This window comes from Paucibacter aquatile (assembly GCF_002885975.1).
Classification (GTDB): domain Bacteria; phylum Pseudomonadota; class Gammaproteobacteria; order Burkholderiales; family Burkholderiaceae_C; genus Paucibacter_A; species Paucibacter_A aquatilis.
The window spans coordinates 400949-631634 of record NZ_POSP01000003.1 but is presented as its reverse complement, the minus strand read 5'-3'; the positions used below and the strand labels follow the sequence as shown (position 1 = coordinate 631634).

Genomic DNA, 230686 nt, shown 5'->3' with positions numbered 1-230686 from the left:
GCCGCGCCACATGCCAGATTCGGCGCGCCATCAGAGCGGCCTCTGCAGCCTCGAAGCAGTCGCCGCTGGCCTCCAACACCAGGGCGGGTGCGGCGCCTCCATCGAACTCGCACAGGGTCAGCGCGAGGGGGAAGCGCGCGCGGCCACTGAAGAGTTGGCGGGAGTCCTCCAGCCGCGCTTCGCCAAAGGGCAGTCGGTAGTCTTGACGTTCGAAAGACAGCAGCAACTCCAGCATCTCGCCCTGGCCCGGCAGGTGCAATCCTGGCAAGGCATGGGCGAGTTCGCTCAGCGGGTAGCGCGCATGGCGCAATGCGGCTTGCATCTGGGCGCTCGCTTGCTGCATCAGGCCGCCGGCAGTGCCGGCGCGTTCGAGGTCCAGGCGCAGGCATTGCAGGCCGGTGAACATGCCGGGCGTGTGGCGGAAGCGCTGGCCGCTGCGGTTCAAGCTGGGTACACCGACCAGCACCTGGCTTTGGCCGCTGAGCCGGCCGAAGTACAGCGCCAGGGCCGCCAGCAAGACATTGAAGCTGCTCAAGCCCTCGGCGCGAGCGCGCTGCTCCAGCGCGGCATAGGGCGCCTGCTCCAGGCTCAGCTGGATCAGATGAGCAGCCGGCAACTGGGCGGGTCCTGGTGGCGCGTGAGCGATGCGCCGTCGTTCTACCAGGGGCTTGCGGCCGGGCGCAGCCAGCGGTGCCAGTTCGCGTTGCCAATAGCCAGCATCGCGCTCGAACAAGGCCGATTGCCGATAGCGCTGCGAGTCCTCGATGAAGGCGATGTAGCTGGCGCCGACGCTGCAATCGTCATTGCTGCCCGTGCAGGCGGTGCTCTCGTCATCCCTCGAGCCCAGGTCTTGGTAGATCGTGCTCCAGGCCAGCATGAGCTGGGTGGTGCCCCAGCCATCCATCACCAGGTGGTGGAATTGGATGCTCAGGCCGTGCAGGGTGGCATGGGCGCGCAGCAGGATGAAGCGCCAGGGCGGCTGTTCACCGAGCTCAAACGGCTCGGCCATGCGGGCATTCCAGTGCCGGGCCATGGCGGCTTCGGCTTCGGCTTCGGCGTCACTGGATTCCTGGAGCTCGATCACCTCCAGCCGGGCCGGGTGCGTGGCCAGCAGCAGCTGTTGGCCGTCGCTGCGAGGCACCAGGCGCAAGGCTTCGTGCCGGTCCACCAGCAGCTGCAGCGAGGCCTGCAGGCGGGCGATGTTCAGAGGGCCGCGCAGCACGGCGCCGCCGCCGATATTGAGATGGCTGCTGCCCGGCCAGGCCCGCTGATCGAGCCAGACTTCGCGCTGGCTCAGCGAGAGTGGCAGCAGGCGGCTCAGGCGCGGTGATTGGCTCAGGTCTGCGGGGGGCGGCAGGCGGCCGCTGGCGCGCGGTGCCGCATCGGGCGCCGCAGGGAGGGCCAGGTCGCCGGCGCTCAGTCCCTGGGCTTCAAATTGAGCAGCTGTGTGCGATCCCATTGTTCGATGTGTTCCATCGCGTGGCGGTAGCCCAGCTCGGCGATCTCGGAGCCCTGGCTGTAGGCCATGAGCGGGTACTTCGCCACCGGTGGCTCGAGGTAATGGTCGGCCTGGGCCCGGGCGCGCTGACGCTGGCCCAGGCTGCCGATGTGGCCGGCGCTGTAGAGGATGTCGGCAATTCCGGGGGCGGCTGGAGCCCCGGGGCGCAGCCAGCGCTTCAGCACCTGCCAGTTGTTCAGCCGCTGCAGGCCCTGGTCGGCACGCAGGTTCTCGCGCACATCGACATCGACGGCAATGATGCTGCCGTTGCCGCGGCGCCGCTCGAGCGGCGTGCCCAGGCGCATGCGCATGGCCTGCACCGGCACGTTGTCGAGGATGGCGCCGTCCACCAGCAGGGCGCCGCCCTGCAGCACCGGTGGGAACAGGCCGGCCGGCGAATTGCTGGCCAGCACGGCGCGCCAGATCGGGCCTTGGTCCAGGGTGCTGGTGTTGCCCTCGCTGAGGTTGCAGGCGGCAGCGAAGAAGGGCAGCCAGAGCTGTTCGATCAGGCGCTCGCCGAACAGGCGGCGCAGGTCGCGCTCGACCCGTCGGCCAGCCACCAGGGACACCAGGGGCAGGGTCAGGCGCTCACCGCCGGCGGCGAAGCGCCGCGTCTGCGCCAGGATCTGGTCCAGGCTGTGACCGCAAGCGTACTGCGCGGCGATCAGGGCGCCCATGCTGTTGCCGGCGATCAGGTCCACCGGCAGCGCATGCTCATGCAGGGCGCGCAGCACACCCAGATGGGCAAAGCCGCGCGCGCCGCCGCCGCCCAGCACCAGGCCCAGGGCACTGCCGGTGAGAAAGCGGGCCAGGCGCTGGGTATCGCCCAGTCGGGCGCGGCGCAGGGGATAGATGCGCTCCAGCTCGCGGCCTTGCAGCCAGGGTGTGGGCAGCACGGGCTGGGCCTCGTGGGCGTCGTGCAGCAGCACGAGATGCTGCCGTTTCAAGGCGGCGCTGCCGTCCTCGGCCAGCAACTGTCGCTCGGCAACGCTGGGCGTGGCTGGGGCATGGGCGCCGCTGAGCAGGATCAGCTGATCGGCCTGGCGCAGGGCAAAGCGGGTCCAGGGAAGGGCGCTGGCCGCGCCGGCATCCTGTGTGAGGTTGCCCGGGATGCAGGCCGCCTGGTAGACGATGAAGTCGTGCTCGTCTTCGAGATGCGCGAGGGCTTCGCGCGCCATCGGCTGGCCGTTGAGCAGCAGCTGGGCGGGCTCGCCGGGGTGTGCCGCCTGCTGGCGCACATGGGCGGCGCGGCCTTGCAGGCTCAGGCAGCGGCACAGGTCTTCGGCCAGGGCGGTGGCGCAGCCGTCCGATTCCAGCGCCGGCTGCAGGGGCAGCAGGGCAAAGGTCTGGGCCATGCGCTGGTGGCTGGGGGCGTCATGCTGCGGGCGCAGGCGTTCGTAGACGGCCTGCACAAAGACCTGACACAGCTCGCCGGGGTGGCGCAGCAACAAAGCCTCGTAGGCGCTGCGGCTGAGCACGGCCAGGCGCGAGTCGCGCACGGCGGTCACGTCCTGGGCGCGCGGCTGCTGCAGGATCAGGCCCAACTCGCCAATGCTCTGGCCAGGCTGGATCTGGTTGTAGAGCAGCAGCTGCCCGTTCGGGCCGCGCCGGGTCACGCGCAGGCCGCCGCTGATGACGAAGATGATGGAGTCGGAGTCCTCGCCTTCGCGCAGCAGGGTCTCGCCGCCGCGCACCAGGCATTCCTGCATGGCCTCGGCCAGCTCGTCGATGATGGCGGGGCTGAGCGCGCCGAACACTGGGCTGGCCCGCAACATGGCCACCACCTTGGCCAGGCTGGCCTCGCTGTGGATGTGTTCGGGCAGGAACTCCATCGGCCCAGTCTAGCGGCCGACCCGCCGACCGTGTGGGTAGAAAAGCCAAAGAAAAAGCCCGCGCGTCGGGAGACGCGCGGGCTGAGTTTGGCAGCGTTCAAGGCGCTGCGCCGGGGAGTGTCCGGGGAAGGATCAGTTGCTGGTGCCCATGGCGCCGGCCAGGGCTTGCACAGCCTCTTCCAGCTTGGCCTTGCCCAGGGCCTTGCACTGTTCAGGTGTGGCATTGGGAGCGGCGCCGAAGGTGGTGGCGCTCTTGGCCGGCTTGAACAGCAACTCCTTGCCCTTGCGCGGCACGACGACGGCACGGGCGGTGATCACGCAGGTTTTTTGCGCCATATCGATGCCGCCCTCCACCTGGCTCAGGAAGCCCCAGGCCTTGGCCGGGAACAGCTTGACCGTGGCCGGGGTGATGCTCTTCAACCAGATGGCTTCGGCCGAGGCTTGATCCATCAGATTGGCGGTCGATTGGTCGTCGATCACGTACTTGGCCGGGGCGGCAAATGCGGCGGCAGCGGCGCAAGGCAGGATCAGGGCGGCGATCAGCTGGTTCAGTTTCATGGGTTTCCTTCGAGACATGCTTGTTGTTGCTTTGGCAGCGCGCAGTGGCGACCTCACGCCATGCGTGCGCAGGCCCGGCAGTGTGGGGGCTGCATTGGGCTTTGAGCCTCAGGGTTTACACGGGATCATGGCCAGAGATTCGTGAACGGCGCCTTCGGCCTCAGGCAAGCAAGGCGCTGCTGATCTTGAAGGTCAGCCAGGCCGCCAGGTAAGCCAGGCCGAAGAGGTAGGCCAGCATCAGCGCAGGTGTCTTGTAGCCACCGGTCTCACGCCGGGCGGCGGCCAGGGTGGCGATGCACTGCGGCGCAAAGACAAACCAGGCCAGCAGGGCCAGCGCCGTGGGCAGGCTCCAGCTCTGTGCGATCAGCGGACTCAAGGCCTCGGCTGCATCGGCGCCGCCGCTGGACAGGGCGTAGACCGTGCCCAGGGCGCTGATCACCACCTCGCGCGCGGCCATGCCCGGCACCAGGGCCAGGCAGATCTGCCAGTTGAAGCCCAGAGGCTCGAACAGCGGCGCGAGGCCGCGGCCCAGCATGCCGGCCAGGCTGTAGACGATGGCCGGCTCGCTGGCGCCTTCGGGCGCGTCAGGAAAGCTGGCCAGCAGCCAGAGCAGCAGCGTCAGCACCATGATGATGCCGCCGACCCGGCGCACAAAGATCACCGCACGCTGCCACAGACCCAGGGCGATATTGCGCGGATGCGGCCAGTGGTAAGCCGGCAGCTCCATCATCAGCGGTCGCACCTGCCCGCCGCTTTGGGTGAAACGCTTGAGCAGCCAGGCCACGCACAGGGCGCCGAGGATGCCGGCCAGGTAGAGCCCGAACAGCACCAGGCCCTGCAGCTGCAAACCCCAGGCCAACTGCCGCGCCGGGATGAAGGCGCCGATCAAGAGGGCGTAGACCGGCAGCCGGGCCGAGCAGGTCATCAGCGGCGCGATCAGGATGGTGACCCAGCGGTCGCGCGGGTTGGCGATGCTGCGCGTGGCCATGATGCCGGGGATGGCGCAGGCAAAGCTGGACAGCAAGGGGATGAAGCTGCGGCCCGAGAGGCCGACGCTGCCCATCAAACGGTCCAGCAAAAACGCCGCGCGCGGCAGGTAGCCGCTTTCTTCCAGGATCAGGATGAAGAAGAACAGGATCAGGATCTGCGGCAGAAAGACCAGCACGCCGCCGACACCGGCGATCAGCCCGTCCACCAGCAGGCTGCGCAGCCAGCCTTCGGGCAGGGCGCCGCCGACCCACTCGCCCAATGCGGCCATGCCGTCCTTGATCAGATCCATGGGCCCGGTGGCCCAGGCAAACACGGCCTGGAAGAGCAGGAAGAGCACGACCGCCAGGATCAGCGGGCCGGCCACCGGATGCAGCAACACGCGGTCGAGGCGGTCGCTGGGCAGCTCGGGCAGCTCTTGATCCAGTTGCAGTCGCTGCAGGATCTGTTTGATGCGTTCGTGGTCGCCGTCTGCTGCGCCGTCCGCCGCGCTGTCGGGCAGGGCAGTTGGCACCCAGCCCGCTTTGTCGTCCAGCAGGGCTTTCAGCTCGGCCACGCCTTCGCCTGCCGTGGCCACGGTGCGCAACACGGGCACGCCCAGCTCGCGCGACAGCGCTTCCGTGTCGATGGCCAGGCCGCGCTTGGCGGCCAGATCGGCCATATTGAGCAGCACCACGCAGGGAAGGCCCAGACGCTGTACCCCCAGCACCAGGCGCAGGGTGCGGCGCAGATTGGTGGCGTCGAGCACACAGACCACCAGATCGGGGCGCTTCTCGCCGCGCGCACGGCCGGCCAGCACATCGCAGGTGACGCGCTCATCGGGCGAGCGCGGGTTCAGGCTGTAGGTGCCGGGCAGGTCGAGCAGGCGCAGGGCGCGGCCGGCGGCGCTGAGCAGGCGGCCCTCTTTGCGCTCGACGGTGACGCCGGCGTAGTTGGCCACTTTTTGCTGGCTGCCGGTCAGTCGGTTGAAAAGGGCGGTCTTGCCGCAGTTCGGGTTGCCCACCAGGGCCAGCAGGGGCCCGCCCCGGTGCACATGGATGACGGCCTCAGTCATGCGCCGCCTCCCGTCCTTGAGGGGCTTGCACCTGGATGCAGGCCGCCTCGGCACGGCGCAGGGCAAAGGTGGACTGGCCGATGCGCACCACCAGCGGGTCGCCGCCGGGCAGGCCGCGGCTGAGGATCTTGACCGCCTCGCCGGGCAGGAAACCGATTTCGGCCAACCAGTCGGCCCATTCCGGCGCGTGGGCAGGCGCTCGCACGGCGAGCACCTGCATCGCCTGACCCAGGTCGAGCTGCGCCAAGGTGGCTGTGTTGCCGGCCCTGGGCTTGGCGTCGTCGATAGCGGTGTTGTGAGTCACGGGCGCACTCGCCACGGCGGGCAGGGCGCTGGAGGCACTGAGATCGGTCATGCGAGGCGTGTTGCGTTGTCGGTCAAGGGTGGAGAAGCCTCGCTGCTTCGCCTGTTGCTGTTCTGGCGGGCTTTTGTGCCCTTCAGATCATGCTGTCGAGTGCAATCGAGAATTATTCTCATTGTAGGCTTCGATGGACAGCTCAGATGCCGCGTGGGTTTGCGCTGCCTCAGTCTGGGGTGAATTGGGGTTGCAGCCAGAGCCAGAGCCGGAGCCGGCAGAGTGGATCGCGGGGTGCATCGAGGCCCGAGCGCGCCGTGGGCCGTGCGGTGCCGCGGACTTGTGCACGGGCGCGCGAGGTGCCAGCGAGCCTGCAGCCATTTCCGTGCTGAAAAAGCGCCCACCCGAGTGGGTGTCCCTGCCTAGCGCTGCAGTTGCGCAAATGCATAAAATGGGGCGCGCAAACGTTTAGCGTTTTCCTTTATCAGCCGATACACTGAGTTTTCTTACAATCAGCGCCCGATGTCGACTACCGTCTGGCGTTCGTAAATAGACGGGGGCAAACTGCCCGAAGCCCCACCCCGCGCTGCCGGCCGCCCCAGATGGCCCCGGCGGCGTTCTTTCACCGATGTGCCTGCCCATTCCTGCTGCCATGATCGCAACACCTTCGTTTGTTCGTGCCGCCGTGACTCTTGCGCTGTCTGCCCTGTCCCTGCCGGCGCTGGCCCAGGCCGGGCAACCCGCCGTCATCTTTGACATGGGTGGCAAGTTCGACAAGAGCTTCAATGAATCGGCCTACCGCGGTGTCGAGCGCTGGAAGAAGGAAACCGGCAAGCCTTATCTCGAGTTCGAGATCAGCAACGACACCCAGCGCGTGCAGGCCATCCGCCGCATGGCCGAGCGTGGCGCCAGCCCCATCATCAGCATCGGCTTTGCCCAGGCATCGGCCCTGCAGCAGGTGGCCAAGGACTTCCCCAAGACTCAGTTCGCCATCATCGACTCGGTGGTCAACGCGCCCAATGTGCAGTCGGTGGTGTTCAAGGAACACGAGGGCAGCTACCTGGTCGGCGCCATGGCCGCGCTGACCAGCAAGACCGGCAAGGTCAGCTTTGTCGGCGGCATGGACATCCCCCTGATCCGCAAGTTCCAGTGCGGCTTCGAGCAAGGCGTGAAAGCGACCAACCCCAAGGCCGAGGTCTTCTCCAATATGACCGGCACCACCTCCAGCGCCTGGAACGACCCGACGCGCGGCGGTGAGCTGGCCAAGTCGCAATTTGCCAAGGGCTCGGACATCGTCTTCGCTGCGGCAGGCGGTACCGGCTCGGGCGTCTACCAGGCGGCCAAGGACGCCGGCAAGCTGGCCATCGGTGTGGACAGCAACCAGAACCATCTGCAGCCCGGCACCATGCTGACCTCCATGGTCAAGAACGTGGACGTGGCCGTGTACAACGTGCTCAAGGGCTGGAAGGCCGGCGTCTCGGTGCTGGGCCTGAAGGAAGGCGGCGTCGAGTACGCACTGGATCAACACAACAGCAAGCTGATCAGCCCCGCGCTCAAGACCAAGGTGGAAGCCATCAAGGCCGACATCGTGGCCGGCAAGATCAAGGTGGCCGATTACATGGCCGACAACGCCTGCAAGTACTGAGCGCCCGAGCTGCGCCATTCCCAGCGATATTCAGCGCCACTCCGCGACATCCATCCATGACGACCCAGAGCAAGGGCACCGTGCCCGCGGACGGTGCCCCGCCGGCCGTCGAGTTGCGAGACATCTCCAAGCGCTTCGGCGCCGTGCAGGCCAACCGTGAGGTCAGCCTGAGCGTGCGCGCCGGCACCGTGCACGGCCTGGTCGGCGAGAACGGCGCCGGCAAGAGCACGCTGATGGCCATCCTCTACGGCTACTACCAGGCCGACAGCGGCAGCATCGCCATCGCCGGCCGCCCGGTGCAGATCAAGGACTCGCAGCAGGCGATTGAGCTGGGCATCGGCATGGTCCACCAGCACTTCATGCTGGTCGACACCCTGAGCTGCCTCGACAACGTGATGCTGGGCGCCGAGCCGGCCTTCTTCCTCAATGCCGCCAAGCGCAAGGTCCGCAGCCAGTTGCAGGCCTTGATGGCCGAAACAGGCCTGCATGTGCATCTGGACGCTCTGGTCGGCGAGCTGCCGGTGGGCGAGCTGCAGCGCCTGGAGATCCTCAAGGCCCTGTACCGCGGCGCCAAGATCCTGATCCTGGATGAGCCCACCGCGGTGCTGACCCCGCAGGAAACCCTGCAGCTCTTCGAGACCCTGCGCCGCCTGCGCGAGCGCGGCACCACCATCCTCCTGATCACCCACAAGCTCAAGGAAGTGATGGCGCTGTGCGATGCCGTCACCGTGATGCGTGCGGGTCAGGTCGTGCAGACCAAGTCGATCACAGAAACCAGCCCCGAAGACCTGGCCCAGGCCATGGTGGGCCGCAAGGTTCATCTGGGCCGGCCCGAGCAGGCCGCCGCCCACGACGCCGCGGCACCGCTGCGCCTGCGGGTGCAGGGCCTGAGCCTGACTGCCGGCCAGGCCGTGCCCTTGCTGCAAGACATCGGCCTGCAGCTGCGCGCTGGCGAGATCGTCGGCGTGGCCGGCGTGTCGGGCAATGGCCAGACCGAGTTGCTGGAAGTGCTCAGCGGCATGCGTGCGCCGGAGGCTGGCCAGCTGGAACTCGGTGGGCGCCGCTTCGACGCTGCGTCGGGCCCGTGGCTGGAGCCGCGCAGCGCGCGCGAGTGCCGCCTGGCCCATGTGCCGGAAGACCGCCATGCCTGCGGCATGGTGATGAGCTTCCCGGCCTGGGAAACCGCGGTGCTGGGCTATCAAGACCTGCCTCTGTACCGCAGCGGCCCGCTGGGTGCGGCCATGAACCACGAGCGCATGAAGTCCGAGGCCGCGGCCATGGCCGAGCGCTTTGATGTGCGCCCGCGCGACATGAACATCGGCTCCAGCAAGTTCTCGGGCGGCAACCAGCAAAAGCTGGTGCTGGCGCGCGAAATCGGCCAGGCGCCCACGGTGCTGCTGGTCGGCCAGCCGACGCGCGGCGTCGACATCGGCGCCATCGAGTTCATCCACCAGCAGCTGCGCGCCTTGCGCGATGCCGGCTGTGCGGTGCTGGTCGTCAGCAGCGAGCTGGACGAGATCCTGGCCCTGTCCGACCGTGTCATCGTCATGAACGGCGGCCGCATCACCGGTGAGCTGGACATCGCCGAGTGCACCGAAACCCGCCTGGGCCTGCTGATGGCAGCCACCGCGAAAGAAGAAACGAACGCTGCGGCGTTGCAACAAGCATGAGTGCATCTTCATCTTCATCGAGCAGCGCCTTGCCGCGCTGGATCGACTTGGGCCTCTTGCCCTTGTGGAACCTGGCCGTGGCCCTGGGCGTGGCCGGCCTGGTGGTGCTGGCGATTGGCCAGAGCCCCATGCATGCGCTGAGCGTGCTGCTGCAGGGCTCGCTCGGCAGCCTGCGCGGCCTGGGCTACACCCTGTACTACACGACCACCTTCATCTTCACCGGCCTGGCCGTGGCCGTGGCCATCCACGGCGGCTTGTTCAATATCGGCGGGGAAGGGCAGGCCACGTTTGGCGGCCTGGGCGTGGGCCTGCTGGCCCTGGCCCTGGGCGCGCATCTGCCGGCCGCGGTGCTGCTGCCGCTGCTGGTGATCGCCGCGGCGGTGTTCGGCATGGTCTGGGCCTTGATCCCCGGCTGGCTGCAGGCCTGGCGCGGCAGCCACATCGTCATCACCACCATCATGTTCAACTTCCTGGCCGCCAGCCTGAACGTGTATCTGCTGGTCAACTGGCTGCGTCCGGCCGGCAGCATGGCGGTGGAGAGTGCGGACTTTGCCGAGTCGGCACGCATGCCGGCCCTGCATCAGCTGGCGGCGCTGTTCGGTGTCGAGATGCCATCCTCGCCGCTGAACCTGAGCCTGCTGCTGGCCTTGCTGGCTTGCGTCTTCGTCTGGTGGTTTTTGTGGAAGAGCGCGGCCGGCTATGCCTTGCGCGCCGTCGGCAGCGCGCCGCGCGCCGCGCATTACGCCGGCATCCGCCCCAAGTACCAGGTGCTGGTGGCCATGGGCCTGGCCGGCGCGCTGGCCGGTCTGGTGGCGGTCAATGAGATTTCCGGCGTGCAGGGCAAGCTGACCCTGGACTTCGTCGCCGGTGCCGGCTTCACCGGCATCGCCGTGTCACTGATGGGCCGCAACCATCCGGTCGGCATCGTCCTGGCTTCGCTGCTGTTCGGCGTGCTGTATCAGGGCGGCGTGGAAGTGTCTTTCGAGCTGCCGGGCTTCAGCCGCGAGATGGTGGTCACGGCCCAGGGCCTGATCGTGCTGTTCGCTGGCGCCATGGCGACCGTGAGCCTGCCGCTGTTCGTCAAGCTGCACGGCTGGCTGTCTGGAAAAAACAAGGGCGTTGCGAAGGAGCTGGCTCATGGATGAGATCCTGATCGGCTCGATGCTGGCCTCGACCCTGCGGGTCACCACGCCGCTGCTGCTCTGCGCCCTGGCGGGCTTGATCAGCGAGCGCTCGGGCGTGATCGACATCGGCCTGGAAGGCAAGATGTTGTTCGCGGCCTTTGCTGCTGCGGCGGCCGCCAGTGCCAGCCATTCCACCGGCATGGGCCTGGCGGCGGCCATCGCCGTGGCCTGCGCCATGTCGCTGATCCACGGCTTTGCCTGCGTCACCCACCGCGGTGATCAGGTGGTGTCGGGTGTGGCGCTCAATATGGTGGCGGCGGGCCTGACCGTGGTGCTGGGCATCGCCTGGTTCGCCCAGGGTGGCCAGACCCCGCCGATCACGGCCGATGTGCGCCTGACCGGCCTGATCCCCGGCTGGAGCGAGCCCGAGGCGGCCGTGGCGGCCCTAGGCCCCTGGCTGGGCGCCATCGTCGGCCACGGCCTGCTCAGCCACAACCTGCTGGTCTACCTTGCTTTCTTCCTGGTGGCCGGGGTCTGGTTCTTCCTCGAGCGCACCAAGCCGGGCCTGCGCCTGCGCGCGGTTGGCGAGAACCCGGCCATGGTGGACGCGGCCGGTGTGTCCGTGCCGCGGCTGCGTTATGCCGCGTTGATGCTCAACGGCCTGCTCTGCGGTTTGGCCGGCGCCTACCTGACCCTGGCGCAGAACGCCTCCTTCTCGCCGAACATGACGGCCGGCCGCGGCTACATCGCCTTGGCCGCCATGATCTTCGGCAAGTGGAAGCCCCTGCCCACGCTGGCCGCCTGCCTGCTGTTCGGCTTCCTCGACGCCCTGGCCATCCGCATGCAGGGCGCGGTGATCCCCGGTGTCGGCGAAGTGCCGGTGCAGCTGATCCAGGCCTTGCCTTATTTGCTGACCGTGATCCTGCTGGCCGGCTTCATCGGCCAGGCCCTGGCGCCCAAGGCGCTGGGCCGGCCCTACCTCAAAGAACGCTGAGCACACGCGTGAACGCTCTCAAGAACGCTCTCACACCGGATCTGGTGCAGCGCCTGCTGGCCGCCTCGCTGGGCGCGCGCCAGCATTCGCATTCGCCGTACTCCGGCTATGCCGTGGGTGCCGCCGTGCTCGATGAGCAGGGCCGCATCCATGCCGGCTGCAATATCGAAAACGCCGCCTACCCGCAAGGCTGGTGCGCCGAGGCCTCGGCCTTGACCGCCATGATCATGGCCGGCGGTCGCCGTGTCAGCGCGGTGCTGGTCACCGGCCCCGGTCCGGACATCATCACGCCCTGCGGTGGCTGCCGCCAGAAGCTGCGCGAGTTCGCCGACCCGGAGCTGATCATCATCGCAGCCGACCCGGGCGGCATCCGCCAGCAGTGGACGCTGGAACAGCTGCTGCCTTTCAGTTTCGGCCCCGAGCATCTGAAGCTCTGAGCCATCGCAACAATTCCCAGGAGGAACCTCATCATGATCGACCACAAGACCCTCAATCCCGCCATCGCCCAGACCGCCGAAAAGCTCAAGACCTTGTTCGGCGCAGCCCCGGCCGTGGCCGTGGTGCTGGGCTCGGGCTGGGCCGGCGCGGTCAGCCTGGTGCAGAACGCCAAGCACCTGGCCTACACCGAGCTGCCGGCTTTCCCGCAGCCCAAGGTGGAAGGTCATGTCAATGAGATCGTGGTCGGCACCATCGGCGAGCAGGCCGTGGTGATGCTTCGTGGCCGCGCCCACACCTACGAGAGCGGCGATTGCACCGGCATGGCCGGCGCCCTGCGCAGCCTCAAGGCCTGGGGTGTCAAGGTGCTGCTGCAGACCAATGCCTCGGGGTCCATCCGCAGCCACATGCCGGCCGGCAGCCTGATGTTGATCAGCGACCACATCAACGCACCGCAGCGCTCGCCCCTGGTCGGCGAGCCCGGCAGCGAGCGCTTTGTCGACATGAGCACCGCCTACGACCTGGAGCTGCGTCAGCACGCCAAGGGCGTGGCCAAGGCCCAGAACCTGATGCTGGGTGAGGGCGTCTATTGCTGGGCCCTGGGCCCGCAGTTCGAGACCCCGGCCGAGATCCGCATGTTCGCCGCCTGGGGCGCCGACGCCGTGGGCATGAGCACCGTGCCGGAAACCATCCTGGCCCGCCACGCCGGCCTGCGCGTCATGGGCCTGGCCCTGATGACCAATATGGCTGCCGGCTTGTCCGATGAAGCCCTGACCCATGCCCTGACCCTGCAGCAGGCCCAGCAGTCCGGCGAGCGCGCGGCGCAGTTCCTGGGCGCCGTGGTGGCCGGCATGGCCGATCTGGCCTCGCTGAAAGACTGAGCGCCCTCCCATGGCCTCTTTGGAACTGAAAGAAAACGCAGCGCGCCTGGCGCTGCAATGCCTGGACCTGACCAGCCTCAACGACGCCGACACGGCCGAGGACATCGCCGCCCTGTGCAGGCGCGCTCAGACGCCCTACGGCCCGGTGGCGGCCGTCTGCGTCTGGCCGCGTTTCGTGGCGCAAGCGCGCGCGGCCTTGCCGGCCGAGATCAAGGTGGCGGCCGTGGCCAACTTCCCGGACGGCGCCCTCGATCTGTCACGCGCCCTGGCCGATGTGCAGGCGATTGCCACGGCCGGCGGCGATGAAGTCGATGTGGTCCTGCCGTATCGCGCCCTGATGGCCGGTCAACGCAGCGAGTGCGCCGAGTTCCTGGCCGAGGTGCGCCATGCCAGCCGGCCGCTGACGCTCAAAGTCATCATCGAGAGCGGTGAGCTCAAGACCCCCGAGCTGATCGCGGATGCGGCCCGCCTGGCCTTGATGGCCGGCGCCGACTTCGTCAAGACCAGCACCGGCAAGACCGCGGTCTCGGCCACGCCGCTGGCCGCCCGCCACATCCTCAGCGAGATCGCCGGCAGCGGCCTGGTCTCGGCCGGTTTCAAGGCCTCGGGTGGCATTCGCACGGTGACTGACGCCCAGGTTTATCTGGAGTTGGCGGCCGACAAGCTCGGCGCCGCGGCGCTGAACCCGCGCCGTTTGCGCTTCGGCGCCAGCGGCCTGCTGGGCGATATCGAAGCCGTGCTGTCTGGCACTGCCGCGCCCGCCAGCACCGCCAGTTACTGAGCGCAGCGGCCGTGTGGGCCCAGGAGATCATTCGCGCCAAGCGCGATGGCGCGGCGCTGTCCGAAGCGCAGATCCAGAGCATGGTGCGCGGCCTGGTCGATGGCAGCTGGAGCGAGGGCCAGATCGCGGCCCTGGCCATGGCCGTCCTCTGGCGCGGCATGAGCCGGGCTGAGTGCGTGGCCCTGACTCGGGCCATGCGGGACTCGGGCCGCCAGATGCACTGGCGCGATCTGCCTGGCCCGGTGTTGGACAAGCATTCCAGTGGCGGCGTGGGCGACAAGATCAGCCTGATGCTGGCGCCTCTGGTGGCCGCCTGTGGCGGCTTTGTGCCCATGATCTCGGGCCGTGGCCTCGGCCACACGGGAGGCACGCTGGACAAGCTGGAGGCCATCCCCGGCTTTTGCGCCACGCCCGAGGCCGCGCTCTTCGAGCGCATCGTGCGCGAGGTCGGCTGCGCCATCATCGGCCAGACGGCCGACCTGGCCCCGGCCGATGGTCGCTTCTATGCCGTGCGCGACATCAGCGCCACGGTGGAGAGCGTGCCCCTGATCACCGCCAGCATCCTGTCCAAGAAGCTGGCCGCCGGTCTGCAAGGCCTGGTCATGGACGTGAAATGCGGCAACGGCGCCTTTGCCGACTCGCCCTGGATGGCCCAGGAGCTGGCCCACAGCATCGTCGGCGTGGCCGCCGGTGCCGGCCTGCCGACCCGGGCCCTGATCACCGACATGAACGAGGTGCTGGGCCAGACCGTGGGCAACAGCCTCGAGTTGCTGGAGGCCATGAAGTACCTGCGTGGCGAGGCGCGCGAACCGCGCCTGCATGCCCTGACCCTGGCCCTGGCCGGCGAGATGCTGCAGCTGGGTGGCTTGGCGGTCAACGCTGCGGATGCGGAAGCCAAGTTGCAAGCCGCCCTGGACAGCGGCGCCGCGGCCGAAAAGTTTGCACAGTTGGTGGCGGCCCAAGGTGGGCCGGCCGATCTGCTGGAGCGGCCCGATCGCTACCTGGCCGCCGCGCCGGTGCAGCGCCTGGTCTGTGCGCCGCGCGCGGGCCGTTTGAGCGCGATGCAGACGCGCGAGATCGGCCTTGCCGTGGTTGAACTGGGGGGAGGGCGGCGCCAGGCGGGCGACCGCATCGATGTGCGCGTGGGCCTCTCGGATGTCTTGCCCTTGGGCACCGTGTTCGAGGTCGGCCAGCCTTTCGCGATGGTCCATGCGGCTGACGATCCTGCAGCCGAGCGCGCCGCGGCTGCCGTGCTGGCGGCCTGCGATTTCAGCGAGCCTGAGGCGCCTTGGAGCCCCGCAGACCTGATTCAGGCCCGTGTCGGCTAGACTTCACGCCCCGTGGATCCGCCTGCATCCACCTGACCACTGCTGTACCTCTGCCATGCCTGATATCGACGACGCCACGCCCGCTCCCGCCACGCCCGACAGCCCGGATGGCGCCTCGCCCCGCCGCGGCATCAAGAGCTTTGTGGTGCGCGCTGGCCGCATGGGTTCGGGCCAGGTCAAGGCCCTGGCCGAGCTGGGCCCCAAGTTCGTGCTGCCCTTCCAGGCGGGCCAGCGCCTGGACACCGCGGCCGTGTTCGGGCGAGAAGCACCGGTGGTGTTCGAGATCGGTTTCGGCATGGGTGATGCCACCGCCAAGATCGCCGAGACCCTGGCCGACCATGACTTCATCGGCTGCGAGGTGCATGAGCCCGGCGTCGGCGCCCTGCTCAAGCACATCGAGGAAAAGCAGCTCGGCAATATCCGCATCTTCCAGCACGACGCCGTCGAAGTGCTGGAACAGATGATTGCCCCGGCCTCGCTGGCTGGCGTGCACATCTACTTCCCCGACCCCTGGCACAAGAAGCGCCACAACAAGCGCCGCCTGATCCAGCCTGAGTTCGTGGCCAAGCTGGTCCAGCACATCCGTCCCGGCGGATATCTGCACTGCGCCACCGACTGGGAACCCTATGCCCAGCAGATGCTGGAGGTGCTGGGCGCCGAGCCGCTCCTGGAAAACACGGCCGCCGGCTACGCGGAAAAGCCCAGTTATCGCCCGCTGACCAAGTTCGAGAACCGCGGCCTCAAGCTGGGCCACGGGGTGTGGGATCTGGTGTTCCGCCGCCGCCCGCTGGCCTGAGCAGGCTGGCCCCGGCCAGCAGCACCAGGCCCAGGGCCAAGGGCAGGGTGGCGATGAAGCCGGCATGCTTGAAGCCCAAGGCGCCGATCAAGCCACCGACAAAGAAGGCCAGCACCAGGCTCAGGTGGATGCGCAGGCGTTGCCGGTTGGCCATCACGCGTGCTTGAATGAGCCCGGCCGGCGCCCGGTTCCAGTAGAGCAAACGCCCAAGCTCCAGGCCCAGATCGGTCAGCAGGCCGGTGACATGGGTGGTGCGGATCTCGGCATGCGAGATCTTGGTGATCAGGGCGTTCTGCAAGCCCATCACAAAGCACAGCAGCACGGCAGTCAGCGAGACACGCAGGATCTGGTGCGGCAGCAGCTGGCTGCCGATCAGGCCGAACACCAGCAGCAGCGCCGCCTCCAGCAAGAGCGTCGGCACATAGGCCCAGCGCGGCCGGTGGCGCAGGCCGTAATTGACCAACAGCGCCGTACTGGCCGCGCCCATCACAAAAGCCGCCACCGCCAGCAGGGCGCTGAAGGCCAGACCGAACTGGCCCAGGGCGATGTGGTCGGTGCTGGCCGAGATCAGGCCGGTCATGTGCGAGGTGTACTGACCCACGGCCAGAAAGCCGCCGGCATTGAGCGCACCGGCCACAAAGGCCAGGCCGGCGCCCAGGTGCAGATTGCTGCGCGCGCTGCGTTCCGGCGCGGTCAGCTGAGCGAGGTAGTCCACGGGCATAGGCCCTGAGCATAAGGGCTGGCACGCCGAAGCCTGCGGCACAGCTGCTAGAGTGCCGCCCATGTCTGAATCCACATCTCTGGCCGGCCGCCACATCTTGCTGGCCCTGTCCGGCGGCATCGCCTGCTACAAGAGCGCCGAGCTGACCCGGCTCCTGACCAAGGCCGGTGCCACGGTCCAGGTGCTGATGAGCGAAGCGGCCGAGCACTTCATCACCGCCGTCACCATGCAGGCCCTGTCGGGCCGCACGGTGGCCACCAGCCAATGGGACGCGCGCGAGCCCAACAATATGGCCCACATCAATCTGAGCCGCGAGGCCGATCTGATGCTGATCGCCCCGGCCAGCGCCGACTGCATCGCCAAGCTGGTGCAAGGCCGGGCCGATGATTTGCTGAGCCTCACCGCCCTGGCGCGGCCCAGCGATCGCTGCCCGCTGCTGGTGGCGCCGGCCATGAACCGCGAGATGTGGGCCCACCCGGCCACGCAGCGCAATATCGCCCAGCTGCGCGCCGACGGCGGCATCGTGCTCGGCCCGGGCAACGGCGAGCAGGCCTGCGGTGAAACCGGCGATGGCCGCATGCTGGAAGCGGCCGAGTTGCTGGACGAGCTGATCGCGTTCTTCCAGCCCAAGCTCCTGGCGGGCCGCAAGCTCCTGATCACGGCCGGCCCGACCTTCGAAGCCCTGGACCCGGTGCGCGGCATCACCAACCTCTCCAGCGGCAAGATGGGTTTTGCGATCGCGCGCGCGGCTGCCGAGGCGGGCGCCGCGGTCACCCTGGTGGCCGGCCCGGTGCACCTGCCCACGCCGCGCCATGTGCGCCGCATCGATGTGCAAAGCGCGCAGCAGATGTTCGATGCCGTGCTGCCCTTGGCTGCACAGCATGAGCTCTTTGTCGCCACCGCGGCTGTGGCCGATTGGCGGCCGCTGGCGGCCAGCGCGCACAAGATCAAGAAAGACCCGAGCCAGGGCAATCGCCCGCCGGCTTTCGAGATGACTGAAAACCCCGACATCCTGGCGTCGGTCGCGGCCCTGCCGGCCGGCCAGCGCCCGCGCCTGTGTGTGGGCTTTGCTGCGGAGAGCCAGGATCTGGCCCGCCACGGCCGCGACAAGCTGCTGCGCAAAAAGGTGGAGCTCGTCGTCGGCAATATCGGCCCGGCCACCTTCGGCCGCGATGACAACGCCTTGCTCTTGATCGATGCCGAGGGCGAGCGGGAGCTGCCCCGTGCCGACAAGCTCAGCCTGGCCCGTCAGCTGGTGGCCGAGATTGCCCGCCGCGTCTGACCGCCTTCTTCGTTTTCTTTTCCGATTCCCATGACCACCACCACCGTCGATCTCAAAGTCCTGGACCCCCGCATGGCGGAGCAGGTGCCCAGCTATGCCACGCCCGGCAGTGCCGGCCTGGACCTGCGCGCCTGCCTCGATGCGCCCATCACGCTGGCGCCGGGCCAGACCACCCTCATCCCCACCGGCCTAGCCATCCACATCGGTGACCCGGGTCTTGCGGCCATCATCCTGCCGCGCTCGGGCCTGGGCCACAAACACGGCATCGTGCTCGGCAATCTGGTTGGCCTGATCGATTCCGACTACCAGGGCCAGCTCATGGTCAGCTGCTGGAACCGGGGTCAGAGTGAGTTTGTCATCCAGCCTTTCGAGCGCATCGCCCAGTTGGTCTTGGTGCCCGTGGTTCAGGCCGCCTTCCGCCGCGTCGAGGAGTTTGGCGACGCCAGCAGCCGGGGCGAGGGCGGTTTCGGCTCGACCGGCAAGCACTGAGCTCGCGGCCCGCCTGGAGGCGGAGCGCGCGGGCTGTCGGCGCTGCGCCACATCGGCTGCTGCCTGCGCCGGAGGGCGTTTTTCCTGCGCCGGTTTGGCCCTGCATCAAATGATGCGGCTTCTCTGCCCTGTTCGGCGCATTGCGGATGGCTGAAAAGCCTTACACCTGCGATAGTTGAAACATCGGTGGGACAGCCGACACAAAGGAGATGCAGATGGCAACACAGCCGCAAGCCGCAGCCGAGGGCGCCAGCGATGTGATCGCGGCCCGCATGCGCGCCCTGATGGTGCGTGCCCCCGTGGCCGCGGGCTTCGTCAAGAACGGTCAGTTCGAGGTGGTCAGTGAGCAGTTCAACCACCTCTTCGGACATGGCGACGAGACCGATCTCGCCGGTCAGGGCACGCGCAGCGTGCAAGTGTCCGATGCCTCTCATCAGTCGCTGCAGGAGCGCACGCATGCGGCTTTTGTCGGCGGCAAGCCCCTGGACGATGAGATCGAGTTCGTGCGTCGCGACGGCAGCCGTTTCTGGGGCCGCCTGCAGGCGACGCCGGTGCATTGGGACCAGCCGGGCGGCGAGTCGCTCTGGATCGTCGATGACGTCACCGTCGCGCGTCAGCAGCGCATGCAGCCGACCTGGACGGCCAAGCACGATGTGCTGACCGAGCTGGCCAATCGCCGCGAGTTTGAGCGCCGCCTGACCGAGCATGTGGGCAGCCGCCGCCATGAGCCGGTCTCGGTGCTGTGGATCGACATCGACAAGTTCGGCGAGGTCGTGGCCGGCATGGGCGCCGAGGTGGGCGACCATTTCCTCTACGGCCTGGGCCAGCTCCTGATCACCAAGGTGCGTGCGTCCGACCTGGTGGCTCGTCTGGAAGATGACCACTTTGCCGTGCTGCTGCCCAATTGTGATCAGCACTATGCCGAGATCGTGGCCGAGAAGATGCGCGCCGGCATCGCCGCCTACCGCCTGCGCTGGGGCCTGCACCGCACCCGCGTCAAGGCCTGCCTGGGCGTGGTGCAGCTGCAAGCCTCGCTCGAATCCGTGGACGCCGTCCTGGGCGCCGCTGCCCTGGCCTGCACCGAAGCCAAGGCCGCCGGCGGTGACAGCGTGCGGGTCTTCATCTCTGCAGGGGCGTTTGAGGAACTGGCCGGCTGAGCCCGACCTGGGACCCCGTTCCGACAGCCCGCCGGCCCGGCCGACGGGCTTTTTTGTGCCCATTCGCTGAGAGCCTCAGGGCTGGCGTGAGGAAATAGCCAGAAAAACGCATTCTTTTCTAAAGTTCAGCGCGCGGCTGCCGATCTCGTCGGGACAATCCTGGCCTGCACCAGTAGTTTCGGAGCGTTGCTGCCATGTCCATCGGTCTGTCCACCGCCCTGTCCGGCATCTCGGCCGCCAACGAGCGCTTGCGCGCGTCGGCCCAGAGCACGGTCAGCAATGCGTCGGCCGATTTCCGCCGACAGCAGCTGCAGGCACAGCAGGCGGATGCGCAACAGGCCCAGCAGGGCAATCAGGCGTTGCGCCAGGTGCCGGCGACCGGCCCTTCGGCCGAGGCCGACCTGATCACGCAGAAATCGGCGACCTACGCCTTTGTCGCCAATCTGCGCGTGCTGCAGACCCAGCTGCGTGCCAGCGGCACGATGCTGGACATCCATGCCTGATTCACACCAGGTTCAGGCCTGATTCCAGGCGCCCGTGCCACACGGCTGCACTCAGCGCAGCGGCAGCCTCAGGCGCACCCAGGTGCCGCGGCCGAGCTCGCTGTCGATGCGGATCTGGCCTTGCATCAACTCTTCGACCACGGTGCGCACCACGCTCAAGCCGAGCCCTGCGCCCTCGCTGCCCAGGCGGCCGCTGAAGAACGGGTCAAAGATGCGCGGCAAGGCTTCGGCCGGGATGCCGCAGCCGTTGTCTTCCAGGCTGAGGCTCAGCGCCTCCCCATCGGCGCTGTCGTCCCGACGCAGCCGCAGCTGAATCCGAGCGGGAGCCGCCGCAACACTGCGGTCCTTCAGCCCATGGTCGACGGCGTTGTCCAGCAGCTCCTGCACCACATTGTGCAAAGACTGCATGGGCCCGAACATGGGCATGGCCGCGGGCAGATCGGCCGCCAGATCAATGCCCGCCGCCTGGCAACGTGCCTGGTTCAGCTCGATCAGGCGATGCATCAGGGCGCTGGCGTCGAAGTCCTGTGCCATCTCCTGCTCGCTGTCCAGCGACAGGGCTTTCAGGCGCTGGATCAGCTGACTGGCGCTTTCCAGCGAGCGGTCCACCAGGGAGGAGCATTGCTGCAGCGAGCTGGCGGTCTCGCTGAGCGCCTGACGGCGCAGCTGGCCCGCCTGCAGCCATTGCTCCAGCTCCTGCGCACGGTCGCGGATCACCGAGGCGCCCATGCGCGCATTGCCCAGCGGCGTGTTCAGCTCATGCGCCATGCCCACCACCATGCGGCCCAGAGCCAGCTGTTTTTCCTGCTGCATGACGGTGCGCAAGGCCTCCTCCAGCGAGGCGGTGCGGGCCAGCACACGCGCCTCCAGCTCTTCATTGGCCTGCTGCAGGGCGGCTTCGGCCGCACGGCGAATGCTGGCCTCGGCTTGCAGCCGGCTGAGGGTCTGCTGCAGCTCGGCATTGCGAGCGGCCAGCGACTGTTCCAGCTGGCCGCCGTGGCGCGCCAGCTGCTCGTTTTCCAGGCGCACGCGCTGCAGCTGGAACACATCGTCGACCGCACGCGACAGGGTGCCGGCCACGGCTTGCAGACGCAGGCGCTGAAAGCTCAGCAGGCGCTGGCTGCAGCGCAGGGCGGAGCTGCTGTCACCGGCTGCTTCGCCGAAGCGAACGATGGTGCGCAGCAGGTATTCGTGAACAAAGCGCAGCCCATCGCCGGCCTCGGCCAGCTCGGCCTCGAGGTCCAGCAAGGCCTGCCAGCGGGGCGCATCTGGATGCTCGCGCCAGGCCAGCAGGGTCTGGCTCAGCTGCAGGGCCTGGCGCGCCCCGGCGATCTGGCGCCAGACGCTGCCGGCGCCTGTGCGCAGCAGGCGCTCGATATGGGGCCGCGCATCGGCGGTGTCGCCCGCCAGCAGCTCGATGTAGGCCAGATTGAGCGAGGACAGATGAACATCTTCCTGCAGGCCATGCTGCTGGGCCAGTTGCAGTGCATCCAGGTGATGGGCGCGGCAGCGCAGCCAGAGCGGGTGCCCTGGCGGCGCGAGCTGCTCATCGGCCAGCACAAAGCAGGCGGTGGCGCAGTAGTTGAGGATGCGATGCACCGTGCCCGGCCGCATCTGCGCGCGGCGGGCCAGCAGGGCGTCGCTGTTCTTGATCAGCTCCTCATACATGCCCGCCTGGGCCATGATGCGGCCTCGCACCGCCTGTAGCTGATCGCTGAGGTTCTGCGACTGTGCGCGTTGACTCAGCTGCAGGGCGCGTTCCAGGCTCGACAGTGCCGCATGGTGCAGGCGCAGCCGGGTTTGCAGTTCGGCCAGGGGAAAGAGGGTCAGCACCTCGACCAGTGGATCGTCCACGAGCGCGGCGGCCTGCTGGCACAGCTCGTAGGCCTCCTGCAGCAAGAGTGCGTCACCGCGGCTGGCTTCGGATTGCAGATGCAGGCTCAGATGCAGGGCGCGGGCCAGCAGCTGGTCGCCTGGCTCGCTGATCTGGGGCAACAAGGACTCCAGCAGCGGGGCGGCCCGGTCCAGATCCATCTCGCTCATCCAGGTCTGGGCTTGCAGCAGCTGCTCCCGGACCGGGCCTGGTAGCGAACCCTTCGGCGCCGCGGAGGATTCAGGGGCTTCAGGGTCAGGTCTTGACGGCGACGGCGACTTTGACTGCACGAGGGCGAACTCCGGCGGGGACCGGCCTCCCGACCGGGGTCAGCTGAATCCGCTGGTCTGTGCCAGGCTGGAGGCCTCTCGTCCGTCAGGCGGAGACAGGTTGGAGTGGATTGTGGGGCCGCCGGACCGGCTTTGTCAGCCCCGCATCTGGGTTGTGTGGGCTCAGGGTTGCAGGCGATACCAGGCCGAGCCATCGGGCAGACGCTCGATCAGCACGATGCCGGCCGTGTCCGCGCGCTTCAGATGCTCGGCCCCGGCGGCGCCGCTGCGGAACTTCAGTTGCACGCCGGGCACGGGCAGCAGGCGCCAGGCTGGCAGCGCTTGGGCGCCCGCCGTATCCGCTGGCAGCCGACCCAAGCCGCTGAGGTAGGCGGCCACGGCCTCGCGGTTCTCATCGGGGGCGTCGATGACGACCTTGCTGGCGTTCAGGCCCGGGAAGCCGCCGCCGCCGCTGGCGCGGTAGTGGTTGGTGATCACCAGGAAGTCCGCCTGGTCCTCGATCGGCCGGCCCTGGTAGCGCAGATCGCCGATGCGTCGCGCCTGGGGCTGGAGCAGCTTGCCCTCGGCGCTGTAGCGAGCCGGCTGGCGCACATTGATGGTGTAGCTCAGGCCGGGGCGGCCGTCTGCCAGAGGCGCAGCGTAGAGGCTGTCGAAGTTGTAGGCGCGGAAGTCGTCGTCCAGCAACTCCTGCTCGGCCGGGCCTGCCGCGTCGATCTGGCGGAACTGGCCGGCCGACATTTCCAGCCATTCGCGCAGCTCGGCGCCAGTGACCTTGAGCACCTTGATCTGGTTGGGATAGAGGTAGAGGTCGGCCACATGTTTGGCGGCGAGCGGGCCGGGCGGGATGTCGGTGTAGAAGTTCCAGCCCTGGCGGCCGCCGGCTTTGAAGGGCGCGGCCGCCGAGAGCAGGGGCAGGCCTTCCAGTGCCGTGCCCTGCACCGCACGCTCCAGATAGGCCAGCTGGGCGCGGGCCACCAGGTCCACGGCCAGGCTGGGCTGCACCTGCGAGAAGTAGCTGTGGATGGCGACCTCGCTGTGGGCCACCGGCGCGCGCAGGGCCTGCAGCGTGTCGGCGTGTTCGCGGGCGATCACATGGGCCACCATGGGATCGGCCTTCACCAGGGCGCGGCGGCTGGCGCGGTCGAGGATGGGCCGCAGCTCGGCCCGGCTGTGCTGCACCGTCCAGCGGCGGCCCTGGCGTTGCAGTTCCAGGTCCACCACGGCCAGGTGGTCGCCCCAGCGGCCGGGCATGGCGGCCGGCACGCCGTGGATGCGGCCTTGCACCAGGTCTACGCCGGGGTAGCCGGCGAATTGGGCGCTGGGGAACTCGGCATGGGCATGGCCGAAGAGCAGGGCGTCGATGCCGGGCACGCGGGCCAGCTCGGCCACGGTGTTCTCGGCCAGATGCCCTTGCTCGGTTTTCTCAAAGCCCGAGTGGGCCAGGGCCACCACCAGATCGGCGCCTTGCGCGCGCATGCGCGGCACCAGGGCGCGGGCGGTTTCGACGATGTCGCGCGCCTCGACCCGGCCCTGCAGATGTCGGCGATCCCATTGCATGATTTGCGGCGGCACAAAGCCGATCACGCCGATCTTCAGCGTCTGCGTCCGGCCGGCCTCATCCTTGAACTGGCGCTGCAGAAGCACATAGGGCGTGAAGGCATGTTGCAAACGGCCTTGCACGCCGCGCTCCATGACGTTGGCGCTGACGTAGGGGAAGCTGGCGCCGGCCAGGGCCTGGCGCAAGAAGGGCAGGCCGTAGTTGAACTCGTGGTTGCCGACATTGGCGGCATCCACGCCCAGCAGGTTCAGCACCTTGTAGGCCGGGTGGGTGTCGCCCTCGCGCAGGGGCTGGATGCGGGCCACCAGATCGCCGAGCGGGTTGCCCTGCAGCAGATCGCCGTTGTCAAACAGCAGGTGGTTGGGCGCTTCAGACCGGGCGCGCTGAATCAGGGTGATGGTCTTGGCCAGGCCGTAGTCATCGGTCTCGCGGTCCTGGTAGTAGTCGTAGTTCAGCAGATTCATGTGCAGATCGCTGGTCTGCAGCAGGCGCAGCTTGAGCGTGGCTGGCTTGGATGGCGTGGCTGGCGCGGCTTGCAGAGGGCCACTCCAGGCCAGGCCGAGGGCAACGAAGGAGGACAGGGCGAGGGAGGCGATGCGGCGCATGGGCAAGAGGGGGAGGCTGCGGGAGGGCTGGAGGGCAAGACGGCGAGAGGGCAGGGCGCATGCTAGCCCCTCCGGACCGCGATCCAGGGTTAGTTCTAGGGTTAACTGCCCGGGGCCGACCCGGCAATCCGCTACGCTGGAGCCCGGAGCTGCTGCCTGAACGGTGGGGCTCTTGAGAGGAGCTTGAGACCTGCCGCCACCCTTGGCAGGGCCAGAGCGCCTGACCCTGTCGACAACAAAGCCTTGGCGCGTGATCCGCGCAGGAGTGCCGTATGAGTCCTATCCCCCCGCCGGGCCAGCTGGATCCGCTGCCGCCCGCGTCTGACGCAGCAGCTGCTGCGCCAACCCCCGCCTACGAGGGCCTGCGCCTGCATGTGCCCGAGCCCACCGGTCGCCCCGGTTGCCACACCGATTTCTCCTACCTCCACCTCTCGCCGGCCGGCGCCGTGCGCAAGCCCGAGCTTGATGTGGCGGCGGTGGACACGGCAGACCTGGCCTACAGCCTGATCCGCGTGCTCGACGAAGACGGCGTGGCCCGTGGCCCCTGGGCGCCTGAGCTGAGCCCCGAGCAACTGCTGCGCGGCCTGCGCACCATGCTCAAGACCCGGGTCTTCGACAGCCGCATGCTGATCGCCCAGCGCCAGAAAAAGCTCAGTTTCTACATGCAGAGCCTGGGCGAAGAGGCCATCGGCAGCGCGCACGCCATGGCCTTGCGCGATGGGGATATGTGCTTCCCCACCTACCGCCAGCAAAGCTTGCTGCTGGGGCGCGACGATGTGCCCATGGTGGAGCTGATCTGCCAGCTCCTGTCCAACGAGCGCGACCCGCTCAAGGGCCGCCAGCTGCCGGTGATGTATTCGATCAAGAAGGCCGGCTTCTTCACCATCAGCGGCAATCTGGCCACGCAGTTCATCCAGGCCGTGGGCTGGGGCATGGCCTCGGCCATCAAGGGCGACACCAAGATCGCCTCGGGCTGGATCGGCGATGGCGCCACCGCCGAGTCTGATTTCCACACCGCGCTGACCTTCGCCCATGTCTACCGCGCGCCGGTGATCCTCAATGTGGTGAACAACCAGTGGGCGATTTCGACCTTCCAGGCGATTGCCGGCGGCGAGGGCACGACCTTTGCCGCGCGCGGCAGCGGTTGCGGCATCGCCTCGCTGCGGGTGGACGGCAATGACTTCCTGGCGGTCTACGCGGTTTCGCAGTGGGCAGCCGAGCGTGCCCGGCGCAATCTGGGCCCGACCCTGATCGAATGGGTCACCTACCGCGCCGGCCCGCACTCGACCTCGGACGACCCGAGCAAATACCGCCCGGCCGACGAATGGCAGCGCTTCCCCTTGGGCGACCCGATCGCGCGCCTGAAGCGCCATCTGATCGACCGCGGTCTCTGGAGCGAGGCCCAGCATGAAGCTTTGCAGAAAGAGCTGGAAGCCGAGGTCATTGCCGCGCAGAAAGAGGCCGAGCGTTACGGCACCCTGGCCGATGGCCACATCCCCAGCATCGAGTCCATGTTCACCGATGTCTACAAAGACATGCCCGCGCATTTGAAAGATCAACTGGCGCAGGCGCGCCACTACGGAGGTCGGCCATGAGCGGCAAACCGGAAGCACAGATGGAAGCGCAGCTGGCGCTGGCAGCCGAATCCGCCGAGGCCAGCCAGGCCCGCCTGCACATGACCATGATCCAGGCCCTGCGCTCGGCCATGGACGTGATGCTGGAGCGCGACCCCGATGTGGTCATCTTCGGCCAGGACGTGGGTTACTTTGGCGGCGTATTCCGCTGCACCGACGGCCTGCAGGCCAAGTACGGCAAGCAGCGCGTCTTTGATGCGCCGATCTCCGAAGGCGGCATCGTCGGCGTGGCCGTGGGCATGGGGGCTTATGGCCTGCGCCCCGTGGCCGAGATCCAGTTCGCCGACTACTTCTACCCGGCCTCGGATCAGATCGTCTCGGAAGCGGCACGCCTGCGCTACCGCTCGGCCGGTGACTTCACCGCGCCCTTGACCATCCGCATGCCCTGCGGCGGCGGCATTTATGGCGGCCAGACGCACAGCCAAAGCCCGGAGGCGCTGTTCACCCATGTCTGCGGCCTGCGCACCGTCATGCCGTCCAACCCGTATGACGCCAAGGGCTTGCTGATCGCCGCCATCGAGTGCGACGACCCCGTTATTTTTCTGGAGCCCAAGCGCCTCTACAACGGCCCCTTCGATGGCCACCACGACCGGCCGTCGACGCCCTGGTCAGCCCACCCGCTGGGCTTGGTGCCGCAAGGCCACTACAGCCTGCCGCTGGACCAGGCGGCGGTGTTCCGCCCCGGGGCCGACATCACGGTGCTGACCTACGGCACCATGGTCTGGGTGGCCGAAGCGGCAGCGCGCGAGACCGGCATCGATGCCGAGATCATCGACCTGCGCTGCATCTGGCCGCTGGATCTGGACACCATCATCGCCTCGGTCAAGAAGACCGGCCGCTGCGTGGTGCTGCATGAAGCCACACGCACCAGCGGCTTTGGCGCCGAGCTGGTGGCCCTGGTGCAAGAGCATTGCTTCTACCACCTCGAGGTGCCGGTGGAGCGCGTCAGCGGCTGGGACACGCCGTATCCGCATGCCCAGGAATGGGATTACTTTCCGGGCCCGGCCCGCGTCGCTGCGGCCCTGCAGCGCGCCATGGAGAAATGAAGATGAGCAGCGAACATGTGATCAAGATGCCCGATATCGGCGAAGGCATCGTCGAAGTGGAAGTGGTGGCCTGGCGCGTGCAGGCCGGCGACCAGGTCAGCGAAGACCAGATTCTGGCCGATGTGATGACCGACAAGGCCACGGTGGAGATTCCCTCGCCCGTGAAAGGCCGTGTGCTGGCGCTGGGTGGCGAGGTGGGCGAGTTGATGCGGGTGGGCTCGGCCCTGATCCGCATCGAGGTGGAGGGTGAGGCTGGTGTTTCCGCACCTGCGGCTCCTCTTGCTGCACCGGCACCCGTTTCTGTGGCGGTGGCGCCGGCTCCCGTGCCAGCCCCGGCACCTTCGCCAACTCCCGTCGCGCCACCTGCCGTGGCCGCTCATGCCCCGCAGGACCTGGGCCTGAGCCTGGCCGACAAGCCCATCGCCTCGCCCTCGCTGCGCCGCCGCGCCTGGGAGCTGGGTGTGGACCTGGCCCAGGTGCGCGGCACGGGTCTCGGTGGCCGCATCATGCAGGCCGACCTGGATGCGTTTGTCGCCAGCCATGGCAGCCAGCTGCGTCCGCCTGCGCCTGCTGCCGCGCCTGCTTCGGTTGCGGCTGCAACTGCAGCTACAGCTGCACCGGCCAGTGCTCCGCGCCTGCCCCGCTCGGGCTCGCGCGGCGATGGCGTCGAAGCCATCCGCATCGTCGGCCTGCGCCGCAAGATCGCCGAGAAGATGCAGGACGCGAAACGCCGCATCCCGCATTTCAGCTATGTCGAAGAGGTCGATGTCACCGAGCTGGAAGCGCTGCGCCTCAAGCTCAATACCCAGTACGGCGCCAGCCGCGGCAAGCTGACCTTGTTGCCCCTGCTGGCCCGGGCGATTGTGCGCACGCTGCCGGATTTCCCGCAGATCAATGCGCGCCTGGACGACGAGGCGGGCGTGATCAACCGCTTCGACGCGGTCCATCTGGGCGTGGCCGCGCAAACGCCGGCTGGGCTGATGGTGCCGGTGCTGCGCCATGCCGAGAGCCATGATTTGTGGAGCTGTGCCGCCGAGATTCGGCGTTTGGCCGAAGCCGCCCGCAGCGGCCGTGCCACCCGCGACGAGCTCAGCGGCTCCACCATCACCATCTCCAGCCTGGGCGCACTCGGCGGCATCGTCACCACCCCGGTGATCAACAGCCCCGAGGTCGCCATCGTCGGCGTCAACCGCATCGTCGAGCGGCCCATGATCCGCAACGGCCAGGTGGTGGCGCGGCAGATGATGAACCTGTCCTCCTCCTTCGACCACCGCGTGGTCGATGGTCAGGATGCGGCCGAGTTCATCCAGGCCCTGCGCGGCCTGATGGAATCGCCGGCCTTGCTCTTCATCGACTGAGGCAGCGCCAGAGCTGGACGGGGGCGGCGCAGCAAGCGACCGCCCCTTTTCATTTCAGGGCTGGCTTGCCTGCCCCCACCGCTGCACATAGGCGGGCGCCGGCTCCCGGTTGTCCGCCGCTGCCTGCGGCGCTGCTTGCACCCGGCGCAAGGGCAACACGCCGGTCCACACGGGCAAATGCAAGTCTTCCTCGTCGTCCTGCGGCGGGCCGCTGCGGACCTTGCAAGCGGCTTCATCCAGTGGGATGCGCAACACGGTGGTGGCGGCGAATTCCTTGTCACTGCCGCGCCGGGCCTCGTGCTCGCGGCCGGGGGCGATCTTGTGCATGAAGTGGTCCAGGCTCGCGCGCTTTTGGGCTTCGTCGCGGACCGCTTCGAACTGACCGTAGATCATGCAGGCGCGGTAGTTCATCGAATGGTTGAAGGCCGAGCGGGCCAGCACCAGGCCGTCCAGCAGGGTGAGGGTGACGCAGGCTTGCGTCTCGGGGCGCAGCAGGGTCTTGACCATGCGGCCGCCGTTGGAGCCGTGGATGTAGAGGTGTTCGCCCTCGCGCCAGCAGGCCATGGGGATGCAATGGCTGCCGCGTTCGTCGGCAAAGGCGATGTGACACAGATAGGCGGCGTCGACGATGGCGTGCACAGTCTCGCGCTCGTAGCGGGCGTTCTCGGCCACGCGGCGCACGCGCGTGCGCTCGCTGGGGGCGGTGGCGGGGCTGGCAGGGATGGGGTTCATGGAGGTTTCGAGAAATGCGGTTCTAAGGATGAGGGAAAGCCGGCGCGCGCAGAAATTTCAGTGCGCAATGTAGTGAGGCAGTGGTTCTAGGAGAAGATCCACAAGTTATCAATTCTTTGGAACCACAAAACTGCCATGGATCACGCGCTCCTGATCAACCGCTTTGCGGCCGAGCAAGGCCAGCCCGGCTGGTCGCGCCAGCGCCTGCTGCACGAGGCCTTGCGCCACACAATTCGCAGCGGCAGCCTGCCGCCCGGCAGCCGCTTGCTGGCCAGCCGCGCCCTGGCGGCCGAGCTGGGCTGGGCGCGCAACACGGTGATCTATGCCTACGAGCAACTGGCCAGCGAGGGTTGGATCAGCGCCGGCCGGCGCGGCACGGTGGTGAATGCGCGGCCGGCTTCGGTGCTGGCGGGGGTGAGCAGGGCCGCGGGGACTGGGGCGATGGCCGCGCGAGAAATTTCACCGTCGGTGCCTGAGCGCGCTGCTTTGTCCCGGCGCAGCGCGGGCCTGGCTTGCTTGCCTGTCGCTGCGGACCTGGCCGCGGCCTTTGCACCTGGTGTGCCCGCGCTGGATGCGTTTCCGCTTGATCTGTGGCGGCGCCTGATGATGCGGGCCTGGCGTTCGCTGGCCGGCAGCCAGCTCAACTACGGACCGCCGGCCGGCGAACTGGCCTTGCGCGAAGCGATTGCCGCGCATCTGCGTGCCTCGCGGGCGGTGCGTTGCAGCGCCGAACAGGTCTTCATCACCGATGGCACGCAGGCCAGCCTGGACCTGTGTGCGCGCGCCTTTGCCGATGCCGGCGACAAGGTATGGATCGAAAGTCCTGGCTATGGCGGCGCGCTCACCGCGTTCCGCGCCGCCCAGCTGCACGCCATCGGCATCGGGGTCGATGCCCAAGGGTTGGCGCCCCGACCTCAGGATTGGCGGCAGCATCGCCCCAAGCTCATTTATGTCACGCCCTCGCACCAATACCCTTGCGGTGCGGTGATGAGCCTGGAGCGGCGGCTGGCCTTGCTGGATCAAGCGCGTCGATGCGGTGCCCTCATCATCGAAGATGACTACGACAGTGAGTTCCGCTATGACGGCCCGCCGTTGGCGGCCCTGCAGGGATTGAGTCCTGAGGTCGGCGCCCCGGAGGTTTCACTCAGCGATGCGCCCGTGCTTTACCTCGGTACCTTCAGCAAGACTTTGTTTCCGGGCTTGCGCATCGGCTTCATGGTGGTGCCCTCGGCCCTGGTCAGGTCGCTGCATGAGCTCCTGGCCCGTTCGGCGCCGCGCGGTCGGGCTGCCGAGCAATTGGCCCTGGCCGAGTTTCTGCGCGAAGGCCACTTCGGCCTGCATCTGCGGCGCATGCGCCGCCTCTACCAGCAGCGGCGCGACGCTCTGATTGCCGTCTTGCAGCATCAGCTCTCAGACCTGGCGACCGTGCAGGGTGCTTCGGCCGGCATGCATCTGGCGCTGTGTTTCGATCCCGCTTTGGCCCTGGACGACCAGGCCATCAGCGCGGCGGCATTGCGCGCCGGCATCGTCGCGCCGGCTTTGAGTCAGCACCTGTGTGGCCGGCGCAGCAGTGCCTGGTCCGGCTTGATGCTCGGTTATGCCCAGGTGCCAGCGGAGCAGATGGCCGGCAAGGTGGCGCGTCTCGCCGCCGTGATTCGCACTGAACTGCGCTGAACTGCGCAGAGCGAGCTCAAGGCGGAAGCGGCGTGCTGGTGGCGAGCGGGCGTGGCGCTTGTTGATCGAGCGTTTGTATGGCGTCGACGAGGTCCAGGCCTTGCATCTGGCTCAGCCATTGCTCAAACCATGGCTTGTGCGAGGCGCCGACGATGCTTAGCACTCTGGCGCCGGGCCGCTCGCGAAAGGTCTCGCGGATGTTGGCGACCATGCGCAGATTGCGTACTTCCCAGCCCCCCACCCACATCTGTGGATAGCGTCGCGGTGAAGCGGCAGTCATGGGGCCGACGATATTCGCGCGCGCCAGTGCGCGCAGGTACTCGGGGCGGTTGATGAAACGGTAGAGCGGCAACAGGTCGCTGCCGCGTTTGAGTGGCGCCAGGCTGCGCTCCTCCTCGCGCTTCAAAAGGTCGCCCTCTGATTTCCAGGCGGCTTCCAGCTCGGTCACAAAGGCTTTCGTGTCGTCGAGCTTGAGCCTGTCGCCGGTGTGATCGTCGGTGGGGTGGACGCGCTGCAGGCCCAGGCGTGCCGCCAGCCGCGCGGCGATCTGTATCGACTCATTGGGCCGCTGGACGAGGCGTTGCAATTGCCCGACCAGGGCTTCGTTCAAGCCGTCTCCTGCATGCTGTTGCGCTTGTGTCAGCTGCAGCCATTGGGCCGCGGCCGAAGCGCTTTCTTTCGCGGCCAGGAACAAAGCGGCGAGGCGGCGTCGCTGCGCGGCGCTGGGCGTGGCGGGCCAGTTCTTGAGTGTGCGTTCGACTTCGGCCAGTGCGGCTGGAATGTCCAGGCCGGTGGCCGCCTGCGCTTCGGCCGGGCGCTTGCAGTAGTCCTCGCCGTACTTGGCCGGGTGGCGCAAAGCCAGATCGCACGCTTCGCCCGACTCGTCCTCGACGGTGATGATCTCGGGCTTGAACCCGGCCAGACGTTCCAGCAGGCTGTCGAGCGAGCCGGGTTTGAAGTCCTGGCCCATCTCCTGCAGATGGACGGTGCCCAGCACCAGAACCTGCGATCGCGGCCCTGTCATGCCTTGATCCAGATCCTTGAGCAAGGCAAGCGGGGTGCCAGCCTGCAGCGGCGGGCTGACGCTGAGCATGGTGCTTACGAAGATCGTCGAGAGTCCCGAGGTCCAGGCAGAAGGGGCGGAGGGTCGCATGGGCAGATTGCAGCAAGGCAGGCAGTGAACGTGGCGCCATTCTTTGGACTCGTTCTCTGGCGGGCCAGCACCATCCGACGGAGTGCGCGAGCGGTGGTCCCAACGGCACCGCAACATGAAAAAAGGCCCGCCGAAGCGGGCCTTTCATGGCGGGGCTGTGCCCTGGCTTAGGCGCAGCTGGTGCTGCTGACGGCCTTGGCTGCGTCTGCGTACTCCTCGATCTGGTCGAAGTTCATGTACTTGTAGATCGAGGCGCCGTCCTTGTTCACCACGCCCATGGCCTCGTGATATTCGGCTACGGTCGGGATCTTGCCCAGCTTGGAGGCAATCGCTGCCAGCTCGGCCGAGGCCAGGAACACATTGGTGTTCTTGCCCAGGCGGTTGGGGAAGTTGCGGGTCGAGGTGGAGACCACGGTCGCGCCTTCACGCACCTGCGCCTGGTTGCCCATGCACAGCGAGCAGCCCGGCATTTCGGTGCGCGCACCGGCGGTGCCGAAGGCCGCGTAATGGCCTTCCTTGATCAGCTCGCTCTGGTCCATCTTGGTCGGCGGGGCGACCCACAGCTTGACCGGGATGTCGCGCTGGCCGCCCAGCAGCTTGGCCGCAGCGCGGAAGTGGCCGATATTGGTCATGCAGGAGCCGATGAAGGCTTCATCAATCTTGGTGCCGGCCACGTCGGACAGGGTCTTGGCATCGTCCGGATCGTTGGGGCAGCAGAGGATGGGTTCCTTGATGTCGGCCAGATCGATCTCGATGACGGCCGCGTACTCGGCGTCCTTGTCGGCTTCCAGCAGATTGGGGTTGGCCAGCCAGGCTTCGACCTTCTCGATGCGGCGCTGCAGGGTGCGGGCGTCGGCATAGCCATCATTGATCATGTTCTTCATCAGCACGATATTGCTGGTGAGGTATTCCTTGATCGGCTCGGGGTTCAGCTTGACCGTGCAACCGGCGGCGCTGCGCTCGGCCGAGGCGTCGCTCAGCTCAAAGGCTTGTTCGACCTTCAGATCGGGCAGGCCTTCGATTTCCAGGATGCGGCCCGAGAACACGTTCTTCTTGCCGGCCTTGGCCACGGTCAGCAGACCGGCCTTGATGGCGTACAGCGGAATCGCATGCACCAGATCGCGCAGGGTGATGCCGGGCTGCATCTGGCCCTTGAAGCGCACCAGCACCGATTCGGGCATGTCCAGCGGCATCACGCCGGTGGCGGCGCCGAAGGCCACCAGGCCCGAGCCGGCCGGGAAGGAGATGCCGATCGGGAAGCGGGTGTGCGAGTCGCCGCCGGTGCCGACGGTGTCGGGCAGCAGCAGGCGGTTCAGCCAGCTGTGGATCACGCCGTCGCCGGGACGCAGGGCCACGCCGCCGCGGTTGGAGATGAAGGCGGGCAGCTCGCGGTGGGTCTTCACGTCCACCGGCTTCGGATAGGCCGCGGTGTGGCAGAACGATTGCATCACCAGATCGGCGCTGAAGCCCAGGCAGGCCAGGTCCTTCAGCTCGTCGCGAGTCATCGGGCCGGTGGTGTCTTGCGAGCCGACCGTGGTCATCTTGGGTTCGCAGTAGGTACCGGGGCGCACGCCCTGGCCTTCCGGCAGGCCGACAGCGCGGCCGACCATCTTCTGCGCCAGGGTGAAGCCGGCGTTCGTGGCAGCCGGTGCGGCCGGCAGGCGGAACAGGGTGGCGGCGGGCAGGCCCAGGAACTCACGCGCCTTGGCGGTCAGCGAGCGGCCGATGATCAGGTTGATGCGGCCGCCGGCGCGCACTTCGTCGAACAGCACATCGCTCTTGAGCTTGAACTCGGCGACGGTGGCGCCGTCCTTCACGATCTTGCCTTCGTACGGGAGGATGTCGATGACATCGCCCATCTCCAGCTTGGACACGTCCACTTCAATCGGCAGGGAGCCCGAGTCTTCCTGGGTGTTGAAGAAGATGGGGGCGATCTTGCCGCCCAGGGTCACGCCGCCGAAGCGCTTGTTCGGCACAAAGGGGATGTCCTGGCCGGTGGCCCAGATCACGCTGTTGGTGGCGGACTTGCGCGAAGAGCCGGTGCCGACCACATCGCCCACGTAGGCGACCAGATGGCCCTTCTTCTTCAGGTCCTCGATGAACTGCATCGGGCCGCGCTTGCCGTCTTCCTCGGGCTTGAAGGCCGCATCGGGGCGGGTGTTCTTCAGCATGGCCAGGTAGTGCAGCGGGATGTCCGGGCGGCTCCAGGCGTCGGGGGCGGGCGACAGGTCGTCGGTGTTGGTCTCGCCGGGCACCTTGAAGACGGTGACGGTGATCTTCTTCTCGACCTCGGGGCGGCTGGTGAACCACTCGCCCTCGGCCCAGCTCTGGATCACGTCCTTGGCCTGGGCATTGCCGGCCTTGGCTTTTTCGGCCACGTCGTGGAAGAAGTCGAACATCAGCAGCGTCTTCTTCAGCGCGGCGGCGGCGGTGGCGGCCACGCTGGCGTCATCCAGCAGGTCGATCAGGGGCTTGACGTTGTAGCCGCCGACCATGGTGCCCAGCAGCTCGGTGGCCTTGGTCTTGGAGATCAGGTCGACTGCCAGGTCACCGTGCGCCACGGCGGCCAGGAAGCTGGCTTTGGCCTTGGCGGCATCGTCCACGCCCGGGGGCACGCGGTGGGTCAGCAGGTCCAGCAGGAACTCGCCTTCGCCGGCGGGAGGGTTCTTGATCAGCTCGATCAGCTCGGCCGTCTGCTTGGCATCCAGGGGCAGGGGCGGGATGCCCAGCGCGGCGCGCTCGGCGGTGTGTTGGCGATAGGCTTGCAGCATGATGAGCTCTCCAGGTGTTGCGAGGGGTGTGAGGGTGCGACCGCGTCAGGTGGCCTTGGGCGTGATGACCTTGAGGCCCTTGAAGTAGTCACGGAAGAAGGTCTCGTCGTGGGTGATCAAGGCATTGCATTGCAGCAAGGCATGAGCGCCCACGATGAAATCGGGAACGGTGCGTTGGCGCAGGCCGCCGCGGCTGCGGTAGCGGCGCTGCATCTCGCCGGCGCGGATGGCGGCTTTTTGCTCGACGGCGTGAAAGCTGATGCCCATGTCTTCCAGGGCCTGCATGGCCTGGTCGCCGTCTTGCAGCGAAGAGCAGATTTCCGACACCACCACATCGCAGACCACCACCGGGCCCAGGGACAGGGCGTCGCGCAGCGCAGCCTCGGCCAGGTCGGCGCGCTCGCTGTCGCTGAGCAGGTCGACGAGGACGGAGGAGTCGATGGCGATCATGGGGTGCTGGCGCTTGGCTGGGCGGCGGGAAGATCGCGGGGCTTACTGATCGAGCGGGTCGCCGGGGGCGCGGCCGCGCACGGCGCGCATGGCTTCATCGACCGAAGCAAAACCGTCCAGCTTGAACTTGCCGCGGGCGCGTGAGATGGCGTCGTCGACGTTTTTGCGCAGGATGATGCGGCCGCCTTCGAGCTCGACCTTGAGGATGGTGCCCTTGGTCAGGCCCAGTGCATCACGCACGGCCTTGGGCAGGGTGATCTGCCCGCGCTCAGCGACGGTGGCTTCCATGGGCTGCTCCGCAGTATGCGTTTGAAAGTATGTATTGATTATACGTACTTGCTGAGCCGGCCGGCAAGCAAAGCGCCGGCCGCCGCGGCATGGAGTATGGCAAGAAATCAAGGCCATGCCCGCACATGATGCGGTCCGGCAGGGGCGAAAAAAAGGCAGCCGAAGCTGCCTTTTCTCTTGCGCGGTGAACCTTGAATCAGACCGGCTTGACCAGCTTGGAGCGGGCCCAGGCGTCGGCCGCGCGGCCCGGGGTCGTGCCCTCGGCCTTGACGCGTTCCAGCAGTTCGGCGACGCGCTCGCCGATGCGGCTGACTTCGGCCATCACGGCCGACTCTTCGCCTTCATTGCGGTACTCGCGCGCCACGCTGATGATGCCGCCGGCATTGACCAGGTAGTCGGGCAGGTAGCAGATGCCGCGCTGTTGCAGGGTGTCGCCGTCTTCCACGGTGGCCAGCTGGTTGTTGGCGGCGCCGGCGATCAGCTGGGCGCGGATGGTGGGGATGCTGCTGGCGTTCAGCGATGCGCCCAGGGCGCAAGGCGCCAGCACGTCGACATCGGCCGACAGGATCTCATGGATGCCCACGGCGGTGGCGCCCAGCTGTTCTTGCGCGCGGGCCACCTTGGCGGCGTCCACATCGGCCACCACCAGCTTGGCGCCGGCCTTGTGCAGGAACTCGGCCAGGTGCCAGCCCACGGCGCCCAGGCCTTGCAGGGCCACGCGCACGCCGTCCAGCGAGCTGCGCTTCAGGTGCAGGCGCACGCCGGCTTCGATCGAGACGAACACGCCCCAGGCGGTCTTGGGGCTCGGGTCGCCACCGAAGGCACCGGCGCGCGGGATGCCGCTGACGAATTGCGTGTGGGCCTGCATGCCCAGCATGTCGGCCGTGGTGGTGCCCACGTCTTCGGCGGTGATGTAGGCGCCTTGCAGCGATTGCACGGCGCGGCCGAAGGCAGCGAACAGGGCGGGGCGGTCGAAATCGCCGGCCGGCTTGATGATCACGGCCTTACCGCCGCCGAAGGGCAGGTCGGCCAGGGCGTTCTTCAGGCTCATGCCTTGCGAGAGGCGCAACGCGTCGTTCAGCGCGGCCAGCTCGTTGTCATAGGTCCAGAAACGGCAGCCACCGAAGGCCGGGCCGCGGGCGGTGCTGTGCACGGCCAGGATGGCCTTCAGGCCGGTTTCGGCGTCTGCGGCCAGCAGCACGCGCTCATGCGGCTTTTGATCGGGCAGGCCGAACAGCGAAGAGGGGATGGAGGCGGCCGGAGCAGCGGCAATCGCGCGGGCGAGATCGTTCATGGTGGTAGGCACTCGTGATGCAGACAAAGTTCGCAGGGCCCGCCGGACAAGCAGGCCCCAAAAAGAAGCGCTCGCTTGTGGCGAACGCAGCCGCACAGTGTACGTGCTGGCGCGATTCTGCCCCTGGCCGGCCCGGCGAGGCAGCGGTCAGACTTCGCGCTTTGTCGAGTGAGTGTTCCGGCTGGTCAGACTCAAGCCGAGGCCTGGAAACCGCCGCGGCGCAGGGTCAGCACCAAGGTGTCGCGGTGGCCATGCTCAGCCGTGGGCTGGATGGGCGTGGTTTCGTGGATCACGCGTTCGTCATCCAGTAGCAGCAGGGTCCAGGGCTCGTTCATGGTGAAGCGCTGGCCTTGTGGGCCATGGGCTTCAAACACGCGCGACTCGCCGCCCTTGATGCCCTGCCGGTCGATCAGAAACACGGCCACGAAATCGACGCCGTCGCGGTGAGCGCCCTCGGGCGTGGGGCGGCCGATGCCGTCGGTGGTGTCGATGCGGAACTGGTGCGCTTCGATGTACCAGGCCTGCTCGCCCTTGTGCCGCGAGGCGATGCCAGCCAGGCCCAGCAGCAGCTGGCGCCAGGCGGGCAGGGCCACGGCGGCCTCGGCCATGGGCTCGAACCAGCGTTCGATGCCGCCATGCAAGGCGTTGTAGTCCAGCGGCTGCCAATGCGCGCGGTGCGGCGCCTGGCTCAGCCGATTGCCCTCCGCGACGAAGCAGCCGTGGCGGCGGTAGCGGTAACGGCCGCCGTCGCGCAGGTAGGCGTCGGGCGGCAGGTCGTTCCAGAAGGGGCTGAGCGCGGCCAGGTCCTGGGCTGAGAGCTGCAGGCAGTCCGGCAGGCTGGCGGGGGCCAGCACGGCCGCCCCCTGGCTGCGCAGCTGCGCTTCAAATTCAGCGGCGGGAACGTAGGGGGGCGTGAACATCGCGGCGGGGTCTCAATCGATGCGGGAGTTGGACTTCAAGCTTGCTTGTCGGCTTCGGAGGTGAAGGAGTCGGCGTAGAACTCTTCCGCGGGCAGGCTTGCCTTGGCCGTGAAATCGGCGCGTGCCGAGTCCACCATGATGGGCGCTCCGCAAGCGTACACCTGGTGGCCGGACAGATCGGGCAGGTCGGCCAGCACCGCCTGGTGGACGAAGCCGCAGCGGCCGGTCCAGCCGTCTTCGGCCTTGGGCTCGGACAGCACGGGCACATAAGTCAGGTTGGGCATCTGGGCCGCGGCCTGCGCGGCCCAGTCGTGCAGGTAGAGATCGGCCTTGCTGCGGCAGCCCCAGTACAAGACGGCCGGGCGGGTGCTGCCCAGGTGCTGCATGCGCTCGATGATGGCCTTGATGGGCGCAAAACCGGTGCCGCTGGCCAGCAGCACGATGGGCTTGTCGCTGTCCTCGCGCAGGAAGAAGCTGCCGAAGGGGCCTTCCATACGCAGGATGTCTTTTTCCTTCATCTCGCTGAAGACATGGTCGGTGAACTTGCCACCGGGCATGTGGCGGATGTGCAGCTCCACCGCGGCCGGCGTGCCCAGGTTGTGAGGCGCGTTGGCCATGGAGTAGCTGCGGCGCGCGCCATCTCGCAAGATGAACTCCACATACTGGCCGGCGTGGAACTGGAAGTTCTGCGTGGCCGGCAGTTGCAGGCGGATCACGGCCACATCGCTGCTGGGCTTGCTCAGGCTCATCACGCGGCTGGGCAGCTTGAGCACGGGGAACTGGCCGGCGCCCGGCACGGCGCGCGCTTCCAGGGTGCAGTCGGTCTGCGGCGTGGCGCAGCAGGTCAGCACCATGCCGGCCGCTTCTTCCTCGGGGGTGAGGGTCTTGGGCTGGTGGGCGCCGTGGATCACCCGGCCTTCCAGCAGGCGGCTCTTGCAGGAGCCGCAAGCGCCGTCCTTGCAGCCATAGGGCAGGCCGACGCCGGCGCGGATGGCGGCGCTGAGCATGGTTTCATCGCGTTCCACGGAAAAGACGCGGCCGCTGGGCTGGACGGTGACCTGGAAGTTCATGTTGGATGCAAAAAGGCGAGGGCTGGAGGATCAATCGAGAATGGCCGGCGCGGCCAGAAAGCGAATTCGGCCCGGGGATGCCGGGCCGTACACTGTGCCGCCATTTTGCCTGAGCCGGATTCCATGCCCTTCAGCCCCGCTTCATGTCCCTCTGCTCAGTCTGCTTGCTCTGATCGCCCTGCGCGCCCCGCTCGCCGCCTGGGCCGGCCGCGGCTCTTGATCGTGGGCTGTGGCGATGTCGGCATGCGGGTGCTGGGCCTGCTGGCCGGGCGTTGGCAGGTGCGGGCCTTGAGTTCCAGCCCGGGCCGCTTCGCCGAGCTGCGTGCGGCCGGCGCCCAGCCGGTGCTGGGCAATCTGGACGACGCGGCTTCTCTGGCCGGCCTGGCCGGCTGGGCCGATGCCGTGCTGCATCTGGCGCCGCCTCCGGGCCAGGGTGAGCGGGATCTGCGCACGCTGAACCTTTTGCGCGCGCTGGCGCGTCGCTCCACGCCGGCGCATCTGGTCTATGCCAGCACGACCGGGGTGTACGGCGATTGCGGCGGGGCGCGTTTCGATGAGTCGCGCCCGGTGGCGCCGCGCAGCGATCGGGCCCGCCGGCGCGTCGATGCCGAGCGCCTGCTGCGCGGCTTCGGCCCGACTTTTGGCTGCCGGGTGACGATTCTGCGGGTGCCGGGCATCTATGCCGGCAACCGGGTCGGCGGCCATCCGCGCGAGCGGCTGCAGCGGGGCTCGCCGGTGCTGCGGCGCGAGGACGATGTCTACACCAACCACATCCATGCCGACGATCTGGCTCGCGCCTGCCTGCGCGCGCTCTGGCGCGGGGCGCCGCAGCGGGTGCTCCACGTTTGCGATGACAGTGAACACTTGATGGGCGACTACTTCGACCTGGCGGCTGATCTGTGCGGCCTGAGCCGGCCGCCGCGCATCAGCCGTGAAGAGGCGCAGCAGCAGATGTCTGCGATGCAGCTGAGCTTCATGAGCGAATCGCGGCGCTTGAGCAACTGCCGCCTGAAAACCGAGCTGGGTTTGAAGCTGCGCTACCCGCGGCCCGAGGACGGCCTGCTGGCCTGAACCCGATTCAATCGATCAGCGGCGGCGCGCCGTGCGCCAGTAGCGGATCAGGAGGTAGGCACCCAGCATGCCGCCCAGGTGGGCGAAGTGGGCCACGCCGCTGTTGTTGTTCAGGCCCAGGATCAGCTCCAGTGTGCCGAAGATGGCGACGAAGTATTTGGCCTTCATCGGAATCGGCGGGAACAAGGGCACGATGATGCGGTCCGGGAACAGCATGCCGAAGGACAGCAGCAGGCCGAACAGCGCGCCCGAGGCGCCCACGGTCGGCGCGAAGGAGCCGAGCAAGAAGGTGACGATCAGCTGCACCGCAGCGGCGCTGATGGTGCTGGCCACCAGGATCTGGGTGTAGCGCTTGGCGCCCCAGACGCGCTCCAGCTCGGAGCCGAACATCCACAGACCCAGCATATTGAAGAACAGGTGGAACTCGCCGCCGTGCAAAAAGGCGTAGGTCAGCGGTTGCCAGGGCAGGAAGTTGCCCGTCATCAGGGGCCAGAGCTCGAAAGGTTCCTTGAGGCCGGGAACCAGATAGAACAGGCAGTACAGGCCCACGCAGGCCAGCATGAAGGCTTTGGTCACCGGAGGAATCGGGGGCATGAGTTCGCGAAGTTGGTGGGTGGGCGCGCAGGGCTGTTCACCGCCCCTGCCTTTCGGCGCAGTGTAAGCGCTGCCGATGACTGCATCGGGCCACTGGAGTCGGGGATCTGGGCGTTACGTTCATCGGCCTGTGCAAGTGGGGTGGAAGTGCGCAGGAGTTCGCACCACGCTGTCTGGTCGTCACGTCGATGTGAAGAGCCATGATGAAGGGCCCAGACGCAAAAAAGCCACCTCGAGGGTGGCTTGATGCAGGCTGGCACGGGGTGCCTTTTGTTTTTCAGCGGCTGCACCTTGCGGGGCATGGAGGATCACCTTGAGTGGTGCCCAGGGCCGGACTCGAACCGGCACACCTTGCGGCGGGGGATTTTGAGTCCCCTGCGTCTACCGATTTCGCCACCTGGGCATGCATCGCACGGTAGTGTCGCTGCTGAAGCCCATCATTATGCCATGAAAATTTCGGCCTCCGAAACGTCCTTCAACTTTGGCTGCGAGAATGTTTGATATGAGCAGCCCCAACCGCAAACATTACGCCAGCCTTGAAGAGCTGATCGGCAACACGCCCCTGGTCCGTCTGCAGCGCCTGCTGGCGCCGGAGCTGGCCGCGCGCGGTAACGTCATCCTCGGCAAACTGGAGGGTAACAACCCGGCCGGCTCGGTCAAGGACCGGCCCGCCATCAGCATGATCCGGCGCGCCGAAGAGCGCGGCGAGGTCAAGCCCGGCGACACCCTGATCGAGGCCACCTCGGGCAACACCGGCATCGCCCTGGCCATGGCTGCGGCCATTCGCGGCTATCGCATGGTGCTGATCATGCCGGAGGACCTGTCCATCGAGCGGGCCCAGACCATGAAGGCCTTCGGCGCCGAGCTGATCCTGACGCCGCGTTCCGGCGGCATGGAATACGCCCGCGATCTGGCCGAGCAGATGCAGCGCGATGGCAAGGGCCGGGTGCTCGACCAGTTCGCCAACGGCGACAACCCGCGCGTGCACTACGAGACCACGGGCCCGGAGATCTGGCGCGACACCGAAGGCCAGATCACCCATTTCGTCAGCGCCATGGGCACGACCGGCACCATCACCGGCACCTCGCGCTACCTGAAAGAGCAGAACCCGGCAGTGCGCATCATCGGCGCCCAGCCCTCCGAAGGCTCGCGCATCCCCGGCATTCGCAAATGGCCCGAGGCCTACCTGCCCAAGATCTACCGCCCCGAGGCGGTGGACGAGCTGATGCTGGTCAGTCAGGCCGATGCCGAGGACATGGCGCGCCGCCTGGCCAGCCAGGAAGGCCTGTTCGCCGGCATCTCCGCGGCCGGTGCCTGCTGGGTGGCGCTGCAGCTGGCGCGCACGGTGGAGAACGCCACCATCGTCTTCATCGTCTGCGATCGCGGCGACCGCTATCTCTCCACGGGTGTGTTCCCGGCATGAGCCAGGATGCTGCGCAGACCTTTCGCTTCTGCCCGCTGTGTGCGTCCGGGCTGGAGATGCGCAGCGAGCCGGAAGACAGCGGCCCGACCACGCGCTTGCGCTGCAGCGCCTGCAGCTTCACGCACTGGAACAACCCGACGCCGGTGCTGGCCGCGGTGGTCGAATGTGTGGACCGCGAGGGTCAGGTCTTGCTGGCCCGCAACGCCGCCTGGACCGAGCGCTTTTTCGGCCTGATCACCGGCTTCATGGAAGCGGGTGAATCGCCCGAGGCCGGTGTCAGCCGCGAGGTGCTGGAGGAAACCGGTCTGCAAGTTGAAGGGCTGAGCCTGCTTGGCGTCTGGGACTTCCAGCGCAAGAACCAGCTGCTCGTGGCTTACCACGTGCGGGCTCGCGGCGAGATCCGCCTGTCGCCCGAGCTGGCCGAATACAAGTTGATCGCGCCCGAGCGCCTGCGCTGCTGGCGCGGCGGTACCGGTCAGGCCCTGGCGACCTGGCTGCGCAGCAAGGGCCTGGAGCCACAGTGGATGGATTGAACCTGCGGCAACAGGGGGCAAGCCCGGGTGCTGATCGGGCCCTGCGCGGGGCACTCGCCACCTAAAATGCAGCGCAAACGAGGATCTCCATGGACGCCCACAAAGAAATCGACACCCGCGGCCTGAACTGCCCCCTGCCCATCCTCAAGGCCAAGAAAGCCTTGGCCGAGATGGAGAGCGGGCAGTTGCTCAAGGTGGTGGCCACCGACCCCGGTTCCATGCGCGACTTCCAGGCCTTTGCTCGGCAGACCGGCAACGAACTGGTGCAGCAAAGCAGCCAGGGCGAGGAATACATCCACGTGCTCAAGCGCCGCTGATCAAGCGCCGTTGATTCAGCGCTCGACCTTGCCCTGCGGCGCGCTGCCTGCCGCGTTTTCGTACACCCAGTGCTGAAACAAAGGCGCCAGGTCGCGTCGGCTTTGAGCCTGCATGGCCTGCTGGAAATCGGCCGCTCGTACACTGCGACCCGCATGGACTTGTGTGTAGTGGCGCAGACCAGCCCAGAATTCCTGCTCGCCCATGTGTTCGAGCAGCGCGACCATGAAGAGCGCACCTTTGCTGTAGTGGATGGCGCGTTTGAGGCTCAGGCTGGGGTAGTCACCCGGCCAGCTCAGCGGTCTGTCGAAGCCGGCGTCGCGCGCGCGCTGCATGCCTCTGTGCATCAGGCCCAGTTCGCGCTGGTAGGCAGCCTCACCCCAGCGGTGTCGCTTCCAGGCGGCGGTCATGAAGGTGGTGATGCCTTCGTTGAGCCAGAAATCACGCCACTCCGCGCAACTGAGCAGATTGCCCCACCACTGGTGGGCCATCTCGTGCGCAATCACCCAGTCTTCTTGCGGTGTTTCCAGAATCGGGTCCAGCATGCGACGCCCAATCAAGGCATAGCTGCTGGCTTCCTGTGCCGCGCCGCCCGGTAGCAACAGCTGGCTGTACACCGGCTGGGGCAGAGCGATGCCCGCTTTCTCGCTGAAGAAGGCCAGCATGGCGGCGCTCGGTGCGAACTTGGCTCGCAAGGTCTCTGTGTCATCGCTGACACCCAGAAAGGCCAGCTCGGGTTGCCCTGTGACACCTGAGTCCATTTGCACGCGGCTGAACCGGCCAGCGGCAAAACCCAGGGTGTAGAGCGGGTAGGGCAGGTCTTGCTGCCAACGCTGCGCGTGCCCCAAGCTGGGCATGCGGCGGCCACTGGCCAGGCTGTCGTAGCCCTCGGGCAGCTCGAGGCTGATCTGGATACTCGCGCGGCTGAGGTCTGTCCCGGCACAAGGCAGCCACTGGCAGCTGTGGAAGGCGGTGTAGACATGCTCCGGGCCGAACATCAGCCCCTCGCCGGCTTGGGCGCGGTAGCGGATGCTCAAGCTCAGCTGCGACTGCTTGGCCGCATGGGCGGGCAGGTCGATCTGCCACCCGTCTTCCGGCCCATCCAGTCGCCTCAAGCGCAAGACCTGACCCGCGAGGCGTGCGGCCGTGATGTCCAGCCGGGGCGAGCGCAGCTGCACGCTGTTCTGCGCCTGGGCTGGGCTTTGCTGCGTCAGCTCGATTTGCGCCTCGCCCTCCAGGGTTTGACGCGCGAAATCAGGTCGCAAGCTCAGGGCGTAGTGCTGGCCCAGCCAGTCCGCACGCCCGGCGCTCGCAAGCAGGGCGAGCAGGCAAGCCATCCCGTACCGGCGCCATATGCGGCCCGGCTCAGTTGCGCGCATGCGTGACCCGGTATTCAGAGACGCCGGGAATCTCCATCACACGGTTGGCGAAGCGGGTCAGGGTTTCGCTGCGGAAATTGCGGCGTGCCGTGCAGACGAAGCGCCATTCCTCTCGCCCGCTGCTGGATTCGATGCTCAGCGAGCCCGGTGCGAAGCGAAAGCCCAGATGGTCGGCAAAGGCCGCCAGCTCGTCCTGGCGGAACAGCCGCCCCGGCTCACCACGCAACATCACGGCAATCGCCGGATGCGAGGGCAGGGTGTTTTCCAGCTTGGCGCCCCACATCATCAGGCTGGCGCAGAGCAGGGTCAGCATGATGGCAGCGAAATAGAAGCCCATGCCCACCAGGATGCCGATCGAGGAAGCCGCCCAAAGCGATGCGGCCGTGGTCAGGCCGCTGATGTTCATGCCTTCCTTCATGATCACGCCGGCGCACAGGAAGCCGATGCCGGTGACCACGCCCTGGATCACGCGCGTCGGGTCGGCCGAGGGCGGCAGCACGCCGCCGGCCTGCAAGCCGCCGAACCACTGCTGCGGATAGGCCAGCAGGATGATGACGGCGGCCGAGGCCATGCAGACCAGGGCATAGGTGCGCATGCCGGCTGCGCGGCCGTGATAGGCCCGCTCATAGCCCAACACCAGGCCCAGAATCATGGCGCCCAGCAGGTGCAGCAGCATCAGCACATTGGCCTGCCACTGGGTGGCGGTCCAATAGCGCAGCAGGTGGTCGAGGTCGAGCAAGCTCATCAGCAATCTCCGCGATTTGTCTCTGAAAAGGCCAGGCTCCCTGGCGCGATGCTAGCCCCGCGCGTGCGGGCCTCAGCCAAGAAAAAAGGTCCCGAAGGACCTTTTTCCATGCGCCGTGGTGCGGCTCAGACAGCCAGCAATTCCACCTGGAACAGCAGGGTGGCATTGGGCGGGATCACGCCGCCGGCGCCGCGGGCGCCATAGCCCAGCTCGGCCGGGATCACCAGCATGCGGGTGCCGCCGATCTTCATGCCTTGCACGCCTTCGTCCCAGCCGCGGATCACTTCGCCGCCGGCCAGGTGGAAGCGGAACGGGTCGCCGCGGTCCTTGCTGGAATCGAACTTCTTGCCCTTGTTGCCGTTCTTGTACAGCCAGCCGGTGTAGTGCACGGTGACGCGCTGGCCGGCCTTGGCTTCGGCGCCGTCGCCGACCACGGTGTCTTCGAATTGCAGACCGCTGGGCAGGGCGGTCAGGTTGAGCGAGATCGCCTCTTCACCGCCGGCCAGGGCCAGCAGCTCGACCTCGAACATCAGGGTGGCATTGGGCGGGATCACGCCGCCGGCGCCGCGCGCGCCGTAGCCCAGCTCGGGCGGGATCACCAGCACGCGGGTGCCGCCGATCTTCATGCCTTGCACGCCTTCGTCCCAGCCGCGGATCACCATGCCGCCGTCGAGCTCGAACTTGAAGGGGTCGCGGCGGTCCTTGCTGGAATCGAACTTGGCGCCCTTGACCCAGTTGCCGTCGGCGTCCTTGCTGTAGAGCCAGCCGGTGTAGTGGACGGTGACATCGTGGCCGGACTTGGCCACGGCGCCTTCGCCGACCACGGTGTCTTCAAACTGCAGGCCGCTGGGGGTGGTGTTCATGAATGGGTCCTTCAAAAAGCGGATTCGTCGCCCGGCTGCGCAAGCGGGAGTGCCGGTGCAAGAGGGGATGGCGACGAAGAGGCGGGCATCATGCCATCAAAAGCGCGCCAGCCCTGCACGGCGCTGGCCAGGAACTCGCTGACCGAAGCGCCGGCCAGCTCGGCCGGCAGGCCCAGCGCCGCGGCCGCCTCACGCAGGGCCCGCAGTGCATCGGCCGGCGTGTCCAGCGCCAGGGCGGCCGCGCCATTCTGTTTGGACAGCTTTTCGCCATGGGCGCCCAGCACCAGGGGCGTGTGCAGATAGCGCGGCGTGGGCAGGCCGAGCAGCTGTTGCAGTCGGATCTGGCGCGGTGTGTTGTCGGCCAGATCTTCGCCGCGCACCACATCGCTGATGCCTTGCTCGGCATCGTCCACCACCACGGCCAGTTGGTAAGCCCAGAGACCATCGGCACGGCGCAGCACGAAGTCGCCCACGGCCAGGGTCAGGTCTTGCGTCTGTGCGCCCAGGCGGCGGTCCTGCCAGTCGATCTGCAGCGAGGCCTCGTTCTGCAGGCCGGCCGTGCTGCGCAGGCGCCAGGCGCGTGGGGGGCGGCCCTGGGTGCCGGCGCGGCAGCTGCCGGGGTAGACCAGCTCGCCGTGGCGCTCAAGCGTGCCGCCGCGGGCCAGCAGGGCCGCGGCAATCTCCTTGCGTGAGCAGGCGCAGCCGTAAGCCCAGCCTTGAGCCTGCAGGCGCATGAGCGCCGCCTGGTAGAGCGCGCCGCGCTGCGATTGCCGCGCGGGCGGTTCGTCGGGGTGCAGGCCGCAACGGGCCAACTGATCGAGGATGAAGCGGTCGGCGCCAGGCGGGCAGCGCGGACCGTCCACATCTTCGATGCGCAGCAGCCAGCGGCCGCGCTGGGCCCGGGCATCGAGCCAGCTGGCCAGGGCCGCGACCAGGGAGCCGGCATGCAGCGGGCCGGTGGGTGAGGGGGCGAAGCGGCCGACATAGCCGCCGGATACCGTGGTGCTCGGCATCAGAGCAACAGCCCCTCGTGCTGCTCCAGCAGGGCGCGGCGGGTGGCGCTGCTTTGCAGCTGGCTCAGCCACCAGGCCAGGGCGCGGGCCGGCGGCTGGCCGTTGTCACGCCAGGCGTAGTGCATGGGCACGACGCGCGGCTCCTGATCGCTGGGTTTGTGCACCAGGCGGCCGGCCTCGATCTGACGGCGCACCATGGGCGTGGGCAGGGAGCCGCAGCCCAGGCCGCGCATCAGCGCCTCCAGCTTGGCCGCCATCGAGGGCATGGTCAGCACCTCCTGACCCGGCAGCACGCCCACGGTGCGCGGGGCCAGGCTGCGGGCCGTGTCGGCCACGGCGATGATGCGGTGCTGGGCGATCTGCGCGGCGCTCAGCGGCGTCGGCGCGCTGGCCAGCGCGTGGTGCGGGGCGACGCAGAGAATCATCTCCATATCGCCGAGCAGCTCGCATTTGAAGCCGGCGCTGGGCGGCTGGGTCGAGGTGCCGATGGCCAGATCGGCCTGGCCCGACATCAGCGCCTCCCAGGTGCCCACCATCACCTCCACGCGCAGCTTGAGCCGCGTTGGCGGGGCCTGGCCGGCTTCGTCGCGCAGCTGGTAGAAGGCCTCCATCAGGTCAAAGATGGCGCGGCGGGCGATGGCGTCGTCGATGGCAATCGTCAGCTCGCTTTCCCAGCCGGTGGCGATGCGGCGCACGCGGTTGGCCACGGCGTCCATCTCCTGCAGGAGGCGCCGGCCTTCGAACAGCAGCTCCTGGCCGGCGGCGGTCAGCTCGGCCTGGCGGCTGCGGCGGTCGAAGAGCAGCACATCGAGTGCTTCTTCGAGCTGGCGCACGCTGTAGGTCAGGGCCGAGGGCACACGCCCCATCTCCCGGGCTGCGGCGGCAAAGCTGCCGGTGCGGGCGATGGTGTCCATCATGGCCAGGGCTTCGGGGGTCAGGGCACGGCGTTTGTCGAGGGGGTTGGGCATGCCTTCATCTTATTTGAATGATGGCTTCAAGTGCCCAGCGCCCAGCTCAGGAGCAAGGCTTCTACAGTGTGTCCATGCCGCGCCGATGGCGCGCCCCAACAGGAGAAAGACATGCTTGAACTGATCAAATCGTCTGAACGCGGCTTTGCCGACCATGGCTGGCTGAAGTCGTTCCACAGCTTTTCTTTCGCCGATTACTACGACCCCAGCCGCATGGGTTTTGGCGATCTGCGCGTGATCAACGAAGACCGCATCGCCGCCGGCACCGGCTTCGGCACCCATGGTCACCGCGACATGGAAATCATCAGTTATGTGCTCTCGGGCGAGCTGGCCCACCAGGACAGCATGGGCAATGGCGCCCCTGGTGGCAGCGGCCACGACGGCGTGATCCGCCCCGGCGATGTGCAGCGCATGAGCGCCGGCAGCGGCGTGCGCCACAGCGAGTTCAACCATGCCGAGGGCCAGAGCACGCATTTTCTGCAGATCTGGATCGAACCCAACCAGCGCGGTGTGGCGCCCAGCTACGAGCAGCGGCATTTCGCGACCGAGGAGAAGCGCGGCCGCCTGCGCCTGGTGGCCTCGGGCGAGGCCGGTGCGGATGCGGTTTTCATCCACGCCAATGCCCAGCTCTATGCCGGCTTGTTTGATGGGCCTGAGCAGGCCGAGCTGCCGCTGCAGCCGGGGCGTATCGCCTATGTGCACCTGATCCGCGGCAGCTTGAACGTCAACGGCCAGAGCCTGCAGGGCGGCGACGCGCTGCAGCTGCGCGGTGAAGACGCCGTGCGCCTGGCGCAAGGGCAGGACGCCGAGGTGCTGGTCTTCGATCTGGCGCCCTGACCCTGCGTTGGCGGCGCGCGTGCCCATGCGTTTTTTCGGCGATGCGCGCCCGCCAATGCCTCTAAAGTCGAGGCCATGAAGACCTTGTTTTCCGCCCTGTCCCTGCTGCCGCTGATCGATTGGTTGGCGCTGTTCGTGTTCTTTGCCGGCTGGATCGGCTATGCCGTGTTTGCCAAGCGCCAGTCGCAGTTCCATGGCTCGCTGCTGGCCGCCACCAACCGCGAGCGCACGCGCTGGATGATGCAGGTCACCTACCGCGAGGTGCGGGTGATCGACGGGGTGGTGGTGCAGAACCTGTCCACCAGCCCGTCCTTCTTTGCCTCGACCACCATCCTGATCATCGGCGGCCTGCTGGCCGTGCTGGGCGCGGGCGACAAGGCCACCGAGCTGGTGCGCGAGTTGCCGTTTGCGGCCCGCACCTCGGACCTGGTGTTCGAGATGAAGCTGGTGCTGCTGACGGCCATCTTCGTCTACGCCTTTTTCCGCTTCACCTGGAGCATGCGCCAGTACACCTTTGGCGCCCTGCTGGTGGGCGCGGCGCCCGAGGCCGAGCAGTTCGAAAAAGGCGGGCTGTCGCGCGAGGCATTCGCCCAGCGCGCCGGACGGGTCATGGGCCTGGCGGCCGAGACCTTCAACGATGGCCTGCGCGCCTACTATCTGAGCTTCGCGGCCATCGCTTGGTTCTTCTCACCCCTGGCCCTGATGGGCGCGACGGTGGGCGTGATCTATGTGCTCTACCAGCGCGAGTTCCACTCGGACGTGCTGGAGGTGCTGCGCGATGAAGCCTCGGGCGCCTGAGCGCCCCGGGCTGTCTTACTTCAAACCGCCGCTGAGGAACTGCTGCAGGCGCTGGCTGTTGGGCTTGCTCAGCACCTCGCGCGGGTTGCCTTCTTCCTCGACCTTGCCCTGGTGCAGGAACAAGGTGTAGTTGGACACCTCGCGGGCAAAACCCATCTCGTGGGTCACCACAATCATGGTGCGCCCTTCGGCGGCCAGATCGCGCATGACCTTGAGCACCTCGCCGACCAGCTCTGGGTCGAGGGCCGAGGTCGGTTCGTCGAACAGCATCACCTCGGGCTCGACCGCCAGGGCGCGGGCGATGGCCACGCGTTGCTGCTCGCCGCCCGAGAGCTGGGCCGGGTAGACATCCTTGCGGTGCGAGACGCCCACGCGGGCCAGCAAGGCCTCGGCCTTGGCGATGGCCTCGGCCTTGGGCACGCCCAGCACATGGACCGGCGCTTCGATCACGTTCTCCAGCACCGTGCGATGGGCCCAGAGGTTGAAGTTCTGGAACACCATGGCCAGGCGCGCGCGCCAGAGCTGCAGCTGCTTGGCATCGGCCGCCTTGAGGCTGCCGTCGCGGTCGCGCACCAGCTTGAGCTCTTCGCCTCGCAGGGACAGGCGGCCCTCGTAGGGCTGCTCCAGCAGGTTCAGGCAGCGCAGAAAGGTGCTCTTGCCGGAACCGGAGGAACCGATCAGGGTGATCACATCGCCCTTTTTGGCGGACAGGGACACGCCCTTCAGCACCTCACGTTCGCCGTAGCGCTTGTGCAGGTTGTCGACGATGAGGCTGGCGGTCTGGGTATCGGGCACGGTGGACATCTCGGGGAGTTTCTTGGTTCTCAGGCGCCCAGCAGCTTGCCGGTGCGCAGGGCCTGCAGGCCGGCCACCTTGGCCACGCGCATGCCGGCCGGCGCGAAGCGCACGAAATCGCGTGCGAAGAACAGGCCGTCCACCGGGCTCTTGAGCTCGGTCACGGCATTGCTGATCGGGTCGATCACATGGGCCAGCACATCGCCGGCCGCCACGGTCTCGCCAGGCTCGCGCAAAAAGGTCAGGGCGCCCGCCACCGGGGCCTTGATCGGCATGCTGCCGGCCAGCGGGCGGGCGTCGCCCACGGCCTCGGGCAGGGCGGGCTTGTCGCCGCTGATCAGGCCGCGGTAGATCAGGAAATCGATGATGTTCTGCGCATCGGCCTCGGCCAGGGCATGTTCGACGTCGGCCGCGCCGCGCAGCTCGACGGTGACCGACAGGCAGGCCTGCTTGATCGGGAATTGGCCCTCGAAGCGCTTCGCCCATTTCCACCAAGTCTGCGAGCAGGCTTCGTCGAAGGGCGAATCGCCGCTCTCCTGGGCCAGCAGGGTCACGCGCGAGCGTATGAAACGGGCCAGCATCTCGCACTCGGGCCAGCAAGGCGTCTCGGTGTAGAGGTGCATCACGGCCTGGGCGTCGCAGTGCAGGTCGAGCACGATGTCGGCGTCGCAGCTCAGGCTCATCAGGGTGCGGCGCAGGGACTGCAGTTCCGTGTCCACCGGCGCGGCGGCCACGGCTTTTTTCAGCTCGCGGCGCAGCACACGGGTGTTGTGGTCGGCGTCCTGGCTCAGCTGGCTTTCCGCCGCCTGGGCCGTGGCCTCGATCTGGTCGGGGTAGTGGCGGTTGAAGTTCTCGCCCGTGGTGGTCTCGAAGCGACCCATGTGCATGTACAGCATCTGCTGCGACAGGCCGATGGGGTTGGCCATGGGCACCAGGATCACCTCGCCGGTGATGCGGCCGGCGGCCTGCAGCACATCGAGCTTCTTGCGCAGGTGGTGGGCGACCAGCATGCCGGGCAGCTCATCGGCATGGAGCGAGGCCTGGATGTAGGCCTTCTGGCCGATGCGCTCGCCAGCCGGCTGGCCGTAGTGGATGGAGATCAGCTCGCGCTGCGTGCCCGGGGCCGGGGAAATCAGGGGATGGGTCTGGATCTGCATGGGAAGGCGTCGTCGGGTTCGGGGGTCAGCGCGGCATCAGGGGTTTGAGCCAGCGCGCCTCGGCCTTGTGGAACAGGGCCACCAGGCTCAGGGTCATCAGGAAGTAGAAGACCGCGGCGGTGATGAAGGCCTCGAAGGGGATGTAGTAGGTCGAGTTGACCTGGCGCGCCGCGCCGGTCAGGTCCATGATGGTGACGATGCTGGCCAGCGAGGTGCCGTGAAGCATGAAGATCGCCTCATTGCTGTAGGCCGGCAGCGAGCGGCGCAGGGCCGAGGGCAGGACGATGCGGCGGAACATTACCCAGCGGCTCATGCCCAGCGACTTGGCCGCTTCGATTTCACCGGCGGGCAGGGCACGGATGCTGCCGGCGATGATCTCGGTGGTGTAGGCGCCGGTGTTGAGCACAAAGCTCAGGCAGGCGCAGAACCAGGCCGAGCTCAGCCAGGGCCAGGCAAAGCTCTCGCGCACCGCCTCGAACTGAGCCAGGCCGTAATAGATCAAAAACAGCTGCACCAGCATGGGTGTGCCGCGGAACACATAGGTGTAGAGCCAGATCACACGCGAGATCCAGCTGTTCTGCAAGCTGCGCAGCACACCCAGGGGCACGGCGATCAGCAGGCCCAGCAGCAGTGAAATCACCAGCAGTTCAAAGGTGGCCAGAGCGCCGCTGAAGTAGAGCGGCAGGTTTTCTTGAATCGCTTCCAGGTTCACAGCGTCCCCTTGCGCACACCGATGGAGAAGCGCTTTTCCAGCCAGCTGAAGATCAGCTCCGAGAGGCTGGTGAAACTCAGGTAGATCAGGGCCACGGCTAGGTAGAAGACAAAGGGCTCGCGGGTCGAGCCGGCCGCTTGCTGGCCTCGCGTCATCAGGTCGGACAGGCCGATCACCGAGACGATGGCGGTGCTCTTGATCAGCACCAGCCAGTTGTTGGACAGGCCCGGCAGGGCATGGCGGAACATCTGCGGCAGGGTGATGCGCCAGGCGATCTGCCAGCCGCTCAGGCCGTAGGCCAGGCCAGCCTCGCGCTGCCCCGGCGGCACGGCCAGGAAGGCGCCGCGGAAGGCCTCGGTCAGGTAGGCGCCGAAGATGAAACCGATGGTCAGCACCCCGGCGACATAGGGGTTGATGTCGATGTATTCCTCATGGCCCAGCCTGAGGGCGATCTCGTTCACGGCCACTTGGCCGCCGTAGAAGATCAGCAGCATCAGCACCAGATCGGGCACGCCGCGGATCAGCGTGGTGTAGAGGTAGGCCAGACCGCGTGCGAAGCGGAACTTGGAGAGCTTGGCGATGGCGCCCAGCAAACCCAGGGCCATGGCCATCGCCAAAGAGGCCAGGGCCACGCTCAGCGTGACCCCGGCTCCCTCCAGCAGGCTGTTCAGAAAGCCATGCAGGAACATCGAAAACGTCGCCTTTTACTTCGGGCTTACTTCTTGGGGGCGATGTCGTACGAGAAGTACTTGTCGTTGAGCTTCTTGAAGGTGCCGTTGGCGGCCACGGCGGCAATCGCGTCGTTGAACTTCTTGCCCAGGGTGGCGGCATCGGCCTTGCGCATGCCCACGCCCGAGCCCACGCCGAAGTACTTCACATCGTCATAGCTGGGGCCGACGAAGGCGAAACCCTTGCCTTCGGGCTTGGCCAGGAAACCTTGGTCGATGGCGACCAGGTCGGCCAGGGTCAGGTCGATGCGGCCCGACTTCAGGTCCAGGAAGGCCTGGTCTTGCGAGGCGTAGCGCACGATCTGGCTTTGCTTGAAGGTGGCGTCCACGAACTTTTCATGGATGGTGGCGCGCTGCACACCGATCTTCTTGCCCTTGAGGCCAGCGGGCGAGACGTCCAGCTTGGCGTCGGCCTTGGCGGCGAAGCGGGCCGGGGTGTTGTAGTAGGCGTTGGAGAAGGCGATGGTCTTCTTGCGCTCGTCGGTGATGGAGACCGAGGCGATGATGGCGTCGACCTTGCGCGCTTGCAGGGCGGGGATCAGGCCGTCGAAGTCTTGCTGCACCAGGGTGCACTCGGCCTTGATTTCGGCGCAGTAGGCCAGGGCCAGGTCGATCTCGAAGCCTTTGAGCTTGCCGTCGGCACCCACTTCAGAGAAGGGGGGGTAGGCGCCTTCCACACCGATGCGGATCTTTTTCCAGTCCGGGGCTTGGGCTTGGGCGGCGAACGAGCCACAAGCCAGGGCGATGAAGGTGCTCAGGGCAATCAGTTGGCGTTTTTGCATGGCCTCTCCTAGAGGGTTCAAAAAGGGAAGGGTTGATCTTGCATTGCTTCGCATCGCTTGCTACCTAGGGTTTGAGCGTATGCAAGAACTCGAGCACCGGCTTTAGCGAGGCGGCGGGGTCTTCTTCCTGGGGCACATGGCCCAGGCCCGGCAGCAGCACCAGGCGGCTGCCAGCGATGTCGCGTGCGAAGGCCTGGCCGTCGCTGGGGGGCAGCAGGCGGTCGCGTTCGCCCCACAGAATCAAGGTGGGCAGGCGCAGCTTCGGGATCAGGTCAGCCTGCTCGCCACCGCCCCACTGGGCCAGGCGCTGGCGCAGGGCGGTGCGATTGCCGGCCCGCAGCGTCAGCTCAAAGTAACGATCCACCAGCGGAGCGTTGACCCGCTCGGGCTGGCCGTAGACCTGGCGCAGGCTGAACTCGACCAGCTTGCGCGGCAGCAGGTGGTCACTCAGCGGCCCGATCAGGGGCAGGGCGCTGACCCGCCAGGCCAGCGGCACATCGCGCGGTGCCAAGGGGTAGCCGGCGGCATCCACCAGGATCAGGGCGCCCACCCGCTGCGGCTGTGCGGCCGCGAACTGCCAGGCGATCTGCCCGCCCAGGGAATTGCCGCCGAGGATGACGCGCTCGAGCTTCAGGTGGTCGAGCAGGGCCGCGAGGAACTTCTGATAGGCCGCGTCGCGGTAGTCGCCGCTGGGGCTGGGGCCGCTGAGGCCGAAGCCCGGCAGGTCCACGCTGATGACGCGGCGCTCGCGGCTGAGCGCCTTCACCCAGCCCTCCCAGGTGTGCAGGCTGCTGCTGGTGCCATGCAGCAGCACGATGGGTGTCGGGTCGGCGGCCGGGCCCTGGTCGCGGAGGTGGATGGGCTGGCCGCCCAGCTCGATGAAGTCCGAGGGCGGTGGCGCCCATTGCGGCACCAGGCTTTCCAGGCTGCGGTCGGGCGCCTTGCTGGCGCCAAAGAGCAGGGCGGCGATGAACAGCAGGGCGCCGAACACACGCAGGCCCCAGGCCGCCAGGCGCTGTGCAGTGCTTGGGGTCGGTGCCAGCTCGGCAGGGCCAGGTGTTCGAAGGCTCATGCCTTTTCAGCTGCTGGCCGGTGCGCGGTGGGCCTCGCTGGCCGGGCGCTGGATTTCGGTGGCCGGCTCCAGCGCGGCGCCCAGGGCCTCGCGCTGGTCGAAGACAAAGCAGCTGCCCTGGTAATGCGGGCCGCCGGTTTCCTCAAAGTACTTGAGGATGCCGCCTTCGAGCTGATAGACCGGGCCGTCCAGGTCTTGCTGCTGCAGATAGATGGCGGCCTTCTCGCAGCGGATGCCGCCGGTGCAAAAGCTGACCACGGTCTTGCCCATCAGCTCCTCGCGGTGCGCCTGCACGGCCTCGGGGAACTCGCTGAACTTGCTGATGCGCCAGTCGATCGCGCCCTCGAAGGTGCCGTAATCCACCTCGAAAGCATTGCGCGTGTCCAGGGTCACCACCGGCCGGCCTTCGTCGTCATGGCCCTGGTCCAGCCAGCGGGCCAGGGTGGCGGCGGGCAGGGCCGGCGCACGCGCCTGCTGATCCGGGCGGATGGTCGGGTGGTTCATGCGGATGATCTCCGGCTTCACCTTGACCAGCAGCTTCTTGAAGGGCACCGCCGCGCTCCAGCTTTCCTTGGGGGCCAGGTCGGCAAAGCGCGCGTCCTGGCGCAGGGCGTTCACCCAGGCGTGAACGGCTTCGCCCGGGCCGGCCAGAAAGAGATTGATGCCTTCTTCCGCCAGCAGCACCGTGCCCTTGAGATTCAGGGCCAGGGCCCGCTCTTGCAGCTGATCGCGCAGCGCGGCACAGTCCGGCAGCGGCACGAACTTGTAGGACGAGATGTTGAGGACGGGCAGGGCGTGGGCGTTCGGCATGGTCGTGAGATTGTAGGCAGGGGTCAAAGCGGCCTCAGGCCCGGGGCGTCGGTGTTCCAATCACGCCATGGACACCTCTTTGCAGAATTTCGAGAACCGCCTGGTCGATCTGGAGATCAAGGCTTCGTTCACCGAAGACCTGGTCGAGCAACTCAACCAGGTGATCGTGCGGCAGCAACAGCAGATCGACGCGCTGACCCGCGAAGTGCTGGCCTTGCGCGAGCGCCCGGCGGCCGATGCCGGCGGGCCGGCCTTTCGCAGCTTGCGCGACGAACTGCCGCCTCATTACTGAGGCGGCGCGCGGCCCGGTCGGGCTCAGTGCAGCGGTTCGCCGTCCGGCGCGCCGGCCATGCCGACGCTGAACACCGCCTCGCCCAGGCTGCCGGCCTCGATTTCCTCGGCCGTGGCCTCGCGCACATCGCGCACCTTGATGTACATGCGCAGGCCCACGCCGGCCAGCGGGTGGTTGCCGTCCAGCACCACGTGTTCGGGGTAGGTTTCGGTCACGGTGAAGATCAGGCCGTCGGGCATGTCTTCGGTGACGGCACCTTCGGGCAGGCCTTCGATCTGCATGCCCGCTTCCACGCCATCGGGGAAGAGGCTGCGGGATTCAAAGCAGACCAGGTTGGAGTCGTAATCGCCGAAGGCGTGCTCGGGCTCCAGGGCCACAGCCGCTTCAAAGCCGGTTTCCTGACCGGCCAGGGCTTCTTCGACCTTGGCGAAGAGATCGCTGCCGCCGTAGAAAAACTCCAGCGGCTCGGCCAGTTCGTCGATCAGCTGACCTTGGGCGTCTTCGAGTCTCCAGCTCAGGGAGACCACACAGGGGGCGGAAATTTGCATGGCCGAATTGTCCCACAAGGGTTTGCCCGGCCTCAGCCCTGGGGCCGGGCGAAGCGCAGCAGGGCCTGGCAGCCCGGTCCGTCGCTGCGCGGCAGCAGTTGCAAGCTGCCCTGGTGGCATTCGGCAATCTGGCGGGCGAGCACCAGGCCGATGCCGCTGCCCTGGGGTTTGGTCGTGTAGTAGGGCACAAAGAGATTGGCCGGGTTGGCCAGGCCGCAGCCGCGGTCCAGCAGGCTGATCTGCAGCGGCTCGGCCTGCAGGCGCAGCTTCAGGCGCAACAGCAGCGGCGCGCCGCCGGCCTCGATGCCGTTTTTCAGCAGATTGATGAAGAGCTGCTCCAGCAGCCCCGGGTCGCCGTAGAAGTCCAGCGCAGCGTCGGGCGAGATGCCGTCGAATTCCAGCGTCAGCTGGGCCTGGGGCAGCAAGGCCGGCAGGCGGCGCAGCAGGGCCAGCAGGTCAAAGCGCTGCATGCGCGGCTCCAGGGGCCGAGCCAGCTGGGCGTGACGGCGCACGAAATCGGCCAGATGGCGGGCGCGCTCCTCGATCAGGCCCAGGGCTTCGGCCTGCTCGGCGCGCCAGTCGTCCGGGGGCAGGTGCGCGCCCGGGCTCAGGGCGTCCAGGCGCCGCCGCAAGGTGTCGCTGAGGCTGGCAATCGGCGCCAGCGAGTTGTTGACCTCGTGGCTGAGCACACGCAGCAGGCGCTGCCAGGCCTGCAGCTCCTCGCTGCGCAAAACCTGTTTCAGATCGCTGACGAAGAGCAGGCGGCGCGTCTGCCCCTCGACCTCGTAGCGATGCTGGCGCAGCCGCCACAGGCCGGCGGCGCCGGGGAAAACCTGCTCGCGCAAGGCCTCGGGGTCGGCGCGCAAGAGCTCGTCCAGGCCCAGCTCGGCGGCGCTGCGGCCCAGGGCATGTTCGCGCGCGCGCCGCAGCAGGCCCAAGGCACTGGGGTTGGCCAGTTGCAGGCGCTCCTGGGCATCGAAGGCAAACACCGCCACATCCAGGGTCTGCAGCACGTTCTCGGCCAGGCGCTCGGCGGCCAGGGATTGCAGGCGCTGCTGGTGCAGGCTGTCGACCAGGGCATTGAGCTGGGTGGCCAGCGCGTCGGGCTCCACCGATCCGCCCTGCAGGCGCAGGCGCTGGTTGTAGTCGCCGCTGGCCATGGCCTCGATCACATGGCCGAGCAGGCGCCGCTGGTGCTCGGCCCGCGCATGCAGCCAGGCGGCGGTGCCCAGCCAGCCCAGGCTGCACAGGGTGATGCAGAGCAGCTTGGGATAGATCAGCCAGGGCTGCTGCCAGACCAGCAGGCAGGCCAGAGCCCAGGCCGGTGCGCCGCCCAGCAGGGCCGCGCGGCGCAGCCGGCCGGCAAAGCCGCGGTCGACCGCCAGGGCCAGCCCAGGCTTGGCGGGCTCGTTCGCAGCGCTCACAGCTGGTACTTTTCCAGGCGGCGGTAGAAGGCCGAGCGGCTCAGGCCCAGGGCCTGCGCGGCGTGCAGGGCATTGCCGCCGTGGCGACGCAGGGCAGTGCGGATCAGCAGCTTTTCAGCCTCCTCCAGCGTCAGCTCGGCCGGCAACGCGGTGTGCGCCGGAACCGTCGCGGCGGCGGCGCTCAAGCCCAGGTCGGCCGGCGTGATCTGCTCGGCCGGCGCCAGCAGGCTGACGCGCTCCATGCAATGGGCCAGCTCGCGCACATTGCCCGGCCAGGCATGCGCCAGCAAGGCGGCCTGAGCCGCATCGCCCAAGCGTTTGGCCGGCCGCTGGTAGCGCCGGGCGCAGTCCGTCAGGTAGTGAGTGGCCAGCTCGAGGATGTCCGCCCCGCGCTCGCGCAGCGGCGGCAGGGTCAGCTGCACGCTGTTGATCCGGTAGAGCAGGTCGCGGCGGAACAGGCCCTGCTCGACCATGGCGTCCAGATCGGCATTGCTGGCCGCGATCAGGCGCACGTTGGCGCGGCGCGGGCGGGCCGAGCCCAGGCGCTCGAACTGCCCGCCCTCCAGCACCTGCAGCAGCTTGGCCTGCTGGGCCAGCGGGATGTTGCCGATCTCGTCCAGAAACAAGGTGCCGCCATCGGCCAGCTCGAAGCGGCCGATGCGAGCCTGGCGCGCGTCGGTGAAAGCGCCTTTCTCGTGGCCGAACATCTCGCTCTCAAACAAGCTCTCGGGGATGGCGCCCATATTGACGCTGATGAAGGGCCCGGCCGCGCGCGCCGATTGGCGGTGGATGGCCTGGGCCAACTGGCTCTTGCCGCTGCCGTTCTCGCCCCGGATCAGCAGGTTCACATCGGCCGGAGCCACGGCCGCCACCTGGGCCATCAAGGCCTGCATGGGCGCCGAGCGGCCGATCCAGGGGCGCTCGCCACCCTGGGCCTGCAAGAGCGCGTTCTCGGCCGCCAGGCGTTGGGCGCGGCGCTGGCTCTCGCCCAGCGCCAGCTGGGTGCGGACGATGCCGGCCAGGCGGGTGTTGTCCCAGGGCTTCTCGATGAAATCGTTGGCGCCGCCCTGCAAGGCCTGCACCACCAGGGGCACGCTGCCCCAGGCCGTCATGGCGACGATGGGCAGCTGGGCATCGAGGGCACGCGCCCGTGCGATCAGGTCCAGGCCTTCCTGGCCCGAGGTGGTGTCGCGGGCGTAGTTGAGGTCGGCCAACAGCAGGCCGTACTCGGCCGACCCCAGCAACGCCAGGGCCTGCTCGGGCGACTCGGCCAGCTCACAGCGCCAGCCTTCGCTCTTGAGGAGCAGCCGCAGCGCGCTGCGCACGGCCGCATCGTCGTCGACGACCAAGAGCGGCAGACTGAAATCGGGCAAGGCACTCATCGGGGCGGCGGAGTCATGGCCGCGGCATTCTCGCCCAGGCTCATGGGCTGTTCAGGGCGGCGGTGGGCGATTGTCGCAAGGCCCGGCGCGCCGGCAGCCAGGTCGAGAACAGCACCAGGCTCGAGATCAGCGTGCCCACGAGCAGCACGCCCAAGCCCAGCGGCAGGCTGCTGCCCAGCTCGCCGCTCAGGGCCAGGGCGCCGCCGGTCAGGCCCAGGGGCAGGGCCAGGGCCAGCAGACTCAGGGCCTGGCCCAGCAGCATGCGCATCAGCTGTCCGTCGCTGGCGCCCACGGCCCGGCGCACGCCGATCTCCTGGCCGCGCAGCTGCACCGCGCGGCTGGTCACGCCGTAGATGCCGCTGATGGCCAGGCCCAGGGTCAGCAGGCCGAGGATCAGGTACATGGCGGCCGCCACGTCCTCGCCGCCATGGGCGATGCGCTGGCGTTCCTCGGCGCTGACCACCTGCTCCAGCGCCAGGGACGGGTCGGCCTGGGCCACGGCACGGGCCAGCAGCTCGCGGCTGGCGGCGTTGTCCGGCACGCCGACCAGGGCGATGCCCATGTCTGCAGGCGCGCCGGGCGTCGCCTGGCTGATCGGCAGGTAGAAATTGGCTGCGCGCAGGCCGCGCTCACGGCCGATGCCTTGCAGCACATGCGGGATCACGCCGACCACGGTGATCCAGGGACCGATGCGCTTCTGGGTCTGGCCCTCGACGATGGCAAAGCGCTTGCCCAGCGGGTCCTGGCCAGGCCAATGCTGCTGGGCAAAGTTCTGGTTGATCACCGCCACCTTGAGGCTGTCGGCGCGGTCCTGCGGGCCGAATTCGCGCCCGGCCAGCAGTTTCACTTCCATGGCATCGAAGAAGCCCGCATTGATGCGGTAGTTGCCCCCCTCGGGGTACTGGCCGTCTTGCACCGTCATGCCTTCGGGCAGGATTTCGTCCGTGTCGATCATGCCGCCGCCAGGCAGGCTGGTGGACAGCGCCACACGGGCCTGGGCACTGGCAGCGGCTTCGTCCAAGCGGGCTTGCAGGCGGTTCCACAGGGCCGCGCGTGCCGCTTGCACCGCCTCGCCACTGCCCTGGTATTCGGCCGTGCGCAGGGTCAGGCGGGCGGTCAGCACGCCTTCCATGCGGGCGCCGGTGCCGGCGTTCAGGCGCTGGTGCACCGTGTAGGTCTGCAGGCCGGAGGCCAGCAGCAGCAGGCTGGACAGGGCGATCTGCACCCAGACCAGGCCGCGGGCAAAGCGGCTGCTGGTGCGGCCCTGGCTGCCGCGGCCGTCACGCAGCGCGCTGTTCAGGTCCACGGCCGAGGCGCGCCAGGCTGGCAGCAGGCCGGTGGCCAGGGCCGTCAGCAGGCTCACGCCCAAGCCGACCAGCACGGCTTGCGGCCGCATGGTGAAGTGGATCCAGAAGGGCAGTCGGCCGTCGGCCGTGGCCATCACGGCCTGCTGGGTGGCCTCCAGGGCCCAGGCGCTGAAGAACAGGCCCAGGCCGGCGGCGGCCAAGCAGAGCAGCCAGGTCTCGGTCAGCATCTGCATCACCAGGCGGCCGCGTGGCGCACCCAGGGCGGCGCGCACGGCCAGTTCCTGCCGCCGCTCGTTGGCGCGCGCCAGCAGCAGATTGGCGGTGTTGATGCAGACCAGGGCCAACAGCAGCGCGGCGGCGCCGGCCAGGCCCAGCAAGATCATGTCGACATCGGGCAGGCCCCAGGCGGCATAGGGCAGGGCCAGGGCGCCGACGCGGCGGTTGTTGGCGGGGAACTGTGTTGCCAGGTTCTGGGCCACCTGATGCAGCTCGGCGCTGGCCTGCTCGCGGCTGGCGCCGGGGCGTAGCCGGCCCAGGGCCATCACATGCTGGGGCGTGCCCATGGAGTAGCCCTCGCCGCGGCTGAGCGTGCCGGCCGGGGGCTGGAAGGGCAGCCAGAGTTCCTGGGTCATGGGGAAGCGCAGGCGGCCGGGCAGCACGCCGACGATCTCCGTGTCCACGCCGTTGATCTTGAGCCGGCTGCCGACGATGGCGGGGTCGGCGCCGAGAAAGCGCCGCCAGAGATCGGCGCCGATCACAGCCACTGGCGCAGCGCCGGGCTCACTGTCGCCGGGCAGCAGGCCGCGGCCGAGCTCGGGCCGGGCGGCTTCGCCGAGCCAGAGCCAGATACCGGCCGACACGCGCGCGGCCGCGAAATTGGCCGGGTACTGGCGCTGGCCACCGAGGGTGACGGTGTCGGTCTGCAGGGGCAGCAAGGCCTCCAGGCTGGGCGTCTGGCGCTGGTACTCGAGCAGGTCGAGGTAATGCACGCTCTTGGCCTGGCTGCGCTCGCCGTCGCGGCTGGCCTCCACGGCGACCAGGCGCTCGGGTTCGGGAAAGGGCAGGTCTCCGGCCGTGAAACTGAAATAGATGCCGGCTGCAAAGATCGCGAAGCCCAGGCCGCAGCTCAGGGTCAGCAGGCTCAGCAAGGCATGGCCGGGATGGCGCAGCAGGGCTTGCACGCTGTGGCGAAGATCGTCCCGCATCACAGGGCCTCCGCCAGGGCGGGCTGGCCGCCTGCCGCCCGCGCCTGGCCGGAGTGCAGGGCCGCGGTGGGCAGGTCGGCCACCACGCGGCCGTCGAACAAGGCCACGGTGCGCTGGGCCAGGGCGGCGTAGCGCGGGTCATGGGTGACCATGCACAGCGTGGCGCCGCCGGCGTGGACCTTCTGCAGCAGCGCCATCACCAACTCGGCATTGCGCGAATCGAGGTTGCCGGTGGGTTCGTCCGCCAGGATCAGGCGGGGCTGGCCGACCAGGGCGCGGGCAATGGCCACGCGCTGCTGCTGGCCGCCGGAGAGCTGGGCGGGATGGTGTCGGGCGCGGTGCGCCATGTCCACCTGGGCCAGGGCCTCGGCGACCCGAGCGCGGCGCTCGGCGCGGCTCATCTCGCTGCGGTAGCTCAGCGGCAGGGCGATGTTGTCCTCCACGCTCAAGTCGCTGATCAGATTGAAGGCCTGAAAGACAAAACCAATCTGGCGGTTGCGCAGCAGGGCGCGGGCGCGCGGGTCCAGCTGATCAACCCGCTGGCCGTTCAGCTCGTAGCTGCCGCTGCTGGGGCTGTCGAGCAGGCCCAGGATGGACAGCAGGCTGGACTTGCCGCAGCCCGAGGGCCCGCTGACGGCCAGGAACTCGCCGCAGCGCACCACCAGGCTGACCTCGTCGAGGGCGCGGGTTTCCAGCTCGTCGCTGAGAAAGCTCTTCTGAATGCCCTGCAGGCGGATCAAAGGTGCCGTCTCGGCGGCGGTGTTTGGGGAACGGTTCGGATTCATGGGCTGCTTCCTCTCTGCCTCGTGGCGGTGAATATAGGGCTGAAAAAAAGGGCGGCGCTTCAGCGCAGGCGCACGCGCTCGCTCAGGCGCCAGCTGCTGGTGTCGGAGACGACGATGCGGTCGCCGGGCTGCAGGCCGCTCTGGATGACGATGCGGCCGACCGAGGCCGGGCCGTACTGCACATGCACCCGCTCGGCCAGGTCTTCCCCGATCAGGCGGTAGACCTGGGCCTGGCTCATGGCCTGGCTGAACACGGGGCGCTGCACCTGCACGGCGTCGCTGAGGCGGCTCAGGGTGATGCTGCCGTCGATGCTGAGGTCGGGGCGGGCGCCGCGCGGCAGTGGATCGAGCAGGCGCAGGTCCACCTTGAGCAGGCTGTTGCTGACCTTGGGCGCCACCCGGCTGACCACGGCGCGCAGCAGGCCCTCGCGCCCGCCGCTGCGCAGATCGATCTGGGCGCTTTGGCCCACGGCGATGTCGCGCGCCTGGGCTTCCTGCACCTGAATTTCTGCGTACAGGGCGTCGGCCCGGGCCAACTTGGCCAGCAAGGCACCGGCCACCACGCTCTGGCCGGCTTGCAGTGTCAGCTCCTGCACCACGCCGTCTGCGGGCGCACGCACCTGCAGGGCCTCGACCAGCTCCAAATCGCGCTGCCAGGCCTTGTGCAGGCGCGCCAGCGCCGCGCGCTTGGCCTCCAGCTGGGCCTGCATGGCCGCGCGCTGCCGCTGCAGCAGTTCGCGCTCCAGCTGCAGGGTCTGGCCGGCTTGTTCGACGCTGAAGCGGCTGCGCTGGAATGCCAGCTTGGAGACCATGCCGTCCTTGAGCAGCTCTTGATCCGCCTGCCATTGCAGCTCGGCACTGCGGGCGCCGAACTCGGCACGCTGCACCGCCGCTTGGGCGTTCATGACCTGACTGTCCAGGCTGGCCTGCAAGGCCTTGAGCTCGGCCTCGGCCTGCTCCAGCTGCCAGCGGCTTTCCTGGGCGCGCTGCTGCAGCTGCGGGTTGCTGAGCAGCAGCAGCAGCTCGCCCTGGCGCAAGCTGCTGCCGGCCTGCGCGTGCAGGCGCTCGACACGCGCCTCGCTCTGTGCGGTGATCCAGCGCGGATCGCTGGACACCAGCACGCCGCTGCCGCGCACATCCAGGGCCAGGGGTCCGCGCTCGACCGCGGCGAACTGCAGGCCGCGGGCCGAGACCGTCAGCTCGATCGGCGCGGCGCGCAGGCGCAGGGCCAGCAGGCCGCCGGCCAGGCCCAGCAGCACCAGCAGGGCCAGGCCCAGAAAGGCCGGCCGGCTGGCGCGGCGCCGCCATCGCTGGGCGGGGGTGAGGGTTCTTTGCAAGTCCATGCACCGAGTGATTGCAGGAGCCGTGCCAGCTGGCCTTCCTCACCCGTTTGGTGCGCGTGAGCCCTGTTCATGGGGCTTGGCTGCGCGCGCAGCCGGAAGGATCCAGCTCCAGGCTTTGCGAAATCGGGACCCTGGGCGAGGGGTTCGTCCCATTCCCGGGACGAGGGCGCGCCGGCCACAGGCGACAATGCCGGCATGAACATCCAAGCCAAACTTCCGCTGCTGGGCGGCCTCAGCCCCGAACAATTCATGCGTCGCCACTGGCAGAAGAAGCCGCTGCTGGTCCGCCAGGCGCTGCCGGGCATCCGCCCGCCGGCCTCGCGCAGCGAGCTGGCCGCGCTGGCCGCCAGCGAGGATGTGGAGTCGCGCCTGGTCTCGCAGTTCAATGGCAAGTGGGCGCTCAAGCAAGGCCCGGTGGCCAAGCTGCCGCCCTTCAGCAAGCCGGGTTGGACCCTGCTGGTCCAGGGCCTGGATCTGCATGTGCAGGCGGCGCATGACTTGCTGGCCCAATTCCGCTTCGTGCCCGAGGCGCGCCTGGATGACTTGATGATTTCCTACGCCAGCGATGGCGGCGGCGTCGGCCCGCATTTCGATTCCTACGATGTCTTTCTGATCCAGATTCATGGTCAGCGTCGCTGGCGCATCGGCCGTCAGGGCGTGGCGACCACCGGTGCGCTGCGCGAAGGCGTGCCGGTCAAGCTGCTGGCCGACTTTGAGCCAGAAGAAGAGTTCGTGCTGGAAGCCGGGGACATGCTCTACCTGCCGCCTGGCTGGGCCCACGACGGCATTGCCATCGGCGAGTGCATGACCTGCTCGGTGGGCTTCCGCACGCCCTGGCGTGCCGAGCTGGCGCGCGAGTTGCTGCAGCGCTTGATGGACGATGACTCCAAGAGTTATGCCAACCGCATGTACGCCGATCCCAAGCAGCCGGCCACCGAGGCGCCGGGCTTGGTGCCTCAGCAGCTGCTGGATTTTTCCCGCGATGCTGTGGAGCGCGCGCTGCGCGAACCCCTGGCCCTGGAGCGTGCCTTGGGCGAGGCGCTGACCGAGCCCAAGCCGCGCGTCTGGTTCGAGCCGGGCGAGCCGCTGCCCGCGGGCGCCGGCGCGCGCCTGGACCGGCGCAGCCGCATGATGTACGACGCGGCCCATGTCTTCATCAACGGCGAGTCCTTCCGCGCCGGTGGCCGTGATGCCCGCTTGATGCGTGCCTTCGCCGACCAGCGCGAGCTCAGCGCCAAGCAGCTGGGCCAGCTTTCGGCCGATGCGCGCGAGCTGCTGGATCTGTGGGCCGAGGATGGCTGGGTGCGGGCCGCGAGTTCAGGTGGCCATGCGGAGGCTTGATTGGCAACGTCGCCCGCTTCAGAGCTGCAAGCCGGTGAATTCACCGGCCGGGCCGAGTTTCAGCAGGCCTTGCGGCTCGCGATCGAGCAAGCCTGCGCGCAGGGCTGCACCGAGCTCGGCGCCTTCGATCCGGATTTCGGCGTTTGGCCCTGGTCAGAGGTTGGGCTGCTGGACCTGCTGAGCGACTGGGTTCGGGCCGCACCCGCCAGCCGCCGCCTGCATTTGCTGGCGCCTCAGTTCGACGGTGTGCGGCGTGCCCATCCGCGATTTGTCGCTTGGCGTGGGCGTTATGGCCATGCGGTGCAGGCTCGGGTCTTCGAGCTGGAGGCCATGGCGGCGGTCGGGCCAGGTGGGCCGGCGGCGCTGTTCTGGGCTCGTTCACCCGCGACTCAGATCACGCTGCGCTTGATGAGTACGCGCAACTGGCGCGGCAGTGTGTCTTTCGAGGCCTCGGAATTTGTGCGATGGAAGGATTGGTTTGACGTGATCGCACAACATTCTTACGAAAGCTTTGCATCGACCACCCTGGGCCTGTAAAAGATGCCAAAAGCAATGGCTATAATTAAGGGCTAGGTGAAGAAAGCGCTCGAGGTTTTCCTTGCCTTGTCATGCCGAAGTTTCCGATGCCGCGGCGCTGAAAAGCGAAGGCGACATTGAGTGGCTTCAAAAAATTACCGGTAATTGCATCTTCGTTTAACGAATTTTGAGGACAAGTATGAACAAGTCGATCCTGTTGGCTGCTGTGCTGGCTGCTGTTGCTCTGACCGCTTGCGGCAAGAAGGAAGAAGCCGCTCCCGTGGCCGCTCCCGCTGTGGAAGCTTCGGCTCCTGCTTCGGCTCCCGCCATGGAAGCTTCGGCTCCCGCTGCTGACGCTTCGGCTCCTGCCGCTGCTGACGCTGCTTCGGCTGCTGCCAGCAAGTAATCGGTCTCCGAGTACTTGAAAGAACCGCCCGGCCGCAAGGCTCGGCGGTTTTTTTACGTCTGTCGTTTTGGAAAAAGGCAGTCTCCTAGACTGTGATCCAGTCCAGGCCCTCGGCTTGTGAGGCCACGGGAACGTCTTCGGGGCGGCAGCCGCGCACCGCCGCCACCGCGGCGGCAGCCAGGTCGGGGCGGTTGTTGCGCTCGCTCAGATGGGCGGCGGCGACCGGGCCGAGCTTTGGGTGCAGCAGTGCACTCAGCAACTCGGCACTGGCCTCGTTGGAGAGGTGGCCGTGGGTGCCGAGGATGCGGCGTTTGAGGCTGGCCGGATAGTTGGAGGCGCGCAGCAGCGCCTCGTCGTGGTTGCATTCGAGCAGCAGGGCGTCCAGGCCTTGCAGCGCGTGGATCACGCTGGCGCAGACATGGCCGAGGTCGGTGAGCACACCCAGATGCTTCAAACCGTCGTTGCAGCGCAATTGCAGCGGCTCCTCGGCATCGTGTGGCACGGCAAAGGGCTGCAGCTGCAGGTCGCCCAGTTCCAGGGTGTCGCCGCTGCGGGTGAAGTGCAGCAGCTTGCGCTCAAAGCCGGCCAGATCGGCGGCGCGGCGCTCAATCGCGCTCCAGGTGCCGCGGCTGGTCCAGATCGGGATGCGGTGGGCTTGTGCCAGCTTGATCACGCAGCCGGCATGGTCGCCATGCTCGTGGGTGATGAAGACGGCGCTCAAGGCCTCGGGTGCGCTGCCGGCGCGCAGCAGGCGCCGGTTCAGCTCGTGCAAGCTGAAGCCGCAGTCCACCAGGATTTGCGTCTGGGTGATGCCCTGGCTGGCTTCGATCAGCGTGGCATTGCCGCCGCTGCCGCTGCCCAAGCTGCAAAAACGCATGCCTTGATCGCTCCGTGTTTGGCTTGAAAGAGCTCAGCTCAGAAAAAACGCCGCCCACCCGATGGGGCGGCGGCGCTCATGCCGAGGAGCCGGGTGGCTCGGATCAGCGCAGATCGTCCATCAGCAGATTGAGGATGCGCTTGGCGATCTCGTTGGTCTGCTGCTGGCCCTTGTCGTCCAGCACGGTGACGGTCGACTTCTCGCCTTCCGACTTGACCGACACGCGGTAGCGGGTGGCCGTGGTGGCCTTGTCGCCGCTGAACAGGCGTTCGAAGAAGTTGGGCTCTTCCTTGCCGGCCTGGTTCGGGTCGGCATAGCGCAGGAAGAACAGGCCGAGCTTGCGGTCGCGGTCTTCCACGGTGAAGCCATGGCGATCCAGCGACTGGCCCACGCGGCGCCAGGCGCGCTCGAAGCCCTCGTTGACGGCGATGGCATCCGGCACTTCCGACAGCGGGCGACCGGCGGCGATGACGGCGGTCGGCGCGGCGTTCTTGCCCGGGGCGGCAGCCGGCACATCGGCCACGGCGGCCTTGGCCAACTCTTCCTTGGCGCCCAGCTTGAGCATCAGGCGGGACAGCAACTCGGCTTCCAGCTGCGGGTCGCTGGGGCGAGGTTGCCAGGCGGTGTTGTCTTTCTGCGGGCCCGTATAGACCTCGATCATGCCGCGGTGGCTGATGAAGATCTCGGTGCCTTTGCCGTCGGCCGTGCGCTCGATGCGGGTGCGGAACATATCGCGTTCACCGGTCGAGTACAGGCCGTCGAAGACCTTGCCGATGGTGGAGCGGATGATGTCCTGCGGCAGCTTGGCGCGGTTTTCGTTCCAGTTGGTTTCCATGACGCCGACTTCGGCGGCGTCCTTGGTCAGCTCGAAGCCGCGTTGTTGCCAGAACTCGCGCAGCTGGGGCCAGAGTTGCTCGGGCGTCAGCGAGCTGCGCAGCCAGCGGGTGTCGGCGTTGCGCTCGAGGCGCAGATCACCGATCGCGTTCAGAGCCACGGTGTTGGCCGGGCTCAGGCCGCTGGTGCTGACCTTGGGGGCGGCATTGGCTTGCTGCAAGGCATTGGCGCTGACCGAGCCGCTGGCGTTGCCGCTGCGGCTGTCACGGGCCAGCTGAGTCAGGTCCGGCGGCACGTCCAGGCCGGCAGTCTGGCGGGCGTTGGCGCGGTAATCGACCTTGTCCGAGGAAAAGATGCCGTCCGTCGTGCTGCAGGCGGCCAGCGAACCCAGCATGAGCAGGCAGGCCAGGCGCACCGGAGTGGCCGAGGAAGAAACAAAAGAGGAGGAACGAGTCACGCTAGACATCTCCGGGGGACAAGGGAGCGATGGTTGAACCCTGCGAGCCGGCCCCGAGGGGCGGATGGCGTGCAAAGCTGGTGCGGATTAGAGCAGACTGGAAACGGTGATCAAGGCAAATCGCGCGCCGCGTCGGTTCAGAACAGGCCGGCTTCGCGCATGGCGGCGCCAACCTGGGCCTGACCGGCTTCGGTCAGCGGCACGATGGGCAGGCGCAGCTGGTTCTTGATGCGGCCCAGCTGCGACAGCGCCCACTTGGCGGCCGAGGGGCTGGGTTCGCAGAACAAATGCTTGTGCAGGCTCAGCAGCTGGAAGTGGATGCGGCGGGCCTCAGCGATATTGCCGGCCAGGGCCGCCTTGCACAGCTCGTGCATGGCGCGCGGTGCCACATTGGCGGTCACGCTGACATTGCCGCTGCCGCCCAGCAGCATCAGGGCGATGGCCGTGCCGTCGTCGCCCGAGTAGATGTGGAAACCCTTGGGGGCGGCCTTGATCAGCTGGGCTGCGCGCTCGATATTGCCGGTCGCTTCCTTGACGCCGAAGACGCCGGGCAGGCTGGCGCAGCGCAAGGTGGTCTCGGGGGCCATATCGGCCACGGTGCGGCCGGGCACGTTGTACAACATCATGGGGATGTCGACGGCCTCGGCGATGGCCTTGTAATGCTGGTAGATGCCTTCTTGCGAGGGCTTGTTGTAGTAGGGCACGACCGACAGGGTGCAGTCGGCGCCGACTTCCTTGGCGAAACGGCTCAGCTCGATCGCTTCCGAGGTGCTGTTGGCGCCGGTGCCGGCCATGATGGGCACGCGGCCACGGGCATGCTCGACGGCCGCCTGGATGATCTGGCGGTTTTCTTCCATGCTGACCGTGGGGGACTCGCCGGTCGTGCCGACGACGCAGATGCAGTCGGTGCCTTCGGTGATGTGCCAGTCGATCAGGCCGCGCAGGGCCGGGTAGTCAACGCTGCCGTCTTCTTGCATCGGCGTCACGAGCGCAACGATGCTGCCAACAATCGGGTTCATGGAGGAATGTCCTATGTGATGCGGTGGATTCTACTCAGCGGCGCGTGTGCGCTCGGGGCCGGGCGACTCAATCGAGTGCATAGGCCTGAAAAACAGTGCCCGCAGTGGCGCTCGGCGCTTCGCAAACAGCGGCAACGCGCTGGACATAGCGCGGGTTGACGCCCTCGCGGCCTTTTTCGAAGCCATCTTCAAACGCGACGATGCGCAAGCCCTGGCACAGGCTCAGCAGTTCACCGGGCTGAAGCAGAAAATCCGGCCGCGCCGGACGGCCGATGGTGTGCTGGCCGAGGGCAAAGGTTTCGTAGATCAGCCAACCACCTGGCGCCACGGCCTCGCGGATTTGCTGGAACAGCGGCCGCCACAGGTAGTTGCTGACCAGCACCAGGTCGAACTGCCGGCCGCTCAGCGGCCAGGGGCCGTTCTCGATGTCGGCGCAGATCAGCTCTGCTGCCAGGCCTTCAGAGGCGGCGAGTGCCGCTGCATCCCGGTCGACGCCGCAGACCTTCATGCCTTGGGCGGCCAGATAGTGCAGGTGGCGGCCGGAGCCGCAGGCCAGATCCAGGGCCGTGGCACCGGCGCGTTGCGCTTGCGCCCAGCGGCGCAGCCAGGGGGAGACTTCAGCACCCATGCTCAAAAGCAGGCCCAGAGCTGTTCGGACAACTGCACCATCAGCGCCGGCTGTAGGTAGGCCAGAAACACCAGGCCCAGCACCAGCAGGATCAGCGCCCAGCGCAGCGCCGGCTTGATCTTGGCGGAAAGCTGGCTCGGACTCATGCGGCTTGGGGGCGCGGCTCGCCGCGCGAGATCGGGCCTTCACGCACCGGCAGGTTCACCAGGGCTGCGGCCACGCCCAGGGCCACGGCCAGCCACCAGACCATGTCGTAGCTGCCCGTGCTGTCGTAGAGTTTGCCGCCCAGCCAGACGCCCAGGAAGCTGCCCACCTGGTGGCTCAGGAATACGAAACCGCTGAGCATGGACATGTGCTGCACGCCGAAGATCTGCGCCAGCACCGCATTGGTCGGCGGCACGGTCGACAGCCACAGCACGCCCATCACCGCCGAGAAGAGGTAGACCGACGTCGGCGTCAGTGGCGTGAGCAGGAAGGTGACGATGGCCACCGAGCGCAGGCCGTAGATGGCCGAGAGCAGGTAGCGCTTGGGATAGCGCTGGCCCAGCACGCCGGCCCCGTAGGTGCCAAACACATTGAAGAGGCCGATCAGTGCCAGGGCATAAGTGGCCACCTGGGGCGACAGGCCCTGGTCCTTGAGGTAGCTGGGCATGTGCACGCCGATGAACACGACTTGGAAGCCGCAGACGAAATAGCCGGCCATCAAAAGCTGGAAGCTGCGGTAGCCGAAAGCCTCGCGCAAGGCTTGAACGATGCTCTGCGAATGGCTGTGCACCGGCTTAACGACCTGCGGCTCACGCAGGCCCAGGGCCAGGGGCAGGATGATCAGGGCAGCGCAGGCGAGGATAAAGAGCGCGTTCTGCCAGCCGGTCGAGGCAATCAGCCAGTTTTCCACCGGCACCATCAGGAATTGGCCGAAGGAGCCCGCAGCCGCTGCCACGCCCATGGCCCAGGAACGCTTGTCGGCCGGCACATTGCGGCCGATCACGCCGTAGATCACCGCGTAGGTGGTGCCCGATTGGGCAATGCCGATCAAAAGCCCCGCGCTGCCGGTGAAGGCCAGACCCGAAGTCGACAGTGCCATCAGCACCAGGCCCAGGGCGTAAAGCAGGCCACCCACGGCCAGCACGCGGAACGGGCCGAAGCGGTCGGCCAGCATGCCGGTGAAGGGCCCGGCCACGCCCCAGGCGATGTTCTGCACGGCCAGAGCGAAGGCAAAGGTCTCGCGCGTCCAGCCCCGGTCCATGGTGATGGGTTGCAGCCACAGGCCGAAGCCGTGGCGTATGCCCATGGACAGGGTCACGATCATGGCGCCGCAGAGCAGCACCTGGAACATGGACAGTCGCGGCGCGGCCGGTGACGTGATGCTGGCGTTCATCCGTGGACTTTAACCAAAGCAGCCCACCCTGCGGGGCCTGGGGTCAGCCGGCGCCCAGCACCCGTCCTTGACGCACCCGCATCTGGATCTTGCTCAGCGCGTCCAGATCCTGGATCGGGTTGGCGGGCAGCAGCAGGAAGCTGGCTTCGCAGCCCGGTTCGAAGCAACCCAGGCGGCGCTTGGGAAAGAGCACATGGGGCGTGGTGATGGTGGCCATCTTGAGCAGCTGCGGGCGGCCGATCACGCCCAGACGGTCCAGGTTGCGCAGCTCGCCCAGCACGGAGCCATGGAACAGATCCGAGCCGATCAGCAAAGGCACGCCGGCCGCCTGCAGGGTGCGCAGATTGTCGGCCTGCTGGGCGCGCACCTTGGTCAGCTGCTCGGGCGACATGCGGAACAGCTCGCTGGCCGCGGTGGCGGTGATGACGGCCACCTTGCGGCGGGCGGCCTCGGCGGCCATCTCGGGGCTGATGCGGTAGGTCTCGGCGCCCGTGCCTTCGAAGAAGTAGAGGCCCGGCAGACGGGCGATCCAGTGTGCGCCGGCCTGCACGGCGATATTGAAATCGGCGGCGGTGTCGGCCTGGGCGATCACCAGCAGGCGGTCTTGCAAGGCTTTTTTGGCGATGGCGGCCGGCAGTTCGGGCTTCAGGCCCAGGCGGCCGAACTGCTTGGGGTCGGCGTGGAGCTCGGGGCTCTCCGAGCGGCTCAGCATGAGCTTCAAGGCCTCACTCTTGCGCGCCTGCACCAGGGGCCATTTCTTTTCGACCTGTTCCAGGCTGTCCATGACCAGCACGGTTTTATCGATGTGGTCCTCGGGCTTGGGTTTGGGGCCCGGTGAATTCGGGTCCTCGGCCAGCAGCTGGGCCAGGGGCTGCCCGTCAGACGAGGTGATGCAGGCCGTCACAAACACCAGCTCGGGCCCGGCCGCCTGCGCGCCCGCGGCGGCCAAGGGGCGCACGGCCCCGGCGCCCTTGGGCTCGGCGCATTGCATCAGGGCGTAGAACACGCCGTCGCGCAGATAGCCTTGGCCGTAGCGGCCCCAGGCCCAGGCATTTTGCAGGTTGTGGTTGTGGGCGTCGGCCAGGGGCGGGATCAGGAACTGACCCTTGAGGTTCATGCGCCGTTGGGCTTTTTTGATCTTCTGGCTGGTGAATTTGCCGTCTTTGACGTAGAGGGTGCCGCTGCGAAAGCCCTGGCCGTCGAACCACTCGGCGTTCTTCAGCTCCATGGTCACCGAGGCGCCGGGGCGCAGCTCGTCGGCGATGGGCGGCTGGGCCGAGCTGGGTGCGGCAAAGAGTGCGAGAGCCAGGGCGGCCGCGCCGGCGCCGGCCGGGCGAGGCAGGGGGCGGGGAGAAGCGAAGAACAAGGCGAGGGCAAATGCGGGCATAGGCCGGGCATGGTAGCGAGTTTGAGAGTGCACACCTCAAGCCCGTTTTGCTGGGCGCCTCCCAGGCAAACCCTAGAATCCGCCCCCATGGCCACCAAAGCTTCCTCCTCCTCCACCCCCAATTCCCCCTCCGCCACGCCCGGCAGCTATGGCGAGGGCTCGATCCGCGTGCTCAAAGGCCTGGAGCCGGTCAAGCAGCGCCCGGGCATGTACACCCGGACCGACAACCCCCTGCACACCATCCAGGAGGTCATTGACAACGCGGCCGACGAGGCCCTGGCCGGTTTCGGCAAGCGCATCGACCTGATCCAGCACAGCGACGGCTCCATCTCCATCGCCGACGACGGCCGCGGCATCCCCTTCGGCCTGCACCCCGAAGAGGGCGTGCCCGTGGTCGAGATCGTCTTCACCCGCCTGCATGCCGGCGGCAAGTTCGACAAGGGCTCGGGCGGCGCCTACAGCTTCTCGGGCGGCCTGCACGGCGTCGGCGTCAGCGTCACGAATGCCTTGGCCAAGCGCCTGGAGGTGACGGTCTGGCGCGGCGGCGAAGTGGCCAGCCTGGCCTTCGAGAATGGCGATGTGGTCGAGCCGGTCACGACCCGCAAAGCCGAGCGCGGCGACCGCAAGCAGGGCACGACGGTGCGCGTCTGGCCCGATGCGAAGTATTTCGAAAGCGCCGAGCTGCCCAAGAACGAGCTGGTCCATCTGCTGCGCAGCAAGGCCGTGCTGATGCCGGGCGTCATCGTCACGCTGACGAATGAGAAAACCGGCGATGTGCAGACCTGGTCCTACAAGGGCGGCTTGCGCGACTACCTGCAGCAGACCCTGACGGCCGATCCGCTGATCCCGCTGTTCGAAGGCGAGCAGTACGCCGGCCGCAGCGAGACCGAGAACTTCGCCGAAGGCGAGGGCGCTGCCTGGTGCGTGGCCTTCACCGAAGAAGGCCAGACCATGCGGGAGAGCTATGTCAACCTGATCCCCACGGTGGCCGGCGGCACGCATGAATCGGGTTTGAAAGACGGCCTGTTCGGCGCCATCAAGAGCTTCATCGAGCTGCACAGCCTGCTGCCCAAGGGCGTCAAGCTGATGCCGGACGATGTGTTCTCGCGTGCCTCCTTCGTGCTCTCGGCCAAGGTGCTGGACCCGCAGTTCCAGGGCCAGACCAAGGAGCGCCTGAACAGCCGCGATGCGCTGCGCCTGGTGTCCACCTATGTGAAGCCGGGCCTGGAGCTGTGGCTGAACCAGCATGTGGAGTTCGGCAAGAAGCTGGCCGAGCTGGTCATCAAGCAGGCCCAAACCCGCCAGCGCGCTTCTCAAAAGGTCGAGAAGCGCAAGGGCTCGGGTGTGGCCGTGCTGCCGGGCAAGCTGACCGATTGCGAAAGCCGCGATCTGCTGCACAACGAGGTCTTCCTGGTCGAGGGCGATTCGGCCGGCGGCAGCGCCAAGATGGGCCGCAACAAGGAAACCCAAGCCGTGCTGCCGCTGCGCGGCAAGGTCTTGAACACCTGGGAGGTCGAGCGCGACCGCCTGTTCGCCAACAACGAGATCCACGACATCTCGGTGGCCCTGGGCGTGGACCCGCATGGCAAGAACGACTCGCCGGATCTGAGCGGCCTGCGCTACGGCAAGATCTGCATCCTGTCCGATGCGGACGTGGACGGTTCGCACATCCAGGTGTTGCTGCTGACCCTGTTCTTCCGCCACTTCCCCAAGCTGATAGAGACCGGCCACATCTTTGTGGCGCGCCCGCCGCTCTACCGCGTCGACGCGCCGGCCCGCGGTAAAAAGCCCGCCGCCAAGATCTATGCCTTGGATGAGGGCGAACTCAGCGCCACCCTGGACAAGCTGCGCAAGGAAGGCGCCCGCGAAGGCAGTTGGAGCATCAGCCGCTTCAAAGGCCTGGGCGAGATGAGTGCCGAGCAGCTCTGGGACACCACGCTCAACCCCGAGACCCGCCGACTGAGCCCCGTCACCTATGGCGCGCTCGATCTGGGCGAGACCGAGATGGCCATCAACAAGCTGATGGGCAAGGGCGAGGCCTCCTCACGCCGCGAGCTGATGGAAATCCACGGCGATTCCGTCGAAGTGGACGTTTGAACCCAGCGAGACCGCCCAAGCCATGAAAACCGTCTACAACGCTCGCCACGCGGCGCATGCGGCCACGCGCGAGTTCTTCCGCGGCCGCCTGGTGCCGGCCTTCGAGGTGCCGGCCCGGGCCGACTATGTGCTGGCGGCCGTGCAGGCCGCCCAGCTGGGCGAGATCGTGGCGCCGGTGGACCATGGCCTGGCGCCGCTGGAGCGCGTCCATGCGCCGGCCTATCTGCGCTTTGTGCAAGGCGCCTGGGCCGAATGGCAGGCCTTGGGCGGCGAGGGTGATGCCTTCCCGGCCGTCTGGCCGGTGCGCAGCCTGCGCAGCGATGTCGCACCGCGCAGCTTTGCCGCGCGCATGGGCCTCTACTCCATGGACAGCGGCACGCCGCTGACCGCCGGCAGCTGGGAGGCCGCCTACTGGGGCGCGCAAGCCAGCCTGACCGGCCTGGACCAGGTGCTGGGCGGCGAGCGCAGCGCCTATGTGCTGACCCGCCCGCCGGGCCACCATGCCGGGGCGGACTTCTTCGGTGGCTACTGCTTTGTCAACAACGCGGCGGTGGCGGCTCAGGCGGCGCTCGATGCCGGCCTGCAGCGCGTGGCCATCCTTGATGTGGACTACCACCACGGCAATGGCACGCAGGCCATCTTCTACGAGCGCGCCGACGTGTTCTACGCCAGCCTGCATGGCGATCCGCAGACGGAGTTTCCCTTCTTCCTCGGTCATGCCGATGAGACCGGTGCCGGTGCCGGCCTGGGTTTCAATGCCAACTTCCCGCTGCCGGCCGGTGCCAGCAACGAGGCCTGGTTCGCGGCGCTGGAGGCGGCGCTGGAACGGCTGCAAGCTTACGAGCCCGAGCTGCTGATTGTTTCGCTGGGCGTGGACACCTACGGCGGCGACCCGATCTCGCATTTCAAGCTGGACCGACCCGAGTTCAGCCGCCTCGGTCAGCGCCTGGCGGCCTTCGGTGCCCGCACCCTGTTCCTGCAGGAAGGCGGTTATGCCACCGAGGCCATCGGTCACAACGTGGTCGCCGTGCTGCAAGGATTCGAGCCCCGGCCATGAGCACCACGGCGCCGCGCGTGCACCTGCGTCCGACCATGTTGTCGGACCTGGACTATGTCGTCTCCATCGAGCAGGACGGCGCCAACCGCCCCTTCATCACGCCCTGGGAACGGGTGCAGCACGAGGGCGCGCTGCGCTTCCCCGATTCGCGCCACTTCATCATCGAAGCGGGGGCCGAGGCCACGCGCGCCGGTTTTGTCATCCTGCAGGGCTGCCGCAACCCGCACGGCTCGGTCGAGCTCAAGCGCATCGTGCTGGGCCCCAAAGGCGCGGGCCTGGGTCGGCGCTCGGTGCGCCTGCTCAAGGCCCTGGCCTTCACCCAGCTCAAGGCGCACCGCTTCTGGCTGGACGTCAAGGCGCTGAACACGCGCGCGCTCAAGCTCTACGCCAGCGAGGGCTTTGTCGAAGAGGGCCGCCTGCGCGAGAGCGTGCGCGTCACCACCGAGGGCGCCGATGGCTATGACAGCCTGGTGGTGATGTCCTTGCTGGACCGCGAGTACCAGGCCCGCGTGGCCCTGGGCGAGGAGGGCGTTTGAGCCGCTCGCTCTGGATCATGGGGGCTTTGCTGATGGCCTTGGCCGCCCCGGCGCGCGCCGAGCTCTGGGGCTATGTCGATGGCCAGGGCATGGCGCATCTGGCCGGCCATCAGGTCGACAGCCGTTACAGCCTGGTGCTGGGCAGTGCCCAGACGCAGCGCGAGGCGGCGGCGCAGACCCAGGTGCCGGGCAAGAGCGATGGCGGCCAGGGCTTGCTCACCTGGCTGGAGTTCGCGCCCGAGGTCAAGGCGGTGCAGCCCTATTTGCGCGAGGCCGCGGCCCGGCATGGCGTGGACATGGAGCTGCTCAAGGCCGTGATCGCGGTCGAATCGGGCTACAAGCATGACGCTGAATCCAAGCGGGGCGCGCTCGGCCTGATGCAGCTCATGCCCGATGCCGCGCGGCGCTACGGGCCGGTGCCGCGTTTGAGCCTGAGCAAGAACCAGCTGCTCGACCCCCGCACCAATGTCCTGACCGGCGCCAAGATGCTGGCCGATCTGATCAAACGCTTCGGCCGCATCGATGCGGCCCTGGCCGCCTGGAATGCAGGCGAGGGTGCTGTGCGCCGCCACAGCGGGCGCGTGCCGCCTTTCGCCGAAACCCAGGCCCATGTCCACCTGGTGCTGGAGCTGTACTGGGCCTTGCTGCAACACAGCATGCCGGCCCAAGCCCAGCACCTCAAGATTCACAAGAACGAACCCTGACGACGATTCCGCATGAGCCAGCAGACTTCCATTTTTGACAACCCGCCGCCGAACTCGGGCGGCGGCGGCAGCGGCGGCGCGGGCGACGGTGAAAACCTGACCCTGGGCCACTACGCCGAGCGTGCGTACCTCGAATATGCGCTGAGCGTGGTCAAGGGCCGGGCCTTGCCCGATGTCTGCGACGGCCAGAAGCCGGTGCAGCGCCGCATCCTCTACACCATGGAGCGTATGGGCCTGTCCTACAGCGGCAACACCGGCGCCAAGCCGGTCAAGGGCGCGCGCGTGGTCGGCGATGTGATGGGTAAATTGCACCCGCACGGCGACCAATCGGTCTACGACGCCCTGGTGCGCATGGCCCAGGATTTCTCGCTGCGCTATCCGCTGATCGATGGCCAGGGCAATTTCGGCAGCCGCGACGGCGACGGCGCCGCTGCCATGCGTTACACCGAGGCGCGGCTGTCGCCGATTGCTCGCCTGCTGCTGGACGAGATCGACGAAGGCACGGTGGACTTCACGCCCAACTACGACGGCTCCACCCAGGAGCCGCGCCAGCTGCCGGCCCGCCTGCCTTTCGTGCTGCTCAACGGCGCCAGCGGCATTGCCGTCGGCATGGCCACCGAAGTGCCCAGCCACAATCTGCGCGAGGTTGCTGCGGCCTCGGTGGCTCTGCTGAAGAACGAGAACCTCAGCGATGAGGAACTGTTCAGCCTGCTGCCCGGCCCGGACTACCCCGGCGGCGGCCAGCTGATCAGCTCGGCTGACGACATCCGCTCGGCCTACCTCAGCGGCCGCGGCAGCATGAAACTGCGCGCGCGCTGGAAGATCGAAGACCTGGCCCGCGGCCAGTGGCAGCTGGTCGTGACCGAGCTGCCGCACGGCACCAGTGCCCAGCGCGTGCTGGAAGAGATCGAGGAGCTGTCCAACCCCAAGGTCAAGGCCGGCAAGAAGGCACTCAGCCAGGAACAGCTGCAGCTCAAGGCCAGCCTGCTGGCGGTTCTGGACGGCGTGCGCGATGAATCGAGCAAGGACGCCGCCGTGCGTCTGGTCTTCGAGCCCAAGAGCCGCACGGTCGAGCAGCAAGACCTGATCACGACCTTGCTGGCCCACACCAGCCTGGAGACCTCGGCCTCGCTGAACCTGACCATGGTCGGCGCTGACGGCCGCCCGACGCAAAAAGGCCTGCGCCAGATCCTCAGCGAGTGGCTGGGCTTCCGCCAGACCACGGTGCAGCGCCGCACCCAGTTCCGCCTGGACAAGGTGCGCGACCGCATCCATGTGCTGGAAGGCCGGCAGCTGGTGCTGCTGAACATCGACGAGGTGATCCGCATCATCCGCAACGCCGATGAGCCCAAGCCTGCCCTGATCGAGCGCTTCCGCCTGTCCGAGCGCCAGGCCGAGGACATTCTGGAGATCCGCCTGCGCCAGCTGGCGCGCCTGGAGGCGATCAAGATCGAGCAGGAGCTCAAGAGCCTGCGCGAGGACGAGGCCAAGCTGGCCGACATCCTGGCCAACCCGAGCGTGCTCAAGCGAACCGTGATCAAGGAAATCGAGGCCGACGCCAAGCAGTACGGCGACGAGCGCCGCACCCTGATCCAGGAAGAGAAACGCGCCACGGCCGAGGTCAAGGTGGTGGACGAGCCAGTCACCGTGGTGGTCAGCATGAAGGGCTGGGTGCGTGCGCTCAAGGGCCATGAGGTCGAGCCTGCAGCCCTGGCTTTCAAGTCGGGCGACCAGCTCTACGGCACCTTCCCCTGCCGCAGCGTGGACCCGCTGATCGTCTTCGGCAACAACGGCCGGGTCTATTCGGTGCCGGTGGCCATGCTGCCGGGCGGTCGCGGCGATGGCCAGCCCATCACCACCTTGATCGAGCTGGAAAGTAGCAGCCAGATTGCGCATTACTTCGCCGGCAATGCCCAGCAGCGCCTGGTGCTGGCCGGCACCGGCGGCTTTGGTCTGATCGCCCAGGTGGGCGATCTGGTCGGCCGGCAAAAAGCGGGCAAGACCTTCCTCAGCCTGGAGGGCACGGAGCAGCCGCTGCCGCCGGCCGTGGTGCCGGCCGGTGAGGTGCTGGGCGTGCAGCTGGCCTGCCTGAGCCTGAACGGCCGCTTGCTGACCTACGGCCTGGACGAGCTCAAGCACCAACCCAAGGGCGGCCGCGGCCTGACCCTGGTGGACCTGGAGGACAAGGATGCGCTGCTCAGCGTGGCCGCCTTCACGCAAAGCTTGCAGGTGATCGGCACCGGCCGCGGCGCCAAGCCCAAGGAGGAAACTCTCAAGGGCGTGGGCCTGGCCAGTTATGCCGGCAAGCGGGCCCGCAAGGGCAAGCCGGTTGAGGCCTTCCAGAAGGTCTTGCGCGTGCTGGCGCCCTGATGCGCCGCTCGTTTCTGAAGCGCGGCCTGGCCGGAGGCTCGTTGCTGCTGGGCCTGCCTGGGGCGCTGCATGCCGCGCCGGCTTTGCAGCCGCTGGACTTTGATGCAGCCTGTCAGGCCCTCGAGGCCAGGCTCGGTGGCCAGATCGGCGTGTTCGCGCTCGACACCGGCAGCCAGGCGCGCCTGGCCTATCGGGCTGATCAGCGCTTTGCCATGTGCTCGACCTTCAAGCTGCTGCTGGCGGCCGCGGTGCTGGCACGCATCGATGCCGGACAGCTGCGGCCTGATCAACGCCTGCGTTACGGCCCGCGCGATCTGGTGCCGCATGCACCGGTGACAGGCGCCTTGCTGGAGGGTGGCTCGCAATCGGCCTCGCTGACGGTGGCCGCGCTCTGCGAGGCCATCCTGGTGCACAGCGACAACCCGGCGGCGAATTTGCTGCTGCCCCTGGTCGGCGGCCCGCCGGGCCTGACCCGTTTTGCGCGCGAGCAGGGCGATGTGGTCACCCGGCTGGACCGCATCGAACCCGCACTCAACAGCAACGAGCCCGGTGACCCGCGCGACAGCAGCACGCCCGAGGCCTTTGTCGGCCTGCTGGACCGCATCCTGGGCAGCGTCTTGTCGGACGAGCTGCGTCAGCAACTGCTGGTCTGGATGAATGCCTCCGAGACCGGCTTGCGCCGCCTGCGCGCCGGTGCGCCGAAAGACTGGCCGGCGGCCGACAAGACCGGCACCGGTGCGCGCGGCGCGGTCAACGATGTCGCGGTGTTTTTCCCGCCCGACCGCGCGCCTCTCTTGATGGCCGTGTTCATGAGCGGCTCCAGCCAGCCGCAGGCTGACCTGGAAGCCGCCCATGCCGAGCTGGCCACGCGGGCCCTGGCCCAGCTGAACGCGCCGCCGTCGGCGGCGGCGGCTCGCTGAGGGCGCCGCGGATCCGCGCTGGCGCGCGAACTCACTTGGGTGCGCTGTACGTCAAGCTGTAGGCGCCGCCGCCCGCATAGGACTGGATCTGGAAATAGTAGAAGCCGGCCGCGCCCGTGTAGCTCAAGGCTTCGCTGGAGGCCGGACCCTCAGATTTGGCCACGACGGCCCAACTGCTGCCGTTCCAGCGGTACAGGTAGAGATCGAAATCGCTGCCCGCGGGGCCGCTGAGCTGGGCATTGAAAAGACCGCGGGCTGTCGTTCGCAGATAGCCGGGGCTGCCGCCTGGCACGGTGGCGCTGGCGCCTGCGCCGCTGAGTGAGCCGGTCACGGTGGTGCCGCCCCCAGCGGCGCTGACACTGAGTGTGGCGCCGGCGCTGGTGACCGAACCAGCCGCATTGCCGACCACCACGCTGTACACGGCGCCATGGTCGGCCAGGCTCAGCACCGGGGTGGTGTAGCTGGAGCCGGTGGCGCCGCTCAGGGCTGTGCCGTTGCGTCGCCACTGGTAGCTCAGCGGGCCGCTGCCGCTGGCTTGCACCGAGAAGCTGGCGGTGGAGCCTGCGACGGCATTGACGGCCTGGGGTTGGCTGTTGATCACCGGTGCTGTGCTGGCAGCGCTGACAGTGACGGTGGCTTGTGCGGTCTTGCTGGCATCGGCCACGCTGCTGGCCTGAATGCGGTAGCTGCCAGCCGTCTGAGGTGCGGTGTAGCGTCCGCTGCTGCTGATGCTGCCGCCGCCGGTATCGAGCACGCGCCAAGTGACGGCGGTGTTGCTGCTGCCGCTGACCGTGGCGCTGAACTGCTGGCTGCCGCCGGGACTGAGCGTGACCGAGGCCGGCGTGATGCTGATGCGGATCTCGCTGCCCGGGTTGACAGTCAAGGAGGCGGCATTGCTGCTGGTCGAGCCCAGCGAGTTGCTGACCAGCACGCTGTAGCTGCCGGCATCGCTGGCTTGCACCGCATTGATGATGTAGCTGGCGGAGCTGCTGTTGCTGCCCAGGTTGACGCCGTTCTTGCGCCACTGGTAACTCAGGCCTGAGCCACTGGCCTGAACGCTGAAGCTGACCGTCTGGCCGATGTTGGCCACCACATTCTGGGGTTGGCTGTTGATGACGGGTGCTCCGGCGGCGCCCATGCAGGCGCTGTCGATGGTCTTGGGCAGGGTGTAGCCGGTGAAGTCTTCCAGAATGGCCAGATTCTCCGCAGCATAGACACGCGCAATCAGGCGCGGCACCTTGGCGCTGCCCAGCTTGGCCGCCCAGCGATCCGATTGCTTCATGTGGTAGGCATTGCGCAGAAACTGCACCAAGACCCATTTGCGCAGCGTGGGGTCGCTCTTGAGCTTGTTGTAGTAGGCGTTGTGCTTGGACTTGGCCACGCGAAGGTACAGCTGCAGATAGCTGGTGTTGGTCAAAGCCAGGTCACGTGAGTTGCTGGCGCCGATGCCGTCGATGAATTCACCGACTGCCGCCGCCGCCGGCAGGCCCATCAAGCTGGCATTGAGCTCGGCCGTGACGCCCTGCAGGTGGTACTCCCCTTGCTGGGCGTTCTTGAGATAGACCTCGTCGGTCTCGGACGAAGCGTCATCGGTGATCAGGCTCAAGATCTCCTTGCGCGCAAAGCCACCGTCGCTGTCGTAGAGATTGAACTTGAGGAACTGCGTCTGCTCGTCAATCCAGGACGAGCTGTAGTTGTTCCATTGCGTTCGTTCGGCCGCCAGATCCCACATATGGGTTTCTTCGTGGATGGCCACCATCAGGGACTCGGCCAGCTTGTTGAAGCTGCTGGTATCGACAAAGCCCTTGAAGTACTGATCATTGGCTTGAGCGGTGGCCAGGGCCTTGCCGCTGGGCCAGCGGCGGCCGTAGACGCTGGTGATGGTTTGCAGCCAGTTGTTGGACTGGTAGGCTGATTTCAGATCACTGACATCGGCGCTGAAATTGATGGGCTCGCTATAGCAGAAGCTGCCCTTGTCGATGTCGTCCAGCACGATGCCTTGCTTGGGGGCGGCCGACGCGCCCGCGGTGGCAGCCGTGGCTTTGGCACGGGGCATGTTGCTCGCTTGGGGGCTGATGCCGTTTTCGCTTGGGCGGTCTTGAAGGCTGCCGCCGCCGCAGGCGCTCAGCGCCAGTGCGGCCAGCAAGGACAGCGTCCATTGCCGGAAGGTCTGTTTCATGTGGGTCTCCTCTTTCTGCTTGAGAACAAGCCGGTGACGAAGGTGGGCGCCTCGCACGCGGGGCGCATGCGCTGCTGCCTGCGCCGGGCTGATTCGCCGGAGCTTCAGCACGGGCGAGGCAGGGCCGGCCTCGCTGCGGCCGGGAACGAACGCAGCGGGTGGGCGAAGGGACGTGGTGTGGTGAGCTAATGCCTTACTTTGGCAGGGTGTAGCTCAGCGTGAACGCACCGCTGCCTGCGTAAGAGCTGAGCTGCAGGTAGTAATAGCCGGCTGTCCCGTTGTAGCTGAAGGCCTCGTTGGCGTCCGGCCCCTCCGACTTGGCGACCACGGCCCAGCCGCTGCCGTTCCACTTGTACAGGTAGAGGTCGAAGTCGGCCCCGGCCGGGCCCTTGAGCGTGGCACTGAACTTGCCCCCGGCGCTGCTTTGGTGGTAGCCCGGGCTGCCGCTGGGGTAGGTCAGGCTGGCACCAGCCGCCAGCGTGCCGTTCACGGTGCTGCTGCCGCTGTTGTCCGACGTGACGGTCAAGGTGGCGTTGGCGCTGGTGACGCTGCCGGCACTGTTGCTGATGGTGACGCTGAACTGCGCGCCGTTGTCGGCGCTGGCGGCGGCGGCGATCGAGTAGCTGGCCGCTGTGGCGCCAGCGATGGCACTGCCGTTCTTGCGCCACTGGTAGCTCAGCGGCCCGGTGCCGGCCGCGGTCACCGAGAAGCTGGCTGGGCTGCCCGCTCTGACACTGACATTGCTCGGCTGCGTGCTGATGCTGGGCGGTACGGCATCGCTGTTCCTGACCGTCAGCGTGGCGGCCGCGCTGCTCAAGCTGCCGGCGCTGTTGCTGACCAGCACGCTGAACTGCGCGCCGTTGTCGCTGAGGCTGGTGGGCCCCGTGCTGTAGCTGGCGGCCGTGGCGCCGGCGATGGCCGTGCCGTTCTTGCGCCATTGATAGCTCAAACCGTTGCCGCTGGCGCTGACGCTGAAGCTGGCGCTCTGGCCGGCATTGACCGTCACGCTGCGCGGCTGGCTGCTGATCACGGGCAGGGCGTCGCCAGCGCCGCCGGTGTAGCTGTCGAACACCGCTTTGGCTCGCGCTTCATTGACGGCATGCCAGGGGTTGGACAGGGCGCGCATGCGCGAGGTTTCGGTCGGCCGGTACTTGCCGCTGGGGCAATAGTCGGCACCCTGGAACACCCCCACCGTGCCATTGCTGACCGAGCCCGGGTTGGTCGGTACCGGCGTGGTGGCGGCGATCAGCGGCGCCCATTTGACCCCGTTGCGTGTGGCCACACGGGTGACGTTGGCGGCGCGGGGCTCGCTGCTGGTGTCGCAGGTGCCGTTGTCGTACTCGTCGGCCAACTGGAATGCCGCATGGCCGATCTCATGCAGGGCGATCTCGATGGATTGGGGGTGCAAGGAGAAGCCGCCGATATTGCCGCTGGCCGCGCCGGCATAGGTGGGGCTGTTGACCAGCACGATGATCACATCGCGTCCATTGGCCGGTGCCACGGCCGAGACGGCCGCCAGCACCTTGGCCTCGTCGGTGCACACCAGGCGCGCGATGTTGAAACATCCCAGTTGGCTGCCCAGCGCCGAGTTGCGCACCACGCCGCCTTCGCTCACGCCCGACTGGGCGCTCTCGATGTCAACGCGGCGGATGTTCAGCGCACCCTTGAAACGGGCGAACAGCGGGTCGGCCAGGATGCCGTCCGACACCCGCTGGGCCGCGGTTTGCCAGGCCGGCATTTCAGCGCGGGTGAAGCCGTCGCCGATGATGACGATGTCCATGCGCTGAGCGCTGCTGCCGCTTTCCCACAGCAGGGTGCTGCCGGTGGGCACGGCGGTCGCTGCCAAGGTGTTCTGCTGGGCGCTGCGTTGAACCAAGGCATCCAACTCCTTGCGGCTGAGGCGTCGGCCCGGCGTTGCGCTCAGGCCCGCTTGGCTGCGGTACTCGCTCAGCTCAAGGCTGGCGAGTTGGGCGGGCTCCGGCACGCTCAGCTCAATCGCGCCCCGTGCGGCCAAGGGCCGAGACAGCTCAATCTGACCGGTCGTTTCATTGAAGATCTCGGCCGTCTTGCGGCTGGGGTTGGCCACGGCGCGGCGAAACAACTCCTGCCCCTGGGCATTGCGCCCGATCACGAGCAGTTCACCCTCGCGCGGTTTCTGCCGGGCGCCGGGCTGGGCAAAGCTGCCACGCTGCGCGTGGCTGATGTCGAGGCTGGTGGTGCCGAGGCTGGCGTCGGCAGACAGGCGCAGCAGAAGATCTTGGGCCTGCGCGGTGACGGCAAACAGCGCCAGAGCGGCGCCAGGGATGGACAGGGTGAGTGGGTTCCAATGCTTCATGGGCATGCTCCATCGGTTGCGGTCGAGCGGGTGGCCCAACCAGGGGATGACGGAGCGCCATGGTCGTGAAACTCAGCGCAGGCGGCTTGTACGGAATGCGCGCAAAACGAAAGAATGGATGCAAACGTGGTTTCGCTGCATCTCGGGACTAACCCGATGAATCGGCGTGGCCGGCCTGGCGGGGTTCACCAGCGGCAGAAGGGCAAATTGCTGAGCGCCGAGTTGAAATAGCGAGGGTCCTGGCTGACCTCTTGGCCCAGCCAGTCGGGGCGTTCGAAGGCCTGGTCAGCCTCGCTGAGCTCGATCTCGGCCACCACCAGGCCGGCGTTGTCGCCGAGGAACTCGTCCACCTCCCAGAGCATGCCGGCGTGGCTGATCTCGCGGCGGATCTTCTCGACCCGCGGGCCTTCGCACAGGGCCAGCAGCTCGCGCGCGTCCGCCACCGGCACCGGGTACTCAAACTCGGCCCGGGCCACGCCTTCGCTGCGGCCCTTGATGGTCAGCCAGGCCTGTTCGCCCTTGATGCGCACGCGCACCGTGCGTGCGGGGTCGCGGTTCAGATAGCCCTGGCTGATGAATTCACCGGGGCCACTGGCTTTCCAGGCCTCGCCGAGGACCAGGAATTTGCGTTCGATTTCGATGGCCATGGCTTGCGCCCGTTCAGACGCGGGCCATGGCTGCTGCGCAGTCGCGGACGAGGGCCGGGCCTTGATAGATCAGGCCGGTGTAGATCTGCACCAGGTCGGCGCCGGCTTGCAGCTTGGCGCGGGCGTCTTCGCCGCTCATCACGCCGCCCACGCCGATGATGGGGTAGTTGCCACCCAGGGCCGAGCGCAGCAGGCGGATCACGCGGTTGCTGGCCTCGAACACCGGCCGGCCTGAGAGACCACCGGTTTCCTCGGCATGCGCCAGGCCCTTGACCGCCTCGCGCGAGATGGTGGTGTTGGTGGCGATCACGCCGTCGATGCCGTTCTTCTGCAGGGTTTGGGCGATCACGGCGACCTGCTCCTCGTCCAGATCGGGCGCGATCTTGACGAACATGGGCACCTGGCGCTTGGCGCTCGCTTCCAGCTGCAGCTTGCGTTCCTGCAGGCGGCCGAGCAGGGCGTCCAGGGCCTCGTCGCTTTGCAGGGCGCGCAGATTCTTGGTGTTGGGGCTGGAGATGTTGACGGTGATGTAGTCGGCATGCGGGAACACACCGTCCAGGCCCAGCAGGTAGTCGCTGGCGGCCTCTTCGATGGGGGTGACGGCGTTCTTGCCGATGTTCAGGCCCAGCAGGCCGCCGGCCGCGCGGAAGCTGTGCGCGCGCTGCACATTGGCCAGGAAACTGGCCAGGCCTTCGTTGTTGAAGCCCAGGCGGTTGATCAAGGCGCCGGCCTCGGGCAGCCGGAACATGCGCGGCTTGTCATTGCCGGGCTGGCCCTTGGGCGTGACCGTGCCCACCTCGATGAAACCGAAGCCCATGGCGCCCAGGCCGTCGATGCAGCGGCCGTTCTTGTCCAGGCCGGCGGCCAGGCCGATGCGGTTGGGGAACTTCAGCCCGGCCAGCTCGATCGGATCGGCGATGCGCGGCTGCGACCACAGGCATTGCGCCGGTGTGTTCTGCAGCCGGGCGATGGCGCCCAGCGTCAGCTCATGGGCATGTTCGGGGTCCAGTCCGAACAGAAAAGGGCGGGTGAGGGCGTAGGGGATCAGAGGCATAGCCGCGAATTGTCGCAGAGGGGCGGGGCAGGGCTGGGCTGGCTTTTGGGTAGGCCCGTCCAGACCTGGCGCCAGCCCGTGGTCCAGACCGGGCCATTGGGCCGTGCCGGAGGACCAGCGGTTTGGCCTGCACGGATAATGCCTGCAATGTTTCTTGGAGTTTGAGCCATGCAGTCTCTCGACAACCCCGCAAAGGACCGCGAAATCGGCCGCCGCAGCGATGCTGGCGATGCCAGCACGCAGGACAGCACCCGCACCGACGACACCCGCATCGGCGCCGTCCGCCCCTTGATTTCGCCGGCCCTGCTGCTGGATGAGTTGCCGCCGCCGGACAGCTCGCTGCAGCTGGTCGAGCAGGCGCGCCGCGACATCAGCGATGTGCTGCACGGCCGTGATGACCGCCTGCTGGTGGTGGTAGGCCCATGCTCCATCCATGACCACGACCAGGCCATGGACTACGCCCGCTTGCTCAAGGACCTGCGCGCCGAGCTGCAGAAGGACCTGCTGATCGTCATGCGCGTGTACTTCGAGAAGCCGCGCACCACGGTCGGCTGGAAGGGCTACATCAACGACCCGCGCCTGGACGGCAGCTTCCACATGAACGAAGGCTTGCGCCTGGCGCGCAAGCTGCTGCTTGATGTGACGGCCTTGGGCCTGCCGGCCGGCACCGAGTTTTTGGATCTGCTGTCGCCGCAGTACATCAGCGATCTGGTGTCCTGGGGCGCCATTGGCGCGCGCACGACCGAGAGCCAGAGCCACCGCCAGCTGGCCTCTGGCCTGTCCTGCCCGGTGGGCTTCAAGAACGGCACCGACGGTGGCATCAAGGTCGCCAGCGATGCGGTGTTGGCTGCCCGCGCCAGCCATGCCTTCATGGGCATGACCAAGATGGGCGCGGCCGCCATTTTTGAGACCCGCGGCAACGACGATTGCCACATCATCCTGCGCGGCGGCAAGGCGCCCAATTACGACGCGGCGTCGGTGGCTGCCGCCTGCGAAGCCATGCGCGGCGCCGGCCTGCGCGAGCAGGTGATGGTGGACTTCTCGCACGCCAATTCGAGCAAGAAGTTCGAGCGCCAGATCGATGTCGGCCGCGATGTGGCGGCGCAGATCGCGGGTGGCGAGCAGCGCATCACCGGTGTGATGATCGAATCGCATCTGCAGCCGGGTCGGCAGGACCTGGCCGAGGGCCAGACCAAGCAGGATCTGCTGCCCGGCGTCTCCATCACCGACGCCTGCCTGGGCTGGTCGCAGACCGAGCCCCTGCTGCGCGAGCTGGCGGCGGCAGTGCGCGCGCGGCGCGGCTGAGCGGGCAGGCCCCCGGGCCAAAACGCGTCCGAACTGAATCGAGGGCGACCGCTGGCGGTCGCCCTTTTTTTCATGGGCCTGGGTTCGTCTCAGCTCGCTTCCGTTCGCGCCCGCCGGCCGCCGCTGGCGCTGCGTGGCTTCACTTGGTCGCAAGGCGCTGGGACGCCAGCGCGGGGCTTTCTAGAGTTCAGTCATCGCCACTCACTGAACCCGAAAAGGTCCTGCCATGAACAAAGAGACTTCCTTCCACCGCCCGGCCGCTGCGGCGCGCCGACTGATCGGCTTGGCTGCGGCCGGCCTCGTGCTCAGCGGCAGCGGCAGCCTGTCGGCCCTGGCCGCGGATGCACCGGTCAGCGCAGTCGCTGCGCCGGCTGCAGCGGTCGACATGGAGCTGGAACTCAGCGGCATCGCCAGCAGCGAGGGCCAGATCCTGGTCAGCGTGTTCGCCTCGCCCGAGGATTGGCTCAAAAAGCCGGTGGCCGTGGCCAGCGCTCCGGCCAGCGCGCAAAAAGATGGGCGGTTGGTGATCAAGCTGGCGGCTCTGCCGCTCGGCCGCCTGGCTCTGAACGTGGCGCACGACCTCAACGGCAATGGCCGCCTGGACATGAACGCCATGCGCCTGCCGATCGAGCCTTTTGCTTTCTCCAACAACGCCACCGGCATGTTCGGCCCGCCCAAGTTCGAGGCGGCGCAGTTCGAGGTGGTGGCCGGTGCACGCCTGAGCGTGTCCTTGAAGTGATGTGAATTGGCGCAGCGCGCAAGGAGTGGACGCGATGACGATGACCCTGCAAAGACGTGATTGGCTCAAGTTCGGTGCCGCCACTGGCCTCGCTTGGACGGGGCTGCAAGAAGCCATGGCCCAGGGCCTGGGTGCGGCGGCATTCGCCAGCGGGGCGCCGGAGTTGCTGCCGCTGCAGGGCTTGCGTGGCCAGGATTTGGACGCCCGCGATCTGCAGATTGAAGGCCGCCTGCCCGACGGCTTGCGCGGCACCTACTACCGCAACGGACCGGGCCTGATGGCCCGCGGTGAGGAGCGCTACCGCCATTGGTTCGATGGCGATGGCCTGGTGCAGGCCTGGACCTTCGGCGGCAGCGCTGGCCGCGGCCAAGTGGCGCACAAGGCCCGCTTTGTGCAGACGCGCAAGTTCAAGGCCGAGGCGGAAGCCGGGCGCTTCTTGCTGCCGGCCTTCGGCACGGCCATCCCGCCGCGCATGCCCATCCAGAACTCCGACAGCCTCAATGTGGCCAACACCAGCGTGATCTTGCTCAACGGCCGGCTCCATGCCCTGTGGGAAGGCGGCAGCGCCTACGAGCTGGACCCGCAAACCCTGGCGACGCGTGGCCCACGGGTCTGGTCGCCTGAGCTGGCCGGCATGCCGTTCTCGGCCCACCCCAAGGTGGAGCCGGACGGCACGGTCTGGAACTTCGGCACGGCCGGCGATCGCATGGCGGTCTACCAGATCTCGGCCCGGGGTCAGGTGGTGCGCAGCGAGGTCTTCGAGTCACCGGTGCCCGTGCCCATGGTCCACGACTTCGCCATGTCTCAGCGCTTTCTGGTCTTTCTGCTGCCGCCGATCCAGCTGGACATGGCGGCCGTGCGCGGCGGCCAGAGCATGCTGGATTCCATGCGCTGGCAGGCGCAGGACTCGACCCGGGTGCTGGTGATCGACAAGGCTGATTTCAGCCGCCGGCGCGTGTTCGAGGTGCCGGCCAGCCTGGTGTTTCACTTCGGCAATGCCTGGGACGAGGGCGCGGCCGGTGCCGAGACCTTGCACCTGGACTATGTGGAGTCTCGCCCGCTGCCTCAGGCCAATGCGGAGCTGCAGCAGGTCATGCGCGGCGAGCGGCCTGCGCCGCAGAGCTCGCAGCCGCGTTTCATGCGCTTGCAGATGGGGGCCGCGGCGCCCGGTGCGGCGGGCGTTCAGCCCTCAGCGCCTGGCCGCATCAGCGTGCAGTCGCGCAGCGAATCGGTTGAGTTTCCGGTCGTCGACCCGCGTGTGGTCGGCCAGCGCCACCGCCATGTCTACTACCCGACGGCCGTGGACCTGGGGCCACGCTGGGGCTACAACGGCTTGATGCACCTGGATCTGGAGACCGGGCGCCGCGAGCGCTTTGCCTTCGGCCCCGAGGTGGTGCTGGAGGAGCATGTGCTGGTGCCCAAGCCGGGCACGCCGCAAGGCGCGGCCGGTGAGGGCCAGGGCTGGCTGCTGGGCCTGGGCTATGACTGCCGCCGCCAGCGAAGTTTTGCCAGCGTCTTTGACGCCCAGGCGCTCAGCGCCGGCCCCTTGGCCCGGGTGTGGCTGCCGTACTGGGTCACCTACGGCTTCCACGGCAAGTTCTACGCCGCCTGAGGCGTTGACAGCCCCGCCGAAGGTCATCGAGCTTGCGCCGCTGCACAGCGTCGCCTCAGTTCAGCGCGGCATGCCGAGCCCGGTAGAACTCGGGCTGGACTTCGAGCTCGGTTTCGGGCCCGGCTTCAGCGCTGGCTGCTGCTCAGTTCGGCGACCACGGCATCGTTGGTCATGCCGCTGTGCAGATGAATGGCGCTGCGCTCGCTGTGGCTGTCTTCGGCCTCGAAGGCGCCACCGCTCAGGCCCACCAGGGTCAGCACGGCGATGGCCGTGATCCAGGACTGCGGGTCGCGCAGCGCACGCAGGGCGGCCGAGACACCGGCACGCTCCTGGCCGGCGTGGCCATGCCCGCGCCGGTGTGCTGGCTTGCGGCCCGATTCCAGGCTGGTGCGAGCGACCCAGCTGGGCAGGGTGGAGGCCTCGCCTGCGCTTTGCGCTTGAACAGGGATGGGGGCTGCGCTCGAAGGCTGGGTGGTGTGTGCGGCGGTGGGGCGGCTCAGGTTCATCGTCAGGGCTCCAGGGGGCTTGCTTGGGCTTGGCTGCTGATGCGGACATCGCGTGTTCCGTCGCAGCGTTGCGGCAACTGTATAAACAAACAGCTGTATATGCAAACAGTATTTTTCCCGGAGGGGTTTGCGTTCCAAGGCGCAACCCTGGCCAGGCTCTGGGGCCGTGCTCTGCTGCCGGGCCAGGGGGGGCCGCGAGCGTGATCGATAATGCGGGCTTTGGAGCGCAACCCTCGCTGCGCTGCTTCTCCTTCCTTTTTTGACTCCCCGACGCACCATGACCCAAGACGAACTCAAGACCCTGGTTGGCCAAGCCGCTTTGCAGTATGTGGAGCCCGGCAGCATCGTCGGCGTGGGCACCGGCTCGACGGTCGACAAGTTCATCGATGCCCTGGCCGCCAGCGGCATCCAGGTGGCGGGCGCCGTGTCCAGCTCGGTGCGTTCGACCGAACGCATGAAGGCCCTGGGCATTGCCGTGCTCGACGCGGCCGAGGTCCAGGGCCTGGGCGTCTACATCGACGGCGCCGATGAGATCGATCACGGCGGCCACATGATCAAGGGTGGTGGCGCGGCGCTGACACGCGAGAAGATCGTCGCCGATCTGGCGCAGAAGTTCGTCTGCATCGCTGACGAATCCAAGCTGGTCCAGACCTTGGGCAAGTTCCCGCTGCCGGTCGAGGTCATCCCCATGGCTGCTGCCCAGCTGGCCCGCCGCTTTGCGGCCCTGGGCGGCGTGGCGACGCTGCGCGCCGGTGTGGTCACCGACAACGGCTGCCACATCCTCGATGTCACCGGCCTGAAAATCAGCGACCCGGTCGCGTTTGAGGCCGATGTGAACCAATGGCCCGGTGTGGTCACCGTGGGTGTGTTTGCCCGCAACCGCGCCCAGGTCTGCCTGCTGGGCACCTCGGAAGGCGTGAAGACCTTGAGCTTCTGATTCGCCGATTCGGGCTCGCAGCAGAAAAAAAAGCCGGCGCATCGCGACCGGCTTTTTTGTGCCTGGGCCTCGCTCGGGCCCAGGTTCCGGACTCGGTGTCAGTGGCGCCGTGCAGCGCCGCTGCGCTCCAGGCGGAACACTCCGATGGCCTCGGCCAGGCGCGAGGACTGATCGCGCAGGCTCTCGGCTGCGGCGGCCGATTCCTCGACCAGGGCCGCGTTCTGCTGGGTCATCTGATCGAGCTGGGTGACGGCGGCATTAATCTGGTGGATGCCATCGCTTTGCTCGCGCGCCGAGGCGCTGATCTCGCCAATGATGTGGGACACGCGCTGCACGCTGGCGACGATCTCGCCCATGGTGCTGCCGGCGTCCTGCACCAGGCGGGTGCCCGATTCGACCCGTTCGACGCTGGCGCCGATCAGGCTCTTGATCTCGCGTGCGGCCTCGGCCGAGCGTTGGGCCAGGGAGCGCACCTCGCTGGCCACCACCGCGAAGCCGCGGCCTTGCTCACCGGCTCGGGCGGCTTCCACAGCCGCATTCAGCGCCAGGATGTTGGTCTGGAAGGCGATGCCATCGATGGTGCCGATGATGTCGCCAATGCGGCGCGAGCTGTTGCTGATCTCTTCCATGGTGCTGACCACCTGGCCCACCACGGTGCCGCCGCGCTGCGCCACCTCGGCCGCGCTGCCGGCCAGCTGGTCGGCGGTGCTGGCCGATTCGGCCGTCTGCTTGACCGTGCCGGTCAGCTGCATCATCGAGGCCGCAGCCTGCTGCAGATTGGAGGCGGTTTGCTCGGTGCGGGCGGACAGGTCATGGTTGCCGGTGGCGATCTCGGCGCTGGCGGTGCTGATGCTGTCGGTGGAGCTGCGCACCTCGCCGATCAGCTTCAGCAGCGAGGCCTGCATCAGGCGCAGCGAGTTCAGCAGCTGGCCGGTTTCGTCGGCGCCGCCGGCCGGGATCGGGTGGCTGAGGTCAAAGTTGGCAATGGCCTCGGCCGCGCCCACCGCCTCTTGTAGAGGCCTGGTGATCGAGCGAGTCAGCCACAGGGCCAGGCCGGCGCCGGCGGCGGCTGCGCACAGGGCGAAGACGATCAGGCCGGTGCGGGCCGTGCTGTTGTTCGACTCGATGCGGTGCGCCGCTGCATCGAGCTGCTCCCGCTGCAACTGCACGATGGCCTTGATCTGCTCCTGGAAATGCGCCGCGGCGGGTTGAAACTTGCTGTCGAAGAGCTGGCGCGCGCCGTCTGAATCCCCACCTTTCTTGGCGGCGGTGACCGCGTCCCGGGCGCTCAGATAGGCCTTGCGGGCTTCTGACAGCGATTCGAACAGGGCACGTTCCTTGGGCGAGGTCAGCAGGGTTTCCAGGCGTTTTTGCAGCTCGCCCGATTGCTTGGTGGATTCGGCGGCGCCTGCGGCAAAGAAGTCGGCCAGGCTGGCGTCGGCACTGACGGCGATGGCGCTGGTGCGGTTCACGCCGTTGGTGATGTTGCGATACCAGTCCGTGGCGGCGCGCTCGGCCACCAGGGCTTCCTTGTGGATCACCTCGGACTCGACCGCCACCTTGTGCAGCGCCCAGTAGCCCAGGGCCGATCCCGCGGAGGAGATCAGCAAGACGAGGCTCAGTACAGCGCCCAGTCGTTGACCGATGGAGCGGCCCTTGAGGGAGGTTGGAGATGTTGAAGTCATTGAAAAGCCTGATCCTTGGGGGTGGGGTGAGCCCTGGCTGCCGCACAAGCGAGCGAAAGAGGGGGCCACAGGCCTCACCTCTGGCTTATCGGCTGGTGCGCGCACCTTTTGAGTACCATGCACGGGATATGTGCGAAAGGCGGCCCTGGCAGCGGGCCATGCGCGCTCAGTCGGGCTGGGCCGAATGATCGGGCCAAGCGGGCACAGGCGCCGCGGCCGGCAACCGGGGCAGGGTGATGCGCACTTGGCAACCCTGTCCAGGCGGGCTTTGCAGCTCCAGACGCCCGCCCATCAGTTCGCAGACCAGGCTGTGGGCCGTGCTCAGGCCCAGGCCGCTGCCACCCTGACCCAGGCGGGTGCAGAAAAACGGCTCCAGCACATGGGGCAGGTGCTCGGCCGGGATGCCGGGCCCGTCGTCCTGCCAGAGCAGTTGCACGGCCTCGCGTTCCTCGGTTTCATCGCCCGGCGTGCGGATCTGGCTCAGTGCCAGCCCGGCCCAGCCTTGGGTGCGACCGGCCCAGCCATGCTGCAGGCTGTTGTCGAACAGCTGGTCCAGCACCTCATGCAAGGCACGCGGAAAGCCCTGCCAGGCCAGCCGCTCGGGCAGGCCCGAGATGTCGAGGCGGAAGTCTGGGCCTGGCAGGCGGGCCTGCCAGGCCTGGGCCCATTGGCGCAGTTGCGCGGCCAGGTCCAGCTGTTGCGGCGCTTCCTGATGCTGGCTGATGGCCAGGGCCTTGAAACGCTCGACCAACTGGCCGGCACGGGCCAGGTTGCGGTCCACCAGCTCGCTGCCTTCTTGCAAGCGGTTCAGGGCCTGGTCGAGCTCGCTGCGGCGCAGCTGGCCGAGCTGGGTCTGGGCGCGCAAGTCCTGGCACTGGTCCTGCATGGTGCTGGCGGCCATGCGGGCATTGCCCAGCGGCGTGTTCATCTCGTGCGCCACGCCCACCACCATGCGCGAGAGGGCCAGCTGCTTCTCCTGCCGCATCAGGGTGCGCAGGGCCAGCTCCAGTTCGGCGCTGCGGGCGCGCACCTGGGCCTCCAGCTCGTCGTGGGCTTTTTGCAAGGCGGCCTCGGCGGCGGCGCGGATGCTGGCCTCGGCCTGCACCTTGGCCAGGGCATGGCTGAGCTCCTGGTTGCGCTGGGCCAGAGACTGTTCGAGCGCGAAACCTTGTTCCATCAAGCGGTCTTTTTCCTGGCGCAGACGCGGTAACTCAAGTGCAACGCTCAGGGTGTCAGACATGTTCTGGGCCAGGGCTTGCCGGGCTTGAAGCTGTTGGTCGAGCAAGGTCTCCATGGCCCATAACGCATCGTCCAGACGATTGCGCTGGCGGCCCAGGTGGTTGATGGTGCGCAGCGCGGCTTCGGCGGCTGCGGCGTGGTTCAGGCCGCCGTCGAGCAGACGGCGTGCGGTGGCGAGCAGGCCGCCCCAGGCAGCCTCTTCTTGGGCCGCGTTGTTGCGAGGTTCGTGCAGTTCGATCAAGGCCTGGGCCAGGCCAAACCAGGCCTCCCAGCCGGGGCGGTGTGCGTCCAGATGCGTCAGCGCCCCGATGCGATCGAGGTAGGCCCGCGCTGCCGGCACCTGGCCCAGACTGGCTTCCACCACGGCCAGGTTGAGCAAACTGATCGCCTCCATCATGGTTTGCTGCAGCGTTTGGCTCAGCGCCAAGGCTTCCAGATGCAGCTCTCGTGCTTGCCGCCACCATTCCTCACGCTGCTGCAACTGCGGGCAACGCATGCCCAAGGTGTAGGCTGCACTGGCCGCGCCCCAAATCAGCCGGCAGCAAAAAACGTTGCGGCTCTGGCGCGCGCGGGGCAGCTGGGACTGGCAGGACGCGTAGAGCTCTTCGTACATCTGCGCATGGAAGAGCACGTAGTTGTGCGACTCCAGCATCATCTGCTCAAGCTCATGTTCCCCCGCGTCGGCGTACAGCTTGGCGGCCATGCCTGCGCTGTGCAGAGCGGCGGGGTGCAGCATCAAAAAGCTCTGCAGCAGCTGCATCACCCGCCAGACCGCAGCTTCGCACAGCGGGTGCTGCAGGGCCTGGGCCAGGTTCAGCAACTCCTGGCAGCGCTGCAGGGCGCGCAAAGCCTTCGGGGCTTCGGTATTGAGGTCCAGCAGGAGGGTGTAAGCCTCGATCTCGACCGCTTCAGAGCTGCTGGGTGATTGGCGCAGCAAGTCCTGCAGCTCGGCCAGGGCTTGCAGATCCAGCCAGCCCACCATGCTGTGCCGAAGCTGCTTCAGACGTTCAGCGATCTGAGCTGGGCGAGACGGCGGGCTTGCATTCACGGCTTGGGCTCCGGGGGGGCGAGGCAGGATGCTGAGGAGAGCGCTGAACGCCCGCTCATCCCTGCCGCTGTTGGGCTGCCGCCGATTGACGGCCGGCTGAGCGAGAGCGGCAGGGTGATGCGCACCTGGCAACCCTGGCCGGGCGGGCTTTGCAGCTCCAGGCGCCCGCCCATCAGTTCGCAGACCAGGCTGTGGGCCGTGCTCAGGCCCAGGCCGCTGCCGCCCTGACCCAGGCGGGTACTGAAAAACGGCTCCAGCACATGGGGCAGGTGCTCGGCCGGGATGCCGGGCCCGTCGTCCTGCCAGAGCAGTTGCACGGCCTCGCGTTCCTCGGTTTCATCGCCCGGCGTGCGGATCTGGCTCAGTGCCAGCCCGGCCCAGCCTTGGGTGCGACCGGCCCAGCCATGCTGCAGGCTGTTGTCGAACAGCTGGTCCAGCACCTCATGCAAGGCACGCGGAAAGCCCTGCCAGGCCAGCCGCTCGGGCAGGCCCGAGATGTCGAGGCGGAAGTCTGGGCCTGGCAGGCGGGCCTGCCAGGCCTGGGCCCATTGGCGCAGTTGCGCGGCCAGGTCCAGCTGTTGCGGCGCTTCCTGATGCTGGCTGATGGCCAGGGCCTTGAAACGCTCGACCAACTGGCCGGCACGGGCCAGGTTGCGGTCCACCAGCTCGCTGCCTTCTTGCAAGCGGTTCAGGGCCTGGTCGAGCTCGCTGCGGCGCAGCTGGCCGAGCTGGGTCTGGGCGCGCAAGTCCTGGCACTGGTCCTGCATGGTGCTGGCGGCCATGCGGGCATTGCCCAGCGGCGTGTTCATCTCGTGCGCCACGCCCACCACCATGCGCGAGAGGGCCAGCTGCTTCTCCTGGCGCATCAGGGTGCGCAAGGCCAGCTCCAACTCGGCGCTGCGGGCGCGCACCTGGGCCTCCAACTCGTCGTGGGCTTTTTGCAAGGCGGCCTCGGCGGCCGCGCGGATGCTGGCCTCGGCCTGCACCTTGGCCAGGGCATGGCTGAGCTCCTGGTTGCGCTGGGCCAGCGACTGCTCGAGTTCGCTGCCCTGGCGGGTCAACTGCGCATTGGCTTGCAGCAGGCGCGGTCGCTCCATCACCGCATGCACGGTTTCGCCCAGGGCCCGAGACAGTTCCCGCTTGCGCTCGCGCTCTTGCTGAAGCTGGGTCAGGCCGGCCCGCAAGGCCTGGTCCATATAGCCCCAGCGTTCGCCGAACTGGCGCAGGGCCTGCAAGACGGCATCGCGGTGGCCCACGCTGTACGACGGGGTCTGGGCCAGCTCGGCGTCGACGGCCAGCAGGGCGTGCCAGGCCTGGGCCTGGGTCGGGCCACCGCTGGCCTCATGGCAGTCCAGCAGCACCGCGCACAAGCGCATCCAGAGCTGCCAGGAGGCGGGCAGCGGCTTGTCGCCAGCCATGAAGCGCAACTGCTCCAGGTGCTGGCGGCACGCTTGCCCCTGGCCCAGGGTGGCATGCACGACAGAGAGGTTGAGGTGGGCCAGGGAGCCGGCGTAGACCAGGCCATGTCGCTCAGTGAGGGCCAGGCTTTCCTGGTGCAGATGCAGGCATTCCTGCCAAAAACCGTGGGCCAGCCTGGGCTCGGGTTCTTCATTGGCCAGGTAGTAGGCAGCGGAGGCGGCGCTGTTGAGCAGCATCTGCACGGTGGCGACCGGCAAGCGCTCACGCTCCAGCAGCAGCTTGGCACAGGCCTCGCGCAGCTCGGGGTACATCTCTGCCATGAACAGCACCGGGCAGCGCGCTGCCTGCATCAACAAGGCCAGTTCCGGATGGCCGGCCTTCTCGTAGAGCGCGACTGCCTGGGCCACACTTTCCAGCGCGGCATGATGCAGCTTGAGCCGGGTCTGGATCCATTGGATGGCTCGCCAACTGGCGGCGCAAGCGAGCCAGGATTCCTGGGCTTGGGCCTGATCCAGCAGGTCGCGGGCCCGAACCAGCAGTTCCTTGGGATCTTCGGCCGGCGCGGTCGAGCGGCCGAGCAGCTCGAAGGCGGCCAGTTCCAGCTCATGTGCTGCGCTCAAGGCTTGGGCTTGGAGGGCCTGCAGACGCTCGGCAAAAAAAGCCTGTTCGAAGCCGGTGCCCAGCTCACGCAGTTGCTGCAGGCCGGCCTCCAGCGAAAGTTCGGGGGCGAGGCCCAGCCCATGCCCGCGCGCATGCCCATGCGCTGGCGGCTGGGCAGGGAGTGGTGGGTTGGGGCTCGAAGAGCTGCTCATGGGGCACGTCGGGCTGAAGCCTGGACAGGGCCGATGCTAAAGCAGGCCCGCGCTCCCGCGCTCAGTTTGTGGCTCGCCGGCACCCGGATGCTGGGGCGCATGGAGGGCGGACCTGAGCCAGCGCGCGTGCTTCACGCCGCCGCCGATCCGGCCTGGCGACGCACCCGCAGCAGAAAGCGCGCCGGATCGATGGCCTCGACCAGGCTGGCCTCCAGCGGCAGCGGTGCGCCCGTTACCTGGGCAGCCAGCACCTGGGCGCACAGGGCGGCCCAGCTGATGCCGCGCGAGCCCATGCCCATGCAAACGGCAAGGCCGGGCCGCCGGGGCAGGAAGCGCAGCTGGTCGGGCAGGGCGCCATCCCCCAGCACCGGCAGGCCGCCCACCAGGGGCAGGCGGTCGGCGGTGGCCAGGCGCCAGCCGACCCGGCCGCCCTGGGCTTGTAGCGGCCCATCGTCGGGCGCCAGACCGGCCAGCTCGCTGAACTGGGCCAGGTTGCGGGCATGGTCGGCCTCGCGCAAATCGGGGTCGAGATCGCCGTCCTGGCTGGTGGCGCCGCACCACAGGCCCTGGGCTGTGTCGGCGATGGCATAACCCAGGCCGGCCACCGGCAGGCGCGGCCGCATGCGGGTGTTGAGCGCTGCGGGCAGCTCGGGCACATGGCTGAGCTGGCCGCGCAGCTGCAGCAGGGGCAGCGGCAAGTCAGGCGCCAGGGCTTGCAGCAAGGCCTGCGCCCGGTGGCCGCCGGCCAGCACCAGCAGCGGCGCCTCGCCGATCAAGGTCTTTTGTTCGTCCCAGGCCTGCCAGCCGCCATCGGCGGCCTGCCGCAGCTGCGCGACCTGGTGGCCCAGGCGCAGCTGTGCGCCGCTCTCGGCCAGCAGATGGGCCACCCAGGCCGGAGGCGGCAGGGCGCCGCCGCCGGGGTAGAGCCAGGCCGGGTGCCGCAGGGCGAGGCCGGTGAGTTCAACGGCCGCCGCCGTGTCCAGCGCCCGCACATAGTCGTGCGGCAGCCCCAGTCCAGCCAGCTGGGCCTGCATCTGCGCCAGCGTCAGCCGGGTCTCCAGCCGCAGCAGGCCGTGCTGCAGCCAGGGCAGGGCGGCCCCATGCTCGCGCAGCACCCGCTCGGTTTCCAGCGCGGCGGCGCGGTTGAAGCGGGCATGGACACCGTCGTCGGGGTTGAGCGTGCCGTGGAACAGGCCGCCGGGGTTGCCCGAGCTGGCCTGGGCCGGCGCTGCATGCGCATCGATCACCGTGCAGTGGATGCCGCGCTGCGCCAGGGCCCAGGCGCAGGCCGCACCGGCCAGGCCGGAGCCGATGACCAGCGCGCGGCGCGCGCCCGGCGCCAGGGCCAGGCGGCCGGCGGGTTTCTGCGGCTGATGGCGCGGTGCATAACGCGCCACACACATGCCGCCCTTGTTGGCAAAGCCGCGCTGGCGCTCGACCTGGAAGCCCGCCGCTGCCAGGCCCTCGCGCACCTGCGGCGCCACGCTCCAGGTGCCGGCGCTGGCGCCCGGCGCGGCCAGGCGGCCGAGGGCCTTGAGCAGGTAGGCGTCCCACATCTCGGGGTTCTGCTTGGGGTTGAAACCGTCGAGGTAGAAGGCGTCCACCTCGGCCACCAGCTCGCGCAGCCAGGCGCGGGCATCGCCCAGGCAGAGCAGCAGCTGCACACGCCCGCCCTCGAAGCTCAGGCGGTGCAGGTCCGGCGTCAGCGGGGGCCAGGCGGCGTGCAGGGCCGCAGCCAGCTCGGGCAGCTCGCTGTCAGCGTGGGCACGCTGCAGATCCTCGCCTTGCAGCGGGTGCTTCTCGATGCTGATGAAGACCAGGCGCTGGCAGCGCGCCGCGTCCTGGCGCCAGGCATCCCAGGTGGCCAGGAAGTTGTTGCCCAGGCCGAAGCCGGTCTCCAGGATCACAAACTCCTCGCGCCCGGCCCAACGCCCGGGCAGGCCGTTGGCGCCCAGGAACACATGGCGCGACTGCGGCAGGGCGCCGGCGCGGCTGTGATAGACATCGCCATACTCGGGCGCCAGGGGCGCCAGCGGGTCGGAAAAATCGATGCGGGCCGGCTGCAGCGGGCCGGCATGGGGCTTGCGACTCATGCTCAGTTCAAAGAGGACAAGAGGGGCCCGAGCAGCCACAGCAGGCTGGCCGCCAGGGCCAGCGAGCTCAGCAGCACGGCGCCCACGATCAGGGCAAAAGACCGGCCGCCGGCCAGCCAGGCGGTGATGATGCGGGTCAGGCTGTTGCTGGCAATCGCAGCCAGCACGCCCTGGCACATCAGCGGGGCGTCGATCTGCCCGGCCTGGGCCAGGCCGGCCATGGAGGCCACCGGCGCATGGGCATCGGCCAGGCCGGCCAGGGCCACGGCGCCGAACAGACCCGAGCTGCCGAACTGGCGCTCGGCCCAGCTGACGCCCACCGTCACCACGCTCAGCAACAGGGCGATCAGCGCCGCCTCTTTCAGGCGCAGCGGGCCGCCGCGCTGGGGCTCGTTGCCGGTTTTGCCGGTGCCGCCGTCCTGGTAGGCGCGCCAGGCCAGGCTCAAGCCTGCACCGCCGGCCACCAGCACGCCGGCCAGGCCCAGGGGCAGGAAATGCATCGCGGCCTGCGGCGCCAAGGCCAGCAGCATCAGGCTGGCCTGCAACCAGGTGGCGGCCGTGGACATGACAGCGCCGGCGGCGCAGGCGCGAAAGATGGCCGGCTCCGCCCGCGCGCGGTGCCCCATGGCCGCGATGGTGGCGGTGCTGGACACCAGGCCCGACATCAGGCCCGAGAGCGCCAAACCGGCCTGCGCGCCCAGCAAGCGCAGCGCCACATAACCAAAGGCCTGCAGGGCCAGCAGCAGGAGCATCAGACCCATCAGCGAATGTGCCTTCATGCCGGCCAGCCAGGGCAGGGGTTCGGTCGGCATCAGGGGCAGCACCACCAGGGCCAGGGCGGCCAGCAGCAGGCCGTCGTGCAGCTCGTCCTCGCGCAGCACCCGGGTGGCGAAGCGGTGCAGGGCGGTGCGGGCGCTGAGCAGGGCGGTCAGGGTGACGGCGGCTGGCGCGCCCAGCAGCGGCGCCTGCACGCAGAGCACTCCAATCAGATAGGTGGCCAGCAAGGCCATCTCGGTGGTCAGGCCCGGATCGCGCTCGCTGCTGCGGAAGTAGGCCATGGCCGCCAGCACCGTGACCGCCAGCGCGCCCACCGCCACCAGCCCCGGCACGGCCAGGCCATGGGCCAGGGCGCCGGCCAGGGCGGCAATGGTGAAGGTGCGCAGGCCCGCGGGCTCTTGCGCGCGCGTGCCGGCGTGGCCGCGGCCTTTGTGGCGCTCACGCTCCAGGCCGATCAAGAGCCCGCTGCCCAGCGCCGCCATCAAGCCCATGGCCAGGTCGGCCTGGGCGCCGAATGCGTGTTCCAGCAGGTTCATCCGAGGCTGACCGTTTCTCCGTGCTGCGGCACACGCACGCGCCAGCCGAGTTCGTCCTGGATGCGGCTGCGCAAGGCGTCGCTGGCAGCGGGCTCGCCGTGCACCACAAAGACCTGTTCGGGCGCGCGCTTGAAGCCGCGCAGCCAGGCCATCAGGCCGTCGGCATCGGCATGGCCCGAGAAGCCTTCGAGGTGGCTGATCTCCGCATTGACCGGCACATACTGGCCGTGCAGCTTGATCTGGCGCTCGCCGGCCACCATCTTGGCGCCGCGACTGCCGCCGACCTGGAAACCCGGAAAGGCGATGTGGTGGCGCGGCAGCGGCGCCATGGTCTCGATGTGGTTGAGCACGCGGCCGCCGGTGGCCATGCCGCTGGCCGAGATGATGATGGAGGGCGGGGTGCGCGGGCTGCTCATGCTGCGGGCGAGCTTCATCGACTCGGCGGCCTTGCTGACCATGCGCACGCCGTCGCACAGGCCGCGCGCGTCCGAGGCCGGAATTCGCAGCAGCTTCTGGTGCTTGACCGTCAGCTCGGTGGCTTCGATGGCCATGGGGCTGTCCAGGTAGATGGGCACGTCCAGATCCAGCTCGCCTGCTTCGCGCAGGCGCTGCAGCACCAGCAGCAGGGCTTGCGCCCGGCCGATGGCAAAGCTGGGCAGCAGCACGCTGCCGCCGCGCCGGAAGGTCTGCCGCAGGATCTGCGCCAGGCGCGCCTGCACATCCTCGGGCGGGTGCTGGCGGTTGCCGTAGGTCGATTCGATCAGCAGCACATCGGCCTCTTCCATGCGTTGCGGTGCCGGCATCAGCAAGTCATTGCTGCGGCCGACATCGCCGCTGTAGACCAGGGTGCGGCCGGCGTGGCGCACGCTGATGGCGCAGGCGCCCAGCAGATGGCCGACCGGGGTGAAGCGGATCTCGGCCGCGCCGAGCTTGAGCCGGCCATCGCGGTGGATGCCGACGAAATGCTCGATGGCCTTTTTGGTCTCGTTGACGGTGTAGAGGGGCAGGGCTTTCTCGTGCCTGGAGGTGCCGTGGCGGTTGGCCTGGCGTGCGTCTTCTTCCTGCAGATGGGCGCTGTCCAGCAGCAGCACCTCGCACAGATCGCGCGTGGCCGGCGTGGAAAACACCTGGCCACGAAAGCCCTGGCGGCGCAGGGCCGGGATGTAGCCGCTGTGGTCCAGATGGGCATGGCTGAGCAGCACCGCATCGATGCTGGCGGGCGCCACGCCCAGCGGCGCCCAGTTGCGTTCGCGCAGGGTCTTGAAGCCCTGGAACAGGCCGCAATCGAGCAGCAGGCGCTGCTTGTCCAGCTCCAGCAGATGGCGCGAGCCGGTCACGCAGTCGGCGGCGCCGAGAAAACTCAGCTTCATGGTGCTTGTGCTGCTCATGTCGGGGCTCCCAGGGTTTGCAAGGCGTCCGATTCCAGCACCTGCGCGGCCGGCCCGTCTTGATGCAAGGCAAGGCTCAGCGCACGCGCCACCGTATCCGCTTGAATCGGCCGCCAGCGAGCCGGGATCAGCGTGCCCAGGGGCTGCATCAGGCGCAGGCCCCAGTGCTCTCCGGGGCGGCGGGCCTGGCCCAGGGCTTCGCGCTCGCCGGCCAGCAAGGACGGGCGGGCGATCACCAGCCGCTTGAAATGCAAGCCCTTCAAGGCCTGCTCCATCTCGCCCTTGACCCGGTTGTAAAACACCCGCGAGGCCGGATCGGCGCCCAGGGCCGACACCACGGCGCAGCGTCGCGCACCGCCGGCACGCGCCACGCGGGCAACATGGAGCACGGCCTCGAAATCGACCTCGCGAAACGCCTCTTGCGAGCCCGCTGCCGCGATGGTGGTGCCCAGGGTGATGTAGATCTCGTCGGGCGCCGGGATGTGGGCCGGGCCCAGATCGGGGCGGCCGAAATTGACCCGGTGCAGGTGCAGGCGCGGGTGACGACCCAGCTCGGGCGCCTCACGCCGCAGCAGCGCATGGACCTCCAGCGGCCGGCTCAGCAGCTGGCTCAGCAGTGCCCGCCCGACCAGACCGGTCGCACCGGCGATCCAGACTTTGGGCAAGGGGCGGTTGGACGGCGAGGCGCTGGGGGGCAGGGGCGGGTTCATGGCTGCGCATCCTACGTCCGCGGGCCGTGGGCGGAAAAAAGAAAAGCCCAGCGCAGGCTGGGCTTGAGCTCCCGGGCCCTGAGGGATGATCAGGGGACCGCGGGGGTGAATGGCGTGGGACTCAGCGCTTGGGCGAGGTCAGGCGTGCGCCCTGGCCGCGGCCGGCGCCGCTACCTTGGGGACGACCTCCGCCGCCGCCACCACCACCACCAGGGCGACCCGAGGAGGCTGGGCGACCACCGCCACCACCCTGGCCCGAGCGGCCTTGCGGTGCCGAGGAGCGCGGGGCGCCGCCATCGCGCGAACCACCGTCGCGCGAGCCGCCATCACGCGAGCCGGCGCCGGGTCGGCCGCCGGGGCGTCCACCGCCACCGCCGCCGCCGCGCGAGTTGCCTCGGCCACCGCCGCCGCTGCGCGAGCCATTGCCGTTCAGGATCATGCGGCCCAGCACGATGGGTTCCGGGCGCTCGCTCGGATCGGGGGCAAAGCCGTTGACCACTTCCTTGGGGATCTCGCGCTTGATCAGCTTTTCGATCTCACGCAGGAAGCCGTTCTCGTCCACGCAGACCAGGCTGACCGCCTCGCCCTGGGCGCCGGCACGGCCGGTGCGGCCGATGCGGTGCACATAGTCCTCGGGGACATTGGGCAGCTCGTAGTTGACGACGTGGGGCAGCTGGTCGATGTCGATGCCGCGCGCCGCAATATCGGTCGCCACCAGGCAGGTCAGCTCACCGCTCTTGAAATCGGCCAGGGCCTTGGTGCGTGCGCCCTGGCTCTTGTTGCCGTGGATGGCCATGGCGCTGATGCCCTGGTCATTCAGGTAGTCGGTCAGGCGGTTGGCGCCATGCTTCATGCGGGTGAAGACCAGCACCTGGTGCCAGTCACCGCTCTTGATCAAGTGAACCAGCAGTTCCTTCTTGCGCTCGCGGCCGACCGGGTGGACTTTCTGCGCAATCGACTCATTGGTCTGGTTGCGGCGGGCCACTTCGATCAGGGCGGGCTGGTTCAGCAGGCGATCGGCCAGGTTCTTGATGTCATCGCTGAAGGTCGCGCTGAACAGCAGCGACTGCTTCTTGGCGGGCAGCAGGGCCAGCACCTTCTTGATGTCGTGCACAAAGCCCATGTCCAGCATGCGGTCGGCTTCGTCCAGCACCAGGATCTGAACCTGCGAGAGGTCCAGCGTGCCTTGCTGCGCGTGGTCGAGCAGGCGGCCGGGGGTGGCCACCAGGATGTCGACGCCGTCGCGCAGGCGGTTGATCTGCGGCTGCATGCCGACGCCGCCGAACATCACCATGCTCTTCAGGGGCAGGTATTTGCCGTAGGTCTTGACGCTTTCTTCGACCTGGGCCGCGAGTTCGCGGGTGGGGGTCAGCACCAGGGCGCGGATGGCGGGCTTGCCGCGCTTGTTCAGCACCGGGGCGCCTTCGCTCAGGCGGTGCAGCAGGGGCAGGGTGAAGCCGGCGGTCTTGCCGGTGCCGGTCTGGGCACCGGCCATCAGGTCACCGCCTTGCAAGACGGCGGGAATCGCTTGGGCTTGAATCGGGGTGGGGGAGGTGTAACCAGCGTCGGCGATGGCCTTCAGAAGAGGCGCGGCCAAGCCTAGAGAATCAAAACTCATGGAGTGTGATTTGCGCACGGTGCCCTGTGGGCGCAGCCGCGCCGCGGTGAGCAGGCGCCAGTCTTCGGTGCGCTAAGGAGCGTGCTTGAGCTGAAAAAGGAAACGCCGCGCAAGACTGAGAAGCGCGGCGAGCCTTCGATTATAGGCCGGGCCCGGGGGCGGCCGACCGGGCATTGTTGGCAGGTGCCCCGCTTGGCTGCGCACTGCGGGCGCTCGCGGGCCCAGGCTCAGCTTGTGGCACAGCCTGGCGCTGGGGTTGACGCTGGGGTTGACGCTGACAGCGTGGCGGCCGGTCTTGAATTCACCGATCTTGCCCGCCCGTCACGCGAAGCAGCGGCCGAAGCTGCGACAATACGCGGTTGTTTACCCTCACAGGCCTGTCGGCTTGGTGAGGCGCGGCTGCCGCCGAGCAGCCTGCAGCTCTGCCTCTTTTCAGCAATCCCAGGAAAACTCCCGCCATGGCGCAATACGTCTTTTCCATGAACCGCGTCAACAAGACGGTTCCCCCGAAACGCCACATCCTCAAGGACATTTCCCTGTCGTTCTTCCCCGGCGCCAAGATCGGCGTGCTGGGCCTGAACGGTTCGGGCAAATCGACCATCCTGAAGATCATGGCCGGCGTGGACAAGGAGTACGAGGGCGAAGCGATCCCGATGCCCGGCATCAAGATCGGCTACCTGGAGCAGGAGCCCAAGCTCAACCCCGAGCAGACCGTGCGTGAAGCGGTGGAAGAAGGCATCGGCGGCGTGCTGGCCGCCAAGAAGCGCCTGGACGAGGTCTACGCCGCCTATGCCGAGCCGGACGCCGACTTCGACGCCCTGGCCGCCGAGCAGGGCGAGCTGGAAGCCATCATCGCCGCCGCCGGCAGCGAGAACACCGATCTGCAGCTGGAACTGGCCGCCGACGCCCTGAACCTGCCGCCCTGGGACGCCGTCATCGGCGTGCTGTCCGGCGGTGAAAAGCGCCGTGTGGCCCTGTGCCGCCTGCTGCTCTCCAAGCCTGACATGCTGCTGCTGGACGAACCGACCAACCACTTGGACGCCGAATCGGTCGAGTGGCTGGAGCAGTTCCTGCAGCGCTTCCCCGGCACCGTGGTGGCCATCACCCACGATCGCTACTTCCTGGACAACGCCGCCGAGTGGATTCTGGAACTGGACCGCGGCCATGGCATTCCCTGGAAGGGCAATTACTCCGACTGGCTGGATCAGAAGGAACGCCGCCTGGAGCAGGAGCAGAAGAGCGAAGACGCCCGCGCCAAGGCCATGAAGGAAGAGCTGAAGTGGGTGCGTTCCAATGCCAAGGGCCGTCAGGCCAAGAGCAAGGCGCGTCTGGCCCGTTTCGAAGAGCTGAGCGACGTCGAATACCAAAAGCGCAACGAGACCAACGAAATCTTCATCCCCGTGGCCGAGCGCCTGGGCAATGAAGTGATCGAGTTCAAGAACGTCTCCAAGAGCTTTGGCGATCGCATGCTGATCGACAACCTGAGCTTCAAGGTGCCGGCCGGCGCCATCGTCGGCATCATCGGCCCCAACGGTGCCGGTAAGTCGACCCTGTTCCGCATGATCCAGGGCGTGGAAACGCCGGACAGCGGCGAGGTGTCCATCGGCAAGACCGCCAAGCTGGCCTTTGTGGACCAGAGCCGCCAAAGCCTGGATGCCGAGAAGACCGTCTGGCAAGACGTCTCCGGCGGCCTGGACAACATCACGGTCGGCAAGTTCGTCATGCCCAGCCGAGCCTACATCGGCCGCTTCAACTTCAAGGGCAATGACCAGCAAAAGCTGGTCGGCAGCCTCTCGGGCGGTGAGCGCGGCCGCTTGCACCTGGCCAAAACCCTGGCCCAGGGCGGCAATGTGCTGATGCTGGACGAACCGTCGAACGACCTGGACGTCGAAACCCTGCGCGCGCTGGAAGAAGCGCTGCTGGAATTCGCCGGCTCGGCCATGGTGATCTCCCACGATCGCTGGTTCCTGGACCGCATCTGCACCCACATCCTGGCCTGCGAAGGCGATTCGCAGTGGTTCTTCTTCGACGGCAACTTCCACGAGTACGAAGCCGACAAGAAGAAGCGTCTGGGCGAAGAAGGCGCCCGCCCCAAGCGCATGCGTTTCAAGCCGATCAAGTGATCGGGCAGCGCCTGCTGCAAGGTCAAATGAAAGAGCGCCTGCGGGCGCTCTTTTCATTGGTGCCGGGCATTCACAGATCTTTACGGCCGGGGCACAGCCGGCTTACGTCGGGGCTTGAAGATTCATTCACCCCAACACCGACGGAGTCTTGTGATGTCCCAACTGAAACTCAAAACCTGGCTGAGCACCGGCATGGTGGCCGCATCCCTGGCATTCGGCGGCGTGGCGGCCCAAGCCCAGGGGCATGGTGGCCCCATGGGCCATCGTGGCGGCCATGGCATGTCGATGATGCCCATGGGCGGCGGTCATATGGAGCACATGCTCGACATGATCGATGCCTCCGATGCCCAGCGCGCCCAGATCAAGCAGATCATGGATGCCGCTCACGCCGATCTGAAGGCCCAGCATGAAGGCAGCCGAAAGCTGCATGAGCAGGGCATGGCCTTGTTCACCGCGCCGAACATCGACGCCGCCGCCATCGAATCGCTGCGCCAGCAGATGAGCGCTCAGCACGAGGCTGCCAGCAAGCGCATGAGCCAGGCCATGGTCGACACTGCCCGCGTGCTGACGCCCGAGCAGCGCGCCAAGATGGCCGAGCGCATGAAGAAGATGCAGGCCCGCATGGCCAAGCACATGGAGATGCGCGGCGGCAAGCATGGCGGTTGAGGCGCCGTGACCTGTGGCCTCCTCGTTTATGCTCAGTCCTCCTGAAGGGCCTGCGGCCTCGCTGCCGTCTCTGCGGCGCGGGCGCCGTGCGGCCCCGACATTTCCTCTTCACACAAGCACCATGAGTTCCAGACTGCTGCTGATCGACGATGACGCCCGCCTCACCGCCATGCTGGGGGACTACCTCAGTGCGGCCGGTTTCGAGGTGCGCGTGGCCGGCAGCTTGGCTGAGGGGCGAGCCGCCCTGGCCGAGCAGGTATTCGATCTGCTGGTGCTGGACCTGATGCTGCCGGACGGCGATGGCCTGGACTTTTGCCGCGAGCTGCGCGCCGATGCGCTGACGCGCCGCCTGCCGGTGCTGATGCTCTCGGCTCGTGGTGAACCCATGGACCGCATCCTCGGCCTCGAACTCGGCGCTGACGATTACCTGGCCAAGCCGTTCGAGCCGCGCGAGCTGCAGGCCCGCATCAAGGCCTTGCTGCGCCGTGCCGAGCCGGACACGCCGCCCGACGATGTGCTGCGCTTCGGCCGTCTGGAAATTGATCTGGCCGCCCGCATGGCGCGACTGGACGGCAAGCCCCTCGATTTCACTGGCCACCAGTTCGACTTGCTGGTGGTGCTGGCGCAAAGCCCGGGTCGCGTTCTCTCGCGCGACCAGATCATGGATGCACTCAAAGGCCATCCGCTCGATGCCTTTGATCGCTCCATCGATGTCCACATCTCGCGCATCCGTGCCCTGATCGAAGACGACCCGAAAACGCCGCGCCGGGTGCTGACCGTGCGCGGCGCTGGCTATGTGTTTGCGCGCAAGCAGGATGCCGACCATGGCCACTGAGTCGGAGTGCTCGCAGCTCGCTGTCGTGCTTGCGTTGGCATGAAATCGCTTTACCTGCGCATCTACCTGACCCTGGTGGTCATCCTGCTGGCCTTTGCCTTTGGTTCGGCCTGGTTGTTCCAGCGCCATATCGAGCAGGAGCGGGGCAATTTTGAAGCCTCGGCCAATGACCGGCTGACGGCCATGGCCGAGCTGATCCACGGCGCGCTTCCGGCCGCCAGTGCACCGCGTGAGGAGCAGGCCGAGGCCTTGCAGGAATGGGGGCAGCGCCTGCATGTGGCGATTGCGCTGCTGGACCGCCAGGGAGAGCGTGTGGCGGCGTCTGAGGAGTTTCTCGATCGCGAGGTCTTTCCCGGCCCGCCGACCATCCGCGTGCCGCTGGAGGACGGGCGCAGCCTGCTGCTGATGCGCGGCGGCTTCCGCTTCGGTCCCGGTGCTCGCATGGGCCCAGGCTTGGGTGGTGGCGGCGGCATGGGCCCCGAGCGGCCCTTCTTCAAGCGCAACGAGGGCCCGCCCGCGCCCTGGAGCTTGCCCTTCCTTGGGCCGCGCCCCAATGGCCAGGTCTTGCTGGTCTTGCTGGTGCTGCTATTTTTCGGCGTGGCCGTGGGGGCCTACCCCGTGGTGCGCCGGCTGACGCGCCGCTTGGAGGGCTTGAAGTCCGGCGTGGAACAGTTCGGTGCCGGCCAACTGGCCCACCGGGTTGACGAAAGCGGCAAGGATGAAGTGGCGGCCCTGGCCAGCAGCTTCAACCGCGCGGCCACGCAAATCGAAAGCTTGCTGCGCGCCCAGCAGTCCCTGCTGGCCAATGCCAGCCACGAGCTGCGCTCCCCCCTGGCCCGCCTCAAGATGGCCTTTGCCATGCTGGACAACGCCGGGCCGGAGCAGCGCGCCCGCCTGCAAACCGAGATCCACACCAACATCACCGAGCTGGACGCCCTGGTCGAGGAGGTCCTGCTGGCCAGCCGTCTGGACGCGGCGGCGCGCGGCGCCGAGCCCATGGCGCAGACGCCGCTGCAGGTCGATTTGATGGGCCTGGCTGCGGAAGAGGCCGCCCGCACCGGCGCCGAGTTCCAGCCTGCCCCGGGCTTGAGCGAGCTGCTGGTGCATGGCGATGAGCGCCTGCTGCGCCGCGCCCTGCGCAATCTGCTGGAGAATGGCAAGCGCTATGGCGGCTCGGAGGTGCTGCTGGAGCTGTCGCGAGATGCGGCAGGCCGGGCCGTGCTGCGTGTCAGCGATCGCGGCCCGGGCGTGCCCGAGGCCATGCGCGAGCGCATTTTTGAAGCCTTTTTCCGCCTGCCCGGCCATGCCGAGCAAGCCGGCGGTGTGGGCCTGGGCCTGAGCCTGGTGCGCCAGATCGCGCAGCGCCACCACGGCCAGGTGCGCTGCGAAGCGCGGCCCGGTGGCGGCAGCGTGTTTGTGTTCAGCCTTCCTGCTGCGACTTCAGCGTCGAACTGAGGGCGCCGGCCGCCTGCTCGCGTTCCTCCTGCCGGTGCACCCAAGCCAGGAAGGCGCTCAGGCCCAGCGCGGCCAGCACCAAGCCGGCCGTGGCAGCCGACCAGAAGCCCCGCGCACCCTGAAACTCCGCCGGCACAGCCGGGCTGTTGCCAAAGGCCAGCCAGTAGCCGCCGCCCAGGCCCACGCCCCAGATCGCCAGGGCGTAGATGACCATGGGCGCGGTGGCGATGTGGTGGGCGCGCAGCACAAAAGCAGCCAGGGTCTGCCCGGCATCGGCCACGTGAAACAGCCAGACCCAGAGCAGCAAGGGCAGGGCGGCGCCCAGGATGACCGGGTCGCTGGTGTACAGCCCCAGCACCGCTTCGCGCGCAAAAAACACCAGGGCACCGATCAGGAAGGACACGGCCAGGCCGATCTCCAGTCCATGCCAGCCCAGGCGCCGTGCGCCGGCCGGGTCATGGGCGCCGACCGATTGCGCCACCAGGGTGCCGGTGGCGTTGGCCAGGGCCAGGGGCAGCATGAACATCAGGCTGATCAGATTGACCGCCAGCTGATGGCCGGCCACCGGTGTGGCGCCCAGTCGGGCGATGAAGATGGCCATGAAGGTGAAGCCGGTGACCTCGATCAGGATGGAGCCGCCCATGGGCACGCCCAGCTTGAGCAGGGCGCGGATGTCGGGCCAGTGCGGCGCTTGCAGGCCGCCGCGGCGCAGCCCGAAAGGCTCGTAAAACGGGTCGCGCCGCATCCAGGCAAAGGCGATCGCCGCCTGCGCCCACATGGCGATGGCCGTGGCCAGGCCGCAGCCAAAGGCACCCAGGGCCGGCACCTGCCAGGGGCCGAGCGCAAAGCCTTGAATCAGCAAGAAGCTCAGCGGCAGCTTGAGCAGCAGGCCGCCGACCTGCAAGGCCATGACCGCTTTGGGCCGGGACACCGCCACATTGAAGCCGCGGAAGGCGGTGAAGAACAGCGTGGCCGGCAGGCTGGCGGCCAGGGCTATCAGGTAGTGGCGCACCTTGGCTTCGACCTCGGGGCTGGCCTGTGACACGGCCAGAAAGGGCTCGGGCAGCAGCAGGATCAGGCTGCCCAAGCCCATCAGGCCCAGGCACAGCCACAAGGTCTGATGCAACTGCGCCCCGGCTTCCCGCAGCTGGCCGGCGCCGAACAGGCGGCCGACGATGGGGGAAATGGCCAGCACCACGCCCATCAGGCCGACAAACACCGTGATGTAGATGGCGCTGCCCACGGCCAGCGCGGCCAGATCGACGGCCGAGTAACGGGCCACCAGCACGGTGTCGATGGTGCTGAAGGCCAGCACGGCCAGCTGCCCGACCAGCACCGGCCAGGCCAGCGGCGCGATGCGGCGCAGGCTCTCCAAATGGGCGCGGCCCATCATGTCGGGTCCGCCGGAGTCTGGGGGTCTTGCAGCTGCGGGTGATCGACGCCCTTGAACTCACGCGCCCGCTCGGCATAGCGGTTGAAGCGCCAGGCCGTGCCTTCCTGGGTGATGCGGCGCCAGGTGATGCGTTTCTCGGCCGGAGTCATCACCGGCCAGTGCTGCACCTCGTCAAAGCTGCGACCACAGCCTTTGCACAAGGCATCGCCCTGGCTGGTGGAGCAGATGGCGATGCAGGGCGCATCCGGCGTGCTGTCGTACCAGCGCAGCCAGGCGGCCTTGGCGGCGGCGGGCATGCTGTCCTCATCGCATTCGTGATCGCGGTGGTAGACCAGCAGGCCGTAGACCTCGGCCAGGGCCTGCACCTCGGGGCATGCGCTCAGGCCGTCGGTCGAAGGCTGGCGCTCGCGCCACCAGTTGATGGCAGCCTCGATGTCGGTGATGTGGATGCCGCTCATGGCTGGGCTCACGCGGGCGCGTTCAGTAGGCCAGGCCCATGGCCGTGCGGACTTCCCGCAAGGTCTTGCGGGCGACGGCGCGGGCGCGCTCGGTGCCGACTTCGACGATCCATTGCACCTGCTTGGGGTTGGCCAGGTATTCATTGGCCCGCTCGCGCCAGGGCGCTTGCTCTTTCTGGATCGCCTCGATCAAGGGCTTCTTGCAGTCCAGGCAGCCGATGCTGGCCGAGCGGCAGCCCTCGGCCGCCCAGGTGCGGGTGGATTCGTCGCAGTAGAGCTGGTGCAGGGGCCAGACCGGGCAGCGGCTGGGTTCGCCGGCGTCGCTGCGGCGCACACGCTGCGGGTCGGTGGGCATGGTGCGGATCTTCTCGTCCACCACCTCGGGCGCGTCGCGCATGGCCACCGAGTTGTTGTAGCTCTTGCTCATCTTCTGGCCGTCCAGGCCGGGCAGTCGCGCGGTCTCGGTCAGCAGCTCCTGCGGCTCGGGCAGGATGGGCGCGTCCGGGCTGTAGATGCGGTTGAAGCGGCGCGCCACCTCGCGGGTCACTTCCACATGGGCGGTCTGGTCTTCACCGACGGGCACGAAGCCGGCCTTGTAGATCAGGATGTCGGCCGCCTGCAGCAGCGGGTAGCCGAGGAAGCCGTAGGTGGCGCCATCACCCGGGGTGCTGCTGGCGCGTTGCTTCTCGACCGCGTCCTTGTAGCTGGGAATGCGCTCCAGCCAGGAGGTGGGAGTGCTCATGGCCAGCAGGGTGAAGAGCTCGGCGTGCTCGGGCATGCGGCTTTGGATGAAGAGCGTGGCCTTCTCGGGGTCGATGCCGGCGGCCAGCCAGTCGACCACCATGTCGTAGACATTGCGTTCGATGCTGTTGCGGTTCTGCCGGTCCTGGTACTGGGTGGTCAGGGCATGCCAGTCGGCGACGAAGAAGAAACAGTCGTGTGTGCTTTGCAGGCGAACCCAGTTCTTCAGCGCGCCGTGGTAGTGGCCCAGGTGCAGGGCGCCGGTCGGGCGCATGCCCGAGAGCACGCGCGGGCGTGCGGCGGCAGAAGTCGGTTCGGGAGTAGGCAGGGAGCTCATCGGCGGGCCGCAGCAAAGATCAGGTCGGGCATTGTAGGCAGCTACACTGCCGCCCCATGAAACGCATCGTCATCCTGATCTCCGGCCGTGGTTCCAATATGGAGGCCATCGTGCGCGCCTGTGCGGCCGAGGGCTGGCCGGCCCAGATCGCCGCCGTGATCAGCAACAAGCCCGATGCCGCTGGCCTGAATTTTGCGGCCGCGCACGGCATTGCCACGGCCGTGGTCGACCACAAGGCCTTCCGCCAGCCCGGCATGGATGCACAGCAGGCCCGCGAGGCTTTTGATGCCGAATTGCAGCGCGTGATCGATGGTTTTGCGCCCGATCTGGTCGTGCTGGCGGGCTTCATGCGCATCCTGACTCCGGCCTTCACCGCCCACTATGCCGAGCGCATGCTCAACATCCACCCCTCGCTGCTGCCGGCCTTCACCGGCTTGCACACGCATGCGCGGGCCCTGGAGATGGGCTGTAAGTTCGTCGGCGCCACCGTGCATTTCGTGACCGCCGAGTTGGACCATGGCGCCATCGTCGCTCAGGCCGTGGCGCCGGTGCTGCCCGGTGATGATGAAGACACCCTGTCGGCCCGCGTGCTCAAGCTCGAGCACCGCATGTATCCGCAGGCGGTGCGCTGGTTTGTCGAAGGTCAGCTGCGCCTGGTGGATGGTCGTGTCGAGCAACTCAGCGGGGCGAGCCAGTCCTTCAGCTGAGCGCGGGGCCGGCACTTCAGCGGATCATGCCGGCCAGGATGTTGATCAAGAGTGCCAGCACGCCAGTGTTGAACAAGAAAGACAGCAGCGCGTGCAGCAGCACCAGGCGCCGCATGGGCCGGGCGCTGACCGCCACATCCGAGGTCTGCGAAGTCGCGGCCAGGGTGACCGCGAAGTACATGAAATCGGTGTAGTCCGGCGGCCCGTCCAGGCCGGGAAACTCCAGGCCATGCGGCGCGTTGTCTCGCCCTGTGCTGCGGTGATAGAGGCTGGCATAGGCCAGGGCGAACTCGACCGGCAGCAGCAGCCAACTTCCCGCCACCGTCAACAAGGCCAGCGCCAAGGTAGCGCCGGGCGGGCCGGCCGGCTGGCTCAGCTCCAGGGTGATGGCGGCCAGGCTGGCCAGGGCGCCGGCCGCGGCCAGCAGCAGCACGGCGGCCACGCCATCGGCTTGGGCCACGCTTTTGCGCTGCACATGTTCATGGTCGGCCGCCAGCATCATCTGCAACACGGCCAGCAAATAGAACCAGACGCCGGCATTCCAGCCGCAGAGCAGGCGTGTGCTCAGGCTCCAGTTCGACGGGCAAGCGAGGCCGGCCACCAGACCCAGCCCCAGAGCCAGCAGCAGGCGAGGGCGCAGGCGCAGCTGTTGCAGCCAGCGGGGCAGACGCATCATCAGGGCGCTGTGTTGCTGTCGCCGTTGCCGTTGCGGTCTATGGCGCTGAAGCGCGGCGTCAGCACGCCATTCACCTCCAGGCTGCCAAAGAACATGGCATGCGGCCGCACCCACAGGCCGGTGGCGTGGTAGAGCGGGCGGTAGACCACCAGTGGCTCCAGCGTTTCGCTGTGCCGGGCCGTGCCGATCACCTCGTACTCGCCGCCCTTGTAGTGGCGGTAGCGGCCCAGGGGCGTGGCGGGCAGGGGCGGCAGGTCGTCGGCACTCATCTCGGGGTGGCTGGGAGCAGAAGGCAAGGATAAAAGTCAGGGGCAGGCAGGGAAAGCCCGCAGGCCTGGGATAATCGCGCCATGCATCCTAATGCCCTTCTTGAAATGAGCAGCGAGCTTCTGCGCGCTGTGCTCCAACTGGACTCTCCCGCCGACAGCGTGGTGTCCGCCTTCTTCCGCAAACACAAGGCCCTGGGTCAGCGCGAGCGCCATGCCCTGGCCGAGACCGCGTACACGGTGCTGCGCCAGCGCCCGCTGCTGCAGCATCTGGCCCAGTCGGGCAGCGGCCCGACCGAGCGCCGCCTGGCCATCCTCGGCTGGCAGGGCAATGAAGCCTTTTTGCGCGGCGCCCTGAACACTCAAGAACAGCAATGGCTGGAACAGGTCCGTCAGATCGACAAGACCCAGCTCGCGCCGCGCCTGCGCCACAACCTGCCCGAGTGGCTGGCCCAGCCTCTGCTGGCCCGCCTCGGTGAGGAGCAGTTCTGGGCCCTGGCGGCCAGCATGAACGAGCAGGCTCCGCTGGATCTGCGCGTCAACACCTTGAAGGCCAAGCGCGAAGAAGCGCAAGCCACCTTGACCGCCGCCGGCATCCATGCCGAGCTGACGCCGTTCTCGCCCCTGGGCTTGCGCATCCACGGCAAGCCCGCGCTCAACAAGCTGGAGCTGTTCACCAGCGGCTGTATCGAGGTGCAGGACGAAGGCAGCCAGCTGCTGGCCCTGATGCTGGACGCCAAGCGCAGCGAGATGGTGGTGGACTTCTGCGCCGGCGCCGGCGGCAAGACCCTGGCTCTGGGTGCGTCCATGCGCAATACCGGCCGGCTCTATGCCTTCGACACCTCGGGCCATCGCCTGGCCTCGCTGAAGCCGCGCCTGGCGCGCAGCGGCCTGTCCAACATCTACCCGACGCAGATTGCCCATGAGCGCGATGAGCGCATCAAGCGCCTGTCCGGCAAGATCGATCGCGTGCTGGTCGATGCGCCGTGCTCGGGCCTGGGCACATTGCGCCGCAACCCCGATCTGAAATGGCGCCAGTCGCTGCATGCCGTGCAGGAACTGCAGGCCAAGCAGACGGCCATACTGGCCAGTGCCGCGCGCCTGCTGAAATCGGGCGGCCGCCTGGTGTACGCCACCTGCAGCCTGCTCGATGCCGAGAACGAGGCAATTGCCGAAGCCTTCTCGGCCGCGCATCCGCAGTTCAAGAAGCTCGATGCTGCCGAAGTCCTCAGCCGTGCCCATGTGGCCGACGCCGAGCGCCTGGTGGAGAACGGCTATCTGCGCCTGTGGCCGCACCAGCACCAGACGGATGGCTTCTTCGCTGCCGTCTGGGAAAAGCAGTGACACCCCATCGCCCGTCTGGCGCGTCCTGAAGGTTCGCCGGCCTGTGCTTTGCACGCGGCCGGGCAGGATTCACGCGCGCTTGACCTGGCGCAGTGTTTTGCCCCCTTGTTTTTGGAGTCGTGCGCCTACAATTCGCCGACTCGAATCCGTCTAGCCGCCCAATCTCGGGCAGGATGAGGAAGCCATGAATTTCTTGATGTCGGTACATGATGCGCTGATCCAGTGGTTGGCGCATGGCCTGCTGGAGGCCAGTGCGTGGCAGATCGTGGCGTTCACGCTCGTCATCACCCACTTCACCATCCTGTCGGTCACCATTTTTCTGCACCGTGCGCAAGCGCACCGCTCGCTGGATCTGGGACCGATTCCCTCGCATTTCTTCCGCGCCGTGCTGTGGCTGACCACCGGCATGGTGACCAAGGAATTCGTGGCCGTGCACCGCAAGCACCACGCCAAATGCGAGACCGAGGACGATCCGCACAGCCCGCAGACACGCGGTCTGAAGGCCTTGCTGCTGACCGGCGTGGAGCTCTACCGTGCCGAGGCCAAGAACCCCGAGACCATCGCCAAGTATGGCCTGGGCACGCCCAGTGACTGGATCGAGCGCAACCTCTACACCCGCTTCTCCTGGCAGGGTGTGGGTCTGATGCTGATCATCAACCTGGCCCTGTTCGGCGCCATCGGTGCCACGGTCTGGGCCATCCAGATGGTCTGGATTCCGGTCTGGGCGACCGGTGTGATCAATGGCATTGGCCACTACTGGGGCTATCGCAATTTCGAAGCACCCGATGCCTCCACCAATGTCTCGCCCTGGGGCATCCTGATTGGCGGCGAAGAGCTGCACAACAACCATCACACCTACCCGACCTCGGCCAAGTTCTCGGTCAAGCCCTTCGAGTTCGACATCGGCTGGGGCTACATCCGCGCTTTCGAAATCCTGGGTTGGGCCAAGGTCCGCAAGACGGCGCCCAAGCTGCGCCATGGCGACATCAAGCCGGCCGACAAGGACACGCTGGAAGCCATCATCACCAATCGCTACGAGGTGATGTCCAAGTACGGCCGCGGCCTCAAGGCGGCCTGCGCGGCCGAGTTGGCGCGCCTGAAGGCCCAGGGCCAGGAGCACAGCGCGCAGTGGGCGCAGTTCAAGCTGGCCAAGCGTTGGTCGCACCGCGATGAGGTCAACATCCCGGATCGCCTGTTGACCGAGATTGCCAATGCCCGCGCGGCCAGCCCCACCCTGGACAAGCTGCTGACCATGCGCGAAGAACTGCGCCAGCTTTGGACCCGCACCAATGTCTCGGCCGAACAGCTGGTGGCAGACCTGCAAGCCTGGTGCCGCCGTGCTGAAGAAAGCGGCATTGCCGAGTTGCGCAATTTCTCCATGAGCTTGCGCATGGCGCGCGCCTGAGGCGCGGTTTCAATCGTTGTGTCGTTCCTGCTGTGGCCAAGGAATCAGTGCAGTTTGACCGTTTGTGACGATTGGGTGTGACTGCGGTGACCGCAGGTAAGGCTGAGGTAAAAGGGCGCTCCGAGGGGCGCCTTTTTACGTCTGGGGACTAGACTCAAGTCATTGCAACGGAGCAATCCATCCCACACAAGGAGAGTCACCATGAGCATGAACAAGAAAAGTCTTTTCCGCGCCGCTGCCCTGGCGCTGGCTTTGGGCGCTTCGGCCTCGTTGGCTCTGGCTGATGTTCAGGTTCGCTTCATCGAGCCGGATAAGTTCACCGACGCCAGCAGTGATTTCGGCCGCCGTGACCAGGAGCCGGTTTTGAAGGAGCTCAAGGCCCATTTGGAGAAGCTTGGGGCGCAGTTGCCCGGCAAGGATCTGACGGTGGAGATCAGCAATGTCGACCTGGCCGGCGGCTGGGAGCCGGTCGGGCGCCGCATGGACATGATCCGCGTGCTGCGCGGGGTCAGCTCGCCCTCGATCGAGCTCAGTTTCAGCCTGAGCGAAAACGGCAAGGTCTTGCAAAGCGGCAAGACCCGTCTGCATGACCTGAACTACATGGTCGGCATGAACCGCTACAACGAAAGCGACCCGATCCGTTACGAGCGCCGTCTGCTGGACGACTGGTTCCGCGAGGAGTTCAAGACCACCTTGGCGGCGGCCAAGAACTGAGGCCAAGTCCCGCTCGGCCACCACGGCCGAGCGCCCATGAAAAAACCCCGCCGGCTTGCGCCTTGCGGGGTTTTTTTATGGGAGACCCACACCGAAGGCGTGGGCTCCAAGCCGAATCACTTCAGCTTGGTTTCCTTGTACAGAACGTGCTTACGAGCCTTGGGATCGAACTTCATGAATTCGAGCTTGTTGGTCGTGGTCTTCTTGTTCTTGTCGGTCGTGTAGAAGTGACCCGTACCTGCGGTCGACTCCAGCTTGATCTTTTCGCGTGCGCCTTTGGCCATGATGATGCTCCTTGATTCTCAGTTCTAGATCAGAGCTCGCCCTTGGCGCGCAGATCGGCGACGACTTGGTCGATACCGACCTTGTCAATCAAACGCAGAGCAGCATTGCTGATACGCAGACGAACCCAGCGGTTCTCGGTTTCCAGGAAGAAACGGCGGTACTGCAGATTCGGCAGGAAGCGACGCTTCGTTTTGTTGTTGGCGTGAGAAACATTGTTTCCCACCATGGGCTTCTTGCCCGTGACTTGACAGACGCGTGCCATGACGCTTCTCCGGTTTGATTTTTTTGACCAGCCATCTCTGCTGAGATTTCTGCTGAGTTCATTCAGCAGTTCGCATCTGCAAACTTGAGACGGCCACATGACCGCGATATGCCTGCCAAACCTGTTCAAGTGCACCGGGTTTGCACCTCGGCGGCACTTGTCTGGGCGCGGTCCATCCAGCAAGCAAGCCTAAAAGTATAGCCGAAAACGAAAAGGCACGCCAGATTGGGCGTGCCAGGGTGTCGCGATGCCCGGCATCGCAGAGGCCTGTGATGCCGGGTGGGTGAGGCGTCGCGTGTGCGTAGGCCGCGATCAGCCGCGCTCCTGCTCCAGGAAGCGCTGGGCGTCCAGGGCGGCCATGCAGCCGGTGCCGGCGCTGGTGATGGCCTGGCGGTAGATGTGGTCCTGCACATCACCGGCAGCGAACACGCCGGGCACGCTGGTCATGGTGGCGAAGCCATTCAAGCCGCTGCGCGTGACGATGTAGCCGTCCTTCATCTCCAGTTGATCCTTGAAGATCTCCGTGTTGGGCTGGTGGCCGATGGCGATGAAGCAGCCTTGCAGGGCGAGGTCTTGCGTGCCGCCGTCCTGGGTGCTCTTGATGCGCACGCCGGTCACGCCGCTCTGGTCACCCAGCACTTCGTCCAGGGTGTTCCACAGGTGCAGTACCACATTGCCGGACTCGGCCTTGGCCATCAGTTTGTCGATCAGGATGGGCTCGGCGCGGAATTTGTCGCGGCGGTGGATCACATGGACCTTGCTGGCGATATTGCTCAGGTACAGCGCTTCTTCGACGGCGGTGTTGCCGCCGCCGACCACGCAGACTTCCTGGCCGCGGTAGAAGAAACCGTCACAGGTGGCGCAGGCGCTGACGCCGCGGCCAGCAAAGGCTTCTTCCGAGGGCAGGCCCAGGTACTTGGCCGAGGCGCCAGTGGCGATGATCAGGGCGTCGCAGGTGTAGGTGGCGCTGTCGCCCTTGAGGGTGAAGGGGCGCTTGGAGAAATCAACCGCGTTGATGTGGTCGAAGACGATCTGGGTCTGGAAACGCTCGGCGTGCTTCTGGAACCGCTCCATCAGCTCGGGGCCTTGCACACCCATCACATCAGCCGGCCAGTTGTCGACTTCGGTCGTGGTCATCAGCTGGCCGCCTTGCGCCATGCCGGTCAGCAGGGTGGGCTTCAGATTGGCGCGCGAGGCGTAGATGGCCGCGGTGTAACCGGCCGGGCCGGAGCCCAGGATCAGCAGCGAATGGTGTTGGGTGTTTGCGTTCATGGGGACTCAGATGGGGCGGTTGGGCGGTTTCGCAAGCGCCGGGCGCTGGCGAGACCATGGGAACGGAAGGAGTCGCTGTGCGCGGGAGCTGATCTCTGTTGCACAGACGGTAATGGCCGGTTTTTCCCGCCTAAACCCTGTTTGAAATATGGGGCAGGTGGGCACAATCCCGAGCATTCTAGGCATGTCACGACGACAGCGACGGCGTGCCAAATTCAGGCTTAAACCAAAGGAGGCTGTTCATGGCGATGTTGTCCAATCTGGATCTGATCCGCAGGGTGCCCTTGTTTTCCTTGCTCACCACCGACCAGGCGCAGTCGATTGCTGACAGCGTGGTCAAGCGGCGCTTCAAGCGCGGCGAACTGATCGTCGAGCAGGGCACCAAGTCCAATGCCTTGTTCATCCTGCTGAACGGCCGCGCCCGCGTGCTGACGGCCGACACCCGCGGCCGCGAGGTCATCCTGGCCGTGCTGCAGCCTGGCGACTACGTCGGCGAAATGAGCCTGATCGACCACGAGCCTCACTCGGCCACCGTGCGTGCCGAGGTGCAGACCGACATGCTGGTGCTGGGCCGCAACGAGTTCGCACGCTGCCTGCCAGAGAGCAGCAGCCTGTCCTACGCCATCCTGCGCGGTCTGGTGGCGCGCCTGCGCAATGCCGACCGCCAGATTGAATCCCTGGCCCTGCTGGATGTCTACGGCCGTGTGGCGCGCACGCTGCTGGACATGTCCGAAGAAGAGAAGGGCCTGAAGATCATCCGCGGCAAGGTGTCGCGCCAGGACATGGCCAAGGTGGTGGGTGCTTCGCGTGAAATGGTCAGCCGGGTCATGAAGGACCTGGAAGAGCGCGGCGTCATCGAAACCCTGGAAAACGGCTCGGTGGTGATCAAGGAACGCCTGCCCAGCTGAGCCCCTGGCTCTGTGAAGCAGCGGCCCGTATGAACTGGCAGGGCGGCAGGCCCTGAAACCTGCGCCACAATGGCAGCATGAGTTTTCCGCTGGGTTCCCTCTCGCGTGACGACGAGGTCGGCACGCCCGACAAAGTCTACAAACGCCAATCCAAGAAGGCGGCCCCGCCGCCTCCGCCCCGCCACAACCCCCTGCGCACGCCGGTCTGGCTGCTGCTGAGCGGCGCCCTCTGGTGCCTGGTGGTGCTGGCCCTGGTCAGCCATGACCGCGCCGACGCGGCGTTTTCCATTTCCGGCCAACACGCGCTTTACGGCAACCGCATGGGCGCCGTCGGCGCCTGGGTGGCCGATTTGCTGCTTTTCAGCTTTGGTTTTTCGGCCTGGTGGCTCTTGATCGTGGGCTTGCGTGTCTGGCTGGGGCAGCTGGCCGATCTGCTGCGGGCCGACAGCCCGCCAGCCCCCGGCAGCCGCCGCCCGCTGCTGCTTTGGCTGTTGGGCCTGGTGCTTTTGCTCTGCGCCAGCTCGGCCCTGGAGTGGACCCGGCTCTATTCCTGGGAAACCCGCTTGCCTGGCCATGCCGGCGGCGTGCTCGGTTACTCGCTCGGCCCCTGGAGCATGAAGGTGCTGGGCTTTGCGGGTTCGGGCGTGGTCTGGATCAGCGTGCTGCTGCTGGGCGCCGGCCTGGCGCTGAAGTTCTCCTGGGCGCATCTGGCCGAACAGCTGGGTGCACGGCTGGACCAATGGCGTGAGCAGCGCCTGGAGCGGCGTGAGAAGGCCGAAGACCAGCGTGTTGGTGAGCAGGCTGCGCAGGAGCGCGAACTGGTGGTCGAGGTCGAGCGCCAGGTGGTGGAGGAAACTCACATCCCCATCGTCATCGAAGCGCCGGTGATGGAGGTGCCCAAGTCCACCCGCGTGGCCAAGGAGCGTCAGACCACTTTGTTCGCTGACGCCAGCGACACCAAGCTGCCCCAGGTCGACCTGCTGGACACGGCGCCGGTGCAGGTGGTCTCGGTCACGCCCGAGTCGCTGGAAATGACCTCGCGCATGATCGAGAAAAAGCTGCGCGATTTTGGCGTCGAGGTGCGTGTGGTCGCGGCCTCGCCCGGCCCGGTGATCACCCGCTACGAGATCGAGCCGGCCACGGGGGTCAAGGGCTCGCAAATCGTTGGCCTGGCCAAGGATCTGGCGCGTTCGCTGAGTCTGGTGTCCATCCGCGTGGTCGAGACCATTCCGGGCAAGAACTTCATGGCTCTGGAGCTGCCCAATGCGCGGCGCCAGACCATTCGCTTGTCCGAGATTCTGGGCTCCCAGGTCTATGCCGATGCCAGCTCGCAGCTGACCATGGGCCTGGGCAAGGACATCGTCGGCCTGCCCGTGGTGGCCGACCTGGCCAAGATGCCGCACTGCCTGGTGGCCGGTACCACCGGTTCGGGCAAGTCGGTCGGCATCAACGCCATGATCCTGTCCTTGCTCTACAAGGCCGAGGCGCGCGATGTGCGCCTGATCCTGATCGACCCCAAGATGCTGGAAATGAGCGTCTACGAAGGCATCCCGCATCTGCTGGCGCCCGTGGTGACGGACATGAAGCAGGCCAGCAATGCGCTCAACTGGTGCGTGGGCGAGATGGAGCGCCGCTACAAGCTCATGAGCAAGATGGGCGTGCGCAATTTGGCCGGCTACAACAAGAAGATCGACGAAGCCACCGAGCGCGGCGAGAAGATCGGCAATCCCTTCAGCCTCACGCCCGAGGAGCCGGAGCCGCTGGAGCGTTTGCCTTTCATCGTCGTCGTCATCGACGAGTTGGCTGACTTGATGATGGTGGTCGGCAAGAAGATCGAAGAGCTGATCGCCCGCCTGGCACAAAAGGCCCGCGCGGCCGGCATCCACCTGATCCTGGCCACGCAGCGGCCTTCGGTTGATGTGATCACCGGCCTGATCAAGGCCAACATCCCGACCCGTCTGTCCTTCCAGGTCAGCTCCAAGATCGACAGCCGCACCATCCTCGACCAGATGGGCGCCGAGGCCTTGCTGGGCATGGGTGACATGCTTTACATGCCTTCGGGCACCGGCTTGCCAATTCGTGTGCACGGCGCCTTTGTCAGTGATGAAGAAGTGCACCGCGTGGTCGAGTACCTCAAGAGCCAGGGCGAGCCCAATTACATCGAGGGCATCCTCGAGGGCGGCGTGCTGGAAGGCGAGGGCGGCGAAGCCGGCGGCGGCACGGCCGGCGGTGACGGCGAAGCCGACCCCATGTACGACCAGGCCGTGGCCGTGGTGCTGCAGCACCGGCGCGCCTCCATCTCGCTGGTGCAGCGCCATCTGCGCATCGGCTACAACCGTGCCGCGCGTTTGCTGGAGCAGATGGAAAAGTCGGGCCTGGTGTCCAGCATGGCCACCAATGGCAACCGCGACCTGATCGTGCCCAAGCGCGACGAATGAGCCCCGCGACCTCTCCGCACAGGACCCCAACCATGATGACGATGAAGAGCCGTGCCGTGCTGGCCGCTGTGTTGCTGACCCTGGCCTCTGTGGCTCGTGCCGACGCGGTGAGCGCGCTGCGCGATTTCGCCCGCGAGGTGAAAAGCGCCAGTGCCCAGTTCAAGCAGACCGTCAACTCGCCCGATGGCAAGCGCAGCAAGAGCTCGCAAGGCAGCTTTGAGTTTCAGCGGCCCAATCAGTTCCGCTTTGCCTACAGCAAGCCTTTCGAGCAACTGATCGTCGGCGATGGTCAGAAGGTCTGGATCTTTGACCCCGACCTCAATCAAGCCAGCTCCCGCCGCATGAACCAGGCCCTGGGCGCCACGCCGGCGGCCTTGCTGGCGGGTGGCAATCTGGAGCGCGACTTCACGCTCAAGGCCCTGCCGTCCGAAGGCGGGCTCGATTGGGTGCAGGCCCTGCCGCGCCAGGCTGACGGTGGCTTCCAGTCGCTGAAGATTGGTTTCAAGGGCCGCGATCTGGCGGCGCTCGAGATCGTCGATGGTTTCGGCCAGCGCTCGCGCCTGGATTTCAGCGGCCTGGCGGTCAACGCCAGCCTGCCTGCGGATCGCTTCCGCTTTGTGTTGCCGGCCGGGGCCGATCTGGTCGAGCAGTGAAGCCGGGCTTCACGTCCCATCCACAGCTTCTTGAGTCCTTGGTGAAGATGAGAAAGTGCCCCGCATGGCGGCCATGAGTGATTCCCTGTTTCCCGAAGACGAGCTGCCCGCTGCGCTGCCCAGCCGCAGCGCGGGGTCTTCTGCCGCCCCTGCCGTTTCTGCCGCCTCGCCCGTGTTCGGTCAGGCCTCCTTGCATCCGCCCCTGGCTGAGCGCCTGCGGCCCAATTCGCTCGACGAGGTCATCGGCCAGCGTCAATTGCTGGGCCCCGGCATGCCGCTGCGCACCGCCTTCGAGTCGGGGCGGTTGCATTCCATGATCCTCTGGGGCCCACCGGGCGTGGGCAAGACCACGCTGGCGCGCTTGATGGCCCTGTCTTTCGAGGCGCAGTTCATCACCATCTCGGCGGTGCTGGGCGGGGTCAAGGACATCCGCGAGGCGGTCGAGCGCGCGCAGAGTGTGGCCGCCCAGGGGCGGCGCACCGTGGTGTTCGTGGACGAAGTCCATCGCTTCAACAAGTCGCAGCAGGATGCCTTCCTGCCGCATGTGGAGTCGGGCCTGTTCACCTTCATCGGCGCCACCACCGAGAACCCGTCTTTCGAAGTCAACTCGGCGCTGTTGTCGCGCGCCACCGTCCATGTGCTCAAGTCGCTGGACGAGCAGGATCTGCTCGATCTGGTGCGGCGCGGCGCCGAGCTGCTGGCCTGCCCACCGGTGACGGACGGCGCAGCCAAGCGCCTCGCGGCCTATGCCGATGGCGATGCGCGCCGTCTGCTCAACGCTCTGGAGGCCGTGGCCTCGCTGACCCCGCCATTTGTGGCGCAGATCGACGAGGCCGTGCTCGAACGCGCGCTGGGCGAGCAACTTCGCCGTTATGACAAGGGCGGTGAGCAGTTCTACGATGTGATCTCAGCCCTGCACAAATCGGTGCGCGGCTCCGACCCCGATGCCGCACTCTACTGGCTGGCCCGCATGCTCGACGGCGGTGTCGATGCGCGCTACATCTCGCGCCGCCTGATCCGCATGGCCAGCGAGGACATCGGCCTGGCTGACCCGCGCGCGCTGCGCATCTGTCTGGATGCGGCCGAAACCTACGAGCGACTGGGTTCGCCCGAGGGCGAGTTGACGCTGGCCCAGGCGGTGGTGTTCCTGGCGGTGGCGCCCAAGTCCAATGCGGTCTACGGCGCTTACAAGGCCGTGCGGGCGTTTGTGAAGAGCGATGCCAGCCGCCCCGTGCCCCTGCATCTGCGCAATGCGCCGACCAAGCTCATGACCGATCTGGGTTACGGGCGCGAGTACCGCTACGCGCATGACGAGCCGGGCGGCTTTGCGGCCGGCGTGCACTACCTGCCTGAGGGCATGGAAGATCAGCGCTTTTACGAGCCGGTGAACCGTGGCCTGGAGCTGCGCATCGGGGACCGTTTGGCCGAGCTTCGCCGCCTCAATGCCGAGGCGCGCGAGGGTGAATCGGGCTCGGCGAGCGAGCCCCGGGATTAGGCGCTCAAATCGAGGTCTTGGGGACACTCTGCGCTAGGGGTATTTACCAGCGAAACCCCTTGGAACCCGACTCCTACAATGAAGCTCAGGCTGCAGGACTTGATGGCCACGTGGGCCCGCCGACATTGCGGCGGGCTTTTTTTTATCTGCTCAAAGTTCAGCACAACGATTGGGCGGGAACGCGCAAGACGCTGACCGCCATACCGGAGACGCTTCATGGAAACTTTTTTCCAGCAAATCATCAACGGGCTGGTGCTCGGGAGCATGTATGCGCTGGTGGCGCTGGGGTACACGATGGTGTACGGCATCATCAACCTGATCAATTTTGCGCACGGTGAGATTTTGATGGTGGGGGCGCTGGTGAGCTGGACGGTGATCAGCGCGCTGGCGGGCTCTGGGCTGCCGGGCTGGGCGCTGATGCTGATCGCGCTGGGCTGTGCGGTGCTGGTGTGCACGACGCTGAACTTTTTGGTGGAGAAGATCGCCTACCGGCCGCTGCGCAATGCGCCGCGTCTGGCACCGCTGATCACGGCCATGGGCATGTCGCTGCTGCTGCAGACCCTGGCCATGATCATCTGGAAGCCCAATCCCAAGCCCTTCCCGCTGCTGCTGCCGACCACGCCGATCGATCTGGGCGGGCCGGTGATCACGGTGACGCAGTGCGTGATCCTGGGCGCCACGGTGATGATTCTGGCCACGCTGATGTGGCTGGTGAATCACACGAAGCTGGGCCGCGCGATGCGGGCCACGGCCGAGAACCCCAAGGTGGCGGGCCTGATGGGGGTGAAGCCTGACTTCATCATCTCGACCACCTTTGTGATCGGTGCGGCGCTGGCCGCGGTGGCCGGCCTGATGTGGGCGGCCAACTACGGCACGGTGCAGCACACCATGGGCTTCATGCCGGGGCTGAAGGCCTTCACGGCGGCGGTGCTGGGTGGCATTGGCAACCTGGCCGGGGCCATGGTGGGCGGCGTGCTGCTGGGCCTGATCGAGGCCATCGGTGCGGGCTATCTGGGTGACCTGACCGGTGGCGTGCTGGGCAGCCACTATGCCGACATCTTTGCCTTCATTGCGCTGATCCTGGTGCTGACGCTGCGGCCCTCGGGCCTGCTGGGCGAGCGCGTGGCGGATCGGGCTTGAGGCCCCAAGGAGACACAGACCATGCAACAACAGAACAAACTCTTCGTCTTCCTGCTCTCGGCCCTGGGCCTGCTGGTGGTGCCGCTGATTGCGCAGCAGTTCGGCAACGGGCCGGTGCGCATCATTGACCTGGCGCTGCTGTACGTGATGCTGGCCCTGGGCCTGAATATCGTGGTGGGCTACGCCGGTCTGCTGGACCTGGGCTATGTCGCGTTCTACGCGGTCGGCGCCTACATGTTCGCGCTGCTGTCGAGCCCGCACCTGAGCGAGAACTTCGAGGCCTTCCGCATGGCCTTCCCCGACGGGCTGCACTCGCCGCTGTGGCTGGTGATCCCGCTGGCGGCGGGGCTGGCGGCCTTCTTCGGCGTCATGCTGGGCGCGCCCACGCTGAAGCTGCGGGGCGACTACCTGGCCATCGTGACCCTGGGCTTCGGTGAAATCATCCGCGTGTTCCTGAACAACCTGGAGTACCCGGTCAACATCACCAACGGCCCGCGCGGCATCGGCCAGATTGACTCCTTCCACTTCTTCGGCCTGGACCTGGGCAAGGGCACCGAGCTGTTCGGCTTCCCCATCCCCTCGGTGACGCTGTACTACTACCTCTTCCTGGTGCTGGTGGTGTTCAGTGTGCTGATCTGCTATCGCCTGGAGAACAGCCGCATCGGCCGCGCCTGGATGGCCATCCGTGAGGACGAGATCGCCGCCAAGGCCATGGGCATCAACACCCGCAACCTGAAGCTGCTGGCCTTCGGCATGGGCGCCACCTTCGGCGGGGTGTCGGGCTCCATGTTCGGCGCCTTCCAGGGCTTTGTGAGCCCCGAGTCCTTCAGCCTGCAAGAGAGCGTGATGATCGTGGCCATGGTGGTGCTGGGCGGCATCGGCCACATCCCCGGCGTGATCCTGGGCGCGCTGCTGCTGTCGGCCCTGCCTGAGGTGCTGCGCTACGCGGCCGGCCCGCTGCAGGAGATGACGGGCGGGCGTCTGGACGCCTCCATCCTGCGCCAGCTGCTGGTGGCCCTGGCCATGATCGGCATCATGCTGGTGCGTCCGCGCGGCCTGTGGCCGGCGCCCGAGCACGGCCGCGCCGCGCCGGTGCCGCAGAAGTGAACACCGGGTCTGCAAAGGAAAACAAGCCATGACAAGCAACAACAACAGCAACGCAGATGTGGTGCTCAAAGTCGCCGGTGTGTCCAAGCGCTTCGGCGGCCTGCAAGCCCTCTCCGACGTGGGCATCCAGATCAACAAAGGCCAGGTCTACGGCCTGATCGGCCCCAACGGCGCGGGCAAGACCACCTTCTTCAACGTCATCACGGGCCTGTACACCCCGGACGGCGGCACGTTCGAGCTCGGCGGCAAGCCCTATGCCCCGACCGCCGTGCACGAAGTGGCCAAGACCGGCATCGCGCGCACCTTCCAGAACATCCGGCTGTTTGCCGAGATGACGGCGCTGGAGAACGTGATGGTGGGGCGCCATGTGCGCTCCGGTTCGGGCCTGATCGGCGCCATCTTCCGCACCCCCGGCTTCAAGGCCGAGGAGGCGGCGATTGCCAAGCGTGCCCAGGAACTGCTTGATTACGTGGGCATCGGCAAGTACGCCGAATACAAGGCCCGCACGCTCAGCTACGGCGACCAGCGCCGGCTGGAGATCGCGCGCGCCCTGGCCACCGACCCCAAGCTGATCGCCCTGGACGAGCCCGCCGCCGGCATGAACGCCACCGAGAAGGTGGTGCTGCGCGAGCTGATCGACCGCATCCGCAAGGACGGCCGCACCATCCTCCTGATCGAACACGATGTGAAGCTGGTGATGGGTCTGTGCGACCGCGTCACGGTGCTGGACTACGGCAAGCAGATTGCCGAAGGCACGCCCTACGACGTGCAGCGCAACGAGAAAGTGATCGAAGCCTATCTGGGCGCCGGGCATGCAGCCCACTGATCGCGGCCCCAGGATCACCAGCAACAAGGCGACACCCACATGAACCCACAACAAGACATCCTGCTCGAAGTCAGCGGACTCAAGGTCGCCTACGGCGGCATCCAGGCCGTCAAAGGCGTGCACTTCGAAGTGCGCCAAGGCGAACTCGTCAGCCTGATCGGCGCCAACGGCGCGGGCAAGACCACCACGCTCAAAGCCGTGACCGGCCTGCAGCCGGTGGCCGACGGCGACGTGAAGTACCTGGGCCAGAGCATCAAGGGCCAAGGCCCCTGGGACCTGGTCAAGCAAGGCCTGGTCATGGTGCCGGAAGGGCGGGGCACCTTCACCCGCATGACCATCACCGAGAACCTGCAGATGGGCGCCTACCTGCGCAGCGACAAGGCCGGCATCGAGGCCGACATCGAGCGCATCTTCGGCATCTTCCCGCGCCTGAAGGAGCGCCGCGCGCAGCTGGCCGGCACCATGAGCGGCGGCGAGCAGCAAATGCTGGCCATGGGCCGGGCGTTGATGGCCAAGCCCAAGGTGCTGTTGCTGGACGAGCCCAGCATGGGCCTGTCCCCCATCATGGTGGACAAAATCTTCGAAGTGGTGAACGACATCCACAAGCAAGGCGTGACGGTGCTGCTGGTGGAGCAAAACGCCAGCCGGGCGCTGCAGCTGGCCAACCGGGGCTATGTGATGGAGTCAGGCCTGGTGACGATGACGGGCGAGGGTCAGTCCTTGCTCAATGACCCCAAGGTGCGTGCCGCGTATCTGGGGGAGTGAAGTGGGCGAGTGAGCTGAAAGGGAGGCGAGGACCTTTCGCCTCGACCCGGCCACAAAAAAAGGAGACCGCAAGGTCTCCTTTTTTGCTGGGGCCTGCGGAACAGGCCGTGTGAGCGATCCTTACTTGACGCGCTTCTTGGCGCTGGCCTTGGCCACCGGGGCGGGCGGCGGGGTCTGCGGCTCGCTCGGGGTGATGCCGATGCCGCCGTCGGTCAGGGGCTCGTTCACCTGGGCCATGGCCACTTGCTCGGCATGCTGGCAGCCGTCCACCAGGCGCTGGCCGATGCGGGTGTTCATCAGCATGGACTTGGCCGGGATTTGCAGCCAGACCACGCCGGCCTGCTTGTCTTCCAGGCGCACGGCGCCGGTGGTGGTGGGCTCGGGCGCCATGTTGTAGACGGTCTGGCCGAACTGCAGGCGGAAGCGGCCGGGCTTCTCGGGATGCGGTGTCACCGAGACCTTGTGCTTGAACTCGCAGCTGGCTTCGCCGGCGTGCACCTGCGGGGCCACGGCCATTTGCTCTTCGCTCAGCGGGCTGTTGTCCTCGACAGCAGGCACCGGCGCGGGCGCGGCCGGCTTGATCTTGGCGGCCAGGCGGTTGCGCGGCTTGGCGCTTTCAACGGCGGCGGACCAGGCCGAGCTGCTGAGCAGGGCCAGGGCGCAGGCCAACACGGTGGATTTCAAGGGGGTGTGAATCATGGGGGGCTCTCAAGCAGGAGGGATGTGCGCCGCAGCGCTGGCATCTGAATGACGCTATTGTCGCTCCGTGATTCGTGCCCGAGGGTAATCGTTTGCCAGCAATTGCAAGCGGCCGTTGCGCGCAGCGCACTCCAGCGAATGACGGATCAGTCGCCGCTGAAATAGGCCAGGCGCGCTTCCGCAGGAAGGGGCTGGCCGGTCGCGTGGGCGCGTTCCAGCAGGTGCCAGAAGAAGCGGTAGCTGGCGCGGTCGTGCAGCACATCGCGATGCTGGATCGGCGCCCACTGGGCGGCTTGTGCGGCCTGGATGATTTCCAGTGCCTCATCCACCTCGGCGGCGCTGGGGGCGAAGGCGTCCAGGATGGGTTGAATCTGATTGGGGTGGATGCTCCACATGCGGGTGTAGCCAAACTCGCGCGCCGCGCGGGTGGCGGCCGCTTGCAGGGCGACGCTGTTCTTGAATTCGGTCACCACACAGTGCGAGGGCGTCTTGGCATGGGCGTGGGCAGCCGCTGAGATTTCGAGTTTGGCGCGGGCGATCAGCGGGTGGCTGAACTGACCCTCGGCCGTCAGCGCATGGCGCGGGATGGCGCCGCGGTGGGCGGAGACGAAATCCATCAGGCCGAAAGACAGGGACTCGATGCGCGGGTGGGCGGCGATCTGCATCACATCGCGCAGGGCGCCATGGGTTTCGATCAAGGTGTGCAGGGGCAGGGGCTTTTGCGTGCCGTGGTGTTGCAGGCGCTCGTCGATGAAGGCGCAGGCGCGCGCCAGCTCCTCGGCGCTGCGCGGCTTGGGGATCATCAGAAAGGCCAGGCGCTCGCCGGCCCCGGCGATCAAGCCGTCGACATCGGCCTCGAAGCTCGGGTGATCGAAAGGATGGACCCGTGCGCCGACGCGGCCGTGCCGGTTGTGCGCGCTGTGGAGCAGCTCCGTGACCAGCTGCACATGCTCGGCCTCGCCGCCGATGGGGGCGCCGTCTTCGCAGTCCAGGGTGATGTCAAACACCGGGCCCATCTCGGCCTGCAACTCCAGGCTCTTGCGCATGCGCACTTCGACGCCGCAGTAGTGGTCGACCACGGGCAGCACGGTGGCGGCGTCACCGTCTTCGAACAAGGCCAGTTTGGGGTGCAGGGCGGGCAAGGAGCTCATGGTGCAGGCAGGCGGAAGAGGGTTGTGGGCATTGGCAGGGCGGACCTGAAAACAAAACGGGCCAGCATGGATGCCATGCCGGCCCGATTTTCAAGGCGTTTGCTGCGCCCGCCACCGAGGCGCGGGCGCGGACTGCATCACAGCAGATGCTTGACGCCGTCTTGTTCGCCTTGCAGCTCGGCCAGGGTGATGTTGATGCGCTCTTGCGAGAAGGCGTCGATCTCCAGGCCTTCGACGATCTTGTACTCGCCGCCGGCGGTGGTCACCGGGAAGCCGAACACGACGCCGGCAGGGATGCCGTATTCGCCGTTCGAAGGCACACCCATGGTCACCCATTCGCCGTTCGAGCCCAGGGCCCAGTCGCGCATGTGGTCGATGGCGGCGTTGGCGGCCGAGGCGGCCGAGGACAGGCCGCGAGCGGCAATGATGGCGGCGCCGCGCTTGCCCACGGTGGGCAGGAAGGTGTCAGCGTTCCAGACTTGGTCGTTGACCAGATCCTTGATCGACTGGCCGTTGGTGGTGGCGAAGCGGTAGTCGGCGTACATCGTGGGCGAGTGGTTGCCCCAGACGGTCAGCTTCTTGATGTCGCCGACCTTGGTGCCGGTCTTGGCAGCCAGTTGCGAGGCGGCGCGGTTGTGATCCAGGCGCAGCATGGCGGTGAAGTTCTTGGCCGGCAGGTCCGGGGCCGACTTCATGGCGATATAGGCGTTGGTGTTGGCGGGGTTGCCGACCACCAGGACCTTGACATTGCGCGAGGCGACGGCGTTCAGGGCCTTGCCTTGGGCGGTGAAGATCTGGGCGTTGGCGGCCAGCAGGTCGGCGCGCTCCATGCCGGGGCCGCGGGGGCGGGCGCCAACCAGCAGGGCGTAGTCGGTGTCCTTGAAGGCTTGCAGCGGGTCGCTGTGGGCTTCAACGCCAGCCAGCAGCGGGAAGGCGCAGTCTTCCAGCTCCATGATCACGCCCTTCAGTGCGTTCTGGGCCTTTTCGTCGGGGATCTCCAGCAATTGCAGGATGACGGGCTGGTCCTTGCCCAGCATTTCGCCAGAGGCAATGCGGAACAGCAGGGCATAGCCAATTTGGCCGGCAGCGCCGGTGACGGCAACGCGAACGGGGGTCTTGCTCATGGAGTGGCTCCGAAGGTTTGAATGAGAAAGGAATCGATCGATCGGTACGACAGCGTGTTCGGCTTGGCCGGTCCGGGCGCCGCAGGGCTGCGAGGCACGGGGAGGGCGCAAGAAGTGCGCGGCAAGTGTAGGCCAGTCCTCGGGCAATCCCCTAGTCCCAGCGGCGCCCGCCGTTCAAATGCTGCTGCGAATTTGTGCAATTATGGCGAAAATCTGACAGTCTTCTGTCTTATATAAGACTGGAGTGCTGGGTCATGGCCTTGGCGATGGACTTTTGCGCGGCGCTTGTGCTGCAATGCCGCCCATGCCGAACCTGCCACCCTCGTCGCTGCCGCGAACAGCGCCTGCCGTCGCCTCTGAGCGCTCGGGGGCGGTGCTGCCTGCGACGTCGGCGGCGCCTGCTGCAGCGACCGGTGCGTCGGCCGCTTTGCTCTCCAGCACTTCGTCCGCCGAGAGCCCGTCCTTCAGTCCGCTGTATCGCCAGATCAAAGGGCTGATCATTGCCCGCTTGCAGGCCGGGGAGTGGAAGGCCGGGGAGTCCATCCCCAGCGAGCTGGAGTTGGCCGCGCGCTTTGGCGTCAGCCAGGGCACGGTGCGCAAGGCGATCGATGAGATGTCGGCTGAGAACCTGCTGGTGCGTCGCCAGGGCAAGGGCACGTTTGTGGCCACCCATGCCGAGCAGAAGCAGCAGTACCGTTTTTTGCGCCTGATGCCGGACGAAGGCAGCGAGTCACTCGGCCGGCAGTTGCTGGACTGCCGGCGGCTGCGTGCGCCCGCGGCGATTGCACGGCAGCTGCAGCTGCGCACCGGCGACCCCATGGTTGAGGTGCGCCGCTTGCTGCACAGCAAGGGCGAGCCCGTGGTGCTGGATGACATCTGGCTGCCGGGGCAGTTGTTCAAGGGCTTGAGCACCGAGCTGCTGAACCAGCATCGCGGCCCGTTTTACGGGCTTTTCGAGGCGGAGTTCGGGGTTCACATGATTCGCGCCCAGGAGAAGATCCGAGCCGTGGCGGCCGATGCCGAAACGGCGGCCTTGTTGCAGGTGGAGGTTGGGGCGCCGCTGCTCAGCGTCGAGCGCCTGTCATTCACCTATGGGGATAAACCGGTAGAGTTGCGCCGCGGGCTCTACAACACCGCTTCGCACTTCTACCGCAATGAGCTGAACTGAGTCTTGCAGCACCGAATAGCCACCTGCTGCGTTGTGTTCGGCGCACGGGTTTCACAGGCTGCTGTGCTGCATTGCAATAAACTCCCGTGGTTTCACGTTGATTACAAAGGTTGGGTATGACAGACGCCACCAATTCAAAAGCAAAAAATCGACCGGTCTATCGCAATATCCATGTGACCGAGATCATTTCCTACCGTCTGCCGCCTGCCGGCATCGTGTCCATCCTGCACCGCATCAGCGGCCTGCTGATGTTCCTGCTGCTGCCCTTCATCATCTGGATGTTTGACACCAGCGTCAGCTCGGAAATCTCCTACGAGAGCTTCACCAACGCTTTTGTGGCCGGCATCGGCTTTGTGCCTGCCTGGTTCGTCAAGCTGACCGTGCTGGGCCTGATCTGGGGCTATCTGCACCACTTCATCGCTGGCGTGCGCCACCTGTGGATGGACGCCACCCATAGCGTGAGCAAAGAGCAAGGTCACAGCTCGGCCGTCATCACCCTGGCCTTGAGCGTGCTGCTGACCCTGCTGCTGGGCGCCAAGCTGTTCGGCCTGTACTGATCGGCCCTCGAGAAAGAAGAGACAAACAATGAGTACTTTTGGCTCCAAACGCATCGTTGTCGGTGCGCACTATGGTTTGCGTGACTGGCTGGCGCAGCGCGTCACCGCCGTTCTGATGGCCTTGTTCACCGTGGCTTTGCTGGTGCAGGTGCTGCTGCCGGGCCCGCTGGGCTATGACCGCTGGGCGGGCATCTTCTCGCAGCAGTGGATGAAGGTGCTGACCTTTGTGTTGATCATTTCGCTGGCCTACCACGCGTGGGTCGGTGTTCGGGATATCTGGATGGACTATGTGAAGTCGGTCGCCCTGCGCCTGACTCTGCAGGTGTTCACGCTGGTGTGGTTGGTGGGTTGCGCCGGCTGGGCGATCCAAGTGCTGTGGAGACTGTGATGACGGTGGCGAACAACAAGACAATTCCTAAGCGCAAGTTTGATGTGGTCATCGTCGGAGCCGGTGGCTCGGGCATGCGCGCATCCTTGCAGCTCTCTCTGGCCGGCTTGAATGTGGCCGTGCTGTCCAAGGTCTTCCCGACTCGCTCGCACACCGTGGCCGCTCAAGGCGGCGTCAGCGCCTCGCTGGGCAATATGAGCGAGGACAACTGGCACTATCACTTCTTCGACACCGTCAAGGGTTCGGACTGGCTGGGTGACCAGGACGCCATCGAGTTCATGTGCCGCGAAGCGCCCAAGGTCGTGTACGAGCTCGAACACTTCGGCATGCCCTTCGACCGCAATGCCGACGGCACCATCTACCAGCGCCCCTTCGGTGGCCACACCGCCAACTACGGTGAAAAGCCGGTGCAACGCGCTTGCGCCGCGGCTGACCGTACCGGTCACGCCATGCTGCACACCCTGTATCAGCAGAACGTCAAGGCCAAGACTCAGTTCTTCGTCGAGTGGATGGCCCTGGACCTGATCAAGGACGCCGAAGGCGATGTGGTCGGTGTGACCGCGCTGGAAATGGAAACCGGCGAGCTGCATATCCTGGAAGCCAAGACCGTGTTGCTGGCCACTGGCGGTGCCGGTCGCATCTTCGCGGCCTCGACCAACGCCTTCATCAATACCGGTGACGGCTTGGGCATGGCGGCACGCGCCGGCATCCCGCTGGAAGACATGGAGTTCTGGCAGTTCCACCCGACCGGCGTGGCCGGCGCGGGCGTGCTGCTGACCGAAGGCTGCCGTGGCGAAGGCGCGATCCTGCGCAACTGCAATGGCGAGCGTTTCATGGAGCGCTATGCGCCGACGCTGAAGGATCTGGCCCCGCGCGACTTCGTGTCCCGCTGCATGGACCAGGAGATCAAGGAAGGTCGCGGCTGCGGTCCCAACAAAGACTACATCCAGCTGGACATGACCCACCTGGGCGCCGAGACCATCATGAAGCGCCTGCCTTCGGTGTTCGAGATCGGCCATAACTTCGCCAACGTCGACATCACCAAGGAACCGATCCCTGTGGTGCCGACCATCCACTACCAGATGGGCGGCATCCCGACCAATATCTACGGTCAGGTCGTGGCGCCCAAGGATGGCAACCCGAATGCCGTGGTCAATGGCCTTTACGCCGTGGGCGAGTGCGCTTGCGTCAGCGTGCACGGCGCCAACCGCTTGGGCACCAACTCGCTGCTGGACCTGCTGGTCTTCGGCCGCGCGGCGGGCAACCATATCGTCGAGTCGGGTCTGAAGCAAAAGCTGCACAAGCCGTTGCCGGCCGACGCGGCCGCGCAATCGGTCGCGCGACTGGATCGCCTGGACAACAGCACCTCGGGCGAATACGCCCAGGATGTGGCCAACGACCTGCGTGCCGCCATGCAGCTGCACGCCGGCGTGTTCCGCACCCAGGAGTCGCTGAACGCAGGCGTGGGCAAGATCGCCGAGATCGCCACCCGTGTGAAGAACATTACCTTGAAGGACAAGTCCAAGGTCTTCAACACCGCCCGCATTGAGGCGCTGGAAGTCGAGAACCTGATCGAGGCGGCGCAAGCCACCATCGTGTCGGCGGCAGCCCGCACCGAGAGCCGTGGCGCCCACACGGTCAATGACTATGGCGACACGCCCGAGCATCCGAACGGCCGTAACGACGCCGAGTGGATGAAGCACACGCTGTGGTATTCGGAAGGCAACCGCCTGGACTACAAGCCGGTCAATCTGAAGCCGCTGACGGTCGAGTCGATCCCCCCGAAGGTTCGCACCTTCTGATCGAACCCGCACCGACACACTGCGACCCGAATATCAAGGACACCCCATGACCAAGCGTACCTTCCAGATCTACCGCTACGACCCGGACAAGGATGCCAAGCCGTATATGCAGACCCTCGAGGTCGAGTTGGACGGCTCCGAGCGCATGCTGCTCGACGCACTGATGAAGCTCAAGCAGCTGGATCCGACCCTGAGCTTCCGTCGTTCCTGCCGCGAAGGCGTGTGCGGCTCGGATGCCATGAACATCAACGGCAAGAACGGTCTGGCCTGCCTGACCAATATGCGCACCTTGCCGGGTGTTGTGGTGCTTAAGCCCCTGCCGGGCCTGCCGGTGGTGCGAGACCTGATCGTCGACATGACGCAGTTCTTCAAGCAGTACAACTCGATCAAGCCCTTCCTGATCAACGACACGCCGCTGCCCGACAAGGAGCGTCTGCAGTTCCCGGAAGAGCGCGACGAGCTGAACGGTCTGTACGAGTGCATCTTGTGCGCCAGCTGCTCGACCAGCTGCCCCAGCTTCTGGTGGAACCCCGACAAGTTCGTCGGCCCTGCCGGTCTGCTGCAAGCCTATCGCTTCATCGCCGACAGCCGCGACCAGGCCACGGCCGAGCGCCTGGACAATCTGGAAGATCCGTACCGGCTCTTCCGCTGCCACACCATCATGAATTGCGTCGATGTCTGCCCCAAGGGTCTGAACCCCACCAAGGCCATCGGCAAGATCAAGGAAATGATGGTGCGCCGCGCCGTCTGAGGACGCAGCAGCACCAGCCCTGGCCATGAGCACCCAAGCTGCCATCACTCCCGCTGCAGACGCGCTGATCGACGAGCGCGCCCTGTCCAAGCTGCGCTGGCGTTGCCGGCGCGGCCTGTTGGAGAACGATCTCCTGATCGAGCGTTTCTTCAACAAGCATGCGGACACGCTGACCGAATCGCAGGCGCAAGGGCTGCGGGAGTTGATGGATCTGTCCGATAACGATCTGTTGGACTTGCTGCTGTGCCGCAAGGAGCCGCAAGGCGATTTGCAGCGCCCCGATGTTGAAGAAGTCCTGAGCCTCATCAGGACCGCCCCATAAAAGTTTCCCCAAGAAGTCAAAGGACCTGCTCATGACACCGTCTGACGTCAAAGCCACCCTGTCGTTCTCCGACGGCAGCCCGCAAATGGACCTGCCCATCTACAAGGGTTCGGTCGGCCCGGATGTGATCGACATCCGCAAGCTGTACGCGCAGACGGGCAAGTTCACCTACGACCCGGGCTTCCTGTCCACGGCTTCGTGCAACTCCACCATCACCTACATCGACGGTGACAAGGGCGAGCTGCTGTACCGCGGATACCCGATCGAGCAACTGGCCGTCAACTGCGACTACCTCGAAACCTGCTACCTGCTGCTCTACGGAGAGCTGCCGAACGAGACGCAGAAGGCCGAGTTCGAGAACCGCGTCATGCACCACACCATGGTGAATGAGCAGATGCAGTTCTTCCTGCGTGGCTTCCGCCGCGACGCGCACCCCATGGCCGTGATGACCGGTCTGGTGGGCGCCATGTCGGCCTTCTACCACGACAGCACCGACATCAATAACCCCGAGCATCGTGAGATCGCGGCCATCCGCCTGATCGCCAAGATGCCGACCCTGGTGGCGATGGCTTACAAGTACACCATCGGCCAGCCCTACATCTACCCGAAGAACGACCTCAGCTACGCCGGCAACTTCATGCGCATGATGTTTGCCACGCCGTGCGAGGAGTACAAGCCCAATGACGTGCTGGTGCGCGCCATGGACCGCATCTTCACCCTGCACGCCGACCACGAGCAAAACGCCTCGACCTCGACCGTTCGCCTGTGCGGCTCTTCGGGCACCAACCCCTTCGCAGCCATCGCCGCTGGTGTGGCCTGCCTGTGGGGCCCCGCTCACGGCGGCGCCAACGAGGCCTGCCTGAACATGCTGGGTGACATCCAGAAGCAGGGCGGCGTTGACAAGATTGGCGAGTTCATCAAGCAGGTCAAGGACAAGAACTCCGGCGTCAAGCTGATGGGCTTCGGTCACCGTGTCTACAAGAACTACGACCCGCGTGCCAAGCTGATGCGCGAGACCTGCTACGAGGTGCTGGGCGAGCTGGGCCTGCAGGACGACCCGCTGTTCGAACTGGCCATGAAGCTGGAAAAGATTGCGCTGGAAGACGAGTACTTCGTCGCCCGCAAGCTCTACCCGAACGTCGACTTCTACTCGGGCATCGTGCAGCGAGCCATCGGCATCCCGGTGCCGCTGTTCACCGCCATCTTCGCTCTGGCCCGCACGGTGGGCTGGATCGCCCAACTGAACGAGATGATCGGCGACCCGGAGTACAAGATCGGCCGTCCGCGCCAGCTCTTCGTCGGCGCCACCTCGCGCAACGTCAAGCCCATCGGCGAGCGTTGATCGCTCCGGGTTGATCCCGGTCTGAGGGCCTGCGCAGGCAGGCCACAATGCAGCCCCCGCGCGTCCTTGGACCGCCGGGGCTGTTCTTTTTGGGTACACGCCGGGGAGCTGCACGCTCCGTCCGGCTTCCTCGCGGGCCTGGATGCGCCAGCCTGGTTCATGCCTGCTCGGTTTTTGGGCATCCAAGCCCTGCTTTGCGCAAATTCCCAATTTGCATGTGCGCAGAACGCGCCTTGCATCGGCTATGCTTCGGCCTGGTTGGCAAACGTTTGCCAACCTCAATAAATCACATCAAAACAAGGCAGAGAGGGCCCGTCCGACGGCACGCATGCGCGCCGGCGAGAGTTCTCCACCAGCGAGACCGTGCGAGTGTTGATCCTGTGAGCACCATCAAAGATGTCGCAGCCCTGGCCGGGGTGTCCTTCACCACCGTGTCCCATGTGCTGAACGAGACCCGGCCGGTCAGTGCCGATGCCCGCCGCCGTGTCCTGGCCGCGGTCGAGGAAATCGGCTACCTGCCCAGCGCGGTGGCGCGCTCGCTGCGCAAGAGCGAGACCAAGATCGTGGGGGTGCTGGTGCCCAATGTGCAGAACCCCTTCTTTGCCGAACTGGTCTGCGGTGTGGAAGAGAGCTGCCGCCTGGCCGGCTACTCGGTGTTCCTGTGCAACTCGGACAACGACCCCAAGCGCCAGCAGCAGTACATGCGCACCCTGCTGGAAAAGCGAGTCGATGGTTTGCTGCTGTCCTCCGCCGGTGACGACGAAGCCCTGGCCCGCATCTTCAAGCTGGCCAGCGTGCCCTCGGTGACCGTCGACCGCCTGGTCCCGGGCGCGCGCGCCGACCGGGTGTCGGTGCACAACCAGCAGGGCGCCTACAACGCCGTGCGTCATTTGATCGAACTGGGCCACCGCCGTGTGGCCTGCATCAGCGGCCCGGCCGAGTTCGAGGTGGCCCGTGAGCGCATCGAAGGCTGGCGCCGCGCCCTGCAGGAAGCCGGCATCAGCCCGGACGCCTCCTGGGTGATCGAGAGCGATTTCAGCAGCCCCGGGGGTTACGACGCCGCACGGCGCCTGCTGATGGCCCAGGCTAAGCCTGAGCACGGCGCCGCGGCGCCGTTCACCGGCATCTTCGCCAGCAACGACATGATGGCCATCGGCGCCCTGCGCGCCGCGGCCGAGCTCGGCCTGCGCGTGCCGCAGCAGCTCTCGGTGGTGGGCTTCGATGACATCGAGCTCAGCCGCTATGTCTTCCCGGCCCTGACCTCGGTGGGTTGCTCCATCAAAGAGCTGGGCCATGAAGCCGGTCGGGTGCTGATCGAGCGCATCGAGAACCCGGGCGCTGCCCTGAAAGATGTGTTGTTGACCCCGCGCCTGGTTGTGCGCGAGAGCACGGCCGCCCCCGACGCGGCGCTGCTCGCCCCCTGACTTTTGAATTCGGTAGAACCCAAGATGACAGCAGCACGCAGCGTGACCGTGGTCGGCAGCCTCAACATCGACATGCTGGCGCATTCCGAGCGCTTGCCCGAGCCGGGCGAAACCCTGGTCGGCCAGCGTTTCGTTATGACCCCCGGCGGCAAGGGCGCCAACCAGGCCGTGGCCGCAGCCCGCCTGGGCGCCCACACGGTGTTTTTGTCCCGCGTGGGCACGCGCCAGTACGGCAGCGATTTGCTGCAGGCGCTGGAAGGCGAGGGCATTGATTGCCGCGCCGTCCATCGCGACCCGCAGGCCCTGCCCGGCATCGCCGTCATCATGGTGGCCAGCCGCGATGGCGAGAACTCCATCGTCTACGTGCCGGGCAGCAATGCCCAGCTGAGTGCCGCCGATGTGCAGGCGGCCCGCGCGCAGCTGCAAGCCAGCGCCGTGGTGGTGGCTCAGCTGGAGGTGCCGGTGCCGGCCATTCAGGCGGCGTTCGAGATCGCGCGCGCAGCCGGTGCCGTCACTGTGCTCAATGCCGCCCCGGCCCTGGCCGTGCCGGCCGAGCTGCTGGCCCTCAGCGACTGGCTGGTGGTCAACGAGACCGAGGCGCTGCTGATGGCGGGTGGCGAGGCTTCGATGGAGGTGTCCGCGGCGGCGGAATGCCTGCGTGCACGAGGCCCCGCCCAGGTGTTGGTCTCTTTGGGCGCCAAGGGCGCCTTGCTGTGCAATGCCGAGGGTCAGGTCTTGCTGCCAGCCCAAGCCGTCAAGGCGGTCGAGACGGTGGGCGCGGGTGACACCCTGGTGGGCGGCTTGGCCGCCGCCTTGGCCGAAGGGCAGGGCGCGCAAGCGGCCGTTCGCCTCGGGCAAGCCGCAGCCGCGCTGGCGGTCAGCCGCCCCGGGGTGCAAGATGCGATGCCGCGCCGCGCCGAGCTCGGCGCTGCGTTTGCGCCGCGCTGAACGAATCAATGATGAAGGAGAAGCGCTTGGCTTCTCCGCGTGAGTTTTTGGAAGCAGTACCGTCATGACTGATCTCTCGCACCGCCCACGTTCGGTGATTTTCGACACCGACCCCGGCATTGACGATGCCATGGCGTTGTTCCTGCTGGCCCGCCATCCGGCGCTCAAGCTTCGTGCCGTGACCTCGGTGTTCGGCAATGCCTCGATCGAGGTGACCACGCGCAATGCGCGCGCGCTCTGCGCCTTTTACGGCCAGCCGGTGCCCGTCGCCGCCGGCGCTGCTGGCCCATTGTTCGCGCATGCCGCGCGTCCGCATTCCACCCATGTCCATGGCGAAGACGGCCTGGGTGGCCGCGCCGAGCTGGCCCTGGCCGAACAAGACCTGGCCCCACTGGACCCGCGCCCCGCGCATGAGCTGATCTGCGATATGGTCAATGCCGAGCCGGGCGAGATCACCTTGATCGCTGTCGGCCCCATGACCAATCTGGCCCTGGCCCTGCAGCATGACCCCGGCATCGCCGCCAAGGTGGCCCAGGTCATCATCATGGGCGGTGCTTTTGGCACCCACGGCCACAGTGGCAACGTCACGCCTGTGGCCGAAGCCAACATCATCAACGACCCTGAGGCGGCCGATCAGGTGCTGGCCGCGCCCTGGCCGGTGGTGGTGGTGGGTCTGGACGTGACCCATGCGGTGGTCATGCAGGAGTCCTATCTCGATGGCCTGCGCGGCCGAGGCGGGCAGGGCGCTGCGGTGGGCGAGTTTCTCTGGCAGGCCACCCGCCACTACCAGGACTTCTATCACAGCGTGGCCGGCATCGAGGGCATCTACGGCCACGACGCCAGCGCGATTGCCTATGCCATCGACCCCAGCCTGTTCACCCTGCGCGCCGGCCCGGTGCGGGTGGTGACCGAGGGCCTGGCCGTGGGCCAGACCATCCAGAACACCCGGCCCGCGGCCAGCCTGACGGCGCCCTGGGACCAGAGCCCTGCGCAGCAGGTCTGCGTGGCCGTCGATGGCCCGCGACTTCTGGCGCTTTTTGAGCAGGTGTTTGACCCATCGTTCGATCGCCCGGCCGCCTAAAGTCTGGCCCCATCCACCCCCTTCATCCCCGGAGTTCCTGAACATGAGCACGACGACGATTCTGAAAGCCCGCTGGCTGCTGACCATGACCCCCGGCAGCGAGGTGCTGAACGAGCACGCCCTGGTCATGAAGGGCGAGCGCATTGCCGCCGTCCTGCCCTGGGCCGAGGCTGAAGCGCAGTTCCCCGATGCGGAGCTCGTGGAAATGGGTCAACACGTGCTGATCCCCGGCCTGATCAACGGCCACACCCATTCGGCCATGTCCCTGCTGCGCGGCGTGGCCGACGATGTGCCGCTGATGGACTGGCTCAACAACCACATCTGGCCGCTGGAGAAGAAGTGGGTCAGCGAGGACTGGACTTACCAGGGTAGCCTGCTCTCGGCCGCCGAAGCCTTGCGCGGTGGCGTCACCTACCTCAACGACATGTATTTCTTCCCCACCGCCATGGCCCGCGCCGCGGTGGATTCGGGCATTCGCGCCGGCGTGTCCATCAATGTGATCGACTTCCCCACCGGCTATGCCTCCGGCCCGGATGATTACATCGCCAAGGGCGTGGCCGCCTACGAGCAGTTCAAGGGCGAGGCCTTGCTGGACTGGACCAGCGCGCCGCACGCACCCTACACCGTGTCGGACGAAACCTTCGTCAAGCTGCGCGAGCTGTCCGAGCGCTTGGACATCCAGATGCACTGCCACATCCACGAAACCGAAGATGAGGTGCAAGGCAGCCTGAAGCAGTACGGCATGCGCCCGCTGGAGCGCCTGAACAGGCTGGGCGTGTTGAACAGCAAGATGATGGCCGTGCACATGGTGCATCTGAGCGAGGACGAAATCGCCATGCTGGCCCGCCAGGGCGTGCACCTGGTGCACAACCCCAACTCCAACCTCAAGCTGGCCTCGGGCGTGGCGCCTATCACGGCACTGGAGGCGGCCGGCGTCAACACCATCCTCGGTACCGATGGCGCGGCCTCCAACAACCGCCAGGACATGTTCGGTGAGATCCGCGCGGCCGCCTTGCTGGCCAAGGGCACGACGCAAAACAGCACCACCGTCTCGGCCCGCACGGCGCTGGAAATGGCCACCATCCGCGCCGCCAAGGCCATGGGCCGCGAGGCTGATCTGGGCTCGCTGGAAGTGGGCAAGCTGGCCGATGTGGTGGCCGTCTCGCTCGACGCGCTGGAATGCCGCCCGGTCTACCACGCCGACGCGCAGCTGGTGTACGTGGCCGGCCGCGAGCATGTCTCCGACGTCTGGGTCGGCGGTCGCCGCGTGCTCAAGGGCCGAGAGCTGACCACTCTGGATCAAGGCGCGCTGCTGGACCGCGTGGACGCCATCGTCCATGCCATGAAGACCGAGCGCTGAAGCGCGGGAAAGCTGAATCGCGGGAAAGCTGAAGCAAAGAGGGGCCGCCAGGCGTTCTTGGCAGGCCCCTTTGCCGCTTTGTCCGGCCAGGTCCCGCGCTCTCGGTAGAATCCCGCACCTTCACACGGCATCTTGGCCGTGCCATCCACGCGGGACACCATGGCAACACCCAAGCACTTGCTTTCTTTCGAGGGCGGCAACGCTCTATCCGCCTTCCGGGCTCAGGCCTTGCTGCCGCAGCTGCAGGCGATCAACGAACGTATCAATGGTGTGCAAGCGCGCCATGTGCATTGGGTCTGGGCTGATGCGGCCCTGGATGCAGACGCTGGCGCCAAGCTGGCCGCGCTGCTGAACTATGGCGATGCCTATGTGGGCGGCGAAGACGGCCACCTGGTGGTGGTGGCCCCGCGCCTGGGCACGGTCAGCCCCTGGGCGTCCAAGGCCACCGACATCGCCCACAACTGCGGCCTGAACATCCACCGCGTCGAGCGCGTCACCGAGTACCGCATCACCCTCAAGAGCGGCCTGCTGGGCGGCACCAAGACCCTGAGCCAGGCCGAGCTGATCGCCTGCGCCGATCTGCTGCACGACCGCATGACCGAGAGCGTGCTGCTGGCCCGCGAGGACGCCGCCCACCTGTTCGATGAGAAGACCGCCCAGCCGCTGGAGCATGTCGATGTGCTGGGCCAGGGCCGCGCCGCCCTGGTGGCCGCCAACAAGACTTTCGGCCTGGCCCTGTCCGAAGACGAGATTGACTACCTCGAAAACGCCTTCCAGACCCTGAAGCGCAACCCCAGCGATGTCGAGCTGATGATGTTCGCGCAGGCCAATTCCGAGCATTGCCGCCACAAGATCTTCAACGCCAAGTTCACGGTCGACGGCGTCGACCAGGACCTGAGCCTGTTCGGCATGATCCGCAACACCGAGAAGCTGAGCCCGCAGCACACGGTCAAGGCCTATTCGGACAATGCCTCGGTCATGGAAGGCCACCGCATCGAGCGCTGGATGCCGGCCGGCGACCAGCGCGCGCCGCAGTACCAGGCCCGCGAGGAGCTGGCCCATGTGCTGATGAAGGTCGAGACCCACAACCACCCGACCGCCATTTCGCCTTACCCCGGTGCCTCGACCGGCGCCGGTGGCGAAATCCGTGACGAAGGCGCCACCGGCCGCGGCTCCCGCCCCAAGGCCGGCCTGACCGGCTTTTCGGTCTCCAACCTGCACCTGCCTGGCCTGAGCGAGCCCTGGGAGCAGAATCCGGTTGGCAAGCCCAGCCACATCGCCAGCGCCTTGCAGATCATGATCGAAGGCCCGCTCGGTGGCGCGGCCTTCAACAATGAGTTCGGCCGCCCCAATCTGAACGGCTACTTCCGCGTCTACGAGCAGAAGGTGGACGGCGTGCAGCGCGGCTACCACAAGCCCATCATGATCGCCGGCGGCCTGGGTGCCATCCGCGACGACCAGACGCAGAAGATCGAGTTCCCCGCCGGCTCCCTGCTGGTGCAGCTGGGTGGTCCCGGCATGCGCATCGGCATGGGCGGCAGCGCTGCCAGCTCGATGGCGGCTGGCACCAACACCGCCGACCTGGATTTCGACTCGGTGCAGCGAGGTAACCCCGAGATCGAGCGGCGCGTGCAGGAGGTGATCAACCACTGCTGGGGTCTGGGTGAGAAGAACCCCATCCTGGCCATCCACGATGTGGGCGCCGGCGGCATCTCCAATGCTTTCCCCGAGCTGGTCAACGATGCCCATCGCGGCGCGGTCTTCGATCTGCGCAAGGTGCCGCTGGAAGAGTCCGGCATGGCGCCCAAGGAAATCTGGTGCAACGAGAGCCAGGAGCGCTATGTGCTGGCGATTGCCGCCGACAGCCTGGACCTGTTCCAGCGCATGTGCGAGCGCGAGCGCTGCCCCTTTGCCGTGGTCGGCGTGACCACCGAGAAACGCGAGCTGATTCTGGAAGACGGCCCCGGCGGCCAGCGTGCCGTGGACATGCCCATGGATGTGTTGCTGGGCAAGCCGCCCAAGATGCACCGCGAGGTCAGCCGCGTCGCCCGCGATGCCGGCACGCTCGATCTGAACGGCGTCAGCCTGGCCAGCGTGGCCCAGACCGTGCTGCGCCACCCGACCGTGGCCTCCAAGCGCTTCCTGATCACCATCGGTGACCGCACCGTCGGCGGCCTGAACAGCCGCGACCAGATGGTCGGCCCCTGGCAGGTGCCGGTGGCGGATTGCGCCGTGACCCTGGCCGATTACAAGGGCTTCGCCGGTGAAGCCATGGCCATGGGCGAGCGCACGCCGCTGGCGGCCGTGGACGGCCCGGCCTCGGGCCGCATGGCGGTGGCCGAGTCCATCACCAATCTGCTGGCCGCACCGATCGAGCTGCCACGCGTCAAGCTCAGCGCCAACTGGATGGCCGCCTGCGGCGAGCCTGGTGAGGATGCCGCCTTGTTCGACACCGTCAAGGCGGTCGGCATGGAACTGTGCCCGGCCCTGGGCGTGTCCATCCCCGTGGGCAAGGACTCCCTGTCCATGCGCACCCGCTGGAGCGATGCGCAAGGCGCCGAGCAACAGGTGACAGCCCCCGTCTCCTTGATCATCACCGCCTTTGCCTCGGTGGCCGATGTGCGCGGCACGCTGACGCCCCAGCTCAAGACCGATGCCGGCGACAGCAGCCTGATCCTGGTCGACCTGGGTGCCGGCCAGCACCGCATGGGCGGCTCCATCCTGGCCCAGGCCCTGAACCAGTTCGGCGGTGCCGTGCCGGATCTGGACGACGCGGGCTTGCTCAAGAGCCTGGTCGCCGCAGTCAATGAGCTGCGCGCTGCCGGCCAGTTGCTGGCTTACCACGACCGCGGTGACGGCGGTCTCTGGGCCACGGCCTGCGAGATGGCTTTTGCCGGCCATGTGGGCGTGAGCCTCAATGTCGACATGCTGGTCACCGAGGGGGACGGCGTCAGCGACAGCCGCGCCGACACCGGCGACGCCAAGAACTGGGCCACCCAGGTGGGCGCACGCCGCGAAGAGCTGACGCTCAAGGCCTTGTTCAGCGAAGAGCTGGGCGTGCTGCTGCAGGTGCGCACCGCCGACCGCGACGCCGTGCTGCAGGTGCTGCGCCGCCACGGCCTGTCCAAGCTCAGCCATGTGGTGGGCAAGCCCAATGGCAACGGCCAGGTCGAGGTCTGGCGCGATGCCAAGAAGGTCTACAGCGAATCGCTGGAACAGCTGCACAAGAGCTGGGACGAGGTGTCCTGGCGCATCAACCAGCTGCGCGACAACCCGGCCTGCGCCGACAGTGAGCATGCCCAGGCGGGCCTGGCCAGCGACCCCGGCCGCCATGTGCACCTGAGCTTCGACCCGAACGAGGATGTGGCCGCGCCCTTCATCGCCACCGGCGCCCGCCCCAAGCTGGCCATCCTGCGCGAGCAGGGCGTCAACTCGCATGTCGAGATGAGCTATGCCATGGCGCAGGCCGGCTTCGACACCTACGACGTGCACATGAGCGATCTGCAGGCCGGCGCGGTGACGCTGGAGCAGTTCAAGGGCTTTGTGGCCTGCGGCGGTTTCAGCTACGGCGACACCCTGGGCGCCGGCGAAGGCTGGGCCCGCTCGGTGATGTTCAACCCGGTGCTGGCCGAGCAGTTCAAGGCTTTCTTCGCTCGCGGCGACAGCTTTGCTCTGGGCGTGTGCAATGGCTGCCAGATGATGGCGGCGCTGTCGCCCATCATCCCGGGCGCGCAGCACTGGCCCAAGTTCACGCGCAACAAGAGCGAGCAGTTCGAGGCCCGCCTTGCCATGGTGGAAGTGCTGGAGTCGCCCAGCCTGTTCTTCCAGGGCATGGCCGGCAGCCGCCTGCCCATCGCCGTGGCGCATGGTGAAGGTTTTGCCGACTTCTCGCAGCGCGGCGATGCCGCCCAGGTCGCACGCGCCATGCGCTATGTCGACCATTCGGGGCAAGCCACCGAGACCTATCCGCTCAACCCCAACGGCAGCCCGGACGGCCTGACCTCGGTGACCACCGCCGATGGCCGCTTCACCGTGCTGATGCCGCACCCGGAGCGCGTGTTCCGCAATGTGCAGCTGAGCTGGACTTCGGGCGACGTCAGCGCGTTCAGCCCGTGGATGCGGATGTTCCGCAACGCCCGCAAGGCCCTGGGCTGATCAGGCCAGCAGCTCGTAGGAGTGCAGCCGGGCCTGGAAATCATGCACCGCCGCGGCGACGATGAACTCGTCGGCGCCGGTGCGTTCCTGCGTGGTGCGCAGGCCGGCGCGCACCGTCACCGGTGAGCCGACGATGGATTCGGCCAGCATGCGCTCAGCCCCCAGACGTTCGGCCGGCGAGGCGGCCGCCCACAGCGGCGCCATGCTGTCCACCGGCCGCGGCAGCGGACCACGCTGGCCGCGCTGCATGCCCAAAAAGCGCTGCTGCAGGGAGCTGAACAAGCGGCCCGCCTCGGCATCGCTGTCGGCCACGATCACATTGAGCGCCACCATGGCGTGGGATTTCGGATGTGCCGCGCTGGGCCGGTACTGGCTGCGGTAGAGATCGAGCGCCTGTTGCAGCAACTCGGGCGCGAAATGCGAGGCAAACGCAAAGGGCAGGCCCAGATAGGCCGCCAGCTGCGCGCTGTAGAGGCTGGAGCCCAGCAGCCAGACTGGCACCTCGGTGCCCTGGCCAGGGATGGCGCGCACGAGCTGCCCCTCTCGGGCCGGCGCCAGATAGGCCTGCAGTTCCATCACATCCTCGGGGAAGCGATCCTCAGAAGCGCTGCTCAGGTGGCGGCGCAGGGCCCGCATGGTGGGGCCATCGGTGCCCGGTGCGCGGCCTTGGGCCTGTTAACACGACGTCGATGGGTCGCGAAGGCTCGCCTCAGCGGGTCAGGCTAGGCGCAGCGTGCCGCCCGCACTCGCGTGCGGGCCAGCGCCGCAACGACGCCTGGCCCGCTGAGTCGAGCCTTCCCGCAGGGTTGCGGCCAGAAAGACCGCCGGCCACGTTGCAAATCCTCGCCGGGTGTCCAACCCGGCTGCGGTTCGCGCCTTGCCTGCGGCCTTTCTGGCCGGCAACGCGACCCATCGACGTCGTGTTAACAGGCCCTAAGCCCAGATCGATGCGGCCGGGGTAGAGCGTGGCCAGGGTGCCAAAGGCCTCGGCCACCGTCAGCGGCGCATGGTTGGGCAGCATCACGCCACCTGAGCCGACCCGGATGCGCGTGGTCGCGGCGGCCAGCCGGCCGATCAAGACCGCGGTGGCGGCACTGGCCACGCCGTCTATATTGTGGTGTTCGGCCACCCAGAAGCGCCGGTAGCCCAAGGCATCGGCATGGCGGGCCAGGGCGATGCTGTTCAGCAGGGCGCTGCGCGCGTCGCTGCCTTCGACGATAGGGGCGAGGTCGAGAATCGACAGCGGGATGGAGCGTCGGGTCATACCCCGAGTCTAGGAGTTCGGCGGCTTCGGCACCGGCCTGGGGTCATGGGCGCGCTCTTCCGCCTTGGCTGAGAGCTGCGGCGCCACATAGGGCAGGCGGAAGGTGAAGCGGCTGCCCTTGCCGGGCTCGCTGCTCAGCTCGATCTGGCCGCCCAGGATGCCGGTGACGATGTTGTAGACGATGTTCAGGCCCAGACCGGTGCCGCCGCTGCCCATCTTGGTGGTGAAGAAGGGGTCGAAGGCGCGGCGCCGCACTGCCTCGCTCATGCCCACACCGTCGTCCTCGACCACCAGCAGCAGCCAGTCGGGCGAGAGCTCATCGGCACGGATGGACAGGCGCCCGTGCTTGCGGCCGCCGAAGGCATGCAGCAGGGCGTTCAGCACTAGGTTGTTGATCACCTGGCCCAGGGGGCCGGGGTAGCTGTCCAGCGGGCGCTGGGTGTGCACCTCGCAGACCACTTGATACGGCGTTGTGCGCAGGCGCGGGCGCAGCAGGCTCAGCACATCGTCCAGGGCGCTGGCCAGGTCGAAGACACGGCGCTGCGAGCTGGTCTGGTCGACCGAGAGTTGCTTGAAATGCGCCACCAGCTCGGTCGAGGTGCTCAGCGATCGCAGCAGGATGCTGGCCGCCGTGCCGGCGTCGCGCAGGTAGTCGGCCAGGTGCTGGCGGCGCAGGCCCGTGCCCTCGAACTCGGCCTGAATCTCGCGGGTGCGTTCCTCCAAAGTCGAGGCCGTGGTCAGGCAGTTGCCCAGCGGGGTGTTCAGCTCATGGGCCACGCCGGCCACCAGGGAGCCCAGGGCCGCCATCTTTTCCGAGCGCAGCAGCTCATCCTGGGCCTGGCGCAAGGTGTGCATGGCTTCGGTCAGCTCAATCGTGCGGCTGCTGACCCGGTCTTCCAGTTCGGCGTTGAGCTGCACCAGGGCGCGCTCGGCCTGGCGTTGCTCGGTGATGTCGCGGGCAATACCGAGATAGCCCATGGCCGGGCCGCCGCGGTCGCGCACCAGGCTGACGGTCAGCGAGACATCGAGCGCGCTGCCGTCCTTGCGCAGATAGGTCCAGACCCGGGTCTCGCTGCCAAGCACGCGGGCTTTGGCAACAAACGTGTCGAAACCCTGGATGGTTTCGCCCAACTCGGCGCTCAGCTCGACGGCCCGTTGCCTGACCTCTTCACGCCGATGCAGGAAATCCGGGTAGCGGCCCAGCATCTCGCGCTCGTTGTAGCCCAGCATGCGCTCGGCGCCGCGGTTGAAGACGGTGATGCGGCCGTCCAGACCGGTGGCGATGATGGCCACTTCGCTGGCCGAGTCGAGGATGGCTTGCAGGCGGTTCAGCGTCTCGGTCAGCGCCGCTTGCGATTCGATCAAGGCCTGCTCGGCTTGTTTGGCCGCCGTGATGTTGCGGCCGGTGCCACGGTAGCCGGCGAACTCGCCATTCGCGTCGAAAAAGGGCGTACCCGAGACGCTGACATAACGGACGGATCCATCGCCCGCGTAGTGCGCGTACTCGAAGTCGCGGAAGGCTTCGTGGCGCTCCAGCATGGCCTGATGTGCGGCCCAATCGACCCCGGGCACCAGGGCGGGCGACTCCCAGCGCTTCATGCCCAACAAGGCCTGCGAAGGCACTTGCGAGGCTTTCTCAGCCGGGCGCGAGATGTAGCTCAGGCGCAGCTCGCGGTCCTGTTCCCAGACCCAGTCGGTGGACAGCTCGGTCAGGCTGCGAAAGCGGGCGTGCTCGGCATCCAGGGCGCTCTGCACCTGGCGGCTGTGGGCGATTTCCTCGGCCAGGGCGCGGTTGTGGCTTACCAGCAGGCGGCGCCGGTAGACCAGCAGGCCGGCCAGCCAGGTCAGCACTAGGCTCACCCCGACCGCCAAGGCCGTCTCGATCGACCGCCAGCTCGGCCCCTGGCTCCAGCCCTGGGCCGGCACGGCCGCCAGGGTCCAGACGGCGCCGGGCAGGTTGACGGTCTGCAGCACCGGCCGGCGCTGTGGCAGGCTGCGGTCGCCCCAGATCACAGCGCCCAGGCGCTCGGCCGGCTGGCCCGTATGGTAGAGGCCCAGGCGCAGATCCTGGCGATTGGCCAGGCCGGTGCTCTCCATGAAGCGGGGCAAGTCGGCCACCACCGAGATCACGCCCCAGTACTGCGGCGCCTGGCCTTCGGGCCGTGGCAGGAACACGGGCACGCGTTGGATCAAGCCTTGGCCGCCCTGGACCAGCTGCACCGGACCCACCAGCAAGGGCTGGCCCAGGCGTCGGGCGAGCTGGACCTGCTCGTACTGGCGCGGGATGCTGCGGTAGTCCAGGCGATAGACCGCTTCGTTGCCAGCCAGGGGATAGACGAATTCAGCCACGTCGTTGGGGGCGGCAACGATGCTGCGCACATGGGGCAGCAGGCGGATCACCTGGCTGCTCATGGCCTGGAAGCGGGCGTCCGAGATGCCGCCGTCGAGCCGGATCAGGGCCTCAAGGCCGAGGGTCGGCGCAAACGTGGTTTGCGCCACCGCTTCCAGGCGACTGCGCAGGGCGTTGAGTTCTTGCTGCACCTGCGCTTCTTCGGCCGCCAGGGTTTGGCCGTGGCGCATCCAGGCCAGGGCGATGCACAGGGTCAGGCTGACCAAGGCGGTCAGCAGGGCCGGCCAGTAGGCCGGCAGGATGCGGGACAGGCTCGGCGAGTCAGGCGCTGCGGTAGGGCTGGTGGCCGGGGGCTGGGTTTGCAGGCTCATCGCCGGGAGGCTCGGTCACAGAAAGAGTCGTTTGCTTTGACGGTAACACAGGCCCCGGGACCTGCCAGCCGGGGAAGCGCGGAGCTGCGGTGGTGTGGCGAGGGCCGGCCTTTTTATCGCTCAGTCGGCGCTGCCCAGCTGCACCGCCTGCTTGCGGGTCTTGCCGGCGTTCCACAGGCTCAGGGTCACGCGCTCGCCGACCTGGCGGCGCTCCAGCAGGCTGAGCATTTCGTCCAGATCGCGCACCGGCTCGTCGTTGATGGCGGTGATCACATCGCCGGCGATCACGCTGCCGTCGCGGCCGCGGGCAAACACCTGCAGGCCAGCCTGTGCCGCCGGGCTGCCCGGCGAGACGCGCAGCAGGGCCACGCCCTTGGGCAGCTTGAGCGCCTGGTTGACGTTCTCGGGCGCGGCCGTGATGCCCAGGGCCGGGCGGATCAGGCGGCCGTCGCGGATGAGGCGCGGCACGATGCGGTTGACCTCGTCCACGGGAATCGCAAAGCCGATGCCGGCGCTGGCGCCGCTGGGGCTGTAGATCGAGGTGTTGACGCCGATCAGCCGGCCGGCCGAATCGAGCAGGGGGCCGCCCGAATTGCCTGGGTTGATGGCCGCATCGGTCTGGATAGCACCACGGATGGTGCGGCGGGTGACCGACTCGATCTCGCGGTTGAGGGCGCTGACGATGCCCAGGGTCAGGGTCTGGTCCAGGCCGAAGGGGTTGCCGATGGCGTACACGGCCTGGCCCACCTGCAGCTCGCGGCTGCTGCCGATGGCGATGGCGGCGAGCTTCTCCTTGGGGGCCTCGATGCGCAGCACGGCCAGGTCACGGTCGGGGAAACTGCCCACCAGCTTGGCCGGGTAGCTGCTTTGGTCCGACAGGGTGACGGTGGCGGCGTCGCCGTCCTGGATCACGTGGAAATTGGTCACCACATGGCCGGCATCGTCCCAGATGAAGCCGGTGCCGGTGCCGCGCGGCTGCTGGGTGATGTTCATGGAGAACAGATCGCGGCTCAGGGCCAGGGTGGTGATGTGCACCACCGAGGGCGACACCTTTTTGAAGACGTTGATGTTGTTCTGCTCGCCGGCATCGAGCGGGCCGCGCGGCTGCACGGCACGCGGCTCGGCCTGCGGCTTGCTCTGCGCGGTATTGGGCCAGCAGGCGCTCAAGCCCACACCGGCCAGCAAGGCCAGGGCGAGCAGGGCGGCTTGAGAGGCGGGGGCGGTGGGCAGTTTCATCGGGCGTGGCAGGGCAGTTGAATGAAAAAAGCAGGTGAGTGCGGCAGGTCGGTCTGAATTGCGGGGATTCAAGGCATGGCGCCGGTCGTGCTCGGCGCATGCCGGGCAGCCCGCAGCGGATGTGCGAGCGGCTGCGGCCCGGCCTTGCCCGTAGACTGCCGCCATTCTGACTCCTCTTGCGGCACTGTCTTGGCCCCTGATTCACCCCTCACTCCCACCCCAGCGCCGCTGCAACGCGTGCCGCGGCTGGACGCCTTGCGCGGCGCGGCCATCGTCTGGATGGCGCTGTTCCATTTCTGCTTTGACCTCAACCACTTTGGCTGGATCCAGCAGAACTTCTACCGCGACCCCTTCTGGACCGGGCAGCGCAGCGCCATCGTCAGCCTCTTCCTGCTCTGCGCCGGCCTGGGCCAGGCCCTGGCGCTGCACCAGGGCCAGCCCTGGTCGCGTTTCTGGCGCCGCTGGGCCCAGGTGGCGGGTTGTGCGCTTCTGGTCAGCGCCGGCTCGGCGCTGATGTTCCCGCGCAGCTTCATCAGCTTTGGCGTGCTGCACGGCATGGCGGTGATGCTGCTGATCCTGCGTGCCATTGGGCCGCGTTTGCCGCTCTGGGCCTGCCTGGGCCTGGGCCTGCTGGCCTGGCTGGCGCCGCAGCTCTGGCCGCATCCCTTCTTCGACAGCCGCTGGACCAACTGGGTCGGCCTGGTCACGCGCTTGCCGATCGCAGAGGATTTCGTGCCCGTGCTGCCCTGGCTGGGCATGATGCTCTGGGGCTATGCCGGCGGACGCTGGCTGCTGGCTGCACGCCCGGCCTGGCTGGGAGGCGTGCTGCCGGCGCCGCTGCAGCCGCTGGCCGTGCTGGGTCGCTGGTCCCTGAGTTTCTACATGCTGCATCAGCCGGTTTTGATCGGTTTGTTGACTGCAGCCGCTACGATGCGGGGATGAGCAGCAGCACCAGCAACAAAATCCTCTTCGGCTTCCATGCCGTGACCGTGCGCCTGAAGACGCACCCCAAATCCATCAGCGAGATCCATGTCGACGCCACGCGGCGCGACCAGCGCATGCGCCAGTTTGTCGAGCGCGCCACCGAGGCCGGCGCCAAGCTGGTGGACAGCGACGACGATCGCCTGGGCAAGCTGGCCGGCAGCAGCCGCCACCAGGGCGTGGTCGCCCGGGTGCAGCCCCTGGCCATGCAGCATTCGCTGGACGCGGTGATGGAGGACCTGGAAGCGGCCGAGGTTCAGCCCCTGCTGCTGGTGCTGGACGGTGTCACCGACCCGCACAACCTCGGCGCCTGCCTGCGCGTGGCCGATGGTGCCGGCGCCAACGCCGTGATCGCACCCAAAGACCATGCCGTCGGACTGAACGCCACCGTGGCCAAGGTGGCCAGCGGTGCAGCCGAGACCGTGCCCTATCTGATGGTGACCAATCTGGCCCGCTCGCTCAATGAGCTGAAAGAGCGCGACATCTGGATCATCGGCACCTCGGACCAGGCGACGAAATCGATCTACGACATCGATCTGAACCGCCCGGTGGCCCTGGTGCTGGGCGCCGAGGGTGACGGCCTGCGCCAGCTCACCGCCAAGACCTGCGATGAACTGGTCAGCATCCCCATGCTGGGAGCGGTGGAAAGCCTGAATGTCTCGGTGGCCGCAGGCGTGTGCCTCTACGAAGCCCTGCGCCAGCGCCGCGCCCGCCAGGGATAATCGCGCCCCCTCCCGCAGTTTTTGCCTCCCCCGAAGAAGAGCACAGCCATGGCCGTCATCGAAGTCCAGCACCCCCTCGTCAAACACAAGATCGGCCTGATGCGCGAGGCCGACATCTCGACCAAGAAGTTCCGCGAGTTGACGGGTGAGGTGGCGCGCCTGCTGGCCTACGAGGCCACGGCCGACTTTCCGCTAGAGAAAACCACCATCGAGGGCTGGTGCGGCCCGGTCGAGATCGACCAGATCGCCGGCCGCAAGGTCACGGTGGTGCCGATTCTGCGGGCCGGTCTGGGCATGATGGACGGCGTGCTGGACATGATCCCCAATGCCAAGATCTCGGTCGTTGGCCTGGCCCGCGATCACGAGACCCTGAAGCCGGTCAACTACTTCGACAAATTCGTCGGCCATCTGGGCGAGCGCACCGCCCTCATCATCGACCCCATGCTGGCCACGGCCGGCTCCATGATCGCCACCATCGATCTGCTCAAGGCGCGCGGCTGCAAGGACATCCGCGCCCTGGTGCTGGTAGCCGCGCCCGAAGGCGTTGCCGCGCTGAACAAAGCCCATCCTGAGGTGCGCTGCTGGACGGCCGCCATCGACAGCCATCTCAACGAGCAGGGTTACATCATCCCGGGCCTCGGCGACGCGGGCGACAAGATCTTCGGCACCAAGGACGCCTGAGCGCGTTTTTTCAGAGAACGCTGTGCGCCTCGATGACTTGGCGCACCGCTCGCAGCGCCGGCGTCAGGGCGGCCCGGTCCACGGAGCCCAGGGCCAGGCGTATGGCCTGGGGCTCGCTGCCGTCGCGCTTGCCGGTGTAGGGCGCGGCGGTGGAGACCGAGATGCCGCCTTGCAGCAGCTCGGCCGCCACCCGGTCGGCGCGGACGTCCTCGCCCAGCGGCAGCCATAAAAAGTAGGAGCCCGGGTGGCCGATGCGGGGCAGGGGCCCGAGCAGCTCGGCCGCCAGGCGCTGGCGCTCACGGGCGTCGGCCCGTTTCTCGCGCTCCAGCCGGTCCACCGTGCCGTCTTCCAGCCAGGCGCAGCCCAGGGCCGTGGTCAGGCCCGGCGTGCTCCAGGTGCTGGCCCGGATGGCACGCTCCAGCGCGGCGATGCAGGCCTTGGGGGCATGCACAAAACCCAGGCGTAAGCCGGCCGCCACGCTTTTCGACAGGCCGGAGATGTAGACCGTGCGCTCGGGCGCCAGCATGGCCAGAGGCGGCGGTGCCCGCTCCACCAGATAGGCGTAGGCCGCGTCCTCGATCAGCAGCAGCTCATGCTGTTCGGCCAGCGCAGCCAGGGCCTCGCGCTCGGCCAGCTCCATGACCCAGCCCAGCGGGTTGTGCAGGGTGGGCATGGTGTAGAGCGCGCGCACGCGGCGCTGCTGGCACAGGCGATCCAGCGCAGCCAGATCGGGGCCCGCCCCATGGCCGGCGGCCGGCACAGCCACCAGCTCCAGCCTCAGGGTTTCGGCCAGCAGGCGAAAGCCGGGGTAGCTCAGTGCATCGATCGCCACCACATCGCCCGGCTGCAGCAGGGCCAGGCCAACGCAGGCCAGGCCGTGTTGGGCGCCGTCCACCAGGAGCACCTGCTCGGCGATGGTATGCAGGCCGCGGCTGGCCAGATGGCGGGCCACGGTTGCACGGTCATGCGGGCGGCCGCCGTGGGGCTGGTAACGCAGCATGGCCTCCAGGTCACCGCCCTGCGCCAGCTGGCGCAGGCCGCTGCGCAGCAGCTCGGCCTGACCGGGCAGGGTGGGGTAGTTGAAGCCCAGGTCCACCAGATCCGGCGCCAGCACGCCCAGATCCAGACCATGGCCTGCCGGCAGGCTGGGGTCGCGCACGAAGGTGCCGCGGCCCACCTCGCCGCTGACCAGGCCCATGCCGGCCAGCTCGGCATAGACGCGGCTGGCCGTCACCAGGGCCAGGCCTTCACGCCGGGCCAGCTGGCGCAGCGGAGGCAGGCGCGTGCCGGGGCGCAGTGCGCCGCTGCGGATGTCTTGGGCCAGGCGGTCCAGCAGTTGTTTGTAGCGAGGGGCGGACATGGCGGTGGGGATGTATCCATGACAATTTTTTGATTGTATTGATCGCGGGCTTTAGGCTGTGCTCATCGGCCGCTGCGGTCACTCTTCGCGCCCACCCCCTCAGCGGCGCTCACGACGGTATGGACAAGAATTCGAGCGGCTGGCTCCATGGCTTCATCGGAGTGCTGATCTTCAGTGGCTCGCTCCCGGCCACGCGGCTGGCGGTGCTGGATTTCGATCCGCTCTTTCTCACCGTCGCCCGCGCCAGCATCGCCGGTCTGCTGGCCCTGGGCCTGCTGCTGTTGCTGGCCCAGCCGCGGCCGACGGCGGCGCAGTGGCGATCCCTGCTGGTGGTGGCCCTGGGCGTGGTGCTGGGTTTCCCGCTGCTCACCGCCCTGGCCTTGCGGGAGATGAGCGCCGCACATTCCATCGTCTTCCTGGGCCTGCTGCCGCTGAGCACGGCCGCCTTCGGTGTCTGGCGCGGTGGCGAGCGGCCGCGGCCGGTGTTCTGGGTGTTCTCGCTGCTGGGCAGCCTGCTGGTGGTCGGCTTTGCGCTGTCGCAGGGCCTGAGCCTGGCGCCGCGCGGCGATGCGCTGATGCTGCTGGCCATCCTGGTTTGCGGTCTGGGCTATGCCGAAGGGGCGCGGCTCTCCCGCAGCCTGGGCGGCTGGCAGATGATCTGCTGGGCCCTGGTGCTGGCCCTGCCGCTGATGCTGGCCTTGACCTGGTGGCGGCTGCCGGTGAGCTGGAGCGGCATCGGCTTGCCGGCCTGGCTGGGGCTGGCCTATGTTTCGCTCTTCAGCATGTTGATCGGCTTTGTGTTCTGGTACCGCGGCCTGGCCCAGGGCGGGATTGCCCGCGTCGGTCAGCTGCAGCTCTTGCAGCCGCTGTTCGGCCTGGCCTTGGCGGCTGGCTTGCTCGGCGAGGCGGTGAGCCCGGCCATGCTGGTCGTGACCGTGGCGGTGATTCTCTGTGTGGCCGGAGCGCGGCGCTTCGGGCGATGAAGTGCGCCGGGGTTCAGACGAGGTCCAGCGCCCCCAAGACCCCGCCGCCCAGCACCATCCAGACCAGGCTGAGCCGGGTCTTGAGCGTCAGCAGCACCGTGCCCGCGATCAGGGCCAGGGTGGCGAGCCGGTGTTCGGGCAGGCGCAGATAAGGCTCGGCCAGCAGCCAGCCCGTGGCCAGCATCAGGCCCAGGGTCAGCGGCGCCATGCCGGCCGAGAAGGCGCGCACGCCCAGACTGTCCTTGTTGCGCCGCGCCCAGCGCGTGGCGGCCAGCACCAGGGTGGTGGAGGGCAGCATGATGCCGGCCATGGCGGCGAAGGCGCCGCTCAGGCCGGCCACATTCCAGCCCAGCACGGCCACGAAAAGGATGTTGGGCCCGGGCGCGGCCTGGGCCAGGGCGATCGAGGAGGTGAACTCCGTGTCGCTGAGCCAGTGGCGCTCGCCGACCAGAAAGCGGTGCATCTCGGGTGCCGTGCTGATGGCGCCGCCGATGGACAGCAGGGACAGGGTCAGAAAATGCAGGAAGAGGTCGAGCAGGTCGACATGGGCAGTGGCCAGCATCTCGGTGTCAGCCTTCCGTGCGCGGGTCGGCCTTCAAGCCGCGCCAGGCTGCTGCCATGCCCAGGCCACCCAGCAGCAACACCAGCCAGGGCAGGGGCAGGCGCAGCCAGACCACGGCCGCCAGCGTGGCCAGGGCCAGCAGCGCCGCCATGGCCCGGCCCATGGGGTTGCGGCGCACGGCGGGAAGCAGCTTGAGGCCGGTGGCCAGGATCAAGCCGGCCGAGACCGCACCCATGCCGCGCAGGGCATTGCCCACCACCGGATGCTGGGACACGCTGCCGTAGAGCGCCGCCATGCTCAGCACCAGGACCGAGGGCAGCGCAAACATCCCCGCCAGGGCCGCGAACGCGCCGCGTAGGCCGAAGTAGCGGTCGCCGATCATCAGCGAGATGTTCACCACATTGGGCCCGGGCAGGACCTGTGCGATGGCCAGGGTCTCGACGAACTCTTCGCGCGTCATCCAGCCCAGGCGCTCGACCAACTCGCGCTGTGCCACCGCCAGTACGCCGCCAAAGCCCTGCAGGGCCAGGCGGTTGAAGGCCAGGTAGAGCGCCCAGAGCGATGCCGGGCGCTGCGGCGCTCGTGCCACGTCGGTGGCGCTCATCGCAGCACTTTCAGCGCTTCCGGGTTGACGATATTGCTCGGCTCGCTCTTGATGAAGTTCAGGATGTTGTCGAACGCGGCGTTGAAATACAGCTCGTAGCTGTCCTGCTCGACATAGCCGATGTGCGGTGTGCAGACGGCGTTCTCCAGGCGCAGCAGGGGGTGGCCTTGCAGGATGGGCTCGCTCTCGAACACGTCGATGGCGGCCATGCCGGGGCGGCCGCGGTTGAGGGCCGAGACCAGGGCGCCATCGGTCAGCAGCTCGGCCCGCGAGGTGTTGACCAGCAGGGCGGTCGGCTTCATGCGGGCCAGGTCTTCGGGGGTGATCATGCCGCGGGTGGCCTCGCACAGGCGCAGATGCAGGCTCAGCACATCGCTGCTGGCAAAAAATGCTTCGCGGCTCTCAGCCGCAATGAGCCCGTCGCTCTGCGCACGCAGGCGCGAGGCTTCGCTGCCCCAGACCTGCACCTGCATGCCAAAGGCGCGGCCATAGCCGGCCAGGATCTGGCCGATCTTGCCGTAGCCCCAGATGCCCAGGGTCTTGCCGCGCAAAACCATGCCGACGCCAAAATTGGGCGGCATGGACGCGGCCTTGAGCCCGGCCTGTTGCCAGGCGCCATGCTTGAGGTTGCCGATGTACTGGGGCAGGCGACGCATCGAGGCCATGATCAAGGCCCAGGTCAGCTCGGCCGGCGCCACCGGCGAGCCCACACCTTCGGCCACCGCAATGCCCAGCCGGGTGCAGGCTTCGATGTCGATGTGGTTGCCGACGCGCCCGGTCTGGGCAATCAGCTTGAGCTTGGGCAGCTTCTCCAGCAGCTGGCGCGGGAATTGGGTGCGCTCGCGGATCAGCACCAGCACTTCGGCGTCACGCAGCCGTATCGACAACTGGCCGATGCCCTTCACCGTGTTGGTGAAGACCTTGGCATTGAGGTGCTCCAGCTTGGCCGCGCAGTGCAGCTTGCGCACCGCGTCCTGGTAGTCGTCGAGGATGATGATGTTCATGCGTGGTGCCTATTTTGCACCGAGCCGCACGACTCCCCGAGGCGTGGTGGAACCGGGCAAGGCCTCAGAGGCTGGGGCGTTCCGGGTAGGCCTCTTGCAAGGCTGCGTCCAGGGCTTCCTTCAGGCGGTCGCTGTGCATCAGGCCAGACTCGCCTGCGCGTTCCAGCGCAGCCAGCAGGCTGCCCCGAATCAGCCACAGCTCGATCGGCTCGCTGGCCTGGCGAACCAGGGTTTGCAGATGTTCGCCGCTGACGCCGCGCAGCTCGGCTGCGGCCCGCATGAAGCACAGCTTGAGTGCCACAAAGCTGCGGCGGGCCGCGATGCGGCCGCGGCGCTCATCCGTTTGGGTCGTGCAGGCAAAGGCCCAAGGTGGAGGGAAGTGGGGGATGTCACGCAAGGTCAGTTCCATGGCGTTGCTCGGCCTCTCGCCAGCCTCTTCGTCTTCTTGGCATGAATCAATGCGCGGTGCAGGGTTCGGACAGAGTGGCCACCAAGGTGTCAGCGCTCAGTGCCTGCGCGGATTGGGCCTTGGAGTCCTTCTGGGCGCTGCGGGCCTGACGCATGCGCGCCAGCGTTTCCGCATGGGCTTGCGCTTGCAGCTTGGCCTGCACGCGTGCCTGGGTCTGGGCCAGCAGGCGTTGCTGCTTGGCATTCAGGGGCTGCGAGCTGCCGCCCTGGAACAAGGCGTCCAGGCGTTGCAGGCGCTGCTCGGCCTCGTGTTGCGAGAACTGGCGGGCCACTTCGGTGTACAGCCAGGTGCGCAAGTGCCAGAGGTCGCGCAGGCTGCGGGCGCGGCGGATGCTGCGCTGCAACTCACGCACGCTGTCGACCTGCGGGGGCGTGCCAGGCTCGGCGCCGCTGGCGGCCGGTGGGCTGTACAGCCCGGCCATGCAGGCCTGGAACTCGGCGCGTGCGCTGGCAAGATTTTGGCTGGCGGCCGGGGAGGGGGGCTGGCTGGCGCCCCAGGGGTCGCTGTCGCCCGGGATCCAGCGCAAGAGGCTTTGCCAGATGGAATCATTGCCGCTCAGCGAGATGCGGCTGCTGGCCGCGCCGCTGCGGGTCGGCGGCAGGGTGCTCTGGCGGCTGGCGATGCTGTTGTGTTGTCCGCGCGAGGGCGATGCTGCGCGGCTCCTGGCCCAACGAGTCAGAAATGCGTTCCACATTTTTTTGCTCTAGTTTGGCGGCCTCACTCATGGCCGCTCGCTCCCCCTCCAACAGGGTTCAACCCATTTTCGGCAGCGGGCGAGTGCGGCTGAAGCGAGAAAAGGCCCGGCTTTGCCCAGCATTCCCGCTGCGATCGGGCCGCAGGGCCCAGACCGCGAGGGGCGTGCTCCATGCGGGGAACAGGCCAGGCTTTCCCGCCCTAATCGAGCGGCCCGGTCGGGGCCGTCGCTCCTAACATCAGGTCGTGCGTCAATCCGCCCCGGGCCACTGCGGTGCCGGGCGGACCTGAGTCGCCGTTTTCCTCGTTCCTTGTCGTCACGTCGCCCAACTCTCAGCCGCCTTGCCCGCGGTCTGCACAGCCATGGATCTGTCCACCCCGCCGACCCAAACGCCGAATACCGCCATCCCCGAGGTGGAGCAACTGCTGGCCCGCGCCCGCAGCGGCCAGATGGGCTTGCCCGAGCTGATGGACCGCAGCAGCCATCTGCAGCAGGCCGGCATGCTGGAAGCGGCGGCCTTGCTCTACCAGGTCTGGGTGGAGACCACCCCGTCGCCGCTGGCCCATGTGGCCTGCTACAACTGGGGCACGTTGCTGGGGGCGATGAACCGCCATGCCGAAGCCGAGCAGGTCTACCGCAAGGCCTTGGCCTTCAACGAGAACTTTGTCCAGGCCCGCCTCAATTTGGGCCATCAGCTGGAGCAGCTCGGTCGCCAGGAGGAGGCGCTGGAGCAATGGCGCCTGGTCTACGACGATCTGCGCGTGCAGGCCAAGGGACGCGATGGCGAGGAACTGCTGCTCCACGCCTTGAACAACGGCGCCCGCCTGCTGGAAAACCTCAAGCGCTACGACGAATCGCAGGCACTGATGGTGCGCAGCCTGGAGATCAACCCGCGCCAGGGCAGTGTGCTGCAGCACTATGTGCACATCCGCCAGAAGCAATGCGCCTGGCCGGTGTACCAGCCGGTCGGTGAGGTGACGCTGAACCAGCTGCTGGTCGGCACCTCGCTGCTGGCCATGCTGAGCGCCAGCGACGACCCGGCGCTGCAGCTGATGGTGGCGCAGCGCTTTGTCCATGAAAAGGTGATCGACTACAAGGACCGCCCCCTGCACGAGCTGGCCGCAGCCCAGCGCCCGCGTGACGGGCGCATCCGCATCGGCTACCTGTCGGGCGATCTGTGCATGCACGCCGTCGGCCTGATGACGGCCGAGCTCTACGAGCTGCACGACCGCAGCCGCTTCGAGGTCTTCGGTTTTTGCTGGAGCCGTGACGACGGCACGCCGCTGCGCGAGCGCATCGTCAAGTCCTTCGATCACCATGTGCGCCTGCACGGCATGGACGACCTGACGGCGGCGCGCACGATTGCCGCCGCGGGCATCGATGTGCTGATCGACCTGCAAGGCCTGACCAACGGCGCCCGGCCCAATATCCTGGCCTACCGACCCGCGCCCATTCAGGCCTGCTGGATGGGGCTGCCGGCGACCTCGGCTCTGCCGGGGGTGGACTGGATGATTGCCGACCGCTTCGTCATGCCCACCGAGTACCTGCCCCACTGCACCGAGAAGCCCATCTACCTGGACCGCTGCTACCAGATCAGCGACCGCAAGCGCCTGGTCGGCCCCGAGCCCACCCGCGCCCAGTACCAGCTGCCGGAAGACGCTTTTGTCTTCTGCTCCTTCAACAACAACCACAAGTTCAGCGAAGAGATGTTCCACGCCTGGATGCGTGTGCTCAAGCAGGTGGAGGGCAGCGTGCTCTGGTTGCTGGCCGACAACCCCTGGTCGCATGCCAATATGCTCAAGGTGGCGGCCTCGCACGGCATTGCGCCCGAGCGCCTGATCTTTGCGCCGCGTGTGGCGCCACCCGAGTACGTGGCGCGCTTTGCCTTGGCCGATCTGGTGCTGGACACCTTCCCCTACAACGCCGGCACCACGGCCAGCGACTGCTTGTGGGTGGGCACGCCCATCCTGACCCGCTCGGGCCGCACCTACATCTCGCGCATGGCCGGCAGCCTGCTGACCCATGTCGGCCTGCCCGATCTGGTGACCCATTCGCTGGAAGAGTACGAGCAGCGAGCGGTGCAGATCGGCCAGAACCCGGCCCGCGCCCGCTCCTACAAGCGCTTCTTGCGCGAACAAGGGCGCGAGTCCACACTGTTCGACATTCCGGGCCTGGTGCGCGATCTTGAAAACAAGCTCGAAACCATGGCTGTGGCGCAGCGCCAGAAGCAGAAAAAGGCCTGAAGGCGTGGCTGAAGGACGACAGTGACTCAGCGACACGATTCATTCTTCGACGGCGGCCGTCCGGCCGCGCAGCCCGGGATCTACCTGGCTGTGGATCGCAGCGCGCCTGCCGAAGAAGCCAACGGGCCCGACGACAGCTGGCAGGACCAGGCGGCGTCCGACATCGGCAACCCCTTGCTCCATGCCCTGGTCTGGATGACCCAGCACCATGGCCGGGCCCGCTCGGCCGAATCGCTGTGCGCCGGGCTGACCGGCGGCGGCCCGCTGAGCCCCGATCAAGCCCTGCGCGTGATGCGCGAAGCCGGCTACAGCGCCGGCCTGGTGCGCAAGAAGATCGAGGATGTGAACCCGCTGTTGCTGCCGGCAGTGATGTTGCTCAATGGCGGCGATGCCTGTGTGTTGGTGCGGCGCCTGGATCCGGCCCAACCGGGTGGGGACTACCAGTTCGAGGTGGTATTCCCGGGCGCCGATGCCAATGTCTGCACGGCTTCGGCTTCGGAACTGGAGGCCGAGTACAGCGGCTTCCTGATGCTGCTGACTCTGCCCGAAACCTCACAGGCGCAGAACCGCGGCGAGCCGCTGCTGCGCACCGATGGCAGCCACTGGCTCTGGGGCACGCTCAAGCGCTTCATTCCCTACTACCGCGCCGCCATGGTGGCAGCCTTGCTCAGCAATGTGCTGATGTTGGTCACCGGCCTGGTGACCACGGTGATCTACGACAAGGTCATTCCCAACCAATCATTCGTGACGCTGTGGACTCTGGCCATCGGCGCGGGATTGGCCGTGGTGTTTGACCTCAGCGCGCGGCAGTTGCGCGCTCATCTGATCGACATCGCCGGGCGCAAGGCCGACCTCATCATCGGCTCCAAGCTCTTCCGCCAGACCCTGGGTGTGCGCATGGAGCACCGCCCGGCCTCGGCTGGCTCTTATGCCAGCACCATCGGCCAGATCGAGGTGGTGCGCGACTTCTTCGCCTCGGCCAGCGTCACGGTGGTGACCGATCTGCCCTTCATCGTGCTCTTCGTGGCCATGTGTTTTGTGGTCGGTGGGCCGCTGGGCTGGGTGATCGTGCTGGCCATCCCTTTGGTGCTGGGCCTGACGTTTGCCATCAAGAACCAGATGCGCAAGGCCGTGCGCACGCACATGAATGAATCGGCCGACCTGCAGGGCACGCTGGTCGAGGCCATCGAAGGCCTGGAAGATCTCAAGACCGCTGGCGCTGAAGGCCGTTTCCTGCAGCGCTACGAGGTCAGCACGGCGATTGCCGCCGAAGCCTCCATGCGCAGCCGCGGCCTGCACAGCCTGAGCAGCAATATCGCCATGAGCATGCAGCAGGTGATCACCCTGGTCATGCTGGTCTGGGGCGTCTACTTGATTGAAGACGGCATCATCAGCGCCGGTGCGTTGATGGGCGCCATCATGTTCGCGGGCCGCGCGATCGCGCCGCTGAACAGTGTGGTGGGGCTGGCGGCGCGGTATCAGAGCGCGCAAGCGGCCTTCATTGCGCTGAATCAGCTGATGTCACGCCCGACCGAGCGCGATGCCAGCCGCAACTATGTGCCGCTGTCGCGCGTCTCGGGCAGCCTGGGCATGCATGACGTGAGCTTCTCCTACCCGATGGAAGGCGAGGGCAATGCGCCGCGTGTACTGCGCTCGGTCAGCCTGCGGCTCAAGGCCGGTGAGCGGGTGGCCGTGCTGGGCCGCATCGGCAGTGGCAAGTCCACGGTGCTGCGCATGTTGGCGGGCCTGTACCTGCCGTCCGAGGGCATGGTGGAGGTCGATGGCATTGACCTGCGCCAGATCGATCCGGCCGAGTTCCGTGCCCGGGTCGGCTTTGTGTCGCAGGACCCGCGCCTGTTCCATGGCACGCTGCGCGACAACGTGCTGATGGGCCGTGCCCATGTCGATGCCTCACGACTCGTGGAGGTGGCGCGCCTGACCGGCCTGGACCGTGTGGTGGCCGGCCACCCCATGGGCTGGGACTTGCCCGTGGGTGAAATGGGCAGCCTGCTCTCGGGCGGCCAGAGGCAGCTGGTGGCGCTTGCGCGCAGCCTGGTCACGAAACCGCAGATTCTCTTGATGGACGAGCCGACCAGCTCCATGGATGCGCAGTCCGAAGTGGCCTTCTTGCGCCAGCTGCGTGACGCCGCCGGCGAGTGCACCCTGGTGGTGGTAACGCACCGCCCGGCCGTGCTGGAACTGGTCACGCGCATCATGGTCATGGATTCTGGCCGCCTGGTCATGGATGGCCCGCGTGACCAGGTGCTGGCCGCGCTCTCGGGCGTGCGTCCGGCCCAGCCGGCGGCGGCCGGCGCCGAGGCAGCCTCCAATCTGCACATGCACCCGGCCGCGCAGCCGGTGCAGCGCTCGGCCTCGGTCTGAGGCTGAGTGACGGTGTCTTTTTGAGTTTTTCATGACAAGCAGCTTCAGCGACAACAGCAACATCAAGGGCAGGGGATGGCTGCGATGAACACAGCCCGCGGCGACCAAGAGTTTTTGAGCAGTCTGGCGGCGGCTCATATCGATGAGCCCTTGCCGCGGGTCACCTGGGCGCTTTACCTGCTGCTGGCGGCGGTGGTGATTGCCATCATCTGGGCGGGCCTGACCCAGGTTGACCAGCTCAGCCGCAGCGACGGCGTCGTGGTGCCCGATGGGCGCGAGCAGGTGATCGCCAGCATGGAAATCGGCATCTTGCGCGAGCTCTTGGTGCGCGAGGGCGAGGAGGTGGAGGAAGGCCAGGTGCTGGCCAAGCTCGACCCGACCCGGGTGGAAGCGCAACAGAGCGAAGGCAATGTCAAACGCCTGGCCTCCAAGGCCACGGTCGCCCGTCTGACCGCCGAAGCCAACAACCAGGCGCTGAGTTTCCCCGAGGAACTCAAGGCCGTTCCCGCCATCGTGGCGGCCGAGACCGGTGCGTATCAGGCCCGCCAGCGCCTGCTCAGCGAGGCGGTGGCCAGCCTGGAGCGCAGCATCGGCATGCTGGCGCGCGAGCTCAAGATCTCGCAGGACATGGCGGCCAAGGGCTTGATGTCGAATGTGGAGGTCATGCATCTCTCGCGCCAGATCAACGAGCTGCAGCAGCAGCGCAGCGAGCGCATCAGCCGCTTCCGCCAGGAGGCCAGCTCCGAGCTGGTCAAGCTGCAGAATGATCTCGCACTCCAGGACGAGCAAATGGTGGTGCGCGAAGACGCCATCAAACGTACCGTGCTGACTTCGCCCGTTCACGGCCTGGTCAAAAACATCCGGGCCAACACCTTGGGCGGCGTCATCACCACCGGCGCGCCCATCATGGAAATCGTGCCCCTGACCGACGAGGTATTGATCGAGACCCGCATCAAGCCGGCTGAGGTCGGCTATCTGCGCGTCGGCCAGAAGGCCAAGGTCAAGCTGCAGGGCTTTGACTACAACATCTACGGGGGCCTGGAGGGCCGGGTCGAGTACATCAGCCCCGATGCCCTGGGTGAGTCCGACAAGGCCGGAGGCTCGGGCCGCTACTACCGCGCGCTGGTGCGCTCCGAACGCAGCACCCTGCGCTACAAGGGTGAGGCGGTGCAGGTGATCCCGGGCATGAGCGCAACCGTCGAGATCAAGACCGGTGAACGTTCGGTGCTGAGCTTCCTGCTGCGCCCCATGCTCAAGGCGCGCGAGGCGATGAGCGAACGCTGAGCCGACGCTGAGCCGACGCTGACGCCGAGTGCGGCGCAAGTGCGTGTTCCAGGCTGCCCCAGGGAACCGTCGATTTGCGGCGTCATGCGAGCGCTGTTCCAGGCTTCGCGATGAGGCCGCTGTGATGAAGTAGCGGTCATGCTGACCGAACCTCTTCAGACCGCCTTGCACCCTCCTGCACGCCGAGCCTTGCACCGTCTCGTCCTGCCCTTGCTGGCCGGCCTGACGCTGGTCTTGGGCCCATCCGGCATGGTGGGAGCCGCACCGAACAGCAAGGCCGCGGGCAAAGCCCCGGCCAAGACGAGCAAAGCCGCGACGGCGCCCGCAGCGCCGGCCGCGGCAGAGAAGCCTGCCAACCAAAGCCAGTGCGGCGAAGAAGACGCCCTGCCCAGCAGCAGTGGTCGCGACACCCGCATGGTGGACACCCAGTTCATCGACCCGCGCAGCCAGCTGCAGGAGCTGGTGGACCTGACCCTCAAGCGCAGCCAGGCGCTGGGCGCAGCCACCATGCTGGCCCAGGCTGCACGACTCGATTGGGAAGAGGCCCGTGCCGCGCGCATGCCGCAGGTCAATCTCTCGGGCAGCTTGGCCCATGTGGGTGTCAAGGCCGGCGATCTGCCGGTCAGCCACGGCAATCAGGGCCGTGCCAGCCTCACGGTCAGCGCTCCGCTCTACGACTTTGGCCGCAACAGCATGCTGGCCAACTGGCGCAACCAACTGGCCGAGTCGGCTCGCTTGGGTCTGGTCAATGCCGAGCAGCAGCTGGCCTTGCAGACCGTGTCATTGGCCATGGATCGCAGCCGCTACCAGCTGCAAGGTCAGGTCTATGCCCAGTACGTTCGCAAGATGGTCTGCCTGGTCGAGGCGCTGGACACCATCGTCAAGGCCGATCGCGGCCGTGCCAGCGAGCTGGTGCAGGCGGTCAAGAATCGCCAGCAGGCCGAGCTGGCTGTGCAGCAGACCCAATCGGCCCTGACGCAGACCGAGGCCCGGCTGCGCCGCCTGGTCGGCGACAACCTGCCACCGAGCGCCAGCTACTCGGCCCTGCTGACCCAGGTGCCGGATCTGGAAGAGATGCAGCGCGATGTGGTCAGCGCGCCCGATGTGGCCCAGCTCGATGCCCAGGCCAAGGCCCAGTCCAGCTACGCCGACTCGGTGGCGGCCAGCTTCAAACCCCAGATCAATGTCACCGGCACCGGCGCAGCCATCGCCGGCTTTGGCAAGGGCGCGGAATGGTCGGCGGGCCTCAGTGTCTCCATGCCCATTTACAACGCCACGGCCGAGCCGGCCATCAACTCGGCCCGCAAGCGCGCCGAGGCCGCCCGTCTGCAGCGCGAGGATGCCATCGAGGCACGGCGTTACCGACTGATCGACATCCACGAATCGGCCGTGTCGTCCTTCGACCGTGCACGCCGCATCGTCGACATCCTGCGCAACAGCGACCGCCTGCGTGTCTCTACCCTGCAGCAGTGGCAGCAGCTGGGCCGCCGCTCGCTCTTCGATGTGATGGGCAGCGAGTCGGACTACTTCTCCTTGCGCGTGGCCCATGTCAACGCCTTGTTCGACGGCCAGCAGGCGGTGGCCATGATGTGGTCCATGGGCCGTGGCGTGATGACGCCGCTGCGCTGAACGGCCTTGCGCCTCACTGACTGACACAATCCCGCCCATGACGACGCCCCAAGCTCGACGCCCCCGCCTGGTCATCTACACCGTGCTCACCGGCTCCAAGGAGCCGCTGGGTGACCCGCTGGCCGAGTTGGAGCGTGCGCGCGATGACACCGATCTCGACATTGGCTTCGTCTGCTTCACCGACAACCGCGCGCTGCGCAGCCCGGTCTGGGAGTTCCGTTACCTCGACGACACGCCGCTGCCACCTGAGAAGCTCTCGCGTCGCCCCAAGGCCTTGCCGCATGAGTACCTGCCGGATTGGGAGTACAGCCTCTACGTCGACAACATCGTGCGCTTCAAGCGCATGCCACGGGCGGCCGATCTGCAGTGCGCCAGCCCCTACGCCTTTCGCACCTTCCGCCACACCACGCGCAGCAACCCGCGCCAGGAGGCCGAGGCCATCGTGCAGCTGGGTTATGAGTCGGTCGATCGCTTGAGCGCCCAGCTGGATTTCTACGCCACCCGCATGCCGCTCAGCGACATCACGCCGCTGAGCACCTGCACCGTCATCCTGCGTCAGCACATGCACCCGGTGCTGGTGAAGTTCGGCGTCATCTGGTGGGAGCAGATCCTGAATTTCTGCAAGCGCGATCAGATGTCGTTTGATTTCGCCATCCATTGCGCCCAGGCCCAGATCGACTACCTGCCCGGGCTCAAGCATGACAACGACCTGATCCAGAACAGCGCCAACATCCAGCCCAACCGCGTGCATGCCAACTTCGACGCGGTGCGCTACGCCTGGATGCACCGCCAGGACCCGGCGGCGCGCGCCAATCCGCGCCAGCATTACCTGGACCATGGCCGCTTCGAGGGTCGCAGCTACAACGCACGCCTGGAGCTGTTCGAGTACCTCTGCTACCAGGTCGGTTCCAGTCTGGGTGCCCAGGTGGCACCGCGCCGCCAGGTGGCAGCCACGCTCAACGACTGGCTGACGCCCTGGCGCGGCAAGCCCGGGCGCTTGCTGCTGGTGAGCATCGCCGGCGCTGAGCCCGCGGCCTTCGAGGCCGAGGAGCGCGCGCGCGCCGAGGCGGCGCTCTGCGCCTTTTTGCCCGGCTGCGTCGGCACCCGCATCGAGCTGCGGGCCGAGCAACTGGCGGGCGGCGAGCTGGCCTTCCGCCCCGACGATGGCGGCTTTGACCTGATCGTGGTGCTGGGTGCCTCGGGCCGCCTGCTCAAGCCCTTGCTGAGCCTGGTGGCGGGAGCCTTCAAGCCGCAAGGGCAGATGCTGGTGCTGGCCTCGGAATCCGCGCCGCTGGCCGATGTGGCGGCGCTGGAGTCGGCCATTGCACTCAAGACGGGCTCGCCTTGCCGCGCCCGGGTGCAGGGCAGCCGGCATGACAGCCTGGATGCCGGCCTGCCCAACAGCCTGCTCGGCTTCGAGTGGGGGCCGTGAGCCGGCCGCCCGGCGCCCGGGGCAGGGCTGCCGTGACGGAATGCCGTTTTTGAAAGGCCGGGCTTGTCCCGGCTTTTTGCTGCTTCGCACCGTGACGGCGCCGGGATACTGCGGGGATACCCCCTGGATTCGCACGGAGACCCGAGCATGGCTGACAAGTTCTTCATCGCCTACTGCACCAGTGGCCTGGGCAATCGCCTGCGCCCCCTGGCCGCGGCCATTGCCTACTGCCGTCTGACCGGGCGCAAGCTGCGCGTCTACTGGGATTCGATCACCCCCAACGGCTGCCTGACGCCGCTGGAGCGCCTGTACCAGAACCAGTTCGACCCCATCAGCCTGGCCGAAATCGAGGCCCTGGCTGGCCGCAGCGTGGCCTTGTTCACCGAGAAGGGGCCTGGCCATGGGGTCACGCGCGAGGCCGAGCGTTTCGGGCGCGATCAGCTGTTGAAGGTCTCGCAATTCTCGACGCCCCAGCATGCCCAGGCGCTCAAGCTCGACGATCCGCATGAGACCGTGATCGTCTACGACAACGACTATCTGGACTGCGTGCCGCGGGAGTTGTCGATCGCCGCCTTGCGCAGCCTGGTGCCGGCCGAAGACATCCGCGACCAGGTGCTGGCTCAGGCGGCCGAGCACGGCCTGACCCTGCAGACCAAGGGCGTGCATGCCCGCGGCACTGACTTCGGGCTCAAGGACGCGCTCGATCTCTACAGCGGCCTGATCCGCGACCGCATCGGCGTGGACCGCGGCGAAAAGTTCTTCCTCTCGACCGAAGACGCGCAGCTGGAGCAGGGCTTGCGTGAGCTGTTCCCCAGCCAGCTGATGAGCCGCCACGACCGCCTGCATCTGCAGCTCAACGAGGGCAAGGCAGTCTGGGGTGATCCGGACAGCTACACCGTCAGCGCCGACCATGGTGTCGATGCGCTCAAGGACATCTACCTGCTGTCCTGCGTCAATCTGGTGGTGTTCCACCCGGGCAGCACCTTTGCCGAGATTTCGCGTCATCTGCACGGCGTGCTGCAAGAGGCGGCTGCGCCTGTGGCCGCCACGGTGGCCGCGCCGGCTGCTGCGCCGCTCTCGGCCCTGGAGCAGGTCAACAGCCTGTTTGTGCAGCGCTGCACCCAGATGCTGCCGCGCGGCGGCGCCAAGTTTCCGCTCAGCGCCGTTCAGGGTGAGCCCGGACCGGCGCCGTTGGAAACCGTGCCGCCCGAGTTCATCTACTGGGAGACCCTGGGCTACAAGACCCCCATTCTCGAGCGCATGATCATGGTCAGCAGCTCGACGCCGGTGTTGCACTGGGATGCCGAGCGTTTCAATCAATGGGTGGAGGCCGGGCTGTCGCGCTTCACCGAGGCCGATTTCCGCACCCTGTGCCCCTACCCGGAGGCCCTGTCCCAGATCGCCAAGCTGCAAAGCCATATCCGCGGCAGCAAGATCCTGGTGATTGGTTCCGAGACCTACTGGCTGGAGCTGCTGTGCTGCCTGTTCGGCGCGGCCGAAGTCACCACGGTCGAGTACCGCGAGATCCACTGGGACGGCGAGCTGCGCAGCCCGACCCCCGTGCGCACCATCACCTGGGACCAGTACCTGCAGGAGCTGGATCGTCATGAGCAGGCCTATGACATGGTGCTGTCTTACAGCTCCATCGAGCACTCGGGCCTGGGCCGATACGGCGACCGCTTCATGCCGCTGGGCGACCTCTACACCTTCTTGCTGATGTCGCGTTGCATTGCACCGCATGGCATGTGCGCCGTCGCCGTGCCGGTGGGGCAGGACCTGACCCATTTCAATGCCCATCGCATCTATGGCGTCACCCGCATGCGGGCGCTGGAGCAGGTCGGTGAAATGAAGCTGATCGGCATGGCCACGCCCGACGAGGCCTATCTGGCCAGCCACGAGACCGAGGCGGGCCTGCGCGCCGGCTGGTCGATCGCCTCGCTCGCCACCTTGCCCCTGGGCAAGCTGCGCCAGCCGGTGTTGTGTTTCGGCCAGTCCAGCTTCAGCAATGAGAACTTTGCCGCCCACCGCATGGGGCGTGTGCCGGCAGGCTTTGGTGCCGCACATGCCACCGCTGCCGCAGCCGAGGCGCCGCAGCCGGCCAGCACGGCCGTGGCCGGCCGTCCGGCCGACCCGCACCAGATCGCGCTGCAGGCCAGTGCCCAGGCCATCGGTGGCGCCTGCTTTGTCGAGGTGACCCATGTGCGGCCCTTCGGTTTCAGCGAGCTGGAGGTTCAACGCGTCAACGTTTCTGTCGATGAAGCCCTGGCGGCCGATCCGGCCCAGTTCGCCGGTATCCAACATTGCTTCCTGCATGTGCTGCTGGGCTGTGGCGTGCCGCAGGCACGTTTCATCCAGACCTTGCGCTGGGCGCTGCAGCATTTCGAGCAGGTCCACATCCTCGAACACAACGCGGCCAGCAGCGACTGGGAGATCAGCGAAGCGGTGCGCATCGATCATTGCATCGCCAATTGCCTGAACAGCGAGCAGCTCTACAGCATGGCCCGTCTGCTGAGCTTGCAGGTTTCGCCCCTGCAGCGACTGCCGGGCTGGCAGTCGCCCGAGCGCAATGTGCTCTTCACCCTGGCCGGCAAGAGCCAGGCCTTGCGCTGGGACGATGTGGCCGGCTTCTACGGCCAGGTGGGCCTGACGGCGCAAATGGGCGGCAAACATTCCTTCCAAAGCTGGAACGATGTCTACCTGGGCACGGCCGAGGCCGTCAGTCTGGTGCAGCGCCACATCCAGCAGCTTCACGCGGCCCGCGGCCGCTATGTGGGCAAGAGCCTGTTTGCCAGCTGCGGCGGCTTTTTCAGCCTCGATCAGATGCAGGCCTGCAGCGGCCAGGGCCTGGCCGAGCTGGTGCTGTTCGATGTCAACCCCTTCACCGTCAGCTTTGCCCAGACGGTGCACCGCTTGATCAAGGGCGCGCCGAGCCGGCGTGATTTCCTGCAGGCCTATCTGCTGGCCAAGGTCGAGGCCTTGCCAGGTGATCGATTCCAGATCGATGCGCGCACGCCCTTCGAGGCGCGCCTGCGCCAGGCAGCCGAAGTGGGCGCGCTGTACGGCGAGGACATCTTCAACATCCTGCGCAGCCTTTTGTTTGCCCGCCTTCAAAGCAGCGGCCTGCAGGTCTGGGGCATGCGCAATGTCGGCGACAACCGCATCGATGTGGCGGCGCGCCTGGACCTCCATGCCAATCAGGAGCGCTTCATCGATTCCAACTGCTTGATCAACGGCGAGGGCTCCTGGCTGTCCAGCGAGGGCGCCTACCTGCAGGTGCGCAATCTGCTGCTGAACACGCCAACCCGCTACGTGGTGGCCAGCATCGAGGCGCTGGACAGCAAGCCTGGCGATCTGATGTTGGCCTCCAATATCTTTGACTTTGTGCCTCCGGCGGTGCGCCAGAAGATCGCGGCCGATGTGCTCTGAGGCCGCATCCGATGCCGAGCTCAGCCCCATGATTTCGAGTCTCAGGAGGGCTCTGACATGATCGAAACCCGCACGGTGACCCTGGGTGACCAGAGCGCAACCGTCAGCCTGCGCGCCGACAAGTACGAGATTCCGCTGTTTGAACAGATCTTCGGTGCGCAGGTCTTTTCCGTGGCCCGCCTCAAACGTGCGGCCGAACTGAACAAGTTCTACAACTTCGCGGTGCAGATGGGCTGGACGCCCTTGATCATCGATCTGGGCGCGAATGTGGGGCTCAGCGCCTTGTACTTCAGTCTGCAGTGGCCCAAGGCCAAGGTGCTGGCGGTGGAGCCGGAAGCCAGCAACTTTGATTGCCTGGTGGCCAACACCTTGTCGCGCCCGCAGATCACGGCCTTCCAGCGCGCCGCCAGCTGCCGCCAGGAGGCGGTGGAGATCAGCAACCCCGACACCGATCCCGTGGGATTTCAGACCCGCGCCGCCGCGGGCGGTGGTATTGCCACCATCACGGTGCCCGAGCTCTTGCAGCAGTACCCGATGTCGGCCGGTTTCCTGCCGTTCATGATCAAGGTGGACATCGAAGGCTATGAGTCGGTGCTGTTCGAAGAGAACGTCGACTGGATCGATGCCTTCCCCTTGATGACCATCGAGTTGCACGACTGGGCCCTGCCGGGCCAGGGGACCTCGAAAAACTTCCTCAAGGCGATCGCCGGGCGCGACCGTGATTTTGTCTACCTGGGTGAGAACGTCTTCTCGATCCCGTACCGCCTGAGCTTGCCGATCTGAAGCGGCCGGCGACGGGTCTTTCAATCAAAAGGGCCACGCGGTTTGCGCCGCGTGGCCCTTGTGTTTTTGTTGCGGGCGAGGCCTCGTGGCCCCAATCGCTCAGCCCAGATAGAAGCTGCGGATGCTCTGGCAGATGCGCTCGATCTGCGCGTCACTCAGCTGGATCATGGACGGCAGCCACAGGCCTGAGCGGCCGATTTCCTCGGCCACCGGGTGATGGCCGGGCAAGGCATAGGCCTTTTGTTGGTGGATGGGCGGGTACATGGTGCGGGTGCCGATGCCCTGGGACTTGAGATGGGCGGCCAGGGCATCGCGGCGCTCGGCGCGGCAGTCGATGAACCAGGGCGTGCACAGGCTCAGGTCATGGGCGAAGAGCTGGATGCCGGGGATGCCGGCCAGGCCTTCGGCATAGCGACGCCAGATTTCTTTCTTGCGCTCGATGCGGCCGGGCAGCTGGCGCATCTGGGCCAGGCCGACGCAGGCTTGCAGCTCGGTGAACTTGAAGTTGTAGCCGATGCTGTCATGCACATCGGTGCCGCCGGCGGCGCGGCCGAAGTCCTTCAGGCGGCGCAGCCTGTCGGCCAGCGCATCGTCGTCGGTGATCAGGGCGCCGCCTTGGCCGGTGGAGATGATCTTGGGGGCCGAGAAGGAGAAGCTGCCGATGGCGCCGGCGCGGCCGATGTGGCGGCCGTCAGGGTAGACGGAGCCCAGGGACTGGGCGGCATCTTCGATCAGGGCCACCCCGGTTTCGCGCGCCAGGGCCTCGAAGGCCGCGATGCCGCAGGCCGGCGCGCGGCCGTTGGCCGAGACCAGCATGATGGCGCGGGTCTTGGGCGTGATGGCGGCGCGCGTGGCAGCCAGGTCCAGGATCAGGGTGTCGGGGTCGACATCGACGAACACCGGCTGCGCGCCCAGCATCTTCACCGAGTTGGGCGTGGCGATCATGGTGTAGTCGGGCACGATGACTTCATCGCCCGGGCCCACGCCCACGGCGATGGCGGCCAGGGTCAGCGAGACCGTGCCGTTGTTGACGACGATGCAGTGGCGCGCGCCGGTGAACTCGGCGATCTGGCGCTCGAAGGCCTCGGTCTTCTTGAACTCGGTGAAGAAGCCGTCTTCGTCGAGGTAGGCCATCAGCTCGGCCTTTTCCTCGCCGCCGAACAGCGGCCGCATCTGGGGGATGAATTCTTGTGTGTCGCTCATGATGGCGGGGTCAGGTGGGCTTGCGCGCCTGCAGGTTCAGGGACACCAGGATGCCGGTGTCCTTTTGCATATGGGGAAAGTAGGCCTGCGAATGGTCGTCCACCGCGGCATGCTCGGTCTGGCGCCAGTCCCAGCGCTCGGGGGCGACAAAGCCGCAGGCTTCGAGCAGGGTGCTCAGGCTGGCCTGGTCGTAGGTGGTCTTGTGATACAGGGTGGCCGGGCCTTGCTCGGTCTGGATGGCCATCTTGCCGTAGAGCGGGCCCAGCACCCGGGCCAGCTCGCCGGTCTGCTGGTAGACCTGGATCATGGCCTGGAAGTCCGGCACGGCCAGGCGCAGCACGCCGCCCGGCGCCAGCACCCGGTGCCACTCTTTCAGCACCTCCCTGGCCTGGTCGCGGTCGAAATACTCCAGCGCATGGCTGCAGTAGATCAACGAGGCCGAGTTGTCGGCCAAGAAGGGCAGGGCGTCGATGCCGGATTTGTGGTCGATGTGCGGCATGTCGCACAGGTCCACATGGACGAAGCCGGGGATGACCCGGTGCCAGCAGCCCAGATGGACCTTGATCAGCGCGCCCGTCTCGCCCATTGCTGCCGCGCTCACAGCCGCCTCCGGTCCGCGTCGGCGCCGACATAGGGGCCGTTCTTGATCTCCAGCACCTGGGTGCCGTTCTCCAGGATGTGATAGCCGTGGCCGCCGCGCAGCAGCACCAGGATGTCTCCGGCGCCGGCCTCCAGCTCGGCCACCTTCTGATCGGCCGTGTCGTAGATCTCGGCGCGCACCCGGCCGGCGCGGATGTAAAGCACTTCTTGCGTCCACAGCACCTCGCGGCTCACTTCATTGTGGCTGTGGGCCAGCAAGGTCTTGCCCTGCTCATAGCCCCAGGTGCCCACCTGCTGGTAGTCGCCCTCGGGGGAAAAGAACTGCAAGCCGCCGCTCCAGGCCACGCTGGCCGGGATGTGGCGGGCCAGCACCAGCTCGCCTTGCTTGATTTCAGTGACTGCCATGGGCTTCTTGCTCCAGATACCAGCGGATGGTGGCGCGCACGCCGTCTTCAAAATCGATCTCGGGGGACCAGTTCAGCAGGGCCTGGCCGCGGCTGCCGTCCACCGTCTTGTAAGGGGCGCCGTCGGGCTTGCTCGGGTCCAGCACCAGACGACCGGTGTAGCCGATCTCGCGCTGGATCATCTCGGCCATGGCCAGGATGGAGATGCCGCGGCCGACGCCGATGTTCACCGGCTGGTCGCAGCGCGGCGCCGCCAGGCCTCGGACCAGGGCTTGCGCGCCATCGTCCACATGCAGCCATTCGCGCACCGGCGTGCCACTGCCCCAGACCACCACCTCGGGCAGGCCCAGCTTCTTGGCCCGGGCGAACTTCATCACCAGGGCGCCCAGGGCATGGGAACGTTCTTCCTCGAAATGATCCTCGGGGCCGTACATATTCGACAGGATCAGGTTGATCACATCGAGCCCGTACTGCTGGGCATAGGCTTGCGCGCCGACCCAGGAGGCCTTGCGCACAAAGCCGTAGACCATGACGGAGTCATGCAGGGGGCCGTCCCAGAACTCGTCTTCCTTGAAGAGCGTGGCCTTGGCGGGGTAGGCGCAGTTGGAGATCGGGTTGACGATGCGCTGCACGCCGTGGCGCTGGGCGCTGGCGAGCAGATTCAGCGTCATCTGCAGGTTGTTGTGAAAGAGCTCGGCCGAATGCTTGTAGCCGAACTGGATGCCGCCGACAAAGGCCGCGCAGTGGATCACCTGGCTGGGCTTGTGGGCGGCAAAAAAGGCCTCGGTGGCGATGGGGTCGCGCAGGTCCAGACCCAGAGACAGGGAGGTCTTCAGATGGGGCTGGCCCTGGGCGTCGAGCAGGCGGCAGACGCGCCGACCCAGAAAACCGGTGGCGCCGGTGACCAGAATCATGGCTCATGGCCTCCGTAGGTTTCGTTCTTCAGGTCGTACTGCACCATCATGCGCACCAGGTCGCGGATCGAGGTCTTGGAGGTCCAGCCCAGCTTTTCGCGCGCCTTGCTGGCGTCGCCCCAGAGCAGGTCCACCTCGGCTGGGCGGAAGTAGCGAGGGTCGATCACCACCAGGGGGCGGCCGGTGCGGCGGTCCAGGCCGCGCTCGTTCACGCCTTCGCCTTGCCAGTCCAGCTCGATGCCCACTTCGGCAAAGGCCATGTCCACAAACTGGCGCACGGTGTAGGTTTCCCCCGAGGCGATCACATAGTCGTCGGCCTTTTCCTGCTGCAGCATCAGCCACATGGCTTCGACATAGTCCTTGGCATAACCCCAGTCCCGCTTGGCATCGAGGTTGCCGAGGCTGAGCACGGCCTGGCGCCCTTGCGAGATGCGGGCCACGGCCTTGGTGATCTTCTTGGTCACAAAGGTCTCGCCGCGGCGCGGCGATTCGTGGTTGAACAGGATGCCGTTGCAGGCATAGAGGCCATGGCTCTCGCGGTAATTGACCACGATCCAGTAGGCATAGAGCTTGGCCGCGCCGTAGGGCGACTTGGGGTAGAAGGGCGTCTTCTCGCTTTGCGGCGCGGTCTCGGGCAAGCCGCCGAACAGCTCGGAGGTCGAGGCCTGGTAGAAGCGCGGCTTGATGCCCAGGTCCTTGATGGCATTGAGCAGGCGGATGGTGCCCAGGGCATCGACCTCAGCGGTGTACTCGGGCACCTCGAAGGACACGGCGACGTGGGACTGGGCGCCCAGGTTGTAGATCTCGTCGGGCTGAATCTTGGACAGCAGGGTGTGCAGATTGCTGGAGTCGGTCAGGTCACCGTGGTAGGTCTTGAAGCGTTGGTGCTCGAGCAGGTGGTCGATGCGCGCCGAGGTGAAGACCGAGCTGCGGCGCAGGGTGGCATGCACCTCGTAGCCTTTGGCCAGCAGGGATTCCGCCAGGTAGGAGCCATCCTGCCCCGTCACACCGGTGATGAACGCTTTTTTCATGGGTGTTTGCACTTTCGCTGGTTCAATTTCTCGCTGGAGCGTCCGAAAACGCGTGCGCCACAGCCTTGGCTTGCATTGGAGCGCAAGCCCGCCGGGCCCAAACGCCGGATTCAGCCGGGATTCGCTCCCTAAACCTGAGTCTATAGGGTGTGCCGTCTGCCACCGCGTCACTGGCATTGGGGTAAACAGCCGGGCTCCAGCCCGCTTTGTCGTAGCTTGCTTGGACAGCGCATCCAGTATCCTGCGCAGCATCGGGTGCGGCGTCGGCCGTGTCCCTGAGACCCAAGCGCGACCAGCCAGCCGGGAGTGAGCCGCAACGTGAATGCACCGATCTTGACCCCTGAACCGCAATCGCCGCCGGGCGTCTATGTCCACCCCATGGCCTTGCTGGAGAGCGCGGCGGTGGGCGAGGGCAGCCGCATCTGGGCCTTCAGCCATGTGCTGCCCGGTGCCCGTATCGGCCGCGATGCCAATATCTGCGACCATGTGTTCATCGAGAACGATGTCGAGGTCGGTGACCGGGTGACGATCAAATGCGGCGTGCAGCTCTGGGACGGGGTGCGCATCGAAGACGATGTCTTCGTCGGCCCCAACGTCACCTTTTCCAACGATCCCTTCCCGCGTAGCAAGCAGCGGCCCGAGACCTTTGTGCAGACCCGGGTGCGCCAGGGCGCCAGCATCGGCTCAGGCGCCACCCTGCGCCCGGGCGTCACCATCGGTGCGCGCGCGCTGGTGATGGACGGCGCGGTGGTCAGCCGCGATGTGCCACCCAATGCCATCGTCGCCGGCAATCCCGCCCACATCACCGGTTATGTGGACACCCCCCATGTGGACCTGCCGGGCCAGGTTTCATCGGCCACGCGGGCCGTGGCCCTGCCGGCCGACAGCCTGCCTCAGCTCAGCGTGGCGCGCGCCACCCTGCACCGCCTGCCCAAGATCGTCGATCTGCGCGGCGCCCTCAGCTTTGGCGAGATCGGCAGCCATCTGCCGTTCCAGCCGCAGCGCTTCTTCATGGTCTACGACGTACCCAGCCGCGAGGTGCGCGGCGAGCATGCCCACCGCGCCTGCCACCAGTTCCTGGTCTGCGTGAAAGGCTCGGTCGGCATCGTCGTCGATGACGGCCAGCACCGCGACGAGATCCTGCTCGACAGCGCCCGCCTGGGCCTGCACATCCCGCCCATGGTCTGGGGCATCCAGTACCAGTTTTCGCCCGACGCCGTCTTGCTCGTTCTGGCGTCGGACACTTACAGCGCCGAAGACTACATCCGCAATTACGACGAGTTCCTGGCTGCGGTGAAGGAAGCCAAGGCCGCCGCGGGAGCCCAGGCATGAGCGAGATTGCGAAGATTCCTTTCCTCAATCTGCAGCCGGCCTACCGCAGCGCCCAGGCCGAGATCGACGCGGCCCTGCTGCGCGTGGCCGGCAGCGGCTGGTTTCTGCTCGGCCAGGAGCTGCAGCAGTTCGAGGTGGCCTACGCGCGCTTTTGCCAGACCCAGCATTGCGCCGGTGTCGCCAATGGCCTGGATGCGCTGACCCTGTCCTTGCGCGCCCTGGGCGTGGGCCCGGGTGACGAGGTCATCGTGCCCAGCAACACCTATGTGGCCACCTGGCTGGCGGTCAGCCAGTGCGGCGCCCGGCCGGTGCCGGTGGAGCCCGACCCGCAGACCTACAACCTCGACCCGGCCCGCGTCGAAGCGGCGATCACGCCCCGGACCAAGGTGCTGTTGCCAGTGCATCTCTACGGCCTGCCGGCCGAGATGGATGCCTTGGTGGCCCTGGCCCGCCGCCACGGCCTCAAGGTGTTGGACGACTGCGCCCAAGCCCATGCGGCCGAGTACCGCGGTCGCCGCGTCGGCAGCCTGGCGGACATCTCGGCCTGGAGCTTCTACCCGGGCAAGAACCTCGGCGCCATGGGCGATGGCGGCGGTGTCACCACGGCCGATGCGGCGCTTGATGCCCAGCTGCGCGTGCTGCGCAACTACGGCTCGCGCATCAAGTACCACAACGAAGTCAAGGGCATCAACTCGCGCCTGGATGAGATCCAGGCCGCCGTGCTGGCCGCCAAGCTGCCGCATTTGCAGGCGGCCACCGACGAGCGCCGCCGCCTGGCGGCGCAGCTGCGCGATGGTCTGTCCGGCCTGCCGCTGCAGCTGCCGGTCGAGCCCGAGGGCCTGCGCTCTGCCTGGCATCTCTTTGTGGTGCAGCATGAGGCGCGCGACCGCCTGGCCGCCGCGCTCGAGGCCCAGGGCGTGGGCAGCCTGATCCACTACCCGGTGCCGCCGCATCTGCAGCCGGCCTATGCCGAGCTGGGCTATGGCCCCGGTGACTTTCCCATCGCCGAGGCCATCCATGCCCGGGTGCTGAGCCTGCCGCTGTGGCCGGGCATGAGTGAGGCCCAGGTCGAGCGCCTGATCCAGGTCGTTCGAGCCAGCGTGTGATGCCAGCCCGGGCCTGAAGGCTCAGGCCGGTGCCGGGCCGCGGGAGCGGGCCGGGTTGCCCACCCACAACTCGCCCGCGGGCACATCGCGGGTCACCACGCTGCCGGCGCCGATCAAGGCGCCCGCCCCAATCGTCACGCCGCCGAGGATGGTGGCATTGGCCCCGATCGAGGCGCCGCGCTCGATGCGGGTGCGCTGGAACTCGGCCGGATAGCGCTTGGAGCGCGGCGTGCGGTCGTTGGTGAAGCTGACATTGGGCCCGATGAAGACATCGTCGGCCACGCTCAGCCCATCCCAGAGCTGCACGCCGCTTTTCACCGTCACCCGGTCGCCCAGGCAGACATCGTTTTCCACAAACACCTGGGCATTGAGATTGCAGTCCGCGCCGATGCGCGCGCCGGCCAGCACCACACAGAACTGCCAGATCTGCGTGCCGGCGCCGATGTGCGGGCTTTGCACATCGGCCAGGGCGTGGATGCGGGGCGCGCGAGGATCGGTGGCAGGCGTGTCGGACATGGCAGGGATGGAGGCGGCGTGGATCGGTTGTCGGGGGAGCATAAAGCAAGCGAGCCCCGAGAGAGGGCGCCGTGGAGGGCGCCCCGCTCGGGGCTCGCAGCCCCGCGGTGTGCGGGGCGACCCGGCCCTGGGTTGGGGCCGGGTCCGGGCTGATCGATCAGATCAGCGGGTTCATGCGCTGCAGCTCGTCGTCGTCGGGACGCTGCTTGACGAACAGGTGTTGCTGGCTCACCTGCGCGTTCTGGCTGTGATCCAGATCGCTGCCCTTGACCGCGGCCCCTTCGCCGAGCAGGGTGCCTGCCGGTCCGGCCAGCACATCCCCCAGCTGCGGCGCGGGAGCTGCGGCCTGGCTGTTGTCCTTGGCGAACCAGACATCGGCCATGGTGTGGGTCTGACCGTCGCTGGTCGTGTAGCCCGACACCAGTCCCACCAGATTGCCCTGGTCGATCGTGCTGTTGGCTTGCGCCGCCAGGTTCATCTCGGTGATGCCCAGCTCTTGCAAGGATTTCAGCTCGCCGCCATCGGTTTGGCCGTCGCTGTCCGCATCGACCCAGACCTTGAGCTCGCCGAAGCTCTGATCCAGCGCATTGAGCTTGCCGTCGTGGTTGAGATCCAGCTCGCGCATCGCGGCATAGCCGTCGGTGGCGCGTTGACCGGAGCCCAGTTCCGTGCCCGAGCCGAACAACTCCTTGCCGCTGTTGATGATGCCGTCACCATTCAGGTCGCGCACCAGCAGGCCGTCGTTGCCGCCAACCCAGCCCCATTTCTGGCTGGTGTTGCCCGTGCCGTTGACGTCAAAGTTCACGCCGTCGGCCGCGCTCAGCGTGCTGATGCCGTTGCCGTCCAGGTCCAGCACGATCGGGGTGGCCAGGTAGAGACCGTCCAACTGGGCTGCTGTCAGCGCTGCCAGAGATTCGGTGGCGAAGGACAGGACCTGAGCCATGTTCAGCTTGGCCAGATCTTCGGCGTCGAAGCCCTTGATCTGATCCGAGGTGATGCTGTGGATCTGCTCCGTGGTCAGGCCCGCCATCTGGGCCGTGGTGAAGGCCTTGATGTCCTCGGACACAAACTTGGAGAACTGCTCCGTGCTCAGGCTGCCGATCTGGATCGAGCTGAAGGTCGCGACCTGGGTGGTTGTCAGCGCCACCATGTCGTCGGTGCTCAGGGTGTCGAGCTGGTTGACGGTGATGGACTGGAACTGCTGGGTCGTGAAGTTCACCAGATGCTCGGTGGTCAGGGCCTCGAACTGCTCGGTGCTGAAGTTGCGCAGCGCCGAGGTGGTCAAGGCACGCAGGTCATCGGTGGCCAGCTTGGACATCTGCTCGGTCGTGAAACCTCCCACTTGCGAGCTGTTCAAGGCATTGGCCTGCTGCGTGGTCAGCGCGATCACCTGGTCGGTGGTCAGCGCGCCCAACTGCCCGGCCGTCAGGCCGCGGAAGCCCGCGGTGCCGATGGACGAGAAGTCTTCCGTCGTCAGCGTCTTGATCTGGTCGGTGCTGATGGCGCCGACCTGGGTCGAGCTCATGGCGCGGAACTGGGCCGTGGTGAAGGCATTCAGATCATCGCTGGCCAGGCCTTGGATCTGGCCTGCGGTCAAGGCATTGACCTGCGTGGTGCTCAGAGCGCCCAGCTGATCGGAGCCCAGGGCGCCGAGCTGGTCAGTGCTCAGGTTGCGCAGCGTGCCGGTGTTGATCGCCTGCAGGTCATCCGTGGCCAGCTTGCTCATCTGCTCGGTGCCGAAGCCAGCGACCTGAGCGCTGTTCAATGCAGCCGCCTGGGTGGTGGTCAGGGCGATGATCTGGTCGGTCGTCAGCACACCCAGCTGGCCGGCGCTCAGGCCGCGCAGACCGGTGGTGCCGATGGCGGCCAGGTCCTCGGTGGTCAGGGTCTTGATCTGATCCGTGGAGATGGCGGCCACCTGGCCTGAACTCATGGCGCGGAACTGCGCCGTGGTGAAGGCGTTCAGGTCGTCGCTGGACAGGCCTTGGATCTGTGCATTGGTCAAGGCATTGACCTGTGCCGTGCTGAGGGCGCCGAGTTGGTCGGAGGCCAGTGCGCCGAGTTGTTCGGTGCTCAGGGCTCGCAGGGCACTGGTGTTCAGCGCTTGCAGATCATCCGTCGCCAGCTTGGAGACCTGTTCGGTGCTCAGTCCCACGATCTGAACGCTGTTCAGCGTCGCCGCTTGGGCCGTGGTCAGCGCGACCACCTGGTCGGTGGTCAATGCGCCTACCTGGCCGGCCGTCAAGCCACGCAGACCCGCCGTGCCGATGGAAGATAGGTCTTCCGTCGTCAGCGTCTTGATCTGATCGGTGGTGATGGCCGCGACCTGGCCCGAGCTCATGGCGCGGAACTGGGCCGTGGTGAAGGCGTTCAGGTCGTCGCTGGACAGGCCCTGGATCTGGCTGGCGGTCAGCGCGTTGACTTGTGCGGTGGTCAGGGCGCCGAGCTGGTCGGACGCCAAGGCACCCAATTGCTCGGTGTTGAAGGCGCGCAAGGCACTGCTGTTGATGGCTTGCAGGTCGTCGGTGGCCAGCTTGGACATTTGTTCCGTGCCCAGACCGGCGACTTGCACGCTGTTCAGGACGGCCATCTGCTGGGTGCTCAGGGCGATCACCTGGTCCGTGGTCAGAGCGGAGACTTGACCGGCTGTCAGGCCGCGCAGGCCCGCGGTGCCGATGGACGCCAGGTCCTCGGTGGTCAGGGTCTTGACCTGATCCGTGGAGATGGCCGCCACCTGGCTCGAGCTCATGGCGCGGAACTGGGCCGTGGTGAAGGCGTTCAGGTCGTCACTGGACAGGCCCTGGATCTGGCCGGCGGTCAGGGCATTGACTTGCGTGGTGGTCAGGGCGCCGAGCTGGTCGGATGCCAAGGCTCCCAGCTGCTCGGTCGTCAGATTGCGCAGGGCGCTGGTGTTGATCGCCTGCAGGTCATCGGTGGCCAGCTTGGAGACTTGTTCCGTGCCCAGGCCGGCAATCTGCACGCTGTTGAGCGTGGCGGCTTGCTGGGTGGTCAGGGCGACGATCTGGTCGGTCGTCAGCACGCCGACCTGGCCGGCCGTCAGGCCACGCAGACCGCCCGTGCCGATGGCGGCAAAGTCCTCGGTCGTCAGGGTCTTGACCTGGTCGGTGGTGATGGCACCGACCTGGGCCGAGCTCATGGCGCGGAACTGGGCCGTGGTGAAGGCGTTCAGGTCGTCACTCGACAGGGTCTGGATCTGGCCGGCGGTCAGGGCATTGACCTGGTTGGTGCTCAGAGCTCCCAGCTGGTCCGAAGCCAAGGCACCAAGCTGCTCGCTGTTGAGGTTGCGCAGGGCGCTGGTGTTGATGGCTTGCAGATCCTCGGTGGCAATCTTGGACATCTGCTCGGTGCCGAAGCCCACCACCTGGACGCTGTTCAGCGCAGCGAACTGGGTGGTGCTCAGCGCAATCACCTGGTCCGTGGTCAGGGCGCCGAGCTGGCCGGCCGTCAGGCCACGCAGGCCGCCCGTGCCGATGGAGGACAGATCCTCCGTCGTCAAGGTCTTGACCTGGTCGGTGGTGATGGCGCCGACCTGGGTCGAGCTCATGGCGCGGAACTGTGCCGTGGTGAAGGCGTTCAGGTCATCGCTGGACAGACCTTGGATCTGGCCGGCCGTCAGCGCGTTGACTTGCGCCGTGCTCAGTGCGCCGAGCTGGTCGGATGCCAGGGCACCGAGCTGATCGCTGTTGAGGTTGCGCAGGGCGCTGGTGTTGATGGCCTGCAGGTCATCGGTGGCCAGTTTAGACATCTGCTCGGTGCTCAAACCGCTGACCTGGATGCTGTTGAGCGAGGCCGTTTGGGCCGTGGTCAGCGCAACGATCTGGTCGGTGGTCAGGGCGCCGACCTGAGCTGCCGCCAAGCCGCGCAGACCTGCCGTGCCGATGGAAGACAAGTCATCCGTCGTCAAGGTCTTGATCTGATCGGTGGTGATGGCCGCGACCTGGGTCGAGCTCATGGCGCGGAACTGGGCCGTGGTGAAGGCGTTCAGGTCATCGCTGGACAGGCCCTGGATCTGGCCGGCGGTCAGTGCATTGACTTGCGCGGTGGTCAGGGCGCCGAGCTGGTCGGAGGCCAGGGCACCGAGCTGATCGCTGTTGAGGTTGCGCAAGGCGCTGGTGTTGATGGCTTGCAAGTCATCGGTGGCCAGCTTGGAGACTTGCTCCGTGCCCAGGCCGGCAATCTGCACGCTGTTCAGGGCGGCGGCTTGCTGGGTGGTCAGGGCGACGATCTGGTCGGTCGTCAGGGCCCCCAGCTGGCCGGCCGTCAGGCCACGCAGGCCGCCCGTGCCGATGGCGGCAAAGTCCTCGGTCGTCAGGGTCTTGATCTGATCGGTCGTGATGGCCGCGACCTGGGTCGAGCTCATGGCGCGGAACTGGGCCGTGGTGAAGGCGTTCAGGTCGTCGCTGGACAGGTTCTGGATCTGGCTGGCCGTCAGCGCATTGACTTGCGCCGTGGTCAGCGCGCCGAGCTGGTCGGACGCCAGCGCACCGAGCTGGTCGCTGTTGAGGTTGCGCAGGGCGCTGGTGTTGATGGCTTGCAGGTCATCGGTGGCCAGCTTGGAGACTTGCTCCGTGCCCAGGCCGGCAATCTGCACGCTGTTGAGCGTGGCGGCTTGCTGGGTGGTCAGGGCGACGATCTGGTCGGTCGTCAGGGCGCCGACCTGGCCGGCCGTCAGGCCACGCAGGCCACCCGTGCCGATGGACGCCAGGTCCTCGGTGGTCAGGGTCTTGATCTGGTCGGTGCTGATGGCGCCGACCTGGGCCGAGCTCATGGCGCGGAACTGCGCGGTGGTGAAGGCGTTCAGGTCGTCGCTGGACAGGTCTTGGATCTGGCCGGCCGTGAGTGCATTGACCTGCGCCGTGGTCAGGGCGCCGAGCTGGTCGGAGGCCAGGGCACCGAGCTGATCGCTGTTGAGGTTGCGCAGGGCGCTGGTGTTGATGGCTTGCAGGTCATCGGTGGCCAGCTTGGAGACTTGCTCCGTGCCCAGGCCGGCAATCTGCACGCTGTTGAGCGCCGCGGCCTGGGCCGTGGTCAGGGCCACGATCTGGTCGGTCGTCAGCACACCCACTTGGCCCGCGGTCAGGCCCCGCAGGCCGCCGGTGCCGATGGCGGCGAAGTCCTCGGTGGTCAGGGTCTTGACCTGGTCGGTGCTGATCGCGCCAACTTGCGTCGAGCTCATGGCGCGGAACTGCGCGGTGGTGAAGGCGTTCAGGTCATCGCTGGACAGGCCTTGGATCTGGCCGGCCGTCAGTGCGTTGACTTGCGCGGTGGTCAGGGCGCCGAGCTGGTCGGATGCCAGGGCACCGAGCTGGTCGCTGTTGAGGTTGCGCAGGGCGCTGGTGTTGATGGCTTGCAGGTCATCGGTGGCCAGCTTGGAGACTTGCTCCGTGCCCAGGCCGGCAATCTGCACGCTGTTCAGGGCGGCGGTTTGCTGGGTCGTCAGGGCGACGATCTGGTCGGTGGTCAGCGCGCCGACCTGGCCGGCGCTCAGGCCACGCAGGCCGCTGGTACCGATGGCCGCGACATCCTCGGTGGTCAGGGTCTTGATCTGGTCGGTGCTGATGGCGCCGACTTGCGTCGAGCTGATGGCGCGGAACTGTGCCGTGGTCAGCGCATTGAGGTCGTCACTGGACAGACCTTGGATCTGGCCCGCGGTCAGCGCATTGACTTGGGCGGTGGTCAGGGCGCCAATCTGGTCAGAGGCCAGGGCACCGAGCTGCTCGGTCGTCAGATTGCGCAGGGCGCTGGTGTTGATGGCTTGCAAGTCATCGGTGGCCAGCTTGGAGACTTGTTCCGTGCCCAGGCCGGCGATCTGCACGCTGTTGAGCGTGGCGGCTTGCTGGGTGGTCAGGGCGACGATCTGGTCGGTGGTCAGGGCGCCGACCTGGCCGGCCGTCAGGCCACGCAGGCCACCCGTGCCGATGGACGCCAGGTCCTCGGTGGTCAGGGTCTTGATCTGGTCGGTGCTGATGGCGCCGACCTGGGCCGAGCTCATGGCGCGGAACTGGGCGGTGGTGAAGGCGTTCAGGTCATCGCTGGACAGGCCTTGGATCTGGCCGGCCGTCAGTGCATTGACTTGCGCGGTGGTCAGGGCGCCGAGCTGGTCGGATGCCAAGGCACCGAGCTGATCGCTGTTGAGGTTGCGCAGGGCGCTGGTGTTGATGGCTTGCAGGTCCTCGGTGGCCAGCTTGGAGACTTGCTCGGTGCTGAAGCCCGCGACCTGCACGCTGTTCAGGGCGGCGGCTTGCTGGGTGGTCAGGGCGACGATCTGGTCGGTGGTCAGCACGCCGACCTGGCCGGCCGTCAGGCCACGCAGGCCACCCGTGCCGATGGCGGCAAAGTCCTCGGTGGAGAGGGCTTTGATCTGGTCGGTGGTGATGGCCGCGACCTGGGTCGAGCTCATGGCCCGGAACTGGGCCGTGGTCAGCGAGTTGAGGTCGTCGGTCACCAGGCCTTGCACCTGGCCGTTGTTCAGTGCGTTCACCTGCAGGGTGGTCAGGGAGGCCAGCTGATCCGAGGCGAGTGCGCCGACCTGTTCGGTACTCAGGGCCCGCAGGGCGCTGGTGTTGATGGCTTGCAGGTCGTCCGTGGCCAGCTTGGAGATCTGCTCCGTCGTCAGGCCGGTCACCTGCACGCTGTTGAGCGCAGCCGTTTGGGCCGTGGTCAGCGCAACGATCTGGTCGGTGGTCAGGGCGCCGACCTGGCCGGCGCTCAGGCCCCGCAGGCCGCCTGTGCCGATGGCGGCGAAGTCCTCGGTGGTCAGGGTCTTGACCTGGTCGGTGCTGATCGCGCCAACTTGCGTCGAGCTCATGGCGCGGAACTGGGCCGTGGTGAAGGCGTTCAGGTCATCGCTGGACAGGCCCTGGATTTGGCCGGCCGTCAGTGCATTGACTTGTGCGGTGGTCAGGGCGCCGAGCTGGTCGGACGCCAGCGCACCGAGCTGATCGCTGTTGAGGTTGCGCAAGGCGCTGGTGTTGATGGCTTGCAAGTCATCGGTGGCCAGCTTGGAGACTTGCTCCGTGCCCAGGCCGGCAATCTGCACGCTGTTCAGGGCGGCGGCTTGCTGGGTGGTCAGGGCGACGATCTGGTCGGTCGTCAGGGCCCCCAGCTGGCCGGCCGTCAGGCCACGCAGGCCGCCCGTGCCGATGGCGGCAAAGTCCTCGGTCGTCAGGGTCTTGATCTGATCGGTCGTGATGGCCGCGACCTGGGTCGAGCTCATGGCGCGGAACTGGGCCGTGGTGAAGGCGTTCAGGTCGTCGCTGGACAGGTTCTGGATCTGGCTGGCCGTCAGCGCATTGACTTGCGCCGTGGTCAGCGCGCCGAGCTGGTCGGACGCCAGCGCACCGAGCTGGTCGCTGTTGAGGTTGCGCAGGGCGCTGGTGTTGATGGCTTGCAGGTCATCGGTGGCCAGCTTGGAGACTTGCTCCGTGCCCAGGCCGGCAATCTGCACGCTGTTGAGCGTGGCGGCTTGCTGGGTGGTCAGGGCGACGATCTGGTCGGTCGTCAGGGCGCCGACCTGGCCGGCCGTCAGGCCACGCAGGCCACCCGTGCCGATGGACGCCAGGTCCTCGGTGGTCAGGGTCTTGATCTGGTCGGTGCTGATGGCGCCGACCTGGGCCGAGCTCATGGCGCGGAACTGCGCGGTGGTGAAGGCGTTCAGGTCGTCGCTGGACAGGCCTTGGATCTGGCCGGCCGTGAGTGCATTGACCTGCGCCGTGGTCAGGGCGCCGAGCTGGTCGGAGGCCAGGGCACCGAGCTGATCGCTGTTGAGGTTGCGCAGGGCGCTGGTGTTGATGGCTTGCAGGTCATCGGTGGCCAGCTTGGAGACTTGCTCCGTGCCCAGGCCGGCAATCTGCACGCTGTTGAGCGCCGCGGCCTGGGCCGTGGTCAGGGCCACGATCTGGTCGGTCGTCAGCACACCCACTTGGCCCGCGGTCAGGCCCCGCAGGCCGCCGGTGCCGATGGCGGCGAAGTCCTCGGTGGTCAGGGTCTTGACCTGGTCGGTGCTGATCGCGCCAACTTGCGTCGAGCTCATGGCGCGGAACTGCGCGGTGGTGAAGGCGTTCAGGTCATCGCTGGACAGGCCTTGGATCTGGCCGGCCGTCAGTGCGTTGACTTGCGCGGTGGTCAGGGCGCCGAGCTGGTCGGATGCCAGGGCACCGAGCTGGTCGCTGTTGAGGTTGCGCAGGGCGCTGGTGTTGATGGCTTGCAGGTCATCGGTGGCCAGCTTGGAGACTTGCTCCGTGCCCAGGCCGGCAATCTGCACGCTGTTCAGGGCGGCGGTTTGCTGGGTCGTCAGGGCGACGATCTGGTCGGTGGTCAGCGCGCCGACCTGGCCGGCGCTCAGGCCACGCAGGCCGCTGGTACCGATGGCCGCGACATCCTCGGTGGTCAGGGTCTTGATCTGGTCGGTGCTGATGGCGCCGACTTGCGTCGAGCTGATGGCGCGGAACTGTGCCGTGGTCAGCGCATTGAGGTCGTCACTGGACAGACCTTGGATCTGGCCCGCGGTCAGCGCATTGACTTGGGCGGTGGTCAGGGCGCCAATCTGGTCAGAGGCCAGGGCACCGAGCTGCTCGGTCGTCAGATTGCGCAGGGCGCTGGTGTTGATGGCTTGCAAGTCATCGGTGGCCAGCTTGGAGACTTGTTCCGTGCCCAGGCCGGCGATCTGCACGCTGTTGAGCGTGGCGGCTTGCTGGGTGGTCAGGGCGACGATCTGGTCGGTGGTCAGGGCGCCGACCTGGCCGGCCGTCAGGCCACGCAGGCCACCCGTGCCGATGGACGCCAGGTCCTCGGTGGTCAGGGTCTTGATCTGGTCGGTGCTGATGGCGCCGACCTGGGCCGAGCTCATGGCGCGGAACTGGGCGGTGGTGAAGGCGTTCAGGTCATCGCTGGACAGGCCTTGGATCTGGCCGGCCGTCAGTGCATTGACTTGCGCGGTGGTCAGGGCGCCGAGCTGGTCGGATGCCAAGGCACCGAGCTGATCGCTGTTGAGGTTGCGCAGGGCGCTGGTGTTGATGGCTTGCAGGTCCTCGGTGGCCAGCTTGGAGACTTGCTCGGTGCTGAAGCCCGCGACCTGCACGCTGTTCAGGGCGGCGGCTTGCTGGGTGGTCAGGGCGACGATCTGGTCGGTGGTCAGCACGCCGACCTGGCCGGCCGTCAGGCCACGCAGGCCACCCGTGCCGATGGCGGCAAAGTCCTCGGTGGTCAATGTCTTGACCTGGTCCGTCGAGATGGCAGCCACCTGGCCCGAACTCATGGCGCGGAACTGGGCGGTGGTGAAGGCGTTCAGGTCATCGCTGGACAGGCCCTGGATCTGGCCGGCGGTCAGTGCATTGACTTGCGCAGTGGTCAGGGCGCCCAGTTGGTCCGAGGCGAGCGCGCCGAGCTGGTCGGTGCTGAGATTGCGCAGTGCCGCCGAGTTGATGGCTTGCAGATCATCGGTGGCGAGCTTGGACACCTGCTCGGTGCCCAGGCCGGCGACCTGACTGCTGTTCAGGGCGGCCGCTTGTTGGGTGGTCAGGGCGACGATCTGGTCGGTCGTCAGGGCGCCCACTTGACCAGCGCTCAGGCCGCGCAGGCCGCTGGTGCTGATGGCGGCAAAGTCCTCGGTGGTCAAGGTCTTGATCTGGTCGGTGCTGATGGCGCCGACCTGGGTCGAACTCATGCCGCGGAACTGCGCCGTGGTGAAGGCGTTCAGGTCATCGCTGGAGAGGCCCTGGATCTGGCCGGCGGTCAGTGCATTGACTTGCGCGGTGGTCAGGGCGCCGATCTGGTCAGAGGCCAGGGCGCCGAGCTGCTCGGTCGTCAGATTGCGCAAGGCGCTGGTGTTCAGCGCCTGCAGATCGTCGGTGGCCAGTTTGGACAGCTGCTCGGTGCTCAGGCCCGAGACCTGGGTGCTGTTCAAGCCCGCCGCTTGCTGGGTGGTCAGCGAGACGATTTGATCGGTGGTCAGGGCCCCCAGCTGCCCGGCGCTCAGGCCGCGCAGGCCGGAGGTGCCAATCGCAGAGACATCCTCCGTGGTCATGGTCTTGAGCTGATCGGTGGTGATGGCCGCCACCTGGGTCGAGCTCATGGCCCGGAACTGTGCCGAGTTCAGCGCGTTCAAGTCGTCGCTGCCCAAGCCCTGGACCTGGCTCGCCGTCAGGGCATTGACCTGGGCGGTGGTCAGGGCGCCGAACTGGTCGGAGTTCCAGGCCGCCAGCTTGTCGGTGCTGAGCTGGCGGATCGCCGCGCTGCTCAAGACCCGCAAATCGTCGGTCTGGAAGAAGGCCACCTGGTCGGAGCTCAAGGACGCGAGCGCCAAAGTGCCCAGCGAGGCGAATTGACGGGTCGTCAGCGCAATGATCTGGTCGCTGCTGAATGCCGCCCAGTCTTCGGAGGTGAGGCGGGACAGCGTGCGCGTGGACAGGCCTGCAATCTGCTCTGTCGAGTAGCCGGGGATCAGTGTCGTCATGATGAGCTCACTTGGTATGTTCCTGGTTCCAGGGCCGGATCGGGCATCTGGAACCGATGATTCGCTGGGCTAAAACTGGCCTTGCTTCAGCAATTACGTGCTCGGACTGGGGCGTGAACGCCGCCGCCGGGCGGGGGGGTGTGCGCATCCACACTGCGCTTGTGTCGTCGGCTTCCTGGGTGGCCGGAGATCAGGGCGGGCTTGCGCAGGCCGCCATGCTCTCCTTCCGCTTCCGTGGGATTTCGACGTTGCTGGACCAAACTTGAGCAAGCACCCCCGCGCATGCGGCGGTGCTCATCCCGGCCTGAAACCTGGCTTTTCATGCTTTTGGCTCCCTGGTCAGAGTTTTCCGGAACTTGAGCCGGCCGAATCGGGCATAACAAGCCGATTGCCTGCGCATTTCTGCCTGCCACGGCGGCCGAAGCGATGCCGTGGCATTGATGAAGGGAGGGTGGGGTCGAGCTTGCATCGCGGGGCCCTCAGATCAGGGGAGGTGGCAGGCTGTCGTCGTCCAGCCAAGAACGACGCAAGGCCGCCAGGGCATGCGCGCCTTGCGCAGCCGACACCTGCTGGTCCTGTGCGGATGGGGCCAGCAAGGACGCGCTGGGGCCGCTCAGCAGCTCACCCAGGGCCGGCATGCTGGCGGCCGGGCCGGCGCTGTCGCCGCCACGGTCGCGGGCAAACCAGACATCGACCAGGGCATGGTTCTGCCCATCCTCGGTGCGGTAGTCCGCGACCAGGCCGAGCAGATTGCCCTGATCCAGGCTGTTGCCTTGCTGGGCTTGCAGGTTGAAGTCGCGAATGCCCAGTTCCTGCAAGGAGCGCAGCTCGCCGGCGTCGGTGCGGCCATCGCCGTTGCCGTCGACCCAGACCTTGAGGTCCTGGAAGCCGGCGTCGAGGGCGTCCAGACGGCCGTCGCGGTTGAGGTCGAGCTCGGCCATGGCGGCAAAGCCGTTGCTGGCGCGTTGGCCATTGGCCAGCAGCGTGCCGCTGCCGAACAGCTCGCGGCCGCTGTTGATCTGGCCGTCACCGTTGCGGTCCATGACCAGCAGGCCATCTTGCGGTGCCACCCAACCCCATTGGTGGGCATGGCCGGTGCCGAACATATCGAACTGCGCGCCCTGCGCGGCGGCCACGGTGCTGACGCCGTTGCCATCCAGGTCCAGCACGATGGGCGTGGCCAGGTACAGGCCTTCCAGCTGTTCGGCACTGAACACATTGGCCGCAGCGTCGCTGAAGGCCAGCACCTGGGTCATGTTCAGCGAGGCCAGGTCCTCGGGTTCGAATCCCGGGATCTGGTCGGTGGTGAAGGCATGGATCTGCTCGGTCGTCAGTCCGTGCATCTGCTCGGTGGTGAAGGCCTTGATGTCGTCGGTGCTCAGGGAGATGATCTGCTCGGTGCTGAAGCTGCCCAGCTGACGTGAGCTGAAGGCGGCGATCTGCTGGCTGCTCAGGGCCTGGATGTCCTCGCTGCTGAAGCTGCTGATGTGCTCGGTGCTCAAGGCCAGGATCTGCTGCGTGGACAGGGCGCTCAGGTGCTCGGTGTTGAGGGCGGCGAATTGCTCGCTGCTCAGCTGCTGAACCACCTGGGTGCTCAGGGCCCGCAGGTCTTCGGTTTGCAGCCGCGCCATATCGGCCGCCTCGATGCCGGCCACCTGGCTGCTGCTCAGGGCCGCGAACTGGCCGCTGCTCAGGGCCCGCAGCTGGTCCGAACCCAGGGCGGTGAAGTCTTCTGCGCTCAGCCCTCGCAGAGAACCGGTGCTGATGGCGGCCAGATCCTCGGTCGAGAACTGCAGAAGCTGATCCGTGCTGAGTGCACCCAGCTGGGCCGAGCCCATGGCATAGACCTGGCTGCTGTTCAGAGCGCGGATGTCCTCGGTGCTCCAGCTCTGGACCTGTGCCGTGGTGAGTGCACCCACCTGCAGCCGGCTGAGGGCCGCGATCTGGTCGCTTTGCAAGGCATTGAGCTGTTCGCTGCTCATGCCGCGCAGGGCGAAGATGCTCAGGGCGCCGACATGCTCGGTGCTCAGGCTGGCCACCATCTCGGTGCTGAAGCCCTCGATCTGGGCCGAGGTGAATCCACGGACCTGCTCGGTGTTCAGGCTGCGCAGCTCTTCAGTGCTGATGGTGCGCACCTGGGCGGCTGTCAGCACGGCGAACTGGGCGTTGGTGAGACGGGTCAGCTGCTCGGAGCTGAGGGCGGTGAACTGCTCGCTGTCCAGGGCGCGGATGGCAGCGGTGGACAGGGCTTGCAGATCGTCGGACTGCAGCTTGGCGATTTGGTCCGTGCGCAGGCCTTCGGCCTGGGCGGCGGTCAGGGTGGCGGCCTGAGCGGTGCTCAGGGCCACGATCTGATCCGTGCCCAGGGCGGCGATGTCGCCGGCATCCAGGCCGCGGAAGCCCGCCGTGCTGATGGCGGCGAAGTCCTCGGTGCTCAGGGTGCGCAGCTGGTCGCTGCCGAGTGCGCCGATCTGGGCCGAGTTCAGGCCGCTGAACTGGGTGCTGGTCAGGGCATTGAGGTCATCGCTGCCCAGGCTCTGGAACTGCTCCAGGGTCAGGGCATTGACCTGGGCCGTGCTCAGGGCCTGGATCTGCTCCGAGCTCAGAGCCGCCAGCTGCTCGCTGTCCAGGGCCCGCAAGGCGCTGGTGTTGAGGGCACGCAGGTCCTCGGTTTGCAGCTTGCTGATCTGTTCGGTGTTCAGCCCGCTGACCTGGGCGCTGCTCAGGGCCGCACTCTGGGCTGTACTCAGGGCCACGATCTGATCGGTGCGCAGCGCGCCGATCTGGTCGGCGCTGAAGCCTCGCAAGCCGGCCGTGCCGATCGTGCTCAAGGCCTCGCTGCTGAGGCTGCGCAGCTGGTCGCTTTGCAAGGCGGCCAGCTGGGTCGAGGCGATGGCCTGGAACTGCTCGCTGGTCCAGGCATTGAGGTCTTCGCTGCGCAGGCCCTGGATCTGGTGGGTCTGCAAGCTGTTGAGCTGCTGCGTGCCCAGGGCACGCCATTGCTCGGAGCCCAGGGCCGCCAGCTGGTCGGTGCTGAGGGCGCGCAGGGCGCTGCTGCTGAGGGCGCGCAGGTCTTCGGTCTGCAGCGTGCGCATCTGGTCGCTGCCCAGTCCGCTCACCTGGCTGCTGCTCAAGGCGGCGAACTGGCTGCTGCTCAGGGCCACCGTGGCTTCGGTACCCAAGGCTCCGAGTGTGGCGGCACTCAGACCGCGCAGCCCGGCCGTACCGATGGCGGCCAGGTCTTCGGTGTTGAGCAGGCGCAACTGGTCGCTGCCCAGGGCAGCCAGTTGGCCGCTGCTCAGGGCGGCGAACTGGGTGGTGGTCAGCGCATTCAGGTCCTCGCTGCGCAAGCCTTGCATCTGGCTCGAGGTCAGCGCGTTCACCTGGGCCGTGCTCAGCGCAGCCAGCTGATCGGAGCCCAGGGCCGCGATCTGATCGGTGCTGAGGGCCCGCAGGGCGCCGCTGTTGAGGGCTTGCAAGTCATCGCTGGCGAGCTTGGCGATCTGGTCGGTGCGCAGACCGGCGATCTGGGCGCTGTTCAGCGCTGCCACCTGGGCCGTGCTCAGCGCCACGATCTGCTCGGTGCCCAGGGCGCCGAGCTGGCTGGAGCTCAGGCCCCTCAGCCCAGCGCTGCCGATGGCCGCCAGGTCTTCGCTTTGCAGGCTGCGCAGCTGGTCGCTGAGCAGGGCCGAAACCTGGGTCGAACTCAGGGCCGCGAACTGGGCTGTGCTCAGGGCGTTGAGGTCCTCGCTGGCCAGGCTCTGGATCTGGCTGGAGCTCAGGCTGTTGACCTGGGCGGTGCCCAGTGCCGCCCACTGCTCGCTGCTCAAGGCGGCCAACTGCTCGCTGCTCAGGGCGCGCAGGGCGCTGCTGTTCAGGGCTTGCAGGTCGTCGCTGGCCAGCTTGGCCAACTGATCGGTGCGCAGGCCCTGCACCTGGCTGCTGTTCAGGGCGTTGACCTGGGCCGTGCTCAGGGCCACCAACTGGTCTGTGCCCAGCACACCGAGCTGACCGGCGCTCAAACCCTTGAGCCCGGCTGTGCTGATGGCGGCCAGGTCTTCGGTGCTGAGCGTGCGGATCTGTTCGGTCAGGATCAGGGCGATCTGGGCCGAGCTCAGGGCCCGGAACTGGGCGGTGCTGAGGGCGTTGAGATCTTCGCTGGACAGGCTTTGCACCTGGGCCGCGGTCAGGTTGTTGATCTGGTTGGTGCTGAGCGCCATCCATTGCTCGCTGCTCAGGGCCGCCAGCTGCTCGCTGCTCAGTGCGCGCAAGGCGCCGCTGTTAAAGGCCTGCAGATCGTCGGTGGCCAGCTTGGCCATCTGGCTCGCTTGCAGCCCCGCGACCTGGACGCTGTTGAGGGCCGCCACCTGGGCGGTGGTGAGCGCGATCAGCTGATCGCTGCCGAGCACACCGAGCTGCGCGGCGCTCAGGCCGCGCAAGCCGGTGGTGCTGATGGCGGCCAGGTCCTCGGTGCTCAGGGTGCGGATCTGCTCGGTCAGGATCAGGGCGATCTGCGAGGAGTTGAGGGCGCGGAACTGGCTGCTGCTCAGCGCGTTCAGGTCCTCGCTGCCCAGGCTCTGGATTTGCGCCGCAGTCAGGCTGTTGACCTGCTGCGTACCCAGGGCCGCGAACTGATCCGAGCCCAGGGCGCGCAGTTGATCGGAGCTGAGCGCGCGCAGGGCGGCGCTGTTGAGCGCCGCCAGGTCGTCGGTGGCCATGCGGGCCAGTTGATCGGTGCGCAGGCCCGCGATCTGGGCGCTGTTGAGGGCGGCCGCTTGGGCGGTGCTGAGGGCGATGATCTGCTCGCTGCTCAGCACGGCCAGCTGGTCGGCGGCCAAACCCTTCCAGGCCGCCGTGCTGAGGGCGGCCAAATCTTCGGTGGCCAGGGCCTGGATCTGGTCGCTGCGCAATGCGCCCAGCTGGCCGGAGTTGAGGGCGCGGAACTGCAGGCTGGTCAGCGCATTCAGGTCCTCGGTGGCCAGGCTTTGCACCTGGCTGCTGCTCAGGGCGTTGACCTGGGCGGTGCTGAGCGCGGCCCATTGCTCGCTGCCGAGCGCGGCCAGGCGATCGCTGGCCAAGGCCTTGATCGCATTCAGGTTGAGGGCCTGCAGATCGTCGGTGGCCATGGCGGCGATCTGCTCGCTGCTCAGGCCCTGGATCTGGGCGCTGTTCAGGGCCGCCACCTGGGCGGTGCTGAGGGCGCGGATTTCATCGCTGCTCAGCGTGGCCAGCTGGTTGGCCGGCGCCGTGCTGAGGGCGGCAATCTGGGCGGTGGTGAGGGCGGCGATCTGGTCCGAGCCCAGGGCCTGGAACTGCTCGCTGCTCAGGGCTCGGATGGCGGCTGAGCTGAGCGCGCGCAGGTCCTCGCTCTGCATGGCCACCAGCTGGTCGGTGCGCAGGCCCTGGATCTGGGCGCTGTTCAGGGCCGCGAACTGGCTGCTGCTCATGGCCACGATCTGCTCGGTGCCCAGGGCGCCCAGCTGTGCGGCGCTGAGACCGCGCAGGCCGGTGCTGCCGATGGCGGCGAGATCCTCGCTTTGCAGGCTGCGCAGCTGGTCGCTGCCCAGGGCGGCGATCTGTGCCGAGCCGATGACGCGGAACTGGGCCGTGCTCAGGGCATTGAGGTCTTCGCTGCCCAGGCTTTGCAGCTGGCTGGGCGTCAGGGCATTGACCTGGGCCGTGGTGAGCACGGCCCATTGGTCCGAGCCCAGCGCGCGCAGCTGATCGCTGTTCAGGGCACGCAGGGCGCCGCTGTTCAGGGCACGCAGATCGTCGCTCTCCAGGCGCGCGATCTGATCCGTGCGCAGGCCGGCCACCTGGGCGCTGTTCAGCATGGCGGCCTGGCTGCTGCTCAGGGCCACGATGTGTTCGGTGCCCAAGGCCGCCAGCTGCTCGGCGCTCAAGCCGCGCAATCCGGTCGTGCTGATGGCCGCCAGGTCTTCGGTCTGCAGGCTGCGTATCTGATCACTCGAGAGGGCCGCGATCTGCGCCGAGTTCATGGCCCGGAACTGGGCGCTGGTGAAGGCGTTCAGGTCCTCGCTGGCCAGGCTTTGAATCTGCGCCGAGGTCAGGGCGTTGATCTGCTGGCTGCTCAGCAAGGCCAGTTGCTCGGAACCCAGGGCGGCGAGCTGCTCGCTGCTGAGCGCGCGCAGGGCGGCGCTGTTCAGGGCTTGCAGGTCGTCGCTGGCGATCTTGGCGATCTGATCGGTGCGCAAGCCGCTGACCTGGGCACTGTTCAGCACCGCGACCTGGGCGGTGCTCAGGGCGATGATCTGGTCGGTGCCCAGGGCACCGAGTTGGTTGGCACTCAGGCCGCGCAGAGCGCCGGTGTGGATGGCGGCCAGGTCTTCGCTGGCCAGGGCGCGCAGCTGGTCGGTCGTCAATGCCGCCACCTGGGCCGAGTTGAGGGCGCGGAACTGGGCCGTGCTCAGGGCATTGAGGTCCTCGCTGGCCAGGCTCTGGATCTGCATGCTGCTCAGGGCGTTGAGCTGATTGCTGCCCAGCACCCGCCATTGATCCGAGCCCAGGGCGGCCAACTGTTCCGAGCTCAGGGCGCGCAAGGCCGCCGAGTTGAGCGCTTGCAGGTCATCGGTGGCCAGCTTGGACATCTGGCTGGCTTGCAGACCCGCCACCTGGGCGCTGTTGAGAGCGGCGGCCTGGGCGGTGCTGATGGCAATGATCTGATCCGTGCCCAGTACTGCCAACTGGGTCGAGCTGAAGCCGCGCCAGGCGCCGGTGTGGATGGCAGCCAGATCGTCGGTGGCCAGGCTGGCGACCTGCTCGGTGCTCAGCGCTGCGATCTGGGCCGAGTTGAGCGCGCGGAACTGGGCCGTGCTCAAGGCGTTGAGGTCTTCGCTGCCCAGGCCCTGGATCTGGCTGCTGCTGAGTGCGGCGACCTGGGCCGTGGTCAGGGCTGCCATCTGGTCCGAGCCCAGGGCGGCCAGCCGGTCGGTGCCCAGCGATTGAAGCGCACGGGTGTTGATGGCGGCCAGGTCTTCGGTCGCCAGGCTGGCGAACTGGTCGCTGCTGAGGCCACCGATCTGGGCGCTGCCCAGGGCTGCAATCTGGGCCGAGCTGAGGGCGCGGATCTCGTCGCTGCTGAGCACGCCCAGCTGGTTGATCGGCGAACTGCTGAGCGCCGCGATCTGTGCGGTGCTCAGAGCAGCAATCTGTTCGGAATCCAGCGCCCGCATCTGATCGGTGCTGAGGGCGCGGATGGCGCCGGTGCTGAGGGCTCGCAGATCATCGGTCTGCAGATGGCTGATCTGCTCGGTGCTTAGGGCCTGGATCTGGGCGCTGTTCAGTGCCGCGGCCTGCGCCGTGGTCAGGGCGATGATCTGGTCGCTGCCCAAGGCGGCGATCTGGTTGGCGCTCAGGCCACGCAGACCGGCAGTGCTCAGCGCTGCCAGGTCTTCGGTTTGCAGGCTGCGGATTTGATCGCTGGCTATCGCTGCCACTTGGGCCGAGTTCATGGCGCGGAACTGGGCCGTGGTGAGGGCGTTCAGGTCTTCGCTGGACAGGCTTTGGATCTGCACCGAGCTGAGCGCGTTGATCTGGGCCGAGCCCAGGACTGCCCATTGTTCGCTGCCCAGAGCGGCCAGCTGCTCGCTGCTGAGGGCGCGCAGGGCGGCACTGTTGAGGGCTTGCAGGTCATCGCTGGCGATCTTGGCGATTTGCTCGCTGCGCAGGCCCTGCACCTGGACGCTGTTCAAGGCAGCGAACTGCTGGGTGCTCAGCGCCACGATCTGATCCGTGCCCAGGGCGCCGAGCTGAGCGGAGTTCAGGCCGCGCCAGCCGGCACTGCCGATGGCCAGCAGGTCCTCGCTTTGCAGCGAGCGCAGCTGATCGGTGCTCAACGCGCCCACCTGGGCCGAGTTCAGGGCCTGGAACTGCTGGGTGCTGAAGGCATTCAGGTCTTCGCTGGACAAGGATTGCAGCTGGGTCTGGGTCAGCGCATTGACCTGCTGTGTGCCCAGGGCGGCCAGCTGATCGCTGCTCAAGCCGGCCAGTTGTTCGGTGCTGAGGCCTCGCAGGGCGCCGCTGTTGAGCGCGCGCAGGTCATCGGTGGCCAGCCGGCCCATCTGGGTGGCGCTCAGGGATTGGACCTGGGCGCTGTTGAGCACGGCGTACTGCTGGGTGCTCAGACCGATCAGCTGATCGCTGCTCATGGCGGCCAACTGGCCGGCATTGAGGCCGCGCAGGGCGGCGGTGTTGAGGGCGGCGAGGTCGGAGACATCGAGCGACTGCACCTGATCGCTGCCCATGGCCGCGACCTGGCTGGAATTCATGGCCGCAAACTGGCCGGAGCTGAAATCCTTGAGCGAGGCACCCAGCCCCTGAATTTGCGCGCTGCTCAACGCAGCCACCTGCTGGCTGCTTAGTGCTTGCTGAGAATCCGAACTGAGGTTGCCCAGCTGCTCGGAGCTGAGCGCGCGGATGGCGGCCGTGCTCAGGGCGCGCAGGTCGTCCGTCTCCATGGCCTGCACCTGCAGGCCCGTGATCTGGCTGCTCGTCAGCGCCGCCGCCTGGGCGGTGGTCAAGGCGGCGACCTTGCTGCCCGTACCCAGGCTTTCGAGCTGGGCCGAGCTGAGTCCACGCAAGCCCGCGGTGCCGATGGCGGCCCAATCTTCCGTGCCAATGCCGGCAATCTGATCCGTCAGCAGGGCGGCAGTCTGGGCCGAGCTCATGGCCTGCCACTGGGTGGCCGTCAGGGCATTGAGGTGTTCGCTGTCCAGGCTGCGGATCTGGGCCGAGGTGAGGGCATTGAGCTGGGCCGTGCCCAGGGCCGCCATCTGCTCGGAGCCCAGAGCCGCCAGCTGTTCGCTGCTCAGTGCACGCAGGGCGCCGCTCTGGATGGCGCGCAGGTCTTCGGTCTGCAGGGCGGCGATCTGGTCGCTGCGCAGGCCGCCGATCTGGGCGCTGTTGAGCACCGCCATCTGGGCGGTGGTGAAGGCGCGGATCTCGTCGGTGCTGAGTGCCGCCAGCTGGTTCACCGGGGCGCTGGCCATGGCGCTGAGCTGGGCCGTGCCGAGCACGGCAATCTGGTCTGAGCCCAGTGCGGCGATCTGTTCGCTGCTGAGCGAGCGGATCACGGCGGTGCTGAGCGCGCGCAGATCCTCGCTTTGCAGGGCGGCGATCTGGTCGGTGCGCAGACCTTGGGCCTGCACGCTGTTGAGGGCCGCGAACTGCTGGCTGCCCATGGCCACGATCTGCTCCGTGCCCAGGGCCGCGAGCTGCTCGGCGCGCAGGCCGCGCAGACCGGCGCTGCTCAGGGCGGCCAGGTCTTCGCTGCTCAGCGTACGCATCTGGTCGCTGCTGATGGCCGAGAGCTGGGCCGAGTTCAGGGCGCGGAACTGGGCGCTGCTGAAGGCATTGAGGTCGTCGCTGGACAGGCTCTGAATCTGGGCGGCGGTCAAGGCGTTGACTTGCGCCGTGCCGAGTGCGGCCAGCTGGTCCGAGCCGAGCGCGGCGAGCTGATCGGTGCCGAGGCTGCGCAGGGCCGCGCTGTTGAGCGCTCGAAGATCGTCGCTCGCCAGCTTGGCAATCTGCTCGGTGCGCAGGCCGGCGACCTGGGCACTGTTCAGCGCTGCAGCCTGGGCGGTGCTCAGGGCCGTGATCTGCTCGGTGCCCAAGGCGCCGAGTTGCTCGGCGCTGAGACCGCGCAAGGCCGCGGTGTTGAGGGCGGCCAGGTCTTCGGTTTCCAGGCCGCGGATCTGGTCGGTGCGCAGAGACGCGACTTGGGCTGAATTGAACGCGCCAAACTGGCGGCTGCTCATGGCATTGAGCTCCTCGCTGGCCAGGCTGGCCAACTGGCTGCCGCTGAGGGCAGCCACCTGGGCGGTGCCCAGGGCTTGCCACTGCTCGGAGCTGAGCGCCGTCAGCTGTTCGCTGTTCAGCGCGCGCAGGGCGGCCGTGTTCAGGGCCTGCAGATCGTCCGTTGCCATCTTGGCGATCTGCTCGGTTTTCAAACCAGCGACCTGGCTGCTGTTGAGCGCGGCCGTCTGTTGTGTGCTGAGGGCGACGATCTGGTCGCTGCCCAACTGGCCCAGCTGGTTGGCGCTCAGACCGCGCAGGCCGGCTGTGCTGAGGGCCACCAGGTCTTCGGTGCTGAGGCTGCGCAACTGATCGCTGCCCAGGGCCGCGATCTGGCTGGATTGCAGGGCGCGCATCTGTGCGCTGTTGAAGGCATTCAGGTCTTCGCTGAGCAAGCCCTGAATTTGCGTGCTGCTCAGCACGGCCACCTGTTGGGTGCCCAAGGCGCCGATCTGGTCGGAGTCGAGCGCGGCGATCTTGTCCGTGCTCAGGGCGCGCAGGGCGGTGCTGCTGAGTGCGCGCAGATCGGCGGTTTGGAAGAAGCGAATCTGCTCGCTGCTCAGCGCGCTCATGGCAAAGCTGCCGAGCGAGGCGAACTGCTGCGTGGTCAGGGCCTGGATCTGGTCGCTGCTGAAGGCAGCCCAATCTTCGGTCGAGAAACGGCCCAGCGTGCGGGTGGTCAGGCCCGCAATCTGGGTGGTCGACAAGTGGGGGATCAGGGTGCTCATCAGTGGCTCGCTCGGGCAGGCGATGGCAGCGGGCATTCATGCATGCCCAGCCGCACCGTCCCGACCTCCTCAGGGGTGTTCAGTGGTCCGACCCGGCAACTCCTGTGAAACCATGAGGCAGCGCACCCCAGCGGCGACAGGGTCGATGTCGCGCTGTGGTGATCGAGCGGGCTCGAATGGCGGAACACAGTCCCTTTGATCAGGGGCTGTGTGCGCTTGATTCGAACGTCAGGGCCAGAAAACCATGCCTGTTCCGGGCATGAGTTCTCGATTCCTGTGCTAGCGCTTTCGACGAATGCTGCCCGGACTTGAGCCCGCAGCCAGGGGGGGGTCCCCCGGGCTGCGGCGCAAGAGCTGGCGGTGAAGGGTCGGGTGCGCATGGCGGGCTGCTTCAGGTGTCAGAGTGAAATGGCGGTTCGGTTCGTGTCCAACGGAATCGTTTTGTTCTTCTGTGTGAAAAAAAGCCTCAAGTTCTTCGAGGCTCTACCGATGTTAGGAAGTGGCGCGAAAAACGAAGGTCGCATAAGGGGGCGCATTGCTCGCTTGTTTGGCGCGCTGTGCGCTCTGCGTCTTCGATGTAATGGCAGGGCCGCAAGCTGCGGTGAGACCGTCGCGCGCCATGCACATCACCACCCTGATCCCGGCCTACAAGACCAAATACCTGCAAGAGCTGCTGGCCGGCTTGATGACCCAGACCCGCAAGCCGGATCGGATCGTCATCTCCGACGACAGCCCCGGCGGCGAGTTCACGCAGCTGCTGCTCTCCCCGCGCTACGCCAACTGGGTGGCCACGCTGCCGCTGGAGCTGCATGTCGGCCGCCGGGCCGGCGCCTACGAGAATTTCAAGAACCTGGTGCGGCTCTGGGCGGGCCGCAGCGAGCTCTTCCACATCCTGCTGGACGACGACGTCATCTTTCCGGACTTCTACGCCCAGCATCTGCAGACCCACCAGATGGCCGAGCTGTCCTGCAGCATCAGCGCTCGCTGGAATGCCAACGAACGCGGCCAGCCCATCGAGGGCATGCCGGTGCCCGAGGCGATTGCCAGCTCCAACAGCCGCATCATGTCCATGGGCCCCAAGGCCATGTTCTCGAGCACGGTGCCGGGCAGCGTCAACTGGCTGGGGGAGTTCTCCAACTGCGTGATCCGGGCGCGCTGCGCCGAGCTGCTGGAGCAACCGGTCTTTGGCGGCGTGTCCTACGCGGGCTTGTGGGACCTGGGTTTCTTCCTGGCCGCCAGCCTGCAGGCGCCGATCGGCTACATCCAGGACCGGCTCGGTTACTTCCGCGCCGGTGGCGAGGGCCATTCGGCCCAGCGCAATGGCCCGCACATGAAAGCCGCCTACCTCGGCTATGTGGCCCTGGCCGTCGGCGGCTGCCGCATCGGCCAGGTCACGCCGGAGCAGATGCGGATGTGCGCCACCGGCATGGCCGGGGCCCTGGTCAAGAACTATGCCGATCAGCCGGACGTGATGGCCTTTGTGCCCCTGCTGCTGGAGCTGGGCCAGGGCAGCGAAGGGGCTGAAGCGGCCTTTGTCGAAGCCTGGCATGGCTTTTTGCAATCCCACGGGTTTTGAACATGGCCTTGCAGAACCGACTGGAACGCCTGCGCGGCCTGATCTCGCGCAGCTCGCCCTTGGAGCTGGAAACCTGGGTGCGCGCCTTGCTGGTGCACTATTTCTTTCATGTGTCCGACAAGCAGCGCATCGAGATCCATGGTCCGGGTTCGCGCAGCCTCAACTTCCTCACACCCACGGTGCTCAAGGGGGCCGGGCGCATCGTGCTCAGCACCAGCACCGTTTTTGGCGTGCCGCGCTCGCCAGGCAGCTATGCCTGCAGCTATGTGGAATCTCGCACGCCCGATTCGCTGATCGAGATCGGCCCGGGCACTGTGTTCAACAACCGACTGAACCTGATCTCGGAAGGTGCAGCCATCCGCTTTGGCGCCAACTGCCTGGTCGGCGCCGAGCTGCAAGTCATGGACAGCAATCTGCACGACTTGCGCCTGGCCCACCGCCGCGAGCCCGACCCACGGCCGGCCGAGGTGGTGATCGGCGACGAGGTCTTCATCGGCTCGCGCGTGACCATCCTCAAAGGCGTGCGCATCGGCCGCGGCTGCGTGATCGCGGCCGGCGCCGTGCTGCAGCCGCATTTCCAGGCCCCCGAGTTGTCCATCGTGGCGGGCAATCCAGCTCGGGTGGTGGGGCGGGTGGAAGAGAGGCCGGACGGAGGCGCCTGAGTTCAGGCAAGAAGGTTTGCGGCGCTTCTCAATGAGCGCACCTATCTGCTGAGATGTGAGGGGCAGCTTGTGGCACTTTGCGGTCGTCCCTTGCGCTGATCGCTCACGCTGCGTTGTCTCGGCCCGCCGCTGGGCTCATGGTTCGCGGGTCGGCTCTGTGAGCCGCCTCCTCTCGGTGCTCACTGCGCGGCTCAGCGGCGCCAAACTCCCTCCGTTCGCTGCGCTCACTGTGGTCAAACAGGTGGCGCCGAGTCAGACCTTGAAGCGCGTGAGTACACGCGCCTGAGCCGCTCCGCTGCGCCCTCGGCCGCGCACAAATCGCCCGGCGGCGGGCCGAGCCACCTCCGGATTCGGCGGGATCCACCGTTGATGGGGCCGATCGATCGCGATGCAAGCGCCCTGCAGCCCGTGCCGCTGCCGGGCGATTTGTGCCGGGCCGAGCAGCACAGCGCCTCGGGGCGCGCGCGTACCCGCGCGCTTCAAGTTCTGACTTGGCGCTTCTGTCTGAACGAAGCGAACGCAGGGAGCGAAGTGAGTTATGCGCCAGCCCCGAGGCGCGAGCAGCGCAGGGAAGTCGGCCCGCCAGGGCCGACCCCGGAACCATGAGCCCGGCTGCGGCACGGGCTGCAGGGCCTCACGAGCAAAACCAAAGGCTGCTTCGTGCAGGCTCCAGCCACTGAGTTTGGTCGCCCGCAATCCTGCCCTCGAGCGAGGGCAGCCCTCATCAGGACTCGTCCATCAGCCTCAGCAGATAGGTGTCTTCCACGCGCTTGGCGCGCTCGACGCGGCGGCCTAGCTCGTTGACGGCCAGGTGCAGGTCGATCGCGCCCTTCTGCGCGACCATGGCCTGCAGGGACTCGGGCAGGTCATAGCCGATGGTGGAGGGCGGCAGGGCCGGGTCGTGGTTCTGCTTGGACAGGCCCACATATTCCCAGCTGCCCAGCATGGAGTGGCGGCCCCAGCTGTCGCCCGGGGGCAGGGCGGTGCCGGGGTCGACCGCGCGGCAGACGATGGAGATGAAGCCGCATTCCTTGCCCGCCACATGCAGGGGGCTGTTGGACGGGTGGCGGCTGTAGAGGCAGTCGATGGGTGCGAAGTTGAAGTAGCGCAGCATGTACTCCAGCAGCGGGATGCTGGGGTACCAAAAGGTGTTGGGCTCGGTCTGCAGCTTGCCGGCGGTGTTGAAGTGCATCAGGTCCGACTGCTCGTTCACCACATTGGTGGAGAGCATGAAGAGGCCGTTCTTCTTGACCAGGGGGCGGGCGCTGGCCAGGGTGTGCATGGGCGAGAACACGTGGTAGAGCACGCCCGACAGGTTCACATAATCGAACATGCCATCGGCCGCCAGCTTCTGCGAGAGCTCGTACATCAGGCCGATCTCGCGGAAATCCCAGCTCGCACCGTAGACGTTTTGCAGCAAAGCCATCTTGTCGGCGCAGTGCGGCACGGCGTCGGCCGCGACAATGCGTTTGGCGCCCTTGCGGTGCATCAGCACCGGGATCACGCCCTCCATGGTGCCCAGGTCCAGGCAGTCTTGGCCGTGCAGATGGGCATTGCGCATCAGCATGCGCGGCATGTAGGGGAAGTCGGTGGGGTAGCTGCCCGGTGCGATCAGGCCTGGGGCCAGTTCCACGGTGTAGTACCACCAGGCTTTGGCGGCCTGTTCCAGCTGCTCGCGGCTCATGCTCATGTCGGGGCGCTCCTTGCGGGGATGGGATGAAGGCGGGGCTGGCGTGCGCAGCAGCGAGCCCGGATGCCGTGCAGTTTGCACGGCAGTGCCGCCGTCAAAACCCAGGTGGAGCCGGGTGCTTGGCCCCCAGTTCCAGGCTTTGGATGCCGCCGCTGCTCAGGCGCCGGTTGCGGCCGCCAGGCCGTTGTCGAAATGCGCCCGCATCAGGCGCGCCGCCTCGTCGGCGCGCCGGGCTTGCAGGGCCTGCATCAGCTCGCGGTGCTCGCGCAGGGAATCCTGCAAGCGGCCCTGCTTGAACAGCGAGTGGTGGCGGTTGAGCTTCATCACGCGGCGCAGGTCGGTGACGATCTGCTGGCGCCAGCGGTTGGCTTCGATCTCCAGCAGGCGCAGATGAAAGCGCTCGTTGGCGGCGAAGAAGTCGTCGCGCTCGTCCACCTGACGCTCCAGCTCATCGTGCAGGGCCTGAAGTTCGGCCAGGTCGGTGTCGCTGCCCTGGGCGGCCACGCGGGCGGCGGCGTCGCTCTCGAGCAGGGCCAGCAGCTGATAGGCCTCGCGCACATCGCGCTCGCTCATCTCGGTGACATAGGCGCCGCGGCGCAGCTTCATGGTCACCAGGCCTTCGACTGCCAGCACCTTGAGCGCTTCCCGCATCGGTGTACGGCTGATGCCCAGTTCGCCGCAGAGTTTGAGTTCGTCAATCCAGGCGCCGGGTTCCAGCTGGCGACTGAAAATTTGTTGGCGCAGATGTTCCGCCACCTCTTGATAGAGAGCGCGGTGGGCCAGTGCGTGGGCAAGCGGGAGCGCCGGAGCGGCTGTTCCGAGTGCCGGGCTGGGCTTGATCGAGCGGGGTTCGGCAGGCATGGTGGGGTGCGTCGCCGTCAGTGTAGCGTCAATTCTGAATTTATAATTATGAATGATGGTCGCGCTATGATGGGGCGTCCGCAGGAGCCAAGAGATGTCTGAATCCAAGAAGCAAGCGTTCGAATTCCCGCAAGCCACGCTGGCGCAGTGGGAAAAAGCCGCCGCCAAATCCGCCCCCGGAGGCGATGTCTCGGCCCTGAACTGGCACACGCCCGAAGGCCTGACGGTCAAGCCGCTCTACACCGCGGCCGACACGGCGGGCCTGCCTTACGCCGACACATTGCCGGGCTTCGAGCCTTTTTTGCGCGGCCCGCAGGCCACCATGTACGCGGTGCGGCCCTGGACGATTCGCCAGTACGCGGGCTTCTCCACCGCCGAGGAAAGCAACGCCTTCTACCGCAAGGCCCTGGCGGCGGGCGGGCAGGGCGTGTCGGTGGCTTTTGATCTGGCCACCCACCGCGGCTACGACAGCGACCATCCGCGCGTGACCGGCGATGTCGGCAAGGCCGGTGTGGCGATCGACTCGGTCGAGGACATGAAGATCCTCTTCAACGAGATCCCACTCGACAAGGTGTCCGTCTCCATGACCATGAACGGCGCCGTGCTGCCGGTGCTGGCGGGCTATGTGGTGGCGGCGGAAGAGCAGGGCGTTTCGCAGGACAAGTTGAGCGGCACCATCCAGAACGACATCCTCAAGGAGTTCATGGTCCGCAACACCTACATCTACCCGCCCGAGCCCTCGATGAAGATCATCGGCGACATCATCGAGTACACGGCGCAGAAGATGCCCAAGTTCAACTCGATTTCGATCTCGGGTTATCACATGCAGGAAGCCGGTGCCAACCAGGCGCTGGAGCTGGCCTTCACCCTGGCGGACGGCAAGGAGTATGTGAAGACCGCGCTGGCCAAGGGCCTGGATGTCGATGACTTCGCACCGCGTCTGTCCTTCTTCTGGGCGGTCGGCATGAACTTCTATCTGGAGATTGCCAAGATGCGGGCCGCGCGCCTGCTCTGGTGCCGGATCATGAAGGGATTCGAGGCCAAGAACCCCAAGAGCCTGATGCTGCGCACGCACAGCCAGACCTCGGGCTGGTCGCTGACCGAGCAAGACCCCTACAACAATGTGGTGCGAACCACCATCGAGGCCATGGCCGCGGTCTTCGGCGGCACGCAAAGCCTGCACACCAATTCGCTGGACGAGGCGATCGCCCTGCCCACCGAGTTTTCATCGCGCATCGCCCGCAACACCCAGCTCATCATCCAGGAAGAGACCCACATCACCAGCGTGATCGACCCCTGGGCCGGCAGCTACATGATGGAATCGCTGACCCAGGACATGGCCGACAAGGCCTGGGCCATCATCGAAGAGGTCGAGGCCATGGGCGGCATGACCCGCGCGGTGGACAGCGGCTGGGCCAAGCTCAAGATCGAGGCCAGCGCGGCCGAGAAGCAGGCGGCCATCGACTCTGGGCGCGATGTCATCGTGGGCGTCAATAAGTACAAGTTGGCCAAGGAAGACAAGATCGAGATCCTCGATGTCGACAATGTCCGTGTGCGTGACGGCCAGATTGAGCGGCTCAAGGCCATCAAGGCCAGCCGCGACAGTGCCGCCGTCCAGGCCGCGCTCCATGCCCTGACCGAAGCCGCCAAGTCCGGCCAAGGCAATCTGCTGGACCTGAGCATCCAGGCTGTGCGCCTGCGCGCCACGGTGGGCGAGATCAGCGATGCACTCGAGGCGGTGTACGGCCGTCACCGCGCCGACACGCAAAAGGTCACCGGCGTCTATGCCGCCGCTTACGACTCGGCCGAGGGCTGGGCCAAGCTGCAGGACGAGATCAAGTCCTTTGCTGACGTCCATGGACGCCGCCCGCGCGTGATGGTCGCCAAGCTGGGCCAGGACGGCCACGACCGTGGTGCCAAGGTGGTGGCCACGGCTTACGCTGATCTGGGTTTCGATGTCGACATCGGCCCCCTGTTCCAGACCCCCGAGGAATGCGCCCGCCAAGCTATCGAGAACGATGTCCATGCGGTCGGCATCTCGACCCTGGCCGCCGGTCACAAGACCTTGGTGCCGGCCATCATCGCGGCGCTGAAGGCACAAGGTGCCGATGACATCATCGTCTTCGTCGGCGGCGTGATCCCGGCGCAGGACTACGACATGCTCTATGAGGCCGGCGTCAAAGGCATCTACGGCCCCGGCACCCCCATCCCGGCCAGTGCCAAGGATGTGCTGGAACAGATCCGCCAGTCGCTGACGGCCGCTGCGGCGTGAGCGGCACCGGGAGCCGCGCATGAGTGCCTATCAGCTGCAGCCGGTGGCGGCCGAGGATCTGGATGCGCTGTTCCAGCTGCGCATGGAGGCCTTGCGGCCCAGCCTGGAGCGACTGGGGCGCTTCGACCTCGTGCGCAGCCGCGATCGCTTTGAGGCCTTGTTCGAGCCCGAGACCATGCGCCACATCTGCCGCGGCAGCGAGCGGGTCGGGTTCTTGATGCTGCGCGAAACGCCCGCGGGTGAAGCGCCAGCCTTGCGTCTCGAGCAGCTCTATCTGCAGCCCGCGGCACAAAGCCAGGGCATCGGCTCCTGGGTGCTCAGCTGGGCCAAGGACCAGGCGCGGCGGGCGGGGCGAGACCTCAGTCTCTCGGCCCTCAAGCTCAGCGATGCCAACCGTTTTTATCTGCGCCATGGCTTCAAGGCGGTGGGCGAGAGCGAGTTCGACATCGACTACCTCTGGCGCTTGCCTGTCGTTGGTGAGGAGGCCCGCCTGGCCCAGGTGCCGGACGGCATTGCGCCGGTCTGGTCGGGCGTTCAAGGCGAGCGGCTGGGGCGCGCATGACGCTCGTGTTGCCCAGCCCGAGTCTGGCGCCGGCTTTGCTGGCCGCTCCCGGCCCCCAGCAGCGCCGGGCCATGGCCAAGGCCATCACCTTGCTGGAGTCGACCCGCCGCGATCACCGCGCCCAGGCCGATGCCCTGCTGACCGAACTGCTGCCGCACACAGGCAAGAGCTTTCGCCTCGGCATCTCGGGCGTGCCCGGCGTGGGCAAGAGCACCTTCATCGAGGCCCTGGGCCTGTTTCTGATCGCACGCGGCCACCGCGTCGCTGTGTTGGCGGTGGACCCGAGCAGCAGCGTCTCGGGCGGCTCCATCCTCGGCGACAAGACCCGCATGGAGCGGCTCTCGATGGACGAGCGCGCCTACATCCGCCCCAGCCCCAGCAGCGGCACCCTGGGCGGCGTGGCCGAGAAGACGCGCGAGGCCATGCTGGTCTGCGAAGCGGCTGGCTTCGATGTGGTCATCGTCGAGACCGTCGGTGTGGGCCAGAGCGAAACCGCCGTGGCCGGCATGACGGACATGTATGTGCTGCTGCAGCTGCCCAACGCCGGCGATGATTTGCAGGCGATCAAGAAGGGCGTGATGGAGCTGGCCGATCTGGTCGTCATCAACAAGGCCGATCTCGATTGGGCGGCCGCCACCCGCGCCCAGGCGCAGATCGGCTCCAGCCTGCGGATCTACGGCTTCCACGGCCACAGCCACACGGACCACGCCACGTCGGGCAAGACCTGGCACCCACAAGTGATGCAGCTCAGTGCGCTCAAGCCCGAGCAGGGCGATGGGCTGGAGCGCTTTTGGGCGCAGGTCAGTGCTTACCGCGAATTGCAGCAGACCCAAGGCCACTGGCTGGCCAAACGCCAGCAACAGGCGCAGAGTTGGATGTGGGAGCGCATCCACGCCGGCTTGCGCCAGCAGTTTGCCGCCTCGCCGGCCGTGAGTGCCCAGCTGCCCCAGATCACCGAAGATGTGCTGCAGGGCCGCCTGGCGCCCTCCACCGCAGCACGCCAACTGTTGAATTTCTTCTCCGGAGACGAGAAATGAAACCCCCACGCCCAATGAATGGGCTGCCCCCCGAGGGGGCGCGTCCTTCCTTGGGACGGCCCTACGAAAGGACTTCCCATGCATGACATCCAACAACGACTGGAAGAAAAACGTGCCCAGGCCCGGCTGGGCGGCGGCGAAAAGCGCATCGCTGCCCAGCACAAAAAGGGCAAGCTGACGGCGCGCGAGCGCCTGGAGCTGCTGTTCGACGAAGGCACCTTTGAAGAATGGGATATGTTTGTCGAGCACCGCTGCGTGGATTTCGGCATGGCCGAGAACAAGATCCCCGGTGACGGCGTGGTCACCGGCTACGGCATGATCAACGGTCGCCTGGCTTTCAGCTTCAGCCAGGACTTCACCGTTTTCGGCGGCGCCTTGTCCGAGGCGCATGCCGAGAAGATTTGCAAGGTCATGGACCAGGCCATGAAGGTCGGCGCGCCGGTGATCGGCCTCAACGACTCGGGCGGCGCACGCATCCAGGAAGGCGTGGCCTCCCTGGGCGGCTATGCCGATGTGTTCCAGAAGAATGTGCTGGCCTCGGGCGTGATCCCGCAGATCAGCATGATCATGGGCCCGTGCGCTGGCGGCGCGGTCTACTCGCCGGCCATGACCGATTTCATCTTCATGGTCAAGGACTCGAGCTATATGTTCGTGACCGGGCCCGAGGTCGTGAAGACGGTGACGCACGAAGAGGTGACGGCCGAAGAGCTCGGCGGCGCTGGCACCCACACCAGCAAGAGCGGTGTGGCCGACCTCAGCTTCGAAAACGATGTCGAAGCCATCTTGATGCTGCGCCGCTTCTTCAACTACCTGCCGCTGAACAACCGCGAGAAGGCGCCGACCCGGCCCAGCGGTGACCCCGGCAACCGCCTCGACCATTCGCTCGACACTCTGGTGCCGGACAACCCGAACAAGCCCTATGACATGAAGGAGCTGATCCAGAAGACGGTCGACGACGGCGACTTCTTCGAGCTGCAGCCCGACTACGCCAAGAACATCTTGACCGGCTTTGCCCGCATGGAGGGCCAGACGGTGGGCATCGTCGCCAACCAGCCGCTCGTGCTGGCCGGCTGCCTGGACATCAAGAGCTCCATCAAGGCCGCGCGCTTTGTGCGCTTCTGCGATGCCTTCAACATCCCGGTGATCACCTTCGTCGATGTGCCCGGCTTCATGCCAGGCACCAGCCAGGAGTACGGCGGCATCATCAAGCATGGCGCCAAGCTGCTGTATGCCTATGCCGAGTGCACGGTGCCGAAGGTGACCGTCATCACCCGCAAAGCCTACGGCGGCGCCTACGATGTGATGGCCTCCAAGCACCTGCGCGGCGATGTCAACTTCGCCTGGCCTAACGCCGAAATCGCGGTGATGGGCGCCAAGGGCGCGGTGGAGATCATCTTCCGCGAGGACAAGGGCGATCCCGAGAAGCTGGCCGCCAAGGAAGCGGAGTACAAGGCCCGCTTTGCCAACCCCTTTGTCGCTGGCGCCCGTGGCTTCATCGACGATGTGATCCAGCCGCATGAGACCCGCAAACGCATCTGCCGCTCCCTGGTCATGCTCAAGGACAAGAAGCTGGACAACCCCTGGCGCAAGCACGGGAACATTCCGCTGTGAATTTCGCCAAGGCGCTCGTGGTCTGGGCCGGGCAGCTGCTGGTTTGCGGCAGCGTACACGCTGCTTTGCCTGCAGCGGACTGCGTGGCGAGCCACGCGCAAGCCCATGCCGAGGCAGCATCACAGCCTGCTTCGGCGCCAGAAGCCGCCTCGGCCCAGCAGCAATTCGCGGCCTGCGCCTTGCAGCGCTACGGCGCAGCGGCCGCCAGCCGCGTGGAGGCCTGCGGCAACGATCTGGCCAGCCTGCCGGTGATCCTGCTCTACCGAGTCGATGGCCTGTCGCGCAGCCAGGCCCTGGCCGATCTGCAGCGCGAAGGTGCGCTCAGTGACGGCAGCGAGTACGCGCAGCGCGCTCCGGCCATGCTGAGCTTTGCCTACCAGGGCGCCGCGGCGGCCAAGGGGCAGGGCGCCGCCTGGATCGAGCGCCGCGTCGTCGAATGGACCGATCTCTGCCTGGCTGGGCGCCTGCGTTTTTCCGCACAGCGTTGACGTCAGCCGACTGAACAAGTTTTTGATGGGGACAAGACATCATGTTTGAAAAAATTCTGATCGCCAACCGCGGTGAGATCGCTTGCCGGGTCATCAAGACGGCCCGCAAGATGGGCATCAAGACCGTGGCCGTCTACTCCGAGGCCGACAAGGACGCTCGCCATGTGGAGCTGGCCGATGAGGCCGTGCTGCTGGGCCCGGCGCCCAGCCGCGAGTCCTATCTGGTGGCCGACAAGATCATCGCGGCGGCCAAGCAGACCGGCGCCCAGGCCATCCACCCCGGCTACGGCTTTCTGAGCGAGAACGAAGAGTTCGCGCGCCGGGTCGAGGAAGAGGGCATTGCCTTCATCGGCCCCAAGCATGGCTCCATCGCCGCCATGGGCGACAAGATCGCCTCCAAGAAGCTGGCCAACGCCGCCCAGGTCAACACCATCCCGGGCCACAACGAGCCCATCCTCTCACCCGAAGAGGCGGTCAAGATCGCCCAGGGCATCGGCTACCCGGTGATGATCAAGGCCAGCGCCGGCGGTGGCGGCAAGGGCTTGCGCGTGGCCTTCAATGACAAGGAATGTTTCGAAGGCTTCAGCAGCTGCCGCAATGAGGCGCGCAACAGCTTTGGCGACGACCGCGTCTTCATGGAGAAGTTTGTCGAGGAGCCGCGCCACATCGAGATCCAGGTGCTGGGCGACAGCCAGGGCAACACGCTCTACCTGTGGGAGCGCGAATGCTCCATCCAGCGCCGCCACCAGAAGGTGATCGAAGAAGCGCCGTCGCCTTTCATCAGCGAAGCCACCCGCAAGGCCATGGGCGAGCAGGCCGTGGCCCTGGCCAAGGCGGTGAACTACCAGAGCGCGGGCACGGTGGAGTTCGTGGTCGGCAAGGACCAGAGTTTCTATTTCCTGGAGATGAACACCCGCCTGCAGGTGGAGCACCCGGTGACCGAGTGCATCACCGGCCTGGACCTGGTCGAGCAGATGATCCGTGTGGCCGCCGGTGAGCCGCTGAGCCTCAAGCAAGAGGACATCAAGCGCGAAGGCTGGGCGATCGAGTGCCGCATCAATGCCGAAGACCCCTTCCGCAACTTCCTGCCCTCGACCGGCCGCCTGGTCAAGTACCAGCCGCCGCAGGCCAATCTGGAGCAGGGCACGCTGACCCTGCAGGGTGAGAGTTATGCCCAAGGTTCATTCGGCGGCGAGGCAGTGACGAACACCGCTTGGGGCGGCGTTCGGGTCGACACCGGCGTCTACGAAGGCGGCGAGATCCCGATGTTCTACGACTCGATGATCGCCAAGCTCATCGTCCACGGCCGCGACCGGGCCGACGCCATCGCCAAGATGCGCGAAGCCTTGAATGGCTTTGTCATCCGCGGCATCTCCAGCAACATCCCCTTCCAGTCGGCCCTGCTGGCGCATGAGGACTTCAAGTCCGGCAACTTCAACACCGGCTTCATCGCCCAGCATTACAGCGGCGGCTTCCGCGCCGAAGATGTGCCGCACAGCGATCCGCTGTTCCTGGTTGCCCTGGCTGGCTTCATCCGCCGCAAGGCGCGCGAGCGCGAGGCTGGCATCAGCGGCCAGCTGCCGGGCCATGAGGTGCGCATTGAGCACGACTACGTGGCCCTGGTGTCCGAGGGCACGGCCGGCCAGCAAGCCCGCCACGCCCTGCACATCTCCGAGTTCGTGGGGCACCTCGGCGAGGCGCTGGTGCGCGTCGGTGAAGGCGCTGAGGCCAAGAGCTACCGCATCGTCTGCAACTCGCGCCTGAACGACATCCGCCTGACCGGCACCGTCAACGGCCAGCCCTTTGTGGCCCAGGCCGAGCGCGGCACGGCCAAGCAGCCGCTGGCTTATCGCTTGCAGCACAACGGCTATGCCATCCTCGTCAATGTGCTCTCGCCGCGCGCGGCCGAGCTGCAGACCTTGATGCCTTTCAAGGCCCCGCCGGACACCAGCAAGTTCCTGCTCTCGCCGATGCCGGGCCTGCTGGTTCAGATCGCTGCGCATCCGGGCCAGACCGTGCAAGCCGGCGAGCGCCTGGCCGTCATTGAGGCCATGAAGATGGAGAACATCTTGATCGCCGAGCGTGACGTCAAGGTGGCCGAGGTGCTGGCCAAGGTGGGCGAGAGCTTGTCGGTGGATCAGCTGATTCTGAGGTTTGAGTGAGGTTGAGGGGTGAACAGGTGAACAGGTGAACAGGTGAACAGGTGAACAGGTGAACAGGTGAACAGGTGAACAGGTGAACAGGTGAACAGGTGAATGGTTCACCAAGCGCGCAGCGCTGCTCACCTGTTCACACGTTCACTTCCTCTTCCCCTGCTCAGCAAACCGACTGAAACATTTCCTTTTGTGGTGTACCAAACATGAAACCCTACAAGATCCTCGGCATCCAGCAGATCGCCATCGGCGGCCCCGACAAGCAGGCCTTGCGCAAGCTCTGGGTCGATGTGCTGGGCCTGCAGGTCACCGGCAACTTCGTCTCCGAGCGCGAGAACGTCGACGAAGACATCTGCGCCATCGGCCAGGGCCCGCACAAGATCGAGGTCGATCTGATGCAGCCGCTCGATCCCGAGAAGAAGCCGGCCGTGCACACCACGCCGCTCAACCATGTGGGCCTTTGGGTGGACGACCTGCCCAAGGCCGTCGAGTGGATGACGGCGAACGGCGTGCGCTTCGCGCCGGGCGGCATCCGCAAGGGTGCGGCCGGCTACGACATCTGCTTCATCCACCCCAAGTCCAGCGCCGAGTTTCCGATCGGTGGTGAAGGCGTGTTGATCGAGCTGGTGCAGGCGCCGGCCGAGGTCATCGCCGCGCTGGGCTGATCGATCCCTTCGCGGACCGCCATGGCTTCGAACTCAGATCCTTTGATCGGCCTGGCAGCTGGCCGCTTGACGGGCCCGCTCGTGCGTGCGCTCGGCCTGCCGCGCCCACGCGTCCTGCGGCGCGAGGCCGGCCCCTACGGCAGCGACGAGCTGCGTGGCCGGCAGCTGGTATTGACCGCCATGCCGGGCGGGCATGCGGGCGAAGCTGCGCGAAGCTTGCTGCAGGCACTGGGCGCCCGCCTGCTGATGGAGACAGACCTGGCCGCCGATGCGTCGGCCCGCGTCGACATCGCCGTGCTGGACGCCACCGGCTGCCGTGAGCTCGCGTCCCTGGCCCAGCTGCGCAGCTTTTTTGCGCCCCTGCTGCGCCGCCTGGCGCCCTGCGCCAAGCTCTTGCTGCTGGCGCCTTGCCCGCTGGAGGCCGCTCGCGTCTCGCCCGAGGCTGCGGCGGCCGCCCAGGGCATCGACGGTTTCGTGCGCAGCCTGGCCAAGGAGCTGGGCCGCAGCCATGCGGCCACCGTCAATGCGCTGCAGGTGCCGGTCGCGGCGGCGAGCGCTTTGCTGGGGCCTTTGCGCTTTTTCTGCAGCGCCCGCAGCGCTTACGTGTCCGGGCGGATTCTGCGTTTGGATGCAGGCCAGGCTCTTTATGCGAGCCCTGAACTCCCTTCGGTGCCGGGCCGCTTGCGCGAGCGCCTGGCCGTGGTCACCGGTGCCGCGCGGGGATTGGGCGCTGCCACGGCGGCGCGCCTGGCCGAGGAGGGCGCTCGCGTGCTGTGCATCGACGTGCCCTCGGCCGAGCCGCATTTGCGCGAGCTGGCGCGGCGCATCCAGGGCGACGCCTTGGCTCTGGACATCTCCAGCGCCGCAGCTCCCGCGGCGCTCTGCGACTGGCTGCGCCAACACCCCGGCCTGGCGGTCGATGTGCTGGTGCACAACGCCGGCATCACCCGCGACCGCAGCCTGTTCAAGATGAGCGAGGCCGAGTGGAAGCAGGTCATGGCCGTCAATCTGCAGGCCATCCTGGCCATCGATGCGGCGCTGGATCAGGCCGATCTGCTGGCGCCCGGCGCGCGAGAGATCTGCCTGTCGTCCATCAGCGGCATAGCAGGCAATGCCGGCCAGACCAACTACGCCACCAGCAAGTCGGCCCTGATCGGCTACGTCGCTGCTCGCAGTGCCGTGCTGGCCTCCCGCGGCGCCACCGTCAATGCCGTGGCCCCCGGCTTCATCGAAACCGACATGACCCGCCAGGTCCCCTGGCTGATCCGCGAAGCCGGCCGCCGCCTCAACGCCCTGTCCCAGGGCGGCCAGCCCCGCGACGTGGCCGAGGCCGTCGCTTTCCTGGCCTTGCCGGAATCGGGCGCCGTGCGGGGTCAAACCTTGCGGGTGTGCGGTCAGGCTTTGATGGGGGCTTGAGCCGGGCGGCCCTAGTGTGCCCCGATGGCCTGGGCCAGCGCCCACAGCGCGGCCCGATGCGCCGCCACCAGTGCATCGGTGCTGCCGTCTCCGGCCGGCACTTCGAAGCGCTGTTCGTGCACCTGGGGAGGCTGGCGGCCACTGGGGTCCAGCCAGGTCCAGCGTGCTAGCAGCACCAGCAGCGGGCGTGGGCCTGCGTCTGCGTCCAGCCTTTGGATGTCCACGCGCAGCTGTCGTTCGGCCGAGAGCCCAGGCGGCAGGGGCAGGCGCCAGATGCGGGCGCTGCCGTGCAAGCGGGCCAGGTCTTGCTGCAGCAGGCGGGGGATGGCGTCGCGCAGGGACTCGGCCCAGCGCTCGCTCGGGGTCAGACGCAGCATGGCCTGGCCGCTGGGGCGGACGATGGCGTCGCGGTCCAGGTACTCGGGGATCTGCACCGGGCCGAGGGCCCAGATGCCAGCGGAGGCCGACGAGGCTGAATCGGCCGAGACCGGGGCGGCGATTGGGCTGGATGATGTACCGGGCGGTTCCGCGCGCAGCTGGTAGTACTGCACCTGGGGGGAGCTGCCGCAGGCGGCGAGCAGGCTGAGGCCGATCAGCACGGGGACGGCCTTCATTCGATTGAGGAATCTGCTCATTTGGCGCGGCCCTTGAGTACGGCTTCGGGTTGCTGGTCCAGGGTGTCGGCCAGCTCGCGCAGGGCACGGGCGGCTTGGGCAATGTCTCTCAGCGCGCGCTGCAGGTTCTGGTTCAGCGGCGCCTCGTCCTGTGCCACATCGGCCACCGCCGCGGCGGCGCGGGCCAGTTCGGTGGAGACCCGGCGCAGGTCCTGCACCACGGCGCCCTCGGGATTGAAGGTCTTGCCCACCCGCTCGGCCGATTCGTTGACGGTCACGGCCGCGCGGCTCATGCGCTCCATGGCGTCCTGGGTGGCGGCCAGGGCGTTCAGGGCGGCGTCGCCCACCGGGCCGGCGCGGCGGTCCAGCTGCTGGCTGAGGCGGCGCAGGCTGGCGCTTACCGCCTCGATGTCCTTGAGGGCGCGGCTCAGCTCGGGCCCCTCGATCAGCCGCCGGCCGGTGCTGGCGATGGCCGAGAGGTCGCCCACCAGGCGCTTGATGTCCAGGCCGTCCACCTGGTTGCGCAGGTCCTGAAAGGGCGTGGCCACGGTGGGGATCTGCACATAGCGGCTGGCCTCGACGGTGCTGCCCACGGTGGGTTTGTCGGGTCGGAAGTCCAGGTCCACATAGAGCTGCCCGGTCAGCAGGCTTTGCAGACCCAGCTGGGCCCGCAGGCCACGCTCGACCAGGGCTTTGAGCGAGGAGGCGCCGCTGCCCGGCAGGCGTTCGCCGCTGAGATTGCCGATCATGTCGCGCTCCAGTTCGGCTTCCACCGGGATGGACACTGCATTGCTGGCATTGTTGTAGGCCACGCCGATGGCGCTGACATTGCCCAGGTGCACGCCGCGGAACACCACCGGCGCGCCGATCTGCAAGCCGTAGATGGAGCCGTGGAAGTACATTACCACCCGTTCCTTGCCGCCCAGCAGCTTGCCGCCAGCGATGACGAACACGGCGATGAAGAGCAGGATCAGGGCGGTGACGACGAACAGGCCCAGCAGGGCAGGGTGGCCGTGGCGCTTTCTCATGCGAGGCCTCCCGAGCCGGACGTTACGCCGCGGCGCAAAAACAGGCGCACCGCCTCGGGGCCAGTCTCCAGCAAACGGCGCGGGGCATCGAGCGCGGTCATGGTTTTCTCCTTGGCATCGAGAAACAGGGCGCGGTCGGCTACCGCAAAGATGCTGCTCAATTCATGCGTCACCAGCACGATGCTGGTGCCGAGATGATCGCGCAGATTGAGGATCAGTTCATCCAGGCTGGCGGCGCTGAGCGGGTCCAGGCCGGCCGAGGGTTCATCGAGGAAGAGCAGAGGCGGGTCCAGGGCCATGGCGCGGGCGATGGCGGCACGCTTTTTCATGCCGCCGCTGAGGGCGCTGGGCAGCTCGTCAAAGGCGGCTTCCATGCCGACCAGGGCCAGCTTGAATCGGGCCATCTGCTCGGCCGCGTCTTCGTCCAGCTCGCTGAACTCGGTCAGCGGCAGCATCACGTTCTCGCCCACCGTCATCGAGCTCCACAGCGCCCCGCCCTGGAACATCACGCCGAACTGGCGGCGCAGCTGCGCCATCGTGTCGTCGTCGGCCTCGGCCAGGTCTTGCTCGCCATAAAGTACACGGCCCGCGGCAGGCGTCTGCAGGCCGATCAGATGGCGCAGCAGGGTGCTCTTGCCACAGCCGCTGCCGCCCATCAGCACCAGGATCTCGCCTCGCTGCAGCTCGAAGCTGATGCCTTGCTGCAGCACGCGCCCCGGCACGGCCAGGGTCAGATCCTCGGCGCGAAGCAAGGGCGAGGGCAAGGGCACGGGCAAGGCCTGTTGCGGCTGCGCGTCCATCACCAGCCCAGACGTTGAAAGGCAATCGTCAAGGCCGATGCGGCGATGACGATCCAGATGATGGCTTGCACGACGGCGGCCGTGGTCGCTTCACCCACGGCCTGGGCGCTGCGGCCGGCATGCAGGCCCTGGCGGCAGCCCGCCATGGCGACCAGCACGCCGTAGACCGTGCCCTTGAGCAGGCCGATGCCCGCATGCGCCAGGGTGATGGCCTTGGAGCTGCGGTAGAGGTAGTCCAGCAGCTCGACATGGAAGATGCCCACGGCCACCAGCAAGCCCGCCAGCATGCCCACCACGGCGGCAAAGGTGGTCAGCAAGGGAGCCATCAAGGCCATGGCCAGCACGCGCGGCAGCACCAGGTGCTCGACCGGGTTCAAACCCAGGGCGCGCAAGGCGTCGATCTCCTCATTCGCCTGCATGCTGCCCAGCTGGGCGGCAAAGGCGGCGCCGACCCGGCCGGCCAGCATGATGCCGGTCATCAGGGCTGCGATTTCGCGCACCACGCCGATGGTCACCAGATCGGCCATGAAGGCCTGCGCGCCCAGGCGCTGCAGCTGGGCCGCGCCCATATAGGCAATGATGAGCCCGACCAGAAAGCTGACCAGGGTGACGATGGGCAGGCTGGCCGGGCCGGTGGCGTGCAGTTGCTGGGCCATGTCTTCGCCGCGCATGGCGGTGCTGCCGCGCAGGGCGCGGTAGACGGCGATCAAGAGCTCGCCGGTGAAAGCCAGGGTGTCGCGCGTGCGGCGGTAGCGGGCCTGCCAGTCCAGGCCGATGCGCGTGAGCCAGCGAGGGCGGCGTTTGCCGTTCGGCGTATCGCCTGCGCTCTGGCGAGCGGCCAGGTCCAGCATGCCGCGCAATCCCGGCGGCAGGGCCTCGGTATTCAGCGCCTGCTGGCGGCTGCGGCTCAGGGCCCAGAGCTGGGCGGCGAGGCGGCTGTCGAAATGGCTGAGGGCCTGGCCGTCGACATGCATGAGCAGGGGCCGGGCGGCCTCGCGCGGATCCGTCGAGTCTTGTGGTTCGGGGGGCGGCGGCAGCATGGGGCCGCCACGCCAATCGCCGCTCAGGCGCAGCCGCAGACCCGATTCGTCCTGCTGCCATTGCGCCTGGGCGGCTTGCCCTGCGCCAGCGTCGCCTTGCTGTGCCTCGCCCAAGTCTGCTCCCGCGCTGCCGGACCGGCCGTGTGCGCCTAGGTTAACAGCCTGCTCCCCTCAGCGGGTGGCCCATGTGGCCGTGAGCAGTTGCACCCACCAAGAACAACGGCGACCCGAGGGCCGCCGTTGTTGTTGCTGTTGCAGGCTTGCGAATCAGTCGACGGACTTCATCAGGTGCGAGACCTGACCCTTGAACTCGGGCGATTCGCGCAGCTTGCCTTGCAGGCGCCAGACCTCGCGCGCCGTCTGGCCATGCTTGGTGAAGAAGGGCTTGGAGAAGATGGTGAAGTAGGCCTTGTCGACCAGGGGCGGGCTGACCCGCTCGATCTTGCTGTGCAGCGCCGGCAGGGCGGCCAGCGAGGCCTCGGCCTCGGTGGTCTGCAGGGCCGCGGCGAGGTAGCGGCCCGAGGCCACGCGGTTCAGCAGCTCATCGGCCGTGGGCGCGTTGTCTTCGACCTTGACGCCCAGCTGCTTCAGCTGCGCGACGATGGAAAAGCCGGCCTGGGCGCCGAAGGTTCCATTGCCGGACAGGGCCTTGCCGTCCCAGCTGACGCTGGCGCCCTTGGTCTTGTAGAGCGCGTAGGTGGCGCGGTACATGCGCTTGGTGGCGTCGGCTTCACCGTCGAGCTTGAGCGGGTAATGGGCAAACTCAGCGCGCTCGGCGCTGAAGCTGGCGTTCATGGCGCCGTCGATCTTGCCGCTTTTGACTTCGGCCAGGCATTGTTTCCAGGGCATGGGCACCAGCTTGATCGGCGTGCCCAGCTGCTTCTCCAGCTGCGTCATCATGATCTGGCTGTAGCCGGGTTTGTCCTTGAGCAGCCAGGGGAAGGCGTCTTCGTTCTCGTGGCAGATGTGCACGCTCTCGGGGCCGCCCTCGGCGGCTCGGACCGGCGCGCACAGGCCCAGCAGGGTGCCGCATGCGAGCAGGCTGAACAAAATGCCCTTGTGGGCGCGATGGGGGGAGGTGTGCAGTTGAGGCATGGGCGGCAATCGCGAACGATTCATCAAGAAGGTGAGTGAGTCATCCTAGGCCGCACCCCGCCCGCCCAAGCGCAGGAATGTGTGCATTCCTGGGCTCATTTCTCACTTGCGTGCGGCCGGCCTGTCGTGGACCTGACAGTGGATCGGATCTGGGTGAACGCGACACTTTCGGCGTTCTGCTGGGATGGGGCCTTTGCCAATGCCTCTGGGGTTGAGTTCTGTGGCCGAGCGGCCTGCTGCACATCCGGAGCCCCATCTTCGCGCTTGCTGAGAAACATGGAATCACAGCGTGCCTGGCTGGTTTAGACTTCGTGAGGCGCGAAGATGTAATTGTTGAACTCTGTGTGCGCATCTTGTTGGCGAAAGCTAAATTTCGTCTCTCGAGGGTGATTGCCGCCGGTCTGCCCTGCGATCGGTGCTGGTTCCCGCATACCAAACTTGCTTTTCTTCGCGCCACGGACCCTGATTTCCCGCTCTTGTCGGACCTTCGAACTCGGACACACCCATGCGCCTTGATCTGACCACCCTCAACCTCGTGCTGGCCATCGAGCAGACGCGCTCCATCACGCGCGGTGCGCAGCAGGAGCATTTGGCTCTGGCCGCGGCCAGCAAGCGGGTGTCCGATCTGGAGGCCCGCCTGGGCGTGCAGCTTTTCGAGCGCCGTTCGCGCGGGGTCGAGCCCACCGAGGCTTGCCGCGCCCTGGTGCGCCACATCCGCTCCCTCCATGCCTCCTTGCATGCGCTTGAGAGCGAGGTGGTGGAGTTCGCCCGCGGCATCAAGGGCCATCTGCGCATTGCCGCCAACAGCGGCGCGATTGCCGAATGCCTGCCGGCCGATCTGGTGGCCTTCAGCCAGGGCCACCCGCAAATCCGCATCAGCCTGGAAGACCTGACCAGCGCCGAGGTGCAGGCGGCGGTGGCCGAGGGCCGGGCCGATGCCGGTGTGTTCACCGCGCCCTTGCTGGACAGCCGCTTGCAGACCTGGTCCTACGCCCGTGGCCGCCTGGCCGTGCTGGTGCCCAAGCGCCATGCGCTGGCGGCGCAGGACCGCGTGCGCTTTGCCGACCTGCTCGATTACGACCTGATCGGCCTGCATGCCGGCGCCTCGGCCCAGGAAATGATGCGCCAGCAGGCCCAGGCCCTGGGCCGCACGCTCAACGCCCGCATCCAGGTGCGCGGCTTTGATGCGATTGCCCAACTGGTCGAGGCCGGCCTGGGCGTGGCCGTGCTGCCCGGTGGGCCCGCCGAGCGCTTCTCGCGCGTGTTCGACGTCAAGCTGCTGGCACTGGACGAAGACTGGGCCGTGCGCGAGTACTGCCTGGGCGTGCTGCGCCAGGAGCGCCTGCCGGCCGTGCTGCAGCGCTTTGTCGACAGCCTCTGCCCGCCGGCGCCCAAGGCTTGATGGACCCTCAAGCCGAACCGAACTCATCGAATGAATTGAAGGAAAGAAGACTGTCATGACTGCTCGCACGCTCTACGACAAGCTCTGGGATGAGCATGTCGTCCACACCGAAGACGACGGCACGGCCGTGCTCTACATCGACCGCCATCTGCTGCACGAGGTGACCAGCCCGCAGGCCTTTGAAGGCCTGGAGCTGGCCTCGCGCAAGGTCTGGCGTTTGTCGGCCAATCTGGCGGTCAGCGACCACAATGTGCCCACCACCGACCGCAGCGGCGGCATCGCCGACCCGATCTCCAAGCTGCAGGTCGACACCCTGGACCAGAACTGCGACCGCCACGGCGTGACCCAGTTCAAGATGAACGACAAGCGCCAGGGCATCGTCCATGTGATCGGCCCGGAGCAGGGCGCCACGCTGCCCGGCATGACCGTCGTCTGCGGGGATAGCCACACGTCTACGCATGGGGCATTCGGTGCCCTGGCTCATGGCATCGGCACCTCCGAGGTCGAGCATGTGCTGGCCACGCAGACCTTGTTGGCCAAGAAGGCCAAGAACATGCTGATCCGCGTCGAGGGTCAGGTCGTGCCCGGCGTCGGCGCCAAGGACATCGTGCTGGCCATCATCGGCAAGATCGGCACGGCCGGCGGCACCGGCTACACCATTGAGTTCGGCGGCTCGGCCATCCGCGCGCTGACCATGGAAGGCCGCATGACGATTTGCAATATGGCCATCGAAGCCGGCGCCCGCGCCGGCTTGATCGCCGTGGACGAGACCACTCTGAACTACGTCAAGGGCCGGCCCTTCACGCCGACCGGCGTCGAATGGGATCTGGCCGTGCAGTACTGGCGCGGCCTGCATTCGGATGCCGGTGCGCATTTCGACGCGGTGGTCGAACTGGACGCCAGCCAGATCCGCCCGCAAGTCACCTGGGGCACCTCGCCCGAGATGGTGCTCGATGTGAACGCCCGCGTGCCAGACCCGGACAAGGAAAAGGACGCAGTCAAGCGCGGCGCCATCGAACGCGCCTTGCAGTACATGAGCCTGGAGCCCAACAAGGCGATTGCCGACATCCATGTGGACAAGGTCTTCATCGGTTCCTGCACCAACAGCCGCATCGAGGACATGCGCGAGGCCGCCGCCGTGGTGCGCCGCATCGGCGGCCGTCTGGCCTCGAATGTGAAGCTGGCCCTGGTCGTGCCCGGTTCGGGCCTGGTCAAGGCGCAGGCTGAGGCTGAAGGCCTGGATCAGGTCTTCAAGGCCGCAGGTTTCGAGTGGCGCGAGCCCGGCTGCTCCATGTGCCTGGCCATGAATGCCGACCGCCTGGAGCCCGGTGAGCGCTGTGCCTCCACCAGCAACCGCAATTTCGAAGGGCGCCAGGGCGCCGGCGGCCGCACCCATCTGGTCAGCCCGGCCATGGCCGCAGCGGCCGCCATGCGCGGCCATTTCGTCGACGTCAGCCACTTGGCATGACCCACCCCCTACGCGCTTCGCGCGCCCCCTCAAGGGGGCGTCACCGCGCGACCGGCAAAGCCGGATCGCCGGTGCCTGCTGGGTGGGGCACGAAAGAATTTTGAGAAAGGTTTCTCTGATGGATAAATTCACCCTGCACCAGGGCCTCGTCGCCCCCATGGACCGCGAGAACGTCGACACCGACGCCATCATCCCCAAGCAGTTCCTCAAGTCCATCAAGCGCAGCGGCTTCGGCCCTAACTTGTTCGATGAGTGGCGCTATCTGGATGCCGGCGAGCCCGGCCAGGACCCGGCCAGCCGCCGCCCCAACCCCGATTTCGTGCTCAACCAGGCGCGCTATGCCGGCGCTTCGGTGCTGTTGGCGCGCGCCAATTTCGGCTGCGGCTCCAGCCGCGAGCATGCGCCCTGGGCGCTGGAGCAGTACGGCTTTCGCGCCCTGATCGCGCCCAGCTTCGCCGACATCTTCTTCAACAACTGCTTCAAGAACGGCATCCTGCCCATCGTCTTGCCCGAGTCGCAAGTGGCGCGGCTGTTCGACGAAGTGCATGCCTTCCCGGGCTACCAGCTGAGCATCGATCTGCCGCGCCAGGTGGTAGTCAAGCCGGACGGCACGGAGCTGCCCTTCGAGGTGCAGGCCTTCCGCAAGTTCTGCTTGCTGGGCGGTTTCGACGACATCGGCCTGACCCTGCGCCATGCCGACAAGATCAAGGCCTTCGAGGCCGAGCGCCTGGCCGCCAAGCCCTGGCTCAAGCACCAGTTGTCGGCCTGAGCGCCACGCGAATTTTTCCAAGGACAGATATGAAGATCGCAATCCTCCCCGGTGACGGCATTGGCACCGAAATCGTCGCCGAAGCCGTCAAGGTGCTCAAGGTCCTGGACCTGCCGCTGGAGATGGAAACCGCACCGGTGGGCGGCGCCGCTTACGAGGCGGCCGGCCATCCCTTGCCGGACTCCACCCTGCAGCTGGCCAAGGATGCCGACGCCATCCTGTTCGGCGCCGTGGGTGACTGGAAGTACGACAAGCTGGACCGCCCCCTGCGCCCCGAGCAAGCCATTCTGGGCCTACGCAAGCACCTGGGCCTGTTTGCCAACTTTCGCCCGGCTATCTGCTACGAGCAGCTCACGCACGCCTCGAGCCTGAAGCCCGAGCTGGTGGCTGGCCTGGACATCCTCATCATCCGTGAGCTGACTGGCGACATCTATTTTGGTCAGCCGCGCGGCCGCCGCACCGCGGTGGACGGGCATTTCCCGGGCAGCGAAGAAGCCTTCGACACCATGCGCTACTCGCGCCCGGAGATCGAGCGCATCGCCCATGTCGCTTTCCAGGCCGCACGCAAGCGCAACAAGCGCGTCACCTCGGTGGACAAGGCCAATGTGCTGGAGACCTTCCAGTTCTGGAAAGACGTGATGATCGAAGTCGGCGCCGAGTACCCCGATGTGGAACTCGACCATATGTATGTGGACAACGCCGCCATGCAGCTGGTCAAGGCGCCCAAGCGCTTCGACGTGGTCGTGACCGGCAATATGTTCGGCGACATCCTCTCGGACGAGGCAGCCATGCTGACCGGCTCCATCGGCATGCTGCCCTCGGCCTCCTTGGACAAGAACAACAAGGGCCTGTACGAGCCCAGCCACGGCAGCGCGCCGGACATCGCCGGCAAGGGAATCGCCAATCCTCTGGCTACAATCCTGTCCGCTGCCATGATGCTCAAGTTCTCCCTCAACCAACCCGAAGCTGCTGCTCGTATCGAAGCCGCAGTGGGCTCGGTGTTGTCCCAAGGTCTGCGCACCGCAGACATTTGGAGCGAGGGCACCCAGAAGGTGGGCACGCGCGAGATGGGTGACGCTGTAGTTGCAGCGATTACCACGACCAAAACCATGAAGGGCTAGTTCAGCTCCGGTTCGTCTCGCCCCTACACCCCCGGCGACACGAGCCGGGGGAGAAGAAGTCCAGAGGCTTTTTTCTTTTTTAGGGCGATAGAGGTAACAGCGATGACGACACTTGTTGGATTGGTAGGCTGGCGCGGCATGGTGGGTTCGGTCCTGATGGACCGGATGAGCGCAGAAAAAGACTTTGACCTGATCGAGCCGCTGTTCTTCAGCACCTCGAACGCCGGCGGCGCTGCCCCGGCCCAGGCCAAGAACGAAACCAAGCTCCAGAACGCTTTTGACATCGAGCAGCTCAAGCGCTGCGAGATCATCATCACCGCCCAGGGCGGCGACTACACCAGCGAAGTCTTCCCCAAGCTGCGCGCGGCCGGCTGGACCGGCCACTGGATCGATGCGGCCTCGACCCTGCGCATGGAATCTGACGCGGTCATCATCCTGGACCCGGTCAATCTGCCGGTCATCAAGGATGCCCTGGCCAAGGGCGGCAAGAACTGGGTCGGTGGCAACTGCACCGTGTCCTGCATGCTGATGGGCGTGGGCGCGCTCTACAAGGCCGGTCTGGTCGAGTGGATGAGCACCCAGACCTACCAAGCCGCCAGCGGCGGCGGTGCCCAGCATATGCGCGAGCTGCTGACGCAGTACGGCACCTTGAACGCGTCCGTGCGTGCCTTGCTGGATGACCCCAAGAGCGCCATCCTCGAGATCGACCGCCAGGTCATCGCCACCCAGCGCGCCCTGAGCGCCGCCGAGACCGCCAACTTCGGTGTGCCCTTGGGCGGCTCGCTGATCCCCTGGATCGACAAGGACCTCGGCAACGGCCAATCCAAAGAAGAGTGGAAGGGCATGGCCGAGACCAACAAGATCCTCGGCATCGGTGAGGGTTTCGGTTCCAGCGCCATTCCGGTGGATGGTTTCTGCGTGCGCGTGGGCGCCATGCGCTGCCACAGCCAGGCCCTGACCTTCAAGCTGAAGAAGGACGTGCCCCTGGCCGACATCGAAGCCATGATTGCCGCCGACAACGAGTGGGTGAAGCTGGTGCCCAACACGCGTGAAGCCACGATCAAGGACCTGACCCCGGTGGCCGTGACCGGCACCATGACGATTCCCGTCGGCCGCCTGCGCAAGCTGGCCATGGGCCCGGAGTATCTGGGCGCTTTCACCATCGGTGACCAGCTGCTCTGGGGCGCGGCCGAACCGCTGCGCCGCATGCTGCGCATCCTGCTGGACCGCTGAGGGGAGGGCTTCGCTGAGCGGGGTGCGCAAGGCGCCCGCTCAGTGATATCCCGCATTCACGTTGCCCCCAAGCGACAAGCTGGGGCGGACGGGCGAAACTCAGCGGGGGCAAAAGTGCTTTTCAGGCATTGCCTGAGCTTGTGAGCGTATATGCTCGCCGCTATTGAGTTTTCCGGTCCGTGGACCTGGCGCGGACTTGGCGCGAGAGGATGGCATCGTGAGTGCTGTTGTGCGGAAAATCGTGATCGTCGAAACAGGCGGACACCCCTTGGTGCCCGCCTTGTTGCTTTGGGGGATGCCTTGAAACTACATAAAAGCGCCGTGGGTAGCGCACTGGGTCGCACATGGGGCCGTTTTTCTCTGACTCATGTGGCTGCCGCCATGCTGGCCGCCGCGAGCAGCGGAGCGTGGGGCCTGGGTCTGGGCAAGCTGACCGTGCAATCGGCGCTGGGCGAGACGCTCAAGGCCGAAATTGACATCACCAGCATCAGTGCCGAAGAGGCCGGCACCCTCAAAGTGCGCGTGGCGCCGCCCGAGTCCTACCGCGCCACCGGCGTCGAGTACAACGCCGTGCTCACCGGCACCCAGGTGCAGGTGGTGCGCCGTGACGGCCGCAATGTGCTGCGCGTCAGCAGCGATCGCGCCGTTCAAGAGCCGTTTGTCGATGTGATTCTGGAGCTGACCTGGGCCAGCGGCCGCTTGGTGCGCGAATACACCTTGCTGTTCGATCCGCCGGCCAATCCCAAGCCCGGCAGCGCCGCGCCCGCCGTGGCTGCAGCGCCGGTGATTTCTTCGCCGGCTTCGGAGGCCACGCCCCTGCCAGCCGCTGCCAGCCGCCCGCGCCCGCCCGTGCCAGCACCGGCGGTGGCCGAAGCGACCCGGCCGCGCGCTGAAGCACCGGCGCCTCGCCCGGCTCCGGCCCCCGTGCCTGCGCCGGCGCCACGCGCTGCAGCCGCACCGGCCGCGTCCGAGTATGTGGTCAAGCCCGGCGACAGCCTGTCGCGCATTGCAGGCAAGACCCAGCCCGCTGGCATCTCGCTGGACCAGATGCTGGTGGGTCTCTACCGCAACAACGAAGACGCCTTCATCAACGGCAATATGAACCGCCTGAAGGCCGGCAGCGTGCTGCAAGTGCCTTCGGCCGAGAGCCTGGGTTCGGTCAGCACGGCCGAGGCCCGCCAGGTGATCCGCGCCCAGAGCGCCGATTTCAATGCCTACCGCCAGCGCCTCAGCGGCGCCGCGCCGACGATCAAGCAAGACGAGAGCGATCGCCAGGCCAAGGGCCGCGTGCAGGCCGCCGTGGACGATCGCAAGCAAGCTGCAGCACCCACGCCGGACAAGCTGACCCTGAGCAAGGCCGCCGACGGCAAGACCGCGGCCGTGTCCAAGGACACCGAGAAGAAAGATTCCGCCGCCCGCGTGGCCGAGCTGACCCGCAATGTGGAAGAGCTGAAGAAGCTCTCCAGTGCGGCCAAGCCCGCTGCCACACCTGCACCTGCACCTGCACCTGCACCTGCGCCGGTCGCTGCACCCGCTCCGGCCCCAGCGCCGGTGGTGGCTGCGCCCGTGCCAGCTCCGGTGGTGACGCCGCCAGCTCCAGCCCCGGCTCCGGTGGCATCGGCACCTTCGCCGGTGGCCTCCAAACCGCTGCCTAGCACGGCGGCGCCGGCGGCTTCCAAGCCTGCCAGCGCGGCCCTGCCGCCGGCTCCGGCCGCCGAGGTGGCCGAGCCCAGCCTGCTCGACCATTTGCTGGACAACCCGCTGCTGCCGCTGTCGGCCCTGCTGGTGGCCGCGGCCGGTGGTTTCGGGTTCTACCGCTTCCGCAATCGCAAGGCCCAGGCCAAGTCCGACACGGGCTTCCAGGAAAGCCGTCTGCAGCCCGATTCCTTCTTCGGCGCCACCGGCGGCCAGCGCGTGGACACGCGCGATGCGGCCAACGGTGCCTCGTCGATGAATTACTCGCTGAGCCAACTGGACGCCATCGGTGATGTCGACCCCGTGGCCGAAGCCGACGTCTACCTGGCTTACGGCCGTGACCTGCAGGCCGAGGAAATCCTCAAGGAAGCCCTGCGCGCCAATCCCGAGCGCATGGCCATCCGCCTCAAGCTGCTCGAGGTCTATGCCAAGCGCCGCGACATCAAGGGCTTCGAGCAACTGGCCATCCAGCTGTATGCCGAAACCCAAGGTCGTGGCGACGACTGGGCCAAGGCGCAGGAGCTGGGCCGTCAGATCGATCCCGAGAATCCGCTCTACCAGCCCGGTGGCGCACCGAGCCTGCCGGCCAGCGGCCGCGAAGTGCATCCCGAGCCCATGGATGCCAGCACCTTGCCGCACACCGTGACGGCCGGTCATCTGGCCACCGAGCCGCTGGGCCGCAACGCGCCCGACACCGGCCCGACCAGCGTGTTCGATCTGGATCTCGATTTGGATCTGGATTCGCCGGCGCCTGCGCCGTCGCCGATCTCGATGGAAGCCACGCAAGCCCTGCCCACCACCGTGGATCAGGCGCCCATGGCCATGGACTTCGACCTCTCGCCGCCGGCCACGCCGACGCAAGCGGGCGGCGCCGATCTGGAATTCGATCTGGACGACCTGAGCGACGATCGCCCGGCCACAGTGGCGCCGGACAGCGGCAACGGCGCCCTGGACTTCGACCTCTCGTCCATCGACCTGGATCTGCCGGCCACGCCCGCAGCACCGGCCGCACCGATTCCCGCGCCTGAGTCGACCTCGGGTGCCGATCTGGCCGCTGAGTTCGATGCGCTGATGAACCAGGTGCCCGAGCCGGCTGCGCCGCCGGTGGTGCCGGACATCGCCGACCTGGGCCTGGACGATGGCGACCCGCTGCTGCGCCAGCTGGAGCTGGCCGACGAGTTCCGCCAGATCGGTGACACGGAAGGCGCGCGCGAGGTGCTGACCGAGCTGATCTCCAAGACCAGCGGTGCCCTGCGCGACAAGGCGCAAGCCATGCTCAACGAGCTGCGCTGATCGGCCCTTGTGGCATCCTGTGAGGCGCTCGGCCTGGCCGAGCGCCTTTTTCTTTGTGGAGTGAGCGATTGATGTCGGGGCAAGACGAGGCGGGGCAAGACCATGCGGTTCAGCCGGGCCCGGTGGAAGAGGGCGCAGCTGCCACGGCAGCCGCAGCGCTGCAGCGCGTGGCGCTGGGCGTGTGTTACCGCGGCCAGGGCTACCACGGCTGGCAAAGC

Annotated in this window: 184 protein-coding genes, 1 tRNA gene and 3 pseudogenes (2 of these 188 cut by a window edge); 95 read left to right on the top strand and 93 right to left on the bottom strand. The window is 67.1% G+C overall.

Annotated elements, in window-relative coordinates:
* The 5 genes from C1O66_RS06045 to C1O66_RS06025 all read right to left on the bottom strand — a co-directional run.
* Positions 1–1459, bottom strand: partial view of a non-ribosomal peptide synthetase gene (locus C1O66_RS06045; RefSeq protein WP_102767059.1) — the 5' portion only. The gene continues 2747 nt to the left of window position 1, outside the view; only the first 1459 of its 4206 coding nucleotides appear in the window; it begins with the start codon at positions 1457–1459; its stop codon lies off the left edge, out of view.
* Positions 1417–3330: a patatin-like phospholipase family protein gene (locus C1O66_RS23615; protein ID WP_133155115.1), complete on the bottom strand. Its 1914-nt coding sequence runs from the start codon at positions 3328–3330 to the stop codon at positions 1417–1419. The genes C1O66_RS06045 and C1O66_RS23615 overlap by 43 nt, the downstream gene beginning before the upstream one ends.
* A gap of 132 nt (positions 3331–3462) precedes the next feature.
* Complete coding sequence (locus tag C1O66_RS23610) at positions 3463–3888, bottom strand: hypothetical protein (RefSeq protein ID WP_133155114.1); 426 nt, start codon at positions 3886–3888, stop codon at positions 3463–3465.
* Between the two features lie 160 nt (positions 3889–4048).
* On the bottom strand, positions 4049–5929 hold the full coding sequence (gene feoB / locus C1O66_RS06030; protein ID WP_102767058.1) for a ferrous iron transporter B: 1881 nt from the start codon (positions 5927–5929) through the stop codon (positions 4049–4051).
* On the bottom strand, positions 5922–6284 hold the full coding sequence (locus tag C1O66_RS06025; RefSeq protein ID WP_102767057.1) for a FeoA family protein: 363 nt from the start codon (positions 6282–6284) through the stop codon (positions 5922–5924). The genes feoB and C1O66_RS06025 overlap by 8 nt, the downstream gene beginning before the upstream one ends.
* A 592-nt stretch (positions 6285–6876) precedes the next feature.
* On the opposite strand from C1O66_RS06025, the gene C1O66_RS06020 reads away from it, so the two are divergent.
* From C1O66_RS06020 to trmB, 9 genes are read left to right on the top strand one after another with little or no spacing between them, the layout of a single operon-like run.
* Positions 6877–7869, top strand: coding sequence for a BMP family lipoprotein (locus tag C1O66_RS06020; protein ID WP_102769490.1), 993 nt, complete (start codon positions 6877–6879; stop codon positions 7867–7869).
* A 56-nt stretch (positions 7870–7925) separates the two neighbouring features.
* Positions 7926–9539: an ABC transporter ATP-binding protein gene (locus C1O66_RS06015; RefSeq protein ID WP_102767056.1), complete on the top strand. Its 1614-nt coding sequence runs from the start codon at positions 7926–7928 to the stop codon at positions 9537–9539.
* Positions 9536–10684, top strand: a complete 1149-nt coding sequence (locus C1O66_RS06010; protein ID WP_102767055.1) for an ABC transporter permease — start codon at positions 9536–9538, stop codon at positions 10682–10684. The genes C1O66_RS06015 and C1O66_RS06010 overlap by 4 nt, the downstream gene beginning before the upstream one ends.
* Positions 10677–11657 (top strand): ABC transporter permease, encoded by a 981-nt coding sequence (locus C1O66_RS06005; protein ID WP_102767054.1) that lies wholly within the window; start codon positions 10677–10679, stop codon positions 11655–11657. Before C1O66_RS06010 ends, C1O66_RS06005 begins: the two co-directional genes overlap by 8 nt.
* Before the next feature lie 8 nt (positions 11658–11665).
* The gene (cdd, locus tag C1O66_RS06000; RefSeq protein WP_171828024.1) at positions 11666–12094 is read left to right on the top strand and encodes a cytidine deaminase; all 429 of its coding nucleotides are present in this window, start codon (positions 11666–11668) and stop codon (positions 12092–12094) included.
* A gap of 33 nt (positions 12095–12127) precedes the next feature.
* Complete coding sequence (locus C1O66_RS05995) at positions 12128–12973, top strand: purine-nucleoside phosphorylase (protein WP_102767053.1); 846 nt, start codon at positions 12128–12130, stop codon at positions 12971–12973.
* A gap of 10 nt (positions 12974–12983) precedes the next feature.
* Positions 12984–13754 carry a deoxyribose-phosphate aldolase gene (deoC, locus tag C1O66_RS05990; protein ID WP_102767052.1) on the top strand — a complete coding sequence of 257 codons (771 nt, stop codon included), beginning with the start codon at positions 12984–12986 and terminating at the stop codon, positions 13752–13754.
* 11 nt (positions 13755–13765) lie between these two features.
* Positions 13766–15082, top strand: a complete 1317-nt coding sequence (gene deoA / locus C1O66_RS05985; protein ID WP_102767051.1) for a thymidine phosphorylase — start codon at positions 13766–13768, stop codon at positions 15080–15082.
* A gap of 55 nt (positions 15083–15137) precedes the next feature.
* Entirely contained in the window at positions 15138–15878 is a 741-nt protein-coding gene (gene trmB / locus C1O66_RS05980) for a tRNA (guanosine(46)-N7)-methyltransferase TrmB (RefSeq protein WP_102767050.1), read from the top strand.
* Here trmB and C1O66_RS05975 read toward each other — a convergent pair.
* On the bottom strand, positions 15823–16599 hold the full coding sequence (locus C1O66_RS05975) for a YoaK family protein (RefSeq protein ID WP_102767049.1): 777 nt from the start codon (positions 16597–16599) through the stop codon (positions 15823–15825). The two genes, trmB and C1O66_RS05975, sit on opposite strands and share 56 nt — an antisense overlap.
* Before the next feature lie 61 nt (positions 16600–16660).
* Between C1O66_RS05975 and coaBC the strand changes: the two genes are divergently transcribed.
* The 4 genes from coaBC (at position 16661) to C1O66_RS05955 (ending at position 20030) form a co-directional block, all read left to right on the top strand.
* Entirely contained in the window at positions 16661–17881 is a 1221-nt protein-coding gene (gene coaBC / locus C1O66_RS05970; RefSeq protein WP_102767048.1) for a bifunctional phosphopantothenoylcysteine decarboxylase/phosphopantothenate--cysteine ligase CoaBC, read from the top strand.
* Positions 17882–17911: 30 nt separating this feature from the next.
* On the top strand, positions 17912–18370 hold the full coding sequence (gene dut, locus C1O66_RS05965) for a dUTP diphosphatase (RefSeq protein WP_102767047.1): 459 nt from the start codon (positions 17912–17914) through the stop codon (positions 18368–18370).
* A gap of 215 nt (positions 18371–18585) precedes the next feature.
* Entirely contained in the window at positions 18586–19527 is a 942-nt protein-coding gene (locus C1O66_RS05960) for a sensor domain-containing diguanylate cyclase (RefSeq protein ID WP_165794499.1), read from the top strand.
* 194 nt (positions 19528–19721) lie between these two features.
* On the top strand, positions 19722–20030 hold the full coding sequence (locus C1O66_RS05955; RefSeq protein WP_102767045.1) for a flagellar basal body rod protein: 309 nt from the start codon (positions 19722–19724) through the stop codon (positions 20028–20030).
* 51 nt (positions 20031–20081) lie between these two features.
* Here C1O66_RS05955 and C1O66_RS05950 read toward each other — a convergent pair whose 3' ends face one another.
* Entirely contained in the window at positions 20082–22073 is a 1992-nt protein-coding gene (locus tag C1O66_RS05950; RefSeq protein ID WP_102767044.1) for a sensor histidine kinase, read from the bottom strand.
* A gap of 282 nt (positions 22074–22355) precedes the next feature.
* A complete protein-coding gene (locus C1O66_RS05945) occupies positions 22356–24356 on the bottom strand; it encodes a bifunctional 2',3'-cyclic-nucleotide 2'-phosphodiesterase/3'-nucleotidase (RefSeq protein ID WP_102767043.1) in 2001 nt (666 codons plus the stop codon).
* Between the two features lie 272 nt (positions 24357–24628).
* Here C1O66_RS05945 and C1O66_RS05940 point away from each other — a divergent pair, with 272 nt between their 5' ends.
* From C1O66_RS05940 to C1O66_RS05930, 3 genes are all read left to right on the top strand, one after another.
* Positions 24629–25951, top strand: a complete 1323-nt coding sequence (locus C1O66_RS05940) for a 3-methyl-2-oxobutanoate dehydrogenase (2-methylpropanoyl-transferring) subunit alpha (RefSeq protein ID WP_102767042.1) — start codon at positions 24629–24631, stop codon at positions 25949–25951.
* Positions 25952–26031: 80 nt separating this feature from the next.
* Entirely contained in the window at positions 26032–27036 is a 1005-nt protein-coding gene (locus tag C1O66_RS05935; RefSeq protein ID WP_102769488.1) for an alpha-ketoacid dehydrogenase subunit beta, read from the top strand.
* Positions 27037–27038: 2 nt separating this feature from the next.
* A complete protein-coding gene (locus C1O66_RS05930) occupies positions 27039–28394 on the top strand; it encodes a dihydrolipoamide acetyltransferase family protein (RefSeq protein ID WP_102767041.1) in 1356 nt (451 codons plus the stop codon).
* Positions 28395–28448: 54 nt separating this feature from the next.
* Here C1O66_RS05930 and C1O66_RS05925 read toward each other — a convergent pair whose 3' ends face one another.
* Positions 28449–29126: a pyridoxamine 5'-phosphate oxidase family protein gene (locus C1O66_RS05925; RefSeq protein ID WP_102767040.1), complete on the bottom strand. Its 678-nt coding sequence runs from the start codon at positions 29124–29126 to the stop codon at positions 28449–28451.
* 135 nt (positions 29127–29261) lie between these two features.
* On the opposite strand from C1O66_RS05925, the gene pdxR reads away from it, so the two are divergent.
* Complete coding sequence (gene pdxR / locus C1O66_RS05920; RefSeq protein WP_102767039.1) at positions 29262–30800, top strand: MocR-like pyridoxine biosynthesis transcription factor PdxR; 1539 nt, start codon at positions 29262–29264, stop codon at positions 30798–30800.
* A gap of 16 nt (positions 30801–30816) precedes the next feature.
* On the opposite strand, the gene C1O66_RS05915 is transcribed toward pdxR, so the two are convergent.
* From C1O66_RS05915 to C1O66_RS05885, 7 genes are all read right to left on the bottom strand, one after another.
* Entirely contained in the window at positions 30817–31953 is a 1137-nt protein-coding gene (locus C1O66_RS05915) for a DUF5694 domain-containing protein (RefSeq protein WP_207795906.1), read from the bottom strand.
* 167 nt (positions 31954–32120) lie between these two features.
* Positions 32121–34724: a bifunctional aconitate hydratase 2/2-methylisocitrate dehydratase gene (acnB, locus tag C1O66_RS05910; RefSeq protein WP_102767037.1), complete on the bottom strand. Its 2604-nt coding sequence runs from the start codon at positions 34722–34724 to the stop codon at positions 32121–32123.
* 45 nt (positions 34725–34769) lie between these two features.
* The gene (locus tag C1O66_RS05905; protein ID WP_102767036.1) at positions 34770–35174 is read right to left on the bottom strand and encodes a type II toxin-antitoxin system VapC family toxin; all 405 of its coding nucleotides are present in this window, start codon (positions 35172–35174) and stop codon (positions 34770–34772) included.
* Positions 35175–35216: 42 nt separating this feature from the next.
* Positions 35217–35462, bottom strand: coding sequence for an AbrB/MazE/SpoVT family DNA-binding domain-containing protein (locus C1O66_RS05900; RefSeq protein ID WP_102767035.1), 246 nt, complete (start codon positions 35460–35462; stop codon positions 35217–35219).
* Positions 35463–35658: 196 nt separating this feature from the next.
* Positions 35659–36756, bottom strand: a complete 1098-nt coding sequence (locus C1O66_RS05895) for a Leu/Phe/Val dehydrogenase (protein WP_102767034.1) — start codon at positions 36754–36756, stop codon at positions 35659–35661.
* A gap of 191 nt (positions 36757–36947) precedes the next feature.
* Positions 36948–37676: a 2OG-Fe dioxygenase family protein gene (locus tag C1O66_RS05890; protein ID WP_102767033.1), complete on the bottom strand. Its 729-nt coding sequence runs from the start codon at positions 37674–37676 to the stop codon at positions 36948–36950.
* A 35-nt stretch (positions 37677–37711) separates the two neighbouring features.
* Positions 37712–38746, bottom strand: coding sequence for a CDP-6-deoxy-delta-3,4-glucoseen reductase (locus C1O66_RS05885; protein WP_102767032.1), 1035 nt, complete (start codon positions 38744–38746; stop codon positions 37712–37714).
* A gap of 123 nt (positions 38747–38869) precedes the next feature.
* Here C1O66_RS05885 and C1O66_RS05880 point away from each other — a divergent pair, with 123 nt between their 5' ends.
* Positions 38870–39817, top strand: coding sequence for an SDR family oxidoreductase (locus C1O66_RS05880; protein WP_102767031.1), 948 nt, complete (start codon positions 38870–38872; stop codon positions 39815–39817).
* Positions 39818–39832: 15 nt separating this feature from the next.
* Here the strand turns inward: C1O66_RS05880 and C1O66_RS05875 are convergent, their stop codons facing one another.
* Complete coding sequence (locus C1O66_RS05875; RefSeq protein ID WP_102767030.1) at positions 39833–40411, bottom strand: rhomboid family intramembrane serine protease; 579 nt, start codon at positions 40409–40411, stop codon at positions 39833–39835.
* 318 nt (positions 40412–40729) lie between these two features.
* A tRNA-Leu gene (locus tag C1O66_RS05870) sits at positions 40730–40814 on the bottom strand.
* Between the two features lie 99 nt (positions 40815–40913).
* On the opposite strand from C1O66_RS05870, the gene cysM reads away from it, so the two are divergent.
* The 3 genes from cysM (at position 40914) to C1O66_RS05855 (ending at position 42684) form a co-directional block, all read left to right on the top strand.
* On the top strand, positions 40914–41834 hold the full coding sequence (cysM, locus tag C1O66_RS05865; protein ID WP_102769487.1) for a cysteine synthase CysM: 921 nt from the start codon (positions 40914–40916) through the stop codon (positions 41832–41834).
* Positions 41831–42367, top strand: a complete 537-nt coding sequence (locus C1O66_RS05860) for an NUDIX domain-containing protein (RefSeq protein ID WP_102767029.1) — start codon at positions 41831–41833, stop codon at positions 42365–42367. Before cysM ends, C1O66_RS05860 begins: the two co-directional genes overlap by 4 nt.
* Before the next feature lie 89 nt (positions 42368–42456).
* Entirely contained in the window at positions 42457–42684 is a 228-nt protein-coding gene (locus C1O66_RS05855; RefSeq protein WP_102767028.1) for a sulfurtransferase TusA family protein, read from the top strand.
* Between the two features lie 15 nt (positions 42685–42699).
* Here C1O66_RS05855 and C1O66_RS05850 read toward each other — a convergent pair whose 3' ends face one another.
* From C1O66_RS05850 to C1O66_RS05830, 6 genes and pseudogenes are all read right to left on the bottom strand, one after another.
* The gene (locus C1O66_RS05850) at positions 42700–44019 is read right to left on the bottom strand and encodes a M1 family metallopeptidase (RefSeq protein ID WP_165794498.1); all 1320 of its coding nucleotides are present in this window, start codon (positions 44017–44019) and stop codon (positions 42700–42702) included.
* A gap of 28 nt (positions 44020–44047) precedes the next feature.
* A complete protein-coding gene (locus C1O66_RS05845) occupies positions 44048–44806 on the bottom strand; it encodes an MgtC/SapB family protein (RefSeq protein WP_102767026.1) in 759 nt (252 codons plus the stop codon).
* Positions 44807–44931: 125 nt separating this feature from the next.
* Positions 44932–45279, bottom strand: coding sequence for an FKBP-type peptidyl-prolyl cis-trans isomerase (locus C1O66_RS24265; protein ID WP_223696805.1), 348 nt, complete (start codon positions 45277–45279; stop codon positions 44932–44934).
* A gap of 30 nt (positions 45280–45309) precedes the next feature.
* Positions 45310–45669: pseudogene (locus tag C1O66_RS24260) on the bottom strand (FKBP-type peptidyl-prolyl cis-trans isomerase); the annotation flags it as partial.
* A gap of 11 nt (positions 45670–45680) precedes the next feature.
* On the bottom strand, positions 45681–46682 hold the full coding sequence (gene gluQRS / locus C1O66_RS05835; protein WP_102767024.1) for a tRNA glutamyl-Q(34) synthetase GluQRS: 1002 nt from the start codon (positions 46680–46682) through the stop codon (positions 45681–45683).
* Entirely contained in the window at positions 46682–47650 is a 969-nt protein-coding gene (locus C1O66_RS05830; RefSeq protein ID WP_102767023.1) for a LysR substrate-binding domain-containing protein, read from the bottom strand. Before C1O66_RS05830 ends, gluQRS begins: the two co-directional genes overlap by 1 nt.
* 111 nt (positions 47651–47761) lie before the next feature.
* Here C1O66_RS05830 and C1O66_RS05825 point away from each other — a divergent pair, with 111 nt between their 5' ends.
* Together C1O66_RS05825 and C1O66_RS05820 are read left to right on the top strand one after the other, a co-directional pair.
* A complete protein-coding gene (locus C1O66_RS05825; RefSeq protein WP_102767022.1) occupies positions 47762–48487 on the top strand; it encodes a pirin family protein in 726 nt (241 codons plus the stop codon).
* A 75-nt stretch (positions 48488–48562) separates the two neighbouring features.
* A complete protein-coding gene (locus C1O66_RS05820; protein WP_102767021.1) occupies positions 48563–49285 on the top strand; it encodes a DUF599 domain-containing protein in 723 nt (240 codons plus the stop codon).
* Between the two features lie 15 nt (positions 49286–49300).
* Here C1O66_RS05820 and C1O66_RS05815 read toward each other — a convergent pair whose 3' ends face one another.
* The 7 genes from C1O66_RS05815 to C1O66_RS05785 all read right to left on the bottom strand — a co-directional run bounded on the left by C1O66_RS05815 (position 49301) and on the right by C1O66_RS05785 (position 55341).
* Entirely contained in the window at positions 49301–50089 is a 789-nt protein-coding gene (locus C1O66_RS05815) for an ABC transporter ATP-binding protein (protein WP_102767020.1), read from the bottom strand.
* Between the two features lie 20 nt (positions 50090–50109).
* On the bottom strand, positions 50110–51237 hold the full coding sequence (locus tag C1O66_RS05810) for a succinylglutamate desuccinylase/aspartoacylase family protein (protein WP_102767019.1): 1128 nt from the start codon (positions 51235–51237) through the stop codon (positions 50110–50112).
* A 25-nt stretch (positions 51238–51262) separates the two neighbouring features.
* Positions 51263–51949: an ABC transporter permease gene (locus C1O66_RS05805; protein WP_102767018.1), complete on the bottom strand. Its 687-nt coding sequence runs from the start codon at positions 51947–51949 to the stop codon at positions 51263–51265.
* The gene (locus C1O66_RS05800) at positions 51946–52638 is read right to left on the bottom strand and encodes an ABC transporter permease (RefSeq protein ID WP_102767017.1); all 693 of its coding nucleotides are present in this window, start codon (positions 52636–52638) and stop codon (positions 51946–51948) included. The genes C1O66_RS05805 and C1O66_RS05800 overlap by 4 nt, the downstream gene beginning before the upstream one ends.
* Positions 52639–52664: 26 nt before the next feature.
* A complete protein-coding gene (locus C1O66_RS05795) occupies positions 52665–53459 on the bottom strand; it encodes an ABC transporter substrate-binding protein (protein ID WP_102767016.1) in 795 nt (264 codons plus the stop codon).
* Between the two features lie 64 nt (positions 53460–53523).
* The gene (locus C1O66_RS05790) at positions 53524–54531 is read right to left on the bottom strand and encodes an alpha/beta fold hydrolase (protein ID WP_102767015.1); all 1008 of its coding nucleotides are present in this window, start codon (positions 54529–54531) and stop codon (positions 53524–53526) included.
* 6 nt (positions 54532–54537) lie between these two features.
* Positions 54538–55341 carry a sulfurtransferase gene (locus C1O66_RS05785; protein ID WP_207795905.1) on the bottom strand — a complete coding sequence of 268 codons (804 nt, stop codon included), beginning with the start codon at positions 55339–55341 and terminating at the stop codon, positions 54538–54540.
* 67 nt (positions 55342–55408) lie between these two features.
* Here C1O66_RS05785 and C1O66_RS05780 point away from each other — a divergent pair, with 67 nt between their 5' ends.
* Positions 55409–55633, top strand: a complete 225-nt coding sequence (locus tag C1O66_RS05780; protein ID WP_102767014.1) for a SlyX family protein — start codon at positions 55409–55411, stop codon at positions 55631–55633.
* A 23-nt stretch (positions 55634–55656) separates the two neighbouring features.
* On the opposite strand, the gene C1O66_RS05775 is transcribed toward C1O66_RS05780, so the two are convergent.
* The 6 genes from C1O66_RS05775 to C1O66_RS05750 are packed head-to-tail and all read right to left on the bottom strand — an operon-like array spanning position 55657 to position 63627.
* Complete coding sequence (locus C1O66_RS05775; protein ID WP_102769485.1) at positions 55657–56181, bottom strand: FKBP-type peptidyl-prolyl cis-trans isomerase; 525 nt, start codon at positions 56179–56181, stop codon at positions 55657–55659.
* 32 nt (positions 56182–56213) lie between these two features.
* Positions 56214–57605, bottom strand: a complete 1392-nt coding sequence (locus C1O66_RS05770; RefSeq protein WP_102767013.1) for a sensor histidine kinase — start codon at positions 57603–57605, stop codon at positions 56214–56216.
* Positions 57602–58987: a sigma-54-dependent transcriptional regulator gene (locus C1O66_RS05765; protein WP_102767012.1), complete on the bottom strand. Its 1386-nt coding sequence runs from the start codon at positions 58985–58987 to the stop codon at positions 57602–57604. The genes C1O66_RS05770 and C1O66_RS05765 overlap by 4 nt, the downstream gene beginning before the upstream one ends.
* Before the next feature lie 40 nt (positions 58988–59027).
* Positions 59028–61499 carry an ABC transporter permease gene (locus tag C1O66_RS05760; protein WP_102767011.1) on the bottom strand — a complete coding sequence of 824 codons (2472 nt, stop codon included), beginning with the start codon at positions 61497–61499 and terminating at the stop codon, positions 59028–59030.
* Positions 61499–62284, bottom strand: a complete 786-nt coding sequence (locus C1O66_RS05755; protein ID WP_102767010.1) for an ABC transporter ATP-binding protein — start codon at positions 62282–62284, stop codon at positions 61499–61501. Before C1O66_RS05755 ends, C1O66_RS05760 begins: the two co-directional genes overlap by 1 nt.
* Positions 62285–62343: 59 nt before the next feature.
* Positions 62344–63627: an efflux RND transporter periplasmic adaptor subunit gene (locus C1O66_RS05750; protein ID WP_102767009.1), complete on the bottom strand. Its 1284-nt coding sequence runs from the start codon at positions 63625–63627 to the stop codon at positions 62344–62346.
* A gap of 195 nt (positions 63628–63822) precedes the next feature.
* On the opposite strand from C1O66_RS05750, the gene C1O66_RS05745 reads away from it, so the two are divergent.
* The 3 genes from C1O66_RS05745 (at position 63823) to C1O66_RS24700 (ending at position 65890) form a co-directional block, all read left to right on the top strand.
* Positions 63823–64968: a JmjC domain-containing protein gene (locus C1O66_RS05745; RefSeq protein WP_102767008.1), complete on the top strand. Its 1146-nt coding sequence runs from the start codon at positions 63823–63825 to the stop codon at positions 64966–64968.
* Positions 64969–65505, top strand: coding sequence for a hypothetical protein (locus tag C1O66_RS05740; protein WP_102767007.1), 537 nt, complete (start codon positions 64969–64971; stop codon positions 65503–65505).
* Positions 65506–65683: 178 nt separating this feature from the next.
* The gene (locus C1O66_RS24700; protein ID WP_102767006.1) at positions 65684–65890 is read left to right on the top strand and encodes a hypothetical protein; all 207 of its coding nucleotides are present in this window, start codon (positions 65684–65686) and stop codon (positions 65888–65890) included.
* A gap of 85 nt (positions 65891–65975) precedes the next feature.
* On the opposite strand, the gene C1O66_RS05730 is transcribed toward C1O66_RS24700, so the two are convergent.
* The 7 genes from C1O66_RS05730 to C1O66_RS05705 all read right to left on the bottom strand — a co-directional run bounded on the left by C1O66_RS05730 (position 65976) and on the right by C1O66_RS05705 (position 72470).
* Positions 65976–66767, bottom strand: coding sequence for an MBL fold metallo-hydrolase (locus C1O66_RS05730; protein ID WP_102767005.1), 792 nt, complete (start codon positions 66765–66767; stop codon positions 65976–65978).
* 103 nt (positions 66768–66870) lie between these two features.
* Positions 66871–68058 (bottom strand): outer membrane protein assembly factor BamC, encoded by a 1188-nt coding sequence (gene bamC, locus C1O66_RS05725; protein WP_243392718.1) that lies wholly within the window; start codon positions 68056–68058, stop codon positions 66871–66873.
* A gap of 137 nt (positions 68059–68195) precedes the next feature.
* On the bottom strand, positions 68196–69077 hold the full coding sequence (dapA, locus tag C1O66_RS05720; RefSeq protein ID WP_102767003.1) for a 4-hydroxy-tetrahydrodipicolinate synthase: 882 nt from the start codon (positions 69075–69077) through the stop codon (positions 68196–68198).
* 67 nt (positions 69078–69144) lie between these two features.
* Positions 69145–69705, bottom strand: a complete 561-nt coding sequence (locus C1O66_RS05715; RefSeq protein ID WP_102767002.1) for a class I SAM-dependent methyltransferase — start codon at positions 69703–69705, stop codon at positions 69145–69147.
* Between the two features lie 2 nt (positions 69706–69707).
* Entirely contained in the window at positions 69708–69851 is a 144-nt protein-coding gene (locus C1O66_RS23855) for a hypothetical protein (RefSeq protein ID WP_165794497.1), read from the bottom strand.
* On the bottom strand, positions 69848–71083 hold the full coding sequence (locus tag C1O66_RS05710) for an MFS transporter (RefSeq protein WP_243392717.1): 1236 nt from the start codon (positions 71081–71083) through the stop codon (positions 69848–69850). Before C1O66_RS05710 ends, C1O66_RS23855 begins: the two co-directional genes overlap by 4 nt.
* 43 nt (positions 71084–71126) lie before the next feature.
* Positions 71127–72470, bottom strand: coding sequence for an amidohydrolase family protein (locus C1O66_RS05705; RefSeq protein ID WP_102767001.1), 1344 nt, complete (start codon positions 72468–72470; stop codon positions 71127–71129).
* A gap of 87 nt (positions 72471–72557) precedes the next feature.
* Between C1O66_RS05705 and C1O66_RS05700 the strand changes: the two genes are divergently transcribed.
* From C1O66_RS05700 to bla, 6 genes are read left to right on the top strand one after another with little or no spacing between them, the layout of a single operon-like run.
* Positions 72558–74567: a DNA topoisomerase IV subunit B gene (locus C1O66_RS05700; protein WP_102767000.1), complete on the top strand. Its 2010-nt coding sequence runs from the start codon at positions 72558–72560 to the stop codon at positions 74565–74567.
* 22 nt (positions 74568–74589) lie between these two features.
* Positions 74590–75624 (top strand): histone deacetylase family protein, encoded by a 1035-nt coding sequence (locus C1O66_RS05695; protein WP_102766999.1) that lies wholly within the window; start codon positions 74590–74592, stop codon positions 75622–75624.
* The gene (locus tag C1O66_RS05690; protein ID WP_102766998.1) at positions 75621–76160 is read left to right on the top strand and encodes a GNAT family N-acetyltransferase; all 540 of its coding nucleotides are present in this window, start codon (positions 75621–75623) and stop codon (positions 76158–76160) included. Before C1O66_RS05695 ends, C1O66_RS05690 begins: the two co-directional genes overlap by 4 nt.
* The gene (locus C1O66_RS05685; RefSeq protein ID WP_243392716.1) at positions 76157–76864 is read left to right on the top strand and encodes a lytic transglycosylase domain-containing protein; all 708 of its coding nucleotides are present in this window, start codon (positions 76157–76159) and stop codon (positions 76862–76864) included. Before C1O66_RS05690 ends, C1O66_RS05685 begins: the two co-directional genes overlap by 4 nt.
* Before the next feature lie 12 nt (positions 76865–76876).
* Positions 76877–79234 carry a DNA topoisomerase IV subunit A gene (parC, locus tag C1O66_RS05680; protein ID WP_102766997.1) on the top strand — a complete coding sequence of 786 codons (2358 nt, stop codon included), beginning with the start codon at positions 76877–76879 and terminating at the stop codon, positions 79232–79234.
* The gene (gene bla / locus C1O66_RS05675; RefSeq protein WP_102766996.1) at positions 79234–80154 is read left to right on the top strand and encodes a class A beta-lactamase; all 921 of its coding nucleotides are present in this window, start codon (positions 79234–79236) and stop codon (positions 80152–80154) included. The genes parC and bla overlap by 1 nt, the downstream gene beginning before the upstream one ends.
* A gap of 31 nt (positions 80155–80185) precedes the next feature.
* Here the strand turns inward: bla and C1O66_RS23850 are convergent, their stop codons facing one another.
* The 4 genes from C1O66_RS23850 to C1O66_RS05650 form a co-directional block, all read right to left on the bottom strand.
* Entirely contained in the window at positions 80186–82333 is a 2148-nt protein-coding gene (locus C1O66_RS23850) for an immunoglobulin domain-containing protein (protein ID WP_165794496.1), read from the bottom strand.
* Between the two features lie 193 nt (positions 82334–82526).
* A complete protein-coding gene (locus C1O66_RS05660; protein WP_165794495.1) occupies positions 82527–84668 on the bottom strand; it encodes a M64 family metallopeptidase in 2142 nt (713 codons plus the stop codon).
* Positions 84669–84853: 185 nt separating this feature from the next.
* The gene (locus C1O66_RS05655; protein ID WP_102766993.1) at positions 84854–85315 is read right to left on the bottom strand and encodes a CYTH domain-containing protein; all 462 of its coding nucleotides are present in this window, start codon (positions 85313–85315) and stop codon (positions 84854–84856) included.
* A gap of 13 nt (positions 85316–85328) precedes the next feature.
* Entirely contained in the window at positions 85329–86369 is a 1041-nt protein-coding gene (locus tag C1O66_RS05650; RefSeq protein ID WP_102766992.1) for a quinone-dependent dihydroorotate dehydrogenase, read from the bottom strand.
* Between the two features lie 168 nt (positions 86370–86537).
* Here C1O66_RS05650 and C1O66_RS05645 point away from each other — a divergent pair, with 168 nt between their 5' ends.
* The 3 genes from C1O66_RS05645 (at position 86538) to C1O66_RS05635 (ending at position 90025) form a co-directional block, all read left to right on the top strand.
* Positions 86538–87674 (top strand): 3-deoxy-7-phosphoheptulonate synthase, encoded by a 1137-nt coding sequence (locus C1O66_RS05645; protein ID WP_102766991.1) that lies wholly within the window; start codon positions 86538–86540, stop codon positions 87672–87674.
* Between the two features lie 226 nt (positions 87675–87900).
* Entirely contained in the window at positions 87901–88413 is a 513-nt protein-coding gene (locus C1O66_RS05640; RefSeq protein ID WP_102766990.1) for a DUF2141 domain-containing protein, read from the top strand.
* Positions 88414–88447: 34 nt separating this feature from the next.
* The gene (locus tag C1O66_RS05635) at positions 88448–90025 is read left to right on the top strand and encodes a carotenoid oxygenase family protein (protein ID WP_133155112.1); all 1578 of its coding nucleotides are present in this window, start codon (positions 88448–88450) and stop codon (positions 90023–90025) included.
* 125 nt (positions 90026–90150) lie between these two features.
* Here the strand turns inward: C1O66_RS05635 and C1O66_RS05630 are convergent, their stop codons facing one another.
* The gene (locus C1O66_RS05630; protein ID WP_102766988.1) at positions 90151–90531 is read right to left on the bottom strand and encodes a hypothetical protein; all 381 of its coding nucleotides are present in this window, start codon (positions 90529–90531) and stop codon (positions 90151–90153) included.
* Positions 90532–90808: 277 nt separating this feature from the next.
* On the opposite strand from C1O66_RS05630, the gene rpiA reads away from it, so the two are divergent.
* The gene (rpiA, locus tag C1O66_RS05625) at positions 90809–91468 is read left to right on the top strand and encodes a ribose-5-phosphate isomerase RpiA (protein WP_171827963.1); all 660 of its coding nucleotides are present in this window, start codon (positions 90809–90811) and stop codon (positions 91466–91468) included.
* 98 nt (positions 91469–91566) lie between these two features.
* Here the strand turns inward: rpiA and C1O66_RS05620 are convergent, their stop codons facing one another.
* The 8 genes from C1O66_RS05620 to C1O66_RS05585 all read right to left on the bottom strand — a co-directional run bounded on the left by C1O66_RS05620 (position 91567) and on the right by C1O66_RS05585 (position 104793).
* Complete coding sequence (locus C1O66_RS05620) at positions 91567–93078, bottom strand: methyl-accepting chemotaxis protein (RefSeq protein ID WP_349497393.1); 1512 nt, start codon at positions 93076–93078, stop codon at positions 91567–91569.
* Positions 93079–93319: 241 nt separating this feature from the next.
* Positions 93320–95440, bottom strand: a complete 2121-nt coding sequence (locus C1O66_RS05615) for a sensor histidine kinase (protein ID WP_133155111.1) — start codon at positions 95438–95440, stop codon at positions 93320–93322.
* Positions 95437–97671 carry a sensor histidine kinase gene (locus tag C1O66_RS24255; RefSeq protein WP_102766984.1) on the bottom strand — a complete coding sequence of 745 codons (2235 nt, stop codon included), beginning with the start codon at positions 97669–97671 and terminating at the stop codon, positions 95437–95439. Before C1O66_RS24255 ends, C1O66_RS05615 begins: the two co-directional genes overlap by 4 nt.
* 131 nt (positions 97672–97802) lie before the next feature.
* Positions 97803–99764, bottom strand: coding sequence for an FAD-dependent 5-carboxymethylaminomethyl-2-thiouridine(34) oxidoreductase MnmC (gene mnmC, locus C1O66_RS05605; RefSeq protein WP_102766983.1), 1962 nt, complete (start codon positions 99762–99764; stop codon positions 97803–97805).
* Positions 99765–99766: 2 nt separating this feature from the next.
* Entirely contained in the window at positions 99767–101077 is a 1311-nt protein-coding gene (locus C1O66_RS05600) for an MgtC/SapB family protein (protein WP_102766982.1), read from the bottom strand.
* Positions 101074–102465 (bottom strand): MBL fold metallo-hydrolase RNA specificity domain-containing protein, encoded by a 1392-nt coding sequence (locus C1O66_RS05595; RefSeq protein ID WP_243392715.1) that lies wholly within the window; start codon positions 102463–102465, stop codon positions 101074–101076. Before C1O66_RS05595 ends, C1O66_RS05600 begins: the two co-directional genes overlap by 4 nt.
* Entirely contained in the window at positions 102462–103175 is a 714-nt protein-coding gene (locus tag C1O66_RS05590; RefSeq protein ID WP_102766981.1) for an NAD(P)H-binding protein, read from the bottom strand. Before C1O66_RS05590 ends, C1O66_RS05595 begins: the two co-directional genes overlap by 4 nt.
* A gap of 121 nt (positions 103176–103296) precedes the next feature.
* Positions 103297–104793: a DEAD/DEAH box helicase gene (locus tag C1O66_RS05585; RefSeq protein ID WP_102766980.1), complete on the bottom strand. Its 1497-nt coding sequence runs from the start codon at positions 104791–104793 to the stop codon at positions 103297–103299.
* Positions 104794–105251: 458 nt separating this feature from the next.
* Here C1O66_RS05585 and ettA point away from each other — a divergent pair, with 458 nt between their 5' ends.
* The 4 genes from ettA to C1O66_RS05565 all read left to right on the top strand — a co-directional run bounded on the left by ettA (position 105252) and on the right by C1O66_RS05565 (position 109872).
* Positions 105252–106916: an energy-dependent translational throttle protein EttA gene (ettA, locus tag C1O66_RS05580; RefSeq protein ID WP_102766979.1), complete on the top strand. Its 1665-nt coding sequence runs from the start codon at positions 105252–105254 to the stop codon at positions 106914–106916.
* Positions 106917–107069: 153 nt separating this feature from the next.
* A complete protein-coding gene (locus C1O66_RS05575) occupies positions 107070–107582 on the top strand; it encodes a Spy/CpxP family protein refolding chaperone (protein WP_102766978.1) in 513 nt (170 codons plus the stop codon).
* Between the two features lie 121 nt (positions 107583–107703).
* The gene (locus C1O66_RS05570) at positions 107704–108417 is read left to right on the top strand and encodes a response regulator (RefSeq protein ID WP_102766977.1); all 714 of its coding nucleotides are present in this window, start codon (positions 107704–107706) and stop codon (positions 108415–108417) included.
* A 39-nt stretch (positions 108418–108456) separates the two neighbouring features.
* On the top strand, positions 108457–109872 hold the full coding sequence (locus C1O66_RS05565; protein WP_102766976.1) for a sensor histidine kinase: 1416 nt from the start codon (positions 108457–108459) through the stop codon (positions 109870–109872).
* Here C1O66_RS05565 and C1O66_RS05560 read toward each other — a convergent pair.
* From C1O66_RS05560 to trpS, 3 genes are read right to left on the bottom strand one after another with little or no spacing between them, the layout of a single operon-like run.
* Positions 109838–111265 carry an MATE family efflux transporter gene (locus C1O66_RS05560; protein WP_102766975.1) on the bottom strand — a complete coding sequence of 476 codons (1428 nt, stop codon included), beginning with the start codon at positions 111263–111265 and terminating at the stop codon, positions 109838–109840. The genes C1O66_RS05565 and C1O66_RS05560 overlap by 35 nt on opposite strands.
* Positions 111262–111723 carry a DUF3717 domain-containing protein gene (locus C1O66_RS05555; protein ID WP_102766974.1) on the bottom strand — a complete coding sequence of 154 codons (462 nt, stop codon included), beginning with the start codon at positions 111721–111723 and terminating at the stop codon, positions 111262–111264. The genes C1O66_RS05560 and C1O66_RS05555 overlap by 4 nt, the downstream gene beginning before the upstream one ends.
* A gap of 22 nt (positions 111724–111745) precedes the next feature.
* Positions 111746–112738, bottom strand: coding sequence for a tryptophan--tRNA ligase (trpS, locus tag C1O66_RS05550; protein WP_243392855.1), 993 nt, complete (start codon positions 112736–112738; stop codon positions 111746–111748).
* Between the two features lie 119 nt (positions 112739–112857).
* Here trpS and purN point away from each other — a divergent pair, with 119 nt between their 5' ends.
* Entirely contained in the window at positions 112858–113508 is a 651-nt protein-coding gene (purN, locus tag C1O66_RS05545; protein ID WP_102766972.1) for a phosphoribosylglycinamide formyltransferase, read from the top strand.
* Positions 113509–113524: 16 nt separating this feature from the next.
* Here the strand turns inward: purN and C1O66_RS05540 are convergent, their stop codons facing one another.
* Together C1O66_RS05540 and C1O66_RS05535 are read right to left on the bottom strand one after the other, a co-directional pair.
* Positions 113525–114184, bottom strand: a complete 660-nt coding sequence (locus tag C1O66_RS05540) for a DUF1345 domain-containing protein (RefSeq protein WP_102766971.1) — start codon at positions 114182–114184, stop codon at positions 113525–113527.
* On the bottom strand, positions 114184–114453 hold the full coding sequence (locus C1O66_RS05535) for a DUF1653 domain-containing protein (protein WP_102766970.1): 270 nt from the start codon (positions 114451–114453) through the stop codon (positions 114184–114186). The genes C1O66_RS05540 and C1O66_RS05535 overlap by 1 nt, the downstream gene beginning before the upstream one ends.
* Before the next feature lie 81 nt (positions 114454–114534).
* Here C1O66_RS05535 and C1O66_RS05530 point away from each other — a divergent pair, with 81 nt between their 5' ends.
* From C1O66_RS05530 to C1O66_RS05520, 3 genes are all read left to right on the top strand, one after another.
* Positions 114535–115794 carry an RsmB/NOP family class I SAM-dependent RNA methyltransferase gene (locus C1O66_RS05530; protein WP_102766969.1) on the top strand — a complete coding sequence of 420 codons (1260 nt, stop codon included), beginning with the start codon at positions 114535–114537 and terminating at the stop codon, positions 115792–115794.
* A gap of 184 nt (positions 115795–115978) precedes the next feature.
* The gene (locus C1O66_RS05525) at positions 115979–117199 is read left to right on the top strand and encodes a DesA family fatty acid desaturase (RefSeq protein ID WP_102766968.1); all 1221 of its coding nucleotides are present in this window, start codon (positions 115979–115981) and stop codon (positions 117197–117199) included.
* A gap of 201 nt (positions 117200–117400) precedes the next feature.
* Entirely contained in the window at positions 117401–117913 is a 513-nt protein-coding gene (locus C1O66_RS05520) for a DUF3016 domain-containing protein (RefSeq protein WP_102766967.1), read from the top strand.
* A gap of 116 nt (positions 117914–118029) precedes the next feature.
* Here C1O66_RS05520 and rpmG read toward each other — a convergent pair whose 3' ends face one another.
* From rpmG to trxB, 3 genes are all read right to left on the bottom strand, one after another.
* Entirely contained in the window at positions 118030–118197 is a 168-nt protein-coding gene (gene rpmG / locus C1O66_RS05515; RefSeq protein ID WP_102766966.1) for a 50S ribosomal protein L33, read from the bottom strand.
* Positions 118198–118226: 29 nt separating this feature from the next.
* A complete protein-coding gene (rpmB, locus tag C1O66_RS05510) occupies positions 118227–118460 on the bottom strand; it encodes a 50S ribosomal protein L28 (protein ID WP_102766965.1) in 234 nt (77 codons plus the stop codon).
* A gap of 312 nt (positions 118461–118772) precedes the next feature.
* Positions 118773–119732, bottom strand: a complete 960-nt coding sequence (gene trxB / locus C1O66_RS05505) for a thioredoxin-disulfide reductase (protein ID WP_102766964.1) — start codon at positions 119730–119732, stop codon at positions 118773–118775.
* A 242-nt stretch (positions 119733–119974) separates the two neighbouring features.
* Between trxB and C1O66_RS05500 the strand changes: the two genes are divergently transcribed.
* The 8 genes from C1O66_RS05500 to C1O66_RS05465 all read left to right on the top strand — a co-directional run bounded on the left by C1O66_RS05500 (position 119975) and on the right by C1O66_RS05465 (position 129064).
* On the top strand, positions 119975–120640 hold the full coding sequence (locus C1O66_RS05500) for a Crp/Fnr family transcriptional regulator (protein ID WP_102766963.1): 666 nt from the start codon (positions 119975–119977) through the stop codon (positions 120638–120640).
* 77 nt (positions 120641–120717) lie between these two features.
* Positions 120718–123078: a DNA translocase FtsK gene (locus C1O66_RS05495; RefSeq protein ID WP_102766962.1), complete on the top strand. Its 2361-nt coding sequence runs from the start codon at positions 120718–120720 to the stop codon at positions 123076–123078.
* 32 nt (positions 123079–123110) lie between these two features.
* Positions 123111–123731, top strand: coding sequence for an outer membrane lipoprotein chaperone LolA (gene lolA / locus C1O66_RS05490; RefSeq protein WP_394341020.1), 621 nt, complete (start codon positions 123111–123113; stop codon positions 123729–123731).
* Between the two features lie 73 nt (positions 123732–123804).
* A complete protein-coding gene (locus C1O66_RS05485; RefSeq protein ID WP_102769480.1) occupies positions 123805–125226 on the top strand; it encodes a replication-associated recombination protein A in 1422 nt (473 codons plus the stop codon).
* 216 nt (positions 125227–125442) lie between these two features.
* The gene (locus tag C1O66_RS05480) at positions 125443–126366 is read left to right on the top strand and encodes a branched-chain amino acid ABC transporter permease (protein ID WP_102766820.1); all 924 of its coding nucleotides are present in this window, start codon (positions 125443–125445) and stop codon (positions 126364–126366) included.
* A gap of 21 nt (positions 126367–126387) precedes the next feature.
* Positions 126388–127473 carry an ABC transporter permease subunit gene (locus C1O66_RS05475; RefSeq protein ID WP_102766819.1) on the top strand — a complete coding sequence of 362 codons (1086 nt, stop codon included), beginning with the start codon at positions 126388–126390 and terminating at the stop codon, positions 127471–127473.
* A gap of 28 nt (positions 127474–127501) precedes the next feature.
* A complete protein-coding gene (locus C1O66_RS05470; protein WP_102766818.1) occupies positions 127502–128299 on the top strand; it encodes an ABC transporter ATP-binding protein in 798 nt (265 codons plus the stop codon).
* Between the two features lie 39 nt (positions 128300–128338).
* Complete coding sequence (locus C1O66_RS05465) at positions 128339–129064, top strand: ABC transporter ATP-binding protein (RefSeq protein WP_102766817.1); 726 nt, start codon at positions 128339–128341, stop codon at positions 129062–129064.
* A 120-nt stretch (positions 129065–129184) separates the two neighbouring features.
* On the opposite strand, the gene C1O66_RS05460 is transcribed toward C1O66_RS05465, so the two are convergent.
* The 3 genes from C1O66_RS05460 to C1O66_RS05450 form a co-directional block, all read right to left on the bottom strand.
* Positions 129185–129763: a ParB N-terminal domain-containing protein gene (locus C1O66_RS05460; RefSeq protein WP_102766961.1), complete on the bottom strand. Its 579-nt coding sequence runs from the start codon at positions 129761–129763 to the stop codon at positions 129185–129187.
* A 146-nt stretch (positions 129764–129909) separates the two neighbouring features.
* Positions 129910–130914 (bottom strand): HpcH/HpaI aldolase/citrate lyase family protein, encoded by a 1005-nt coding sequence (locus tag C1O66_RS05455; RefSeq protein ID WP_102766960.1) that lies wholly within the window; start codon positions 130912–130914, stop codon positions 129910–129912.
* A gap of 137 nt (positions 130915–131051) precedes the next feature.
* Positions 131052–132038, bottom strand: coding sequence for a malate dehydrogenase (locus C1O66_RS05450; protein ID WP_102766959.1), 987 nt, complete (start codon positions 132036–132038; stop codon positions 131052–131054).
* 304 nt (positions 132039–132342) lie between these two features.
* Between C1O66_RS05450 and C1O66_RS05445 the strand changes: the two genes are divergently transcribed.
* The 12 genes from C1O66_RS05445 to purL all read left to right on the top strand — a co-directional run bounded on the left by C1O66_RS05445 (position 132343) and on the right by purL (position 147336).
* Positions 132343–133206, top strand: a complete 864-nt coding sequence (locus tag C1O66_RS05445; RefSeq protein WP_102769479.1) for a GntR family transcriptional regulator — start codon at positions 132343–132345, stop codon at positions 133204–133206.
* Between the two features lie 116 nt (positions 133207–133322).
* A complete protein-coding gene (gene sdhC / locus C1O66_RS05440) occupies positions 133323–133763 on the top strand; it encodes a succinate dehydrogenase, cytochrome b556 subunit (RefSeq protein ID WP_102766958.1) in 441 nt (146 codons plus the stop codon).
* 28 nt (positions 133764–133791) lie between these two features.
* Positions 133792–134151 (top strand): succinate dehydrogenase, hydrophobic membrane anchor protein, encoded by a 360-nt coding sequence (gene sdhD, locus C1O66_RS05435; RefSeq protein WP_102766957.1) that lies wholly within the window; start codon positions 133792–133794, stop codon positions 134149–134151.
* Entirely contained in the window at positions 134151–135953 is a 1803-nt protein-coding gene (gene sdhA, locus C1O66_RS05430) for a succinate dehydrogenase flavoprotein subunit (protein WP_102766956.1), read from the top strand. The genes sdhD and sdhA overlap by 1 nt, the downstream gene beginning before the upstream one ends.
* Before the next feature lie 46 nt (positions 135954–135999).
* On the top strand, positions 136000–136704 hold the full coding sequence (locus C1O66_RS05425) for a succinate dehydrogenase iron-sulfur subunit (RefSeq protein WP_102766955.1): 705 nt from the start codon (positions 136000–136002) through the stop codon (positions 136702–136704).
* Positions 136705–136729: 25 nt separating this feature from the next.
* The gene (locus C1O66_RS05420) at positions 136730–137026 is read left to right on the top strand and encodes an FAD assembly factor SdhE (RefSeq protein ID WP_102766954.1); all 297 of its coding nucleotides are present in this window, start codon (positions 136730–136732) and stop codon (positions 137024–137026) included.
* Positions 137027–137057: 31 nt separating this feature from the next.
* A complete protein-coding gene (gene gltA / locus C1O66_RS05415; protein ID WP_102766953.1) occupies positions 137058–138368 on the top strand; it encodes a citrate synthase in 1311 nt (436 codons plus the stop codon).
* 380 nt (positions 138369–138748) lie between these two features.
* Positions 138749–139792: a substrate-binding domain-containing protein gene (locus tag C1O66_RS05410; protein WP_102766952.1), complete on the top strand. Its 1044-nt coding sequence runs from the start codon at positions 138749–138751 to the stop codon at positions 139790–139792.
* A 24-nt stretch (positions 139793–139816) separates the two neighbouring features.
* Positions 139817–140740, top strand: a complete 924-nt coding sequence (locus C1O66_RS05405) for a ribokinase (RefSeq protein WP_102766951.1) — start codon at positions 139817–139819, stop codon at positions 140738–140740.
* 64 nt (positions 140741–140804) lie between these two features.
* Entirely contained in the window at positions 140805–141821 is a 1017-nt protein-coding gene (locus C1O66_RS05400) for a nucleoside hydrolase (RefSeq protein ID WP_102766950.1), read from the top strand.
* A gap of 43 nt (positions 141822–141864) precedes the next feature.
* Positions 141865–143181: a TRZ/ATZ family hydrolase gene (locus C1O66_RS05395; protein WP_102766949.1), complete on the top strand. Its 1317-nt coding sequence runs from the start codon at positions 141865–141867 to the stop codon at positions 143179–143181.
* Positions 143182–143340: 159 nt separating this feature from the next.
* The gene (gene purL, locus C1O66_RS05390; RefSeq protein ID WP_102766948.1) at positions 143341–147336 is read left to right on the top strand and encodes a phosphoribosylformylglycinamidine synthase; all 3996 of its coding nucleotides are present in this window, start codon (positions 143341–143343) and stop codon (positions 147334–147336) included.
* On the opposite strand, the pseudogene C1O66_RS05385 reads toward purL, so the two are convergent.
* The 4 genes and pseudogenes from C1O66_RS05385 to C1O66_RS05370 form a co-directional block, all read right to left on the bottom strand.
* Positions 147337–148002 (bottom strand): annotated as a pseudogene (locus C1O66_RS05385) (MsnO8 family LLM class oxidoreductase); the annotation flags it as partial.
* A gap of 199 nt (positions 148003–148201) precedes the next feature.
* A pseudogene (locus C1O66_RS24250) lies at positions 148202–148600 on the bottom strand (MsnO8 family LLM class oxidoreductase); the annotation flags it as partial.
* A 9-nt stretch (positions 148601–148609) separates the two neighbouring features.
* Complete coding sequence (locus tag C1O66_RS05375; RefSeq protein WP_102766945.1) at positions 148610–151321, bottom strand: PAS domain S-box protein; 2712 nt, start codon at positions 151319–151321, stop codon at positions 148610–148612.
* Positions 151322–151441: 120 nt separating this feature from the next.
* Entirely contained in the window at positions 151442–152557 is a 1116-nt protein-coding gene (locus C1O66_RS05370; RefSeq protein ID WP_102766944.1) for a S1C family serine protease, read from the bottom strand.
* 189 nt (positions 152558–152746) lie between these two features.
* Between C1O66_RS05370 and C1O66_RS05365 the strand changes: the two genes are divergently transcribed.
* Genes C1O66_RS05365 through upp form a run of 3 tightly spaced genes read left to right on the top strand, consistent with a single transcriptional unit; the run spans position 152747 to position 154941 of the window.
* Positions 152747–153499 (top strand): DUF1624 domain-containing protein, encoded by a 753-nt coding sequence (locus tag C1O66_RS05365; RefSeq protein WP_279305042.1) that lies wholly within the window; start codon positions 152747–152749, stop codon positions 153497–153499.
* Positions 153496–154260, top strand: coding sequence for a 23S rRNA (guanosine(2251)-2'-O)-methyltransferase RlmB (gene rlmB / locus C1O66_RS05360; RefSeq protein ID WP_102766942.1), 765 nt, complete (start codon positions 153496–153498; stop codon positions 154258–154260). The genes C1O66_RS05365 and rlmB overlap by 4 nt, the downstream gene beginning before the upstream one ends.
* A 48-nt stretch (positions 154261–154308) precedes the next feature.
* Entirely contained in the window at positions 154309–154941 is a 633-nt protein-coding gene (gene upp, locus C1O66_RS05355; RefSeq protein ID WP_102766941.1) for a uracil phosphoribosyltransferase, read from the top strand.
* 10 nt (positions 154942–154951) lie between these two features.
* On the opposite strand, the gene C1O66_RS05350 is transcribed toward upp, so the two are convergent.
* Positions 154952–156301 carry an aminotransferase-like domain-containing protein gene (locus C1O66_RS05350; protein ID WP_102766940.1) on the bottom strand — a complete coding sequence of 450 codons (1350 nt, stop codon included), beginning with the start codon at positions 156299–156301 and terminating at the stop codon, positions 154952–154954.
* A gap of 119 nt (positions 156302–156420) precedes the next feature.
* On the opposite strand from C1O66_RS05350, the gene C1O66_RS05345 reads away from it, so the two are divergent.
* On the top strand, positions 156421–157284 hold the full coding sequence (locus C1O66_RS05345) for a DMT family transporter (protein ID WP_102766939.1): 864 nt from the start codon (positions 156421–156423) through the stop codon (positions 157282–157284).
* A gap of 13 nt (positions 157285–157297) precedes the next feature.
* Here the strand turns inward: C1O66_RS05345 and C1O66_RS05340 are convergent, their stop codons facing one another.
* The 5 genes from C1O66_RS05340 to C1O66_RS05320 all read right to left on the bottom strand — a co-directional run bounded on the left by C1O66_RS05340 (position 157298) and on the right by C1O66_RS05320 (position 160617).
* Complete coding sequence (locus C1O66_RS05340; RefSeq protein ID WP_102766938.1) at positions 157298–157846, bottom strand: chromate transporter; 549 nt, start codon at positions 157844–157846, stop codon at positions 157298–157300.
* A 7-nt stretch (positions 157847–157853) separates the two neighbouring features.
* On the bottom strand, positions 157854–158450 hold the full coding sequence (locus tag C1O66_RS05335; protein WP_102766937.1) for a chromate transporter: 597 nt from the start codon (positions 158448–158450) through the stop codon (positions 157854–157856).
* Positions 158447–159454, bottom strand: coding sequence for a D-2-hydroxyacid dehydrogenase family protein (locus C1O66_RS05330; protein WP_102766936.1), 1008 nt, complete (start codon positions 159452–159454; stop codon positions 158447–158449). Before C1O66_RS05330 ends, C1O66_RS05335 begins: the two co-directional genes overlap by 4 nt.
* A gap of 64 nt (positions 159455–159518) precedes the next feature.
* Positions 159519–159863 (bottom strand): hypothetical protein, encoded by a 345-nt coding sequence (locus C1O66_RS05325; RefSeq protein ID WP_102766935.1) that lies wholly within the window; start codon positions 159861–159863, stop codon positions 159519–159521.
* Positions 159864–159909: 46 nt separating this feature from the next.
* Positions 159910–160617 carry a hypothetical protein gene (locus C1O66_RS05320; RefSeq protein WP_102766934.1) on the bottom strand — a complete coding sequence of 236 codons (708 nt, stop codon included), beginning with the start codon at positions 160615–160617 and terminating at the stop codon, positions 159910–159912.
* Positions 160618–160979: 362 nt separating this feature from the next.
* On the opposite strand from C1O66_RS05320, the gene C1O66_RS05315 reads away from it, so the two are divergent.
* The 7 genes from C1O66_RS05315 (at position 160980) to C1O66_RS05285 (ending at position 173796) form a co-directional block, all read left to right on the top strand.
* Entirely contained in the window at positions 160980–162860 is a 1881-nt protein-coding gene (locus C1O66_RS05315) for an O-linked N-acetylglucosamine transferase, SPINDLY family protein (RefSeq protein WP_102766933.1), read from the top strand.
* 21 nt (positions 162861–162881) lie between these two features.
* On the top strand, positions 162882–165242 hold the full coding sequence (locus C1O66_RS05310; protein WP_102766932.1) for a type I secretion system permease/ATPase: 2361 nt from the start codon (positions 162882–162884) through the stop codon (positions 165240–165242).
* A gap of 84 nt (positions 165243–165326) precedes the next feature.
* Complete coding sequence (locus C1O66_RS05305) at positions 165327–166526, top strand: HlyD family efflux transporter periplasmic adaptor subunit (protein WP_165794494.1); 1200 nt, start codon at positions 165327–165329, stop codon at positions 166524–166526.
* A gap of 189 nt (positions 166527–166715) precedes the next feature.
* The gene (locus C1O66_RS05300; protein WP_165794493.1) at positions 166716–168155 is read left to right on the top strand and encodes a TolC family protein; all 1440 of its coding nucleotides are present in this window, start codon (positions 166716–166718) and stop codon (positions 168153–168155) included.
* 37 nt (positions 168156–168192) lie between these two features.
* Positions 168193–169587: a glycosyltransferase domain-containing protein gene (locus C1O66_RS05295; protein WP_102766929.1), complete on the top strand. Its 1395-nt coding sequence runs from the start codon at positions 168193–168195 to the stop codon at positions 169585–169587.
* 147 nt (positions 169588–169734) lie between these two features.
* Positions 169735–173013, top strand: coding sequence for a DUF268 domain-containing protein (locus C1O66_RS05290; RefSeq protein ID WP_102766928.1), 3279 nt, complete (start codon positions 169735–169737; stop codon positions 173011–173013).
* A gap of 57 nt (positions 173014–173070) precedes the next feature.
* Positions 173071–173796 (top strand): FkbM family methyltransferase, encoded by a 726-nt coding sequence (locus tag C1O66_RS05285; RefSeq protein ID WP_102766927.1) that lies wholly within the window; start codon positions 173071–173073, stop codon positions 173794–173796.
* 99 nt (positions 173797–173895) lie between these two features.
* Here C1O66_RS05285 and C1O66_RS05280 read toward each other — a convergent pair whose 3' ends face one another.
* The 5 genes from C1O66_RS05280 to gmd are packed head-to-tail and all read right to left on the bottom strand — an operon-like array spanning position 173896 to position 177948.
* Positions 173896–174999 (bottom strand): DegT/DnrJ/EryC1/StrS family aminotransferase, encoded by a 1104-nt coding sequence (locus C1O66_RS05280; protein WP_102766926.1) that lies wholly within the window; start codon positions 174997–174999, stop codon positions 173896–173898.
* 10 nt (positions 175000–175009) lie between these two features.
* Positions 175010–175600 carry a class I SAM-dependent methyltransferase gene (locus C1O66_RS05275; RefSeq protein ID WP_207795904.1) on the bottom strand — a complete coding sequence of 197 codons (591 nt, stop codon included), beginning with the start codon at positions 175598–175600 and terminating at the stop codon, positions 175010–175012.
* Complete coding sequence (locus C1O66_RS05270) at positions 175597–176004, bottom strand: cupin domain-containing protein (RefSeq protein ID WP_102766925.1); 408 nt, start codon at positions 176002–176004, stop codon at positions 175597–175599. The genes C1O66_RS05275 and C1O66_RS05270 overlap by 4 nt, the downstream gene beginning before the upstream one ends.
* On the bottom strand, positions 175991–176917 hold the full coding sequence (locus tag C1O66_RS05265) for an NAD-dependent epimerase/dehydratase family protein (RefSeq protein WP_102766924.1): 927 nt from the start codon (positions 176915–176917) through the stop codon (positions 175991–175993). Before C1O66_RS05265 ends, C1O66_RS05270 begins: the two co-directional genes overlap by 14 nt.
* Positions 176914–177948: a GDP-mannose 4,6-dehydratase gene (gene gmd / locus C1O66_RS05260; RefSeq protein ID WP_102766923.1), complete on the bottom strand. Its 1035-nt coding sequence runs from the start codon at positions 177946–177948 to the stop codon at positions 176914–176916. The genes C1O66_RS05265 and gmd overlap by 4 nt, the downstream gene beginning before the upstream one ends.
* 318 nt (positions 177949–178266) lie before the next feature.
* Between gmd and C1O66_RS05255 the strand changes: the two genes are divergently transcribed.
* Entirely contained in the window at positions 178267–179280 is a 1014-nt protein-coding gene (locus C1O66_RS05255) for a WxcM-like domain-containing protein (protein WP_243392714.1), read from the top strand.
* A complete protein-coding gene (locus tag C1O66_RS05250) occupies positions 179277–180386 on the top strand; it encodes a DegT/DnrJ/EryC1/StrS family aminotransferase (protein ID WP_102766922.1) in 1110 nt (369 codons plus the stop codon). Before C1O66_RS05255 ends, C1O66_RS05250 begins: the two co-directional genes overlap by 4 nt.
* Before the next feature lie 21 nt (positions 180387–180407).
* Here the strand turns inward: C1O66_RS05250 and C1O66_RS24565 are convergent, their stop codons facing one another.
* The 3 genes from C1O66_RS24565 to C1O66_RS05235 form a co-directional block, all read right to left on the bottom strand.
* Positions 180408–180902: an acyltransferase gene (locus C1O66_RS24565; protein ID WP_102766921.1), complete on the bottom strand. Its 495-nt coding sequence runs from the start codon at positions 180900–180902 to the stop codon at positions 180408–180410.
* Between the two features lie 157 nt (positions 180903–181059).
* Positions 181060–191376, bottom strand: coding sequence for a hypothetical protein (locus C1O66_RS05240; protein ID WP_102766920.1), 10317 nt, complete (start codon positions 191374–191376; stop codon positions 181060–181062).
* 479 nt (positions 191377–191855) lie between these two features.
* Positions 191856–201917, bottom strand: a complete 10062-nt coding sequence (locus tag C1O66_RS05235) for a hypothetical protein (protein ID WP_133155110.1) — start codon at positions 201915–201917, stop codon at positions 191856–191858.
* A 619-nt stretch (positions 201918–202536) separates the two neighbouring features.
* On the opposite strand from C1O66_RS05235, the gene C1O66_RS05230 reads away from it, so the two are divergent.
* Together C1O66_RS05230 and C1O66_RS05225 are read left to right on the top strand one after the other, a co-directional pair.
* A complete protein-coding gene (locus C1O66_RS05230) occupies positions 202537–203493 on the top strand; it encodes a glycosyltransferase family 2 protein (RefSeq protein WP_102766918.1) in 957 nt (318 codons plus the stop codon).
* A gap of 2 nt (positions 203494–203495) precedes the next feature.
* On the top strand, positions 203496–204155 hold the full coding sequence (locus C1O66_RS05225) for an acyltransferase (protein WP_102766917.1): 660 nt from the start codon (positions 203496–203498) through the stop codon (positions 204153–204155).
* A gap of 724 nt (positions 204156–204879) precedes the next feature.
* Here the strand turns inward: C1O66_RS05225 and C1O66_RS05220 are convergent.
* Both C1O66_RS05220 and C1O66_RS05215 read right to left on the bottom strand, forming a co-directional pair.
* Positions 204880–205845 (bottom strand): class I SAM-dependent methyltransferase, encoded by a 966-nt coding sequence (locus tag C1O66_RS05220; RefSeq protein ID WP_102766916.1) that lies wholly within the window; start codon positions 205843–205845, stop codon positions 204880–204882.
* A 156-nt stretch (positions 205846–206001) separates the two neighbouring features.
* Positions 206002–206706 (bottom strand): GntR family transcriptional regulator, encoded by a 705-nt coding sequence (locus C1O66_RS05215; RefSeq protein WP_102766915.1) that lies wholly within the window; start codon positions 206704–206706, stop codon positions 206002–206004.
* Positions 206707–206800: 94 nt separating this feature from the next.
* Between C1O66_RS05215 and scpA the strand changes: the two genes are divergently transcribed.
* From scpA to C1O66_RS05175, 8 genes are all read left to right on the top strand, one after another.
* Complete coding sequence (gene scpA, locus C1O66_RS05210) at positions 206801–208978, top strand: methylmalonyl-CoA mutase (RefSeq protein ID WP_102766914.1); 2178 nt, start codon at positions 206801–206803, stop codon at positions 208976–208978.
* Between the two features lie 19 nt (positions 208979–208997).
* The gene (locus C1O66_RS05205) at positions 208998–209540 is read left to right on the top strand and encodes a GNAT family N-acetyltransferase (RefSeq protein ID WP_102766913.1); all 543 of its coding nucleotides are present in this window, start codon (positions 208998–209000) and stop codon (positions 209538–209540) included.
* Positions 209537–210577 (top strand): methylmalonyl Co-A mutase-associated GTPase MeaB, encoded by a 1041-nt coding sequence (meaB, locus tag C1O66_RS05200; protein WP_102766912.1) that lies wholly within the window; start codon positions 209537–209539, stop codon positions 210575–210577. The genes C1O66_RS05205 and meaB overlap by 4 nt, the downstream gene beginning before the upstream one ends.
* A 78-nt stretch (positions 210578–210655) precedes the next feature.
* Entirely contained in the window at positions 210656–212188 is a 1533-nt protein-coding gene (locus C1O66_RS05195; RefSeq protein WP_102766911.1) for an acyl-CoA carboxylase subunit beta, read from the top strand.
* Positions 212185–212676 (top strand): hypothetical protein, encoded by a 492-nt coding sequence (locus tag C1O66_RS05190; protein WP_102766910.1) that lies wholly within the window; start codon positions 212185–212187, stop codon positions 212674–212676. The genes C1O66_RS05195 and C1O66_RS05190 overlap by 4 nt, the downstream gene beginning before the upstream one ends.
* A 41-nt stretch (positions 212677–212717) precedes the next feature.
* A complete protein-coding gene (locus C1O66_RS05185; RefSeq protein ID WP_102766909.1) occupies positions 212718–214838 on the top strand; it encodes an acetyl-CoA carboxylase biotin carboxylase subunit in 2121 nt (706 codons plus the stop codon).
* A gap of 197 nt (positions 214839–215035) precedes the next feature.
* A complete protein-coding gene (locus tag C1O66_RS05180) occupies positions 215036–215494 on the top strand; it encodes a VOC family protein (protein WP_102766908.1) in 459 nt (152 codons plus the stop codon).
* 21 nt (positions 215495–215515) lie between these two features.
* Entirely contained in the window at positions 215516–216910 is a 1395-nt protein-coding gene (locus C1O66_RS05175; protein WP_102766907.1) for a 3-oxoacyl-ACP reductase, read from the top strand.
* Positions 216911–216921: 11 nt separating this feature from the next.
* On the opposite strand, the gene C1O66_RS05170 is transcribed toward C1O66_RS05175, so the two are convergent.
* From C1O66_RS05170 to C1O66_RS05150, 5 genes are all read right to left on the bottom strand, one after another.
* A complete protein-coding gene (locus C1O66_RS05170; RefSeq protein WP_165794491.1) occupies positions 216922–217524 on the bottom strand; it encodes a PqiC family protein in 603 nt (200 codons plus the stop codon).
* Between the two features lie 17 nt (positions 217525–217541).
* The gene (locus tag C1O66_RS05165; RefSeq protein ID WP_102766905.1) at positions 217542–218552 is read right to left on the bottom strand and encodes an MlaD family protein; all 1011 of its coding nucleotides are present in this window, start codon (positions 218550–218552) and stop codon (positions 217542–217544) included.
* Entirely contained in the window at positions 218549–219352 is an 804-nt protein-coding gene (locus C1O66_RS05160; RefSeq protein ID WP_102766904.1) for an ABC transporter ATP-binding protein, read from the bottom strand. The genes C1O66_RS05165 and C1O66_RS05160 overlap by 4 nt, the downstream gene beginning before the upstream one ends.
* Entirely contained in the window at positions 219352–220506 is a 1155-nt protein-coding gene (locus C1O66_RS05155) for an MlaE family ABC transporter permease (RefSeq protein ID WP_243392713.1), read from the bottom strand. The genes C1O66_RS05160 and C1O66_RS05155 overlap by 1 nt, the downstream gene beginning before the upstream one ends.
* 153 nt (positions 220507–220659) lie before the next feature.
* Entirely contained in the window at positions 220660–221487 is an 828-nt protein-coding gene (locus C1O66_RS05150) for a substrate-binding periplasmic protein (protein WP_165794490.1), read from the bottom strand.
* Positions 221488–221992: 505 nt separating this feature from the next.
* Here C1O66_RS05150 and C1O66_RS05145 point away from each other — a divergent pair.
* The 7 genes from C1O66_RS05145 to truA form a co-directional block, all read left to right on the top strand.
* Entirely contained in the window at positions 221993–222889 is an 897-nt protein-coding gene (locus C1O66_RS05145; protein WP_102766902.1) for a LysR family transcriptional regulator, read from the top strand.
* Between the two features lie 55 nt (positions 222890–222944).
* Positions 222945–224357, top strand: coding sequence for a 3-isopropylmalate dehydratase large subunit (gene leuC, locus C1O66_RS05140; RefSeq protein ID WP_102766901.1), 1413 nt, complete (start codon positions 222945–222947; stop codon positions 224355–224357).
* A 118-nt stretch (positions 224358–224475) separates the two neighbouring features.
* Entirely contained in the window at positions 224476–225126 is a 651-nt protein-coding gene (leuD, locus tag C1O66_RS05135) for a 3-isopropylmalate dehydratase small subunit (RefSeq protein WP_102766900.1), read from the top strand.
* Positions 225127–225155: 29 nt separating this feature from the next.
* Positions 225156–226247 carry a 3-isopropylmalate dehydrogenase gene (leuB, locus tag C1O66_RS05130; protein WP_102766899.1) on the top strand — a complete coding sequence of 364 codons (1092 nt, stop codon included), beginning with the start codon at positions 225156–225158 and terminating at the stop codon, positions 226245–226247.
* Between the two features lie 102 nt (positions 226248–226349).
* Positions 226350–227480, top strand: a complete 1131-nt coding sequence (gene asd, locus C1O66_RS05125; protein WP_102766898.1) for an aspartate-semialdehyde dehydrogenase — start codon at positions 226350–226352, stop codon at positions 227478–227480.
* A 381-nt stretch (positions 227481–227861) separates the two neighbouring features.
* Positions 227862–230468 carry a FimV/HubP family polar landmark protein gene (locus C1O66_RS05120; RefSeq protein ID WP_102766897.1) on the top strand — a complete coding sequence of 869 codons (2607 nt, stop codon included), beginning with the start codon at positions 227862–227864 and terminating at the stop codon, positions 230466–230468.
* Between the two features lie 158 nt (positions 230469–230626).
* On the top strand, positions 230627–230686 hold the 5' end (the start) of the coding sequence (gene truA / locus C1O66_RS05115; protein ID WP_243392853.1) for a tRNA pseudouridine(38-40) synthase TruA. The gene runs 726 nt beyond the window's last position; 60 of the gene's 786 nt are visible here — the first part of the coding sequence; it begins with the start codon at positions 230627–230629; its stop codon lies off the right edge, out of view.

Coding starts and splice junctions, on each gene's coding strand:
- C1O66_RS23615 (WP_133155115.1), bottom strand. CDS start 3,330: ATGGAGTTCCTGCCCGAACACATCCACAGCGAGGCCAGCCTGGCCAAG.
- C1O66_RS23610 (WP_133155114.1), bottom strand. CDS start 3,888: ATGAAACTGAACCAGCTGATCGCCGCCCTGATCCTGCCTTGCGCCGCT.
- feoB (WP_102767058.1), bottom strand. CDS start 5,929: ATGACTGAGGCCGTCATCCATGTGCACCGGGGCGGGCCCCTGCTGGCC.
- C1O66_RS06025 (WP_102767057.1), bottom strand. CDS start 6,284: ATGACCGATCTCAGTGCCTCCAGCGCCCTGCCCGCCGTGGCGAGTGCG.
- C1O66_RS06020 (WP_102769490.1), top strand. CDS start 6,877: ATGATCGCAACACCTTCGTTTGTTCGTGCCGCCGTGACTCTTGCGCTG.
- C1O66_RS06015 (WP_102767056.1), top strand. CDS start 7,926: ATGACGACCCAGAGCAAGGGCACCGTGCCCGCGGACGGTGCCCCGCCG.
- C1O66_RS06010 (WP_102767055.1), top strand. CDS start 9,536: ATGAGTGCATCTTCATCTTCATCGAGCAGCGCCTTGCCGCGCTGGATC.
- C1O66_RS06005 (WP_102767054.1), top strand. CDS start 10,677: ATGGATGAGATCCTGATCGGCTCGATGCTGGCCTCGACCCTGCGGGTC.
- C1O66_RS05995 (WP_102767053.1), top strand. CDS start 12,128: ATGATCGACCACAAGACCCTCAATCCCGCCATCGCCCAGACCGCCGAA.
- deoC (WP_102767052.1), top strand. CDS start 12,984: ATGGCCTCTTTGGAACTGAAAGAAAACGCAGCGCGCCTGGCGCTGCAA.
- trmB (WP_102767050.1), top strand. CDS start 15,138: ATGCCTGATATCGACGACGCCACGCCCGCTCCCGCCACGCCCGACAGC.
- C1O66_RS05975 (WP_102767049.1), bottom strand. CDS start 16,599: ATGCCCGTGGACTACCTCGCTCAGCTGACCGCGCCGGAACGCAGCGCG.
- coaBC (WP_102767048.1), top strand. CDS start 16,661: ATGTCTGAATCCACATCTCTGGCCGGCCGCCACATCTTGCTGGCCCTG.
- dut (WP_102767047.1), top strand. CDS start 17,912: ATGACCACCACCACCGTCGATCTCAAAGTCCTGGACCCCCGCATGGCG.
- C1O66_RS05960 (WP_165794499.1), top strand. CDS start 18,586: ATGGCAACACAGCCGCAAGCCGCAGCCGAGGGCGCCAGCGATGTGATC.
- C1O66_RS05955 (WP_102767045.1), top strand. CDS start 19,722: ATGTCCATCGGTCTGTCCACCGCCCTGTCCGGCATCTCGGCCGCCAAC.
- C1O66_RS05950 (WP_102767044.1), bottom strand. CDS start 22,073: ATGAGCGAGATGGATCTGGACCGGGCCGCCCCGCTGCTGGAGTCCTTG.
- C1O66_RS05945 (WP_102767043.1), bottom strand. CDS start 24,356: ATGCGCCGCATCGCCTCCCTCGCCCTGTCCTCCTTCGTTGCCCTCGGC.
- C1O66_RS05940 (WP_102767042.1), top strand. CDS start 24,629: ATGAGTCCTATCCCCCCGCCGGGCCAGCTGGATCCGCTGCCGCCCGCG.
- C1O66_RS05935 (WP_102769488.1), top strand. CDS start 26,032: ATGACCATGATCCAGGCCCTGCGCTCGGCCATGGACGTGATGCTGGAG.
- C1O66_RS05930 (WP_102767041.1), top strand. CDS start 27,039: ATGAGCAGCGAACATGTGATCAAGATGCCCGATATCGGCGAAGGCATC.
- C1O66_RS05925 (WP_102767040.1), bottom strand. CDS start 29,126: ATGAACCCCATCCCTGCCAGCCCCGCCACCGCCCCCAGCGAGCGCACG.
- pdxR (WP_102767039.1), top strand. CDS start 29,262: ATGGATCACGCGCTCCTGATCAACCGCTTTGCGGCCGAGCAAGGCCAG.
- C1O66_RS05915 (WP_207795906.1), bottom strand. CDS start 31,953: ATGCGACCCTCCGCCCCTTCTGCCTGGACCTCGGGACTCTCGACGATC.
- acnB (WP_102767037.1), bottom strand. CDS start 34,724: ATGCTGCAAGCCTATCGCCAACACACCGCCGAGCGCGCCGCGCTGGGC.
- C1O66_RS05905 (WP_102767036.1), bottom strand. CDS start 35,174: ATGATCGCCATCGACTCCTCCGTCCTCGTCGACCTGCTCAGCGACAGC.
- C1O66_RS05900 (WP_102767035.1), bottom strand. CDS start 35,462: ATGGAAGCCACCGTCGCTGAGCGCGGGCAGATCACCCTGCCCAAGGCC.
- C1O66_RS05895 (WP_102767034.1), bottom strand. CDS start 36,756: ATGAACGATCTCGCCCGCGCGATTGCCGCTGCTCCGGCCGCCTCCATC.
- C1O66_RS05890 (WP_102767033.1), bottom strand. CDS start 37,676: ATGTTCACGCCCCCCTACGTTCCCGCCGCTGAATTTGAAGCGCAGCTG.
- C1O66_RS05885 (WP_102767032.1), bottom strand. CDS start 38,746: ATGAACTTCCAGGTCACCGTCCAGCCCAGCGGCCGCGTCTTTTCCGTG.
- C1O66_RS05880 (WP_102767031.1), top strand. CDS start 38,870: ATGCCCTTCAGCCCCGCTTCATGTCCCTCTGCTCAGTCTGCTTGCTCT.
- C1O66_RS05875 (WP_102767030.1), bottom strand. CDS start 40,411: ATGCCCCCGATTCCTCCGGTGACCAAAGCCTTCATGCTGGCCTGCGTG.
- cysM (WP_102769487.1), top strand. CDS start 40,914: ATGAGCAGCCCCAACCGCAAACATTACGCCAGCCTTGAAGAGCTGATC.
- C1O66_RS05860 (WP_102767029.1), top strand. CDS start 41,831: ATGAGCCAGGATGCTGCGCAGACCTTTCGCTTCTGCCCGCTGTGTGCG.
- C1O66_RS05855 (WP_102767028.1), top strand. CDS start 42,457: ATGGACGCCCACAAAGAAATCGACACCCGCGGCCTGAACTGCCCCCTG.
- C1O66_RS05850 (WP_165794498.1), bottom strand. CDS start 44,019: ATGGCTTGCCTGCTCGCCCTGCTTGCGAGCGCCGGGCGTGCGGACTGG.
- C1O66_RS05845 (WP_102767026.1), bottom strand. CDS start 44,806: ATGAGCTTGCTCGACCTCGACCACCTGCTGCGCTATTGGACCGCCACC.
- gluQRS (WP_102767024.1), bottom strand. CDS start 46,682: ATGCCGAGCACCACGGTATCCGGCGGCTATGTCGGCCGCTTCGCCCCC.
- C1O66_RS05830 (WP_102767023.1), bottom strand. CDS start 47,650: ATGCCCAACCCCCTCGACAAACGCCGTGCCCTGACCCCCGAAGCCCTG.
- C1O66_RS05825 (WP_102767022.1), top strand. CDS start 47,762: ATGCTTGAACTGATCAAATCGTCTGAACGCGGCTTTGCCGACCATGGC.
- C1O66_RS05820 (WP_102767021.1), top strand. CDS start 48,563: ATGAAGACCTTGTTTTCCGCCCTGTCCCTGCTGCCGCTGATCGATTGG.
- C1O66_RS05815 (WP_102767020.1), bottom strand. CDS start 50,089: ATGTCCACCGTGCCCGATACCCAGACCGCCAGCCTCATCGTCGACAAC.
- C1O66_RS05810 (WP_102767019.1), bottom strand. CDS start 51,237: ATGCAGATCCAGACCCATCCCCTGATTTCCCCGGCCCCGGGCACGCAG.
- C1O66_RS05800 (WP_102767017.1), bottom strand. CDS start 52,638: ATGTTCCTGCATGGCTTTCTGAACAGCCTGCTGGAGGGAGCCGGGGTC.
- C1O66_RS05795 (WP_102767016.1), bottom strand. CDS start 53,459: ATGCAAAAACGCCAACTGATTGCCCTGAGCACCTTCATCGCCCTGGCT.
- C1O66_RS05790 (WP_102767015.1), bottom strand. CDS start 54,531: ATGAGCCTTCGAACACCTGGCCCTGCCGAGCTGGCACCGACCCCAAGC.
- C1O66_RS05785 (WP_207795905.1), bottom strand. CDS start 55,341: ATGCCGAACGCCCACGCCCTGCCCGTCCTCAACATCTCGTCCTACAAG.
- C1O66_RS05780 (WP_102767014.1), top strand. CDS start 55,409: ATGGACACCTCTTTGCAGAATTTCGAGAACCGCCTGGTCGATCTGGAG.
- C1O66_RS05775 (WP_102769485.1), bottom strand. CDS start 56,181: ATGCAAATTTCCGCCCCCTGTGTGGTCTCCCTGAGCTGGAGACTCGAA.
- C1O66_RS05765 (WP_102767012.1), bottom strand. CDS start 58,987: ATGAGTGCCTTGCCCGATTTCAGTCTGCCGCTCTTGGTCGTCGACGAC.
- C1O66_RS05760 (WP_102767011.1), bottom strand. CDS start 61,499: ATGCGGGACGATCTTCGCCACAGCGTGCAAGCCCTGCTGCGCCATCCC.
- C1O66_RS05755 (WP_102767010.1), bottom strand. CDS start 62,284: ATGAATCCGAACCGTTCCCCAAACACCGCCGCCGAGACGGCACCTTTG.
- C1O66_RS05750 (WP_102767009.1), bottom strand. CDS start 63,627: ATGGACTTGCAAAGAACCCTCACCCCCGCCCAGCGATGGCGGCGCCGC.
- C1O66_RS05745 (WP_102767008.1), top strand. CDS start 63,823: ATGAACATCCAAGCCAAACTTCCGCTGCTGGGCGGCCTCAGCCCCGAA.
- C1O66_RS24700 (WP_102767006.1), top strand. CDS start 65,684: ATGAACAAGTCGATCCTGTTGGCTGCTGTGCTGGCTGCTGTTGCTCTG.
- C1O66_RS05730 (WP_102767005.1), bottom strand. CDS start 66,767: ATGCGTTTTTGCAGCTTGGGCAGCGGCAGCGGCGGCAATGCCACGCTG.
- dapA (WP_102767003.1), bottom strand. CDS start 69,077: ATGAACCCGATTGTTGGCAGCATCGTTGCGCTCGTGACGCCGATGCAA.
- C1O66_RS05715 (WP_102767002.1), bottom strand. CDS start 69,705: ATGGGTGCTGAAGTCTCCCCCTGGCTGCGCCGCTGGGCGCAAGCGCAA.
- C1O66_RS23855 (WP_165794497.1), bottom strand. CDS start 69,851: ATGAGTCCGAGCCAGCTTTCCGCCAAGATCAAGCCGGCGCTGCGCTGG.
- C1O66_RS05710 (WP_243392717.1), bottom strand. CDS start 71,083: ATGAACGCCAGCATCACGTCACCGGCCGCGCCGCGACTGTCCATGTTC.
- C1O66_RS05705 (WP_102767001.1), bottom strand. CDS start 72,470: ATGCCCGCATTTGCCCTCGCCTTGTTCTTCGCTTCTCCCCGCCCCCTG.
- C1O66_RS05700 (WP_102767000.1), top strand. CDS start 72,558: ATGGCCACCAAAGCTTCCTCCTCCTCCACCCCCAATTCCCCCTCCGCC.
- C1O66_RS05695 (WP_102766999.1), top strand. CDS start 74,590: ATGAAAACCGTCTACAACGCTCGCCACGCGGCGCATGCGGCCACGCGC.
- C1O66_RS05690 (WP_102766998.1), top strand. CDS start 75,621: ATGAGCACCACGGCGCCGCGCGTGCACCTGCGTCCGACCATGTTGTCG.
- parC (WP_102766997.1), top strand. CDS start 76,877: ATGAGCCAGCAGACTTCCATTTTTGACAACCCGCCGCCGAACTCGGGC.
- bla (WP_102766996.1), top strand. CDS start 79,234: ATGCGCCGCTCGTTTCTGAAGCGCGGCCTGGCCGGAGGCTCGTTGCTG.
- C1O66_RS23850 (WP_165794496.1), bottom strand. CDS start 82,333: ATGAAACAGACCTTCCGGCAATGGACGCTGTCCTTGCTGGCCGCACTG.
- C1O66_RS05660 (WP_165794495.1), bottom strand. CDS start 84,668: ATGAAGCATTGGAACCCACTCACCCTGTCCATCCCTGGCGCCGCTCTG.
- C1O66_RS05655 (WP_102766993.1), bottom strand. CDS start 85,315: ATGGCCATCGAAATCGAACGCAAATTCCTGGTCCTCGGCGAGGCCTGG.
- C1O66_RS05650 (WP_102766992.1), bottom strand. CDS start 86,369: ATGCCTCTGATCCCCTACGCCCTCACCCGCCCTTTTCTGTTCGGACTG.
- C1O66_RS05645 (WP_102766991.1), top strand. CDS start 86,538: ATGCAGTCTCTCGACAACCCCGCAAAGGACCGCGAAATCGGCCGCCGC.
- C1O66_RS05640 (WP_102766990.1), top strand. CDS start 87,901: ATGAACAAAGAGACTTCCTTCCACCGCCCGGCCGCTGCGGCGCGCCGA.
- C1O66_RS05635 (WP_133155112.1), top strand. CDS start 88,448: ATGACGATGACCCTGCAAAGACGTGATTGGCTCAAGTTCGGTGCCGCC.
- C1O66_RS05630 (WP_102766988.1), bottom strand. CDS start 90,531: ATGAACCTGAGCCGCCCCACCGCCGCACACACCACCCAGCCTTCGAGC.
- rpiA (WP_171827963.1), top strand. CDS start 90,809: ATGACCCAAGACGAACTCAAGACCCTGGTTGGCCAAGCCGCTTTGCAG.
- C1O66_RS24255 (WP_102766984.1), bottom strand. CDS start 97,671: ATGAGCAGCTCTTCGAGCCCCAACCCACCACTCCCTGCCCAGCCGCCA.
- mnmC (WP_102766983.1), bottom strand. CDS start 99,764: ATGAGTCGCAAGCCCCATGCCGGCCCGCTGCAGCCGGCCCGCATCGAT.
- C1O66_RS05600 (WP_102766982.1), bottom strand. CDS start 101,077: ATGAACCTGCTGGAACACGCATTCGGCGCCCAGGCCGACCTGGCCATG.
- C1O66_RS05595 (WP_243392715.1), bottom strand. CDS start 102,465: ATGAGCAGCACAAGCACCATGAAGCTGAGTTTTCTCGGCGCCGCCGAC.
- C1O66_RS05590 (WP_102766981.1), bottom strand. CDS start 103,175: ATGAACCCGCCCCTGCCCCCCAGCGCCTCGCCGTCCAACCGCCCCTTG.
- C1O66_RS05585 (WP_102766980.1), bottom strand. CDS start 104,793: ATGAGTTTTGATTCTCTAGGCTTGGCCGCGCCTCTTCTGAAGGCCATC.
- ettA (WP_102766979.1), top strand. CDS start 105,252: ATGGCGCAATACGTCTTTTCCATGAACCGCGTCAACAAGACGGTTCCC.
- C1O66_RS05575 (WP_102766978.1), top strand. CDS start 107,070: ATGTCCCAACTGAAACTCAAAACCTGGCTGAGCACCGGCATGGTGGCC.
- C1O66_RS05570 (WP_102766977.1), top strand. CDS start 107,704: ATGAGTTCCAGACTGCTGCTGATCGACGATGACGCCCGCCTCACCGCC.
- C1O66_RS05565 (WP_102766976.1), top strand. CDS start 108,457: ATGAAATCGCTTTACCTGCGCATCTACCTGACCCTGGTGGTCATCCTG.
- C1O66_RS05560 (WP_102766975.1), bottom strand. CDS start 111,265: ATGATGGGCCGCGCCCATTTGGAGAGCCTGCGCCGCATCGCGCCGCTG.
- C1O66_RS05555 (WP_102766974.1), bottom strand. CDS start 111,723: ATGAGCGGCATCCACATCACCGACATCGAGGCTGCCATCAACTGGTGG.
- trpS (WP_243392855.1), bottom strand. CDS start 112,738: ATGCGCCCGACCGGCGCCCTGCACCTGGGCCACTACCACGGCGCGCTG.
- purN (WP_102766972.1), top strand. CDS start 112,858: ATGAAACGCATCGTCATCCTGATCTCCGGCCGTGGTTCCAATATGGAG.
- C1O66_RS05540 (WP_102766971.1), bottom strand. CDS start 114,184: ATGATGCGTCTGCCCCGCTGGCTGCAACAGCTGCGCCTGCGCCCTCGC.
- C1O66_RS05535 (WP_102766970.1), bottom strand. CDS start 114,453: ATGAGTGCCGACGACCTGCCGCCCCTGCCCGCCACGCCCCTGGGCCGC.
- C1O66_RS05530 (WP_102766969.1), top strand. CDS start 114,535: ATGCATCCTAATGCCCTTCTTGAAATGAGCAGCGAGCTTCTGCGCGCT.
- C1O66_RS05525 (WP_102766968.1), top strand. CDS start 115,979: ATGAATTTCTTGATGTCGGTACATGATGCGCTGATCCAGTGGTTGGCG.
- C1O66_RS05520 (WP_102766967.1), top strand. CDS start 117,401: ATGAGCATGAACAAGAAAAGTCTTTTCCGCGCCGCTGCCCTGGCGCTG.
- rpmG (WP_102766966.1), bottom strand. CDS start 118,197: ATGGCCAAAGGCGCACGCGAAAAGATCAAGCTGGAGTCGACCGCAGGT.
- rpmB (WP_102766965.1), bottom strand. CDS start 118,460: ATGGCACGCGTCTGTCAAGTCACGGGCAAGAAGCCCATGGTGGGAAAC.
- trxB (WP_102766964.1), bottom strand. CDS start 119,732: ATGAACGCAAACACCCAACACCATTCGCTGCTGATCCTGGGCTCCGGC.
- C1O66_RS05500 (WP_102766963.1), top strand. CDS start 119,975: ATGGCGATGTTGTCCAATCTGGATCTGATCCGCAGGGTGCCCTTGTTT.
- C1O66_RS05495 (WP_102766962.1), top strand. CDS start 120,718: ATGAGTTTTCCGCTGGGTTCCCTCTCGCGTGACGACGAGGTCGGCACG.
- lolA (WP_394341020.1), top strand. CDS start 123,111: ATGATGACGATGAAGAGCCGTGCCGTGCTGGCCGCTGTGTTGCTGACC.
- C1O66_RS05485 (WP_102769480.1), top strand. CDS start 123,805: ATGAGTGATTCCCTGTTTCCCGAAGACGAGCTGCCCGCTGCGCTGCCC.
- C1O66_RS05480 (WP_102766820.1), top strand. CDS start 125,443: ATGGAAACTTTTTTCCAGCAAATCATCAACGGGCTGGTGCTCGGGAGC.
- C1O66_RS05475 (WP_102766819.1), top strand. CDS start 126,388: ATGCAACAACAGAACAAACTCTTCGTCTTCCTGCTCTCGGCCCTGGGC.
- C1O66_RS05470 (WP_102766818.1), top strand. CDS start 127,502: ATGACAAGCAACAACAACAGCAACGCAGATGTGGTGCTCAAAGTCGCC.
- C1O66_RS05465 (WP_102766817.1), top strand. CDS start 128,339: ATGAACCCACAACAAGACATCCTGCTCGAAGTCAGCGGACTCAAGGTC.
- C1O66_RS05460 (WP_102766961.1), bottom strand. CDS start 129,763: ATGATTCACACCCCCTTGAAATCCACCGTGTTGGCCTGCGCCCTGGCC.
- C1O66_RS05455 (WP_102766960.1), bottom strand. CDS start 130,914: ATGAGCTCCTTGCCCGCCCTGCACCCCAAACTGGCCTTGTTCGAAGAC.
- C1O66_RS05450 (WP_102766959.1), bottom strand. CDS start 132,038: ATGAGCAAGACCCCCGTTCGCGTTGCCGTCACCGGCGCTGCCGGCCAA.
- C1O66_RS05445 (WP_102769479.1), top strand. CDS start 132,343: ATGCCGAACCTGCCACCCTCGTCGCTGCCGCGAACAGCGCCTGCCGTC.
- sdhC (WP_102766958.1), top strand. CDS start 133,323: ATGACAGACGCCACCAATTCAAAAGCAAAAAATCGACCGGTCTATCGC.
- sdhD (WP_102766957.1), top strand. CDS start 133,792: ATGAGTACTTTTGGCTCCAAACGCATCGTTGTCGGTGCGCACTATGGT.
- sdhA (WP_102766956.1), top strand. CDS start 134,151: ATGACGGTGGCGAACAACAAGACAATTCCTAAGCGCAAGTTTGATGTG.
- C1O66_RS05425 (WP_102766955.1), top strand. CDS start 136,000: ATGACCAAGCGTACCTTCCAGATCTACCGCTACGACCCGGACAAGGAT.
- C1O66_RS05420 (WP_102766954.1), top strand. CDS start 136,730: ATGAGCACCCAAGCTGCCATCACTCCCGCTGCAGACGCGCTGATCGAC.
- gltA (WP_102766953.1), top strand. CDS start 137,058: ATGACACCGTCTGACGTCAAAGCCACCCTGTCGTTCTCCGACGGCAGC.
- C1O66_RS05405 (WP_102766951.1), top strand. CDS start 139,817: ATGACAGCAGCACGCAGCGTGACCGTGGTCGGCAGCCTCAACATCGAC.
- C1O66_RS05400 (WP_102766950.1), top strand. CDS start 140,805: ATGACTGATCTCTCGCACCGCCCACGTTCGGTGATTTTCGACACCGAC.
- C1O66_RS05395 (WP_102766949.1), top strand. CDS start 141,865: ATGAGCACGACGACGATTCTGAAAGCCCGCTGGCTGCTGACCATGACC.
- purL (WP_102766948.1), top strand. CDS start 143,341: ATGGCAACACCCAAGCACTTGCTTTCTTTCGAGGGCGGCAACGCTCTA.
- C1O66_RS05375 (WP_102766945.1), bottom strand. CDS start 151,321: ATGAGCCTGCAAACCCAGCCCCCGGCCACCAGCCCTACCGCAGCGCCT.
- C1O66_RS05370 (WP_102766944.1), bottom strand. CDS start 152,557: ATGAAACTGCCCACCGCCCCCGCCTCTCAAGCCGCCCTGCTCGCCCTG.
- rlmB (WP_102766942.1), top strand. CDS start 153,496: ATGAGCAGCAGCACCAGCAACAAAATCCTCTTCGGCTTCCATGCCGTG.
- upp (WP_102766941.1), top strand. CDS start 154,309: ATGGCCGTCATCGAAGTCCAGCACCCCCTCGTCAAACACAAGATCGGC.
- C1O66_RS05350 (WP_102766940.1), bottom strand. CDS start 156,301: ATGTCCGCCCCTCGCTACAAACAACTGCTGGACCGCCTGGCCCAAGAC.
- C1O66_RS05345 (WP_102766939.1), top strand. CDS start 156,421: ATGGACAAGAATTCGAGCGGCTGGCTCCATGGCTTCATCGGAGTGCTG.
- C1O66_RS05340 (WP_102766938.1), bottom strand. CDS start 157,846: ATGCTGGCCACTGCCCATGTCGACCTGCTCGACCTCTTCCTGCATTTT.
- C1O66_RS05335 (WP_102766937.1), bottom strand. CDS start 158,450: ATGAGCGCCACCGACGTGGCACGAGCGCCGCAGCGCCCGGCATCGCTC.
- C1O66_RS05330 (WP_102766936.1), bottom strand. CDS start 159,454: ATGAACATCATCATCCTCGACGACTACCAGGACGCGGTGCGCAAGCTG.
- C1O66_RS05325 (WP_102766935.1), bottom strand. CDS start 159,863: ATGGAACTGACCTTGCGTGACATCCCCCACTTCCCTCCACCTTGGGCC.
- C1O66_RS05320 (WP_102766934.1), bottom strand. CDS start 160,617: ATGTGGAACGCATTTCTGACTCGTTGGGCCAGGAGCCGCGCAGCATCG.
- C1O66_RS05315 (WP_102766933.1), top strand. CDS start 160,980: ATGGATCTGTCCACCCCGCCGACCCAAACGCCGAATACCGCCATCCCC.
- C1O66_RS05305 (WP_165794494.1), top strand. CDS start 165,327: ATGAACACAGCCCGCGGCGACCAAGAGTTTTTGAGCAGTCTGGCGGCG.
- C1O66_RS05295 (WP_102766929.1), top strand. CDS start 168,193: ATGACGACGCCCCAAGCTCGACGCCCCCGCCTGGTCATCTACACCGTG.
- C1O66_RS05290 (WP_102766928.1), top strand. CDS start 169,735: ATGGCTGACAAGTTCTTCATCGCCTACTGCACCAGTGGCCTGGGCAAT.
- C1O66_RS05285 (WP_102766927.1), top strand. CDS start 173,071: ATGATCGAAACCCGCACGGTGACCCTGGGTGACCAGAGCGCAACCGTC.
- C1O66_RS05280 (WP_102766926.1), bottom strand. CDS start 174,999: ATGAGCGACACACAAGAATTCATCCCCCAGATGCGGCCGCTGTTCGGC.
- C1O66_RS05270 (WP_102766925.1), bottom strand. CDS start 176,004: ATGGCAGTCACTGAAATCAAGCAAGGCGAGCTGGTGCTGGCCCGCCAC.
- C1O66_RS05265 (WP_102766924.1), bottom strand. CDS start 176,917: ATGATTCTGGTCACCGGCGCCACCGGTTTTCTGGGTCGGCGCGTCTGC.
- gmd (WP_102766923.1), bottom strand. CDS start 177,948: ATGAAAAAAGCGTTCATCACCGGTGTGACGGGGCAGGATGGCTCCTAC.
- C1O66_RS05250 (WP_102766922.1), top strand. CDS start 179,277: ATGAGCGAGATTGCGAAGATTCCTTTCCTCAATCTGCAGCCGGCCTAC.
- C1O66_RS24565 (WP_102766921.1), bottom strand. CDS start 180,902: ATGTCCGACACGCCTGCCACCGATCCTCGCGCGCCCCGCATCCACGCC.
- C1O66_RS05240 (WP_102766920.1), bottom strand. CDS start 191,376: ATGACGACACTGATCCCCGGCTACTCGACAGAGCAGATTGCAGGCCTG.
- C1O66_RS05235 (WP_133155110.1), bottom strand. CDS start 201,917: ATGAGCACCCTGATCCCCCACTTGTCGACCACCCAGATTGCGGGCCTG.
- C1O66_RS05230 (WP_102766918.1), top strand. CDS start 202,537: ATGCACATCACCACCCTGATCCCGGCCTACAAGACCAAATACCTGCAA.
- C1O66_RS05225 (WP_102766917.1), top strand. CDS start 203,496: ATGGCCTTGCAGAACCGACTGGAACGCCTGCGCGGCCTGATCTCGCGC.
- C1O66_RS05220 (WP_102766916.1), bottom strand. CDS start 205,845: ATGAGCATGAGCCGCGAGCAGCTGGAACAGGCCGCCAAAGCCTGGTGG.
- C1O66_RS05215 (WP_102766915.1), bottom strand. CDS start 206,706: ATGCCTGCCGAACCCCGCTCGATCAAGCCCAGCCCGGCACTCGGAACA.
- scpA (WP_102766914.1), top strand. CDS start 206,801: ATGTCTGAATCCAAGAAGCAAGCGTTCGAATTCCCGCAAGCCACGCTG.
- C1O66_RS05205 (WP_102766913.1), top strand. CDS start 208,998: ATGAGTGCCTATCAGCTGCAGCCGGTGGCGGCCGAGGATCTGGATGCG.
- meaB (WP_102766912.1), top strand. CDS start 209,537: ATGACGCTCGTGTTGCCCAGCCCGAGTCTGGCGCCGGCTTTGCTGGCC.
- C1O66_RS05195 (WP_102766911.1), top strand. CDS start 210,656: ATGCATGACATCCAACAACGACTGGAAGAAAAACGTGCCCAGGCCCGG.
- C1O66_RS05185 (WP_102766909.1), top strand. CDS start 212,718: ATGTTTGAAAAAATTCTGATCGCCAACCGCGGTGAGATCGCTTGCCGG.
- C1O66_RS05180 (WP_102766908.1), top strand. CDS start 215,036: ATGAAACCCTACAAGATCCTCGGCATCCAGCAGATCGCCATCGGCGGC.
- C1O66_RS05175 (WP_102766907.1), top strand. CDS start 215,516: ATGGCTTCGAACTCAGATCCTTTGATCGGCCTGGCAGCTGGCCGCTTG.
- C1O66_RS05170 (WP_165794491.1), bottom strand. CDS start 217,524: ATGAAGGCCGTCCCCGTGCTGATCGGCCTCAGCCTGCTCGCCGCCTGC.
- C1O66_RS05165 (WP_102766905.1), bottom strand. CDS start 218,552: ATGAGAAAGCGCCACGGCCACCCTGCCCTGCTGGGCCTGTTCGTCGTC.
- C1O66_RS05160 (WP_102766904.1), bottom strand. CDS start 219,352: ATGGACGCGCAGCCGCAACAGGCCTTGCCCGTGCCCTTGCCCTCGCCC.
- C1O66_RS05150 (WP_165794490.1), bottom strand. CDS start 221,487: ATGCCTCAACTGCACACCTCCCCCCATCGCGCCCACAAGGGCATTTTG.
- C1O66_RS05145 (WP_102766902.1), top strand. CDS start 221,993: ATGCGCCTTGATCTGACCACCCTCAACCTCGTGCTGGCCATCGAGCAG.
- leuC (WP_102766901.1), top strand. CDS start 222,945: ATGACTGCTCGCACGCTCTACGACAAGCTCTGGGATGAGCATGTCGTC.
- leuD (WP_102766900.1), top strand. CDS start 224,476: ATGGATAAATTCACCCTGCACCAGGGCCTCGTCGCCCCCATGGACCGC.
- leuB (WP_102766899.1), top strand. CDS start 225,156: ATGAAGATCGCAATCCTCCCCGGTGACGGCATTGGCACCGAAATCGTC.
- asd (WP_102766898.1), top strand. CDS start 226,350: ATGACGACACTTGTTGGATTGGTAGGCTGGCGCGGCATGGTGGGTTCG.
- C1O66_RS05120 (WP_102766897.1), top strand. CDS start 227,862: ATGCTGGCCGCCGCGAGCAGCGGAGCGTGGGGCCTGGGTCTGGGCAAG.